174 protein-coding genes and 3 tRNA genes (2 of these 177 running past the window's edge) are annotated in these 230,686 nt (G+C 63.5%); 109 read left to right on the forward strand and 68 right to left on the reverse strand.

What is annotated here, in order from left to right; all coding sequences use genetic code 11:
* The 4 genes from AC5WNI_RS01850 to AC5WNI_RS01865 form a co-directional block, all read left to right on the forward strand.
* Positions 1–394 carry the final stretch of a sensor histidine kinase gene (locus AC5WNI_RS01850; RefSeq protein ID WP_285460536.1) on the forward strand. The gene continues 971 nt to the left of window position 1, outside the view, so only the last 394 of its 1,365 coding nucleotides appear in the window; its start codon lies off the left edge, out of view; its stop codon occupies positions 392–394.
* 343 nt (positions 395–737) lie between these two features.
* On the forward strand, positions 738–1,403 hold the full coding sequence (locus tag AC5WNI_RS01855) for an ankyrin repeat domain-containing protein (RefSeq protein ID WP_487885599.1): 666 nt from the start codon (positions 738–740) through the stop codon (positions 1,401–1,403).
* Between the two features lie 26 nt (positions 1,404–1,429).
* On the forward strand, positions 1,430–1,927 hold the full coding sequence (locus AC5WNI_RS01860; RefSeq protein WP_368448024.1) for a hypothetical protein: 498 nt from the start codon (positions 1,430–1,432) through the stop codon (positions 1,925–1,927).
* A complete protein-coding gene (locus tag AC5WNI_RS01865; RefSeq protein ID WP_487885601.1) occupies positions 1,924–2,469 on the forward strand; it encodes a retropepsin-like aspartic protease family protein in 546 nt (181 codons plus the stop codon). The genes AC5WNI_RS01860 and AC5WNI_RS01865 overlap by 4 nt, the downstream gene beginning before the upstream one ends.
* A gap of 140 nt (positions 2,470–2,609) precedes the next feature.
* Here the strand turns inward: AC5WNI_RS01865 and gnd are convergent, their stop codons facing one another.
* The 3 genes from gnd to AC5WNI_RS01880 form a co-directional block, all read right to left on the reverse strand.
* Positions 2,610–3,593 carry a phosphogluconate dehydrogenase (NAD(+)-dependent, decarboxylating) gene (gene gnd / locus AC5WNI_RS01870; RefSeq protein WP_487885602.1) on the reverse strand — a complete coding sequence of 328 codons (984 nt, stop codon included), beginning with the start codon at positions 3,591–3,593 and terminating at the stop codon, positions 2,610–2,612.
* 168 nt (positions 3,594–3,761) lie between these two features.
* Positions 3,762–5,015, reverse strand: coding sequence for a ribonucleotide-diphosphate reductase subunit beta (locus AC5WNI_RS01875; RefSeq protein ID WP_285460531.1), 1,254 nt, complete (start codon positions 5,013–5,015; stop codon positions 3,762–3,764).
* Between the two features lie 277 nt (positions 5,016–5,292).
* Positions 5,293–8,181 (reverse strand): ribonucleoside-diphosphate reductase subunit alpha, encoded by a 2,889-nt coding sequence (locus AC5WNI_RS01880; protein WP_495928582.1) that lies wholly within the window; start codon positions 8,179–8,181, stop codon positions 5,293–5,295.
* A 600-nt stretch (positions 8,182–8,781) separates the two neighbouring features.
* Here AC5WNI_RS01880 and AC5WNI_RS01885 point away from each other — a divergent pair.
* The 4 genes from AC5WNI_RS01885 to AC5WNI_RS01900 all read left to right on the forward strand — a co-directional run bounded on the left by AC5WNI_RS01885 (position 8,782) and on the right by AC5WNI_RS01900 (position 12,052).
* Positions 8,782–9,492: a response regulator gene (locus tag AC5WNI_RS01885; RefSeq protein ID WP_043334706.1), complete on the forward strand. Its 711-nt coding sequence runs from the start codon at positions 8,782–8,784 to the stop codon at positions 9,490–9,492.
* A gap of 3 nt (positions 9,493–9,495) precedes the next feature.
* On the forward strand, positions 9,496–11,157 hold the full coding sequence (locus AC5WNI_RS01890) for an ATP-binding protein (protein ID WP_285460529.1): 1,662 nt from the start codon (positions 9,496–9,498) through the stop codon (positions 11,155–11,157).
* 24 nt (positions 11,158–11,181) lie between these two features.
* A complete protein-coding gene (locus AC5WNI_RS01895) occupies positions 11,182–11,631 on the forward strand; it encodes a lipocalin-like domain-containing protein (protein ID WP_285460528.1) in 450 nt (149 codons plus the stop codon).
* A 214-nt stretch (positions 11,632–11,845) separates the two neighbouring features.
* A complete protein-coding gene (locus AC5WNI_RS01900) occupies positions 11,846–12,052 on the forward strand; it encodes a cold-shock protein (RefSeq protein WP_043333698.1) in 207 nt (68 codons plus the stop codon).
* 238 nt (positions 12,053–12,290) lie between these two features.
* Here AC5WNI_RS01900 and AC5WNI_RS01905 read toward each other — a convergent pair whose 3' ends face one another.
* A complete protein-coding gene (locus AC5WNI_RS01905) occupies positions 12,291–13,202 on the reverse strand; it encodes a LysR family transcriptional regulator (RefSeq protein ID WP_054555293.1) in 912 nt (303 codons plus the stop codon).
* Between the two features lie 577 nt (positions 13,203–13,779).
* Between AC5WNI_RS01905 and AC5WNI_RS01910 the strand changes: the two genes are divergently transcribed.
* A complete protein-coding gene (locus tag AC5WNI_RS01910; protein WP_487885604.1) occupies positions 13,780–14,784 on the forward strand; it encodes an MliC family protein in 1,005 nt (334 codons plus the stop codon).
* 324 nt (positions 14,785–15,108) lie between these two features.
* On the opposite strand, the gene AC5WNI_RS01915 is transcribed toward AC5WNI_RS01910, so the two are convergent.
* On the reverse strand, positions 15,109–15,735 hold the full coding sequence (locus tag AC5WNI_RS01915; protein WP_487885605.1) for an IMPACT family protein: 627 nt from the start codon (positions 15,733–15,735) through the stop codon (positions 15,109–15,111).
* A gap of 26 nt (positions 15,736–15,761) precedes the next feature.
* Positions 15,762–16,238: a LexA family protein gene (locus AC5WNI_RS01920; protein WP_043333703.1), complete on the reverse strand. Its 477-nt coding sequence runs from the start codon at positions 16,236–16,238 to the stop codon at positions 15,762–15,764.
* A gap of 473 nt (positions 16,239–16,711) precedes the next feature.
* On the opposite strand from AC5WNI_RS01920, the gene ccmA reads away from it, so the two are divergent.
* The 10 genes from ccmA to smc all read left to right on the forward strand — a co-directional run bounded on the left by ccmA (position 16,712) and on the right by smc (position 28,177).
* On the forward strand, positions 16,712–17,422 hold the full coding sequence (gene ccmA / locus AC5WNI_RS01925; RefSeq protein WP_487885606.1) for a cytochrome c biogenesis heme-transporting ATPase CcmA: 711 nt from the start codon (positions 16,712–16,714) through the stop codon (positions 17,420–17,422).
* Positions 17,419–18,141 (forward strand): heme exporter protein CcmB, encoded by a 723-nt coding sequence (gene ccmB / locus AC5WNI_RS01930; protein WP_487885607.1) that lies wholly within the window; start codon positions 17,419–17,421, stop codon positions 18,139–18,141. The genes ccmA and ccmB overlap by 4 nt, the downstream gene beginning before the upstream one ends.
* Positions 18,142–18,306: 165 nt before the next feature.
* Positions 18,307–19,074: a heme ABC transporter permease gene (locus tag AC5WNI_RS01935; RefSeq protein ID WP_487885621.1), complete on the forward strand. Its 768-nt coding sequence runs from the start codon at positions 18,307–18,309 to the stop codon at positions 19,072–19,074.
* Positions 19,071–19,337, forward strand: coding sequence for a heme exporter protein CcmD (ccmD, locus tag AC5WNI_RS01940; RefSeq protein WP_285460522.1), 267 nt, complete (start codon positions 19,071–19,073; stop codon positions 19,335–19,337). Before AC5WNI_RS01935 ends, ccmD begins: the two co-directional genes overlap by 4 nt.
* 81 nt (positions 19,338–19,418) lie before the next feature.
* Entirely contained in the window at positions 19,419–19,925 is a 507-nt protein-coding gene (ccmE, locus tag AC5WNI_RS01945) for a cytochrome c maturation protein CcmE (protein WP_285460521.1), read from the forward strand.
* Complete coding sequence (locus AC5WNI_RS01950) at positions 19,925–21,925, forward strand: heme lyase CcmF/NrfE family subunit (protein WP_285460617.1); 2,001 nt, start codon at positions 19,925–19,927, stop codon at positions 21,923–21,925. The genes ccmE and AC5WNI_RS01950 overlap by 1 nt, the downstream gene beginning before the upstream one ends.
* Positions 21,922–22,500 (forward strand): DsbE family thiol:disulfide interchange protein, encoded by a 579-nt coding sequence (locus AC5WNI_RS01955; protein WP_487885608.1) that lies wholly within the window; start codon positions 21,922–21,924, stop codon positions 22,498–22,500. The genes AC5WNI_RS01950 and AC5WNI_RS01955 overlap by 4 nt, the downstream gene beginning before the upstream one ends.
* A complete protein-coding gene (locus AC5WNI_RS01960; RefSeq protein ID WP_487885609.1) occupies positions 22,497–23,045 on the forward strand; it encodes a cytochrome c-type biogenesis protein in 549 nt (182 codons plus the stop codon). Before AC5WNI_RS01955 ends, AC5WNI_RS01960 begins: the two co-directional genes overlap by 4 nt.
* Positions 23,042–24,406: a c-type cytochrome biogenesis protein CcmI gene (ccmI, locus tag AC5WNI_RS01965; RefSeq protein WP_368448047.1), complete on the forward strand. Its 1,365-nt coding sequence runs from the start codon at positions 23,042–23,044 to the stop codon at positions 24,404–24,406. The genes AC5WNI_RS01960 and ccmI overlap by 4 nt, the downstream gene beginning before the upstream one ends.
* 249 nt (positions 24,407–24,655) lie before the next feature.
* Positions 24,656–28,177, forward strand: a complete 3,522-nt coding sequence (gene smc / locus AC5WNI_RS01970) for a chromosome segregation protein SMC (protein WP_487885611.1) — start codon at positions 24,656–24,658, stop codon at positions 28,175–28,177.
* Between the two features lie 89 nt (positions 28,178–28,266).
* Here the strand turns inward: smc and AC5WNI_RS01975 are convergent, their stop codons facing one another.
* Complete coding sequence (locus AC5WNI_RS01975; RefSeq protein WP_285460517.1) at positions 28,267–28,707, reverse strand: hypothetical protein; 441 nt, start codon at positions 28,705–28,707, stop codon at positions 28,267–28,269.
* On the opposite strand from AC5WNI_RS01975, the gene AC5WNI_RS01980 reads away from it, so the two are divergent.
* The 3 genes from AC5WNI_RS01980 to AC5WNI_RS01990 all read left to right on the forward strand — a co-directional run bounded on the left by AC5WNI_RS01980 (position 28,690) and on the right by AC5WNI_RS01990 (position 32,610).
* Positions 28,690–29,703, forward strand: coding sequence for a cell division protein ZipA (locus AC5WNI_RS01980; RefSeq protein ID WP_487885612.1), 1,014 nt, complete (start codon positions 28,690–28,692; stop codon positions 29,701–29,703). The genes AC5WNI_RS01975 and AC5WNI_RS01980 overlap by 18 nt on opposite strands.
* Positions 29,704–30,136: 433 nt before the next feature.
* Positions 30,137–32,239, forward strand: a complete 2,103-nt coding sequence (ligA, locus tag AC5WNI_RS01985; RefSeq protein WP_487885622.1) for an NAD-dependent DNA ligase LigA — start codon at positions 30,137–30,139, stop codon at positions 32,237–32,239.
* Positions 32,240–32,307: 68 nt separating this feature from the next.
* The gene (locus AC5WNI_RS01990) at positions 32,308–32,610 is read left to right on the forward strand and encodes a YheU family protein (protein WP_248379925.1); all 303 of its coding nucleotides are present in this window, start codon (positions 32,308–32,310) and stop codon (positions 32,608–32,610) included.
* 140 nt (positions 32,611–32,750) lie between these two features.
* On the opposite strand, the gene mnmC1 is transcribed toward AC5WNI_RS01990, so the two are convergent.
* From mnmC1 to AC5WNI_RS02005, 3 genes are all read right to left on the reverse strand, one after another.
* Positions 32,751–35,054 (reverse strand): FAD-dependent 5-carboxymethylaminomethyl-2-thiouridine(34) oxidoreductase MnmC1, encoded by a 2,304-nt coding sequence (gene mnmC1, locus AC5WNI_RS01995; protein ID WP_495928583.1) that lies wholly within the window; start codon positions 35,052–35,054, stop codon positions 32,751–32,753.
* Between the two features lie 141 nt (positions 35,055–35,195).
* The gene (locus tag AC5WNI_RS02000; RefSeq protein ID WP_176676085.1) at positions 35,196–35,495 is read right to left on the reverse strand and encodes a YciI family protein; all 300 of its coding nucleotides are present in this window, start codon (positions 35,493–35,495) and stop codon (positions 35,196–35,198) included.
* A complete protein-coding gene (locus tag AC5WNI_RS02005; RefSeq protein ID WP_043333711.1) occupies positions 35,495–36,076 on the reverse strand; it encodes a septation protein A in 582 nt (193 codons plus the stop codon). Before AC5WNI_RS02005 ends, AC5WNI_RS02000 begins: the two co-directional genes overlap by 1 nt.
* A 251-nt stretch (positions 36,077–36,327) precedes the next feature.
* Between AC5WNI_RS02005 and AC5WNI_RS02010 the strand changes: the two genes are divergently transcribed.
* The 3 genes from AC5WNI_RS02010 (at position 36,328) to AC5WNI_RS02020 (ending at position 38,959) form a co-directional block, all read left to right on the forward strand.
* Positions 36,328–37,302 carry a PHP domain-containing protein gene (locus AC5WNI_RS02010; RefSeq protein WP_495928584.1) on the forward strand — a complete coding sequence of 325 codons (975 nt, stop codon included), beginning with the start codon at positions 36,328–36,330 and terminating at the stop codon, positions 37,300–37,302.
* 65 nt (positions 37,303–37,367) lie between these two features.
* The gene (locus AC5WNI_RS02015; protein WP_107335589.1) at positions 37,368–37,991 is read left to right on the forward strand and encodes an L-threonylcarbamoyladenylate synthase; all 624 of its coding nucleotides are present in this window, start codon (positions 37,368–37,370) and stop codon (positions 37,989–37,991) included.
* A gap of 158 nt (positions 37,992–38,149) precedes the next feature.
* Positions 38,150–38,959, forward strand: a complete 810-nt coding sequence (locus tag AC5WNI_RS02020) for a 5'-nucleotidase, lipoprotein e(P4) family (protein WP_368448059.1) — start codon at positions 38,150–38,152, stop codon at positions 38,957–38,959.
* Between the two features lie 104 nt (positions 38,960–39,063).
* Here the strand turns inward: AC5WNI_RS02020 and AC5WNI_RS02025 are convergent, their stop codons facing one another.
* Positions 39,064–40,107 (reverse strand): ion transporter, encoded by a 1,044-nt coding sequence (locus AC5WNI_RS02025; protein ID WP_487885616.1) that lies wholly within the window; start codon positions 40,105–40,107, stop codon positions 39,064–39,066.
* A 151-nt stretch (positions 40,108–40,258) separates the two neighbouring features.
* Entirely contained in the window at positions 40,259–41,269 is a 1,011-nt protein-coding gene (locus AC5WNI_RS02030) for a CYTH domain-containing protein (RefSeq protein WP_487885617.1), read from the reverse strand.
* Positions 41,270–41,740: 471 nt separating this feature from the next.
* Between AC5WNI_RS02030 and AC5WNI_RS02035 the strand changes: the two genes are divergently transcribed.
* From AC5WNI_RS02035 to glrR, 6 genes are all read left to right on the forward strand, one after another.
* Positions 41,741–42,421: a TIGR00153 family protein gene (locus AC5WNI_RS02035; protein WP_285460511.1), complete on the forward strand. Its 681-nt coding sequence runs from the start codon at positions 41,741–41,743 to the stop codon at positions 42,419–42,421.
* A 40-nt stretch (positions 42,422–42,461) separates the two neighbouring features.
* A complete protein-coding gene (locus AC5WNI_RS02040) occupies positions 42,462–43,745 on the forward strand; it encodes an inorganic phosphate transporter (protein WP_495928585.1) in 1,284 nt (427 codons plus the stop codon).
* Positions 43,746–43,961: 216 nt separating this feature from the next.
* Entirely contained in the window at positions 43,962–45,272 is a 1,311-nt protein-coding gene (gene argA / locus AC5WNI_RS02045) for an amino-acid N-acetyltransferase (protein WP_285460509.1), read from the forward strand.
* Between the two features lie 1,088 nt (positions 45,273–46,360).
* A complete protein-coding gene (locus AC5WNI_RS02050; protein WP_487885618.1) occupies positions 46,361–47,917 on the forward strand; it encodes a sensor histidine kinase in 1,557 nt (518 codons plus the stop codon).
* 4 nt (positions 47,918–47,921) lie between these two features.
* Entirely contained in the window at positions 47,922–48,488 is a 567-nt protein-coding gene (locus AC5WNI_RS02055; RefSeq protein ID WP_052384557.1) for a hypothetical protein, read from the forward strand.
* Positions 48,489–48,608: 120 nt separating this feature from the next.
* The gene (glrR, locus tag AC5WNI_RS02060) at positions 48,609–49,976 is read left to right on the forward strand and encodes a two-component system response regulator GlrR (RefSeq protein WP_054555312.1); all 1,368 of its coding nucleotides are present in this window, start codon (positions 48,609–48,611) and stop codon (positions 49,974–49,976) included.
* A gap of 240 nt (positions 49,977–50,216) precedes the next feature.
* Here glrR and xseA read toward each other — a convergent pair whose 3' ends face one another.
* The 4 genes from xseA to AC5WNI_RS02080 form a co-directional block, all read right to left on the reverse strand.
* Positions 50,217–51,587: an exodeoxyribonuclease VII large subunit gene (xseA, locus tag AC5WNI_RS02065; RefSeq protein ID WP_495928586.1), complete on the reverse strand. Its 1,371-nt coding sequence runs from the start codon at positions 51,585–51,587 to the stop codon at positions 50,217–50,219.
* A 199-nt stretch (positions 51,588–51,786) separates the two neighbouring features.
* Positions 51,787–53,289: a tripartite tricarboxylate transporter permease gene (locus AC5WNI_RS02070; RefSeq protein ID WP_487886314.1), complete on the reverse strand. Its 1,503-nt coding sequence runs from the start codon at positions 53,287–53,289 to the stop codon at positions 51,787–51,789.
* Positions 53,290–53,307: 18 nt separating this feature from the next.
* On the reverse strand, positions 53,308–53,748 hold the full coding sequence (locus AC5WNI_RS02075) for a tripartite tricarboxylate transporter TctB family protein (RefSeq protein WP_487886315.1): 441 nt from the start codon (positions 53,746–53,748) through the stop codon (positions 53,308–53,310).
* Positions 53,745–54,770, reverse strand: coding sequence for a Bug family tripartite tricarboxylate transporter substrate binding protein (locus AC5WNI_RS02080; protein WP_487886316.1), 1,026 nt, complete (start codon positions 54,768–54,770; stop codon positions 53,745–53,747). The genes AC5WNI_RS02075 and AC5WNI_RS02080 overlap by 4 nt, the downstream gene beginning before the upstream one ends.
* A 177-nt stretch (positions 54,771–54,947) precedes the next feature.
* Here AC5WNI_RS02080 and AC5WNI_RS02085 point away from each other — a divergent pair, with 177 nt between their 5' ends.
* From AC5WNI_RS02085 to AC5WNI_RS02115, 7 genes are all read left to right on the forward strand, one after another.
* The gene (locus AC5WNI_RS02085; RefSeq protein ID WP_487886317.1) at positions 54,948–55,619 is read left to right on the forward strand and encodes a response regulator; all 672 of its coding nucleotides are present in this window, start codon (positions 54,948–54,950) and stop codon (positions 55,617–55,619) included.
* Positions 55,616–57,010: a sensor histidine kinase gene (locus AC5WNI_RS02090; protein WP_487886318.1), complete on the forward strand. Its 1,395-nt coding sequence runs from the start codon at positions 55,616–55,618 to the stop codon at positions 57,008–57,010. The genes AC5WNI_RS02085 and AC5WNI_RS02090 overlap by 4 nt, the downstream gene beginning before the upstream one ends.
* Before the next feature lie 101 nt (positions 57,011–57,111).
* Positions 57,112–58,167, forward strand: a complete 1,056-nt coding sequence (locus AC5WNI_RS02095) for an ABC transporter substrate-binding protein (RefSeq protein ID WP_495928587.1) — start codon at positions 57,112–57,114, stop codon at positions 58,165–58,167.
* Positions 58,168–58,444: 277 nt separating this feature from the next.
* Positions 58,445–59,914: an IMP dehydrogenase gene (guaB, locus tag AC5WNI_RS02100; protein ID WP_285460505.1), complete on the forward strand. Its 1,470-nt coding sequence runs from the start codon at positions 58,445–58,447 to the stop codon at positions 59,912–59,914.
* Between the two features lie 164 nt (positions 59,915–60,078).
* Positions 60,079–61,653: a glutamine-hydrolyzing GMP synthase gene (guaA, locus tag AC5WNI_RS02105; RefSeq protein WP_175089919.1), complete on the forward strand. Its 1,575-nt coding sequence runs from the start codon at positions 60,079–60,081 to the stop codon at positions 61,651–61,653.
* Between the two features lie 271 nt (positions 61,654–61,924).
* Entirely contained in the window at positions 61,925–62,518 is a 594-nt protein-coding gene (locus tag AC5WNI_RS02110) for a hypothetical protein (protein WP_487886320.1), read from the forward strand.
* Positions 62,519–62,557: 39 nt separating this feature from the next.
* Entirely contained in the window at positions 62,558–63,331 is a 774-nt protein-coding gene (locus tag AC5WNI_RS02115; protein WP_495928588.1) for a hypothetical protein, read from the forward strand.
* A 142-nt stretch (positions 63,332–63,473) separates the two neighbouring features.
* Here AC5WNI_RS02115 and AC5WNI_RS02120 read toward each other — a convergent pair whose 3' ends face one another.
* From AC5WNI_RS02120 to AC5WNI_RS02140, 5 genes are all read right to left on the reverse strand, one after another.
* Positions 63,474–64,091 (reverse strand): hypothetical protein, encoded by a 618-nt coding sequence (locus tag AC5WNI_RS02120; RefSeq protein WP_487885850.1) that lies wholly within the window; start codon positions 64,089–64,091, stop codon positions 63,474–63,476.
* The gene (locus AC5WNI_RS02125) at positions 64,088–65,278 is read right to left on the reverse strand and encodes a DUF3500 domain-containing protein (protein WP_487885849.1); all 1,191 of its coding nucleotides are present in this window, start codon (positions 65,276–65,278) and stop codon (positions 64,088–64,090) included. The genes AC5WNI_RS02120 and AC5WNI_RS02125 overlap by 4 nt, the downstream gene beginning before the upstream one ends.
* Before the next feature lie 141 nt (positions 65,279–65,419).
* A complete protein-coding gene (locus AC5WNI_RS02130) occupies positions 65,420–66,310 on the reverse strand; it encodes a pseudouridine synthase (RefSeq protein WP_487885848.1) in 891 nt (296 codons plus the stop codon).
* A gap of 244 nt (positions 66,311–66,554) precedes the next feature.
* Complete coding sequence (locus AC5WNI_RS02135; protein ID WP_043333722.1) at positions 66,555–66,869, reverse strand: hypothetical protein; 315 nt, start codon at positions 66,867–66,869, stop codon at positions 66,555–66,557.
* 188 nt (positions 66,870–67,057) lie between these two features.
* The gene (locus tag AC5WNI_RS02140) at positions 67,058–67,510 is read right to left on the reverse strand and encodes a hypothetical protein (protein ID WP_495928589.1); all 453 of its coding nucleotides are present in this window, start codon (positions 67,508–67,510) and stop codon (positions 67,058–67,060) included.
* Positions 67,511–67,949: 439 nt separating this feature from the next.
* Between AC5WNI_RS02140 and AC5WNI_RS02145 the strand changes: the two genes are divergently transcribed.
* The gene (locus AC5WNI_RS02145; RefSeq protein ID WP_285460500.1) at positions 67,950–68,384 is read left to right on the forward strand and encodes a hypothetical protein; all 435 of its coding nucleotides are present in this window, start codon (positions 67,950–67,952) and stop codon (positions 68,382–68,384) included.
* Between the two features lie 342 nt (positions 68,385–68,726).
* Here the strand turns inward: AC5WNI_RS02145 and AC5WNI_RS02150 are convergent, their stop codons facing one another.
* A complete protein-coding gene (locus AC5WNI_RS02150) occupies positions 68,727–70,322 on the reverse strand; it encodes a hypothetical protein (RefSeq protein WP_285460499.1) in 1,596 nt (531 codons plus the stop codon).
* A 1,064-nt stretch (positions 70,323–71,386) separates the two neighbouring features.
* On the opposite strand from AC5WNI_RS02150, the gene dbpA reads away from it, so the two are divergent.
* The 3 genes from dbpA to AC5WNI_RS02165 all read left to right on the forward strand — a co-directional run bounded on the left by dbpA (position 71,387) and on the right by AC5WNI_RS02165 (position 73,966).
* A complete protein-coding gene (gene dbpA, locus AC5WNI_RS02155; protein ID WP_285460498.1) occupies positions 71,387–72,787 on the forward strand; it encodes an ATP-dependent RNA helicase DbpA in 1,401 nt (466 codons plus the stop codon).
* 229 nt (positions 72,788–73,016) lie between these two features.
* The gene (locus AC5WNI_RS02160) at positions 73,017–73,589 is read left to right on the forward strand and encodes a GNAT family N-acetyltransferase (protein WP_285460497.1); all 573 of its coding nucleotides are present in this window, start codon (positions 73,017–73,019) and stop codon (positions 73,587–73,589) included.
* A 209-nt stretch (positions 73,590–73,798) separates the two neighbouring features.
* Positions 73,799–73,966 carry a hypothetical protein gene (locus AC5WNI_RS02165; protein WP_166019763.1) on the forward strand — a complete coding sequence of 56 codons (168 nt, stop codon included), beginning with the start codon at positions 73,799–73,801 and terminating at the stop codon, positions 73,964–73,966.
* Positions 73,967–74,086: 120 nt separating this feature from the next.
* Here the strand turns inward: AC5WNI_RS02165 and AC5WNI_RS02170 are convergent, their stop codons facing one another.
* Positions 74,087–75,445, reverse strand: coding sequence for a NarK family nitrate/nitrite MFS transporter (locus AC5WNI_RS02170; protein WP_285460496.1), 1,359 nt, complete (start codon positions 75,443–75,445; stop codon positions 74,087–74,089).
* A 562-nt stretch (positions 75,446–76,007) separates the two neighbouring features.
* Between AC5WNI_RS02170 and AC5WNI_RS02175 the strand changes: the two genes are divergently transcribed.
* From AC5WNI_RS02175 to AC5WNI_RS02185, 3 genes are all read left to right on the forward strand, one after another.
* Positions 76,008–76,583, forward strand: coding sequence for an ANTAR domain-containing response regulator (locus tag AC5WNI_RS02175; RefSeq protein ID WP_054555320.1), 576 nt, complete (start codon positions 76,008–76,010; stop codon positions 76,581–76,583).
* 50 nt (positions 76,584–76,633) lie between these two features.
* Positions 76,634–77,842 carry a CmpA/NrtA family ABC transporter substrate-binding protein gene (locus AC5WNI_RS02180; RefSeq protein WP_495928590.1) on the forward strand — a complete coding sequence of 403 codons (1,209 nt, stop codon included), beginning with the start codon at positions 76,634–76,636 and terminating at the stop codon, positions 77,840–77,842.
* Positions 77,843–78,011: 169 nt separating this feature from the next.
* Positions 78,012–78,632, forward strand: coding sequence for a TetR family transcriptional regulator C-terminal domain-containing protein (locus AC5WNI_RS02185; protein WP_495928591.1), 621 nt, complete (start codon positions 78,012–78,014; stop codon positions 78,630–78,632).
* Positions 78,633–78,790: 158 nt separating this feature from the next.
* On the opposite strand, the gene preA is transcribed toward AC5WNI_RS02185, so the two are convergent.
* From preA to AC5WNI_RS02205, 4 genes are all read right to left on the reverse strand, one after another.
* Positions 78,791–80,143: an NAD-dependent dihydropyrimidine dehydrogenase subunit PreA gene (gene preA, locus AC5WNI_RS02190; protein WP_368448104.1), complete on the reverse strand. Its 1,353-nt coding sequence runs from the start codon at positions 80,141–80,143 to the stop codon at positions 78,791–78,793.
* A complete protein-coding gene (locus AC5WNI_RS02195; protein ID WP_495928592.1) occupies positions 80,143–81,543 on the reverse strand; it encodes an NAD(P)-dependent oxidoreductase in 1,401 nt (466 codons plus the stop codon). Before AC5WNI_RS02195 ends, preA begins: the two co-directional genes overlap by 1 nt.
* A 209-nt stretch (positions 81,544–81,752) precedes the next feature.
* On the reverse strand, positions 81,753–83,195 hold the full coding sequence (gene hydA, locus AC5WNI_RS02200) for a dihydropyrimidinase (protein WP_368448108.1): 1,443 nt from the start codon (positions 83,193–83,195) through the stop codon (positions 81,753–81,755).
* A 107-nt stretch (positions 83,196–83,302) separates the two neighbouring features.
* Entirely contained in the window at positions 83,303–84,205 is a 903-nt protein-coding gene (locus AC5WNI_RS02205) for a nitrilase-related carbon-nitrogen hydrolase (RefSeq protein ID WP_279839266.1), read from the reverse strand.
* 815 nt (positions 84,206–85,020) lie between these two features.
* On the opposite strand from AC5WNI_RS02205, the gene AC5WNI_RS02210 reads away from it, so the two are divergent.
* Positions 85,021–86,547 (forward strand): NCS1 family nucleobase:cation symporter-1, encoded by a 1,527-nt coding sequence (locus AC5WNI_RS02210; protein ID WP_439329790.1) that lies wholly within the window; start codon positions 85,021–85,023, stop codon positions 86,545–86,547.
* A 168-nt stretch (positions 86,548–86,715) separates the two neighbouring features.
* Here AC5WNI_RS02210 and AC5WNI_RS02215 read toward each other — a convergent pair whose 3' ends face one another.
* A complete protein-coding gene (locus tag AC5WNI_RS02215) occupies positions 86,716–87,609 on the reverse strand; it encodes a LysR family transcriptional regulator (RefSeq protein WP_253063055.1) in 894 nt (297 codons plus the stop codon).
* Between the two features lie 286 nt (positions 87,610–87,895).
* Here AC5WNI_RS02215 and AC5WNI_RS02220 point away from each other — a divergent pair, with 286 nt between their 5' ends.
* The 10 genes from AC5WNI_RS02220 to AC5WNI_RS02265 all read left to right on the forward strand — a co-directional run bounded on the left by AC5WNI_RS02220 (position 87,896) and on the right by AC5WNI_RS02265 (position 101,878).
* Entirely contained in the window at positions 87,896–89,005 is a 1,110-nt protein-coding gene (locus AC5WNI_RS02220) for an S-(hydroxymethyl)glutathione dehydrogenase/class III alcohol dehydrogenase (protein WP_285460489.1), read from the forward strand.
* A 121-nt stretch (positions 89,006–89,126) separates the two neighbouring features.
* A complete protein-coding gene (gene fghA, locus AC5WNI_RS02225; RefSeq protein WP_495929148.1) occupies positions 89,127–89,990 on the forward strand; it encodes an S-formylglutathione hydrolase in 864 nt (287 codons plus the stop codon).
* A gap of 724 nt (positions 89,991–90,714) precedes the next feature.
* Positions 90,715–91,896, forward strand: a complete 1,182-nt coding sequence (gene gbdR, locus AC5WNI_RS02230) for a choline metabolism transcriptional regulator GbdR (RefSeq protein ID WP_285460610.1) — start codon at positions 90,715–90,717, stop codon at positions 91,894–91,896.
* A 292-nt stretch (positions 91,897–92,188) separates the two neighbouring features.
* Entirely contained in the window at positions 92,189–92,950 is a 762-nt protein-coding gene (gene mtgA, locus AC5WNI_RS02235) for a monofunctional biosynthetic peptidoglycan transglycosylase (protein WP_495929150.1), read from the forward strand.
* A gap of 248 nt (positions 92,951–93,198) precedes the next feature.
* The gene (locus tag AC5WNI_RS02240) at positions 93,199–94,209 is read left to right on the forward strand and encodes a dipeptidase (protein ID WP_052384560.1); all 1,011 of its coding nucleotides are present in this window, start codon (positions 93,199–93,201) and stop codon (positions 94,207–94,209) included.
* A 100-nt stretch (positions 94,210–94,309) separates the two neighbouring features.
* Complete coding sequence (locus AC5WNI_RS02245) at positions 94,310–94,846, forward strand: DUF5943 domain-containing protein (RefSeq protein ID WP_285460487.1); 537 nt, start codon at positions 94,310–94,312, stop codon at positions 94,844–94,846.
* A 266-nt stretch (positions 94,847–95,112) separates the two neighbouring features.
* Positions 95,113–97,191: a dimethylglycine demethylation protein DgcA gene (gene dgcA, locus AC5WNI_RS02250; RefSeq protein WP_495928593.1), complete on the forward strand. Its 2,079-nt coding sequence runs from the start codon at positions 95,113–95,115 to the stop codon at positions 97,189–97,191.
* A 32-nt stretch (positions 97,192–97,223) separates the two neighbouring features.
* Complete coding sequence (locus AC5WNI_RS02255) at positions 97,224–99,449, forward strand: (Fe-S)-binding protein (protein WP_495928594.1); 2,226 nt, start codon at positions 97,224–97,226, stop codon at positions 99,447–99,449.
* On the forward strand, positions 99,446–100,936 hold the full coding sequence (locus AC5WNI_RS02260) for an electron transfer flavoprotein subunit alpha/FixB family protein (RefSeq protein ID WP_495928595.1): 1,491 nt from the start codon (positions 99,446–99,448) through the stop codon (positions 100,934–100,936). Before AC5WNI_RS02255 ends, AC5WNI_RS02260 begins: the two co-directional genes overlap by 4 nt.
* 33 nt (positions 100,937–100,969) lie before the next feature.
* Positions 100,970–101,878 carry an adenine nucleotide alpha hydrolase family protein gene (locus AC5WNI_RS02265; protein WP_495928596.1) on the forward strand — a complete coding sequence of 303 codons (909 nt, stop codon included), beginning with the start codon at positions 100,970–100,972 and terminating at the stop codon, positions 101,876–101,878.
* A 105-nt stretch (positions 101,879–101,983) separates the two neighbouring features.
* Here AC5WNI_RS02265 and AC5WNI_RS02270 read toward each other — a convergent pair whose 3' ends face one another.
* Positions 101,984–102,607 carry a DUF4174 domain-containing protein gene (locus AC5WNI_RS02270; protein ID WP_368448123.1) on the reverse strand — a complete coding sequence of 208 codons (624 nt, stop codon included), beginning with the start codon at positions 102,605–102,607 and terminating at the stop codon, positions 101,984–101,986.
* A gap of 623 nt (positions 102,608–103,230) precedes the next feature.
* Here AC5WNI_RS02270 and AC5WNI_RS02275 point away from each other — a divergent pair.
* Positions 103,231–103,623 carry a DUF4168 domain-containing protein gene (locus AC5WNI_RS02275; protein ID WP_043333741.1) on the forward strand — a complete coding sequence of 131 codons (393 nt, stop codon included), beginning with the start codon at positions 103,231–103,233 and terminating at the stop codon, positions 103,621–103,623.
* Between the two features lie 138 nt (positions 103,624–103,761).
* Here AC5WNI_RS02275 and AC5WNI_RS02280 read toward each other — a convergent pair whose 3' ends face one another.
* Complete coding sequence (locus AC5WNI_RS02280) at positions 103,762–105,351, reverse strand: BCCT family transporter (protein WP_285460481.1); 1,590 nt, start codon at positions 105,349–105,351, stop codon at positions 103,762–103,764.
* A gap of 435 nt (positions 105,352–105,786) precedes the next feature.
* On the opposite strand from AC5WNI_RS02280, the gene AC5WNI_RS02285 reads away from it, so the two are divergent.
* From AC5WNI_RS02285 to AC5WNI_RS02295, 3 genes are all read left to right on the forward strand, one after another.
* The gene (locus AC5WNI_RS02285) at positions 105,787–107,550 is read left to right on the forward strand and encodes an NADH-ubiquinone oxidoreductase-F iron-sulfur binding region domain-containing protein (RefSeq protein ID WP_495928597.1); all 1,764 of its coding nucleotides are present in this window, start codon (positions 105,787–105,789) and stop codon (positions 107,548–107,550) included.
* Complete coding sequence (locus AC5WNI_RS02290) at positions 107,547–110,576, forward strand: molybdopterin-dependent oxidoreductase (protein WP_495928598.1); 3,030 nt, start codon at positions 107,547–107,549, stop codon at positions 110,574–110,576. The genes AC5WNI_RS02285 and AC5WNI_RS02290 overlap by 4 nt, the downstream gene beginning before the upstream one ends.
* Before the next feature lie 274 nt (positions 110,577–110,850).
* Entirely contained in the window at positions 110,851–111,090 is a 240-nt protein-coding gene (locus AC5WNI_RS02295; RefSeq protein ID WP_043333148.1) for a hypothetical protein, read from the forward strand.
* A 127-nt stretch (positions 111,091–111,217) separates the two neighbouring features.
* On the opposite strand, the gene AC5WNI_RS02300 is transcribed toward AC5WNI_RS02295, so the two are convergent.
* Both AC5WNI_RS02300 and AC5WNI_RS02305 read right to left on the reverse strand, forming a co-directional pair.
* A complete protein-coding gene (locus AC5WNI_RS02300; protein WP_107335555.1) occupies positions 111,218–112,798 on the reverse strand; it encodes a BCCT family transporter in 1,581 nt (526 codons plus the stop codon).
* A 232-nt stretch (positions 112,799–113,030) separates the two neighbouring features.
* Positions 113,031–113,660 (reverse strand): flavin reductase family protein, encoded by a 630-nt coding sequence (locus AC5WNI_RS02305; protein WP_213113474.1) that lies wholly within the window; start codon positions 113,658–113,660, stop codon positions 113,031–113,033.
* A gap of 1,415 nt (positions 113,661–115,075) precedes the next feature.
* Between AC5WNI_RS02305 and cyoA the strand changes: the two genes are divergently transcribed.
* Genes cyoA through cyoE form a run of 5 tightly spaced genes read left to right on the forward strand, consistent with a single transcriptional unit; the run spans position 115,076 to position 119,880 of the window.
* Positions 115,076–116,044 carry a ubiquinol oxidase subunit II gene (cyoA, locus tag AC5WNI_RS02310; protein ID WP_495929152.1) on the forward strand — a complete coding sequence of 323 codons (969 nt, stop codon included), beginning with the start codon at positions 115,076–115,078 and terminating at the stop codon, positions 116,042–116,044.
* Between the two features lie 3 nt (positions 116,045–116,047).
* The gene (cyoB, locus tag AC5WNI_RS02315; protein WP_279835327.1) at positions 116,048–118,057 is read left to right on the forward strand and encodes a cytochrome o ubiquinol oxidase subunit I; all 2,010 of its coding nucleotides are present in this window, start codon (positions 116,048–116,050) and stop codon (positions 118,055–118,057) included.
* Between the two features lie 2 nt (positions 118,058–118,059).
* Positions 118,060–118,686, forward strand: a complete 627-nt coding sequence (gene cyoC / locus AC5WNI_RS02320; RefSeq protein ID WP_368448137.1) for a cytochrome o ubiquinol oxidase subunit III — start codon at positions 118,060–118,062, stop codon at positions 118,684–118,686.
* On the forward strand, positions 118,683–119,012 hold the full coding sequence (gene cyoD, locus AC5WNI_RS02325) for a cytochrome o ubiquinol oxidase subunit IV (protein ID WP_043333144.1): 330 nt from the start codon (positions 118,683–118,685) through the stop codon (positions 119,010–119,012). Before cyoC ends, cyoD begins: the two co-directional genes overlap by 4 nt.
* A gap of 13 nt (positions 119,013–119,025) precedes the next feature.
* Entirely contained in the window at positions 119,026–119,880 is an 855-nt protein-coding gene (gene cyoE, locus AC5WNI_RS02330) for a heme o synthase (RefSeq protein ID WP_043333143.1), read from the forward strand.
* Positions 119,881–120,020: 140 nt separating this feature from the next.
* On the opposite strand, the gene gbca is transcribed toward cyoE, so the two are convergent.
* A complete protein-coding gene (gene gbca / locus AC5WNI_RS02335; protein ID WP_279834379.1) occupies positions 120,021–121,304 on the reverse strand; it encodes a glycine betaine monooxygenase oxygenase subunit in 1,284 nt (427 codons plus the stop codon).
* Positions 121,305–121,923: 619 nt separating this feature from the next.
* On the opposite strand from gbca, the gene gbcB reads away from it, so the two are divergent.
* Positions 121,924–123,033 (forward strand): glycine betaine monooxygenase reductase subunit, encoded by a 1,110-nt coding sequence (gene gbcB / locus AC5WNI_RS02340; RefSeq protein WP_213113475.1) that lies wholly within the window; start codon positions 121,924–121,926, stop codon positions 123,031–123,033.
* Positions 123,034–123,231: 198 nt separating this feature from the next.
* Positions 123,232–124,764, forward strand: a complete 1,533-nt coding sequence (nhaC, locus tag AC5WNI_RS02345) for a Na+/H+ antiporter NhaC (protein ID WP_495928599.1) — start codon at positions 123,232–123,234, stop codon at positions 124,762–124,764.
* 559 nt (positions 124,765–125,323) lie between these two features.
* Here the strand turns inward: nhaC and AC5WNI_RS02350 are convergent.
* Positions 125,324–126,214 (reverse strand): AEC family transporter, encoded by an 891-nt coding sequence (locus AC5WNI_RS02350; RefSeq protein WP_054555340.1) that lies wholly within the window; start codon positions 126,212–126,214, stop codon positions 125,324–125,326.
* Between the two features lie 372 nt (positions 126,215–126,586).
* On the opposite strand from AC5WNI_RS02350, the gene glyA reads away from it, so the two are divergent.
* The 6 genes from glyA to purU all read left to right on the forward strand — a co-directional run bounded on the left by glyA (position 126,587) and on the right by purU (position 134,548).
* Complete coding sequence (glyA, locus tag AC5WNI_RS02355; RefSeq protein WP_495928600.1) at positions 126,587–127,897, forward strand: serine hydroxymethyltransferase; 1,311 nt, start codon at positions 126,587–126,589, stop codon at positions 127,895–127,897.
* 141 nt (positions 127,898–128,038) lie between these two features.
* Entirely contained in the window at positions 128,039–129,289 is a 1,251-nt protein-coding gene (locus tag AC5WNI_RS02360; RefSeq protein ID WP_043333139.1) for a sarcosine oxidase subunit beta family protein, read from the forward strand.
* A gap of 25 nt (positions 129,290–129,314) precedes the next feature.
* Complete coding sequence (locus AC5WNI_RS02365; protein WP_495928601.1) at positions 129,315–129,641, forward strand: sarcosine oxidase subunit delta; 327 nt, start codon at positions 129,315–129,317, stop codon at positions 129,639–129,641.
* Positions 129,638–132,745 carry a sarcosine oxidase subunit alpha family protein gene (locus tag AC5WNI_RS02370; RefSeq protein ID WP_495928602.1) on the forward strand — a complete coding sequence of 1,036 codons (3,108 nt, stop codon included), beginning with the start codon at positions 129,638–129,640 and terminating at the stop codon, positions 132,743–132,745. Before AC5WNI_RS02365 ends, AC5WNI_RS02370 begins: the two co-directional genes overlap by 4 nt.
* Positions 132,738–133,439: a sarcosine oxidase subunit gamma gene (locus AC5WNI_RS02375; protein ID WP_495928603.1), complete on the forward strand. Its 702-nt coding sequence runs from the start codon at positions 132,738–132,740 to the stop codon at positions 133,437–133,439. The genes AC5WNI_RS02370 and AC5WNI_RS02375 overlap by 8 nt, the downstream gene beginning before the upstream one ends.
* A 233-nt stretch (positions 133,440–133,672) precedes the next feature.
* The gene (gene purU, locus AC5WNI_RS02380) at positions 133,673–134,548 is read left to right on the forward strand and encodes a formyltetrahydrofolate deformylase (RefSeq protein ID WP_107335546.1); all 876 of its coding nucleotides are present in this window, start codon (positions 133,673–133,675) and stop codon (positions 134,546–134,548) included.
* Positions 134,549–134,663: 115 nt separating this feature from the next.
* On the opposite strand, the gene fhuB is transcribed toward purU, so the two are convergent.
* From fhuB to AC5WNI_RS02425, 9 genes are all read right to left on the reverse strand, one after another.
* The gene (gene fhuB / locus AC5WNI_RS02385) at positions 134,664–136,784 is read right to left on the reverse strand and encodes a Fe(3+)-hydroxamate ABC transporter permease FhuB (RefSeq protein WP_495928604.1); all 2,121 of its coding nucleotides are present in this window, start codon (positions 136,782–136,784) and stop codon (positions 134,664–134,666) included.
* A complete protein-coding gene (locus AC5WNI_RS02390; RefSeq protein WP_495928605.1) occupies positions 136,771–137,787 on the reverse strand; it encodes an ABC transporter substrate-binding protein in 1,017 nt (338 codons plus the stop codon). The genes fhuB and AC5WNI_RS02390 overlap by 14 nt, the downstream gene beginning before the upstream one ends.
* Positions 137,784–138,551 (reverse strand): ABC transporter ATP-binding protein, encoded by a 768-nt coding sequence (locus tag AC5WNI_RS02395; protein WP_495928606.1) that lies wholly within the window; start codon positions 138,549–138,551, stop codon positions 137,784–137,786. Before AC5WNI_RS02395 ends, AC5WNI_RS02390 begins: the two co-directional genes overlap by 4 nt.
* Before the next feature lie 112 nt (positions 138,552–138,663).
* Entirely contained in the window at positions 138,664–139,434 is a 771-nt protein-coding gene (locus tag AC5WNI_RS02400) for an RNA polymerase sigma factor (RefSeq protein ID WP_495928607.1), read from the reverse strand.
* Between the two features lie 198 nt (positions 139,435–139,632).
* Positions 139,633–142,350 (reverse strand): GNAT family N-acetyltransferase, encoded by a 2,718-nt coding sequence (locus tag AC5WNI_RS02405; protein ID WP_368448160.1) that lies wholly within the window; start codon positions 142,348–142,350, stop codon positions 139,633–139,635.
* On the reverse strand, positions 142,347–143,981 hold the full coding sequence (locus tag AC5WNI_RS02410; protein ID WP_368448162.1) for a lysine N(6)-hydroxylase/L-ornithine N(5)-oxygenase family protein: 1,635 nt from the start codon (positions 143,979–143,981) through the stop codon (positions 142,347–142,349). The genes AC5WNI_RS02405 and AC5WNI_RS02410 overlap by 4 nt, the downstream gene beginning before the upstream one ends.
* On the reverse strand, positions 143,974–145,674 hold the full coding sequence (locus AC5WNI_RS02415) for a pyridoxal phosphate-dependent decarboxylase family protein (RefSeq protein ID WP_487885641.1): 1,701 nt from the start codon (positions 145,672–145,674) through the stop codon (positions 143,974–143,976). Before AC5WNI_RS02415 ends, AC5WNI_RS02410 begins: the two co-directional genes overlap by 8 nt.
* A 344-nt stretch (positions 145,675–146,018) precedes the next feature.
* Positions 146,019–148,151 carry a TonB-dependent siderophore receptor gene (locus AC5WNI_RS02420; RefSeq protein ID WP_285460456.1) on the reverse strand — a complete coding sequence of 711 codons (2,133 nt, stop codon included), beginning with the start codon at positions 148,149–148,151 and terminating at the stop codon, positions 146,019–146,021.
* 319 nt (positions 148,152–148,470) lie between these two features.
* Positions 148,471–149,184 carry a hypothetical protein gene (locus tag AC5WNI_RS02425; RefSeq protein WP_495928608.1) on the reverse strand — a complete coding sequence of 238 codons (714 nt, stop codon included), beginning with the start codon at positions 149,182–149,184 and terminating at the stop codon, positions 148,471–148,473.
* Positions 149,185–149,434: 250 nt separating this feature from the next.
* Here AC5WNI_RS02425 and AC5WNI_RS02430 point away from each other — a divergent pair.
* Positions 149,435–149,511 (forward strand) — tRNA-Ile (locus AC5WNI_RS02430).
* Between the two features lie 259 nt (positions 149,512–149,770).
* Here the strand turns inward: AC5WNI_RS02430 and AC5WNI_RS02435 are convergent.
* Entirely contained in the window at positions 149,771–150,328 is a 558-nt protein-coding gene (locus AC5WNI_RS02435) for a PRC-barrel domain-containing protein (RefSeq protein ID WP_368448170.1), read from the reverse strand.
* Positions 150,329–151,051: 723 nt separating this feature from the next.
* Between AC5WNI_RS02435 and AC5WNI_RS02440 the strand changes: the two genes are divergently transcribed.
* From AC5WNI_RS02440 to AC5WNI_RS02450, 3 genes are all read left to right on the forward strand, one after another.
* The gene (locus AC5WNI_RS02440; protein ID WP_495928609.1) at positions 151,052–151,411 is read left to right on the forward strand and encodes a hypothetical protein; all 360 of its coding nucleotides are present in this window, start codon (positions 151,052–151,054) and stop codon (positions 151,409–151,411) included.
* Positions 151,412–152,069: 658 nt separating this feature from the next.
* Entirely contained in the window at positions 152,070–152,384 is a 315-nt protein-coding gene (locus AC5WNI_RS02445; protein ID WP_285460452.1) for a hypothetical protein, read from the forward strand.
* Between the two features lie 223 nt (positions 152,385–152,607).
* The gene (locus AC5WNI_RS02450; protein WP_054555349.1) at positions 152,608–152,835 is read left to right on the forward strand and encodes a hypothetical protein; all 228 of its coding nucleotides are present in this window, start codon (positions 152,608–152,610) and stop codon (positions 152,833–152,835) included.
* A 120-nt stretch (positions 152,836–152,955) separates the two neighbouring features.
* Here AC5WNI_RS02450 and AC5WNI_RS02455 read toward each other — a convergent pair whose 3' ends face one another.
* Positions 152,956–154,569, reverse strand: a complete 1,614-nt coding sequence (locus AC5WNI_RS02455) for a peptidoglycan DD-metalloendopeptidase family protein (protein ID WP_495928610.1) — start codon at positions 154,567–154,569, stop codon at positions 152,956–152,958.
* Between the two features lie 508 nt (positions 154,570–155,077).
* Here AC5WNI_RS02455 and AC5WNI_RS02460 point away from each other — a divergent pair.
* The gene (locus AC5WNI_RS02460; protein WP_495928611.1) at positions 155,078–155,980 is read left to right on the forward strand and encodes a LysR family transcriptional regulator; all 903 of its coding nucleotides are present in this window, start codon (positions 155,078–155,080) and stop codon (positions 155,978–155,980) included.
* 170 nt (positions 155,981–156,150) lie between these two features.
* Positions 156,151–157,161, forward strand: coding sequence for a glutathione S-transferase family protein (locus AC5WNI_RS02465; RefSeq protein ID WP_285460449.1), 1,011 nt, complete (start codon positions 156,151–156,153; stop codon positions 157,159–157,161).
* 40 nt (positions 157,162–157,201) lie between these two features.
* On the opposite strand, the gene AC5WNI_RS02470 is transcribed toward AC5WNI_RS02465, so the two are convergent.
* Positions 157,202–157,723 carry a YaiI/YqxD family protein gene (locus AC5WNI_RS02470; protein ID WP_368448175.1) on the reverse strand — a complete coding sequence of 174 codons (522 nt, stop codon included), beginning with the start codon at positions 157,721–157,723 and terminating at the stop codon, positions 157,202–157,204.
* Between the two features lie 592 nt (positions 157,724–158,315).
* On the opposite strand from AC5WNI_RS02470, the gene AC5WNI_RS02475 reads away from it, so the two are divergent.
* From AC5WNI_RS02475 to AC5WNI_RS02485, 3 genes are all read left to right on the forward strand, one after another.
* A complete protein-coding gene (locus AC5WNI_RS02475; RefSeq protein ID WP_285460447.1) occupies positions 158,316–160,013 on the forward strand; it encodes a DEAD/DEAH box helicase in 1,698 nt (565 codons plus the stop codon).
* 205 nt (positions 160,014–160,218) lie between these two features.
* Complete coding sequence (locus AC5WNI_RS02480) at positions 160,219–160,791, forward strand: hypothetical protein (protein ID WP_495928612.1); 573 nt, start codon at positions 160,219–160,221, stop codon at positions 160,789–160,791.
* A 53-nt stretch (positions 160,792–160,844) separates the two neighbouring features.
* Positions 160,845–161,600, forward strand: a complete 756-nt coding sequence (locus AC5WNI_RS02485; RefSeq protein WP_285460445.1) for an endonuclease V — start codon at positions 160,845–160,847, stop codon at positions 161,598–161,600.
* Positions 161,601–161,649: 49 nt separating this feature from the next.
* Here AC5WNI_RS02485 and AC5WNI_RS02490 read toward each other — a convergent pair whose 3' ends face one another.
* On the reverse strand, positions 161,650–165,195 hold the full coding sequence (locus AC5WNI_RS02490; RefSeq protein WP_495928613.1) for an AAA family ATPase: 3,546 nt from the start codon (positions 165,193–165,195) through the stop codon (positions 161,650–161,652).
* Complete coding sequence (locus tag AC5WNI_RS02495; RefSeq protein ID WP_495928614.1) at positions 165,192–166,607, reverse strand: exonuclease SbcCD subunit D C-terminal domain-containing protein; 1,416 nt, start codon at positions 166,605–166,607, stop codon at positions 165,192–165,194. The genes AC5WNI_RS02490 and AC5WNI_RS02495 overlap by 4 nt, the downstream gene beginning before the upstream one ends.
* Positions 166,608–167,027: 420 nt before the next feature.
* Here AC5WNI_RS02495 and AC5WNI_RS02500 point away from each other — a divergent pair, with 420 nt between their 5' ends.
* The 8 genes from AC5WNI_RS02500 to AC5WNI_RS02535 all read left to right on the forward strand — a co-directional run bounded on the left by AC5WNI_RS02500 (position 167,028) and on the right by AC5WNI_RS02535 (position 184,326).
* Positions 167,028–167,447: a DUF1499 domain-containing protein gene (locus AC5WNI_RS02500; protein ID WP_285460442.1), complete on the forward strand. Its 420-nt coding sequence runs from the start codon at positions 167,028–167,030 to the stop codon at positions 167,445–167,447.
* A gap of 554 nt (positions 167,448–168,001) precedes the next feature.
* The gene (locus tag AC5WNI_RS02505; protein WP_495928615.1) at positions 168,002–169,339 is read left to right on the forward strand and encodes an MFS transporter; all 1,338 of its coding nucleotides are present in this window, start codon (positions 168,002–168,004) and stop codon (positions 169,337–169,339) included.
* A 205-nt stretch (positions 169,340–169,544) separates the two neighbouring features.
* Positions 169,545–173,573, forward strand: a complete 4,029-nt coding sequence (gene recC, locus AC5WNI_RS02510; RefSeq protein ID WP_495928616.1) for an exodeoxyribonuclease V subunit gamma — start codon at positions 169,545–169,547, stop codon at positions 173,571–173,573.
* Entirely contained in the window at positions 173,570–177,799 is a 4,230-nt protein-coding gene (gene recB / locus AC5WNI_RS02515) for an exodeoxyribonuclease V subunit beta (protein ID WP_495928617.1), read from the forward strand. Before recC ends, recB begins: the two co-directional genes overlap by 4 nt.
* Positions 177,792–179,936 (forward strand): exodeoxyribonuclease V subunit alpha, encoded by a 2,145-nt coding sequence (gene recD / locus AC5WNI_RS02520; RefSeq protein ID WP_495928618.1) that lies wholly within the window; start codon positions 177,792–177,794, stop codon positions 179,934–179,936. The genes recB and recD overlap by 8 nt, the downstream gene beginning before the upstream one ends.
* A gap of 112 nt (positions 179,937–180,048) precedes the next feature.
* Positions 180,049–181,239, forward strand: a complete 1,191-nt coding sequence (gene nosP / locus AC5WNI_RS02525; protein WP_495929154.1) for a nitric oxide-sensing protein NosP — start codon at positions 180,049–180,051, stop codon at positions 181,237–181,239.
* Complete coding sequence (locus tag AC5WNI_RS02530) at positions 181,229–182,713, forward strand: ATP-binding response regulator (protein WP_495928619.1); 1,485 nt, start codon at positions 181,229–181,231, stop codon at positions 182,711–182,713. The genes nosP and AC5WNI_RS02530 overlap by 11 nt, the downstream gene beginning before the upstream one ends.
* Positions 182,714–183,009: 296 nt before the next feature.
* Entirely contained in the window at positions 183,010–184,326 is a 1,317-nt protein-coding gene (locus AC5WNI_RS02535; RefSeq protein WP_285460436.1) for an Nramp family divalent metal transporter, read from the forward strand.
* Positions 184,327–184,450: 124 nt separating this feature from the next.
* Here AC5WNI_RS02535 and AC5WNI_RS02540 read toward each other — a convergent pair whose 3' ends face one another.
* Positions 184,451–185,248 (reverse strand): response regulator, encoded by a 798-nt coding sequence (locus tag AC5WNI_RS02540; RefSeq protein WP_495928620.1) that lies wholly within the window; start codon positions 185,246–185,248, stop codon positions 184,451–184,453.
* 535 nt (positions 185,249–185,783) lie between these two features.
* Here AC5WNI_RS02540 and exaC point away from each other — a divergent pair.
* Together exaC and adhP are read left to right on the forward strand one after the other, a co-directional pair.
* Entirely contained in the window at positions 185,784–187,304 is a 1,521-nt protein-coding gene (exaC, locus tag AC5WNI_RS02545; protein WP_495928621.1) for an acetaldehyde dehydrogenase ExaC, read from the forward strand.
* Positions 187,305–187,612: 308 nt separating this feature from the next.
* On the forward strand, positions 187,613–188,641 hold the full coding sequence (adhP, locus tag AC5WNI_RS02550; RefSeq protein ID WP_285460434.1) for an alcohol dehydrogenase AdhP: 1,029 nt from the start codon (positions 187,613–187,615) through the stop codon (positions 188,639–188,641).
* 188 nt (positions 188,642–188,829) lie between these two features.
* Here adhP and AC5WNI_RS02555 read toward each other — a convergent pair whose 3' ends face one another.
* From AC5WNI_RS02555 to AC5WNI_RS02570, 4 genes are all read right to left on the reverse strand, one after another.
* Positions 188,830–189,321, reverse strand: a complete 492-nt coding sequence (locus tag AC5WNI_RS02555) for a pyridoxamine 5'-phosphate oxidase family protein (protein ID WP_285460433.1) — start codon at positions 189,319–189,321, stop codon at positions 188,830–188,832.
* Positions 189,322–189,482: 161 nt separating this feature from the next.
* Entirely contained in the window at positions 189,483–189,974 is a 492-nt protein-coding gene (locus AC5WNI_RS02560; RefSeq protein WP_175090202.1) for a CreA family protein, read from the reverse strand.
* A 73-nt stretch (positions 189,975–190,047) separates the two neighbouring features.
* Positions 190,048–190,401: a DOPA 4,5-dioxygenase family protein gene (locus AC5WNI_RS02565; RefSeq protein WP_487885657.1), complete on the reverse strand. Its 354-nt coding sequence runs from the start codon at positions 190,399–190,401 to the stop codon at positions 190,048–190,050.
* Positions 190,402–190,516: 115 nt separating this feature from the next.
* Positions 190,517–191,287, reverse strand: a complete 771-nt coding sequence (locus AC5WNI_RS02570; RefSeq protein WP_495928622.1) for a sulfite exporter TauE/SafE family protein — start codon at positions 191,285–191,287, stop codon at positions 190,517–190,519.
* A gap of 233 nt (positions 191,288–191,520) precedes the next feature.
* On the opposite strand from AC5WNI_RS02570, the gene AC5WNI_RS02575 reads away from it, so the two are divergent.
* Positions 191,521–192,546, forward strand: a complete 1,026-nt coding sequence (locus tag AC5WNI_RS02575) for a succinylglutamate desuccinylase/aspartoacylase family protein (RefSeq protein WP_043333116.1) — start codon at positions 191,521–191,523, stop codon at positions 192,544–192,546.
* 126 nt (positions 192,547–192,672) lie between these two features.
* Here the strand turns inward: AC5WNI_RS02575 and AC5WNI_RS02580 are convergent, their stop codons facing one another.
* The 4 genes from AC5WNI_RS02580 to AC5WNI_RS02595 all read right to left on the reverse strand — a co-directional run bounded on the left by AC5WNI_RS02580 (position 192,673) and on the right by AC5WNI_RS02595 (position 196,311).
* Complete coding sequence (locus AC5WNI_RS02580) at positions 192,673–193,263, reverse strand: oligopeptide:H+ symporter (protein WP_217485906.1); 591 nt, start codon at positions 193,261–193,263, stop codon at positions 192,673–192,675.
* Positions 193,214–194,071, reverse strand: a complete 858-nt coding sequence (locus AC5WNI_RS02585) for a peptide MFS transporter (RefSeq protein ID WP_217485907.1) — start codon at positions 194,069–194,071, stop codon at positions 193,214–193,216. The genes AC5WNI_RS02580 and AC5WNI_RS02585 overlap by 50 nt, the downstream gene beginning before the upstream one ends.
* Before the next feature lie 460 nt (positions 194,072–194,531).
* Complete coding sequence (gene dusA, locus AC5WNI_RS02590) at positions 194,532–195,539, reverse strand: tRNA dihydrouridine(20/20a) synthase DusA (protein WP_495928623.1); 1,008 nt, start codon at positions 195,537–195,539, stop codon at positions 194,532–194,534.
* A gap of 154 nt (positions 195,540–195,693) precedes the next feature.
* Positions 195,694–196,311, reverse strand: a complete 618-nt coding sequence (locus AC5WNI_RS02595) for a TetR/AcrR family transcriptional regulator (protein WP_495928624.1) — start codon at positions 196,309–196,311, stop codon at positions 195,694–195,696.
* Between the two features lie 296 nt (positions 196,312–196,607).
* On the opposite strand from AC5WNI_RS02595, the gene AC5WNI_RS02600 reads away from it, so the two are divergent.
* The 3 genes from AC5WNI_RS02600 to AC5WNI_RS02610 all read left to right on the forward strand — a co-directional run bounded on the left by AC5WNI_RS02600 (position 196,608) and on the right by AC5WNI_RS02610 (position 200,528).
* Positions 196,608–197,162 (forward strand): carboxymuconolactone decarboxylase family protein, encoded by a 555-nt coding sequence (locus tag AC5WNI_RS02600; protein WP_176676161.1) that lies wholly within the window; start codon positions 196,608–196,610, stop codon positions 197,160–197,162.
* A 963-nt stretch (positions 197,163–198,125) separates the two neighbouring features.
* Complete coding sequence (gene corA / locus AC5WNI_RS02605; protein WP_175090447.1) at positions 198,126–199,187, forward strand: magnesium/cobalt transporter CorA; 1,062 nt, start codon at positions 198,126–198,128, stop codon at positions 199,185–199,187.
* Positions 199,188–199,628: 441 nt separating this feature from the next.
* Positions 199,629–200,528, forward strand: a complete 900-nt coding sequence (locus tag AC5WNI_RS02610) for a LysR family transcriptional regulator (protein WP_043333112.1) — start codon at positions 199,629–199,631, stop codon at positions 200,526–200,528.
* 19 nt (positions 200,529–200,547) lie between these two features.
* On the opposite strand, the gene AC5WNI_RS02615 is transcribed toward AC5WNI_RS02610, so the two are convergent.
* Genes AC5WNI_RS02615 through cydD form a run of 3 tightly spaced genes read right to left on the reverse strand, consistent with a single transcriptional unit; the run spans position 200,548 to position 205,101 of the window.
* Positions 200,548–201,360 (reverse strand): SDR family NAD(P)-dependent oxidoreductase, encoded by an 813-nt coding sequence (locus AC5WNI_RS02615; protein WP_487885660.1) that lies wholly within the window; start codon positions 201,358–201,360, stop codon positions 200,548–200,550.
* 37 nt (positions 201,361–201,397) lie between these two features.
* Positions 201,398–203,260, reverse strand: coding sequence for a thiol reductant ABC exporter subunit CydC (gene cydC / locus AC5WNI_RS02620; protein WP_487885661.1), 1,863 nt, complete (start codon positions 203,258–203,260; stop codon positions 201,398–201,400).
* On the reverse strand, positions 203,257–205,101 hold the full coding sequence (gene cydD / locus AC5WNI_RS02625; protein ID WP_487885662.1) for a thiol reductant ABC exporter subunit CydD: 1,845 nt from the start codon (positions 205,099–205,101) through the stop codon (positions 203,257–203,259). The genes cydC and cydD overlap by 4 nt, the downstream gene beginning before the upstream one ends.
* Before the next feature lie 257 nt (positions 205,102–205,358).
* Here cydD and gltX point away from each other — a divergent pair, with 257 nt between their 5' ends.
* From gltX to AC5WNI_RS02640, 3 genes are all read left to right on the forward strand, one after another.
* Positions 205,359–206,834, forward strand: coding sequence for a glutamate--tRNA ligase (gltX, locus tag AC5WNI_RS02630; RefSeq protein ID WP_495928625.1), 1,476 nt, complete (start codon positions 205,359–205,361; stop codon positions 206,832–206,834).
* A gap of 162 nt (positions 206,835–206,996) precedes the next feature.
* Positions 206,997–207,072, forward strand: a tRNA-Ala gene (locus AC5WNI_RS02635).
* A gap of 18 nt (positions 207,073–207,090) precedes the next feature.
* Positions 207,091–207,166 (forward strand) — tRNA-Glu (locus tag AC5WNI_RS02640).
* Positions 207,167–207,694: 528 nt separating this feature from the next.
* Here the strand turns inward: AC5WNI_RS02640 and AC5WNI_RS02645 are convergent.
* Entirely contained in the window at positions 207,695–208,582 is an 888-nt protein-coding gene (locus AC5WNI_RS02645; RefSeq protein WP_495928626.1) for an NAD(P)-dependent oxidoreductase, read from the reverse strand.
* 262 nt (positions 208,583–208,844) lie between these two features.
* Complete coding sequence (gltA, locus tag AC5WNI_RS02650; protein ID WP_285461725.1) at positions 208,845–210,131, reverse strand: citrate synthase; 1,287 nt, start codon at positions 210,129–210,131, stop codon at positions 208,845–208,847.
* A gap of 391 nt (positions 210,132–210,522) precedes the next feature.
* On the opposite strand from gltA, the gene sdhC reads away from it, so the two are divergent.
* The 10 genes from sdhC to AC5WNI_RS02700 all read left to right on the forward strand — a co-directional run bounded on the left by sdhC (position 210,523) and on the right by AC5WNI_RS02700 (position 223,107).
* Positions 210,523–210,900, forward strand: coding sequence for a succinate dehydrogenase, cytochrome b556 subunit (gene sdhC / locus AC5WNI_RS02655; protein WP_043333108.1), 378 nt, complete (start codon positions 210,523–210,525; stop codon positions 210,898–210,900).
* Complete coding sequence (gene sdhD / locus AC5WNI_RS02660) at positions 210,894–211,241, forward strand: succinate dehydrogenase, hydrophobic membrane anchor protein (RefSeq protein ID WP_043333107.1); 348 nt, start codon at positions 210,894–210,896, stop codon at positions 211,239–211,241. The genes sdhC and sdhD overlap by 7 nt, the downstream gene beginning before the upstream one ends.
* Positions 211,242–211,244: 3 nt before the next feature.
* Complete coding sequence (sdhA, locus tag AC5WNI_RS02665; RefSeq protein ID WP_175090455.1) at positions 211,245–213,017, forward strand: succinate dehydrogenase flavoprotein subunit; 1,773 nt, start codon at positions 211,245–211,247, stop codon at positions 213,015–213,017.
* 158 nt (positions 213,018–213,175) lie between these two features.
* Complete coding sequence (locus AC5WNI_RS02670; protein ID WP_043333105.1) at positions 213,176–213,880, forward strand: succinate dehydrogenase iron-sulfur subunit; 705 nt, start codon at positions 213,176–213,178, stop codon at positions 213,878–213,880.
* A gap of 227 nt (positions 213,881–214,107) precedes the next feature.
* Positions 214,108–216,942 (forward strand): 2-oxoglutarate dehydrogenase E1 component, encoded by a 2,835-nt coding sequence (locus AC5WNI_RS02675; protein ID WP_175090456.1) that lies wholly within the window; start codon positions 214,108–214,110, stop codon positions 216,940–216,942.
* 51 nt (positions 216,943–216,993) lie between these two features.
* Entirely contained in the window at positions 216,994–218,568 is a 1,575-nt protein-coding gene (gene odhB, locus AC5WNI_RS02680; RefSeq protein ID WP_495928627.1) for a 2-oxoglutarate dehydrogenase complex dihydrolipoyllysine-residue succinyltransferase, read from the forward strand.
* A 113-nt stretch (positions 218,569–218,681) separates the two neighbouring features.
* Complete coding sequence (gene lpdA, locus AC5WNI_RS02685) at positions 218,682–220,121, forward strand: dihydrolipoyl dehydrogenase (RefSeq protein WP_175090458.1); 1,440 nt, start codon at positions 218,682–218,684, stop codon at positions 220,119–220,121.
* Between the two features lie 108 nt (positions 220,122–220,229).
* Positions 220,230–221,396 (forward strand): ADP-forming succinate--CoA ligase subunit beta, encoded by a 1,167-nt coding sequence (gene sucC, locus AC5WNI_RS02690; RefSeq protein WP_175090459.1) that lies wholly within the window; start codon positions 220,230–220,232, stop codon positions 221,394–221,396.
* Positions 221,396–222,268 carry a succinate--CoA ligase subunit alpha gene (sucD, locus tag AC5WNI_RS02695; protein ID WP_043333998.1) on the forward strand — a complete coding sequence of 291 codons (873 nt, stop codon included), beginning with the start codon at positions 221,396–221,398 and terminating at the stop codon, positions 222,266–222,268. Before sucC ends, sucD begins: the two co-directional genes overlap by 1 nt.
* A 296-nt stretch (positions 222,269–222,564) precedes the next feature.
* Positions 222,565–223,107 carry a DUF302 domain-containing protein gene (locus AC5WNI_RS02700; RefSeq protein WP_487885689.1) on the forward strand — a complete coding sequence of 181 codons (543 nt, stop codon included), beginning with the start codon at positions 222,565–222,567 and terminating at the stop codon, positions 223,105–223,107.
* A gap of 210 nt (positions 223,108–223,317) precedes the next feature.
* Here the strand turns inward: AC5WNI_RS02700 and glpQ are convergent, their stop codons facing one another.
* The 6 genes from glpQ to AC5WNI_RS02730 form a co-directional block, all read right to left on the reverse strand.
* Positions 223,318–224,478, reverse strand: coding sequence for a glycerophosphodiester phosphodiesterase (glpQ, locus tag AC5WNI_RS02705; RefSeq protein WP_217485942.1), 1,161 nt, complete (start codon positions 224,476–224,478; stop codon positions 223,318–223,320).
* Positions 224,479–224,611: 133 nt separating this feature from the next.
* Positions 224,612–225,616 (reverse strand): glucosaminyl phosphatidylglycerol flippase, encoded by a 1,005-nt coding sequence (gpgF, locus tag AC5WNI_RS02710; protein WP_175090461.1) that lies wholly within the window; start codon positions 225,614–225,616, stop codon positions 224,612–224,614.
* A gap of 63 nt (positions 225,617–225,679) precedes the next feature.
* Positions 225,680–226,522: an N-acetylglucosaminyl phosphatidylglycerol deacetylase gene (gpgD, locus tag AC5WNI_RS02715; protein WP_495928628.1), complete on the reverse strand. Its 843-nt coding sequence runs from the start codon at positions 226,520–226,522 to the stop codon at positions 225,680–225,682.
* Complete coding sequence (gene gpgS, locus AC5WNI_RS02720) at positions 226,515–227,639, reverse strand: N-acetylglucosaminyl phosphatidylglycerol synthase (protein ID WP_495928629.1); 1,125 nt, start codon at positions 227,637–227,639, stop codon at positions 226,515–226,517. Before gpgS ends, gpgD begins: the two co-directional genes overlap by 8 nt.
* Positions 227,640–228,334: 695 nt before the next feature.
* Positions 228,335–228,712: a hypothetical protein gene (locus tag AC5WNI_RS02725; protein ID WP_495928630.1), complete on the reverse strand. Its 378-nt coding sequence runs from the start codon at positions 228,710–228,712 to the stop codon at positions 228,335–228,337.
* 290 nt (positions 228,713–229,002) lie between these two features.
* Positions 229,003–230,686, reverse strand: partial view of an exoribonuclease II gene (locus AC5WNI_RS02730; RefSeq protein ID WP_175090465.1) — the 3' portion only. It continues 263 nt past the right edge of the window; only the last 1,684 of its 1,947 coding nucleotides appear in the window; the start codon falls outside the window, past its right edge — the gene reads right to left on this strand; its stop codon occupies positions 229,003–229,005.

Consider the following 230,686-nt stretch of genomic DNA (forward strand, 5'->3'; position numbering starts at 1 on the left):
TGGCATCACGCTCAGTCTGGCGCTGGAGGACGACGCCAGCGTGCGGGTCGACCCGCAGGATCTGCAGGAAATGGTCGGCAACCTGCTCGAGAACGCCTTGCAATGGGCTCGCCAGCAGGTCCGCGTCAGCAGCGAGACCCGCGATGGCGGCGTGCTGTTGATCATCGAGGACGATGGCCCAGGCATGAACGAAGAAGAGGGTGCCGCCGCGCTGGGGCGTGGGGCACGTCTTGATGAGGGGCGCTCAGGCTCCGGTCTGGGGCTGGCGATCGTCGACGATCTGATGGCGCTCTATGGGGGCGAGCTGGCGCTTGAGCGCTCCAGACTGGGCGGCCTGGCGGCGCGCGTCTGGCTGCCGAGTTCCCCGCTGGTCGGCGCGCAGCCGACGGAATGACAAAGTGCCGCCTCGTTTATCGGCGGTCTTGTCTTGATAGTTCAGCGCTATCACAGCCATCCCGAGAGATGATTGGGCGCGGCCAGGACGACACCGTATTCTGACGGTGTCCGGCTGGCAGCTGGACGGGCTTCGTTTCTGAGTCTCGTCTGCCGCGCCCTGCGGTGATGACGAACTGGCGCTCCTTCGGGAGCGCTTTTTTTTGCCTGTCATTCGTCGCGCCATGCCAGATCGGTGAGGCTCAAGGCGCCGATTGAACGCTGGCGGGGCTAACGGTCACGCTCATGATCGCATAGGCTGTCTGAGAGTAAGCATCCGTTACGCCGGGCGTCAGGAGGTGGTGATGAAGGACATGACAATGTGTGCTCAGCATGGCGATCTGGAGGGCCTGGCACAGGCATTGGCCGCCCACGATGCGCACGAGCGCGTCAATGACGTGGATTATCGCGGGCGCTCGCCATTGCTGGTCGCGGTGCAGGCCAATCAGCCGGAGGCGGTGGAGGCCCTGCTGGCCGCCGGCGCCGATTGCGAGCAGACCGATGCCCTGCACGATACGCCCCTGCTGGCCGCCGCTGCGCTCGGCTATGGCCGTTGTCTAAGCCGGCTGCTGGCGCATGGTGCCTCGGCGACGGTGCTCAATCGCTTCTCTTCCACTGCACTGATGTCGGCCAGTGAGCGTGGTCATGCCGATATCTGCCGTCAGTTGCTCGAGGAGACCGATGTCGACGTCAATCACCAGAATACGCTCGGCTGGACGGCGCTGATCGAGGCCGTGTTGCTGGGGGATGGCGGCGTTGACTATCAGCAGATCGTCGAGCAGCTGCTGGCCCACGGTGCCGACGTCAATCTGGCGGATGCCGAAGGTGTCACGCCACTGGCGCATGCGCGCTGGCGCCAGTTCGATGCGCTGAGCGCCAGGCTGGAAGCGGCCGGCGGACACGAGCAGGGCGTGGCCCATGACATTAGCGACCACGTCCAGGCCCGCACTTCGGCACCGCGTCGTACATGATGGCACCGACCACAAGGAGGCATCGCATGGCGTTGACCTGGGGATTGATCATCATCGGCATCGCCTTGGTGCTGCTCGGCGGCTATCGCTGGCAGCAGGCGCAGTCCTTCGCCCGCAACAGCGCACAGGTGATGGGCGAGGTCATCAACCACGACCGCACGCTGCACGTCGAAGGGCGTGGCCCTATCCATCTGCCCAAGGGCGGCAGGCTCAGTGAGGATGAGGCCCTGGCGATGGCGGGGCTGCCGCCGGGCGGGCGCTTCAATATCGAGTCGATCCAGTATGCGCCCGTGGTGCGTTATCAGGATCAGCGTGGTGGCTGGCACGAGATCATCTCGCCGCTGGCGGCGCCCTCGCCGACGCCCGCCGTGGGGGAGAGCATGGCGCTGGTCTATCGCCTCGATGCCCCGCATGAGGCCAGCCTGCCGGGGACGCGCGGCTGGTTGATCGGGGTGCCGTTGGTTCTCGGCTTCGCACTGTGCGCCGTCGGCCTGCGTCTGCTGTTGCGGGGTGGTGGTGGATGAGTGATTCAGGAGGTCGCGCGACCCGCCGTTATGGTGTCGGCATGCTGGTGCTGTGCTGGGCGCTGATTCTCGCCATGCTGGTGTGGTGGTTCCAGGGTCAGCTTGATGAGCGTACCCGGCCCAATGCCTCGCTGGCCGGTCAGTCGCTGTCCTCCGGAGAGCCGCTGACGCTGTCGCGCAATCGCTCCGGGCACTTCGTGGCCCCCGGCGCGATCAATGGTCAATCGGTGACCTTCCTGCTCGATACCGGCGCTACCTATGTCTCGGTGCCCGAGGCGCTGGCCGAGCGCCTGCAGCTGCCACGCGGGCGGGATGCGCGCTTCACCACTGCCAATGGCATCAGTCACGGCGCCTTGACCACACTGGACGCCGTCAGTCTGGCGGGGCTCAGCCAGCGCGAGGTGCGCGGGGCCATCGTGCCGGGCATGCACGATGAGGTGGTGCTGCTGGGCATGAGTTTCCTCGGGGAGTTTGATATCAACATGCGCGGTCAACAGATGACGTTGACGCCGGTGGATGGCGATGACCGATCACGCCAGTGACTACCATGGATGGCTGACAGGGCTGGCAGAAAGAGCGGCTGACACTCCACCGCGCTGGCAGCAGGCCCCGCAAACGACAACGCCCCGCTCATGATCTCCATGAGTGGGGCGTTTCACGTCTGGCGTGTCAGAGCAGGCGCTCAGTCTTTTCTGGGCGGCTCGACATGGCCACCGAAGCCGAAGCGCATCGCCGACAGCAGGCGGTTGGCGTAGGTGTTTTCCTTGCGCGAGCTGAAGCGCGAGAACAGCGCATTGGCCAGCACCGGCACGGCGACGCCCTGCTCGACGGCGGCATCGACGGTCCAGCGGCCTTCGCCACTGTCGGAGACGGCACCGCTGTAGTGGTCCAGACGCGCATCCCCGGCCAGTGCCTGGGCGGTCAGGTCGAGCAGCCAGGAAGACACCACGCTGCCACGACGCCATACCTCGGCGATATCAGCCAGATTGAGGTCGAAGCGCTGGTCTTCCGGAAGGTCCTCGGAGCCCTTGCTCTGCATCAGCTCGAAACCCTCGGCGTAAGCCTGCATCAGGCCGTACTCGATGCCGTTGTGGACCATCTTCACGTAGTGACCGGCACCGACCGGGCCGGCGTGGATGTAGCCGCGCTCGGCGCGCTCATCCGGGGCGTTGCGGCCCTTGGTGCGCTCGAGGTCGCCATAGCCCGGGGCGAGGGTATCGAACAGCGGCTCGAGATGCTCGAACACGGCCTTCTCGGCGCCGATCATCATGCAGTAGCCGCGCTCCAGGCCCCACACGCCGCCGGAAGTGCCCACATCGACGTAGTTCAGGCCCTTCAGCTTGAGAGCCGTGGCGCGGCGGATGTCGTCCTTGTAGAAGGTGTTGCCGCCATCGATGATGGTGTCGCCGGCTTCCATCAGCTCGGCCAGCGTGGCGATGGTCTGCTCGGTGATCTCGCCAGCCGGCAGCATGACCCAGACAGCGCGCGGCGCCTCGAGCTGCTGAACCAGTTCCACGAGGCTATCGACGTGCGTCGCACCGTCGGCGACCAGTGACTGGGCGATTGCCGCGTCACGGTCATGGGCGACCACTTCGTGGCCATTGCGCATCAAGCGACGAGCGATATTGCCGCCCATGCGGCCGAGTCCGATGATACCGAGTTGCATGTTCGTTCCTTTCACGTGAAGCCGGGGAGAGTCGGGACGGCGCGAAGCCTACCCTGTGCGGGCGCTGGACGCAAAAACGGGCCATATCAATGACATGGCCCGCTGGGGTGCTCAGCAGAGGCAGGTGTCAGCCGCGTGCCTGTCTCTGGGAGAGGGAGTGATCAGCGATCAATCCCAGCTCAGGGCACCGCCGACCTGATATTCGGTGACGCGCGTCTCGAAGAAGTTCTTCTCCTTGCGCAGGTCGATGATCTCGGACATCCACGGGAACGGGTTCTTGGCGCCCGGGAACTGCTCCTTGAGGCCCAGCTGTGCGAGGCGACGGTTGCAGATGAAGTGGAGGTATTCCTCCATGATGGCCGCGTTCATGCCCAGCACGCCGCGCGGCATGGTGTCACGCGCGTATTCGATCTCGAGCTGGGTGCCTTCCAGAATCATCTGGGTGACTTCGTCCTGGAATTCGGCGGTCCACAGGTGCGGGTTCTCGACCTTGATCTGGTTGATCACGTCGATGCCGAAGTTCAGGTGCATGGACTCGTCACGCAGGATGTACTGGAACTGCTCGGCGACGCCGGTCATCTTGTTGCGACGACCCATGGACAGGATCTGGGAGAAGCCGCAGTAGAAGAAGATGCCTTCGGTGACGGCGTAGAAGCCGATCAGGTTGCGCAGGAATTCCTGGTCCGCTTCCGGTGTACCGGTGTGGAAGTCGGCACGCGCCAGCGCCTGGGTGTGCTTGAGGCTCCAGGCGGACTTGCGCGCCACGGAGTCCACTTCACGGTACATGTTGAAGACTTCGCCTTCGTCCATGCCCAGTGACTCGATGCAGTACTGGTAGGCGTGGGTGTGGATCGCCTCTTCGAAGGCCTGACGCAGCAGGTACTGGCGGCACTCCGGGTTGGTGATGTTCTTGTAGACGGCCAGCACCAGATTGTTGGCGACCAGCGAGTCGGCAGTGGAGAAGTAACCCAGCGAGCGCATCACGATCAGACGCTCGTCCTCGGTCAGGCCGTCCTGGCTCTTCCAGAGTGCGATGTCCGCGTTCATGTTCACTTCCTGCGGCATCCAGTGGTTCGCGGAGCCGTCGAGGTACTTCTGCCATGCCCAGTCGTACTTGAAGGGCACCAGCTGGTTGACGTCGGCGCGGGCATTGATCATGCGCTTCTCGTCGACCTGAATGCGCTGGGCACCCATTTCCAGTTCTTCCAGACCCTTGGCCACGTCGAGATCGTCCAGCGCCTGCTGGGCGCGGGCGATGCGCTCGGCATCGCTGACCGCGTAGCCTTCGCTGTTCTCGCTCGCGACGACAGCGTCAGCCGCCGGGGCAGCAGCGGGAGCTTCGGGCTGCGGCGCCGGTTTGGCTGTCGCCGGCTTCTCGGCAGCGGGGGCGTCGTCTTCGTGGAAATCGTCCCAGTTCAACATGTTGCGTTCCTCGTGTTCGGTGATGGTCACGCGGGCAGTCAGCGTGACGAAAAGGCAGGGGCGGTGCGTTCTACGACGCGAGCGCCATCGAGTGGCGTGGCTCCCGGCGGGGAGTCAGGCCCGGGCTTGTTTCGAGGGAATGTCAGGAGGCAGTGATTGTTGGTGGCGGCACAAGACCGAGCGGGGCTCGGTCTTGTGGATTTGCCGCAGCCCGCCTGCAAAGCATGTCTTGCAGGCGGTGAGTCAGCGTCAGCGGACTCGGATCTGGCGCAATCGCTTACTGACAGGCCTCACAGCCCAATTCATCGATGTTGCTGGCGGAGGGGGCGCGCTGGCCGCTCTTGCCCTGCAGGAAGTCTTCGATGCCGCGCGGTTCCGGCTTGGCTTCCGGTGCCGGAGTCGGCGCGGGAGCCGGGGCGTTGCCGACGGCGTTGTGCTTGCTGCGATCGACGGTGGACTTCTCCACGGCGGTCGCACCCAGAGCACGGAGGTAATAGGTGGTCTTGAGGCCACGGAACCATGCCATGCGGTAGGTCACGTCCAGCTTCTTGCCGGACACGCCCTGGATGTACAGGTTCAGGGACTGGGCCTGATCGATCCACTTCTGACGACGCGAGGCGGCTTCGACGATCCACTTCGGCTCGACTTCGAAGGCGTTGGCGTACAGCGCCTTGAGGTCTTCCGGGATGCGCTCGATCGGCTGCACGCTGCCGTCGTAGTACTTGAGGTCATTGATCATGACCTCGTCCCACAGACCGCGCGCCTTGAGGTCGTTGACCATGTAGGCGTTGACCACGGTGAACTCGCCAGACAGGTTCGATTTGACGAACAGGTTCTGGTAGGTCGGCTCGATGGACTGCGAGACACCACAGATGTTGGAGATCGTCGCGGTCGGCGCGATCGCCATCACGTTGGAGTTGCGCATGCCCTGGGTGCGGACCTTCTCGCGGATGTAGTCCCAGTCCTGAGTCTGGCTTTCATCCATCTCGATGTAGTCGGCGCCACGCTCGGTCTTGAGCTTCTCGATGGAATCGATCGGCAGGATGCCCTGACTCCACAGCGAACCGTCGAAGCTTTCGTAACGACCACGCTCGGCGGCCAGATCACTGGAAGCTTCGATGGCGTGATAGCTGACGAGTTCCATGGATTCGTCGGCGAAGGTCACGGCTTCTTCGGAGGCATAGGCGATGGACTGCGCATAGAGCGCGTCCTGGAAGCCCATGATACCGAGGCCGACCGGGCGGTGACGCATGTTGGAGCGACGCGCCTGCGGGACGGCGTAGTAGTTGATGTCGATGACGTTGTCGAGCATGCGTACGGCGGTGCGCACCGACTTCTTGAGCTTGTCGCCATCCAGCTTGCCGTTGATGACGTGCTGCGCCAGGTTGATCGAGCCCAGGTTGCAGACCGCGATCTCGTCCTCGGAGGTGTTGAGGGTGATCTCGGTGCACAGGTTGGACGAGTGCACGACACCGGCGTGCTGCTGCGGGCTGCGCAGGTTGCACGGGTCCTTGAAGGTGATCCACGGGTGGCCGGTCTCGAACAGCATGGAGAGCATCTTGCGCCACAGATCACGCGCCTTGACGCGCTTGTAAAGCTTCAGCTGGCCCTGACGGGTCATCTCCTCGTACTGCTCGTAACGCGCCTGGAAGGCCGCGCCGTACAGGTCGTGGAGGTCCGGGCAGTCGGACGGTGAGAACAGGGTCCACTCGGTGTCATCGAAGACACGCTTCATGAACAGGTCCGGCACCCAGTTGGCGGTGTTCATGTCGTGGGTACGGCGACGGTCATCACCGGTGTTCTTGCGCAGGTCGAGGAATTCCTCGACGTCCATGTGCCAGGTTTCCAGGTAGGCACAGACGGCGCCCTTGCGCTTGCCACCCTGGTTGACGGCAACGGCGGTGTCGTTGACGACCTTCAGGAAGGGCACGACGCCCTGGGACTTGCCGTTGGTGCCCTTGATGTACGACCCCAGCGCACGCACTGGCGTCCAGTCGTTGCCGAGACCACCCGCCCACTTGGAGAGCATGGCGTTGTCGCGGATGGCGCCGTAGATGCCGTCGAGGGCGTCCGGCACGGTGGTCAGGTAGCAGCTGGACAGCTGGCTGCGACGGGTACCCGCGTTGAACAGCGTCGGCGTGGAAGCCATGTAGTCGAAGCTGGACAGCAGCTCGTAGAACTCGATGGCACGGCCTTCGCGATCTTCCTCGTTCAGGGACAGGCCCATGGCGACACGCATGAACATGACCTGCGGCAGCTCGTAGCGCACGTCGTTCTGGTGCAGAAAGTAGCGGTCGTACAGGGTCTGCAGGCCGAGGTAGGTGAACTGGTTGTCACGCGTGTGATCGATGGCCGCGCCGAGACGCTCCAGATCGAAGGTGGCCAGTTGCTCGTCCAGCTGCTCGAAGGCGATACCGCTTTCGATGTAGGCCTTGAAGGCGACCGGGTAGTGGTCCTTCATCTCGCCGAAGGTGGCCTCGTCAGCGACCTTGAGGAAGCTCAAGGCTTCGCGGCGCAGGTTGTCCTGCAGCAGGCGGGCGGTGACGTAGGTGTAGTTCGGGTCCTTCTCGACCAGCGTACGCGCAGTCATCATCAGCGCGGTGGACACGCCATCGACCGGCACGCCGTCGTACAGATTCTTCAGGGAGTCATCGACGATCTTCTGGGCATCGACGTTGGACAGCTCGGCGCAGGCATCGAAGACGAGGGTCTCGATACGGCCCAGATCCAGCGGACGCACGCTGCCGTCCAGGTGCGTGACGTTGATGGTCGGGTGCGGCTTGGCGATGCCGTCGTTCTGCGCGCTGCGGGCACGGGCGTGCTCATCGCGGTACAGCACATAGGCACGAGCGACCTTGTGCTCGCCGGAGCGCATCAGCGCCAGCTCGACCTGATCCTGGATGTCTTCGATGTGCAGGGTGCCACCGTCAGGCATGCGACGCTGGAAGGCATCGGTGATCTGGCTGGTCAGCTGCTGGACCAGATCGCGGATACGCGAGCTGGACTCGACCTGGTCGCCTTCCACGGCGATGAACGCCTTGGACAGTGCGACGGAGATCTTGCTGGCATCGAAGGGCGCGACATCGCCAGTGCGCTTGATGACGCGCAGGCGCTGAGGTGCGGTCACGTCGACGGCCGCCTGATCGGTGCTGAAAGTGGAATCCATGACGCCTTCCTGAATCGTCTGAAGGTGAATCGTTGCCCGTTAGGGCTCGAGGGCAATTCGTGTCGGGGCGCAGGCTGGAAATTCCTGCCTGCGCCCCGGGGACATTCTGTCGTCGTCAGCCTTGTCGTCGAGAAACTCGATCAGGCTCAGGCGGGGCAATCATCGCCCGGACTGAGCCTGATAGCGTTCATGAGACACGGATCCGGCAGCATTGCGTGACTGCCGTCCCATACGCTGATTCATGCTTTCGGGGCTTGACAATCGTCGCCATGATCTATGGGCGTCGACGTCGCCAAAACCCTACATATGGGGTGTAAGCTGATTTTGGACACAAGATAGTGTTGTTTGATGGGGCGTGCAAGTGGATAACTTGTGGGTAAGGTGTGGTTGAAAATCCGGCCTTGCCGCTGGGGGATGTCAAGCGTTCAGGTGTTAAATTTTCTGCGCTGCGTCAATGTAGATGGTGCCTGCGCTGCTGGCGCGTAAACGCCCAAATTGGCGTATCATTCGTGACAAATCACCCTGAAAAGGTTACGACGTGGCACAGGAAAGTAACTGCTTGTGAGCTGCTGGCCACGTTGACCCAACGATGCGGATGGAATGCCCTTGGATACCAATGCGCAAGAACATGTATTGATTGTTGAGGATGACGAGCGTCTGGCGACACTGACGCGCGAATACCTCGAAGCCAACAACTTCCGCGTGAGCGTCGAGAATGACGGCGCGCGGGCGGTGGACCTGATCATCAGTCTGCGCCCCGACATCGTGATTCTGGACCTGATGCTGCCGGGCGAGGATGGTCTGTCCATCTGTCGTCGCGTGCGGCCTCAGTTCGCCGGGCCGATCCTGATGCTGACGGCGCGTACCGATGACATGGATCAGGTGCTGGGCCTGGAGATGGGGGCCGACGATTACGTGCCCAAGCCGGTGCAGCCGCGTGTCCTGCTGGCACGTATGCGAGCCTTGCTGCGTCGCGCCGATGGCCCCGAAGTGGCCGCCGGTGAGACTCGCCTGGTGTTCAATGATCTCGAGATCGACAACGCCACCCGCGAGGCATGGCTGGCGCGCGAGCGCATCGAACTGACCAGTGCCGAGTTCGACCTGCTGTGGCTGCTGTCCTCGAATGCAGGGCGCGTGCTCACGCGTGAGGAAATCTTCTCTGCGCTGCGCGGTATCAAGTACGACGGCCAGGACCGTTCCATCGATGTGCGCGTCTCGCGCATCCGCCCCAAGATTGGCGATGATCCCAATCATCCTGAGCGGATCAAGACGGTGCGCAGCAAGGGATACCTGTTCGTCAAGGACCTCTAGACGATGCGCCGGGCTCTCTCCGACAGCATCTTCCTGCGTGTCTATGCCGTCTTGCTGGTGGCATTGGTGCTCACGCTGGGCATCGCGCTGGGCGGCTTTCAGCTGACCAACATGGTCCGACTGGAGGCCTACCAGACGCGCCTGGGCGCGGCGCCGATGCGCCTGCTGGTGAGTCAGATCGCGGCCACGCCGGAGGCTGAGCGCGGGGCTTTCCTCAATCGGAGCGCCCAACTGCTGGATGGGCGGTTGTTGCTGGCACCGGCAGCGGTCTTTGACCTCAGCTGGTGGGAGCAGCGCCGCCTTGAGGCAGGGCGGCCTCTGGTGCGGCCGCATGATGACGCCGGCTGGCAGCTGCTGATGGCGGTGCCGGGCGAAGAGAGGGTGCTGGAATTCCGGCTGCTGCATCTCGCGGAGCGCCAGTTGCGCGGATTGATGGTGTCGCTGCATGACACCCTGCAGCCCATGAATGCCGAGCAGCGCAGCGACTTGCTGGCCCAGCTGCAGCAGGCTTCCGGTCTGTCCTTCGCGCTGCTGCCTGACATTCCGCAGAATCTCGATGCGCAGCAGGCCAGTCGCCTGGAAGCCGGCCGGGTGGTGCTCAACGTGGCCAGTCATGGTCAGGCGATGGCGCTCTATACTCGCCTGGGTGACCGCGCCATGCTCAAGGTCGGCCCCATCCGCGGTTTCGAGACGACACCACCGGCCTTGATCATCGCCATGATACTGGCGGTCATCAGTCTGCTGGGCGGCGTCATCTATCTGGTGGTGCGTTCATTGGAGGCACGTTTGACGCGTCTGGAAAAGGCCGCGACACGCATTGCGGGCGGTTATCTCGATACGCGGGTGCGCATCGAGTCCAATGACTTTCTCGGGCGCCTCGGCATGGCCTTCAATGGCATGGCCGAGCGGGTGCAGGGGTTGCTGGGCGCGCAGCAGGACATGATTCGGGCGGTCTCGCATGAATTGCGTACCCCGGTGGCACGTATCCGCTTCGCGCTGCAGATGATCGAGGACATGGTCGATGATGATTTCGTCCAGCGTCAGATAAGGGGCGCGGACGGTGACATCGAGGAGCTCGACAAGCTGATCGACGAGATCCTGACCTACGCACGCCTCAACAATGCCGCCGGTATCCAGCTGGACCTCGGCATGGTGGATTGCCGCGAGATCGCGGAGCAGGTCTGCGAGACGCTGGCGCCGCTGCATCCTGAGTTGCTGCTGAGCATCGAAGGCGAGGCGCTGGAAGTCGAGGCCGAGGCACGCTATCTGCAGCGGGCGCTGCAGAATCTGGTCTCCAACGCCTGCCGGCACGCGGATTCCCGTGTGCTGGTGCGTATCACCAGTGACCCGCAGGTGGTCAGGCTCGATGTCGAGGACGATGGCCCCGGCATCAATGAGGAAGATCGCAAGAAGGTCTTCAAGCCCTTCGCGCGCCTGGATGATTCGCGGACGCGTGCCTCCGGCGGCTACGGGCTGGGGCTCTCGATCGTGCAGAAGATCCTGCACTCCCACGGTGGCAGTGTGGTGGTGGACAAGGGCAGATCGCTCAAGGGCGCGCGCTTCAGCCTGTTGCTGCCACTGACCTCCAGCCAGCTGGAACGCAAGGCACCTGTGCCCTTGCCGCCGGTCAAGCCGCCGTCACTCCAGGACGAGCACGCCACCTGATCACGACCGTTTGAGGAATCGGCCATGCGGCAATCTTCCTTTTCACTGCATCCTGACTTGATCGGCGCATGGCGGCTGAAGCGCTTCTGGTATGCCTGGCCGGATGGGCGCGAGCTGGAGCCGCTGGGCGAGTGCAAGGGGCAGCTGCATTACATGGCCAATGGCTACATGAGCGTGCAGCTGGTGTCCTGTGAGCGTCAGCCCCTGGGGATGGCGCCGACGGATGATCAGCTGGTCGCCGCCTTTCGAGAGGGTTTTGCCTACTGTGGGCGCTGGCAGTGGGACAATGAGAGAGAGGAGGTCTGCCATCATCTGTCGCTGGCCACGATCGCCGACTGGGATGAGGTGACGCTCGTTCGGCGCGTCACGCTCGAGGGAGACCGCCTGCTGTTGGGGACCGATGCACCTAACCTTCAGCTGCCGGAAGGGGGATTTCTGACATGGCTGGAGTGGCATCGATTGACGACCGTGTGAAGTGATTGTCGAAAAGGCTTGACGTGATCATGGGTTAGCGTGCAATGTAGCCCCTGTTGGATAGCAAGACGCACCACTCAGTCGCCTGTGCTGCTCGGTAAATCACCTTGAGCGCCCCGAGAAGCCTCGCTGATTTGATGCATGGTTTTGCTTTGCCCACGCTCTTCGGGTAATGCCCGTTATTTCAAACATGCTGATCAGAGAGGAATTTCTCATGGCTACAGGTACAGTTAAGTGGTTCAACGACGCTAAAGGTTTTGGTTTCATCGCTCCGGCTGACGGTGGTGACGATCTGTTCGTTCACTTCTCCGAAGTCCAGGCTGATGGCTTCAAGACCCTGCAGGACGGCCAGCAGGTCTCCTTCGATGTGACTCAGGGCCAGAAAGGCCTGCAGGCAGCCAACGTCAAGGCTATCGACTGATCATCACTCATTGCGGAATGCTTTCCGCTTGAGATGATAGATGTCAAGAACCGCCCCAGCTCATGCTGGGGCGGTTCTGTTTGTGCTGAAGAAAAAGTCTTGGACGCAAGCCGTCGTGATATGGCGTGAACAAGCAGTGAGCAGTACTAACAAGAAGCCCCACCACTCGACAGGCCGCAAGGCATCGAGTGGTGGGGCTTTCGTGTATCCATTCCTCGTAAGCGCTGAGGTCCGGGGATCAGGCAGGCTTCACGCCACTCAGCACCTCGAATGAAGTCTCACGGGCGGTACGCAGGAAGTCGTCCATCCATGGCGTGCCGAGCAAGTCTTCTCTGACGGCGGCGTAGAGTGTGGCCCAGACACCGTCGCCCAGCGACAGGCCGCGCACGTAATCGCGCGTCAGATACTCGGCCAGTGCCCAGTTGGGGAGCGCCGTGACGCCGCGGCCGCTGGCGACCAGCTGCATCATCATCACCGTCATCTCCGCGCTGCGGATCTCGCGCGGGCTCACGTTGGCGGGTTCGAGGAACTGGGTGAAGACGTCCAGGCGATCATGCTCGACCGGATAGATGATCAAGGTCTCGTCACACAGGTCCTGCGGCTCCACATGGCCCTTGATGGCCAATGCATGCTGGCGTGCCACGGCCAGCATGACCTCATAGCGGAACAGTGGAATGTACTGGATACCGGTCATCTCCACCGGGTTGGCGGTGATGACCAGGTCCAGCTGCTCGCGGCCCAATGCCTGCAGGGGAGCGAAGCTGTGGCCCGAAGGGATATCGACTTCAATCTCCGGCCAGTGATCGCGGAAGCGGTCCACTGTCGGCATCAGCCACTGAAAACAGCTATGGCACTCGATGGCCATGTGCAGTCGACCCTGCTCGCTACCCGCCATGCGGGCAATGTCGCGCTCGGCCATGCGGAACTGCGGCAGTACCTGCTCTGCCAGCGACAACAGGCGCTGCCCGGCGCGGGTGAACTCCACGGGGCGCGTCTTGCGGATGAACAGCGGCGCGCCCAGGCGCTCCTCTAGGTCCTTCAGTTGATGGGACAGGGCGGACTGGGTGAGGTGGACACGCTCCGCGGCTTCGACCAGCGAGCCAGCATCACGCAAGGCCAGCAGGGTACGCAGATGGCGCAATTCAAGCATGATGAATGGTGCTCATGTTGAGAGGTTGAGTGAGAAAGGTGCGTTGCGAACGGCAAGTTGAGACAGGCCAGTTGGATAGGCGAGTCGAGAACGATAAGTTGAAAGTCTTGGCGCAAGCCGCGAGCGGGTCAAATACTCCCACGAGACTGGATCAGTGGGGGAGTGGCAGCGGGATCTCCCCCCCTGCCAGGCAACCACCATGACACGCGGTTGACCGAGGGCGCTCATGATACTGTCTCATATTCATGGCGACTCGCGTATCACTCGGGGCAGCGGCATACGAAGGCGTCAAGAGGGGGGCATGCAAGGCCTGCAGCGCACGCGTCTTGCGCTCTCAGGGCATTCCCATCCCCACAAGCTTCACTGCGCTTGATAGACTTCGGTAGGGTGCGCCAGGAAGGCCGCCGTCTCCGCCTTGAAGTCCAGCCATGCCGCAGTGTCTCATCATCAGACTCCTGCGTTGCCTCTTGTCGTCCGACATGCCCAGGGAGGGTTCATCATGTCACGTCATTGCTGCCGTCTTTTTGCCATTTTCCGTGCGTTGCTCCATAGGTGGGCCGCGAGCCTCACGCCAGGGATGATCGCTGCCGGTCGAACGGGATGGCGCCTGTCGCCTCTGGCGGTGCCCCTGCTGCTGGCCGCATGTACCTCCCTGCCGTGGAGTCAGGACGCCACGACAGGGACGGATGCTGGCCAACCGCCGCTGAAGGTGCCAGCTCCCGCACAGGACCCGGGCCCCGTGGTGCATGAGGTGGCGAAGAAGCCTGCGCCGCCCAGTGCGGAATCGCTGGGCAAGGCCGCTGCCGTGACCTTGCCCGCCAGCTTTCTGCCACCGCCCCGGGCGAGTGAGTATCAGGTGTGGCGATGTACTCCGGCGCAGGATCTGCTGATGGCCTTCAGCGAAGGCGACGCCGAGGCGTCGCATGAGTGGTTGCGGCTGTGGTCACGACGGCATGCCTATACCCTGGAGCGGATCGTCAGTGCCTCGGGCGAGCGCTATCAGGCCAATGTCGGTGCATCGCCGGCCGAGAAGGCGTCTGGTGATGCGAAGGCGCTGCCCGGTGAAGAGGGGTTGGAGGTGTGGTTCAAGGGTTCCGAGGCGATGCTGCAGAATGCCCGCGGCAACCTGGAGTGTGTGCAGGATGATCGGCGCGTGATTCATCCGACGACACAAAAGCCACTGCTGGTGGCACAGGGTAATGAGCCCGGTTGGCAGGTCAGTCTCGACAGCGAGCACAATCTGCTGACGCTGACGGTCATGCAGGGCTTGCTCGAGTCGCTACACGAGGCGCAGGAATCCGAGCGCTCTGCAAAGACGGAGGCTGGCGCTCGCTCGTCAGGCATCCAGGTGGTCAAGCTGCCTTATCGGGTCGCCCGCGAGGCAAACGATAGCCGTGTGCTCAAGGCGCAACTCCCGGCTGACGGCAAGCAGGGCGAGCCGTTGCAGCTGGTGGTCGCGCCGGGTGCCTGCTTCGATTCGATGCAGGGCGCCCCCTACCCGCTGACGGCGACCTTGACGGTTGCAGGGCAGGAATTGAAGGGTTGTGGAGAGGCGTTCCGTTATCCGTCAGCGGTCGAATAAGGGTGGTGGCTGGCTGTGACATTCGCCTTTTTCGAATGATATAGGCGATTCAAGTCGCTTTTCGTGTGGAATGGCTCATTTATCATGCGGTGCATGCGGATCGGGTCGAATACCGTCGACAGGATCACGCCTCACCTTCATGGAGACCTTCCACAGGTCAAAAGCCTCACTCAATGTCCTGCTGGTGTCTGCTTCCCTGTTCGCTGGCAAGGGTAATTCACGCGCGCTGGCCTCATCCTTCGCCATCGCCGCCCGATAGCGATGGCGTTCGTGTTTGTGCACAGCAAAAGGGAGTCGCTGGCGTCGATCAGTCGCTGGTGCAGATCAGTCGCGGGAGTCGAGCACTTCCAGCGCTCCCTTGAGGCGCGCATGCAGTTCTTCCAGCGGCGGCTGGGCACCGCCCTGCGGCCAGCCCGCCGTCAACACCACGCCATCGGCACCATAGTCGCTGGCATCCACCGGCACATCGTAGCCGTTCAGCCAGTGGCGAACATCGGCCTCATGGGCGAAGCCGACCTTCAGGCGCCTGGGCGTGCGCGGTGTGAAGGTCGTGGTGGGCAGGTTCTCGAGCGCCTCGAGCACTGCGCGGCTGTATGCGCGCGCCAGTCCGCCGGTGCCCAGCTTGATACCGCCGAAGTAGCGGATCACCACACAGGCCACCTGACCGACGCCACTGCCTTCGAGCACCTGATACATCGGCCTGCCAGCAGTGCCGCCCGGCTCGCCATCATCGGAGAAGCCGATGGCATTCTGCTCATCGGGCGCCCCGGCGATGAACGCCGTGCAGTGGTGGCGTGCATTGGGGTGGGCGAGATGCGCCTGAGCCAGCAGCCGCGTCATGCCTTCTGGCGTCGGGGCATGGGCCAGCCAGGCGATGAAGCGGCTCTTCTCGATCTCGATGCTGTGTTCATGGTGCGCCTCGGGCGCCAGTGCCGGTATCAGATAGGTCATGGCACCATCTTACCAAAGCGTCGTCCTCAGTGAGTGACGGCATTGCCGCGCACCACGCCCATCACCATGCCCAGCACTTCGATATCGGCATTCTTGAGATAGATGGGGGCCATGCTGTCGTTGGCCGGTTGCAGGCGCACGCCGGTCTTCTCGATATACAGCTTCTTCAGCGTCACTTCCTGCTGGTTGATCATCACCACGGCGGTCTCGCCGTTCTCGGCGCTTTCACTGCGTTCGATGATGATGATGTCGCCATCATGGATATTGCAGTTGATCATCGAATGGCCGCGCACGCGCAGGGCGTAGGTGTTGCGGCGCACCATGCGTGTCGGCACGGCAACCGTACCGCAGTCGGCGATGGCTTCGATGGGCATGCCGGCCGTGATGTTGCCGAGCAGCGGGATATCCATCATGTCGCTGGCGGTGATTTCCTGCCAGGCCTGGTCATTGAGCGGCAGGTTGTGAAGACGCTGAAGGTAGTGCGGAGCGTGAAGACGTGACATGAGCTATCCCCTGATGCCGTGCGGTCGGCGCGGATGGTGCGTCGGCCTGCGGTGCAGCGTGGAGGGTCGTCAGGCTGAGTTCATCTGTCGCCTGCTAGGCTCCGCGAACATGCTGATAACGCGTTGAGCCGACCCGATCAGTCTGTGCCTGCACTCGGCAGACGTGTGATGAAGGTACTGTATGGATACTGTTTTTGTATACAGTGCCTGCATCATAGCAAGCTCTCGCGAAGTGGCAAGAGGTCAGCGGATCGACCGGCGCCAAACCAGCGAAAGTGTGTCGTATGAATGTGCACCACATGTCGCTGATATATTTCTCGAGTGCTTGACTGCCCGTCATGGCGGGGCTGCGATGCCAGGCGATCAGCTGCTCGGTGGTCAGTGTCGAACTCAGCTCGTAGAATGGGCCGCAGTGACCCTTGGGTCTGCCTTTGATGTCGCACTCCGCGACGGCTCAGCCGCGAGAATCCGGGATGCCCAGCCAGCCTGCCAGCGATGAAGTCAGTAGCGCGCCGCCTCTGTTGGCGGTCGTGGCGCTCGGCTGTGAGCGTGATGAGCGTTGGCTGTTCGAGGGACTGGATCTCTCGCTGCATGCGGGAGAGATCCTGCAGGTCGAAGGGGCCAATGGCAGTGGCAAGACGACCCTGCTCAAGATTCTGTCCGGTCAGTTCCATGACTACGAGGGCGAGGTGCTCTGGCGCGGCCAGCTCACCTCGCGGGTGCGTGACGACTTTCTGGGCTCACTGCTCTATCTGGGCCACCAGCCCGGCATCAAGGGCACCCTGACCGCACTGGAAAACCTTGCCTGGTATCAGGCGCTTGGCGGTCAACCGCAGGCGAAGGCAGAGGCCCGCCGCGAGCTTGCCTGGGCGGCGCTTAACGCCGTGGGACTGGCCGGTTTCGAGGATGTACCTGCCCAGCAGCTGTCCGCTGGGCAGCAGCGACGTATCGCGCTGGCGCGGCTGCATCTGACACCACGCCGGCTGTGGGTGCTCGATGAGCCCTTCACCGCCATCGATCGCGACGGTGTTCAGGCGCTGGAATCATTGCTGCTCGCTCACGTCCAGCGTGGGGGTAGCGTGGTGATGACGACCCATCATCGCTTCTCGCAGGCCTCACGCTTGCGACGGATATGTCTGGGACAAGTTGCAGGCGTGGATTCGAGAGGGAGCGTCTCGGCATGAACCATGAGCTGCTGACGGCACTACCCGAGGCCCCGCCCAACAGTTCGCTGGCCGGGGCCTTCAAGGCGACCCTCGCGCGCGACCTGCGTCAGGCGCTGTGCCGGCGCAGTGAGCTGATCAATCCGCTGGTGTTCTTCGCCCTGGTGATCACGCTGTTTCCGTTGGGCATCTCACCGGACAAGGCGCTTTTGGCCACACTGGCGCCGGGCTTATTGTGGGTGGCGGCGTTGCTGGCAACGCTGCTGTCACTGGACGGCCTGTTCCGGCAGGATCTGGAGGACGGCAGCCTCGAGCAACTGTTGCTGACGCCGCAACCATTGCCGTTGCTGGTGCTGGCCAAGGTAGCAGGCCACTGGCTGCTGACCGGCCTGCCGCTGGCGCTGATGGCACCCTTGCTGGGCGTGATGCTGGGGTTGCCGAGCGGCGCCTTTGGCGTCTTGATCGCCTCGCTGGCGCTGGGCAGCATGAGCCTGTCCTTGATCGGCGCGATCGGTGCGGCACTCACGGTGGGGCTGCGGCGCGGCGGGGTGCTGCTCTCGCTGATCATCCTGCCGCTGTACATCCCTGTGCTGATCTTCGGTGCGGGCGCCGTACAGAGCGCCGTCAATGGCATGCCCAGTCTGGCGCATCTGGCCATTCTGGGCGCGATGTTGGCGCTGGCCCTGTTGCTGGCGCCGCTCGCCATCGCCGCCGGACTCAGGCTGAGCATCAATGGCTAACCGGATCAAGAACTGCATGACGCTGCCCGAGCATGCTCGGGCATTCGCAAGGCTCTTCATTGCCCCTGACAAGAGGCCCGTGTGACCGCCGATTCCGACTCTCCTCAAGCGCCTTCCCGCAAGGTTCGTCCCCGCAAGGGCGGGCTATGGCCGTGGCTGCATCGCATGGGTGCGCCGACGACCTTCTTCGCGGCCAGTCAGCGCTGGCTGCCGTGGCTGTGGGCGCTGGCGATCATCTCACTGGTGGCCGGCAGTGTCTGGGGGCTGGCCTTCGCGCCCGCCGACTACCAGCAGGGCAACAGCTTCCGCATCATCTATGTACATGTCCCAGCGGCGATTCTCGCCCAGTCGTGCTTCATGCTGCTGGCGGTGTGCGCGCTGCTCTTCCTGGTGTGGAAGATCAAGCTGGCGGACATGGTCGCCACGGCCGCCGCGCCCGTCGGTGCCTTGATGACGGCGCTGGCACTGTTTTCCGGCTCGGTGTGGGGCATCCCCACCTGGGGCACCTGGTGGATCTGGGATGCCCGGCTGACCTCGATGCTGATCCAGCTGTTCCTGTATCTGGGCGTGATCGTATTGCGTGGTTCCTTTGCCAGCCGTGACAGTGGTTCGCGTGCGGCCTCGATCCTGGCGCTGGTCGGCATGGTCAATATCCCGATCATCAAGTATTCGGTGGACTGGTGGAGCACACTGCATCAACCGGCCACCTTCACGCTCAGCGAAGCGCCGCCGATGCCGGCCAGCATGTGGATTCCCTTGCTGATGATGGTGATCGGCTTCTACGCCCTGTTCGGCGCGCTGGTGCTGATGCGCACGCGGGTCGAGGTGCTGAGGCGCGAGAGTCGCAAGCAGTGGGTGCGTGATCTGCTGAGTCCATCTTCGCGTGCGCGCCCCGATGCTGCGGTGGTCGCGGCAGAAGGGGACAAGCCATGAATCTGCCGGGCATCGCCTTCTCGAGTGTCAGCGAGTTCTTCGCCATGGGCGGCCATGCGCTGTATGTGTGGTCGGCCTGGGGGCTGACGGCGGCGTGCCTGGTGGGGCTGGTGATCGCCACGCGGCTGTCGCGTCGCGCGCTGGAGGCGGATATCCGTCGCCGGCTGCGCCGCGACGCTTCCCGTCATTCTTCGCACCCTGCTACACACCGCGCTTCGCATCGTTCGTCACCTCAGGATTCGCGCCGCACCTCTCGTGATTGAATCTGTTTTCTTCCTCCCGCGGCGGTTGTCCCGCTGACCGCGAGAGGCTTGACTGTCCCTTGCCCTGATCGAGCCCTGACCATGACTCCCAAACGCAAGCAGCGCCTGTATATCGTCACGGCCATCGTGCTGCTGGCCGCCCTCGCGGTGGGTCTGACCCTCTATGCCCTGCGCGCCAACATCAACGCCTTTTATACCCCGACCCAGATCGCCAGTGGCGAAGCGCCCCAGGGGCGGCAGATCCGTGCGGGTGGCATGGTGCGTGATGGCAGTGTCAGGCGCGACAACGAGACGCTGGATGCCATCTTCACCGTCACCGATTTCGATCATGATGTGACGGTGCATTATCAGGGCATCCTGCCGGACCTGTTCCGTGAAGGGCAGGGCGTGGTGGTGATGGGCACCTTCGATGGTGATCATCTCGAGGCCAGCGAAGTGCTGGCCAAGCATGACGAGAAGTACATGCCGCCGGAGGTATCCGATGCACTCAAGGCCTCCGGGCGCGATGTGTCTGGTAACAGGACGGGCAACCTGGCCAGCGACAGCAGCGCTACCAAGGCCGCGATCGATCCGCAGGAGGCCCCGTGATGGTGATGCAACTGTTGCCGGAAATCGGCCACTTCGCGCTGATTCTGGGTGCCTGTCTGGCCTGTGTGCAGGCTGTCGTGCCGCTGGCGGGGGCCAGCACGCGTCGCCCGCTGTGGATGAGCTTTGCCCAGCCGATGGCCTGGGGGCAGTTCCTGTTCGTGCTGATCGCCTATGCCTGCCTGACCGCGAGTTTCCTGCTGGATGATTTCAGCGTCGCCTACATCGCCAACAACTCCAACAGTCAGTTGCCGTGGTACTTCAAGTTCAGTGCCGTCTGGGGCAGCCACGAGGGCTCGGTGCTGCTGTGGAGCCTGATTCTGGCCGGCTGGGGCTTTGCCGTCTCGCTGGGCGCGCGCCATCTGCCGCGCGACATGCTGGCACGGGTGCTGGGCATCATGGGGCTGATCTCCACCGGCTTCATGGCCTTCGTGCTGCTGACCTCCAATCCCTTTGCGCGCCTGTTGCCTGACATGCCGGCTGACGGCGCGGACCTCAATCCGCTGCTGCAGGATATCGGGCTGATCATCCACCCACCGATGCTCTACATGGGTTACGTGGGCTTCTCGGTGGCGTTCGCGTTCGCGATGGCGGCACTGATGGGCGGGCGTCTCGATGCCGCCTGGGCACGCTGGGCGCGCCCCTGGACCAACATCGCCTGGGCCTTCCTGACCGTCGGCATCGCATTGGGCAGCTGGTGGGCCTACTACGAGCTCGGCTGGGGCGGCTGGTGGTTCTGGGACCCGGTGGAGAACGCCTCCTTGATGCCGTGGCTGGCCGGTACCGCCCTGATCCATTCGCTGGCGGTCACCGAGAAGCGCGGCGCCTTCAAGAGCTGGACGGTACTGCTGTCGATCTTCGCCTTCTCGCTGTCACTGCTGGGCACCTTCCTGGTGCGCTCCGGCGTGCTGACCTCGGTGCACGCCTTCGCCAGTGACCCCGACCGCGGGCTGTTCATTCTCGTGCTGCTCGGCATCACCGTCGGTGGCTCGCTGCTGCTGTTCGCGTTGCGCGCACCGCGCGTACGTTCGACGCTGGGCTTTCACTGGCTGTCGCGAGATGCCTTCCTGCTGGTCAACAATCTCGTGTTGCTGGTGATGATGGTCACCGTGCTGCTGGGCACTCTCTATCCGCTGGTGCTGGATTCGCTGGGACTGGGCAAGATCTCGGTGGGCCCGCCGTACTTCAATGCGCTGTTCGTGCCGCTGACCACGCTGCTGTGTGCCTTCATGGGCCTCGGGCCGGCTTCGCGCTGGAAGCAGATGCCGGGCCGCGAGCTTACGCGCCGTCTTGCGCTGGCCGGCAGCGCGGCACTCGTCATCGGTGGCCTGCTGCCACTGACGCTGGATATCGAGTGGAGTTTCCCGGTGGCACTCGGGCTGGTCATCGCGCTGTGGGTGGTGCTGCCGCTGCTGCGCGACCTGTGGGACAAGAGTGCCTCGAAGGCGGGGCGCTGGGCGGGGCTCAAGCGCCTCACGCCCAGCTACTGGGGCATGCAACTGGCGCATCTGGGGCTGGCAGTGACCATCGTCGGCGTGACGCTGGTCTCCAATACCGAGGTCGCCGAGAACGTACGCATGGTGCAGGGCAAGGAGGTCAGCGTGGGCGGCTATCAGTTCCGCATGACTGAGCTTGGCGAATATCGCGGCCCCAACTACCTGTCGGACCGCGCCACGGTGGAAGTCAGTCGCGATGGCAAGGCGGTGACGACACTGCATCCCGAGAAGCGTCTGTTCCTGGCCAGCGGCATGCCGATGACCGAGACCGCGCTCGATGCCGGCTTCACGCGTGACCTCTACGTCGCCATGGGCGAGAAGCTGGATGACGACAGCTGGGCGGTACGCATCCAGGTCAAACCCTTCGTGCGCTGGCTGTGGCTGGGCGCCTTGCTGATGGGGGCGGGCGGTGTGATCGCCGTGCTGGATCGCCGTTATCGCCGCCGTGTCGAGGCCAGCACGGCGTCTGACACCCACTCTATCGCCACACAGGAGGCTCGCCCATGAATCTTCGTCGTCTGGTGCTGTTCGTGCCGCTGGTGGTCGTGGTGGGGCTGGGTGCCTTCCTCTACCAGCGCCTCGATGATGACCCCTACGCACGGGACTCCGCGCTACTGTCGCGGCCCTTCCCCGAATTCTCGCTCAGCACCTTGAGTGAGCCGCAGGCGCGCCTCGATGCCTCGCTGCTCAAGGGGCAGGTCAGCCTCGTCAACGTCTGGGGCGAGTGGTGCCCGACCTGCAAGCACGAGATGCCGCAACTGCTGGATCTCGCCAGCCGCGGCGTGCACATGGTCGGCGTCGACTACAAGGACACCCGCGCCAAGGGGCGCCAGTTCCTGGAGGAGTTCGGCAACCCGTTCAGCGTCAATCTGTTCGACCCCGACGGCGCCCTGGGCTTTGATCTTGGCGTCTATGGGGCACCGGAAACCTTCCTGGTCGATGCCGAGGGCGTGATCCGCTATCACCACACCGGCTACATCCGCCCCGAAGATGTCCGCGACGTCATCCTGCCGACGCTTGAACGCATTGCAGAGCCCGCGCCTGACGTCGCCAGCACGCCCGATGAGGAGGCCAGCTCATGAAATCCGTACTCAGGAGTGTCGCCATCCCGCTGGTGCAGGCGCTGGTGGTGCTGATGTTTCTTGCCTGGCTGTCTGCCGGCAAGGCGCATGCCGCCATCGAGATGCATCAGTTCGACAATCCGGTGCTGCAGAAGCGCTACGACAGCCTGACTGCCGCGCTGCGCTGCCCCAAGTGCCAGAACCAGGCGATCGGTGACTCGGACTCCCCCATCGCCGGTGACATGCGCCAGAACGTGGCTGATCTGCTCAAGGACGGCCGCAGCGACAGCGAGATCCAGAATTTCATGGTCGCGCGCTTCGGCGAGTACGTGCTCTACAACCCGCGCCTTGATGGGCGCACCTGGCTGCTGTGGGGCGGTCCGGCCGTCCTGATTCTGCTCGGCTTGCTGGTCGTGACGCTGATCGTGCGTGCCCGGCGGCGTGCGCGTGTGCGTGCGCTGGATGATGATGAGCAGGCGCGCCTGTCGGCGCTGCTCGCCACGCACTGCCAGTCCGGCGATGAGCAACCCGGCGCTGGGCAACATGCTGCCAAGGAGCGCTCATGATCCTGTTATGGCTGGCGATTGCCGTGCTGTTGATTCCCGCCGGCTGGCTGCTGTTGCTGCCGTTGCGGCGGGCGCGCCGCGTGCATGCCGATCAGCAGGCGTTCGAGGACAACGACAGCCTCGGCGCCGAGAACGTGCGTGTCTATCGGCGCCGACTGGCCTCGCTGGAGCGCGGCCATGCGCGTGGTGAGCTGGATGACACGGCGCTGGCGGAGGGGCGGGTCGAGCTGGAACGCAGCCTGCTGGAAGATGCTGAATCCCTGAAGCGCTCTCCGCTCAAGGCGGCCAGCAGCGGCCGTGTGCTGGTGCCCGTGTTGCTGGTGGCGATGGTGGCGGGCTCGCTCTACTGGTATCAGCGCGAGGGCGCGAGCGGGGACCTGGCGCTGGCGCAGGCGATTGCCGCCACGCCGATCCACGACGCCGCCAGCTTCGAGGCGCGCATCGCCCGGCTGCGCGCCGAGGCCGAGGCCCAGCCCGATAACGCCAAGGTATGGATGGCGCTGTTCCCGCTCTACCGCGATGCCGGACGCCTCGATGAGGCCATGCAGTCGCTCGAGGCGTTGATCGCGCTCGAAGGCCGCGTGCCCGCATTGATCGCGCAGCTGGCGCAGCTCAAGTTCTTCGCCGCCCAGCGTACCCTGACCGATGAGGTGCAGACGCTGGTCGACGAGGTGCTGGCGGACGATCCGCGTCAGCCGACGGTACTCGGTCTGCTCGGGATCGAGGCCTTCGATCATGCCCGCTATCCCGAGGCCATCGATTACTGGCGCAAGGCGATTGCCGGTTTCGAGAATCCCGATGCCGCCAAGGCGCTGCGCGAAGGCATCAAGGCCGCACGCCAGCGCATGGCCAGTGCCGGTGATGTCGATGCGTCGGTCGCCCTGGCTCCCTCGGCAGCGAGAGATAAAGACGCGGCGGATGCGCAGGGAGCGAGGGCTGATCAGGACACCAGAGAGGGCGCTGCACGTCTGACGCTCAAGGTGTCACTGGACCCGGCGCTCGAGGCGCAGCTGGCGGCGCTGCCGGTCAGTGCCGAAGCGGCGACCCTGTTCATCGTGGCGCGTGATGGCGAAGGCAAGTTGCCGCCGCTGGCAGTGGTACGCACCACCGCGGACAAGCTGCCGCTGACGCTCACTCTGTCGGATGACAACGCCATGGCGCCGATGGCAAGGCTCTCGATGGCGGAGCGCGTCGATCTCGTGGCGCGTATCTCCGCTTCCGGCCAGCCGACGGCCCAGCCGGGGGATCTCGAAGGCACGCTCGAGAATGTCATCGTTACTCGCAGCACCGATGCTGGTGTCACCCATGAGGCTGCGGACGCGCCGCTGATGCTGCGTATCGACCACCGCGTCACTCAGTAAGCCGCGATTGGTCCCTGCCCCGCGCGATGACGGCTTCGTTTGTCATTGCGCCGGTTGGGGCCATCGCCGCTTTTGGGTAGACTGCGCGCTGGTTTTCGAAAACCCCCTCGATGACCGGCTGTCTCGTCGTAAGGACATGTTTACCCTGCGGTGGTGCGGGATCTCCCCACGGAGGTCTGCAAGGCCGGAGCGTGTCAGGTTTTCTGCACCAGCCACTCTTCTCCCAGACTCAAGGACGCGCCAGGCGCAATGCGGCTCAAATCGATCAAGCTGGTCGGCTTCAAATCCTTCGTCGATCCGGTCACCGTACCCTTCGACAGCAACATGACGGCGATTCTCGGCCCCAACGGCTGCGGGAAATCCAACGTCATCGATGCTGTGCGCTGGGTGATGGGCGAGTCCAGCGCCAAGAACCTGCGTGGCGAGTCGATGACGGACGTCATCTTCAATGGCTCCACCGGGCGCAAGCCGGTGGGGCAGGCCTCCATCGAGCTGACCTTCGACAATGCTGATGGCAGCCTCGGTGGCGCCTGGTCCGAGTATGCCGAGATAGCGGTCAAGCGTCTGGTGACGCGTGACGGCCAGTCCGGCTACTTCCTCAATGGCCAGAAATGTCGTCGGCGTGATATCGCCGACGTCTTCCTCGGTACCGGCCTCGGGCCGCGCTCCTACTCCATCATCGGTCAGGGCATGATCTCGCAGCTGATCGAGGCGCGCCCGGATGACCTGCGCAGCACCCTCGAGGAAGCCGCGGGCATCTCCAAGTACAAGGAGCGCCGCCGCGAGACCGAGAACCGCATGAAGCGCACTCAGGAGAACATGGAGCGCCTGGATGACCTGCGTGAGGAGCTCGACAAGCAGCTCGAGCGCCTCAAGCGTCAGGCCGAGGCCGCCAAGCGCTATCAGACCCTCAAGCAGGATGAATACCGCCTCAAGGGCGAGCTGGCCGTGCTGCGTCGGCGGGGCCTGCGCGCGCAGCAGCGCGAGCAGCAGTCACGCGTCGCGGAGCTGGAAACCGGCGTCGAGCGCGAGATTCTCGGTCAGCGTCAGTGCGAGAGCCAGCTGGAAGAGCAGCGCTATCAGCACGACGAGCTGGCGGGAGAGCTGGAAACCCATCAGGCCGCCTTCTATGAGACCGGTGCCCAGATCGCGCGTCTCGAGCAGAGCCTCGAGCACGCCCGCACCCGTGAACAGCAGCTGGCGGCGGATCTCGAGATGGCCAGGCGCGAGCTGAGCGACATCCAGCGCGTCGAGGGCGAGGACGGCGAGCGGCTCGAGATGATCGATGCGCGTCTGGAAGACATCGCCCCGGAGCTCGAGCTGGCCCGCGAGACCCTTGAAGGACTCGAGCTGTCACTGGAAGAGGCCGAAGAGCGCCGCCAGGACAGCCAGAGCGAGTGGGAGCGCTTCAGTCAGGCCGACAACGAATCCCAGCGTGGCGCCGAGCGGGCCCAGAGCGAGATCCAGCAGCTCGAGAATGCCATCGCCGACGCCGAGCGCCAGCGCGAGCGCCGTCGTCAGCAGCTGGCGGAGCTGCCGGATGTCGCCGAGTTGCGTGAAGCCCGCGAAGAGCTGCGCGAACAGCTCGATGAATTGTCGCTCAGCGGCGAATCACTGGAGTCGCGCCGCGAGCAGGCCAGTGAAGCCCGTGAGCAGGCTCAGGCCGATCGTCTGGCGCTGGATGGTGAGCGCGATCAGCTGCGCCAGCGTCGCAATGTCTTGCAGGGCGAGAAGGCCTCGCTTGAGGCACTGATCGACGCGGCGCTGCGTGATGACGATGACAGCCTGGCGAGCCACCTGGAGCAGCATGGGCTCGCCGAGACCCCGGCGCTGGCCGAGGGGCTCGAGGTCGCCGAGGGCTGGGAATCGGCCAGTGCCTGGGTACTGGGCCCCTTCCTCAAGGCGCGTATGGCGGCGGGCGAGCCGTCGCGGCTGGCCACGCTGATGGATGAGCTGCCCGGCGGCGAGCTGTTGCTGATCGATGGCACGCCGGCATCCAGCGCGGCAGCCCGCCCAGAAGGCACACTGGCGGCGCAGGTGAGCGGCGCGGATGCCCTGACTGGTTGGCTGGCCAGCATCCACTGTGTCGAGTCGCAGGCAGCCGCCTGGGCCAGGCGTGACTCGCTGGCCGCGCACGAGAGTGTACTGACGCCGGATGGCCTGTGGCTGGGGCAGGGCTGGAGTCGCCGTCAGGTGGCCGGTGAGCGTGCCGATAGCGTCATCGCCCAGCGGGCGCGCCTCGAGCAGGTCGTGCTGGAGCTCGAATCACTGGATGAGCGTCTCGAGGAGATCGAGACGCGCCTGGCCGCGGCCGCGGAACAGATTGCCGGCGCCGAGCAGCAGCTCGAGCATCTGCGCGTCGAAGAGCGCGAGCTGGGCGAGCGCCAGCGTGAACTCAGTCTCAAGGAGGCCGGCATCGCCAGCCGCCTGGAGCATGTCGATGGCCGCGCTCGTGAGCTGGATGAGGAGCTCGAGCAACTGGCGGAAACGCGCGAGACTCAGGCCCTGACGCTGGAGGAGGCGCGCGAGCGCTGGCAGCAAGCATTGGAGGCGGTCGAGAACAACGCCCAGTCACGTGAGTCGCTGGAGCGTTCACGGCGTGAACATCAGGAAGCGCTGGCCGGGCTGCGTGCTCAGCTGGCGCCCGCGCGTGAGCAGGTCAACCGTCTCGACATGGAGCGTCAGCGCCTGACCACCGAACGTGACGGCATGCAGGGCCAGCGCATGCGAGCCGTCGAGCAGCGCGAGAAGCTCGCCGAGCGCATCGAGATGCTCGAGGCCAGCCGTGAAGAAGCCTCGCTGCCGCAGGAAGAAGAGCGCGAGAAGCTTGAGATGCTGCTCGAGACGCGTCTCTATCAGGAAACCAAGCTCAACGCCTGTCGTGACAAGACTCATGAATTGGTCGAACAGATGCGTCAGGCGGAACAGGCGCGTCAGACTCATGAGCGCAATCTCGAGGGGATTCGCCAGCGCCTCGAGGAAGGCCGCATGCAGGTGCAGGCGCTGACCCTCAAGGGCGATGCGCAGGACGAGCAGCTGACGGAGCTGGGCTACGACGAGGCGGCGATCAAGCAGCTCGAGGACGAACTGGACCCCAATGCCACCGAGTCAGCCTGGAGTCACAATCTTGAGCAGATCGGCGAGCGCATCAAGCGGCTGGGGGCCATCAACCTGGCAGCCATCGAGGAATACGACCAGCAGGCCGAGCGTCGCAACTATCTGGAAGCCCAGCATGCCGAGCTGAGCGAAGCGCTGGAGACTCTCGAGCGCGCCATCCGCAAGATTGACCAGGAAACACGGGTGCGCTTCAAGGACACCTTCGACAAGGTCAATGCCGGAATCCAGGCGCTTTTCCCCAAGATCTTCGGGGGCGGAACCGCATGGTTGACGCTGACGGGTGATGATTTGCTGGAGACGGGAGTCGCGATCATGGCGCGGCCACCGGGCAAGAAAAACTCCACCATTCACCTGCTGTCAGGCGGCGAGAAGGCACTGACGGCACTGGCGCTGGTCTTCGCCATCTTCCAGCTCAATCCCGCGCCGTTCTGCATGCTCGATGAGGTGGATGCGCCGTTGGATGATGCCAACGTCGGACGCTATGCAAGGCTGGTGAAGGAGATGTCGGAAAGCGTACAGTTCATCTATATCACCCATAACAAGATCGCCATGGAAGCGGCGGATCGGCTGATGGGTGTCACCATGCAGGAACCCGGCGTCTCGCGCCTTGTCTCTGTAGGGATAGAAGAAGCTGCCGTGCTTGCCGAAGCGTGAGGGAAAAGCCGTTCAGGAGGGCAAGGTCATCCTCCGGCGCGGTAGCCAGTGGCCGCCTTGGCGGCCTGGTTGGCAAGATCGTGTTGCATCTAGACATCGAAAGCACTACGAGTTTGCGTCATAGTGTCAGTCAGGGATAATTGAAGGGCGATTGCGCAGGTCACCACCACAGGATTGACATTCGAAAAAATGTCCCCTTTTTCTGCAATCGCGCTATGCTGTTCACGTGCATGGTGCCCAAGCAAACAGGCTAATGACCCATGGAATTGAGAGAGTGGCTCATCTTGTTGGGGTTGGTGCTGGTCGCAATCATCGTCGTTGACGGTGTGCGCAGGCTCCAACGTCAACGTCGAGTACCCCGACTGGATCGAGCGGGTACAGAGGATTTCACCGACGATGCGGGCAATCCCGCGGTGGAAGAAGAGGAAGAACGTGACAACTGGGAGCTGCCGAACGGCGGCTACCGGGTGGTTGGCGATTCCGGGACGCATGCCGAGACCGAGGAAGATGTCGTGCTCGACAATGCTCATGGCATCAAGGCCTCGCGGGTGACTCAACCGAGTCGTCCGGTGCAGCCCATGGAGCGTCGTGAAGCGCCGGAGCGCAAGGGCTTCGGCGAGCGTGCGGCTGCCTTCGGTGCGCGTGCCAGCCAGTCGATGCGCGACGTGACGGCCAGTCTGGGCGCACGGCGTGATGACGAGCATGAGCACGACGATGCGCATCGTGAGCCCGTGCTCGGCAGTGCCTCCAGTGAACAGGCCGAGACGGCGCGCGAAGACGACTTCCATGAGAAGCCGGTGATCACCGCCGAGGACGACAGCATCAGTGTCTCCTCCACCCAGGCCGATGATCTCGAGCCGATGGCCGAGATCGAGGAAGGTCAGGATGCCAAGGCTGAGGTGTCCTCCGCTGGCAAGCCGGCCGATCTCGCCGACAATGCTTCCCCGCGCCAGGAACCTTCACTGGAAGCGGACGTCGCGCCTTCTGCCGATGCCGCAGCGCCCGAGGATGATCGTCATCCGCTGGTGCTGCGTGCCGAACGCAACCAGGTCGATGACCAGCTCGCACGTGACACCCTGGCCGATGCCAGTGAAGTCATCATCATCTCGGTGATGGCACGTGGCGACGAAGGTTTCAGTGGTGAAGACGTGCTGGGCATCTCGCTGGCCTGTGGTCTGCGTCATTCCGAGATGGGGCTGTTCCTGCGCCACGAGGAAGATGACGACGACAGCCCGCTGCAGTTCGCGATGGCCAACGTGGTCAAGCCGGGCATCTTCAAGCCGGCCGAAATGGTGGAAAGCCAGCTCGACGGCGTTACCTTCCTGATGCCGCTGCCGGGCGCGGACGACACCTCCGCCGCCTTCGAGACCATGGTCGAGATCGCCATGCTGCTGGTGCGTCGTCTGGGTGGTGAGCTGAAAGACGAGAACCACAGCGTCATGACGGCCCAGACCATCGAGTTCAAGCGCCAGCAGGTGCATGAATTCGAGCGTCGCAATCGTCTGCATCGCTACCAGGCCAACTGATCGACTCCCTAGCCATTCTCTGAGTCGAGCAGTCATGCCAGAACGCCAACGGCGACCTTCGGGTCGCCGTTGGCGTTTGCGTGTCCTGCCTATCTCTTGCTGCCTCCGTCAGCCTCCGATGTTCCATGACAGCGCCTGACGGTCGCTCGGAGTGCTTGAATGTTCGGCCCGTCGTTCACATTGAGTACAATGGCAGCATCAAGGCGTCCCCTCGGCATGCAAGCCCGTACAAGTCTGGTCGAGTCGTAGGGTTCGCCACCCGTTTTCAGGTCGCTCAGCGCTGCCTTATGGCAGTGCTGGCGAGCCACTGTTTCGAGTGAGTGTCATGTCAGCCCAGGATGATCTGTTTTCGGCGCCCGCCGATGAACCCAACGCCTCGAGCGCTTCTCGCTCCGCTGCACCGGCCGCGGTGGAAGGCGTGCCTGCCAAGGTGATGGAGGAGGTCGCGCAGCTGCACCGCGAGCTGCTCGAGGCCAGCCACCGCTATTACGTGCTGGATGATCCGACGCTGACCGATGCCGATTACGACATGCGCCTGCGTCGTCTCGAGGCGCTGGAAGCCGAATACCCCCAGCTGATCAGCTCGGAATCGCCCACCCAGCGTGTCGGAGCCGCGCCGGCCAGCGGCTTCGAGGAAGTGCAGCATGCAGTACCGATGCTGTCGCTCAACAACGCCTTCGATGACGATGAGTTGCGTGCCTTCGTGCAACGTGCGGCGAAAACGCTGGAGCTGGGAGATGCCCAGGATGCGGGTGACGAGCTGAGCTTCTGCTGCGAGCCCAAGCTCGATGGCCTGGCCGTGTCACTCATCTACGAGAATGGCGTGCTGGTGCAGGGCGTGACGCGCGGCGATGGCCGCACCGGCGAAGGCATCACTACCAACCTGCGCACCATTCGCTCGATCCCGCTCAAGCTGCGGGGGGATGACCTGCCGGAGCTGCTGGAAGTGCGCGGTGAGGTCTACATGAGCCATGCTGGTTTCGAGGCGCTGAATGCCCGCGGCCGCGACGAGGACGGCAAGGTGTTCGCCAACCCGCGCAATGCCGCCGCCGGCAGCCTGCGCCAGCTGGATTCCAATATCGCCGCCTCGCGTCCGCTGGAATTCTGCGCCTATCAGGTCGCGCGGGTGGATGATGCGCTGCTCGCCAGCGAGGCCGGCCAGAATCATTCCGGTCTGATGGCGCTGCTCAACGACTATGGCTTCCGTACCAGCCCGCAGCTAGAGGTGGTGCGTGGCGCTCAGGGCATCATCGACTACACCCGTCGTCTCGGCGAGCAGCGTGATGGACTCGATCACGACATCGATGGCGCGGTCATCAAGCTCGATGCTCTGCGTCTGCAGCGTGAACTGGGCTTCGTGGCGCGCGCACCACGCTGGGCCATCGCCTACAAGTACCCGGCGCAGGAGCAGGAAACCACCCTGGAAGGCGTCGATTTCCAGGTCGGACGCACTGGCGCGCTGACGCCGGTCGCCCGGCTGGCACCGGTGCAGGTCGCCGGTGTGGTGGTCTCCAACGCCACGTTGCACAACATGGACGAGGTGGAGCGTCTCGGCGTGCAGATCGGTGACAGCGTCATCATCCGCCGTGCCGGCGATGTCATCCCTCAGGTGGTGCGGGTCGCCAGTGAAGGTGCCAGCCGCGAAGCCATCGTGCTGCCGGACGGCTGCCCGGTGTGTGGCTCCGAGATCGAGCGCCTCGAAGGCGAGGTGGTGGCACGCTGCGCAGGCGGACTGATCTGCGCCGCGCAGCGCAAGGAAGCGCTCAAGCACTTCTCCAGTCGCAAGGCGCTGGATGTCGATGGCCTCGGCGAGAAGCTGATCGAGCAGCTGATCGAGCGTGAGCTGGTCAAGACGCCGGCGGACCTGTTCCACCTGGAAGCTGCCACCCTGGCCGAGCTGCCGCGCATGGGCGAGAAGTCCGCCGCCAATCTGGTCGCCTCGCTGGACAAGAGCCGCAACACCACCCTGGCACGCTTCATCTACGCCCTCGGCATCCGGGAAGTCGGGGAAGCCACCGCCGCGAATCTGGCTACGCACTTCGGCACGCTTGAAGCGCTGCGCGCAGCCGATCAAGCCGCGCTGGAGGCAGTGGAAGATATCGGCCCCATCGTTGCCGCGCATATCCATACCTTCTTCCAGCAGCCGACCAACAACGAGACGCTGGATGCGTTGCTCGCCTGTGGCCTGAGCTGGGAAGAGGTCGAGATCGGTGAGCGACCCCAGCCGCTGGCAGGCCAGACCTGGGTGCTGACCGGCAGCCTCGACAGCATGACGCGTGATGAAGGCAAGGCGCGTCTGCAGGCGCTGGGCGCCAAGGTGGCGGGAAGTGTCTCGAAGAAGACTGCTGGTGTGGTCGCCGGCGAGGCAGCGGGCAGCAAGCTCGAGAAAGCCATGCAGCTGGGCCTCACGGTGCTGGACGAAGAGACCTTCGTGAAGCGCCTGGCCGAATGGGAATCCGGTGCTGATGCACAGCAGGACAATCCGCAAGACAATGTGCAGGATAGCGCGCAAGACAGCGCGGGAGAGGATGCATGAGTACGGATACGTTGAACGATGCACCGCAGGCGGCGTCACGCCACCCTGATGATGGACAGGAGCTACCCATGAGCCAGATGCCACTTGATCAGATGGACCCGCGGGACCGCTTCATCGAGGTGCCGCAGACCATGCTGCCCGCCGATACACGGCGCGCCCTGCTGGAAGCCTTCGTCACCCGTCAGGGCTACGACACCACTGATGTCGGTGAAGGCATGGCCGGCTGGGTCGCGGAGCTGGAAGGCCAGCTGTCACGCGGCAAGCTGCTGATCGTCCATGATATCGGCACCGAATCTACCGAGGTGATGACGCTGGAACAGTGGCAGTCTTTCGGTCGCCAGCTGGCAGATGATGAGGAAGAGGGCGACTGAGCCCTCCCGTTACAGGCTTTCAGCAGTCCTCTTGGCAAGCTGAGAAATAAAAATGCCCTTGGCGAGAGCCAAGGGCATTTTTCATTGGCAAAGCTGGTTCACCTGACCAGCGCGTGTCTTCGGCTCCAACGCTTGCCAGTTCAGCGCCGCTGGACGATATCGCGGATCAGGCGGCGTCCCGGGTGCAGGTGCTCGGCCAGTTCGCGTTCCATCGGCAGCGGCTCGCCACACAGTTGCGAGGCGATCAGTTCGGCGCACAGCGGGGCGGTGGTGAAGCCGCGTGAGCCGTGTGCGGTGGAGAGCCACAGGCCGGGAAGATGGGCGCCGCTCGACTGCGGCACACGCTTTTTCGCATCGAAGGCCATGGCAGCGTAATCCTCACGCCATTGCGCAGCGTCCGGCGCTGGACCGGCCAGCGGGCTCTTGTCCGGGCTGGCGGCGCGCCAGGCGACGCGTCCCTGCCAGTCATCGTCTTCCAGCCTTACGCCACGCCCCTGCTCCCAGGCGGCGACGAAGGCGGGCAGGGCACTGCGCAGCTCCGCGACATTGGCGGCGTGGTCTGCCTCGCGGACCGCCTCATCCTCATCGCGCGGGGCGAAGGTCGCGCCGAAACTGAGGGTCACGCTGCCATCGGCGTGACGCTGGCAGGGCGAGACATAGCCACCGGCACAGACCACGCTGTCGAGCATGGGCAGACCTGCTGCCTGTTCCGACGCTACCGTGATCTCGCTGACCTGGCCGCGAATCGGCTGCAGCGGCAGGTGCGCGAGCGGCTCGGGCAGGTGTGTCTGCTCCCCCAGCGCGACGATCAACTGATCGACTTCCATGCTGGTGCCGTCGCTGGTCTGCAGCTGCCAGCGTGGCGCGCCGTTGCCAATAGTCCCGTTTTCCTCGGCCTCCAGCGACTGAATGGCCTCGATGCGTGCCTGCAGGAAGCAGATGCCCGGCGTGGCGGCGAGGTGCTGGCAGAGCGCGCTGGGGCGAACCCAGCCCGCGACCGGATAGAAGAGGCCGTCGAAGGCAATCTCGCTGCCGGCGATTCGACTGGCCTCACTGGCGCTGACAGGCGTGAGCAGCGCCTCGGGCAGCGGGTGATTGTCGAGAAAACGCTGCTGGCGCTTGCGCTCACGCTCGCTGGTGGCCAGCTGCAGCACGCCGCTGGCGGACCACAGGGTCTGTTCGGGGTCGAGTCTTGCCAGCCAGCGTCGGCTGTACTGCAGCGCGGCTAGCTGGAAGCGACTGGCGGGGTTGGTCTCGGCGGCCAGCTTGACGTAGAGCGCGCCCTGGCGATTGCCGGAGGCGCGCGCGCCGGGGGCTCCGGCATCGATCAGCGTGACCTTCACACCGCGCCGCGCCAGCGCCTCGGCGCAGCTGGTGCCGGCGATACCGGCACCGAGTACCGCGACATGCGTCTCGCGACTGACAGGCGCGGGCTGCGGGGGCTGTGTCCAGGGCTGCTCATGACGCAGCGGATGCAGGGCGCCACGCACCGCGTGCTCCTGCATGGGGGAGTGGCCGGATGCGGGTGAGGCATCAAGCCCCATCAGTTCGGCGCGCGCGGCGGCGGTCGGTTCGTCCAGCTCGCCGCAGATCATCTCGCGCTTCATGCCGTGGCCGGGCACCTTGCGCCACACGAAGCCTGCCGCGCGCAGGCCACGACGCACGAAGCCCGCGGCAGTGAAGGTGGCGAAGGTCGCCGTGGGTCGCGAGACTCCCGCCATGGCAGCGAACAGCTCGGGTGACCACATTTCCGGATTCTTCGATGGTGAGAAGCCATCGAGGAACCAGGCATCGACGCCCCCCTCCAGGCGCGACAGACGCTCCACCGCATCGCCGAAATGCAGGTCCAGGGTGATGCGCTCATCCAGCCACAGGCGGTGCACGCCGAGGACGGCTGCGGGCCATTGAGCGACCAGCGGCTTCGCCAGTGAGGCGAGGTCCGGCCAGGCGGACAGCGCCCGCTCGAGATCCGCGGCGCGCATCGGGTGCTTTTCCACCGAGATGACATGCAGGCGCGCCTCCGCGGGTGCCGTGGCCAGAAAGCGCTGTGCGGCGCACAGGATGTTGAGGCCGGTGCCGAAGCCGGTCTCGCCGATCACGAAGGGGCGCGCCTCTTGCCAGTCACGAAAACGCTCGCTCAGCCGGTTGCTGTCGAGGAAGACGTGCACGGTCTCGGCACGGCCATCGTGGGTCGAGAAGTACACATCGCCGTAATCGGTGGCCTGTGGCGCGGTGTCATCCCACTCGAGCTGCGCCTCCTCCAGTGTCGCCAGCGGTGCCAATGGCACGTCCGGCACCACGCCGGGCGCCGTGACCGGCTCGATCGCACTCGGCGGCGTCGTGGCAGGCTTGCGTGCCGCAGTGCCCGAGGCGTCCTGGGGTGACGTCTTGCGGGCTGACGGATCGGGAGCGGGCTGGCGGGTAGAGGAGGGGCGATCGTTCACGGGCATTCCTGGCAGGAGGTCGAGCGGGAGAGCGGCACAGCGAGATAGCGGCAGAGCAAGGTCTGCAACGCAGACGACGGACAGCCAGGCTGTCCGTCGTCTGCGAGAAACCGCCGGTCAGATGACCGGTCGGGTGCCGGGCTAGGGCAGGGTCTGCTTGAAGGGCTTCACTTCAGCGCTTGCATAGACACCGGCGATGACGAAGGGATCGGCATCGGCCCACTTCTGGGCGTCTTCGAGAGAATCGAACTCGGCGATGATGACGCTGCCGCTGAAGCCGGCTTCGCCCGGTGCTTCGCTGTCGATGGCGGGGTTGGGGCCGGCGATGACCAGACGGCCAGCGGCGTGCAGTGCCTCCAGACGTGCCAGATGCGGCGGTCGCGCCGCCATGCGAGCTTCGAGGCTACCTTCGACGTCCTGACAGACAATGGAGTAGAGCATCACGAATCATCCTTTTGAGAATTGGTCGAGGAAGCGTTCTCTTCCTGAGGGGCCTGCACCATATGACGGGACAGGTAGACGCCCTGAACGATGACGAACAGCAGTGTCAGACCGAGCATGCCGAACAGTTTGAAATCGACCCAGATGTCTTCCGAATAGTGGCTGAAGACGTAGATGTTGAGGCCGCCCATGGCGAGGAAGAATACCACCCAGGCCAGATTGAGGCGGTGCCAGATGGGGCGCGGCAGCTGAATCGCCTTTTCCATCATGCGCTCCACCAGCGGCTTGCCGCCGAACAGCGGCGACAGCAGGAAGGCGACGGCGAACAGCCAGTTGACCACGGTGGGCTTCCACTGGATGAAGGAGCTGTTGCCGAACAGCACGGTCGCGCCACCCAGCACGACGACCAGCGCCAGGGTGACCAGCTGCATCTTCTCGACACGCTTGTGGCGCCAGTAGATATACAGCACCTGCGCGAGGGTCGCGGGAATCAATACGGCGGTAGCCATGATCATGTCGCCAGTCATCTTGTAGACGGCGAAGAAGATCACGATCGGCAGAAAGTCGAGCAACATCTTCATGGGTAATGCGCACTCCTGAACACGACGACGCAGCCGTCGGGAAGGCAAGGGCCTGTGCGAGTGGTATCCTGTCTGACACCAGCGGCGCGCCCCTGCCTGCATGTGCTCATTCTGCCGCCATTGCTGCCTGCTGACAAAGCCCCTGTGTGTCCGGGCGCGCATCGCAGCCAATACTGCCCGACGTCTGGCCCGCTGGATCGCCTGCATCTCAGGCATCGCGTGACACAGACGTTCATCCCGAGAGGTTCCCCGTGTCCGACGTCCCGTCCGACTCTTCGCCGATTTCCGCCCGCAAGCCGATCGAGTTTCGCCCGCTGCCTCAGCGCTTCGATTCCGATATCGAGGTGCCGGACATCGACCTGCACATGCATTCCACCGCCTCCGACGGCGGCATGGCACCGACAGAACTGGTGGCGCTGGCCGCACGGCGTGGCCTGTCACGCATGTCACTGACCGATCACGACAGCATGGAAGGCATCTTCGAGGCCCAGCAGGCCGCTCGCGCCGAGGGAATCTCGTTGCTGCCCGGCTGTGAGCTGTCGGTTCGCTGGCGCAATCAGACGATTCATATCGTGGCGTTGATGCCCGAGGGAGCCGGCGATGCGCTGAGTGCCGGCCTCAGACAGCAGCACGAGGCGCGTGAGCGCCGCAGCCACGAGATCGCCATGCGCATGGAAAGGCTCGGGCTCGAGAATGCCTACGAGCGCGCCCGTGAGCAGGCCATGCTAAGTGGCGCGGGCGACCGCCCGCTGTCACGCCCGGATTTCGCCCGCGCGCTGGTCGAGGCCGGAATTGCACGCAACCTGCAGGACGCCTTCAAGCGGCACCTGGGCGCAGGCCAGAAAGGCGACGTCAAGGCGCACTGGCCGGAGATGGAAGAGGCGGTGGGCTGGGTGCGTGCCGATGGTGGCATCGCCGTGATGGCGCACCCGATGCGCTACAAGCTGACGCGTACCAAGCGTGGCGAGCTGCTGCGTGACTTCATTGCCGCCGGCGGCGAAGGTGCGGAGCTGGTCAGCGGCTTCCAGAATATCGATCGCGCGCGTGACCTGGCGCGTCAGCTGGATGAGCTGGGCCTCTACGCCTCCGTCGGCAGTGACTTCCACTTCCCTGGCGGCCCGCTGGCCCCCGGCAGCATGAGCCCGCCGCCCCGCACCAAGGTGCCGCCCATGTGGTGTCACCCACGCATCGCGCCCTTTTTTGCGGCCGATGCTGCCTCCATGTGATATCAAGAGATCACCGTGACGCCAGTTCGCCTGCCGGGCTGGCGCCCAGACGCAAGGAGCACCGCATGGGACAGTTCTTCCAGATTCATCCCGAAAATCCCCAGAAACGCCTCATCGATCAAGCCGTCGCCATCATCCAGCAGGGTGGCGTGATTGCCTATCCGACCGACTCCGGCTACGCGCTGGGCTGTCATCTGGGCGAGAAGAAGGCCATCGAGCGCATCAAGCGTCTGCGTCAACTGGACGACAAGCACAACTTCACCCTGGTGTGTTCTGACCTGTCGGAAATCGGCACCTACGCCAAGGTCGACAACGCCATCTTCCGCCTGCTCAAGAGTCACACGCCGGGCGCCTATACCTTCATCCTGCAGGCGACTTCCGAAGTGCCGCGCCTTCTGCTGCATCCCAAGCGTCGCTCCATCGGCGTAAGGGTGCCGGACCACGCCATCACCCACGCCCTGCTGGAAACCCATCGCGAACCGCTGATGAGCGTGACGCTGATTCCGCCGGGCGAGGAGCTGCCGATGACGGACGCCGAAGAGATTCGCGAGCGATTCGGACACGCGCTGGATCTGGTCATCGACGGCGGCGCCTGCAGCTTCGAGACCACCAGCGTGGTGGACCTGCGCGAGCTGCCGCCGGTGATCGTGCGCGAAGGGCGCGGCGATATCTCGAGCTTTGTCGAGTGAGGCACGCTGCATGACTTGCGTGGCGAGATGTTCATGATGACAAGAGGCGAATGACATGGCAGATGAGGTCGTTGAACAGGAATTCAATAACGCTGAGTGTTAGTATTTGGCCGTCTTGATAATTCAACGACATACCTATCATGCACAGAGGATCATTGATGCCGATCACGTCTTCATCTCAAGCGTGTGTCTCGTTACTGGCTAGAGCCACCAAGATCGCGACACTGGCAGGAATCATGGGTCTGGGAGTTGCTCCTTTCAGTCAGGCGGCCGAGTCACCCGAGGCAGAGCAGTGTCCACCGGCAGCGTATGCCATGGCGCTGCGCTATCAGCAGCAATCGGCGGAAGTCGCGGCCCTGCAGCGTCAGAGCTATGCACTGGCGACACGTCAGCTGGAGACACTGCTGGCATCTCGTGATGACGAGAAACCTCCCGCGATCATGACCGACCTTGATGAAACCGTGATCGACAACTCTGCGCTGCTGGTGCGTGACCTGAAGGCCTGTCATGACTTCACTGGCTGGGACACTTGGAAAGCGTGGGAGCGAGATGGCAAGCCGGCTCTGATTCCGGGGGCTAGGGAGTTCCTCGAACTTGCCGCATCGCGTGACGTGGCGATCTACTACGTATCGGATCGCTACGAGGAGAACAAGGACGCCACGGTCGCCACGTTGAAAGCCCTTGGCCTGCCCGGTGTCGATGACTCACATGTGCGCCTGCTGGGGCCGAGCAAGTCAGTGCGCCGCGATGCGATCGCGAAGGATCACGACATCGTGATGCAGCTTGGCGATAGCCTGCATGATTTCGCGGGTGACTTCTCCGACAAGACGCCCGAGCAGCAGAAGGCACTGGTCGCGGAGCAGGCGCAGCATTTCGGCAAGGATTGGATCATGTTGCCGAATTCCTCCTACGGTAGCTGGAGCGAGGCCGCGCTGACCGCCTGGGACAAGCCCTTTTCTGACCGCTAGCCCTTGCCGGTTTCCGGCTGAATGACAACGCCCCCGGACCTTGCGGTCGCGGGGGCGTTGTCATTTCCGAGGCGTTGTCGTGGGCTGAGTGACACTCGGCTTCGTCAGCTGCGGTCGCGGTCGGAGGAGTCGTCGCCTGGGGACGCGATCTCATCCTTCGCTGGCGGCTCGAAGCCGGGCTCTGGTCCAGATCCAGGTTCTGTGTCTGGCTCAGGCTCCGGTTCCGGCTCGCGCGGGTCGCGGGTGTCCTCGTCAAGCCAGGTGCCGCAGAACTTGCAGTACTTGGCGTTGCGATCATGGCCTTCACGACCACAGCCCGGGCAGGCTTCGTCGCTGGTCTGCTGCATGCGCAGGCCATTGAGGACCTCGGCCGAGAACACCCCGGTGGGCACGGCGAGAATCGAGTAGCCGAGAATCATCATCAGCGCCGAGATGAACTGCCCCAGCGGCGTGATGGGCGCGATGTCGCCATAGCCCACCGTCGTCAGCGTCACCACGCCCCAGTAGAGCGCCTTGGGAATGGAGGTGAAGCCGGCCTCGGGTGGCTCGATCAGATAGATCAGAGCGCCGAATACCGTGACGATGCTGAGCACGGTGATGAAGAACAACATGATCTTGCGCCGGCTGCGCGTCATGGCTTCGACCAGCATGCGGCCCTCGCCGACGAAGGCCATCAGACGCAGCACGCGGAACAGGCGCAGCACACGTAGCACGCGGACCACCAGCAAGGCCTGGGCACCCGGAATCAGCAGCGACAGCCAGGTGGGCGCGATCGACAGCAGATCGAGCACGCCGTAGAAGCCCTTGGCCCAGGTGCCGGGATGCTTCAGGCAGTAGAGGCGGACGGCGTATTCCAGCGTGAAGATGATCGTGAAGCCCCACTCCATGATGCGGAACAGCTCGCCGTATTGCGCATTCAGCGAGGGGACGCTGTCGAGCATCACCACGGCGACACTGGCGAAGATCATCAGGATCAGACCGATATCGAAGGCCTTGGCCGCCTTGGTGTCGGATTCGAAGATCCAGTGAAACAGCCGCGCGCGCAGACGGCCCGTGGCGGGCTCGTAGTCGCTGGGGTGCGAGGGCGACGCTGGGGGGATTTGCGGAGTGCTGCCATATTCATTGGCAGGGCCCTGGCGTTCAGGCATGCAGGCTTCCTTGACGGGCGTGATGACGCCGGTTGAATGTCAGGGCGTATCGGGGATGTCTCAGTGTGTGACCTTCAGTGACTGCCCGGCCGTTGTCCATCAGCCAGTGGTCTAGCGCTTGACGGCTGGGCAGTCGAAGTCGTGCTGAAATTCAGTCGCGCAGCGTCGCGAGCAGTGACAGGCTGTGCTGGCCGAAGTCGCGAGTCGCCCAGTCCTGTGAGGCGTCACCGTCGCTGCTTTCCAGCGCCTCGACCAGTGCCACCGCGTGGATATGGCCGGGATGCTGACTGGCGGCCAGCCGTGATGCGAGCGCCGACAGAGCGGCCAGCGCGTGCGCGTACCACTTGAGGTCGTCTTTCGCCTGTCGGTCGGCGTGGGCATCGAGCGCATCGATGGCGGCGGACAGCAGCGCGCCGGGGTCAGTGGTATCCAGCGTCTTCTCATGCCATTCGCCATCACGCAGCGCCGCGCCGCGCTTGGCCTTGCTGGCATCCGCCGGACGCAGTGCCAGGTGGCTGGCCAGCGAATCCGCCAGCTGCCAGAGCACGGCTTCTCTCACCTCTGGGGCGAGTTCTTCGCCGCCGGTCAGCTCGAGCTCGATTTCCTGGATGGCCACCTCGCGACCACTTGCCTTCACCGCGCCAAGGTCCAGCGCCATCTCGACACCGACGGTGACCTGCTCGTCGCTCAGATTCTCGTCGCTGCATGTCGCCTTGACGTCGAGCTGCCAGGCATGACGCTCGAAATCGGTGCTGAAGCTGGGCGCGAGCGCACTCAGCAGCTGCTCGCGGGCGCCGTCTTCCAGCGCCTGCAAGGGCGGCAGGCCACGCAGGCCGTCGAGGTCGAGGTCGGTCTGGCCCTCGGGCAGCTCCCATTCCCATTCGCCGCGAGAATGCAGTCCGCCATGACTCTCGCCGCTGGTCTTGAGCGTCTGGCGCAGGGCCCCCGTGCTGTCGGCATTCTCACCACTCTGGCGCAGACGCAGCGCCATGCGCGCACGCTCCAGCGCATGCTCGGGGGTGTCGAAATAGGTGTTGGCCAGCCAGCGCCGCCCGGGGTTGACCGTTGCCAGCTCTGCAATGCTCGTCAGTGTCTCCAGAATGGCATCGCGATCAATGACGGGGTGAGACAGTGCCAGTTTGAGTTCGATTTCCTGCGCCATGATGGGCACTCCCTGTACGGATGAAAGAAGACGGATGCTGACGGATGATGGTGACAGCGGCGCCAGGACCGCAGAGCCTCCGGCAAGCATGGTGCATGGTGATCGAGGCTCATGCCTCTCATGCTCGCGCCTGGCCCGCGGCAAGGCAAGCACGGGAGGGGGGAGGCCATGCGGGTATCGGCTGTCGGCATAATCACATTTATATGACAGCATGATGACATTGAGGTGACAGCAATTGCCTGTCGTCACGTCCTTGGTTATATTAAGAATAGTGGATCAAGCCAGTGACCACGGGTCCTGCCGCTACATGACAATCTCTCCTCTGGAATCCTTCGTGTTCCCCCGAACTGCCGCTGTTGTTGCGTAAAGTACAACAGCATGGCGGTATCATGACGTTATGATGAAAGTTATGTGATCGTCACAAAGGCTTTGCTACACTCCGCGCGTCAACCCTTAACGCCGACGGCCACTATGGTAACGACCAACCCTTTCTCTTCGATGTTCGGGCGCTCGCCTTTCAAGGCGCTGCACACCCACATCATCAAGACCGACGAGTGCGCCCAGCACTTGCTGACCTTCTTCGACGCCTGCGAGCAGGGTGATTGGGAGCAGGCAGCCAGCATTCGCAAGACCATCAGCGGGCTGGAGCGTGAAGCGGACGAGTTGAAGACGCAGCTGCGCCTCAACCTGCCCAACTCGCTGTTCCTGCCGGTCTCGCGTTCCGACCTTCTCGAGCTGATCCATGTCCAGGATTCCATCGCGAATGTCACCAAGGACATCGCCGGGATCATGCTGGGTCGTCATATGCAGATACCTTCCGCACTGGTGCCCGCCATGCGTGAGTATCTCAAGACTGCGGTCGAATCGGTCTGCCAGGCGCGCCGTGCGTTGGGTGAACTGGAAGACCTCGTCGAGTCCGGTTTCGGGCGCAACATGAGCGAGCTGGTCGACAAGCTGATCAACGAGCTGCATGAACTCGAGAAGCAGTCCGACGAACAGCAGATCGCCATCCGCCAGACCCTGTTCTCGCTGGAAGCCAGTCTCCCGCCCGTCGATGTGATCTTCCTCTACAAGATCATCGATTGGGTCGGCGATGTGGCTGACCAAGCGGAAAAGGTCGGTACCCGACTGCAGATCCTGATGGCGCGCTGAGCGCCATCAGGACGTCCTGCCATCTGTCCAAGAGTCTTCTATGTCCATCATTGCTCAATACGGCGATGTGCTCGTCATTCTTGCCTGTCTGTTCGGTTTCTTCATGGCATGGGGTGTGGGTGCGAATGATGTCGCCAATGCCATGGGAACCTCGGTAGGTTCCAAGGCGATCACCATCAAGCAGGCGATCATCATCGCCGTGATCTTCGAATTCCTCGGTGCCTGGCTTGCCGGTGGTGAGGTGACTGACACCATCCGCAAGGGCATCATCGACCCGTCACTGCTGGTCGAGAATCCTCAGTTCCTGGTCTACGGCATGCTGGCCTCGCTGCTGGCCGCCGGTATCTGGCTGCTGATCGCTTCCATGAAGGGCTGGCCGGTCTCGACCACCCACTCCATCGTCGGCGCCATCGTCGGCTTCTCCGCTGCGGGTCTGGGCGTGGATGCCGTCGAGTGGGCCAAGGTCGGTCAGATCGCAGCCTCCTGGCTAGTCTCGCCGCTGCTGGCGGGCTCCATCGCCTTCGTGCTGTTCAAGTCCGTGCAGACGCTGATCTTCGACAACGAAGACCCGTTCGCGGCCGCCAAGCGCTACGTGCCGATGTACATGTTCCTGGTCGGCTTCATCATCTCGATGGTGACCATGGTCAAGGGCCTCAAGCATGTCGGCCTGCATCTGAGCTTCGAATCCAGCCTGCTGCTGGCCGTCGTCGTCGGTGCCATCGTGATGGGTATCGGCGTGCTGATGGAGCGCAAGGTCGCGCGTTCACGCCTCAAGGAGAAGAATCGCGCCACCGGTGACGACTTCGACTTCAGCGGTGTCGAGAAGGTCTTCGGCCTGCTGATGATGTTCACTGCCTGTGCGATGGCCTTTGCCCACGGCTCCAACGACGTGGCCAATGCGGTCGGTCCGCTGGCGGCCATCATCAGCGTCGTCGACTCTGCCGGTCAGATCGGCGCCAAGGCGAGCATGCCGTGGTGGGTCCTCGTGCTGGGTGGCGGCGGTATCGTCGTCGGCCTGGTCACCTATGGTCGTCGCGTCATCGCCACCGTCGGCACCGGCATCACCGAGCTGACGCCGTCCCGCGGCTTCGCGGCCACGCTGGCCGCCGCCTCGACCGTCGTGCTGGCCTCCGGCACCGGCCTGCCGATCTCCACCACCCACACTCTCGTGGGTGCGGTGCTGGGGGTAGGTCTGGCACGCGGCATGGCAGCGCTCAACCTGCGCGTGATCGGCACCATCGTGATGTCCTGGCTGATCACTCTGCCGGCCGGCGCGATCCTGTCGATCCTGTTCTTCTTCATGTTCAAGGGCATGTTCGGCTAAGCCGGCGCATGGTTCTGAGCCTGAGTCTTGGCTCGAGCTGACGCTCTGCATGAGATGAACGGCAAAACGAGAAAGGCGACCTTCGGGTCGTCTTTCTCGTATCTGACACATGGATGTCAGGGGGCACCGCTCGCCGTGCAGGCTGCGGCGCTGATATGATGATTCATGGGCATGCCTGACATGCCATTTTCCCTCTCTCCTGCCCGGAGCTGGCTCTTGAACACGCGTTTCCCCTTCGCGGACTGGTTTCGCAACTCCTCCCCCTATATCAATGCCCATCGTGGCCGCACCTTCGTCATTCTGATCGAGGGCGATGCCCTGTCCTCGTCACGACGAACGCAGTTGATACAGGATCTGGCGTTGCTGCATACCCTCGGCGTGAAGCTGGTGGTGGTGTTCGGGGTGCGCCCGCAGGTGGCCGAGGCGTTGCAGGCTGCCGGTATCGAGGCTGACCGCCATCAGGGCCGCTGGGTGGTGACGCGCGAGATTCTCGGCCATCTGGAGCAGCAGGTCGCCACGCTGCGTCTGCGTCTTGAGGCCAGTCTGTCCCAGGGGCTGCCCAATACGCCGCTGCATGGCGTGGAGCTGTCCGCCGTCTCCGGCAATCTGGTGATGGCCAAGCCGCTGGGCGTGCGTCATGGCATCGACTTCCAGCATGGTGGCGAGGTGCGCCGCGTGCGCAGCGAGGCGATCCAGGGGCTGCTCTCGCAGCAGGCCATCGTCGTACTGCCGCCGCTGGGCTATTCCAGCACAGGTGAGGTGTTCGATCTGGACGCCGCTGAGGTCGCCGAACACGCCGCCGTGGCGCTGGCCGCTGACAAGCTGATCCTGCTTGGCGAAGGGGAGGGCCTGTTCGGCGAAGACGGTGAGCTGCTGCGTCAGCTCAATCCTGAAGAAGCCGCGCTGATGGCGCCGCCTCGCGATGACGACAGCGAGCTGTCGCGCCACCTGGCCGCGGCCTGCGGCGCCGCACGGCGCGGCGTCGGTCGTACCCACCTGTTGAGTTGGCGCGACCGTGACGCCCTGCTGGGCGAGTTGTTCACCCGTGATGGTATCGGCACCATGATCACGCGTCAGGGCTACGAGCAGCTGCGCAAGGCGCGGCTCGAGGATGTCGGTGGCCTGCTGGCGCTGCTGGGGCCGCTGGAGCAGCGTGGCATCCTGGTGGCCCGCTCGCGGGAGCGTCTCGAACACGAGATCGACGACTATGTGGTGCTGGAGCGCGATGGCATGATCATCGGGTGTGCGGCGCTGCATCTCAGCCGTGACGCCGCCATGGGCGAGCTGGCCTGCGTGGCAGTGCATGATGACTATCGCCGCGGACAGCGCGGCGAGCAGCTGCTGGCCGAGATCGAGCAGCGCGCGCGTCGCGCCGGGGTCGAGCGTCTGTATGCGCTGACGACCCACACCGTTCACTGGTTCATCGAGCACGGTTTCGTGTCGGCCGGCCTGCAAGACCTGCCGGCCATGCGTCGCGAGGCCTACAACTCGGCGCGCAACTCCAAGGTATTGCTCAAGTCGCTCTAGTCACACCTCACTTGCCTGCCAGTATGAATCGCCCAGAGAACACCCGCTGATGACCCCCTCGATGAGGGCAGATCAGCGGGTGTTCTTGCGTAGGTGTCGCAGTTTCCCCCCACCCCTTGCGGGATTGTCTTGCAAAAGAGACGTTTCAAGTAATTGATAATAAAAGGAAAAATGTAGCGCCCCATATATGTGTTGGCAAATCGCGACGAATCGGCCAGTAAAACACGACTCTGTGTGCCACCCCGAGCAACATTGGCATGCCTGTCGTCGTGATGGTAATTTCAAGTTATTGTTTTGTAATGTGTTTTCGGTTTTATGGCACGCCTTTGGCAATAGGTATCGTGAGCAAGAGATATGAGGTGCATCACCGGCCCTTTCTCTGGCCTTCCAGCGATGACGGTACTCACTGCCCTGTGCGCTCCGTGATCGCTGACAGGCCAAGCGTCTGCTCCACGCGATGTGTGACTTCAGGTTGCGATGAGACAGGTACGGCCCCTGGTGGGCATGGACAGTATCTTGAGGGCAAGGACGCCCGGGCAAGGATGCCCGAAACCGATGCGGTAGCCGGAGAGATTGGCTGCCGTCATCCCCGAATTGACGATCGAGGCGGGCAAGTCGGCAAGCCATCCGACTCGATCATCCACATTGCGATGTGTTGCCCCCTGCTTCACATCCGATAGGGAGCGCGGACGCTGTCCGGCGTGAACGTCAACTGACCTGGAACGACCACCAGGTGACGTTCTTTTCTCCCGGGCCTGACAGGCAGACCACCTGTCAGACCCGCCAATCACGAGTTGCCCCCGGTCTCCAGGTACCAGAGGCACCACGTGATGACTGACCCTTCAGTTCCCTGCGTACTTGGGGCCGGCTATGCCGGCCCTCTTTTTTTGTGCGTCTAGCGCTGAATGGCCAACGATTTCATGCGAAGCGTTGCCAATGGGGCGGTTTGTCTCGTGGCAGCGTGATGATTTGAATAAGAGTCATATTTATTAACGAACTGGCAACCGCGATGGACGCCGGTGAACTCTGGTATTCTAGGAAGACGTGATTCGATGATGACCACCCCTTTCTTGCATAGAGTTCTTTCCATGGCCTCCACAGTGTCACGACGCTGGCGTCCCCGCTCGCTGCCGCAGCTGGTTCTGATGGCATTTCTGGTGGTGATGCTGCCGATTGCCGTGCTCATGTTTCAAGCAGGGCAGGCGCTGTCGGAGTTGTCGGAACTGGCGGATGTCAGTGCCCGCCAGGCTGTCGATCAGACCCGCCGCGCCCGCACGCTGACCAATCTCGCCGTCGAGATGGAGCGTAGCGCCCGCCAGTACGCCGTGCTGGAAAATCCCGATCTGATGAAGATCTACGCCGACAAGGCCAACAGCTTCCGCACCTTGCTGGATGAGCAGGCGCGCCTGTTGGGTGAGGGGGACCCCCGCGTCAGCGAATTGAAGGCGACGCTGTCACAGCTCGAGCGTATGCCCGAGATGAGCGTCGACCAGGTCAGTCGCCATCTGGAAGACTTCGGGCCCTTCTCGATCCAGGCCAGCGGCCTGCTCAACTCCACGCGTGAACTCGTCGACGCGCGTATCGAAGGCATCCGCGCCCGCGCCTCCCAGGTCAAGAATCAGCTGTGGTGGCAGACCGCCGCGCTGGTCTCCATCAGTCTGCTGTTGATGCTGTTCTTCACCTGGCTGATCATCCGTCCCATCCGGCAGCTGGAGCGCCGCATCAATGGCCTGGGCAGCGGCACCGACAGCGAGCGACCCATCGTCATCAAGGGGCCGGCGGAGCTGGTGCAGCTGGGCGAGCGTCTCAACTGGCTGTCGACGCGTCTGGATGAGCTCGAGGAGCAGAAGCAGCAGTTCCTGCGTCACATGTCGCATGAGCTCAAGACCCCGCTGGCCAGCATTCGTGAAGGCACCGGCCTGCTGATCGACGAGGTCGCCGGGCCGCTGAGTCCGCACCAGACCGAGATTCTTGGCCTGCTGGATGATTCCAGCAAGGAATTGCAGAAGTTGATCGAGCAACTCCTCGACTACAATCTGCTGCAGCACAATCAAGGCCTCGAACAGAGCCGCTTCGATGTGCATGAAGTGTTCAAGGAAGTGCTGGCAAAACATCGTCTGGCACTGGAAAAGAAGGGCATGCGCGTGCATCTTCCGCCTGCCAGCCTCAGTTGGGAGGCGGACAGGCCGCGTACCGGGCGTATTCTCGACAACCTGATCTCCAATGCCATCGCCTATGGCGAAGACAGTGGTGACCTGTGGTTGAGAGCCCGCAAGGAGCGTCGCAAGCTGATCATCGAAGTCGCCAACAGCGGCGAGCCCATCGCTGCCCAGGACCGTGACCACCTGTTCAAGCCCTTCTATCAGGGTGAGGTCAAGCGCAAGGGGCCGCTCAAGGGCTCCGGCATCGGTCTCTCGGTCGCCGCTGACAGCGCCCGCGCTCAATTTGGTCAATTGGCGCTGGTGGAGGACCCCAGGGCGGATGTCTGCTTCCGGCTGACATTGCCGACACCGAGTCGCTCGCTGACGTCAGGGGAAGGCAGTGAGCATGAGCCGCAGACAGACAGGGATGCCGCCGGGGCGGATCAGCAGTCCACACCACATGAAATGGCGTCATTGAACGCCATCAAGCACGCAAGGAACTGAAGTGATGAAGGGTCAACGACTACTGATGCGCCTGGCCGCAGGCGTATTGCTCAGTACGCTTAGCGCCTGTGGCGCCCTGACCAATATCACCATGCCGGGCAGCGAGCCGGAAGTGGTCAGCCCGAGTGTGCGGGAGAGCTGCTACGGCGCCGGCGACCTGCCGGACTTCACCGGCGAGGACTGCCTGCTGGATGAATGGGTCGCCTTCGCGCTGCAGGCCCAGCGTGGCAACAGCGGCTGGCGTGAAAGCACCCTGTTGCAGCTGGAAGGCAACCGCCATGACCGTCGCCTCGCGCGTGCCATCGTGCTCAGCTGGGGCGATGAATCGGACTGGGAGCTGGCCTCCGACCTCTACAAGGCGGACCTGCCTACTGCCCCGAGCCGCCTGCAGCCGCTGCTTCGCCAGTGGCTCAATGGCCTCGAGGAGCGTCGCGGTCTGATCGCCGAGCGTGACAAGAATGACGGTGCCCGTCGCAAGCTCAGCGCCGAGAATGCCCAGCTTACCAAGAAGCTGGAAGCCTTGACGGCCATCGAAGAATCGATCAATTCGCGCCGCCAGAGCACGCCCTGAACCCTCAGCGGCAGACTCTGGCCACGACCCTGTCACTCAATCCCCGCGATTGCTTGACGCAAGACTGTGCGGCCCCGACGTCGATGTCCCAGGCCCTCGGGTGTCGCAAGGAGAGTTAGTGTGAAATACGCACAAGCGCATATTCTGCTCGTCGATGATGATGCGAGCCTGCTCAAGCTGCTCGGCATGCGTCTCGAAAGCCGTGGCTTCAAGGTCACGACGGCCAGCAGTGGCCGCGAGGCGCTCAGCCGTCTCGAAGCCGCACGTCCAGACCTGGTCCTGTCCGACCTGCGCATGGATGAAATGGATGGCATGGCCCTGTTCGGTGAGCTGCAGAAGCGTCAGCCGGGTATGCCTGTCATCCTGCTGACCGCACACGGCTCCATCCCTGATGCCGTCAGTGCCACCCGCCAGGGCGTGTTCAGCTTCCTGACCAAGCCGGTCGACAAGGACGAGCTGTTCGCTGCCATCGATGAGGCGCTGGCCCAGGCGCCGCCCGTAAAGGAAGGTGACGATGCCTGGCGCGCTGGCATCATCACTCGCTCCCCGCAGATGGAGCAGATTCTCGAGCAGGCGCGCATGGTCGCGGCCTCCGATGTCAGCGTGCTGGTCACCGGCCCGTCTGGCTCGGGCAAGGAGCTGATGGCCAAGGCCATCCACAACGCCAGCCCACGCGCCTCGCGTCCCTTCGTCGCCATCAACTGTGGCGCGCTGCCGGAGCAGCTGCTGGAAAGCGAGCTGTTCGGTCACGCCAAAGGCTCGTTCACCGGCGCGGTCAGTGCCCACCAGGGCCTGTTCCAGGCGGCAGACGGCGGCACCCTGTTCCTCGATGAGATCGGCGACATGCCGCTGGCGCTGCAGGTCAAGCTGCTGCGTGCATTGCAGGAACGCCAGATCCGCCCGCTGGGCTCCACCACCTCGGTGCCCATCGACGTGCGCATCATCTCCGCCACGCACCGCAATCTCGACAAGGCGATGCATGACGGCGACTTCCGCGAAGACCTCTACTACCGTCTCAACGTGGTCAATCTGAAGCTGCCCGCCCTGCGCGAGCGTGCCGAGGATGTGCCGCTGCTGGCCAAGTATCTGATCAGTCAGGCCGCCGCGCGCCACAAGCCGTTCGTGAAGGGCTTCTCGCCGGAAGCGCTCAACCTGCTGGCCTCCAGTGCCTGGCCGGGCAACGTGCGTCAGCTGGTCAACGTGGTCGAGCAGTGCGTCGCCCTGACCAGCTCCTCGATGATTCCGGAGGCGCTGGTCTCCCAGGCGCTGGCTGCGGAAGAGAACGCCCTGCCGTCCTTCTCCGAGGCACGTGCCGGCTTCGAGCGCAGCTACCTGATCAAGGTGCTGAAGATCACCGAAGGCAACGTGACCCAGGCGGCGCGTATCGCTGGGCGTAACCGTACCGACTTCTACAAGCTGCTGGGGCGTCACGATCTGGAGCCGGGCGTGTTCAAGCCGGGCGCCGAGCAGGGGCCGCCTGATTTCTAGGTTTATCGCGTCCGAAGCCACGCGAAAGGCGCAAGGTCAAAAGCGGCACGGAGCTGCGCGAAAGATCAGGGTCAAGACCTGCATAGCAGTTCACGAGTGACAGTGTGAGTTGTGCGCAAGGCGAGTGATCAAAAGCGGCTCGGTGTGGCGGACGTGAAGCGCCCATTAAAAGCCCCGTTACCGGTTCTGGTAGCGGGGCTTTTTGCGTCTTGTTCTCGTCAGTCCGAGGCAAGACAGGGCTCAGGGGCGAGGCTTGTAACGGCGTTTGACCTCGACGGCGAGGCGGCCTTCGCCGAGGCGGATCGAGAGCATCTCGCCGGGCTGGGTCTGGTGGGCGGCTCGAATCACTTTATTGTCGCCGGGCGACTGCGTCTGGCTGCTGCCGACGCGCTCGACGATGGCATAGCCACGGTTGAGCACATTGAGCGGACTGACCGCATTCAGTGCACGCATCGCGCCTTCCAGGCGCTCACGATCAGCGGCCAGTCGACGTGGCAGGGCGTTGTTGAGGCGCGGGGTCAGCATCGCCAGTTGCTGACGATGGCGCTGAATGTCGCGCGCAGGGCTGGCCTGTTGCAGGCGGCGGGTCAGCTGGTCGGCCTTCTGCTGCTCACTGGTCATGCGCATGCGCACTGCGGTGTGCAGGCGGCGTTCCAGCTCGCGGGCACGCTGGCGCTGGGTTTCCAGCTCACGGGCCGGATGACGCAGGCGCGAGCGGGCATGATCCAGACGCTGCGCCGCCTGATCGAGACGGGCACGCTGCGCGCGCCACAGGCGCTGCTTGAGGGCGCTCAGCTGCTGCACCTGGGCGAGTTGGTCCGGGTACAGTGCTTCGGCTGCGGCGGAGGGCGTCGGTGCGCGCAGGTCGGCGGCCAGCTCTGCCAGGGTGGTATCGGTCTCGTGGCCGATGGCGGCCACCACCGGCAGGCGCGAGTGGAAGATGGCACGCGCCAGATGCTGGTCATTGAAGGCCCACAGGTCTTCCAGGCTGCCACCGCCACGCGTTATCAGCAGTGCATCACAGTCGCTGTCGCGGTTGGCCATCGCCACCGCGCGAATCAGCTGCGGCACCGCCTGCGGCCCCTGCACGGCGACCGGCAACACGCTCAGGTGCGCCTGCGGCCAGCGCTTGCGCGTCACCGCGATCACATCCTGCAGCGCCGCTCCGGTGGCGGAGGTGATAACCCCCAGATGGCGCGGCGGATGGGGCAGGGCGCGCTGATTGGCGAACACGCCCTCGGCTGCCAGTTGCTCCCTCAGGCGTGCCAGTCGCGCCAGCCACTCCCCCAGCCCCGCCTGCTGCAATGCCTCGACGATCAACTGATAGTCGCCGCGCGCCTCGAACAGCGACACCTTGGCACGCACCCGCACCCGGTCGCCGTCCCTGGGCTTCTCGCGCAGGAACTGGGCACGGCTCTTGAACAGCGCACAGCGCACCTGGGCGTTGTCATCCTTGAGCGTGAAGTAGCAGTGGCCGGAGCGCGGTTGCGAAAAGCCCGAGATCTCCCCCTCGATCCAGAGCTCCCCCAGGCCTCGCTCCAGCAGGCCCTTGGCCTCGCGGTTGAGCTGGGTCACGCTGATGGCATTGGCGGCAGACGAGGTTTCGAACACGCGACATTCCTTGTGCTGGATCTGACGGGGAGCTTGAGTGAGGGCGAGCCTGAAGCTTGTGAAGCACTGAAGCTTGTGAAGCACTGAAGCTTGTGAAGAGCACAAGACAATGATGCCACAGGCGATGGCGCTGCCACCAAAATCCCCCGCACTCCAGAAGGAGAGCGGGGGCTAGGGGATCCCACAGGGCATGCCTTGATCAGGCCGTCTGTGCCTTGCGCTTGCCGAGACGTGACAGCAGGAAAGGCCCGAGCAGCAGCAACAGCGAGGCCAGCCACAGACCCTGCGAGATACCCGATTGCCACAGGATGCTGCTGTCGCCACCGCTGATGGCCAGGGCGCGGCGCAGATTCTCTTCCATCAGCCCGCCGAGCACGAAGCCCAGCACTATGGTCGCCAGCGAGAAGTTCAGCTTGCGCAGCAGATAGCCCAGCACGCCGATGCCCAGCATCAGGTAGATGGCGCCCATGTCGGAATGCAGCTGATAGACCCCGACGAAGGACAGGATGACGATGCCCGGCACCAGTGCCCAGCGTGGAATGGTCAGAACGCGAGCGAAGAAGCCGGCCAGCGGCAGGTTGAGCAGCAACAGCACGATATTGCCGATGTACAGCGAGGCGATCAGACCGCCCGCGACCTTGGGATGCTCGCTGAACATCATCGGGCCGGGGGTGATGTTGTAGAGCATCAGCGCACCCAGCAGCACGGCGGTGGTGCCGGAGCCCGGAATGCCCAGGGTCAGCATCGGCACGAAGGAGCCCGCTGCGGACGCGTTGTTGGCAGCTTCCGGTGCGGCAAGGCCGCGCATGTCGCCGGTACCGAAGGTGTTGTCCTTGTCGCTGACACGTTTCTCGGTGGTGTAGGAAACAGCCCCCGCCACCGAGGCGCCGGTGCCCGGCAGCACGCCGATCAAAAAGCCGAGCAGACCGGAGCGCAGCATGGCGCCCTTGCAGTAGAGAATTTCCTTAATCGTCACGAAGACGCGATCGATGACAGGTAGAGCGCCGGACTTGCCATGCTGCAGGCGGCTTTCCAGCATCAGCAGGATTTCGCTGATCGCGAACATGCCGATGATCAGCACCACGAAATCGATTCCGTCGTAGAGATCGGGAATATCAAAGGTGAAGCGCTGGATACCGGTGCCGGAATCGACGCCGACGGTGCCGATCAATACGCCGAGGATGGCGCCCAGTGCAGTCTTGACCGGGTCATTGCCCATCATCACCGACATGGAGGCGAAGGCGAACACCATCATGGTGAACAGTTCCGCCGGCCCGAACTGCACGGCCACCGTGGCCAGCAGCGGGGCGAACAGGGTCAGCCCCAGGATCGCGATACTGGCGCCAACGAAGGAGCTGATCGCCGAGATGCCCAGCGCCGGCCCGGCCAGTCCACGCTTGGCCAGCGGATAGCCGTCGAGGGTGGTCATCACGGCGCCGGCATCGCCAGGCACATTGAGCAGGATGCTCGACATCCGGCCGCCATATTCGGCGCCGGTATAGATACCTGCCAGCAGAATCAGCGCCGATTCCGCCGGCAGGCCGAGGGTGTAGGCCAGCGGCATCAGAATGGCGATGCCGTTGATGGGGCCGATGCCCGGCAGGGCGCCGAACAAGGTGCCCAACAGTGCGCCACTGAAGGCCAAGCCAAGATTGAGTGGCGTCAGTGCGACGCCAAAGCCCTGGATGATGAAATCAAACATGAGAAAGCCCTCTCGGAATCAGGAAAACCACAGCCCGGTCGGCAGCGAGATTTCCAGCACGGCGGTGAACAGCACATAGCTTGCACCAGCCATCAGTACGCCGGTCACGCAGGCGGCGCGCCAGCTGGCACCGAACAGTCGTGCGATGGCGGTGATGGCGGTGACGGCCGTGATGGGGTAGCCGAGACGTACGAAGAAGAAGGCAAAGGCGATCAGGATCACCATCGCCAGCCCCAGCTGCAGCATCACGCTGGCTGATGGCCATTCACCTTTCGGGCCGGGGCGAAGAATAAGAACCAGCGAGAAGATGGCCATCAGGATCGAGAGGCCGATGGGAAAGGCCTTGGGGCCTACCGGATCGTAGGCGAAGGGCACTTCGATACTCAGGGACTGGGCGACGATGAACGCCGCCAGTCCCATCAGGGCGGAGCCCAGGATGCGATCGGCGGCGAGTCTCATTTTGTCAGTCCCACTTCATTGGCGAGGTCCTTGAAGTCAGCGATTTGGTCTTTCACGTAGGTATCGAAATCACCACCGAACTTCTGGATCGGGAACAGGCCACGCGCTTCACGGATCTTGGCGAATTCCGGCTTGTTGCTCAGCTGCTTGAGGCGCTCGACCCAAGCGTTGTAGTCGGCGTCGCTGACATTCTTGCCCATGTAGTAACCGCGCCAGATCGGCCAGGTCACGTCATAGCCTTGTTCCGTGGCGGTGGGGATATCGGCATAGGGTCCGCCCATGCGTTCTTCGGACAGCGCGGCCAGCACGCGTATCTTGCCGCTGGAAAGCTGGGCCTTGAGCTCGGACAGGTCACCGGTGAAGACCTTGATGTGATTGCCCAGCAGAGCGGCCAGTGCTTCACCGCCGCCTTCGAAGGACACATAACGCAGCTTGCGCGGCGAGACGTCGACGGACTTGGCGATCAGCGCGGCCTTCATCCAGTCCTGGCTGCCCACGGTGCCACCGGCGCCGAAGGGAATCTCACCGGGGTGGTCCTTGAGGTCCTGCATCAGCTCATCGAGGGTCTGCCACGGGGCATCGGCGCTTACTACCACCGCGCCGTAATCGACGCCCAGCGCGCCGACCCAGCGCACGTCATCGGCGCTGTACTTGCCGAACTTGCCCAGCGCCAGGTTGACGGCGGCGCCGGTACTGGCGGCCACCACCAGATTCGGGTCATCGCTGCGCACGCCGATGATGTGGTTGTAGGCGACCGCGCCGATGCCGCCCGGCATGTAGGTGACCATCATCGGAGAATCGATGACGCCGGTTTCCAGCAGGCCGTTGGCGGCCAGGCGGCAGGTGAGGTCATAGCCACCGCCGGGCTTGGCCGGGGCGATGCATTCACTCTTGTCGGCGGCCGCCGCAGGCATGGCGACCAGGCTTGCCGCGGCCAGCGCGATGGGGGCAGTCATCGCGGCGACGAGGCGCAGCGGTGTGAAGTGGCGCAGTGATGAAGGCAGGCGTCGAGTCTGGGGCATGATGTGCTCCTGATGGCTGTTGTTTTTGTCTTCGCAGCGCCTTTTGCTTTATGTTCTTGGCGGCAATGGCGCTGGCTGGGCAATGCATCGCAGGCGTGGATGCGATACCGGCATGGTATGAGCGCGACCTTTCATCAACCTGTCACTTTCCCTTCACCTTACTGAGACTTTGGACGCATGCGCCTGCTCGTCGTCGAGGATGACCCCCTCATTTCCAGTACCCTGCAGCGCAGTCTGACGGCGCTGGGCTATGCCATCGATGTCTTCGATAGCCTCGCCCCCGCTCGGGACGCGGCGCGCCAGGGCGGCTTCGATCTGATCCTGCTCGATCTCGGTCTGCCCGATGGACAGGGCATGGACCTGCTGGCGGAACTGCGCCAGCGCAATGACCTGACCCCGGTGCTGATCATCACGGCGCGGGACGGCGTCGATGACCGCGTGCGCGGGCTGGATCTCGGTGCCGATGACTATCTGGCCAAACCGTTCTCGCTGGTGGAGATGGAAGCGCGCGTGCGTGCCTTGCTGCGGCGCAGCCAGGGGCGCAGCGACAACAGCGTGCGCTTCGGGCCGCTGTCGCTGTCGACCAGCAGCGGCATGTTCGCGCTGTGCGACACGACGCTGGACCTGCCGCCGCGCGAACGCCGCCTGCTGGAAAGCCTGATGCTGCACGCCGGCAAGGTGGTGTCGCGCGAGGTGATCGAAGGCAAGGTGTTCGGCTATGGCGAGGTGGGCTCGAATGCGCTGGAGGTCTACATCAGTCGGCTGCGCAAGCGTCTGACGGGCAGTGAGGTCCAGATCCGCACTCTGCGTGGGCTGGGCTATCGGCTCGAGCTGATCGACGCCGGATGATCATTCACGGCAAGCTGCGCAATCGCCTGCTGGGCTGGCTGCTGAGCATGATGCTCATCGTCGGCGGCCTGTTGATGATGGACGCCTGGATAACCAGTCAGCGCTCGGCGCAGCGTGCCTTCGACAGCCAGCTTGAAGATGCGCTGTTGACCATGACCGAGGCCATCCAGTGGCAGGATGACCAGCCGCGCATCATGATGCCGCCTGCCGCGCTCAAGATTCTCTCCACCCGCCATCAGGAGCGCGTCTTCTACCGGCTGATCGATGATGAGGGTCGGGTACTGGCCAACAATCTCGACATTGCGCTCTCTGCGAAGCTGCTGCGCGAAGCCGCCGAAGGCGATGTGTGGCACAACATCCACTATCAGGGCGTCGAGTGGCGCCTGCATGCGCGTAGCGTGCGCTCGGCGGGCTGGGAGCGACAGTTTCGTGTGCAGGTCTGGGTCGGACACACCATCGAAGGGCGTGAGCAGCTGGCGCGAGAGCTTCTGATGCGTGCCATGGGACGCATTCTGGTGATGGGGCTGTTCGCCGCCATGATGATCTTCATCACCCTGCGCCTGGCGTTGACGCCGCTCAAGCGTCTGCGGCATCAGCTGCGTCGCCGCCAACCGCATGATGCCAGCCCGTTGTCTGGCACCATGCCCGAGGAGATGCGCGAGCTGACCGATACCCTGGAGCAGCTTTTCCATCGCCAGGGGCAATCCCGCGATGCGTTGCTGCGCTTTACCGCCGATGCCAGCCATCAGCTGCGCACACCGCTGGCCGGCGTGCAGAACGCTGCTGAATTCGCGCTGGGCAGTGACTCGCCGGCGCAGTGGCATCAAGCCTTGAGCGATATCCATGCCAGTGCTGCGCGTACCAGTCGTCTGGCCGGACAGTTGCTGAACCTGACGCGGCTGCGCCATCTGGCATTGCCCACGGAGCAGGACGCGCTGGATCTCGCTGACTTGCTGCGCAGCGTGGTGCTGGAGTGGGTCGACCACGACCTCGCGCGCCAGCATGATCTGGGACTGGTCGAGCTGCCGGCACAGCCGGTCTACGTGATTGGCGAGTCATGGGCACTGCGCGAGATGATCGGCAATCTGATCGAGAATGCGCTGCGCTACACCTCGGCGGGCAGCGAGGTCACCCTGGGGCTGAGCCTTGAGGCAGAGGGCGGGGGAGTGGTGCTGAGCATCGAGGACAACGGCCCCGGCGTCGACCCGCAGATGCTGCAACGACTCTGTCAGCCCTTCGAGCGCGCAGGGCGTCAGGACACTGATGGCTCGGGGCTGGGGCTGGCGATCGTCGAGACGATTGCCCTGCGTCATCAGGCCAAGTTGCAGGTCAGCAATCGCGACGCGGGAGGGCTGTGCGTGCACATACGCTTTCCGGGGAGACAGCCATGAAGTTCACCTCTGACAAGCTGCGCGCCATGGCCTTCGCTATCGTTCGCTCCAGAGCGCCTATCATCGCACCCATCACCGCTCCCACACGGACACCCCGAGTTATGTATCGTCTGCTGTTCGCGCTGTGGGTCAGTGTGGCCATCCTCGCGGCGGCGATGCCAGTCAAGGCGGCTGCGGCGCCACCCCAGGCACGGCTGGTGATCGAGGCGGCGATGGATCGGCAGGTCGCGGCTCCTTTGCTGGCGGCGTTCTCGCGCCGCTATCCCGACGTCGAAATCGACTACCGCGACCGCAGCTCGATGGCCGTCAATGCCCTGGCCCAGCAAGCAGATGCGCAGGCAGACATCATTCTTAGCTCGGCGATGCCTTGGCAGGTGGCTCTGGTCAATCAGGGGCTGGCGCAGCGACTCGACAGCGACGAGGCTCGACAGTGGCCGGAGTGGGCCAAGTGGCGCGATGAGGTCTTCGCCTTCACCTTCGAACCCATCGTGATGGCCTATCGGCTGGACCTCGCCGCAAGGATGCTGCCGCCTGTCTCGCATGCTGATGTCCTGAATCTGCTGACAGAGCATGCCGAGACGCTGGCCGGCCGAGTAGTGGCCTATTCGCCCTCCAAGAGCGCGCTGGGCTATGCGCTCTACCTGCAGGATTCCCGCTATTCGGGGCGCTTCTGGAAGCTGGTCGAGGCATTGGGGCGGGTCGATGCCACCCTCGAGACCAGCACCCAGCGCATGCTGGAAGGCCTGAGTGACGGGCGCTACTGGCTGGGTTACAACCTGTTGGGCTCCTATGCGTTGCAGTGGGCGCGGACGCATCCCGACATCATCGTGCAGATGCCCTCTGACTATGCGCTGATCTCGATGCGCACCGCCTTCATCCACCGCGATGCCCCGCACCCGAAGCAAGCGCGTGCCTTCATCAACTTCCTCATCGGGCGAGAAGGTCAGCACGTCGTGGCCGGCGAGACGCCGCTCTACAGCATCCGGGATGATATCACCGGCCCCTTCACGGCCCAGTCACTGCGAGATCAGGTCGGCCAGCGGCTGTATCCGCAACCGCTGGATGCCTCTTCGCTGAGCATGCTGGATAACGCGCGTCGCAATGACTTTCTGGCCCGCTGGTTCGATGCCTATTCCGGCGGCGCCCCGACGCCCTGACGGCCGCCTTCGCAATGACAGGCAGTCGTTACGCTCTCACCGCCCGCCAGTCCGCAGGCCGCGCCACTCGTGGCTTTAGTTGACCAGATGGTTAGTGTCGCCGGGACGTGAAGTTGCGAGTTTGATAGCCTGCGACGTTTGTCTCGGGCGGGGCGAATGGGTTATCATGGGTGATTACCTCGCAGCAACCGCTAGAACCGTAGTCATGGCGCCTGTCCATCGGGCCCTGCACTGCGGCTTTCGCGCATCCCTCATAAACTGCTACTGGGCGTTCGACATGCTACGTATAGCGCAAGAAGCTCTGACGTTTGATGACGTTCTTCTCGTCCCCGGCTACTCCGAGGTCCTCCCCAAGGACGTCAGCCTGAGATCACGTCTCACACGCGACATCAGCGTCAATATCCCGCTCATCTCCTCTGCGATGGATACCGTCACCGAAGCTCGCCTGGCCATCGCCATGGCGCAGGAAGGTGGTGTCGGCATCATCCACAAGAGCATGAGCATCGCCCAGCAGGCCGCGGAAGTCCGCAAGGTCAAGAAGCACGAAAGCGTCATCGTGCGTGACCCGGTCACTGTCAGCCCGAAGGCCAAGATCCAGGATCTGCTGGCAATGTCCGAGGAGCATGGCTACTCCGGCTTCCCGGTGGTCGAGGGTGAATACCTGGTCGGCATCGTGACCGGTCGCGACATGCGCTTCCAGCCTGACTTCAGCGATACCGTCGCCGGCATCATGACCGGCCGCGACAAGCTGGTCACCGTGCTGGAAGGCACGCCGCTGGATCAGATCAAGGCCAAGCTGCAGGAAAGCCGCATCGAGAAGATGCCGATCGTCGATGACGAATTCCGCCTGCGCGGCCTCGTCACCGTTCGCGACATCGAGAAGGTCAAGACCTACCCGAACGCCGCGAAGGACAGCAACGGCAGCCTGCTGGTGGGTGCCGCTGTCGGCACCGGCCCGGAAACCCCGGACCGCGTCGCTGCGCTGGCCGAAGCCGGCGTTGACGTCATCGTCGTCGACACCGCGCACGGTCACTCCAAGGGCGTGATCGACCGCGTTGCCTGGGTCAAGGAGCACCACCCGAAGATTCAGGTCATCGGTGGCAACATCGCGACCGCCGAAGCCGCCATCGCCCTGGCGGAAGCTGGCGCCGACGGCGTCAAGGTCGGCATCGGCCCGGGTTCCATCTGCACCACACGTATCGTCGCCGGTGTCGGTGTGCCGCAGATCAGTGCCGTCGCCAACGTCGCGGCCGCCATGGCCAAGTACGACGTGCCGGTCATCGCCGATGGCGGTATCCGCTTCTCCGGTGACATCGCCAAGGCCATCGCCGCAGGCGCCAGCATCGTCATGATCGGCGGTCTGCTCGCCGGTACCGAGGAAGCGCCGGGCGAAGTCGAGCTGTTCCAGGGTCGTACCTACAAGGCGTATCGCGGCATGGGTTCCATGGGCGCCATGTCCCAGACCCAGGGGTCCAGCGACCGTTACTTCCAGGACAAGAATGCCGGCGTCGAGAAGCTGGTACCGGAAGGCATCGAAGGCCGCGTTCCCTACAAGGGCATGATGAGCGCCATCGTGCACCAGCTGATGGGCGGCCTGCGTGCCTCAATGGGTTACACCGGTAGCCAGACCATCGAAGAGATGCGCACCGTGCCGCAATTCGTGCAGATCACCGGTGCCGGCTTCGCCGAATCCCACGTCCACGACGTGCAGATCACCAAGGAAGCGCCCAACTATCGGCGCGACTGAGACATAGCGAAGCGCGACGCAAAGCGGGAGCCCTACACGGGTTCCCGCTTTGCTTAGGTCGAGAAAACTTCTCCCCTGGCGGTTTCGGGGGCCGGAAGGAGACGACGCCGCGCTCCCTCGCAGCTCCGAAGCGGGTCACATGACTCCCCAATGAGAGACTGAAGATGCAAGACATCCATTCCCACAAGATCCTGATCCTCGATTTCGGTTCCCAGTACACACAGCTGATCGCGCGTCGCGTGCGTGAGCTGGGCGTGTTCTCCGAGGTGCGTGCCTTCGACATCACCGAAGAAGAGATCCGCGAGTACAACCCCAACGGCATCATCCTGGCCGGTGGCCCGGAATCCGTCACCGAGCTGGACTCGCCGCGTGCGCCCGAGTGCGTGTTCGAGATGGGGCTGCCGGTGTTCGGCATCTGTTACGGCATGCAGACCATGGCCGAGCAGCTCGGCGGCAAGGTCGAAGGCTCCAACGTGCGCGAATTCGGCTATGCCCAGATTCGTGTCGACGGTGAGTCCGCGCTGTTCAAGGACATCAAGGACCACCTGGACGACGAAGGCCGTCCGCTGCTCGACGTCTGGATGAGCCACGGTGACAAGGTCGCGAAGGTCCCGGAGACCTTCACCGTCACCGCCTCCACCCCGAGCTGCCCGATCGCCGCCATGGCGTGGGAGGAGAAGCAGTTCTACGGCGTGCAGTTCCACCCGGAAGTCACCCACACCCTGCAGGGCCAGCGCATCCTCGAGCACTTCGTGATCGAGATCTGTCAGTCCGAGCGTCTGTGGACACCGGCCAAGATCATCGAAGACCTGACCGATCGCGTTCGCGCCCAGGTCGGTGACCGCAAGGTGCTGCTCGGCCTGTCCGGCGGCGTCGACTCCTCCGTGGTCGCGGCGCTGCTGCACAAGGCCATCGGCGACCAGCTGACCTGCGTCTTCGTCGACAACGGCCTGCTGCGCAAGAATGAAGGCGACCAGGTCATGGAAACCTTCTCACGCCACATGGGCGTGAAGGTCATCCGTGTTGACGCCGAAGATCTCTTCCTCGGCAAGCTGGCTGGCGTCAGCGACCCGGAAGCCAAGCGCAAGGCCATCGGCAACACCTTCATCGAAGTGTTCGATGCCGAAGCCGCCAAGCTCAAGGACGTCGACTTCCTCGCCCAGGGCACCATCTACCCGGACGTGATCGAATCCGCAGCCAGCAAGACCGGCAAGTCCCACGTCATCAAGTCCCACCACAATGTCGGCGGCCTGCCGGACGACATGAAGATGGAACTGGTCGAGCCGCTGCGCGAACTGTTCAAGGACGAAGTCCGCAAGGTCGGCCTCGAACTCGGCCTGCCGTATGACATGGTCTACCGTCACCCCTTCCCGGGGCCGGGTCTGGGCGTGCGCATCCTCGGTGAAGTGAAGAAGGAATACGCGGACATCCTGCGTGAAGCCGACGCCATCTTCATCGAAGAGCTGCACAACTTCGACTGGTACCACAAGACCAGCCAGGCGTTCGCCGTCTTCCTGCCGGTCAAGTCCGTCGGCGTCGTCGGCGATGGCCGTCGTTACGAGTGGGTCATCGGTATCCGTGCCGTCGAGACCGTCGACTTCATGACGGCCCGCTGGGCGCACCTGCCGTATGAGCTGCTGGAGAAGGTCTCCAATCGCATCATCAACGAGCTGGAGCACGTCTCGCGCGTCACCTATGACGTCAGCAGCAAGCCGCCGGCCACCATCGAGTGGGAATGATCGCCTGACGATCCCTTTCTTGGAGCTGACGCAGCGTTCTGTCGAGACGGTCTTTAGAACTGATCAAGACGAGAACGCAGCAAGCAAAAAGCCCTTCTGGCCAATGGCCGGAAGGGCTTTTTTGTGTATCAAGGTTTTTCCGACTAGATAATATTTACATTTGTACAATAATGTATGTTAGGACTTTAGGTGGCATTCTTGCTTGATTTGTTCTGCCTCCATGCGAAGTTATTCCCTATTTATTAATAATTTTATTTGAGGGCGATTGTAGATGTGTATTAATGTTGGCAAAGAGGTGAGTAGACCTAATTATCTAGACATGTCAGGGCATTATTTGCATGATGCAATTGATTTTGAAATGCGTTATAAGTTTTGCATAAACAGTGATGGCCCTGTGTTTAATGCTACTAGATCAGGTAGAGCAAAATGTTTTATTGATTTAAGGATGGGATTGGAATCAATACTTAAATCTCTAGTATGCTATTACGAAGCTGGAGGTAGAGTAGGTAAACCGCTGATTAACTGGATTGAAAAATTAGGGCACAACATAGATAAGTTGTTTAAAAAGTTGAAGGCACATATGTCTCAAGAATGGTTAGATGCCCATGAAGGTGATTTCAAAAAACTTAAGCTGCTACCCGTAGGTTTAAGGTACCGATTAGATGCTTGGAATTTCGAGGATAATAAAGCGGAGATCTATGATACTACTATAGGAAGTGAAGTATGGATGGATAATTTGCATATGGTTTTGAATAGTTTAATTGAAAAAACAAATGAGTTGTTATCTGCTCATCGTCGCATATTGTCTGGTAAGGATTTAATAAGCGAAGCTTCAGAAATTTGGTATGAGAAGCATACATACTAAACTCAATTGGTGTAGAGTTATTATAATAAAGGAGTTTTGATGAGCTTTATGATGGAAAAAGGAGAATCGATAGCTGCTTCTCTTGCCACCAAGTTTGCTTCTAATGTAATTGAAAAGTGGACGAGGTATAGGGCTGAAAATTTTTTTGAGGAATTTCAACATCGTTTAATTGAGGGGCATATATCTGGAGATCAGTATATAGACGTTGCAGATGATATAGATGATATTTTGTCAGATGAGAAAGGTAGTGAAGTTGTATATGACGCATATCGAAGAGTGTCGTTATCAAGCTCTAAAGATATAGGGCCAAGAATTATTGGGGTGTTAACTGCAGAGCTTTGTATAGCAAAAGAGTATGCTAATGATGAATATGAACTATTCTTTTCTATAGCGGAAATGCTCAATGATCGAGAGCTAGTAAGCGTTAGTACGCTTGTGAATGAATGGTTTGAGACTATAGATACACACGATGCTAAGTATAAAGCGGGTGCTGCTTATGTAGAAGATGGTTGCCTCAAGTATGTTTTAGATAGTAGTGAAGTTGAAATCAGTTCTTCTGCAGTAAGTTTGAGTGGTGTAGAAATTAGTGCTGATAATTTGCTTGAACAATTTGGAAGTGGATTACAAAAGCTAAGACAATTAGGAGCTGTGAGAATTAATGTTCAGCAAATCATTTACCATTACCATGAAGATACTGAAAGATACATCGATCATGATGGTACGATTCAAGAAACTATAAGACTGGTTTATATTCCTTTGAAGTATAGGCGTATATTCGCTCTTATTAGAAAAATGTCGAAAAAGCCCGGTTGATAATCATGATCAGGTGGTGTTTTTATTGTTGTAAATTTATGTTCCACATGCTGAAGCACTGCCAAAGTCAACTTCTTATTGCCCTGGATGAGCTCGGTTATAAGTTTGTTAAGTTGCTAGTGAGATATAAAAATTGCATATCTCACTCCTTTTCAACTGTTCCTAATTTGGTTTTCTGCAGGTTTAGCCGGACGCCGTGGGCGGAGTGGAAGAAGCCGAAACCGGCCAGTGGGCGGGTGTCGCCGTCGGGCGTTTGCCAGTAGACATCGGCGCGGTGATTGCGGACTTCGTGCATCACGGCGTCGTATTTCAGCAGCAGTGAGTCCGGTTCGGCCTTGTCGGTCTTCACGTTCCATTCGGTGATGACCAGCACGTAGTCACCGAGTTGAGGCTGATAGGTGGATTCGAGGCGCGCTCCCACCAGTTGCAGCGTCAGTGGTGTGTGATCCGCTGACAAGGCGAGGTGGTGACTGAGGTAGTCGCCGAGTTGATCCACCAGTGGCTGCGGCAGGGGCTGGCCTGGTGCCTGCTCACCAAGGGCTGCCAGTTCCGGCGCGGCGATCAGCAGATCCTCGCGCGGGAACTGGAGCGTGAGGTGCAGCGTGTGCTGCGGTTGCTGCTCGAATGTCAGCACGCTGCCGGGCAGGGCGTGGGCGTGAGCCGTCTCGATGAGGCCGCCTCCCGCCCCGCTGGCCCCGTGGCCGATAGAGATCACGGCAAGGGCGAGCAGGGCGGTGCGCCAGAAAACGCGCCGGCTCATTCGGTCTGGCCGCCGTAGTCGTCGGTGCGATCCCGCCATACCGAGTGCGGATGGTTGCCGACCTTGTCGGTGGACTTGTTCGACTGCAACGAGAATTCGATCCACAGCGAGGGGCCGTGGAGACGCACGTAGTCATTCTCGGCGCTGACCTGCGGCGTGCCGGAGAAGCCGAGGTAGGTGTCCGAAAGCTCTGCGGTGTACTTCTCCATGTAGGCGGCGGCTTCGGGGGCGGAGATGTCGTCCACGTAGGTCTCGATGGCAGTGAGCAACAGAGCCTGCTGCTCGTCATCCAGCTCGGAGACGGGGATGCCTTCATAGCTTTCGGGGATGGCGTCATCCGCCTGGGGGCCAGCGAGGATGTTACGGTAGGTGCCTTCCAGCGTGGCCTTGGCCTGTTGATCCTCGGAGAGCGAGCTGAGCAGGGTGGCGAAGGCATCGCGTTCCTGGGTCAGCGGCTCGTTCACGCGGCCGTTCATCTCGAAATACGGGAAGGGTTCCACGCCACGGAAGGAGGGTGTGGCACCGGCCAGCTTACCGTCAGTGTAGGTGTTGGCGAAGGCCATGTGGTGACCGCCGTAGTACAGCTCCCAGGTGCCGCTCTCGCCCGGTGTGCCGAGGAAGGCGAATTTGGTGTTGTAGGAGGAGTAACCGGCCTTGTAGTCGGTGCTGACGGTGTTGATGTAGTCATCGGCGTTGAGCGTCTGGAGCATCTCGTCGAAGCCTTCATCGGGCGCGTGGCCGGTGGCTTCCAGCATGATGGCCTTTACGAGGCCGCGCTGCTTGATGTTCAGCTCGCCCAGCAGCACGCCGGGGCGTTTCGGGAAGGCGCCGGCTGGCAGGTTGCTCCAGTTCTCGGCCTCTGCGAGGGAGTAGTCATGCTGCAGGTTCTCGAGAAGGTCATCGGAGACATCGGCCTTGAGCAGATCGATCAGGCACAGCATGCGCTCGTAACCGGGCGTATCACCACATTCAGCGGCGCTCTCGGGGATGGACACGCTCTGCATCTGGGTGCTGGTATCGCCCATGCGCGCGCGCAGCGCCTCGCTCAAGGCCTGGTCTTCCGCTGACATCGGCGGCGGGCCAGCGTGTTCAGGCGGCGGCCCGTCGTGCCCTTGTTGTGCGAGGACGGGGAAGGACAGGAGCGCGGCCAGCGCGGCTCCTCCGGTCACTGCGAGACGTCGGGACATCGATGGGCCTATTTTCCGGGGACGAAGGAAAACCTTAGCCCGCCTGACGTCGAGCAGGAAGCTTTCGTCAGATGATTTCTTTGTGCACATGCCGTGGCCTGTGCGTCGACTGGCGACGACAGCCACGGACGATGCCATGGCTCACGCCAGTGTCAGGCCACCGTCGTATTCGAAGCGTCTTTCCTCGCCGGTGACAGGGTCAATGAACTCGAACCCCTTGGAGAGCAGCTGCAAGGGGCGCGCGTAGTCATCCGGCGAGAGCGGTTGCAGCTCGGGGTAGTAGCGGTCATTCAGGATCGGCCAGCCCAGCGACTGCATGTGCACCCGCAGTTGATGGCGACGCCCGGTGATGGGGTGCAGCTCGAACAGCGCCCGGCTACCGCGTTGCGCAATACAGCGGATCATCGAGTGGCTGTTGGGCTCGCCTTCGGAGACCTGAAAACGGAAGCGTTGCCCGGCCTGTTCAAGGCGGTTCTTCACCTCCCACTGCTGGCCCACCAGGGACTCATCGCTGTGTGTTTCGGCAATGGCCTGATAGGTCTTGTGGATATTCCGCGACTTGAAGAGCGCATGATAGCGGTGACGCGATTCGGGATTCAGCGAGCACAGCACCAGCCCGGCGGTGGCCCTGTCCAGACGATGCACCGCCTGCAGCGCCTCTATTCCGGTACTGTCGCGCAGGCGCTGCTGCAGGCACTCGTTCACGTACAGGCCGCCGGGCGTCACCGGCAGAAAGTGCGGCTTGTAAGCCACCAGAATGTGCTCATCCTGATGGAGAATCCGCTCCGCGAAGGGAATGCTCGGCTCGCTTGCCACCTCGCGGTAATAGAACACGCGCAGATGCGGCTGGTAGGGCGACTCCGGCGTAATCCGCGAGCCATCATCGCGATGCACCTTGCCCTGGGCCATGCGCTCACGCCAGCGAGACTCGGCAATCGCCGGAAACTTGAGCAGCAGATACTCCAGTACCGTCGTCACACCGGGATTGACCTGAGGCAGGCTCAGCTTGGAAGGACGCGCGGAAATGGACATGGAAGGCCTGAGGTTGGGCGGAGTGACTTGAGAGATCCATTGTACAGGGGTGAGGTGGAGAGCGGCGTTGTCAGTTTTTTTGTCGCTGTTATAGGTAGGGAGAGCTGGGGCCGGAGGTCTGTTCAAGACGTTGATATAAAACATCAAAAAAGCCCTCGCGGCATCGCCGGGAGGGCTTTTTCATGCGTCTTGCGACTACGTTCACCGATGGGTTGATCTGTGGGGTTCTACTCAGATCAGACCGTTACATCGGGTGTTGCTCTTCTTCGTAGAGCTCGGCCTTGGCGTCGCGCAGGACATCTTCGCAGGCGCTGTGGTTGGCCAATTGCAGCATCAGATTCTGGCTGAGGGCGAAGCCCTTGCCCAGGCAGGTGTCGACCTCTTCGCGGGTGAGCGCCGGGGTGACATTGCAGTCAATCTTCATCGTACGACTACCGCCATCAAAGCGGTCGGCGAGGGCGCGCAAGCGCCAGGCAAGCCGTGTTTTCCAGCGGGCGGTGGGGTCGGGGCCTTCCGTCACGTCGAGCGTGCAACGCCATTCAGGTTTGTAGACCTTCATGTGAACCTCCTCGGCTGGTCGTTTTCAATGATCGATCGTGATGTTCTGCTCCGCGTGCTGTGCTTGATGTCGTGCCTTGTTGCTCATACCAGAAATGCGTTCCAGTCGTGCTAGAGGCTCGCGCGTCATCTTGATCGACGACAGGCCGAGCCTCTCTCTCACCATACGAGTTTTGGCGCCGAGATACATCAGTCTGAGTGTAAACGTTGCTTATCCTGATGTATCTGCAACAGCTGCTCCAGCGCCAGATGCAGCCAGTCGAAAGTATCAAGGGGCCTCACGCCCTGCGCTGGCACGCCACTTTGTGCAGCCGTGGCGGGGCTTTCAGGCGGAGTGTGCTCACCCATCAGCTCCGCCAGGCTCTCGATCTGGATGCCTTTGCGTAATGCGAATGTCTCAAGCTTGCCACTGGCCAGCCAGATCTCCTGAATCACTGTCGGCACCGCACTCATGGCACAGGCGTAGTCCAGAATCTCGCCGCGCTCGCGTTCTGCTGCAATGCGCGCGGCATGCGCCAGCAGTTGGGCGCTCAAGGCCGGAAAGCGCGCCTTGGCAATGCGGGCTGGCAGGCGAGAGTCGCCAGGCTCGGGCGCTTGCCAGCGGCGCAGTGCAGGAGAGGGCTGGGTGGAAGAGCACGGCATTGAAGCCTCTGGCGACGGGCAGGCAGACGGATGATCAGTCTTGGAGGCCATGTGGATAAACTCCAGCGCAATGGGCGAACCGGCAGGCCGGTCGAGGAGCGAGTGGCGAAGGTCGAGAGTCAGGGCGAGGCAGCAGAGGCGATCGCCGCTGATGGATCAGACAGCGAGAAAGGCAGAGTGTTGGATGACGGGAGAGTCAGTGTCTCTTGCGCGGCAGTCACTGCTGCTGTTTTGCCCAGCAATGGCAGCTCGAGGGCACTAATCCCTCCGATGCGGCAGGCATTTGCGTCAAGAATCGCGGAGCGGGTTGGGGCTGCCAAGTGATTAATCTTGCGAGAAAAATCATCAATCGATGCAACCAGGTGGCCACTTGGTGCGTATACAGCAGCACGTGCCCGCTGCGTTGCAGCGCCGGCCCATTCCCCTGGAGAGAATTGACATGACGAAGTACGCCGATCGAATCCGCATTTCCCTGTTGCTGCTGCGCCTCGGGGTCTTCCTCGTGATCACGATGTGGACACTGGACAAGTTCTTCAACCCTGGCCACGCCGCCGCCATCTTCGAGAAGTTCTATGCCATCGGTGGCGTGGGCGAGGGCATCGTCATCGCGATTGCCGTCATCGAGATGGTGCTGTTGCTGCTGTTCGTCACCGGCGTGAAGAAGACCCTCACATACGGTCTGGTGATGTTGCTGCACGCCGGGTCTACCTTCTCTGCCTTCAAGCAGTATCTGGACCCGTTCGATCATCTGCTGTTCTTCGCTGCCTGGCCGATGCTGGCCGCCTGTGTCGCGCTGTTCATGCTGCGCGAGATCGACACCTGCTTCACCCTCGGTGGCAAGCAGGCGCGTCTTGAGGAAGAAGCGGCACGCTAAGTGGCCGCGGCCGAGCTGGCTGCAAGGTTCGGCCACGGCCCTTGCTGAGATGACACACAAAAGCGCCGCTCGGGACATGCCCGGGCGGCGCTTTCGTGTGGGGAAGTATCGCCATCGTGCGTCTTCGTGTGGCCTTTGTTGCTTGCGCCGGGGAGAGTGGGGGCTCCAGCGTCGTTATATGTTTCTTTTTATTGTTTTTGTCTAAAAGATAATCATGCGGCTTATGTGCAGGTGATAAAGACTATGGATGTAACTTCTGTGATCCATAATCGGTATTACGTAATCCTCTGTCGGCAAGGCTCACAGGCAGCACTGTGCTTGCTCAAATCACGTCACACCTTGCTACGCCATACGGGATTTCTGCTGCAGGCCCAGTGAGTCACTCAGCACCTTGAGAGCGCTTGAAAAATCTTCGGACTCGCTCGCCTGTGCGAGGCTGTCCGCGCTGGCTTTCTCACTGACGACACTGTTTGCGCTGGTCGTGTCGCTGGTCATTCCACTGCCGCTGACGCCGGCCATGCCGTGATCGCTGGTGATCACCTGATCGACGGGGTGAGCAGTCTCGTTGCCGAGTGCGTCGTCACTGGCGTTGCGCGCGATGATGGCGTGGAGGGCCGGCAAGCTGGCGTGATTGTGGAACTGCCAGACGCCATAGATGCGGCCATCGAAGGAGGCTTCACTGCCCAGTGTCGGGTCGACGGCGAGCCCGGCGCCCAGCCCGAACATGTAGAGGCCCGCGAGACGCTGGCCGTGGATGTCACAGGGGTTGCCGTTGGCATCGGAATCCAGACCGCCATTCACTTCGCGCAACGTGATGGGCTGATGGTGGGCGTCGCTGATGGTGGGAAGAATCGGCTGATAACCGTTGCACTGCACCACGATGGGCGCGTCGGCGAGGACTTCGCTGGCCAGTTCCAGGCGTTGGGCATTGCCGGGGCCGGTCTGCACCAGATGGATGTCCATCGCACACTCTTCGATGCGGCCGGTGGCCAGAATTTCCTGACCGATGGCCAGTGCCCGGTAGCGCAGCCCGCCGGAGCGGTTGATGCGACCGCTGATCGGGCACACATCGCGCTCGGCGTCATAGTGATAGCCTGCGGCGCGCGCTTCCTCGGCATTCTCGAAGAACAGCCGAATCGGCGAGCGATGCAGCAGGGTGATCTCCTTGACGCGGGTATTGCGCAGCGCGTCGGCCAGCACGTCGAGCATCGAGAAGGCGCTGTGCGAGCCACCCACCACACAGACGCGACCACCACGACGCAGTCGCGGCAACAGCAGGCTGCGCAGTTGCCCCGGCGGCATGCGCAACAGCTCATCGCCGCTGTAGATGCGTGCGCGCCGCGACGGTGTCAGTCCCTGACGATTGAGGCTCCGGGTCAATCGCTCCGGGCACTGCTGGCCGCCGAGGTTGAGCACCAGGTTCTCGGTGCGCAGTCGCGACGTGCGCTGGGACACTTCCGGTGCATGCGAGAGAGTCAGAATGCTGGTGCCGTCTAGGTACTGCAGCGTGTCCAGGCTGGTGCCGCACCACATCTCGACGCCCGGCAGGGCGGTGATGTGCGCCAATACCAGGGCGCTGGCGGCTTCCAGCAGCTCGCCGATCTCATCGAGTCGCGGGGAGGAGTAGGGATCGGCCCGGATTCGCTCCAGGCAAGGTTCGCCTTCAAGCGGGGCCAGCACGTCGGCGAGTGCCGGGTCGCGCAGGCAGTCGAGGAACACATCGCCGACCGAGTTGGCGGTGATGCGGTATTCGCCCAGCCGACCAGCGCCAAGCTTGCCGCTGGCGTGGGTGCCGCCGGCATCAAGAATCAACAGCCGGTGGCGGGCCAGTGCCGTGATCTGGCCTGTCTTGAGGGCATTGAACAGAAATCCCATGCCAGCCGGGCCGACACCGGCCACGATGCATCCGTAGCCCGTGATACTTGAGAGGTCCTTCATGTCGTCTTGCTCCCTGAGTCGTCGTGACATCTTGTGGCTGTTTCGGTAGAGAGGCGTGATCCCCTCTGACAGCTGGCGGCTTGATGGCTGCGCCGCTCTATTGCTGCTCCCCCTGTCATCGGGGCAGCGGTGACCGTGGTGTTGCAGGTGGCAAAGATCGCTTGTCCTTGCGATGTCGTTTGCGATTTCTCACGTCATGACAGCAACTTGCATGCGTTTGGTGTTGTGCTTTCCGGCGATGACGCTGCAGGATTCACGTCGATGTTGCCTTGTATGGCCATCGGATTTTCATGACCGGCCTTTCATGATCAGAGTCATGGCCAGAGTCATGATCTGCTGCAAAGGCATAAAGCGTACTTGCAACGATCGAATTCGGGAGACCACCCCGAGATCGACAACACCTGAGCGGCGCGGATAGCATTTCGATACCTGCAAGTCATTGATATACATGGCATCGATTTAGGCTTGGCCTTTGGGCGCGCGGCTGCTCAACAGCGGCTGCCGAGCGGTGTCCAGCAGCACATCACGGATGAGGGATGGCATTCCTCATGCCCGGCATGGGGGTAAGGCCACCTCCGTACGCGTCAATCCTGGTGTGTCATTGGCACTCATGGTCTGAGACAGATAACAAGAACGTCTTGATGATTGTTCCATCACGAATGTCGGCGCCATTTTCGTGGACTTCGCTGCATGGAATACATGATGTGAAACATGCTTCTGCGCAGCCGCTGCCTGATATGGGGATGCCGTGATATGCCAACAGGATGTTGGTCATTTTGTTTAATTAACGATAATTAATAAATGATATTTGGCGGGAATCGAATCCTGTCGTGACGAAAATCATGCTTTGAGTTGAGTCACGTTCGAGCTGGCTAATACGGTGTGCTGAGGGGTAGGGCTGGCGGAAAAGAGAAGGCGTTGCTCAAAAAGGCTATCTCGCCTGGGGAGCAGGCATCAGGCGCTGGCGTCCGCGGAAGGCGTCGGTGGCCACGCTCTGCTATGCTCTGCGCCCGCGCGTAAGCCTGTTCGGCTCGTGCCTGTTCATCGATTGAAGGAATGCCCCCGTGACTGACGCCACCGCCACCCCTGCCTTTGCCTCTCTGGCGCTGGCGCCCGAGCTGCTCGACAACCTCGCCACGCTCGACTATCACACCATGACGCCGATTCAGGCGCAGAGCCTGCCGCCGATGCTGGAAGGCCGCGATGTCATCGCCCAGGGCCAGACCGGCTCCGGCAAGACCGCTGCCTTCGGTCTGGGGCTTCTGTCACGCCTCAAGGTCTCGCGCTTCCGTGTGCAGTCACTGGTGCTGTGTCCGACACGTGAGCTGGCTGATCAGGTCGCCGGCGAGATCCGTCGTCTGGCGCGCGGTCTGCACAACGTCAAGGTGCTGACCCTGTGTGGCGGTGCTCCCTTCGGCCCCCAGCTGGGTTCGCTGGAACACGGCGCGCACATCATCGTTGGCACGCCGGGGCGCGTGGATGAGCACCTGCGTAAGGGCAGCTTGAGCCTTGAGGAGCTCAATACCCTGGTGCTGGATGAAGCCGACCGCATGCTCGACATGGGCTTCGCCGAGGTGCTGGATGCCATCGTCGCCGAGACCCCGGAGGAGCGTCAGACGCTGCTGTTCAGCGCGACCTTCGCCGATGGCGTGCGTCCGATCGCCGAGCGCATGCTGCGTGACCCGGTCAGCATCGAGGTGGCCTCCACCCACGATGACAGCAGCATCCGTCAGCTGTTCCACCGTGTCGCCGATGACGAGGCGCGCTTCGAGGCGCTGCGTATCCTGCTGCTCAAGTACCGCCCGGAATCCAGCGTGGTGTTCTGCAACACCAAGCGTCAGGCGCAGGAAGTCAGCGATGCCCTCAATGAGCACGGCTTCAGTGCCATGGCGCTGCACGGTGACCTCGAACAGCGCGAGCGTGACCAGACGCTGGTGATGTTCGCCAACAAGAGCACCTCGATTCTGGTGGCCACCGATGTCGCGGCGCGCGGGCTGGATATCGATGCGCTGGATGCGGTGTTCAACTACGAGATCGCGCGTGATCTCGACGCCCACGTGCACCGTGTCGGGCGTACCGGCCGCGCGGGCAGCTCCGGCATCGCCTGTACGCTTTACACCGAGAAGGAAGACTATCGCCTGGCCAGGCTGGGTGAATTCCTCGAGCAGACCCTGGAAGCCGAGCCGCTGCCCTCGAAAAGCATGCTGACCCGCGAGCCGTTCCATGCGCGCATGGCGACGCTGCAGATCGATGGTGGCAAGAAGGACAAGCTGCGTCCCGGCGATATCCTCGGCGCACTGACTGGTGACGGCGGCCTGGAAGGCAGCAAGATCGGCAAGATCAAGGTACTGGCGCGGACCACCTTCCTCGCCGTGGAGCGTGATGTCGCCAAGTCGGCACTCACCCAGCTGATGAATGGCAAGCTCAAGGGCCGCTCCTTCCGCGCGCGTCGTCTCAAGAGCTGAGGCGGGCAGCGTCGGCGACGCGTCTGACTGCTGGCGGCGAGATGCCTGAGAGGGGCTGAACCAGGCATTTCATCTGTCATGCGACCTTGATATCACCTCAGGCGATGCCCGCCACCACGGCGGGCATCGTGCTTTTTGAGCAGCAGATTGACGCTCGCAGCCGCTGCGGGCGGTGGCTACGCTTGAGGTAACGTCCCTGATCATCAGGGCGCTGATCCGGTACCTCGTGATGACTGCCAACGCCGTCGATAACCTTCGCATTCGTGAAGAGCGTCTCATTGATCATGAGCGCATCTACCGCATTCATGAATCCGTCTTTGCCGGCCATCGTGAAGCGCGCCTGGGTGACAGATTGCGTCGAGGCAATCTGGCGCAGATCTCGCTGGTGGCCGAGCGTGTCACCGACCCGGAGACCGGCCGCCACCTCAGTGAAGGCGAGGGCGGCCTGCTGGGGCATGTGATGGTGTCGCGCGTGGAGCTTTCCGGCTACCCGGACCGCGTGCTGATGGCGTTGGCACCGCTGGCGGTGCTGCCACAGCATCAGCGTCACGGCATCGGCAAGCGGCTGGTGATCTCGGCGGTCAAGCGCTGTCGACTGCTGGGGGCGGGGGCCGTGGTGGCGGCCGGTCATGCGGATTTCTATACCCACCTGGGCTTTCATCCGGCGTGTCACTACGGGCTCTACTGCCATCATGACGACGTGCCGGGTTCCTTCGTCGCCTTCGAGCTGCAGCCGGACTATCTGGAGGGGCTGGGCGGTGAAGTGCAGTTTCCCGATACCTTCTCTGAGCTGGGGATCTGAGCAGCCTTGCGCGGTTGAGCTGAGCAGCCCTGAGCGGTTGCCCTGAACAACCCTGAGTGATTGGTCTTGATCAGCAACAGGCAACTCGGCGTTGCGTGACCCTTGAAACGACAAGGCTCCCGCTCCATGTCATGGGTAACACCACGTGGCAGCCTGCGGGTAATGGCAGGTGTCGCGTCATTCCGACCGATGATTCAAGGAGAGACATCATGAAGCTCAAGACTCTGGGTAGTTCGCTGATGATTGCCATGCTCGGTCTCGGTGGCCTGTCGCTCGCCGGTTGCGAGGACGAAGGCCCGATGGAGAAGGCCGGTGAGAAGATGGACAACGCCGTCGAGGAAGCCGGTGATAGCGTCGAGAACGCCACCGATAGCTGAGGCTCGGCTGCCAGCGCCGCGATGAGTCGCCGCTGACCTGAGCTGTCATCAGACACAAGAAGGCCCCGCCTCTGGGAGGCGGGGCCTTCTTGTGTCTGGCTCGGGGAGAAGGAAATCCGCTTATGCAGAGACGGGCTGCTGCTCGCTCTGCTGCTTGCGGTCCGCGATGGCGGCGTCGTAGGCGCGGCTTTCCTCGGCTTCGGTGGCGGCGCTGAAGCGCACCAGCAGCGCGAACAGCGAGATCACGATCACGCCCATGCCCAGATACATCAGGCCTTCCTGATAGGTCAGCTCCTCACTGCGGAACAGGAAGCCCGCGGCGACCGCGCCTGCGTTGCCGCCCGCACCGACGATACCGGCGACCGCGCCGAGCGCCTTGCGATTGACGAAGGGCACGATACCGAAGGTCGCGCCCTCCGCCATCTGCACGAAGAGGCTGAAGACCAGCATGATGCCGATGGCCACCGCGAGGGTTTCCATCTGTGCGAAGCCGACCAGCGCGACGCCTTCACACAGCAGCGCGATGAACAGCCAGCGCACGCGGCCCTTGAGGCCAGACTGGCGGGCGAACAGGTCGGAGAAGACGCCGCCCAGGGTGCGGGCGAACAGGTTCATCAGACCGAACAGGCCGGCGATGAGACCGGCGGTGGCGAGATCGAGATCGAAGTGGTCGAAGAAGTAGATGGCGGCGACGTTGTTGATGGTCAGCTCGACCCCGAAGCAGGCGCCGTATACGAGGAACAGTGCCCAGACGCGGATGTCGCGTGCTGCCGCGCCGAAGGTGGCGCGCATGCTGTATTCCTTCTCGGCCTTGGGCAGCTCACCACGCTCACGCAGCTCGCTGAAGTTGCCGTCCGGCGCATCCTGGGTGAAGAAGTAGTAGGCGATACCGGTGAGGAACAGCACGATGCCCGGCACGACCATCGCCAGACGCCAGCCCAGGGTCTGCTCGACGCCCAGCATCAGCAGGCCGGCCATCACCAGCGGCATCAGCATCTGGGTGGTGCCGCCGCCCAGGTTGCCCCAGCCTGCGGTGGTGGCGTTGGCGGTGCCGACCACGTTGGGGCCGAACATCACGGAGGTATGGTACTGGGTGATGACGAAGGAAGCGCCGATGGCACCGATGGCCAGACGGGCCAGGAAGAAGGATTCGAAGCTGTCGGCGAAACCGATGCACATCACCGGCAGCGAGCCGAGGCACAAGAGCCAGGTGTAGGCCTTGCGTGGCCCGATGCGATCACACAGCACGCCGATGGCGAGACGCACGATCACCGTGATGGCGACGGAGGCGATGATGGTGTTGCCGATCTGGGTCTTGGTCAGGCCGAGGTCGTCACGCACCACGGCCATCAGCGGCGCGATACCGAACCAGCCGAAGAAGCAGACGTGGAACGCGAACCACGACATGTGGAAGGCGCGCATTTGCGGGGTGTTGAAGCTGAACAGCCGGATGCGGCTGGCCTTGTTGCGGATATCCATGAGTGGGCTCCTGATTCAGCGTCGGTGCCGGGCACGAGGTCAGGTGTGCTCGGCGAGTGGTCGAACGGCTGTGAATGAACGACAGCAAGGGCGCCTCGTCATTGAGGGGCCTGGTTCGACGCACTCGTACTCCGAAGAGCCTGGTCCACGTCATGGATAGCGATGGCAGCAGTCGGTGATGCCATGGTTGCCGGCAGCAGAGTGTCCGTGCGGCAAGTGACTGGAACAAAGCAAGTAGCGCGCCAGTTGCGGGGGTGTGGGCGGGACAAGTCCCAGAAGATCAATGGCTTGGCAAGGACAGTAGGGTGGCACGCGCAGACGGTGACCCGGGCTGGATGCGCGCTCGATGCGCGCTGGCGGTGCGTCAGCAAGGCGCGGGGTACCAGACTGGCGCACGCCAATGTCGCTGGGAGGGTCGGCAAGGCGCGTGCCTCATTGCAGTGCAGCGGCGCTTTCGGCTCGGCCGCTCTGAAGGCCTTTGGCCGCAAGGTTGCACCAGATTGCGGCACGGATCCTGCTTGGGTGTAGCGCAAGATTCATGCCCGACTCAAGGAAACCTGACATGCCCGTGACCGTGCTGATCGTCGATGTCCGCAGTGAGCGCTCCGCCGCGCTGGAGCAGGCGCTATTGAGCGCCGGCTTCGAGGTGGCGCTGCGCGTTGACGAGCACGAGGACCTGCACGCGCTGGTCGAGCAGCATCAGCCCGATGCGGTGATCATCGACGCCGACCTGCCCAGCCGCGACACCCTGGAGCATCTCGGCCAGCTGGGGCGACGCTATCCCAAGCCGATGATCATGCTGGCCAGTGAAGATGCGCCAGACCTCGTGCGTGAGGCGGCCGGCGCCGGTGTCTCGGCCTATGTGGTGGACCACGTCATGCCAGCGATGGTGCGCAGCATGGTCGAGGTCGCCATCACCAGCTTCGAGGCGCACCGTGCACTCAAGGGTGAGCTCAACCGTACCCAGACCACATTGGTGCAGCGGCGCAGTGTCGATCGCGCCAAGGCCGTGGTGATGGAGACGCGCGGGCTCAGTGAAGATGCCGCCTATCAATACCTGCGCAAGACCGCCATGAACCGGCGCCTGGCCCTGCATGAGCTGGCCGATGAGCTGCTCAAGGCCGCGCGTCGGCGCTGAGCCGGTCGCCGTACTGTCCTTCTCTCTCGATCGTTCAAGAGGTGTGCGTGATGCCCACAGATGTACCCCTGAATGGCCATCAGCTGACGCTGGGCCTGATGCCACTCAATGATGCCGCTCCCTTCGTGGTCGCTGAGCAGTTGGGGCTTTTCCGCGAGGAGGGGCTGGCGGTGACACTCAAGTGGCAACCCTCGTGGGCGGCGTTGCGTGATGACCTGCAGACCGGCGTGCTGCAGGGCGCGCAGATGCTGGCGCTGATGCCGCTGACCTCGACCCTGGGCCTGGATGGTCGCGCCACGCCGGTGATCAGTGCCATGACACTGAATCTGGGCGGCAACTCCATCACCCTGTCGCGCGCTCTGTTGGCCACCCTCGGTGAGGATGGCCACGACCTCGCCAGCCCGTTGCAGGTCGCGAAGGCGCTGGCGGCGCATGTGCGCGAGCGCAAGCAGCGCGGCGAGCCGCTGCTCAAGCTGGCCAGCGTGCACCCGTTCTCTTCGCACCGGTATCTTTTGCGCTACTGGCTGGCGGCCGGTGGCATCAACCCGGACCGCGACGTCGAGATGCGCGCCGTGGCACCGCCGCTGATGGCCGCGCAACTGGCCAGCGGTGCGCTGGATGGCTTCTGTGTCGGTGAGCCCTGGAACAGCCTGGCGGCGGCGCAGGGCATGGGGCAGGTGGTGGCGGGCAGTCATGATATCTGGCGCTTCGGGCAGGAAAAGGTGCTGGGCGTGCGCGAGGACTGGGCGGAGCAGCATCCGCTGGCGCATCAGGCGCTGATTCGCGCGCTGCTCAAGGCCTGCGCCTGGCTGGACCGCCCCGGCAATCGGGCCAGGGCGGCCGAGTGGCTGCATGATGAGGGCATGCCGGAGGTGCCGATGAGCGTGGTGACGCGCGGACTGGAAGACGTGGATGTCGAGCAGTCGGTGGAGGAGTTTCAGCAGCAAAATCCCGGCTGGACCATCTTCCATCGCTACGCGGCCAACTTCCCGTGGCGTTCCCACACACGCTGGTACATCGCCCAGATGCAGCGCTGGGGCCATCTGCAGGGCTTCAGTGACGAGGATCTCGAGGCGACGCTGGCGCGGTGCGTCCGGCCGGACCTCTACCGCACGGCGGCCCGCAAGCTGGGCATGGTGGTGCCGGTGGTGGATGAGCGCAGCGAAGGCACGCACCCGTCCCCCTGGTGGCTGAGCGGTGAGGCGGGCCAGGTGCCGATGCCGGCGGATGGTTTCATCGATGGTGCGGTCTTCGAATGACGTCGCGGGCGCGGTGCTTGCCGATCCGCGCTGGCGCGGGACTGGACAGCACTTGCAGAGTCGCCATCTCCCTTGCCGGATGGCAGGCGGGGAACCTGACGGCTCAGGCATGTTGGCAGTGCGGTTGTGATATTCTCATCGCACTGCCAGCACCGCGTCAGGGGATCGCATGACCACTCGCAAGTCTCAGATTCGCAAGGATAATGTCGAGCGCATTCTGCTCGCCGCCGAAAAGATCTTCGCTCTCAAGGGCTATGTCGGTGCCAGCATGGTCGATATTGCCGCCGAGGTAGAGCTGCCCAAGTCCAATCTGCATTACTACTTCAGCACCAAGGAAGCGCTGTATCGCGCGGTGCTCGATGGCCTGCTGGCGCTGTGGAAGGAAGATGCGCTGTGCTTCGAGGCCTACGACGACCCGCAGCTGGTGCTCTCCACCTACATTCGCGCCAAGATGATGCACTCGCGTCAGCGCCCCTATGGCTCCAAGGTGTGGGCCAGCGAGATTATGCAGGGCGCGCCGGTGCTGGGCGAGGAGCTGACGGTGTGGCTCGACGAGTGGGCCGAGATGAAGAAGTCACGTCTGCGTCAGTGGATCGGCGAGGGCCGCATCGACAACGTCGACGCCTCCGCCTACCTGTACATGATCTGGGCCAGCACCCAGCACTACGCCGACTTCGACCACCAGATCACGGTGCTCAATCAGGGCAGGGCGCTGAGTGATCGGGAATTCGAGCAGGCAGTGCAGAACGTGACGCGGGTGCTGCTGAAGGGCGTCGGATTGTCAGCTTGAGTCAGATGGTGATTTCATGGGCTTGTTATCCTTGAGCTAATAAAAGTCACTATTGCTGGATCATGAAGCCAATAAAAAGGGGCTGCCATTGCTGGCAGCCCCTTTTTCATTCTCATCCATTGCTGGCTGTTCCCCGGGATAAGAGGAGCACCAGGCGATCAGGCCGCGCGATGCGGATTGCGCGGGTCCTCCATCCAGTTCATGTACGGCTTGCCGGTGTCCTGCACTTCCATGGTGATGCAGTCCTCGACCGGGCAGGTGATCTCGCACAGGTTGCAGCCCACGCAGTCGGCGTCCTTCACCTCATAGCGGGCGGTGCCGTTGTCCTTGGCCAGATGCATGATGGCCTGGTGCGAGGTGTCCTCGCAGGCGATGTAGCAGCGTCCGCAGCCGATGCACTTGTCCTGGTCGATGCGGGCGATCACCTGATAGTTCATGTCCAGCTGCTTCCAGTCGGTGGTGTTGGGCACCGCCGCGCGCGAGAACTCATCGATGCGCTGATAGCCCTTGCTGTCCATCCAGCGCCCCAGGCCGTCCTTCATCTCCTCGACGATGCGGAAGCCGTGCAGCATCGCCGCCGTGCACACCTGCACGCTGCCCGCGCCGAGGGCAATGAATTCTGCGGCATCCTCCCAGTTGGAGATGCCGCCGATGCCGGAGATCGGCAGGTTGGCGGTTTCCGGCGTGCGTGCGATCTCGGCCACCATGTTCAGCGCGATGGGCTTCACGGCGCTGCCGCAATAGCCGCCGTGGGTGCTGCGGTCACCGACGATGGGATGCGCGACCATGCGGTCGAGATCCAGATGGGTGATGGAGTTGATGGTGTTGATCAGCGAGACGGCATCGGCACCGCCACGCCAGGCTGCCTTGGCCGGTTCGCGCACGTCGGTGATGTTGGGGGTCAGTTTGACGATCACCGGCAGCGAGCTGTAGGTCTTGCACCAGCGCGTGACCTGCTCGACATACTCCGGTACCTGGCCCACTGCGGCGCCCATGCCGCGTTCCGGCATGCCATGCGGGCAGCCGAAATTGAGTTCGATGCCGTCACAGCCGGTGGCCTCGACCTGCGGCAGGATGGTCTTCCAGGCCTCTTCCTCGCACGGCACCATCAGCGAGACGATCAGCGCGCGGTCCGGCCAGTCCTTCTTGACCTGGGTGATCTCACGCAGGTTGATCTCCAGCGAGCGGTCGGTGATCAGCTCGATGTTGTTGAAGCCGCTGACCTCGCCATTCGGGCCATAGTGCGCCGAGTAGCGTGACGAAACGTTCACCGCCGCCGGGTCTTCCCCCAGCGTCTTCCAGACCACGCCGCCCCAGCCGGCCTCGAAGGCGCGTACCACGTTGTAGGCCTTGTCGGTGGGCGGGGCGCTGGCCAGCCAGAAGGGATTGGGCGCGCGAATGCCGGCGAAGTTGATCGACAGATCGGCCTTGTAGCTGGCGACGTGATCGTCAGCCGCGCCAGCGCCTGCCGGACGTGCATTGTCATCGTTGAGCGGGGTATGAATGGTCATCAGGCGGCCTCCACCTTGAGCATCAGATCGTGATGGATGGCCTCGGCGGCCAGCTTGCCGTGGGCGACGGCTTGAACGGTGAGATCCTGCCCGTGGGCGATGCAGTCACCGCCGGCATAGACGCCCGGCAGACTGGTGCGCAGCATCTCGTCCACCTCTATCTTCGCTCCCTCGCGGGCCAGCCCTGCGGCATGGGCATCGCTCAGGCTCGCGTCATCGAAGCCCTGACCGATGGCGGTGAAGACCCCATCGCAGGCCAGCGTGAAGGTCTCGCCGGTATCGACGAGGCGGCCATCCTCGACCTGCGTGCGCGCGAACTGCATCGCGCTGAGCGCGGCGTCATCACCTTCTTCGCTTCTATCACTATCGTCTGCCACATCGATCGCCAGCGGGCGCGCCCAGGTGTGGATCATCACGCCATTGGCGCGCGCGATTTCCTGCTCGTGATGGGTAGCGGACATCTGCTCCTCGCCACGCCGGTAGACCAGATCCACCGTCTGCGCGCCCAGGCGTTTGGCCTGCACGGCGATGTCGATGGCGGTGTTGCCGGCGCCGATCACTACCGCGTGTCTGGGCACCGCCAGGGCGTTCAGTTCGCCACTCTGACGCAGCACCTTGATGAATTCGGTGGCTGCCATCAGTCCGCTGGCATCCTCGCCGGTCAGGCCGAGGGCATGGCTGGTGCCAAGGCCGAGGCCCAGGAAGACGCTGTCGAATTCGCGTGTCAGAGAGGCCAGTGTCAGGTTGTCGCCGAGGCGCTGACCATGGCGGATCTCGATGCCGCCGATCTCGAGCAGGAATTCGACTTCGCGGGCGGCGAAGTCATCGGTCAGCTTGTAGCGGGCGATGCCGTATTCGTTGAGGCCGCCAGCCTTTTCCTCGGCCTCGAAGATCACCACGTCGTGGCCGAAACGCGCCAGGCGATGGGCGCAGGAAAGCCCTGCTGGCCCGGCGCCGACCACCGCGATACGCCGGCCGGTGCTGGCGCCACGCGTGAACGGATGGGCCTCGAACTGGGCGTTGTCCAGTGCATGGCGCTGCAGCAGGCCGATCAGCACCGGCTGGCACTCATCGCCCTGATTGCGCACGCAGGACTGCTCACAGAGGATCTCGGTGGGGCAGACGCGGGCGCAGCTGCCACCGAGGATGTTGGCATCGAGAATCTCGCTGGCGGCGCCTTCGAGATTGTCGTCGTGGATACGGCGAATGAAGGTCGGGATATCGATGCTGGTCGGACAGGCCTTGATGCAGGGCGCGTCAAAGCAATACAGACAGCGAGAGCTCTCGATGAAGGCCTGGCGCTTGGTGAGCGCCGGATGCAGATCAGTGAAGCGCGCACTCAGCGCCTCTTCCGCGAGCCCGCTCGGGGCCCAGTGGGAAGGTGTGGAGGGTGTGGTCACGGTGTGGCTCCTGCCCGCGCTCAGGCGCGGGATCGTTGTTGTTGGTCTTGCAGGCGAGTCAGATCGTCATGCGCTAGCAGCGGCCTGGTTTGCAGTGCCAAGGGACCGGCAGCGCGTCAGGTGCGCCGCCAGGCCGTCGGTCAGTCGTGTCGTTCAGTCGTGTCGTCCAGTCGTGTCGGTCTTGTCTTGTTCGAGTCGTTCGTCTGCCGTCAGCTGCGATCCACGGCGCTGACGACATTGCTCTCGGCGCGGGCCTTGAGCTGGTCGAAGACACTGGGGTAGGGCGGGCGTTCGACGTACTGGCCGTGGCCGCGCTTGGCATGCAGTTCGCCATCGCGCCATGCCCAGTCGCCGCGGCTGATGGTGTGGCGCGGGATACCCTTGACGGTGCGGCCTTCGAAGATGTTGAAGTCGATGTTCTGGTGGTGGGTCCTGGCCGAGATGGTGCGCTCGGCGTTGGGGTCCCAGACCACGATGTCGGCGTCGCTGCCGACGCGGATCGCGCCCTTGCGCGGATAGAGATTGAAGATCTTTGCCGCATTGGTGGAGGTCAGGCCGACGAAGTCCTCGGCGGAGAAGCGTCCGGTGTTGACGCCCTCGTGCCACAGCATCGCCATGCGATCCTCGACCCCGGCGGTGCCGTTGGGAATCTTCGAGAAGTCGTCCTTGCCCATCTCCTTCTGCTCGGCGCAGAAGCAGCAGTGGTCGGTAGCGGTGGTCTGCAGGTCTCCGGACTGGATGCCACCCCACAGTGCCTGGCGGTGCTCCAGCGAGCGGAACGGCGGGCTCATCACGTGGCCGGCCGCGAATTCCCAGCTCTTGTTCTGATAGACCTCTTCATCGATCAGCAGATGGCCTGCCAGCACCTCGCCGTAGACCGGCTGACCGTGCTCGCGGGCGTAGCGGATCTCCTCCAGCGCATCGGCGGTGGAGACGTGGACCAGATACACCGGCGTGCCCAGGGTGCCGGCGATGCGGATGGCACGGCTGGCGGCCTCGCCCTCGACCTGCGGCGGGCGTGACAGCGGATGCGCCTCCGGCCCGGTGATGCCGTCGGCCAGCAGCTTCTGCTGCAGGTGGTAGACCAGTTCGCCGTTCTCGGCATGCACGGTGGGAATCGCGCCCAGCTCCAGACAGCGCGCGAAGCTCGAGACGAGGGTGTCGTCCGGCGCCATGATGGCGTTCTTGTAGGCCATGAAGTGCTTGAAGCTGTTGACGCCGTAGTCGGAAACCAGCGTCTGCATGTCCTGGCTGACGCTCTCGTCCCACCAGGTGACCGCCACGTGGAAGCTGTAGTCGCAGCAGGACTTCTCGGCCCATTCGCGCCAGGTGTGATAGGCCTCCATCAGCGGTTGCTGCGGGGAGGGGATCACGAAATCGATGATCATGGTGGTGCCACCGGCCAGCGCCGCGGCGGTGCCGGTCTGGAAGTCTTCGCTGGCCACGGTGCCCATGAAGGGCAGCTGCATGTGGGTGTGCGGGTCGATGCCGCCGGGCATCACCAGACAGCCGCTGGCGTCGATCACCTCGCAGTCGTCCGGCACGTCCAGGTCGGTGCCGATGGCGGTGATGGTCTCGCCGTCACACAGCACATCGGCGGTGTAGCGCTCTTCGTGGGTCTGGATGCTGCCGCCCTTGATCAGGATTGCCATGAATCTCTCCCGGCCGCATCGCGCGGCCTTGTCCGGCATTGAGTGTCAGGTCGTCTTGTTGTCGTCGTGCGGGTCGTCTTGTTGTTGTCGTACGGGTCGTCAGTCCGTCACTCGCCATCGGTGAGACGGGTATAGGCGTCCGGGCGACGGTCGCGGAAGAACTGCCAGTTGTTGCGCACCTCGCGCACCATCGACATGTCGAGGTCGTGGATCAGCAGCTCATCCTCGGTGGCGCTGGCCTGGGCTTCGATCTGGCCGCGTGGATTCACGAAGTAGGAGGAGCCGTAGAACTCGCCGATATCCCAGGGCTGTTCATGGCCGACACGGTTGATGGCGGCGATGTAGCAGCCATTGGCGGCGGCGGAGGCGGGCTGCTCCAGCTCCCACAGATATTGGGAGAGGCCCGCGACGGTAGCGGAGGGATTGAAGATGATCTCGGCGCCGTTGAGCGCCAGTGCGCGCCAGCCTTCCGGGAAGTGGCGGTCGTAGCAGATGTAGACGCCGATGCGCCCGTAGGCGGTGTCGAAGACCGGCCAGTCGGACTTGCCCGGCTTGAAGAAGAATTTCTCCCAGAAGCCCGCCACCTGCGGGATGTGGGTCTTGTGATACTTGCCCAGATAGCTGCCGTCGGCATCGATGACGGCGGCGGTGTTGTAGTACACCCCCGGCTGCACTTCCTCGTAGATGGGCACGATGATCACCATCTGATGCTTCTTCGCGTACTGCTGCATCAGGGTGACGGTGGGGCCGTCGGGCACGCGCTCGGCGGCGGCATACCACTTGGCATCCTGGCTCGGGCAGAAATAGGGCTGATTGAAGACTTCCTGGAAGCACAGGATCTTGACGCCTGCCTCACCGGCCTGGTCGATCAGCGGCAGGTGGGCCTCGTTCATGGCATCGCGGATCTGCGCGGGCTCGAGGTCGGTGGAGACGTTGAGTCCCATCTGGATGACGGCGCAGCGCAGCTTGCCGGCATCTTCGGTATAGGAGATGCGGGAATCGTTCGACATGTCTTCCTCATCGGGCGCCTGGCGCCGGTTGTTGTTGTCTTCAATGAGTGCTGGTGGGCTGAGCGGGTGAGCAGGGATAGCGCGAAATGGCCCCAGGAAAAAAACGCTGCCTGCCTGGCTAATCTGGATGCCGATGGCAGGTGTCGTGGGTCAGGAAAGGCCCGATTTAAATCCTGTCTCACCAGTTAGCTTAATGAACATTAGACAGTGTTCCTGCGTTCGGCAAGATGAAGTGTCAAATAAAGTCTTGTGGATTCATCTTGTTGTTATCAAAGAGTTTTTATCCCGAAAAAGACCCTATTTCACCATCGTGGTGCCTGGAGAATCAGCGTGGTTCACGCGAGTTTCAAGGGAAAACTCGATGCACAACAGTGGCTTGTGATCGTTTGCAGGGGCATTGCGCAAGACCGCCTTGCACCAGCTTGGAACCTGACCATACTGACAGTTGGCGCGAACACGGCTTGTCGCCACCTGTCAGGCGTAATGCGGGAAAATACGCCCCATTGAATATCAAGTTGTCTTGCGAGACAGGTTTGATTTGTCGGCAATAATCCGACCGGCGGCATGTGGTTTGCCACAGGGTTTTGCACATGAACTACGCAAGGTATTTCTACACGACCTGCCATAGAACTTTCTGCATCAGAATCTTCTGTATGCAGTGCCGAATGAAGTGTGCCTGGTGAAGTATGCCGAACGGGGAGGAGCGAGGAGGAGTCAGGAAAGAGAAGACGAGAAAGGCAAGAAACGACAAGTGACACAAGGCAAGCGCAGTGCATCACCCTCAACAATAACAACAGCTGAACAGGTGAGGACTCATGGCCCCGACACAGACGCGCTCGCACATGGTGCGCAGCAATGAGGAAATGATCGAGCTGGTGGTGGCACAGGATGTCGCCCGCAGCCCGCGTTACAACGAGGATATCGCGCCGACCAAGAGTGCCGAACGCACCTGGTCGCGCTGGAATATCGCAGCACTGTGGGTCGGCATGTCGATCTGCGTACCGACCTACACCCTGGGTGGCGTCCTGACCGCCTACTTCGGCCTGAGCGTCGGCGAGGCGCTGTTCACGATTCTGGTCGCCAACCTGGTGGTGCTGATTCCGCTGACCCTCAACGCCTTCCCCGGCACGCGCTTCGGGGTCCCCTTCCCGGTGGTGCTGCGTTCCTCCTTCGGCATCATCGGCTCCAACGTGCCATGCATGATTCGCGCGGTGGTGGCCTGTGGGTGGTTCGGTATCCAGACGATGTTCGGCGGGCTGGCGATCCACCTGCTGCTGTCGAGCCTCTCGGCCGACTGGAAGGCGCTGGGCGGGGTAGGCGAGGTCATCGGCTTCTTCGTGTTCTGGGCGCTCAACCTGTTCGTGGTGATTCGCGGCGCGGAATCCATCAAATGGCTGGAGACGCTCTCCGCGCCCTTGCTGCTGGCGGTGGGTGTCGGCCTGATGGTGTGGGCGCTGCCGCATACCTCGATCAGCGAGCTGCTGGCCCAGCCGCCGAATCGTCCCGAGGGCGATGGCGTGGCCAGCTACTTCATGGCGGGTCTGACCGCGATGGTCGGCTTCTGGGCGACGCTGTCGCTGAACATTCCTGACTTCAGCCGTTACGCGAAGAGCCAGAAGGACCAGATCGTCGGTCAGATCATCGGCCTGCCGCTGACGATGTTCTTCTTCGCGGCGCTCGGCGTTGTGCTGACGGCCGCTTCCAGCTCGCTGGTGGGCGAGACCATCTCCGATCCGGTCAACCTGATCGGGCGCATCGACAGCCCCGGCTGGGTCGCCATCGCCATGGTGCTGATCATCATCGCGACCCTCTCCACCAATACCGCGGCCAACATCGTCTCGCCGACCAATGACTTCCAGAACATCGCACCGAAGTTGATCAACCAGACGCGCGGCGTATTGCTGACCGGGCTGGTCGGGGTGCTGCTGATGGGCTTCGAGCTGATCAAGAAGATGGGCTGGATCGTCTCGGACGTCAGTCTCGAGAGCCTCTATTCCAACTGGCTGCTGGGCTATTCGAGTCTGCTGGGGCCGATCGCGGGGATCATGATCGTCGACTACTTCGTGATCCGTCGTCAGTCCTTCGATCTACCGGCACTCTATCTGGATGGCAGCACCTATCCGGCCTTCAATCCGGCGGGCTTCATCGCCTTCTTCGTGCCGGTGGGACTGACGGTGATCAGCTTCTCGCAACCCGGGCTTTCCTGGTTCTACGACTACGGCTGGTTCACCGGCTCGCTGCTCGGGGCGCTGGTCTACTTCGTGGCCAGCAAGCTGCTGGTCAAGGCACCGCCGGTGCATCTGCCCGAGGCAGTACCGGGCAGCGGGGCGCAGCGCGCCTGACGCCATTGGCGGCCAGGCCGCTGATGAACATGGTGAGTGCAACGACAGACGGGCTGCCGATCGGCAGCCCGTCTGTCATTCGTCGGCTTCTCCATTCATCCGCCCATCGACTCATCCGCTCATCAACTTGTCCGCTCATCAATTTGGCAGCTCATCCGCAGCGGCGCGTCATTCGCCAAGGCTGGGGATGCCATCTTCGAAGCGTTCGACCATGAAGTCGACGAACTGGCGCACCTTGGGTGAGAGATGGCGGTGGCGGGGGTAGACGATCCATACCCCGGTATCGCGCACCTGGTACTCGTCCAGCACCGAGATCAGCTTGCCGCTGGCCAGGTGGGGCGCGACGTAATAGTCGGGAATCTGGGCAAGGCCAAGGCCCTTGAGCGTGGCGTCCAACAGCGCCGGGCCGGAGTTGGCCTGCCAGCTGCCGGTGATGCGCACCTCGCGCCGCTGACCCTCGACCTCGAACAGCCACTCGCGCTTGGAACCGGCCAGACAGCGGTGGCTGGAGAGCTCGGCCAGCGTGTGCGGGCGCGGCGCCTGCTGGAAGTAGTCATGCGAGGCGACGACGAATTCGCGGCGGTCCACCAGTCGCCTTGCGATCAGCGAGGAGTCCTTGAGTACGCCCATGCGGATGGCGACGTCGAAGCCCTCGTCGATCAGTTCCACCGGACGGTTGGTGAAGTGCATCTGCACTTCCAGTTGCGGGTGCAGTAGCTGGAAGTCGTTGACCAGCGGCGCGACATAGCGCTCACCGAAGGTGGTGGCGCTGGTCAGCTTGAGCACGCCGCTGGGGCGAGCGTGGAAATCACCGATGGCCTGTTCGGCGGCGCGGAAGCCATCGAAGAGGTGATGGCAGTGCTCGAAATACACCTGTCCGGCATCGGTGAGACGCGTCTGACGGGTGGTGCGATAAAGCAATTGGGTATCGAGCTGGGCTTCCAGCTGACTGATCAGACGGCTGACATGTGAGCTGGACACCCCGAGATGACGGGCGGCACCGGAAAATGAGCCGATTCTGACGACTTCCACGAAGGCTTCGATACGGTCCCAGCGCTGCATGCTGGCTCCTCTTTCATTGTTGTTGAGTGGCAATAATCATCTGAGTGTCGACGGCTTAATCCCACCCGCATGACTGCGTAGACTGTGCCACATGCCAAGCCCGCAAGGATGAACCGCCAGGTCGGGCCCAGTGCCTGTCGCGTGGGTAGCCCCTCGGGCTACTCATCCCTGCGTCATGTCAGGTGCTGCTACCTTTCAGGGTGGCCTCCGTGGTGACCGTTACCACGCCAGGGGGCATGAGATTGGCAGCCAGTTTACCGCTATTGATGCTCACTAGGAGAGATTCATGAAATCACGTGCTGCGATTGCGCTGGAAGCCGGCAAGCCGCTGGAACTGGTCGAGATCGATGTCGAAGGGCCGAAGGCCGGTGAGGTGCTGGTACGTATCGTCAATACCGCCGTCTGTCACACCGATGCGTACACGCTGTCCGGCGCAGACCCGGAAGGCCTGTTCCCGTCCGTGCTGGGCCACGAAGGCGCCGGTATCGTCGAGGAAGTGGGCGAAGGCGTGACTGGCCTGGTGCCGGGCGACCACGTCATTCCGCTCTACACCGCGGAATGTGGCAAGTGCAAGTTCTGCCTCTCCGGCAAGACCAACCTGTGCAGCGCCGTGCGTGCCACCCAGGGCCGCGGCCTGATGCCGGACGGCACCTCGCGCTTCTCCCTCGATGGCAAGATGCTGCACCACTACATGGGTACCTCCACCTTCTCCGAGTACACCGTGGTGCCGGAAGTCTCGCTGGCCAAGGTGTCCAAGGAGGCCCCGCTGGACAAGATCTGCCTGCTGGGCTGTGGCGTCACCACCGGTATCGGCGCGGTGATGAACACCGCCAAGGTCGAGCCGGGGGCTACCGTCGCCATCTTCGGCCTCGGTGCCATCGGTCTGGCCGCCATCCAGGGTGCGGTGATGGCCAAGGCGTCGCGCATCATCGCCATCGACATCAATGAGGACAAGTTCGACCTGGCCCGCAAGTTCGGCGCCACCGACTTCGTCAACCCGAGCAAGCTGTCCGTGCCGGTCCAGGAAGCCATCGTCGACATGACCGACGGCGGCGTCGACTACTCCTTCGAGTGCATCGGCAACGTCAATGTCATGCGTGCGGCTCTTGAGTGCGCGCACAAGGGCTGGGGTGAATCCATCATCATCGGCGTCGCCGGCGCCGGTGAAGAGATCTCCACCCGTCCGTTCCAGCTGGTGACCGGGCGCGTCTGGAAAGGCTCCGCCTTCGGTGGCGTCAAGGGTCGTACCGAACTGCCGGGCTACGTCGAACGTTACATGGACGGCGCGATCAATCTGGACGACTTCATCACTCACCAGATGCCGTTCGAGAAGATCAACGAATCCTTCGATCTGCTGCACGAAGGCAAGTCGATCCGTACCGTGCTGAGCTTCTGATCCAGGGCTGAGCTGCCGCCGGGCAACACGAAAAAGCGTGTTGCCCGGTGATGCCAGGCGCGCGAAACGGCGTCGGCTTGCCGACGCCGTTTTCATGGGCGATATCACAAGGGAGAGCATGATGACCGCGACCGAACAACTCGAGCTGGTCAGCGCCAACAAGGTGCATGGCGGCTGGCTCAAGCGTTACCGTCACCGCAGCGGCAGCCTGGATTGCGACATGGTGTTCGCCATCTATCTGCCGCCACAGGCCGAACAGGGCCCGGTGCCGATGCTGTGGTGGCTGTCGGGGCTGACCTGCACCGACGAGAACTTCATGCAGAAGGCCGGCGCGCAGAAGAAGGCGGCGGAACTGGGCATCGCCCTGATCTGCCCGGACACCAGTCCGCGCGGCGTCAATCTGGACGGCGAAGACGACAGCTACGACTTCGGCAGTGGCGCAGGCTTCTATCTCAATGCCACCCGCGAGCCGTGGGCGCGTCATTACCGCATGTATGACTACGTCACCGAGGAGCTGCCGGCGCTCGTCAAGCGTCACTTCCCGGTGGACGGCGAGCGCGAGTCCATCTCCGGTCACTCCATGGGCGGCCATGGCGCCCTGATCTGCGCGCTGAAGAATCCGGGCCGCTATCGTTCGGTCTCGGCCTTCGCGCCGATCGTCAATCCGATGTCCTGCCCGTGGGGCGAGAAAGCCTTCAGCGGCTATCTCGGCGATGACCGCGCCCAGTGGGCGCAGTGGGACGCCTGTGAGCTGGTCAAGCAGGCTGGCGAGAACGGCGCCGCGCGTCAGGAGCTGTTCGTCGAGCAGGGCGAGAGTGATCAGTTCCTCGAGGAGCAGCTCAAGCCGGAGCGTCTGGAGGCAGTCTGCGCCGAGCTGGATCACCCGCTTGTCCTGCGTCGTCAGCCCGGCTACGACCATAGCTACTTCTTCATGGCCAGTTTCATCGATGAGCATTTGACCTACCACGCGAAACACCTTTTTTGAGGTGTGAGTGTGGTAGCCAGTAGAAATGAAAAGGCACGCGAAACACCTGCTTTGAGGTGTGAGTGTGGTAGCTGGTAGAAATGAAAAGGCACGCGAAACACCTGTTCTGAGGTGTGAAGGTGCCAATCGCAGGTGATCGCTCGCCGAGCAGAGATACTGCGTGAAAGATAGAAACGACAGTCCCGCTATCGATTGATGGATAGCGGGACTGTCGTTTTTTCGTCATGAGAAGCGGGGTCTTTCAGAACCTCAAGGCATGAAAGCCTGTTCTGGTGATGTTTGCTTATGCTGCGTCGGTGGCAGCCAACTCAGGCGTTATTCTGTGTCGTATGGCAACGATGATTTGCTGCACAGCGGCGATAAAGTCACTGCGCCAGGCAGGCGCGATGGTTTACTGTCGAGACGTGGACAACGCACGACGTCCAGGCAGTGAATCACGACATCCCTGACGCTATCGGAATTGCAGAGGTCGCTTGTTGGCCTCCCCCTGATGGGGCCGATCGCCGATGTCGTCGCTGCTGGAGCCGGCCCCTCAAGGTTCGCTCCCTGCTGAGACCCAATAACGATAATACTGCGGACCCCCGCCAGCCTCATCAGGCTACGGGAGAGGGCACCACGAGGCCCCGGTCTGCCACTCAAGCAGATATGAAGAAGGACTTCTCTCATGGCATTGACCAGTGGCCGTTTCGCCCGCCCGTACGAAGCTCACTCATCCGCTGCAGGTATGGCCGGCGAAACGCGTCAGCCGCAGACCATCGGCTTCCTGCTGCTCGACAGCTTCACGCTCATCTCGCTGGCCTCGGCAGTGGAACCGTTGCGCATGGCCAATCAGCTGGCCGGACGCGAGCTGTACCGCTGGTATACCGTGACGCTTGAAGGCACCCCCGTGCGTGCCAGCGATGGCCTGCAGGTCACGCCCGATACCTCCGCCGAGGCGTGCCCGCCACTGGATATCGTCATCGTGTGCGGCGGCGTCGGCATCCAGCGCTCCGTGCATCGCCCGCATGTCAGCTGGCTGCAGGCGCAGGCACGTGCCGGTCGCAAGCTGGGTGCCGTCTGTACCGGCAGCTGGGCGCTGGCCCAGGCGGGGTTGCTCGAAGGCCATGAGACCAGCATCCACTGGGAGTGTCTGGCCGCGATGCAGGAAGCCTTCCCGCGCGTACCGCTGACCACACGACTGTTTTCCATCGATCAGGACCGCGCCACGGCCTCCGGCGGTACTGCGCCGATGGACATGATGCTGACCATGATCGGTCGCGAGCATGGCCGTGAGCTGGCGGCGGGCATCTCCGAGATGTTCATCTGCGATCGCGTGCGTGGCGAGCAGGACCAGCAGCGCGTGCCGCTCAAGCATGTGCTGGGCACCACCCAGCCGAAGCTGCTGGAAATCGTCGCGCTGATGGAGGCCAATCTGGAAGAGCCCATCGGCCTGGACGAGCTGGCGCACTATGTCGATGTCTCGCGCCGTCAGCTGGAGCGGCTGTTCCAGCGCTATCTGCACTGCTCGCCGTCACGCTACTACCTCAAGCTGCGCCTGACCCGCGCACGTCAGCTACTCAAGCAGACGGCGCTGTCGATCATCGAGGTGGCCTCGGCCTGTGGCTTCGTCTCCACGCCGCACTTCTCCAAGTGCTACCGCGAGTACTTCGGCATACCGCCACGTGACGAGCGCATCGGTGGCGAGCGCAGTGTCAGCGTGCTCGAGGTACCATGTCGCGCCGATGGCGATCACCAGCTGACCGGTGTCGCCAGCCTGGAAGGGCTGCTGCACCAGTCGATCGGCCAGAGCATGGTCGGCAATGCGCCCCTGCAACCGGCCAGCGAGTCCCCCGTTTCCTCGGCGATTCTGGCACTGGCCAATGCGCGCGGTGAGCCGACCTACGCCAGCGTGCGTCTGCAGGGCTGACACCTGCCGACTGGCCAGCTTCCCGCAACGTCCAGCGCCTCTGCCTCTGTGGCAGGGGCGTTGTCGTTTTCACCGGAGCCACCGGCACGCTCTGGTACACTCGAAGGCGCTATGCAGCAGTAGCTGACAAAACAATGGCTCGGCGGCAGGATTGACGCGCCACGACAAGCACGACAGGGGACAGCAAGGGATGGCACGAGGACAGCAACGCAGGCAGGAAGACACGGAGCGTGTGGCGGGTGTGCGGCGCGGGGCGACACGCCGCCCGGCGCCGCGTGCCGGCATGCGCCCGATGGAGCGTCTGCGCTGGCTGGCGGTGTGGGCATTCAAGGTCGTTGCCTGCTGGATGGTGGCCTGTGTCGGCCTGGTGGTGTTGCTGCGCTTCGTGCCGCTGCCGGTGTCGATGGTGATGCTGGAGAAGTGGGGCCATGGCCTGATCACCGGCGATCCGATGGCGCTGCAGCATGACTGGGTGCCGATGGAGCAGATTTCCAACAATGCCCGTCTGGCGGTGATCGCCTCGGAAGACCAGAAATTTCCCGATCACTACGGCTTCGATGTCGACCAGATCGTCAAGGCCATCGATGCACGGCTGGCCGGTGAACGCCTGCGCGGCGCCAGTACCATCAGCCAGCAGACCGCCAAGAATGTCTTTCTGTGGAACGGGCGCAGCTGGGTGCGCAAGGGGCTGGAGGTCTGGTTCACCATCCTGATCGAGGTGATCTGGCCCAAGGAGCGCATTCTCGAGGTCTACCTGAACGTCGCCGAGTGGGGGCCGGGGGTGTTCGGTGTCGAGGCCGCGGCCGAGCATCACTTCAATACCGATGCCGCCAACCTGTCTGCCTATCAGGCCAGCCTGCTGGCGGCGGTACTGCCCAACCCGATCCGCTTCAATGCCGGCAAGCCCTCGGCCTATATCCAGCGGCGTGCCAGCTGGACGCGGCGCCAGATGAACAATCTCGGCATGGGCTATCTCAAGCGGCTGGAACAGCCGCGTGGCTGGTTGAGCTGGGATCTGCTGCCTTCGCTGAAGGAGCTGTCTCCCGCGCACTGACCGGCTTGACGCTACACCATCGGCTGTCCCACGACGCCCCGGCTCTCTCGAGTCGGGGCGTCGTCGTTTCAGAAACGACAGTCCTGACGCGATTCGGTAGCCACGCGTCGCATCTGGCGTCAGAGGGGGAAGAGGGCAGGACTATGCTGGCACAGCCTGCTGGAGATCGTGTTCCGGCAGACCCTGTCCGCCGGGTACGGGCAGTGACCTGACTTCCAGAGCCGCCTGCCCAGCGCCGGAGCGACATGATGTCTGAATTCTCCTCCTCCTTCGGTGGGTCCGATGCGGCCCGCGCCCTGCACGATGACAGCATCGTCATCGATGGTCTGGTGATCGCCAAGTGGCAGCGCGAGCTGTTCGAGGACATGCGCAAGGGCGGTCTGACCGCGGCCAACTGCACTGTCTCGGTGTGGGAAGGCTTCCAGGCGACCGTCAACAACATCGTCAAGAGCAACCAGCTGATCGCCGAGAGCAGTGACCTGGTCTGCGTGGCGCGCACGGCCGCCGACATCCGCGCCGCCAAGGCCGCCGGCAAGACCGGCATCATCTACGGCTTCCAGAATGCCAACGCCTATGAAGACCAGATCGGCTATGTCGATGTCTTCAAGCAGCTCGGCGTGGGCATCGTGCAGATGTGCTACAACACCCAGAATCTGGTCGGCACCGGCTGCTACGAGCGCGATGGCGGCCTGTCCGGCTTCGGCCGCGAGATGGTCGCCGAGATGAACCGCGTCGGCGTGATGTGTGATCTCTCCCACGTCGGCTCGAAGACCTCCGAGGAAGTCATCCTCGAATCGAAGGTGCCTGTCTGCTATTCCCACTGCGCGCCGGCCGGTCTCAAGGACCACCCGCGCAACAAGTCCGATGCCGAGCTGCGCTTCATCGCCGAACACGGCGGCTTCGTCGGCGTCACCATGTTCACTCCCTTCCTCAAGGCCGGCGTCAACGCCACCGTCGATGACTACGTCGAGGCCATCGAATACGTGATGAACCTGGTCGGCGAGGATGCCATCGGCATCGGTACCGACTTCACCCAGGGCCACGGTCAGGACTTCTTCGAGTGGCTGACCCACGACAAGGGCTACGCCCGTCGTCTCACCAACTTCGGCAAGATCGTCAATCCGGAAGGCATCCGTACCATCGGCGAGTTCCCCAATCTGACCGAGGCGCTGCTGCGTCGCGGCATGAGCGAGCATCAGGTGCGCAAGATCATGGGCGAGAACTGGTTGCGCACGCTGGAAAACGTCTGGGGCGGCTGAGTCTGTCTGCCCAGGCCTTTTCTGGTTCGCCCTTTCTTGATCGCACTTTCCTGATCTCTTTTGCATTGCCCTTTCAGCCCCCCCTTTGGAGGACACCGACATGAGCAAGCTGGCCCCTGAACTGCCGATCGAAGTGGATAGCGAGACCGGCGTCTGGACGTCCGATGCGCTGCCGATGCTGTACGTGCCGCGTCATTTCTTCATCAACAACCATGTCGCGGTGGAAGAGGCGCTGGGCGTGGAGAAATACGCCGAGATTCTCTATCACGCCGGCTACAAGAGCGCCTGGCACTGGTGTGAGAAGGAAGCCGAGCTGCATGGCCTGGTCGGCGTGGAAGTCTTCGAGCACTACATGAAGCGTCTGTCGCAGCGCGGCTGGGGCCTGTTCATCACCGAGGAGATCGATCTGGAGCGCGGTACCTGCAAGGTGCGTCTGGAACACTCCTGCTTCGTCTATCAGCAGGGCAAGACCGGCACCAAGCTCGAGTACATGTTCACCGGCTGGTTCGCCGGCGCGATGGACCAGATTCTGGCCGCGCGTGGCAGCGAGCTGCGCACCGTCGCCGTCCAGACCCAGAGCGGCGGTGAGGAAGGCTGTGACGTGGGGTATTTCGAGGTCGCTCCCGGAACAGTGTGACGTTTTCGGATCCGCCACTCTCTATTCCATGGTTCGGGCCCAGATCCGGCCCAGGCAATAGGCAACAGCACACGCTGGCCGCTCGATCATCTCTCTGTCACGACACTCATCACCCACAACAACGACAACGCAACGCCTGAGCGCCGACTCTCTTGACATGCAAGACGCCTGACGCCAACCCCGCCGCCATCAGCCACGACTCGTGGCGGCGGGCAGGCCAGGCCAGCGTGACGAGGCGGCGCTCTCCCCGGCGAGGAGCTCTCACCATGGCATTCGACGCACTCTTCCAGCCGATCGAGATCGGCAAGCTGACCATCCGCAACCGCGTCGTCAGTACCGCCCACGCCGAGGTGTATGCCACCGATGGCGGCATGACCACCGAGCGCTACGTGCGCTACTACGAAGAGAAGGCCAAGGGCGGGTGTGGCCTGTGCATCTGTGGTGGCTCCTCGGTGGTCTCCATCGACAGCCCGCAGGGCTGGTGGAGCTCCGTCAATCTGTCGACCGACCGCATCATTCCGCATTTCCAGAATCTGGCCGATGCCGTGCACAAGCATGGCGGCAAGATCATGATCCAGATTACCCACATGGGCCGTCGCTCGCGCTGGGACGGCTTCGACTGGACCTCGCTGATGTCGCCGTCCGGCATCCGCGAGCCGGTGCACCGCTCCACCTGCAAGACCATCGAGGTGGAAGAGATCCAGCGTATCATCGCCGATTTCGCCCAGGCGGCGCGGCGTGCCAAGGAAGGCGGCCTGGACGGCGTCGAGCTGTCCGCCGTGCACCAGCATCTGATCGACCAGTTCTGGAGCCCGCGCGTCAACAAGCGCACCGACGAATGGGGCGGCAGCTTCGAGGGCCGCATGAAGTTCGGTCTCGAGGTGCTCAAGGCGGTGCGCGCCGAGGTCGGCGACGACTTCGTGGTCGGCATGCGCATCTGTGGCGATGAATTCCATCCTGATGGCCTGTCGCATGACGACATGAAGCAGATCGCGGCCTATTACGACGCCACCGGCCTGCTCGACTTCTTCGGCGTGATCGGCTCCGGCTGTGATACCCACAACAGCCTCGCCAACGTCATTCCCAACATGTCATACCCCCCGGAGCCCTTCCTGCATCTGGCCTCCGGCATCAAGGAAGTCGTCTCGATTCCGGTGATCCACGCCCAGAACATCAAGGACCCCAACCAGGCCGAGCGCATCCTGGAAGGCGGCTATGTCGACATGGTCGGCATGACCCGCGCCCACATCGCCGACCCGCACATCATCGCCAAGATCAAGATGGGCCAGCTCGACCAGATCAAGCAGTGCGTCGGTGCCAACTACTGCATCGACCGTCAGTATCAGGGCCTCGACGTGCTGTGCATCCAGAATGCCGCCACCTCGCGCGAATACATGGGGCTGCCGCATCAGATCGAGAAGACCAGCGGTCCGGTGCGCAAGGTCGTCATCGTCGGCGGTGGTCCGGCCGGCATGGAGGCAGCCCGCGTGTGCGCCGAGCGCGGCCACGACGTGACGCTGTTCGAGGCCCGTGACGAGCTTGGCGGCCAGATCACCATCGCCGCCAAGGCGCCGCAGCGCGATCAGATCGCCGGCATCACGCGCTGGTATCAGCTGGAACTGGCGCGCCTGAAGGTCGACCTGCGCCTGGGCACGCGGGCTGATGAGGCCACCATCCGTGACCTGCGCGCTGACGTGGTGATCCTCGCGGTGGGTGGCCGTCCGTTCATGGAGCAGTTCGAATCCTGGGGCTACGACGAAGACCCGGCCAGGAGCCTGATCGTCTCTTCCTGGGACGTGCTGGACGGGCGCGTCGCACCGGGCAGCAACGTGCTGATCTACGACAGCATCTGCGAGTTCTCCGGGGTCTCGGTGGCCGACTATCTGGCCGACAAGGGCGCCCGGGTCGAGATCGTCACCGATGACATCAAGCCCGGCGCGGCGGTCGGTGGCACCACCTTCCCGACCTATTACCGCAGCCTGTATGCCAAGGAAGTCGTGATGACCTCCGACATGGTGCTGCATGAGGTCTACCGCGAAGGCGAAGGCCTGGTGGCGGTGCTCGAGAACGAGTACACCGGCACGCTGGAAGAGCGCGTCGTCGATCAGATCGTGGTCGAGAACGGCGTACGCCCGGATGAGGCGCTCTACTACGCCTTAAAGGACGGCTCGCTCAACAAGGGCCAGATCGACGTCGAGTCGCTCTACGCCATCAAGCCGCAGCCGTGCCTGAGTCAGGCCACCGACGGGGATGATTACCTGCTGTTCCGCCTTGGTGACTGCAACGCACCGCGCAACACCCACGCCGCCATCTATGACGCCCTGCGCCTGTGCAAGGATTTCTGATCGCGCCTGACACATAGGTGGGAGGTTTGGCTATGAACGAAACAGTGTTGTCGGTATTGATCTTCGCCGCGCTGGCGCTGGCCGCCATCGGTGCAGTCAAGCGCATCGGCCTTTGGCGCCAGGGGCGGGCGGACGCCACGTCCATGAGCATGGGAGAGCTGATCGCGAGCCTTGCCAAGGTACCGCGCCGTTACGGGGTGGACCTGCACCACGTGGTCGCGCGGGACCGCTACATGGCCAACACCCACGTCGCCACCGGCGGTGGCTTCGTGGCCGCGGCGCTGCTGATGGTGGTGGTCTACGGCTTCGGCATCGACTCCGCCTGGCTGGGCGTCTTGCTGCTGCTGGCCAGTGGCGCGATGTTCGGTGGCGCGCTGTTCGTGCGTCGTCGTCGTCTCGATCCGCCGGCGCGCCTGTCGCGTGGTCCGTGGATGCGTCTGCCCAGGAGCCTGCTGGTGTTCTCCGCCAGCCTGTTCGTGATGAGTCTGTCACTGGTGCTGCCGGAAGGCGTCGGCGGCATGATCTCCGGCGGTATTCTCGGGTTGGTGCTGGTGGCGGGCATCGCCTGGGGGCTGCTCGAGATGATTGTCGGCATGACCGGCGGCGGCTCGCGCATCACCGGGCCGATGAAGCATGCCTTCGCCGGCGCGCTGCATCTGGCCTTCCATCGACGTCCGGAACGTTTCAGCACTCGTGACAGTGCCGGCATCCGCGACAGCGCATTGCTGCCGCTGGACCTGACCAACCCCGAAGCACCGCTGGGCGTCGGCAAGCCTGCCGACTTCAATTGGCGTCAGCTGCTGGGCTTCGATGCCTGCGTGCAGTGCGGGCGCTGTGAAGCGGTGTGCCCGGCGTTCGCGGCCGGTCAGCCGCTCAATCCCAAGAAGCTGATCCAGGACATGGTGGTGGGCATGGCGGGGGGCAGTGATGCCGCCTATGCCGGTTCACCCTATCCGGGCGATGAGCCCGGGCGCGCGCCCGGCCAGCATGGCGGCGGCCCGCAGCAGGCCATCGTCGGGGCTTCTCCGCATGCTCGCCCGGCAGCTCAGGCCGTTGACTCTGATAGCCAGACCGTTGCCTCTGGACCGATCCAGATCAAGGCGGCACCGAGCGCTGCGGGTGAAGCGACAGATGGCGACAAGCTGATCCACGAATTCAAGGTACTGGTCGAGCCGGAAACCCTGTGGGCCTGCACCACCTGTCGCGCCTGCGTCGAGGAATGCCCGATGATGATCGAGCACGTCGATGCCATCGTCGACATGCGCCGTCACATGACGCTGGAGCAGGGCGCGACACCGGGCAAGGGCGTCGAGGTGCTCGACAACCTGATCGCCACCGACAATCCGGGCGGCTTCGCGCTCGAGGCGCGACTGCATTGGGCGGCGGACCTCGACCTGCCACGCATCGCCGAGCTGCAGGCCGCCCGCGAGGCAGCGCGTGATCCGCGTCCGGTGGAAGCGCTGCTGTGGCTGGGCGATGGCGCCTTCGACATGCGCAACCAGCGCACGCTGCGCGCCTTCGTGCAGGTGCTGCGCGCCGCCAGGGTCGATTTCGCCATCCTCGGTGCGGAAGAGCGTGACAGTGGCGACGTGGCGCGTCGTCTGGGGGATGAGGCGACCTTCCAGTCGCTGGCCACCCGCAATATCGCCACCCTGTCGAAGTATCGCTTCGCGCGCATCATCACCTGCGATCCGCACAGCTTCCATGTGCTGGGGCGCGAATATGCCGCCTTCGGTGGCGACTACCTCGTCAACCACCACACCAGCTACATGAACGAGCTGCTGGCGGCCGGTCGTCTGAGCCTCGATACCACCCGACTGGCGACGCTCGGTTCGGTCACCTGGCATGACCCCTGCTATCTGGGGCGCTACAACGGGGAATTCGAGGCACCGCGTAGCTTGCTGGCGGCGCTGGGACTGGAAGTGCGCGAGATGCAGCGCTCCGGTTTCCGCTCGCGCTGTTGCGGCGGCGGCGGTGGCGCGCCGGTGACGGACATCCCCGGCAAGCAGCGTATCCCCGACATGCGCATGGGCGATGTGCGCGAGACCGGCGCCGAGGTAGTGGCGGTCGGCTGCCCGCAGTGCACCGCGATGCTGGAAGGCGTGGTGGCACCGGCCGGGGAAGCCGAACCCCAGGTGCTGGATCTGGCGGAACTGATGGCGCGGGCGCTGGTAACGGATGCGTCCACGCAGGACTTGTCCACGCAAGGCTTGGCGACGTCGACCACGCAGCCTACTGACGCGGAGGTGGCGGCATGACGATTTCCGGCGATCCAAAAGCAACCGAGCATCCACACCCATCAGGGCATCCACAAGCATCCGAGCGCGAGCCGCTGCCACGCCGTGACCCGCGCCTGGAGCAGCAGGCACGCAATCGGCTGCACCCTGAGCATCTCATCGCGCTGCAGGCGCTGGGCCGTAGCGCGGCAGCCCCTCAGGAACGCTGGATGGGCCCGAAGGGTGTGATGCGTCGCGATCCGCATGTCGGGCACTTCATCGCCGCCAATGGCCGCAAACGCATCGATCGCAGTGGCCGCTCCGGGCCTGCCGCGGCGGGTGCTGGCCAGCCCGCTGTCACGGCCAAGGCGCGCGTGCTGCCGCTGGTCGAGATCGCATCACCCGCCTTCCTGATCGCGGTGGTGCCGGACATGACCGGCGGGCGACTCTCGAGTCATGACCGCGATGTGCTGGGGCTGGCGCGTCAGATCGCCGATGCCGACCCCGCCCATCAGGGTGCGGTACTGGCCGTCACCTTCGGTACCTTGCGTGAGGATGGTGACGCTGCCGACAGCGCCGGGCTCGGTGCGGCGGGTGCCGATCGCTGGCTGCACTTTGCCGATACCCTTCACGATGGCTATGCGCCGCTGGCCCAGCTGGCGGAGCTCGAGGCCATCGATGGCAAGCTGGCACCACGGCTGTGGTTGCTGCCGGAATCCCGCACTGGCGGTGGTGAACGCGGCCGACGTCTCGGTGCGCGTCTGCTGTGCCAGGGCGATGCGCTGGCGCGGCCCAGCGGCAATGCCTATCAGCTCGACGGTGAGCTTGCCGCCATCGGGCGTGGTGAGCTTGCCGAGGTGAACGTCACCGGGCGCAGCGGCAATGGTCAGCAGGACCTGACCCGCCCGCTGACCCGTATCGTGCTGTGCGAGGCGGAGTGCGCCGAGCCGGTGGAAGATGTGCGCCACGCCGCGCTGCCGCTCGAGTGGGAGACGGCCAGTACCGTGCGCGCCGTGCCAGACGTGATCGAAGATCTTGGCCCGGTGGCCGTCGATCCCTCCGCGATCGCGCTGGGCGAGGCGGAATTCATTCTCTCGGCGGGCAATGGTATCCGCGATTGGGATGGCTTCCACCGCGCCGCCAGCTTGCTGGGGGCTACCGAAGGCGCCTCGCGGGTGGCGGTGGATGACGGCTTCATGCCGCGTGCCCGCCAGGTCGGCGCCACCGGTACCTGGGTGACGGCGCGGGTCTATGTCGCGGTGGGCATCTCGGGGGCCATCCAGCATCTGCAGGGCATCCAGCGCTGCGACAAGGTGGTGGCGATCAACACCGATGGTGGCTGTGACATGGTCAAGCGTGCCGATCTTGCGGTGATCGGTGACGCAGGGGCGATTCTCGCCAGTCTCTGTCAGCGGCTCGAGGCCGAACGCAGTGCCGGCGGTGATGACTCGGCGGTGGGACAGTCGCCTGCCGCGCCCTCGACATCGTCCAGCACGTCATCCGCCACACTTGCCGCCGACGCGGCCTGAACTCGCGCCTGCGACAGGGGAAAGGAGAAGGACATGAAGGCAGATCGTTCATCCGTTGCACGGCAGGCCGTGGCTCCGCTTGAGGTGGTGAGTCTGGTGTCGCTGGGGCAGCACCCGGTTTCGGGGCGTCTGCGGCGCGCCGAGCAGGACGCCCGCGCCCTGGAGCTGTGTCTGGCATTGGAGCGCCAGTCCGCGCCCGGTGCCGTCAGCCTCAGCGCCTGGCACGCCAGTGACAGCGAGATCGCGCCCGGTAGCGAGCAGGATCAGGCGCTGCGCGGTTATCTGGGCATGGGGCTGGAGTCATTGACGCTGGTGACGCCGGATTCTCTTCAAGCTGAACCGCTCAAGGCTGCTGATTCGCAGGCGGCTGCTATTGATCAACCGGTCATCGATGTCTGGCCGCTGCTGGTCACGCGCCTCAAGCAGGCGGCACCGCAGCTGGTGGTGTGTGGCGGTCAGGGCGAGACCGGTGAGGGCAGTGGCCTGCTGCCGCATCTGCTGGCGGAGAGTCTCGGCTGGCCGTTGGTGGAGGGTATCGTCGCGATCGAGAGTTGCGATGGCGTGCATCTCACCGCCTTGCAGGCGCTGCCGCGTGGCCAGCGGCGACGACTGCGCGTAAAACTACCGGCACTTGTCAGCGTCGATTCCGCGGCGCCGGCGGCGCGTCAGTCGGCCTTCGCGCAGGCGCGGCGCGGTGAGCTTTCCTCACTGCCCAGCGGCGAGCTTGTGCATGATGCGCAGGCCGGGGCCTTCGGCGTGGCCCCGGCTCGCAAGCGTCCCAAGCGCTTGAAGCGAATCAAGGCGACCAGCGCGCGGGACCGTTTCAAGGCCGCGGCCGCCAAGGCGGAAGGGGGGGGGGGCAAGCGGCTGGAAGGCGTGAGCGCCGAGGAGGGCGCGGCGGAAATCCTCAAGCTGCTGCGTGAGGAAGGCGTGCTGCGCTGAAGACGCGCAGAGAGAGGTAAAAGCCCCTGTCAGCAGAGCTGACAGGGGCTTTTTCATGCATCACGGAAGGTCGCTCTTCACAGAAGGTCGCTCCTTACAGAAAAATCACTCTTCCCACTGCCAGTCCTCATCGCTCAAGGGGTCGGGCGAGGTGTGCTCGTCGGTGCCCTGGGGGGCCTTGCGCGCTGCCTGACTGGCTTCGCGCTGGCGCATCGGCATGTTGTCGATCACCTGATAGATCTGGTCGGGGGAGACGAAGCCTTCCTGCTGCATCTTCTTGCCGCCGTCCTTGCCCATCAGGATGACGGTGAAGGGCGCGCCCTCGCGCAATTGCATGGCATCGCGCAGGGCACGCACCTCCTCGAAGCTCATCGGCACGCCATCGTGGATGCCGCGCGTGCCCATCAGTGTATAGAGCGTCATGTCGCGCTGCTGCATCTCGCCACGCGTGGCGCGCAGTTCCTCGCGCTGACGCTCGAGATCCCGGTCCTGCTCATCCGGCGCGATCAGCACCAGCGAGCGTCGGTTCCAGGTCTCGCCCAGCAGCGGGTTGGCGGCGGGGTCGACATTGGCGGCGGTCATGGTGGTCTCCGCGGTGTCCGGTGAGGTCGGGGGTGGCGGTGCGCCCGAGGATGTCTCGGAGGGCGCGTTCAGGTTGGCATCCGAATCCAGCAGGCTGATGGCATGCACCGGCGAGCTCAACAGCAGTGCCAGCAGCATGAGGCTCATCAGGCTCGACGCCAGCCTGTGATGCGAGAACAGTCGAGGCGGCGCGGACAGTACCTGTGTGGACAGTACCTGTGTGGAAAGTCTCTGCGCGGACGGTATGTACGTGGACATGGCAGTCCTCCGGCGGCAATGATATGAGCTGGGCCAGCCAGCCTGGGCTGTAGAAACAGGTTGCACGGAAGAATGGCACACCCCGGATGACAGCCTCTCCTTCAAGATTAAGACAGTCACCGAGAGTTTGCTGCCCGTTGGCGCGCGATTTATGTGGTACTTCATGACATGCCACCCTCATTCAGCCTGTGGAAAGACCCATGGCGACATGCCGCTAGCGGTGGCAACAGGTGGCGTGACCTCCTTGTGTAAAGCGCATGCCGCGTAGTGGTGGGCAGACTTCACGCGGCGTGCTGCAGATATTTTCACAATCGTGGCGCAAGCTGTATGCGCGTCCAGCCGTCATGACGCCCGCCATGCGCGGCCCCGAGGTTTTCACGTTGCTGATCTGCGACTCATGTAACTGTGTCGATACACAATGTTTTCAAAGAGTTGCATGAAAAAATGAACATCCTGTCGTCAGGCTCGTCTGAGTTAGGGCAAACACTTATTGATCACTGCTGGAGGCTGCAATGAAACGGATGACTGCATACATGACGGCTGCCCTGATTTCCGCGGGCATGATGTCGGCACCGGCGTTCGCTGCTGATGCACCGGCCCAGGGTCAGTCTACTGCCCAGGCGGCACAGGCTCAGGCTGGCGATTTCACCGACGCTCAGCTGGAACAGTTCGCTGCGGCCTCTCAGGACATCGCACGCATCTCACAGGAATTCGCCGGCAAGCTGCAGAAGGCCGACGACGAGACTGCCAAGCAGAGCGTGCGTCAGGAAGCCAATGACGAGATGGTCAGCGCTGTCGAGGACTCCGGTCTGGAAGTCGCGACCTTCAACTCCATCGGTCAAGCGGTCCAGAACGACCCGGACCTGATGAAGAAGGTGCAGAAGCTGGCTCAGGAAAACTCCTGATCTCGCTTGGATGACGTTCGTGTCATCCAATGACAACGCCGCCCCCGGTTGCCGGGGGCGGCGTTTTTTTGTGCCCATGTCCTGCGACCTGTCAGTCAGCGCAGCATTTGGCAGTAAAGCTCTGGTCAGCGCGGCATGTCAGGCACCGGCAGCCGGACGAATGAGCATGTCCTGTGCCTTCTTTTCCTGCATCAAGCCACGGAACAGGGAATAGCACATCACCAGCAGCACCAGCGTGAACGGCAGCCCCGTGGCGATGGCGCCCGCCTGCAGCGAGCCCAGTGCAGCGCTACCCCCGCCATAGAGCAGGGCGCCGGCGATCAGACCTTCCATCGCTGCCCAGAACATGCGCTGGCTGACCGGGGCGTCGATCTTGCCACCGGCAGTGATCGAGTCGATCACCAGCGAGCCCGAGTCGGACGAGGTCACGAAGAACACCAGCACCAGCACGATGGCGATGAAGGATGCCACGCCGGACAGCGGCAGGTTGTCGAGCATCTGGAACATGGCCAGTGACACGGAATCGATGCCATTGGCCAGCGCGCCCACGCCATTGATGGCCTGTTCCAGGGCGGTGCCGCCGAAGACGGACATCCACACGATGGTGACCAGGGTCGGCACCAACAGCACGGCGGTGACGAATTCGCGTACGGTGCGGCCGCGCGAGACACGCGCGATGAACATGCCGACGAACGGTGACCAGGAAATCCACCACGCCCAGTAGAAGACGGTCCAGCCGTGGAACCAGCTTTCATCGGGGCGGCCGATCCAGTTGGACAGCGGCAGCAGATATTCCACATAGCTGAGGGTAGTGGTGCCCAGGCCCATGAGAATGGCGAGAGTCGGCCCGAAGATGAGGATGAAGATGATCAGGACGGCGGCGATGATCATGTTGATGTTGGAAAGCAGCTTCACGCCGCCATCCAGACCACGACTGACCGAGTAGATGGCCACCAACGTCACCAGGATGATGATCGCGATCTGGGTCGGCAAGCCATCGCCGACGCCGAACAGGTAGTCCAGACCCGATGCTGCCTGAGCGGAACCCAGCCCCAGCGAAGTCGCCAGGCCGAAGATGGTCGCCAGCACGGCGAGGATGTCGACGATATGCCCCATCCAGCCCCAGGTGCGCTCACCGAGTATCGGGTAGAACGCCGAGCGGATGGTCAGCGGCAGGCCCTTGTTGTAGGTGAAGAACGCCAGCGACAGCCCGACCACGGCGTAGATGGCCCAGGGATGCAGGCCCCAGTGATACATGGTGGCGCCCAGCGCGGCGCGTGCCCCTTCCAGCGTTCCGGCAGGCGCGTTCAGTGGCGTGCCGTACCAGTCGGTGTAATAGGCCACCGGCTCGGCGACGCTCCAGAACATCAGGCCGATGCCCATGCCGGCGGCGAACAGCATCGCGAACCAGGAGCGTGTCGAGAACTCCGGCTTCGCCTTCTGGCCGCCCAGGCGCAGCTTGCCCACCGGATGCACGATCAGCAGCAGGCAGAACAGCACGAAGAGGTTGCCGGCCAGCATGAACAGCCAATCGCCATGTGCGATGGACCAGGCCTTGGCGCCGCCCAGGGCACTTTCCGCGCCCGCAGGGAAGACGATGGCAAACAGGATGAAGCTGACGATCAGCACGGCGCTGATCGCGAAGACGGGGTTGTGAACATCGAGACCCATGACCTGGACATTGTCCTGGCCGATCTCGTAGTCCGTGTCATACGGATTCGATGACATGTGATGACCTCATGTTGTTATTGGTGTCGCCAGCCGGACAGGGCGGCTGGCGCGAAGCGAGGTGTTGTCGTGGTTGTCTCCCGGGGCTGCGATGTGGGAAGGGGGTGGAATGGCGATCCAGAGCGCGGTGGCGGGTCTGACTGCGGGGCAGGCCGCCGCCGGACCCTGGTGATTGTGTGAGGGCGGGACGAGGGCGAGTTAGCTGGATACGACGCCGACATGTGCGTGGCTGACACGCGAGTCGATTCGGTGGGGGAGGCGGTTGTCGCGGCTCTGCCCGCTTTGTAGATTGCGATCTACAGTGAAGGAACCTGCCTGGCTTGTCGGGCTTGCCTGACTTCGGACACCTATACATGGCCGCGTCCACGGCCCAGCCAGGCCGTTGACTCGACAGAACGATCCGCCAGTTCATAACGATAACAATGTGGTGCCGCCATGACGCCTGAGACCCTGACCGAGCCGACACCTGTCGCTCGCCGCCGTTCGCGCAGCCAGTTGCGCGGTCGTCCGCTGGATGCCGAGGCCTGGGCCGAGGTACAGCGCCTGCTGGGCGATGCCCCGGCGCAGCGCGACCTTCTGCTCGAATATCTGCATGTGCTCAATGATGAGGTCGGCTACCTGACGCTGGCTCATCTGCGCGCGCTGGCCGAGTGGATGCGCCTGCCGATGGCCGAGGTCTACGAGACGGCCACCTTCTATGCCCACTTCACCGTGGTTCGCGATGGCGAGACACCGCCCGCGGCGCTGACCGTGCGCGTCTGTGATTCGCTGTCCTGCCAGCTGGCCGGCTCCGAGGCCTTGCGCGCCGGCCTCGCCTCGGGGCTGGACCCCGAACAGGTGCGCGTGCTGCGTGCGCCTTGCATGGGGCGCTGCGACAGTGCGCCGGTGGCGGAGGTCGGGCATTGCCATCTGGGCCACGCCAGCGTGGAAGGCGTCACGGCGGCGATTGCCGAAGACCAGGTGCATGCCGCGCCGGCTGCGAGTCTTGCCTATCCGCGGCTGGCACAATATCGCGCCAGTGGCGGCTATGGGCTGCTTGCCGCGCTGGATGGCGGTGAGGTCAGCATCGAGGACCTGGTGCAGATGATCGAGCAGGCCGGTCTGCGTGGCCTGGGCGGGGCGGGCTTCCCGACGTTTCGCAAGTGGGGCTTCGTGCGCGCCGAGTCCGGGCCGCGCTATTGCGTGATCAACGCCGATGAAGGCGAGCCCGGCACCTTCAAGGACCGCTGCTATCTGGAGCGTGAGCCGCACACCTTCCTCGAGGGCGCGCTGGCCAGTGCGCATGCCATCGAGGCCGAGGCGCTCTACATTTATCTGCGTGACGAATACCCGACCCTGAATGAGGTGCTGCGTGAGTGCATCGCGGAGCTGGAAGCCGCAGGCCTTGTCGCGCCGGGCTATATCCAGCTGCGGCGTGGCGCCGGCGCCTATATCTGTGGCGAGGAATCGGCGCTGATCGAGTCGCTGGAAGGCAAGCCCGGCAAGCCGCGTCAGCGTCCGCCCTTCGTGGCCCAGTGCGGGCTGTTCGGTCGCCCGACCCTGGTCAACAACGTCGAGACGGTCTACTGGATTGCACGGCTCCATCGTGAAGGCCATGACCACTACGTCGCGGCCGGGCGTCAGGGACGTCAGGGGCTGCGCAGCTTCTCGCTTTCCGGGCGCGTCAGACGCCCGGGCATGTATCTGGCACCGGCCGGCATCACGCTCCGCGAGCTGGTCGAGGAATATGGCGGCGGCATGGCCGACGGCCATCGTCTGCGTGCCTATCTGCCCGGCGGGGCCTCCGGCGGCATCCTGCCGGCCAGCAAGGCGGACCTGCCGCTGGATTTTGACACCCTGCAGGCCCACGGCTGCTTCATCGGCTCGGCCGCGGTGGTGGTGCTGTCGGATAAGGACGATCTGGCGGCGGTGGCGCGCAATCTGATGAGCTTCTTCATGGACGAGTCCTGCGGCCAGTGCACGCCGTGTCGTGTCGGCACGCGCCAGATGCTGGCGGCGCTCAGCAGCGATGAGTGGGATGAGACGCTGCTGACGCGCTTGTCGCAGGTGATGATGGACGCCTCGATCTGCGGGCTTGGTCAGGCCGCGCCCAATCCGGTGCTCGGCCTGCTCAAGGACTTTCGGGAGACCCTCGCCAGCAGCGGGGTGCGCTTGATCGCCACAAGCCATGCGGCTGACGCCACGGGAGGTGAGGCATGAATGCGCTGACAGGGTTGGGCAGCTCGTCCTCGGATGATCAGCCGCTGCACGAGGATGGTTTCACCATCACGCTGGATGGCGCCGAGGTGACGGCCTATCCCGGCGAGACGCTATGGAAGATCGCCAAGCGTGCCGGCGAGACGATTCCTCATCTCTGCTACAGCGAAGCGCCGGATTATCGTGGCGATGGCAACTGTCGCGCCTGCATGGTCGAGATCGACGGCGAGCGCACCCTCGCCGCCAGCTGCATCCGCGAGGCGCGGGCGGGCATGGTGGTACGCAGTGCCAGTTCACGGCGTGCCGGCGAGGCGCGCGCGATGGTGGTGGAACTGCTCGCCGCCGACATGCCCGCCGAGGCGCACAACCCCGATGTCAGCAGCCACTTCATGGCGATGGCCGAGCTGCTGGCGGTGGATGTCGGGCGTGCTCGAGAGACCCTGGGCGGTGCCCGCGAGACGGTCCGCGAGTGGCTGGGGGAGACCGTGGAGGAGTGGTTGCCTACGCAGGCCAGCGCTCTCGATCACTCCCACACCGCGATGGCGGTCAATCATGATGCCTGCATCAGCTGTGGCCTGTGCGTGCGCGCCTGTCGCGAGGTGCAGGTCAATGACGTGATCGGGCTGGCGGGGCGCGGCAGCAATACGCGCATCGTGTTCGATCTCGAGGACCCGATGGGCGACAGCACCTGTGTCGCCTGTGGCGAGTGCGTGCAGGCCTGCCCGACCGGCGCCCTGATGCCCGCCGCCCAGGTGGATGAGCAGGGCCATGGCGACAGCGCCGCCGCCGTCGATGAGCGCGTCGCCTCCATCTGCCCCTACTGCGGCGTGGGCTGTCAGCTGGAATATCAGGTCAGCCGTGGCAGCGGCGAGGCGTTGAGTGTCGAGGGTCAGCCGGTCGCGACCCTGGCGGATGCCCAGCAGGGCATGGCGGGCGCTAGCTCCCATAAGGCTGACAAGCGTCGGCAGCGCGTCGCGGATACACGGCTGGACAACATCATCGCGGTCAGTGGGCGCGATGGGCCATCCAACCATGGCCGGCTGTGCGTGAAAGGGCGCTTCGGCTTCGATTATCCGCGTCATCCGGAGCGTCTGATCCGCCCTCTGATCCGCCGTGACGGCGTGGCCAAGGGGCTGGATGTGAACTTTGACCCCGCCCATCCGCTGACCCACTTCCGCGAGGCTAGCTGGGACGAGGCCCTCGAGGTCGCGGCCCAGGGGCTCATGCGCCTCAAGCGCGCGCATGGCCCCGACAGCCTGGCGGGCTTCGGCAGCGCCAAATGCACCAACGAGGAGGCGTGGCTGTTCCAGAAGCTGGTGCGCACCGGCTTCGGCTCCAACCATGTCGATCATTGCACGCGCCTGTGTCATGCAAGCTCGGTGGCGGCGCTGATGGAGGGCGTGGGCTCGGGCGGCGTGAGCGCCTCCTTCATGCAGGCCGAGCAGTCTGATCTGATCGTGCTGACCGGCTGCAACCCGGGCGTCAATCATCCGGTGGCGGCGACCTTCTTCAAGCGCGCCGCCAAGCGTGGCACACGCATCGTCGTGATCGACCCGCGTGCGCTGGCGCTGCGTCGTCAGGCACATCGCTCGATCCAGTTCACGCCGGGGGCGGACGTGGCGCTGTTCAATGCCATGCTCAATGTCATCATTACCGAGGGGCTGGCCAATCAGGCCTATATCGCGTCGCATACCGAGGACTTCGCCGCGCTGGCAGAGCATGTCGCGGCGTTGACGCCGGAGGCGATGTCGCCGCTGTGTGGCGTGGCGGCAGAAGAGATTCGCGCCGTGGCCCGTGAGTACGCGACCGCCAGGCGCGCGATGATCTTCTGGGGCATGGGCATCTCGCAGCACACCCACGGCACCGACAACGCGCGCTGTCTGATCGCGCTGGCGCTGGTGTGTGGTCACGTCGGGCGTGAAGGCACCGGCCTGCACCCGCTGCGCGGCCAGAACAACGTCCAGGGCGCCTCGGATGCCGGGATGATTCCGATGGTGTTCCCCGACTACCAGCCGGTGGGGGACACGGCGGCGCGCGAGCGACTGGAAGCACTGTGGCAGACCTCGCTCTCGGCGACGCCGGGCCTGACGGTGGTGGAGATCATGCACGCCATCCACGCCGATCAGATCCGCGGCATGTACATTCTCGGCGAGAATCCGGCGATGTCGGACCCGGATCTCGAGCATGCGCGCAGCGCGCTGGCGCATCTGGAGCACCTGGTGGTGCAGGACATCTTCGTCACCGAGACGGCACAGTTCGCCGATGTGGTGCTGCCCTCGTACGCCTGGCCGGAGAAGGACGGCAGCGTCACCAATACCAACCGGCAGGTGCAGCGCGGGCGAGCGGCACTGCGCGCCCCGGGCGAGGCGAAGCCGGACTGGTGGATCACCCAGCAGCTGGCGCGGCGCATGGGGCTTGACTGGGATTACGCCGGGCCGGAGGAGATCTACGCCGAGATGCAAAAGGGCATGGATTCTCTCGACAACATCGATTGGGCGCGGCTGTCCGAGGAGAACTCGGTGACCTATCCGTGCCTGACGCCGGGAGGCGAGGGCGAGGATGTGGTGTTCGGCGAGGGCTTCCCGCGCGCCAGCGGCCGTGCCCGCTTCGTGCCGACCTGGCCCACGCCGCCGGATGAGACGCTGGATGACGACTATCCGACGGTGTTGACCACCGGTCGTCAGCTGGAGCATTGGCATACCGGCTCGATGACGCGCCGCGCGGCGGTGCTCGACAATCTCGAGCCGGCCGCCGTGGCCACGCTCAATCCGGTGGAGCTGGAGCGCCTGGGCATCACGCCGGGCGAGCCGCTCTCGATCACTACGCGACGTGGTCAGATCACCCTCGCCACCCGCGCCGATCCGCTGACGCCGGCCGGCATGGTCTTCGTGCCATTCTGCTACGCCGAAGCCGCCGCCAACTTGCTGACCAATCCGGCGCTCGACCCGGTGGGCAAGATTCCCGAGTTCAAGTACGCCGCCTGTCGTCTGGCCAGAGCCGAACCCGCCTCGGCGGGTGTGGAGAGCTGAAGCAGACATGTAAGACGGACATGTGAGGTGGACATGGCAAGCGGGCTGGACCGAGCGGATAGCTCGAGGCAATAGACCGCAACCGAGCCAGACGCGCCTGACGCAAATGCCTACGCCAGTGGCGTGGGCAGGCACGCAGAGGACGCCCCGGTCTGACCAGAATGTCGGAGACAGCCCGCCGCGCATTTCGGCTATCCTCACAAGGGCTATGCTCAGAACAGAGTGGGTCAATACCAATGACAATGCCCGCCGTCAGCGAGCAAGGAGAATGACGATGATGATCGTGGAACTGATTGATCACGAAGACTTTCGTGAGCGGCTGGTGGCGCTGGGCGTGCAGATTTCCGAGCATGCCTGCGCGGACACCTGCGCGCGCATGGCACTCAGAAAGCATGCCGAGGTGGGCGTGCCGGGCTTGCAGGAACTGGTGCGCGAGCTGGTGATGCACTCCGATATCCTGCTGCCATCGGTGCGCCAGGCGCTGGACAAGTATCTGCTGCCGGGGCTGCGCTAGGCGCGGCAATCCTGAAAGATTGCGCGCCGCGCACTGACACTGATTGCCAGATGAACAAAAGGGCCTGTCGACTGACAGGCCCTTTTGCGTGGTCGCTCTTCGCGCTCTTTTCACTGCGCGCAGTGTTTCAGCTCGATGCGTTGGCGCGATCGTATTCGCGTTTTTCCCAGCGCAGACCGCGGAACAGCGAGAAGCACATCACCAGCAGTACCACCGTGAAGGGCAGTCCCGTGGAGATGGCGCCCGCCTGCAGCGCACTCAGTGCGGTGCTGCCGCCGCCATACAGCAGGGCACAGGCGATCAGACCGCCGGCCGCTGCCCAGAAGATGCGCTGGCGCGTCGGGGCATCCTGCTTGCCACCGGCGGTGATGGAATCGATCACCAGCGAGCCGGAGTCGGAGGAGGTCACGAAGAACACCAGCACCAGCACGATGGCGACGCAGGAGGTGATGGAGGACAGCGGCAGGCTGTCGAACATCTGGAACATGGCCATCGAGGGAGTATCGATGCCCTGGGCCAGCTCGCTGCCGGCGGCTCGCGCCTCTTCCAGTGCGGTGCCGCCGAAGACGGTCATCCACACGATGGTGACCAGGGTCGGTACCACCAGCACGGCGGTGACGAATTCGCGCACGCTGCGTCCGCGCGAGATACGCGCGATGAACATGCCGACGAACGGCGACCAGGAAATCCACCAGGCCCAGTAGAAGATGGTCCAGCTATGGAACCAGCCTTCGTCGGGGCGATCGATCCAGTTGGAGAGCGGCAGCAGATATTCCAGATAGCCGACGCTGGTGGTGCCGAGCCCGGTGATGATGTCCATGGTCGGGCCGACGATGAACAGGAACACCACCAGCAGCGCGGCCAGCATCATGTTGAGATTGGAGAGGCGTTTGACACCGCCATCCAGGCCGCGACTCACCGAGTAGATGGCCGCGAGCGTGACCGCCACGATCACGCCGATCTGACTGACCAGCCCATCGCCGATGCCGAACAGATGGTCCAGCCCCGAGGCCGCCTGGGCCGCGCCCAGCCCCAGAGAGGTGGCAAGGCCGAACAGGGTGGCCAGCACCGCGACGATATCGATGATATGGCCGCTCCAGCCCCATACACGTTCACCCAGCAAGGGGTAGAACACCGAGCGCAGCGTCAGCGGCAGGCCCTTGTTGTAGGCGAAGAAGGCCAGCGACAGGCCGATCACGGCATACATGGCCCAGGGGTGAAGCCCGTAGTGGAAGACGGTGGCCGAGAGTGCCGCCGTTGCGCCTTCCGGCGTACGCGGTGGCGCGTTCAATGGCGTGCCTGACCAGTCGGTGTAGTACGCCACTGGCTCGGCGACCCCCCAGAACATCAGGCCGGTGCCCATGCCGGCCGCGAACAGCATCGCGAACCAGGCCATCCGGCTGAATTCCGGCTTGGCGTCGCGTCCGCCCAGACGCAGGCGGCTGACCGGGTGCAGGACCAGCAGCAGGCAGAACAGGATGAAGAAGTTGCTGGAGAGCATGAACAGCCAATCACCATGGGTGATGGACCATGCCTTGGCGCCGCCCAGTGCCGACTCGGCCGACTCGGGCATCAGCAGCGTGAACAGGATGAAGCCTACGATCAGCAGCGCACTGATGGTGAAGACCGGCTTGTGGACATCCAGCCCGAGTCGCTGAACATTATCCTGACCGATCTGGTAATCCGTCACATACGGATTCGATGACATGGAGTTACCTCGTATGTTTTCTTTCGATAGCCGCTCCTGTGGGCATCTCGAGTCAGAATGAGGGACCTTGTCCCGCCTGGTGGAAGCGTTCAGACCTTGGTCTGAAGCCTTGTGCAACATGCGCCTTTCTGCCAGTTGCAGATGACGGCGTCAAACCTTGAGTCATCCTTGTCGTGCGCTGAAAGGCATTGATTGTATTGAGGTTTATGGATTTATTTTCCTTGCCGGAAAGTCATTCGGGGCGCTGTAGGCTGAACAGGCTATCCGTGCGTGCATAGTCACTGCCGGCCATGCGCCCGATGGCACGCAGCACCTCATTGTCGACATGCCGCCCATCCCAGACCGCTTCGTCGGCATGCATCACCACCACCTCGGCCAGCACCAGTGAACCTGCCAGCGGCTGATCACCGAACGAGATGATGTCGCGCAGTCGACAGCCGAAGGCGATCGGGGCGCCTTCCACGCGCGGAACCGCAAGCGGCGGCATGGCCACCTTGTTCAGACCCGCGTGGGTGAACTCATCCTCGTCGGCGGCGAGACTGGCGCTGGTGAGATTGAGCGCCTCGCTCATCGCCTCGCCACCGATGTGAATGACGCACTCCGCCACCTGCCCGAGGTTGTTGAGAGTGTCCTTGGTCTTGCCTTCGCCATTGCGCAGCGGGCTGAAGGCGAGCACCGGCGGATTGATGCTGGCGATGGTGAAGAACGAGAAGGGCGCGAGGTTGGTGTTGCCTGCCGCATCGATGGTCGAGACCCAGGCGATCGGCCGGGGCGCGATGCTGCCCGAGAACAGGCGATAGAGGATGCCCGCGGGAAGCTGGTCGGCGGCGATGAGGGAATGCGTGGTCGAGGAGGCAGTCATGGTGAGGGTCTCATCGCAGGGCTGTTGTTGTAGAGCTGTCATCGCAGAGCTGTCATCGCAGAGCGGGCGTCACAGGGCATGGCTCTCGACACGCTCAGGCAGCATGTCGCACGGCCCTGACATTGGAGAGAGTGAGAGCCCGCCAGGCCCAGAGCCCGGCAAGCCAAGAGCTCGAGAATCTGGCCGTCGCGGCAAGTGGCGGCCGCGAATCATCGCTGATGTGGAACGCGAACCGCACCTGACCACAGCCCGGTGGTGCTGATGAAGAGTGGTCTGTCTGGTCGTTGGGCGTGGAAAAGGCCCCGGGAAATTCCCCCAGATCATTGTCCCTATTTTTGGTGTGGTCAATTGTCGCAGGTCTTGACCTTTTTCGAGGATGTTGTTCCTGACGCCGCGGTCGAGTTCATTCCTTGTCTGACTCAAGTCACACAATGGGGGCGGGAAACCGGTTTTTTGTGCAAAATTGGTAACCAGAGGGTTTCTGGAATGTATTTATTTGTGTATTTTTTATGGTGTCGGGCCGGGCGTCATCTGGCAGAAAGGTGGTGAGTCCGCGTAAATGAATGACGGAAAATGACACTCATCAGGCCATTTGGTCCGGCATTGATCATGAGAATGGCATGCCAAGGTTGCGAAAAAGCGTCCCCTGTTGATCGGGAATGCCAGCATCATGTGAGACGCATCATGGTGCATTTACCTGTCAGGTCATGATCGATAATGATGCATGTTTTCTCGTCAATGAACGCCGGCCTCATACAAGTATCATGTCGGGAAAATGCCTCTCTCGCCCGGGTTGGGGGAGTACTTCAGCAACTTTTGAAAGGCTCATTGGCACAATTTTTGGCATTTTATTTCAAGTTGTAGCCATTTATTGGGTTTTTGTTGCGCAGTATCGTGTGGCGGTAGTGGTTGCTTCGACGCCACCTGGTGCGCCGATGGCGAGGACATCCGTGGGGATGCACTGAATTGTGGCGCGACAAGGTCGTGATTCTCACGGGCATCATCAAGCAGGGCAGGGGGGCTGGCATCGCGGAGAAGGCTGGCGATTGACGAGCTATCTGGCCCTGCAAGGCATGCACTGTCGCGACATCATTGCCGTGAGTGTCGACTTCGCCACCCGATCCCGCTGCCTTAACCTCCCTCGAGCGTGAGAGAACTCATGCCGCTCAAGGCATGATTGGCGCGCACCGGATGGCCGAAGTCATCCGCATCTGGCCCCTGGTGCGTCATCCTGCCCCGTAGTCAGCCCCCCTGTCATTTCTCTATCCTGTGCCCGCCTGCGGGAAATCTTCTGATTTCGTTCGAAAGATCGACGGCTTCCTGTTGGTCATTTCTTCGAACGCTGTGTTCCACATGTGGGCTCGTCATGACGCCATGGCGTGTTCCAACGAGGTCGTGAGATGAGAAAAAGCCTAATGCGGGGGGCTCTGCGGGGACTCCCTATCCTCGCGGGATTATTGATGCTGTCCGGCTGTGACGCCGTACTCTTCGATCCCAAGGGGCCTATCGGTGAATCCGAAAAGTCGCTGATCCTGACTGCTACCTACCTGATGCTCGTGGTTGTTATCCCGGTCATCTTCATGACGCTGTGGTTCGCCTGGCGCTATCGCGATACCAAGCAGAGCAAGGCGACCTACACGCCCAACTGGGCGCATTCCACCAAGATCGAGATCGTGGTCTGGGGCATTCCGTGCCTGATCATCCTCGCTCTGGGCATCCTGACCTGGAAGAGCACGCACGAGCTGGACCCGCGTGCCGAGATCGTCGACGGCGGTGAGCCGATCGAGGTGCAGGTCGTGTCCATGGACTGGAAGTGGTTGTTCATCTATCCGGAGCAGGGGATCGCGACGGTCAATGAACTGGCCATGCCGGTGGATCGTCAGGTTCGCTTCCACATCACATCCGACACGGTGATGAACTCGTTCTTCGTCCCGCAGCTCGGTAGCCAGATCTATGCAATGGCGGGGATGGAAAACCGTCTGCACCTGATCGGCAGTGAAGTGGGTACCTACGACGGTATCTCTGCCAGCTATAGCGGCGCCGGCTTCGCGGACATGCACTTCAAGGCGCATGTCATGAGCGAAGGCGACTTCGACGCCTGGATCGAGAAGGCACGCGGCAGCAGCAAGGTGCTGGATGACGCTGGTCTTGCCGCTCTCAAGGAGCCGAGCGAGGACGTTGCCCCGACCTTCTATGGTCAGGTCAAGCCGAACCTGTATGAGCAGATCATGGCGCCCTACATGGACGGCATGGAGCTGGGCATGAGCGATGAACAGATGCGCCACATGAAGAAGGGTGGAATGCATCACGACAGCGCCGAAGACGGCATGTCCGATCATGACGCTTCTGGTCACGCTGAATCTGCGATGGCAACCGAGGAATAAGCAATGCTTGGAAAACTCACAATAGAGGCTGTTCCGTATCACGAGCCGATCATCATGATCGTGCTTGCGGCGGTAATCCTCGGTGGTGCAGCCCTTGTCGGCTTCATCACGGTAAAGAAAAAGTGGGCCTACCTGTGGAATGAGTGGTTCACCTCTGTCGATCACAAGAAGATCGGCATGATGTACATCATCGTCGCGTTGGTGATGCTGATCCGTGGTTTCTCCGATGCGATCATGATGCGTTCCCAGCAGATGCTGGCGTCCAGTGGTGGTCAGGGCTATCTGCCCCCGGATCACTACGACCAGATCTTCACTGCCCACGGCGTGATCATGATCTTCTTCGTGGCGATGCCGCTGGTCATCGGTCTGATCAACGTTGTCGTGCCGCTGCAGATCGGCGCACGTGACGTGGCCTTCCCGTTCCTGAACTCGCTCAGCTTCTGGCTGTTCGTGGTCGGCGCGCTCCTGGTCAACATCTCTCTGGGTCTGGGTGAGTTCGCCAAGACTGGCTGGCTGGCCTATCCGCCGTTGTCGGGGGCCAATTACAGCCCCGGGGTCGGGGTGGATTACTGGATCTGGTCATTGCAGATCTCCGGTGTCGGTACCCTGCTGACAGGTGTCAACTTCATCGCCACCATCCTCAAGATGCGTGCGCCGGGCATGTCCCTGATGAAGATGCCGGTCTTCACCTGGACCGCACTGTGCGCCAACGTCCTGATCGTCGCGGCCTTCCCGATTCTGACCGCTACCATCGCGATGCTGACGCTCGATCGCTACCTCGACTTCCACTTCTTCACCAATGACCTTGGTGGAAACATGATGATGTACGTCAACCTCATCTGGGCCTGGGGCCATCCTGAGGTGTACATCCTGGTGCTGCCGGTCTTCGGTGTGTTCTCCGAAGTCATCGCCACCTTCTCCAAGAAGAAGCTGTTCGGTTACACCTCGCTGGTGTGGGCGACTCTCGTCATCACCGTCCTGTCGTTCATCGTCTGGCTGCACCACTACTTCACCATGGGTGCCGGCGCTGACGTGAACGCCTTCTTCGGTATCGCGACGATGATCATCTCGATCCCGACAGGTGTGAAGATCTTCAACTGGCTGTTCACCATGTACCGTGGTCGTGTCGAAATGACCTCTCCGGTGCTGTGGACCCTGGGCTTCATCGTCACCTTCACCATCGGTGGCATGACCGGCGTTCTGCTGGCCGTTCCGGGCGCCAACTACGTACTGCACAACTCGCTGTTCCTGATCGCCCACTTCCACAACGTCATCATCGGCGGCGTGGTCTTCGGTGCGATGGCCGGTATTACCTACTGGTTCCCGAAAGCGACCGGCTTCATGCTGTGCGAGAAGTGGGGCAAGCGTTCCTTCTGGTTCTGGATCACTGGCTTCTACCTCGCCTTCATGCCGCTGTACATCCTCGGCTTCATGGGCATGACCCGTCGTCTGCAGCACGTCGACAACCCGCTGTGGGTGCCGTACCTGGTCGTCGCCTTCATCGGTGCTGTCCTGATCCTGATCGGTATCGCGTGCACCGTGATCCAGATCGCGGTCAGCATCAAGAACCGCAAGCAGCTGCAGGACACCACTGGCGATATCTGGGGCGGTCGTACCCTGGAGTGGAGCACCACTTCACCGGCACCGTTCTACAACTTCGCTCACGAGCCGCAGGTTTCCGAGCTCGACGAGTTCTGGGAAATGAAGGAACGTGGCATCGAGCAGGAGGCCAAGAAGCCTTATGCGCCGATCCACATGCCGCGCAACGCCGCTGCTGGCGTCATCATCTCCGCCTTCAGCCTGGTGTTCGGTTTCGCACTGATCTGGCACATCTGGTGGATGGCCGTGGTCGGGCTGGTCGGCATGATCGCTACCTTCATCGTGCGCTCCTTCAACTACGACATCGACTACTACGTGTCCGTCGAGGAAGTGGAGCGTGTCGAGCGTGAGGGTCGCGAGCGTCGCGCCCTGCCCAGCGCCCGCACACCTAACGACACAGTGGTTCAGGGGTAATCATGGCGAATAATGCAATGACATCTCACGATGGGGCGCATGACGCCCATGACGATCACGAGCATCACGATACCAACGGCCTGAAGGTCTTCGGTTTCTGGCTCTATCTGCTGAGCGACTGCATCCTGTTCGCGATGCTGTTCGCGGTCTACGTGGTACTGAGCCAGGCGTATGCCGGTGGCCCGACGGGCGCCGAGATCTTCGAGCTGAACTTCGTGCTGGTCGAGACCGCGCTGCTGCTGGCTTCGAGCTTCACCTACGGCCTGGCGATGCTGGGCATGAACCGCGGAGACAGCTCCGCGGTGATCAAGTGGCTGATGATCACCTTCGCCTGTGGCGCAGGCTTCATCGCGATGGAAATCTATGAGTTCTACCACCTGATCGTGAACGGCCAGGGTCCGGACAAGTCCGCGTTCCTGTCTGCCTTCTTCACCCTGGTCGGCACCCACGGTCTGCACGTGACCGCCGGTCTGATCTGGATGGCGCTGCTGATCTTCCAGGTCAAGAAGAAAGGTCTGACAGAAGTGCATCGCGGTCGTCTGATGATGCTCAGCCTGTTCTGGCACTTCCTGGACGTCATCTGGATCTGCGTCTTCACCGTCGTCTATCTCACAGGAGTGATGCTATGAGCCATTCCAACAACGACCACAACGACAATCACGGCAGCGTCAAGCAGTACGTGACCGGTCTGATTCTCTCCATCATCCTGACCATCATCCCGTTCGGGATGGTGATGATGATGGACGATCCGGGTGTCGGCGTGATCTGGGCCATCTACGGCTTCGCCATCGCTCAGGTCTTCGTGCAGCTGTACTTCTTCCTGCACCTGGACGGCTCCAAGGAGCAGAGCTGGAATGTCATGGCCATGCTGTTCACCGTGGTGATCGTGGCAATCGTCGTTGGTGGTTCCATATGGATCATGATCGAGCTGAATCAGAACATGATGCCCATCTGATAGCGTGAGCCTGATGATCAAGGACTACCTGCGTACCACCAAGCCGGGCATTATCTTCGGCAACCTGATCACCGTCAGCGGCGGCTTCTTTCTCGCTTCCGGTGGTGAGGTGGATTGGGCGCTGTTCATCGCCACCCTGGTCGGGGTGGCGTTGATCGTGGCCTCAGGCTGTGTGTTCAACAACTGCATCGATCGCGATATCGACCGCCACATGGCGCGTACCCAGGGCCGTGCTCTGGTGCAGGGCGACATCTCGCTGAAGGGGGCTTTCGTCTTCGGCAGCGTGCTGGGCCTTGCAGGCTTCTGGCTTCTGGCCGCGATGACCAATCTCATGGCGATGATCGCCGTGGGGCTGGGCTTCGTGATCTACGTCGGGGCCTACAGCATGTGGCTCAAGCGTGGCTCGGTGTATGGCACCCTCATCGGCTCACTGTCCGGCGCTGCGCCGCCAGTGGTCGGCTACCTGGCCGTCACCGGTCAGGCGGACATGGGGGCGCTGCTGCTGTTGATCATCTTCAGCATGTGGCAGATGCCGCATTCCTATGCGATTGCCATGTTTCGTGTCGATGACTATCGGGCCGCCAATATTCCGGTACTCCCGGTAGCGCGAGGCATGGAGCATGCCAAGCGTGTAGTGACGGGGTACATTGCCGGCTTCATCCCGGTGTCGCTGTTGCTGACACTGTGGGGATATACCGGCATCTGGTATCTGGTAGTCGCGACCGTCACGGGTGGCTGGTGGCTGTATCTGGCCGCCTGGCGCCTCAAGGATCAGCCTGATGCCTCCTGGGCACGCAAGTTGTTCGGCTTCTCCATCATCATCGTCATGGCGCTCAGCCTGATGATGAGCCTGGACACGCAGCTGTAATCCAGCCGTAGTACCTCTCGGGTGACCCGCCTTCGGCGTGTTGCCCGGGTGAAAGCCAAAAAAAACCCGCCACCGGCTTGCCGGTGGCGGGTTTTTTCTTGCCTGTCTTTCAGAGCCTCAGGTTTCGAGGACTCAAGGGCTCAAGCCAGCTGCAGGTGCGGCTCCTGCTGTTCCTTGAGCGCTTCCTGCATGCGCTCGGCATACCAGTCGACGAAGTCGACGACACCGAACTCGAAGGTCGCCGAGTAGGGGCCGGGTTGATAGGCGCTGGAGTTGACGCCGCGCTGGTTCTCTTCCACCAGCTGACGGTCCTGATCATTGGTGGCATCCCACACCTTGCGCAGCTTCGCCAGGTCGTAGTCGACACCTTCCACCGCGTCCTTGTGCACCAGCCATTTGGTGGTCACGCGGGTCTTGAGGGGGCCGATCGGGTCGACCTGGAAGACCACGGCGTGATCGCCCATGAAGTGGTTCCAGGAGTTGGGCAGGTTGAGGATGCGCAGCGAGCCCATATCGGGGCTTTGCAGGCGTCCCAGCAGCTTCTTGCATGCCGGAGTGCCGTCCGTGGTCATCGAGACGGTGCCTTCCAGCAGCGGTGTGCGCGTCATGCGATTGCGGCGGCCGAAGCGCACCAGCTGATAGGGCACCTTCTCGGCATCCCAGTCGGCCTGCTTCTTCGCGACCAGCGCCTTGTAGGCATCGGTGGCACGCGGGTCATCGGTGTCATCGAATTCCTGCAGGGTGTTGAGCAGCTCCGGGTGGGAGCCATCGCAGTGATAGCACTCGCGATTGTTCTCGATCACCAGCTTCCAGTTGCCTTCCTCGATGATGGAGGAGCTGGCCGCGACCTTGACGTTCTCCATGTCGTAGGGCTTGAGGTAGAACTCCAGCGTCTTGAAGAACGGCTCGCAGTTCTCGGGCTGCTCGGCGAGGTTGATGAACAGCATGCCGCCGGCTGAGCGCACGTGGACGGGGTGCAGGCCGTATTCACTGGTGTCGAAGGTGGTGCCCATGTCGGAACCGGCGAACAGCAGGCGGCCATCCAGCTCATAGGTCCACTTGTGATAGCCGCACACCAGCTTGGCGACCTTGCCGCGCTCGGTGCTGCACAGGCGAGACCCACGATGGCGACAGACGTTATGGAAGGCATGGATGGCCCCGTTGTCACCGCGCACGATGATGATCGGGCTGTTGCCCACGTCCATGGTCATGAAGTTGCCCTTGAGCGGGATCTCGCTGCTGAGACCGGCAAACAGCCACTCGCGCTCGAAGATTTCCTTCATGTCGAGATCGAACAGGCGCTGATCATTGTAGAAGGGCTGGGGCAGGGTGTAGCCGGGACTGCGGGCCTCTAGAAGCCGCGCGGCGGCCTCGCGTACAGCCTGACGCTGCTGATCCTGAGCGTGTTCCAGTAAGTCGCTCATCGCGGTGTCCTCGCACGGTCGGTAGGCGCCGGGAGCAGGGTCGCCTTGGGTTGAGTGAGTGTGCTGATCATTGTTGTTGTGAAGCCGGGACAGAGGGAACGAGTGAACAGACCATTGCCGGGCAGCACCGCGGGGCGACATCGGGGCCCCATGAGGGAGTGCCGATACATCGCGCGGTGCGTCATCCCGTCCTGGTCGGTTCGGGTGTCGAGGGCGGCGCAGGCAGAGTGCCGCTCGCTCGACAGGATAGTCAGCGTGGAAGTTCAGGCAGCCCGCATGACATCTGAGTGGCATTGCCACGCATGGATCGCAGTGTGGCTGAGGTCAAGTCGCGACTTATGTCTGATGGCGACGCTCAATGATGTATTTCCGACGCCGGTCGTCTGCGCAGGGGCTTTGAGGCACAGACAGGTGTAGCGATGAGGCGGGGGCAGGGCGCTGCGGGGGCGGGATTGGAGTGATCGGGCATGTTTCTGTCGTGCACGGATAAATGCTTGCCGGGCGCTGACTCGACAATCCTGAGCATGTCCCACCGTTGGCCGCGCACGCAGCGCAGGGTGGCCTGACACTGTCTCTTCAAGAACATGTCTCCAAGAACAACATGCCCAGCGAGGCCTTCATGAGCACCACTCTCAGCAACTTCAATCCGGTTACGACGCAGACCTGGACCAACGGTCGACATAGCGTGCGCTGCGTGAAGGTCATTCAGGAAACCTGGGACGTTCGCACCTTCTGTTTCATGGCCGAACAGCCGGTGATGTTCTTCTTCAAGCCGGGGCAGTTCGTGACCCTGGAGCTCGAGATCGATGCCCAGCAGATCATGCGCTCCTACACCATCTCCAGCTCACCGTCGGTGCCCTACAGCTTCTCGATCACCGTCAAGCGCGTGCCGGGCGGGCTGGTCTCCAACTGGCTGCACGACAACCTCAATGAAGGCGATGTGCTGGCGGTGCACGGCCCGGTCGGCAACTTCAACTGCATCGACTACCCGGCGGAACGCATTCTGATGCTGTCCGGTGGCGTGGGCATCACGCCCTTGATGTCGATGGCGCGCTGGTACTTCGATACCAACGCCAATGTGGACATCTCCTTCGTGCACAGTGCGCGCAGCCCGCGCGACATCATCTTCTGGCGTCAGCTCGAGTTCATGGATTCCCGCGTGCCGGAGTTCAACATGCACGTCATCTGCGAGCGCTTCGAGACCGGCCAGACCTGGTCCGGCTATCGCGGCTATCTCACCGACGCGATGCTCGAGATGATCGCGCCGGACTTCATGGAGCGCGAGATCTTCTGCTGTGGCCCCACGCCCTACATGAATGCGGTCAAGCATCTGCTGCGCAGCCACGGCTTCGACATGAGCCGCTATCACGAGGAATCCTTCGGTGCCACGCCGGTCGATGTCGAGGAAGAGGCCATCGAGCAGGCCGAACAGGCCGAGGTGCTGGCCGATGAGCTGGACCGCTCCGATCTCACGCGGGTCGAGTTCTCCACCACCGGCAAGTCGGTGCAGATCGCCCCGGGCGAGACCGTCCACGCCGCCGCCGCCAAGCTCGGTCTGCATATTCCCAAGGCCTGCGGCATGGGCATCTGCGGTACCTGCCGGGTGCAGAAGGTCTCGGGCGAGGTCGAGATGGAACACAACGGCGGCATCACCGATGAAGACGTCGCCGAAGGCTTCATCCTGTCCTGCTGCAGTGTGCCCAATGGCGATGTGGTGATCGATTACTGATCCACAACCTGGCCTCCCGCCCTGCTGGCTTTCGCGAGCGATATTCACGGGCGGGCGCAGGCACTGGATAAATGCGCTGGCTAAATGAGAGGACATGTCGCATTCGCGCGGTTGGATGACGCAGTCAGTCAGCCGCGACTTCCCGGGTCCCATTAGCGTTAGGGGTACAAAAAGTACAACTAACTAATGGAGCAAGACATGACTCGGGACGTGCAGACCCCACTACGGCCATCACTCAAGATGGCCTGCCTGCCTATCGTGGCCACCCTGGCCGTTCTTGCATTGCAACTGTTCGTGTTCGGCGAGTTCACTCCGCATGTGCCGCTGGTATGCGGTGTCGCCATCACGGCGCTGATCGGCTGGAAGCTGGGCCACGGCTGGTCGGCGATGGAAGAAGGCATGATGCGCATCGTGCGTGTCGGCCTGCCTTCCATCGCGATCCTGATTCTGGTCGGCATGACGGTCGGAGTATGGATCGCCTCCGGCAGCGTACCGATGATCATCTACTACGGACTCCAGCTGGTCTCGCCGGAATACTTCCTGGCGGCGGCCATGCTGCTGTGCGCGGTGGTCTCGGTAGCGCTGGGTACCAGCTGGGGCACCGTGGGCACGGTGGGGCTTGCGCTGATGGGCATCGGGGCCGGCTTCGGCATTCCGCCGTGGTGGACCGCCGGTGCGGTGGTGTCCGGCGCTTTCTTCGGTGACAAGGTCTCGCCGCTGTCGGATACCACCAATCTGGCCCCTGCGGTGACGGGCGTGAATCTGTTCGCGCACATCCGCAACATGATGCCGACCACCATTCCCGCCATGCTGATCGCGCTGGTGATCTATCTGATCGCCGGCAACCTGCTCGCCGCCGGTCAGGTGCTGGATCTCGAGCGCATCACCGCCATCACCGAAGGGCTTTCCGGACACTTCACCTTCAATCTGTGGGTGCTGATGCCGCCGCTGCTGGTGATGACGCTGGCCGTTGCGCGCATGCCGGCACTCCCGGCGCTGTTCGTCGGGGTGCTGGCCGGGGCGGTCGTGGCATTCGGCGTACAGGGCGAGGCGGTCAAGGCACTGTTCGGCTATATGCAGGGCGGCTACGCCTTGAGCACCGGCGTGAGCGAGATCGACAGCCTGCTCAATCGCGGCGGCATCATGTCGATGGCCTGGGTCATCCTGCTGGTGATGATCGCACTGGCCTTCGGGGGCTTGCTGGAAATCATCGGCTGTCTGGAGGCGCTGTGTGCCGCGGTGCTGGTCAAGGTGCGCGGTATCTTCGGTCTGCAGGTCGCGGCCAGTTCCACGGCGGCGCTGACCAATGTCATCGCGGGCGACCCCTACCTCTCCATCGCTCTGCCGGGTCGCATGTACGCGCCGATCTATCGGGGTGAGGGATACTCGACGCTCAATCTGTCGCGCTCACTGGAAGAGGGCGGCACCCTGATCTCGCCGCTGATTCCCTGGAATGCCGGTGGTGCGGTGGTGGTCAGTTCACTGGGGCTGATGGCCGGTGGCGCGGGCATGGAGGGGCTGCTCTACATTCCGCTGGCCTTCGCCTGCTGGCTGTCACCGTTGCTGGGGCTGCTCTACACCCTGCTTGGACGCTTCATCATTCGGGCCGATGATGCCGAGCGCGCCGAATGGCAAGCCAGGGAGCATGCCGTGACAACGCTGGCCCAGCTGCGTCAGCAGCAGGCCGAGGGCCTGGCGGGACTGCAAGCCGCCACGCCCGAGGTGCGCTGATAGTCTGCTCGGTATGAGTTCTCTACGACTTCATGCTCAGGTTCATGAGCAAGTCGACTCGCGCAGGAAGACGGCACAAACCATCTGGAGGTGCAGACGACTTCGGGGCTACCCTTCAGATGTTGCCACGTGAATGAGCGCATGCAGTGCAGGGGGCTCTGCGGGAAGTCCCGCCAGGCCACGCCAGGGTTCGCCCTGGTGCCATAAGCACAAGGCCCCGTTGGGCTGCATGCCATCTTCAGCTGCGGGTCGAGAGCGGAGAGCGTTCACGTCAGGTCCACGACTGCCACTCCAGTCACGGGTTTGGTCAAAAGGGCAATGATGACACAGGGGAACGGTGCGCCACCTCCAGGCCGGGAGCGGGTGCCAGCAGGACTACAAGGCTGATCGTCGCAACAGGAAGCGCCGTGCTGCTCAATATCGGGATGGTGCAATACCGTCTTCTTCACGGCACGGCAGTTTCCGCAGGAAGGTGTCACACGACCACGCAAGCTCAGGCTCGCGTGGTTTTTTTGTGCCTGTCATTCACTGCGGGAAGGCTCGGGCCGCTTCCGTCGGGTCAGCCCAGTGTCGCCCCCATCGCCGCCAGCAGCATGGGCAGATAGAGGAAGGCGGCGAGCGTCGAGCAGAACACCAGCGTAGCGACGTACTCCGGCTCACGCCCGGCCTTCTGGGCGAACATGTAGTTGTAGACCGCCACCGGCATGGCCATCTGCATGGTCAACACATGCAGCGCCAGCGGGGGCAGGTCCAGCAGGGTGCCGATCCCCCAGGCACATAGGGCGGCAAAGGGAATGCGCAGGACGCTGAAGCCCACGCCCGCCGCCAGATTCTTGACGCGAATGCTGGCCAGCGACACGCCCAGGGTGATCAGCATCAGCGGCACGGTGAAGCCGGAGATCAGCTCCAGGCTGTTGGCGACAAAGCGCGGCATGTGTACATCGCAGAGCAGCATGAGGGTGGCGACGATGCTGGCCCAGATGGTCGGCGAGCGCACCACGCTGCGCAGCGGGTTGCCGCTGGTGCTGGCAAGCCAGGCGCCGAGGGTGAACTGCAGCAGTGACATGGTGACCATGATGGTGATGGCGTAGGCGAAGCCGGCCTGGCCGAAGGCGTAGAGCGAGACCGGCAGGCCCATGTTGCCGACGTTGGAGAACAGCAACGGCGCCACCGCGACCTTCCAGGGCTTGCCGATCAGGCGCGCGAAGGGCCAGCTAAGCGCCAGCAGCAGGGCCATCACGGACAGCGTCGCCAGGCCCGTGCGCAAAAAGCTCGAGTTGTCGATCTCGGCGCTGCCCAGCGCATTGAGGATCAGCGCCGGCGTGCCGATGTAGAGCACCAGTCGGGTGACGAAGGCCATCGGGTAGTCGTTGCCCAGCCTGACCCAGAAGAAGCCGATGGCGGCGCCACACAGTACCGGTGCCATCACCGCCAGCAATTCCATCAGCATATTCTCAACTCCCTTCCTCAGGCGCGCGCTTGCATGGATCAGTCGTCATCCGGCGCCTGATCGCACGATATCGGTGTCTAGCATACCTGCCCGCAGGGGCTTCGGTGTAGCGCCAGTGGCGGGCAGCCACTATTCGAAGCAGCTCTGTGCGGGCCATCGGGATGTCGCTTTTGCCTGCCGATGTCGCATTCGCGCTGCGGGGTGACGCTGACAAGCAGTTTGCCGCAGGGGGGCAGGGCTAGTATCGGGTCAAGACAGCCACTCAAGGCCTTGGCGCCGGCTGACTCGACAGGATTTGAGCGAACAGACGATCACTGATCACCCTTCATCGATCCACTCCAACAACAACGATCCGCTTACCGGAGGCGCGCAATGTCTCAGCAACATGGCTACACCCGTGATGACCGACTGGCCAGACTCGACCCTGCACTGGCCGAGGCCATCCTCGAAGAGACAGCGCGTCAGGAAGCGCATATCGAGCTGATCGCCTCCGAGAACTATGCAAGCCCGCTGGTGATGGAGGCTCAGGGCAGCCAGCTGACCAACAAGTACGCCGAAGGCTATCCCGGCAAGCGCTACTACGGCGGCTGCGAATTCGTCGACAAGGTCGAGACGCTGGCCATCGAGCGCGCCTGTGCGTTGTTCGGCTGTGACTACGCCAACGTGCAGCCGCACTCCGGCGCCCAGGCCAACGCGGCCGTGTTCATGGCACTCGTCTCGCCGGGCGACACCATCCTCGGCATGAGCCTGGCGCATGGTGGCCACCTGACCCACGGCGCGGCGCCCAACTTCTCCGGCAAGCACTACAACGCCATCCAATACGGCCTGACCGAGAGCGGCGAGCTGGACTACGAGGAGATGGAGCGTCTGGCGCGCGAGCACAAGCCGAAGATGATCATCGCCGGCTTCTCCGCCTACTCGCGGGTGGTCAACTGGCGTCGCTTCCGCGATATCGCCGACGAGATCGGCGCCTGGCTGATGGTCGACATGGCCCACGTGGCCGGTCTGGTCGCGGCGGGTCACTACCCGAGCCCGCTGCCCTACGCCCATGTCGTCACCACCACCACGCACAAGACGCTGCGCGGCCCGCGCGGTGGCCTGATTCTCTCCGCCACCGGTGATGAAGCGCTGCACAAGAAGCTCAATGGCGCCGTCTTCCCCGGCCAGCAGGGCGGCCCGCTGATGCACGTCATCGCCGCCAAGGCCGCGGCCTTCAAGGAAGCGATGAGCCAGGACTTCGTCAGCTATCAGGCCCGCGTGATCGCCAATGCCCGCGTGATGGCCGAGGTCTTCATGGCGCGCGGCTATGACGTGGTCTCCGGCGGTACCGATGACCACCTGTTCCTCGTCTCGCTGATCCGTCAGGGCGTGACCGGCAAGGACGCGGATGCCTCACTGGGCCGCGCCCATATCACCGTCAACAAGAACAGCGTGCCGAATGACCCGCAGAGTCCCTTCGTGACATCCGGGCTGCGCATCGGCACTCCGGCCGCCACCACGCGCGGCTTCGGCGAGGCGGAATGCGAGGCACTGGCCGGCTGGATCTGTGATCTGCTCGACGCGCTGTCCACCGGCGAGAGCGCCAAGGTGGAAGCCGAGGTGCGCGGCAAGGTCGAGGAAGTCTGTGCCCGCTTCCCGGTCTATGCATCGAACAGCGTGACCGACCCCGCCTCGCTTGCCTGAACAAGGCGCTGGCGAGAGACAACGATAACAACGACACATGCCGCAAGCGCAGAGACATCACTCGGGTGACAACAACAGACATCACTCGGGCGAGAGCACCGGACAGCGCTTGCGGTGGCAAAGATGTGAGGAGGGTGGCAAATGCAGCGTTACTCGGGATTCGGGCTGGTCAAGCATGCGCTCAGCCACCATGAGAACTGGCAGAAGGTCTGGCGTAGCCCAGAACCCAAGAAGGAATACGACGTCGTCATCGTCGGTGGCGGCGGGCATGGTCTGGCCACGGCCTATTACCTGGCCAAGGAGCACGGCATCACCAATGTCGCGGTGATCGAGAAGGGCTGGCTGGGCGGCGGCAACACCGCGCGCAACACCACCCTGGTGCGCTCCAACTATCTGTGGGACGAGGCGGCGGCGCTCTACGAGCACTCCATGAAGCTGTGGGAAGGCCTGTCCCAGGATCTCAACTACAACGTGATGTTCTCCCAGCGTGGCGTGCTCAACCTGGGCCACACCCTGCAGGACATGCGTGACATCCAGCGCCGCGTGAATGCCAACCGTCTGCAGGGCATCGATGGCGAGGTGCTGGACGCCCAGCAGGTGCAGGAACTGGTGCCGGCGATGGACTGCTCGAGCCGCGCACGCTACCCGATTCTCGGTGCCTCCTGGCAGCCGCGCGGTGGCGTGGCACGTCACGACGCCGTGGCCTGGGGCTTCGCGCGCGGCGCCGACAGCCTCGGCGTCGACCTGATCCAGCAGACCGAAGTCACCGGCTTCCGCAAGCAGGATGGCGCCATCGTCGGGGTGGAAACCTCGCGCGGCTTCATCGGTGCCAAGCGTGTCGGCGTGGTCACCGCCGGCAACTCCGGCGTGATGGCCGAGAAGGCCGGCTTCCGACTGCCGCTGGAATCCCACCCGCTGCAGGCGCTGGTTTCCGAGCCACTCAAGCCGATTCTCGACACCGTGGTGATGTCCAATCACGTCCATGGCTATGTCAGCCAGTCGGACAAGGGCGACCTGGTCATCGGTGCCGGCATCGATGGCTACGTGGGCTACGGCCAGCGTGGCAGCTACCCGACCATCGAGCACACCCTGCAGGCCATCGTCGAGATGTTCCCGATCTTCTCGCGGGTACGCATGAACCGTCAGTGGGGCGGCATCGTCGACACCTGTCCGGACGCCTGCCCGATCATTTCCAAGACGCCCGTGAAGGGGCTCTATTTCAACTGTGGTTGGGGTACCGGTGGCTTCAAGGCCACGCCGGGTTCCGGCAACGTCTTTGCCTGGACACTGGCCAAGGGGCGCACCCATCCGCTGGCAGAACCCTTCTCCTATGACCGTTTCAACACGGGCAAGCTGATCGACGAACACGGCGCCGCTGGCGTCGCGCACTGAACCTGCCGTCAGGAGACGACCGACCATGATGCATATCTTCTGTCCCTACTGCGGCGAGCTGCGCGAGGAAGAGGAATTCCACGTCAAGGGCCAGGCGCATATCGAGCGCCCGAAGGACCCCGAAGCCTGCTCCGATGCCGAGTGGGGGGATTATCTGTTCTTCCGCAACAACCCGCGTGGCGTCCACCACGAGCTGTGGATTCACGCCGTGGGCTGTCGCAAGTATTTCAACATCACCCGCCACACCGTTACCTACGAGATTCTCGAGACCTATCGCATGGGCGAGCAGCCCACCATCACCGGTGAGACGAAAGCCGATCCGACCATGCAAGCCAAGGGGGTGAGCGCATGAGCCAGCAAGACAACCAGACCGCCGCTGCCCCGCGCCGTCTCGCCTCGGGTGGACGCATCGACCGCGCCACGCCGCTGACCTTCACCTTCAATGGCAAGCGCTATCAGGGCCTGGCAGGCGATACCCTCGCCTCGGCACTGATGGCCAACGGCCTCGACGTGCTCAACGCCAGCTTCAAGTATGCGCGTCCGCGCGGCCTGGTCGCCGCCGGTGCCGAAGAGCCCAACGCCATCCTGCAGTTGGGCAGCACCGAAGCCGGCCAGGTGCCCAACGTGCGTGCCACCCAGCAGGCGCTTTACGACGGCCTGGAAGCCCACGCCGTCAGCGGCTGGGTCAAGGCCCAGAAGGACCTGATGAGCCGCTTCCTGCCGCAGGTCGGCAAGCTGGGCGGCAAGTTCATGCCGCCGGGCTTCTACTACAAGACCTTCATGGCGCCGGCCTCGCTGTGGATGACCTACGAGAAGTACATCCGCAAGGCCGCCGGTCTCGGGCGTTCTCCGCTCGAAGAGGACCCGGACATCTATGATCACCTGCATCAACACACCGATGTGCTGGTGATCGGCTCCGGCCCGGCGGGCCTGATGGCGGCGCTGGTCGCGGCCCGCAGCGGCGCGCGCGTTATCCTGTGTGACGAGCAGGAAGAGCTGGGTGGCTCGCTGCTCTCCATGTCGGCGGACTGTCTCGATCAGACCCTGGATGGCCAGCCTGCCATCGAATGGCGTGACGCGGTGCTTGCGGAACTCGAAGCCTGTGAGGATGTGCAGCTGCTGCCGCGCACCACCGCCAATGGCTACCACGATCACAACTTCGTGACCCTGCACGAGCGCCGTACCGAGCATCAGGCCGACCTCGCACCGCGCAATGCCCGTGGCGCCCAGCAGGCACGCTCCCGCCTGCACCGCGTGCGCGCCCATCGCGTCATCATGGCCACCGGCGCCCATGAGCGGCCGCTGGTCTACAGCCACAACGATGTGCCGGGCAACCTGCTGGCCGGTGCCGTCACCACCTATCTGACCCGTTACGGCGTCGCCGCCGGTGACAAGCTGGTGCTGTCGGTCAACAACGACCACGCCTATCGCGCGGCGCTTGCCTGGGCGGCGGCCGGTCGTGAAGTGGTCGCGATCGCCGATGCGCGTCCGGCGCCCTCCGGCGTGATGGTCGAGGCGGCGCGTGCCGCGGGCATCCGCATCATCGCCGGCGCCGCCGTGATCGAAGCCAAGGGCGAGCGTCGCGTGACAGGCGCGCGCATCGCGGCCATCGATATCGATGCCTTCAGCGTGACGGGGGCGGTGGAAGAGCTCGCCTGCGACACCATCGCGAGCTCCGGCGGCTACAGCCCGGTGGTTCACCTGGCGGCGCACACCGGCGCACGTCCGGTATGGAGTGACGAGATCCACGGCTTCCTGCCGGCGCTGGGCGCACCGATGCTCAAGGGCTTCGATGCCTGCGGCGCCGCCAATGGCAGCTTCGCGCTTGAAGATGTGCTGGTCGCGGCCTACGCCAGCGGTGTCGCCGCGGTGGAAGCCTGCGAGTTCGAGACCGCCCAGGCCGAGGTGCCTGCGGTCTCCGAGCTTGCAGAAACGCCGATGCTGCCGCTCTATCAGGTGCCGCATGACAAGCCCACCGCGCGCGCGCCCAAGCAGTTCGTCGACCTGCAGAACGACGTCACCGCCGCCGGTATCGAGCTCGCCACCCGCGAAGGCTTCGAGTCCATCGAGCACGTCAAGCGCTACACCGCGATGGGCTTCGGCACCGACCAGGGCAAGCTGGGCAACATCAACGGCATGGCGGTCGCCGCGCGCTGTCTGGGGCAGACCATCCCCGACACCGGCACCACCGTGTTCCGCCCCAACTACACGCCGGTGACCTTCGGCGCCATCGTCGGCCGTCACTGCGGCGAGCTGTTCGACCCGATCCGCTACACCGCGATGCACGAATGGCACGTAGCGCAGGGCGCCAGGTTCGAGGATGTCGGCCAGTGGAAGCGCCCCTGGTACTACCCGCAAGGCAATGAGGACATGCATGCCGCGGTCGAGCGCGAGTGTCTGGCGGTGCGCGAGAAGGTCGGCGTGCTGGACGCCTCGACCCTGGGCAAGATCGACATCACCGGTCGCGATGCGCGTGAGTTCCTCAACCGCATCTACACCAACGCCTGGGCCAAGCTGGGCGTCGGCAAGGCGCGCTACGGCCTGATGTGTCACGACGACGGCATGGTGATGGACGACGGTGTCACCACCTGTCTGGCCGAAGACCACTTCCTGATGACCACCACCACCGGTGGCGCGGCCTCGATCCTGGAATGGCTGGAGCTGTGGCACCAGACCGAATGGCCGGAGCTGGACGTGCAGATGACCAGCGTCACCGATCACTGGGCGACCCTGACCGTCACCGGCCCCGAGGCGCGCGCGCTGGTCGGCGAGCTGACCGACATCGACCTTGATCGCGACAGCTTCAAGTTCATGGAAGTGCGTGAAGGGCTGATCGCCGACATTCCCGGGCGCATCTTCCGCATCTCCTTCACCGGCGAGCTGTCCTACGAGCTCAACGTGCCAGCCAACTACGGGCTGCATGTCTGGAAGCGTTTGTTCGAGTGCGGCAAGAAGTACGGCCTCACGCCCTACGGCACCGAGACCATGCACGTGCTGCGCGCCGAGAAGGGTTTCATCATCGTCGGTCAGGACACCGATGGCTCGATCACCCCGGAAGATCTCGGCATGCAGTGGTGTGTCGGCTACAACAAGCCGTATTCCTGGATCGGCAAGCGTGCGCTGTCGCGCCCGGATACCCGCCGTGACGACCGCAAGCAGATGGTCGGCCTGATTCCGACGCGCAAGAAGGCCGGCGATGAGCGCATCGTGCTGCCGGAAGGCTCGCAGATCGTCTTCGACCCCGAGCATGCCATCCCGATGCCGATGGTCGGCCACGTGACCTCCAGCTACTACAGCCCGACGCTGGGACATGGCTTCGCGCTGGCGGTGGTCAAGGGCGGTGCCAAGCGCATCGGCGAGACGGTGTTCCTGCCACAGGCCGATGGCACGACGCTGGAAGCCGAAATCACCTCACCGGTGTTCTACGACAAGAAAGGGGAGCGCCAGCATGTCTGATGCCACCACACTCGACCCGCAAGCGGGTGCCGCCGTCGATGCGCAGCCGCAGGACATGACAAGTTCTCAGACGTCGGTGATCGACCAGCGCCCGACGCCCGAGGTCCACGCTCAGTGCGCCCGATCGCCGCTGGCGCATCTGTTCACGGCCCGCGATGACGGCGATGCCGGCGTCGTGCTGCAGGAGAAGGCGTTTCTCGGTCACCTGACGCTGCGCGGTGACCCCGCGCAGCCGGGCTTCGCCGAGGGTGTCGAGGCGGCGCTGGGTCTGGCGCTGCCGTTGACGCCGGCGACTCTCCATCAGAATGAGGGCGGTCGCTCGATCCAGTGGCTGTCACCGGATGAGTGGCTGATCCTGGTGCCCGGCGAGGAAGCCTTCACTGTCGAGAAGGCGCTGCATGAGACGTTGGCCGGCCGCTATCAGGTGGTCAACGTCAGCGGTGGCCAGACCGTCATCTCGCTGAGTGGCGACCAGGCGCGTCAGGTGCTGATGAAGTCGACGCCCACCGATGTGCACCCGCGTGCCTTCCCGGTCGGACGTGGCGTGCCGGCGGTGTTCGCCAAGGCGACACTGGTGCTGCGCCGCGTCAGCGAGAGCGAATTCGAGCTGGTGGTGCGCAGAAGCTTCGCCGATTACCTCGGCCGCTGGCTGCTGGATGCCAGCGAGGAATTCGGGGTCTGCATCAAGGCCTGATATCTGAGGCCTGAGGTCTGCGTCTGGAGAGATCTACGTCTGGAGAGAGGTCTGTCACAGGCGCGCGCAATGAGCTGAATCAACTGCCAGGGGCCTTGCCCGGGCCAGGAGGCGGGCTTCAGAAATACTGAAGCCCGCCTCAATAATATTGGTTTGTCGCGCAGGGCCTCGGATGCAACCCTGACGTTGCTGCTTCCAACAATAGATAATCCTTACATGACAGGCACCTACGTATGCGTGATACCTGGATTCTGACCGCCCAATGTCCCAGCCGCATCGGCACGGTGGACGTCGTGACACGCTACCTGCGCGAGCAGGGCTGCTATATCACCGAGCTCAATTCCTTCGATGACCGCCTGTCGGGGCGCTTCTTCATCCGGGCCGAATTTCGTCCGCAGACCGAGGCCGGAGCCCTCGATGACGGCTTCGATGCCGCGAGTTTCGAGCAGGGCCTGGGCACGCGTGCCGCCGACTTCGAGATGGACGTCAGCCTGAGTGCGCCGGATGAGCGCATGAAGGTGGTCATCATGGTCTCGCGCTCGGACCACTGCCTGAACGACCTGCTCTATCGCCATCGCATCGGCCAGCTGCCGATGGACATCACCGCCGTCATCTCCAACCATCCGGACATGGCACCGCTGGCCGAGTGGCATGGCCTGCCGTATCACCACCTGCCGATCACCGCCGAGACCAAGGCCGAGCAGGAGGCCCGGGTGTGGCAGATCGTGCAGGACACCGGGGCCGAGCTGGTGATTCTGGCGCGCTACATGCAGGTGCTGTCGAGCGACATGTGCGAGAAGCTCTCGGGGCGGGCGATCAACATCCACCACTCGCTGCTGCCGGGCTTCAAGGGCGCGCGCCCCTATCACCAGGCCTACGAGAAGGGCGTCAAGCTGGTCGGTGCCACCGCGCACTACATCAATGATGATCTCGATGAAGGGCCGATCATCACCCAGGGCGTCGAGACGGTGGATCACGCCCACTATCCCGAAGACCTGATCGCCAAGGGCCGTGATATCGAGTGTCTGACCCTGTCGCGAGGTGTGCGTTATCACCTCGAGCGTCGCGTCTTCCTGCATGACAAGCGCACGGTGGTGTTCGGCAACTGAGCCCGGGCTGCGTCCGCCAGCTCGCTCTGTTCATGAACTTCATAGACTCCACAAACGACGAAGCCCGCGACCTTTCGGTGGCGGGCTTCGTCGTTCATGCATGTGCGTATGCGTGTCAGCTTCTGCGCAGGCTCCACAGGAAGTAGCTGCCGCCGATCAGCGAGGCCATCAGGCCGGCGGGGATCTCGTAGGGCGAGAGCAGCTGGCGGCCCAGCCAGTCGGCCAGCACCATCAACAGCGCGCCGCACAGCACCGCGCCGAGCATGTGCTCGCGGGCGCGGCTCAGCCCCAGCAGGCGCGCCAGATGCGGGGCCAGCAGGCCGACGAAGGACAGCGGGCCGACGATCAGGGTCGCCAGCGCGGTCAGCACCGCCACCGCGCCCAGCAGCACCAGGCGGGCGCGGGTCACGCCGATGCCCAGCGCACTGGCGCTCGCCATGCCCAGCGGCAGGATGTCCAGCCAGCGTGCCAGCGGACGCACCAGCAGGACCGCGATGATCGCCAGCGCGAGCACGCCAACCGCCGCGGAGAGGCCCACGTAATAGGTGGAGCCGGACAGCCAGGCCAGAATCTGCTGACCGCGCGGGTCGCCATCGGCGAGGATGATGCCGCGCACCGCATCGTAGAGCGCCGTGATCGCCACCCCGCACAGCAGCACGCGTTCGGGAATGAAGCCACTGCGATGATTGAGCACCACCAGCAGCGCCAGACAGGCCAGCGCCCCGCAGATGCCTGCGCCTAGCAGGGTCAGCTGCCCCGGCGACGGGACCAGCAGCAGCGTCAGCATCAGGGCGATGGCGGTGCCGCCGCTGATGCCGAGAATCTCGGGGCTGGCCATCGGGTTGCTGGTCAGACGCTGCAACAGGGTGCCGGCCAGGGCCAGCAGTACGCCGGCGCCTGCCGCCGCCAGTACCCGTGGCAGGCGGAAGTCCAGCACGCTGGTCTGGCCGGCCATCAGCTGTTGGAGCATGTCAGCGCCAAGAGTCCAGCCATCGGCGCCATTGCCGACCAGCAGGGCCAGCATCAGGGCCACGCAGACCCCGGCCAGCAGCCAGCCGAGCAGGCGGTCGGGGCGGGGATGACGATGCGTCAGTGACATGCCGTGATGACTGGCGGGGCCAGCCCCCTGGGCCATCTTGAGGCGCGGAATCAGCCACAGCAGCAGCGGCGCGCCGAGGGCCGCCGTCATCGCGCCGGTCGGAATCAGGTTGGGCAGCAGGCCATCGAGGCTGGCGACCACCTGGTCCGTAACCGCCAGCAGCAGCGCCCCGAACAATGGTGCCCACAGCAGGCGCTGGCCCAGGCGGCGTGCGCCCATCAGACGCACGCAGGCCGGAGCGGCCAGGCCGATGAAGCCGATGATGCCCAGCACGCTGACCACGCAGGCGCTGAGAAATACCGCCAGTCCCAGACTCATCAGGCGCAGCTTGCGCAGCGAGACGCCCAGGCTTCTGGCATTGGCCTCGTCGAGGTCCAGCACCGCCAGCGGGCGCATCAGCACCAGCGCCAGCAACATGCCCGGCAGCAGGCGGGTGAGCAGCGTGATCACGCCATCCCAGCTGTTCTGGGCCAGCGAACCTGCGCCCCATACCAGGGTGCCGTGCAGGGCTTCCTGATTGAACAGCAACAGCACCATGCCCAGCGCGCCGATGTAGAGATTGACCACCAGCCCCGCCAGCACCACCACGGTCGGCGACATGCCACGCGCCCAGGCCAGCGCGAACACCAGCCCCATGGCCGCCAGGCCACCGGCCAGCGCGACCCATTCACGGCCCAGCTGGAAGCCGTCTCCCCCAAGACCCGTGCCGGCCATCAGTGCCGGGGCGAACAGCGTCGCCAGCATCATCGCCAGACTCGCGCCACTGGCGACGCCAAGGGTAGTGGGCGCGGCCAGTGGATTGCGCAGCACCTGCTGCATCAGCACGCCCGCCATGCCCAGCGCGCCACCGGCCAGCAGCGCGCAGACCAGACGCGGCCACCAGCTGACATGCGCCACCAGCTGCGCGGAGAGCAGCGCGCTGTCTGCCTGGCCGAGACTGGTCGCAGCGCTGAAGTCGGGCGAGGCCCACAGTGCGGTCAGACCCTGCATCAGGCTCAGGCCTTCACGGTTGAGCGCGAGGCTGCCGAGTGCCACCAGGGCCAGGGCCAACAGGCTGCAGGCCCGGCCCGGCGTGAGGTGCAGCGGGCGATGGTTTGATGCGGGGCGGGTGCTCATGGCCTGCTCAGTGGTTGCCATCGGTGCTCTCCCCCTCAAGTGTCGCCTCATCATCAATCAGATGGCTGGCAAGCAGTGCGGCGAAACGATTGGCCGAGGGCAGGGCGCCGAAGCTCCAGACCGGCGGCAGGAACAGCGGCGCCGAGGCCTGGCTGTTCTCGCGCACGCCGGGCATGGCCTGCCACAGACCGTTATGTGCCAGTGCCTGGTGTCCGCCGGGCGGCAGCGGCTCTACCACCACCATGCGGCCCTTCAGCGTCACCAGTTTCTCGAGACTGACGGTGGCGAAGCCCCAGGCGTTGGTGTCCCCTTGCCAGGCGTTGTCGATGCCCATGCGCTCGATCACGGCCTGGAACAGGCTGTTGTCGCCGAAGATGCGCACATGGCGGTCATCCATGAATTGCACCATCAACAGCGGCAGGGGCGATTGACCCTTGCGTGCCGCCTGCTGGCGCAGCGCGGCGTTGTAACCGGCCAGGCGAGCGGTGCTCAGGCGAATCAGCTGTTCGGCCTGGGGCTCGCGCTGCGTCAGCTTGCCCAGCTGGCGGGTCGCCTTGACCAGTGTCTGCCAGGTGTCGGCGTCCGGGGTATAGATGGCGATGCTGGTGACCGGCGCGATGGCCGACAGGCGCGGCGCGAGGCTGGACAGCATCGGGCTGATCAGGATGTCGGCGGGGGCGAGGGCGGCCAGCTGCTCCAGATTCGGCTGGGTGCGCAGGCCGAGATCCCGCGTGCCCTGCGGCAGCGCCGGTTGGGCCACCCAGCTTGCGTAGGTCGCGACCTGGCCCACGCCCATGGCGCGTACCCCGATTCCGGTCAGGGTCTCGGCCAGGGTCCAGTCCAGTGCCACGATGGGGCGATCGACGAAGCCGGTCGGTGGCTGGGCTGTCTCGGTCATCGCTGTCTGTTTCATCGCAGCCACGGCCGCAGCTGCCTCGTCTGCCACTGCCTCGTCCGTCGTGGCAGCGCTGGCGGGACCCACCGCCAGCAGGCTCAGACTGATCAGTGCCAACAGCCACTTCATAGCGGCACCGCGATCTGCTGCTGGCTCTGTGGCGGGGTGATCACCTGCATCTCGACGCCGTAGATATCCTTGAGCGTGGCGGGGTTCATCATCTCGTCGGGCGCGCCTTCAGCCAGCACCTGGCCGCCGTGCAGCGCCACCAGGCGATCGCAGTAACGCGCCGCCAGATTGATGTCGTGCAGCACGATGATGATGCCCAGCCCCAGGGTGTGGCTCAGGTGCGAGATCAGCTCCATCACCTCGATCTGATGGGCGATATCCAGCGCCGCCAGCGGTTCATCCAGCAGCAGATAGCGACTGCCCTGGGCCAGCAGCATGGCCAGCCACACGCGCTGACGTTCGCCACCGGAGAGGGTATCGACCTGCTGTTCGGCGAAGGCTTCGGTGTGGGTCAGCGCGATGGCGCGCTCGATGGCTTCTTCATCCTTGGGGCCGGGACGGCCGAGCAGGCCGTGCCACGGATAACGGCCGAAGGCGACCAGCTCGCGGCCGGTCAGCGCTTCAGTCGCCGGCAGATGCTGCGGCAGGTAGGCCACCGCCCGCGCGAATTCCCGACTGCCGAACTGCGAGAGCGGGCGATCGTCCAGCGCCAGCTTGCCACTGGTCGGCGTGTTCTGACGCGCCAGCAGCTTGAGCAGTGTCGACTTGCCGGAGCCATTGTGGCCGATCAGGCCATGCACCTGGCCGGGGGCGAAATCGAGAGACTGCGTCTTGAGCAGGCAGCGCTCGCCGAGGTCAAAGCGCAGGTGGTCGAGAGTGAACATGAAAGCATCGTCATCCGTGGTCAGGGCGTCAGGCTAGGGCGTCAGGCTAAGGGCGATTCATTCTGGGCGACATGACGCGGAGACGTTCGCCCATCCGTGCTCCGCGGGGCCATCAGTGCTGATCGGCTCTTGCTGTCGGGGTGTCATCACGCCGGCGTCGTCGTCGCGCCTTGCCGGGCGACGCGGCTGACATGCGCTGCGCGGCTGGCGGCGAGTCCGCGGCGCCCTGTTGGCAGGCGGCGCAGTCGCGACTGACTTCATTGCGATAACAGCTCGCCGCGGCCAAACGCTTTTCGCAGTGTTGCTGCGCCTGGGTGACGTAGCGACCCGCCATGCGCTCGGACACGCCGAGACGCTCGCCGATCTCGCGCTTGGTCAGCCCTTCGAGGCGATACCAGGTCAGGGCGAGGCGAAAATGGCCCGCCAGCTCGGAGAGTGCCGCATCGACGACCTGCAGCTTCTGGCGGCGCGCCAGGCTCTTCTCCGGGTCCAGGTGGGCGGCCGCCACACGCTCATCGGCCTCGGACACCGATTCGAATTCCGGTGCACGGGACTGGTGACGGTGGTGATCGATGATCAGGTTGCGTGCGATGCGAAACAGCCAGGCGCGCGGGTTGGCGGGCCACTCTCCGGTCAGGCGCAGGCGCAGATAGACCTCATGACTGATGTCTTCCGCCAGCTCATGCGAGCCCAGCTGGCGCACCAGAAAGCCGGTCAGTTCGTGACGATGCTCGGCAAACAGCTGGTCCAGCGATTGGCGGTAGCGCTGTGCAGCACAAGCCTGCAGCTCAGCGGGCGTTTCATCATCTGGCCCGTGTGCGTCAGGCGTTCGCTCATCCGTGTCGCGATGAGGCCGAACTGGGGGCTTGGCGTGAGGGGACATCCACGGCTCGCAATGAGATCTGTCGTGATGGGGGAGTCATGGTATTGTTGTTACGAATCATTATCAATGATTGAGTATCAGACACGCCAAGGACCACCCCCGTGCATGACGAGGGCGGTCCCGGCGCTGCTTGGTCGCTCTTGACCGGTCGTGGCTAACGGGTTATCGCGACCTGATGATCGTCAGGTGTGTCACCCCCTAGCGTCGGGCGAAGGCCGCGATGGGGTTATCCAGCTCGCCCTTGAGCTGCAGGGCGCCGGACGGATCGGTGAGATCGACCATCTGCTGGTTGTTGCGCAGCTGCAGGCGGTTGAGGCACGACAGCGTGAAGCGCGGTGCGAACAGGTCATGGCGCGCGAACTTGTCGGCCATCTCCGGGTGGGCATCCTGGTAGTCATGGATGCAGGCCGCGACGCGAGACCAGAAGGCCTCCTCCGTCATCACCTGCTCGCGCACCAGCAGCGGTACCGCGAAGCGGAAGATGCAGTCGAAGACATCGGTGAGCAGTGACAGGATGCGGATCGGTTCCGGCACTTCGACCACCAGACGCTCGACTCCTTCCGGCAGTTCGAGAGCACGGGTCTTCTCGGTGGCGAACAGCGCCGCTTCCTCGGCGATGTCCTTCATCAGCACACCGCACGGCACGCCATCGCGCAGACGCATGATCAGGTTCTCGCCGTGCGGCATGAACACCAGGTCGTGCTTGAAGTAGCAGTGCAGCAGTGGCGTCATGTAAGCCGTCAGCCACTTGTCGATCCACGCTTCGGCGCCGATGCCGGAACGCTCGATCAGCGCTGGCAGCAAGGCCTTCTCATCGTTGTCGACATGCAGCAGCGCGGCCATGGTCATCAGCCGCTCGCCTTCATCCTTGACGTCTTCAGGGCTCTCGCGCCACAGGCTGGCCAGCATCTTGCGATAGCCGACGGCCGCCGGGTCCGCGTCTTCCAGCACGTCATCGCGATAGCCGATGGCCGCGACTTCACGCAGCAGGCGGAAGCCCCACTTCTCGAAGGACGGATCCGAATCGATCAGGCCCTTAAGCCACTGATTGATGATCGGAGTGGCACGCATGTAATAGGGCGACAGACCACGCATGAAGCCCATGTTGAGGATCGACAGCGCCACCTTCACATAGCGGCGGTTCGGCTGATTGCGGTTGTAGAGCGTTCGGATCGACTGCTGCGCCTGATAGCGGTCCTCCCCCAGCCCGAGACAGACGATGTGCTGACTGGCGATCTCGGCGGCGAAGGTGATCGCCAGCTTGTGGCTCCACTGCCACGGGTGCACCGGCATCATCAGGTAGTCGGAGGGCGCAAGGCCCTTCTCGGTCAGCTGCTGTTCCAGGCGGGCCAGCTCGGCTTCGCCGAGCTCTTCCTCGAGCAGACGGCGCGGATCGAGACCATCCACCGCCGAGTAATGGGCATTGTCGCGATGTACGGCGATCCACACCAGCGAGAACGGCTGCGCGGCTTCCGGCGCGTAGGCGCGATAGTCCAGCGCATCGAAGCCCATGCGGCCATTGTTGGCGACGAAGCACGGGTGGCCTTCGCTCATTGCCGATTCCAGGGTCTGGAAGGAGGCACCTGCCAGCACGCGGGCGGACTGATTCTCGCGCACGGCGCGCTGCATCTTCCAGGCGCTGGAGGCGAGCGTGGCGCTGACCTCCTCGAGATAGACCGGCAGCAGACGCGGCGGAATCTCCAGCACATCGTTGAGTTCCAGAATCAGCTCACGCGCGTCCAGCGGCAGGGGATTGCCGTCGGCATCCAGACGCTGGATGGAGGCGGCATCGATCAGCCAGTGATCGAGCTGGAAGCGCCGCGCCACGAAGCGATATTCCACCGCGCGGCGGCTGACCGGCGGCGTGTCGCTGACCTGCGCGGCCAGCGGCAGGCGGAAGTGATGCCAGTTGTCATGGCTCTGGCAGGCGGTGCGGGAGCCGCAGTCATCGGCGCATTGCGGGTGGATCAGACGCTCGTGGCTGAATTCGGCCAGCGCCTTGCGCACCAGCAGGCGATTGGCCTGCTGCCAGTCCGGCCCGGTGAGGTGCTGGCTGGCCACGGCCGGGTTGGCGGTTACGCCGCTGTCCAGACGCGGGCTGCGAGTGGCCAGAGCGGCGCGGAAGTCCTGCGGGGTGCAGAAACACAGCCGGGCCGGCTTGCCGTCGAGATCCAGCGGGCCATGATCGACGAAGCCCACCGCGGCATTCAGCGGATGAATGGCGCGATTGCGGCTGTCCGGCTCCACCACCACACGGGTCACGGGACGTACTGCGTCTTTCTCTCCATCGGCATGCTCATCGCGGAACTGGCCGGCGAAGATCATCGCCATGATCGATTCGATCACCGCACGCGAGAAGCCGCTGATGGGGGCCTGGCCCTCGCTGCGCGGCGCGACGAGGAAGTGCATGCCGAAGTCGCCGGGCTGCACACTGTAATGCTTGCCGAGCGGGTCGTGTGCCGGGTCATAGAGTTCGACCAGAAACGCTGGCTGGTCGTTGTAGAGACCGACCCAGCCCTGGGCATGCTGGCTGTCTTCCAGGCCCTGGTAGAAGTCGTACTTGGTGGTGATGAGGTCATCACTCATGCCCCAGAAGCTGGCGCGTTCGCCGCTGGTCCACTCATCCACCATCGCCATGTCGGCGGCGAGGTCCAGCGGACGCAGCGCGAATTCGGCGCGCTCGCTCGTGCTGCCGTCCTGCGGCTTGCGCTGGCGTGCCTGGGCTTGCTCCAGCTCCACTGCGCGGCGGGTGAAGCGCGTTCCCGGCGCCGGGCTGAGCAGGTTGATCGTTGCGGGCACGGCGAGCGATGTCGTCCCGAATACCTGCTGTGACGGTGTCGCTGCACTGTGTGAACCTGCCGCGCTGCTGGACTGTTCGGCGCTTGCGGCGCTGGTGATGTCGACTGGCATGTTCATGCGGTGGTCTCCCGGTGTTGCGGTGCAGCGGTGTGAGTCGTGTCGGCCTGGGTATCGGCAGAGTCGGTGCCGGCTGAAGAGCTGTCGACAGACGAGCTGTCGGTAGAGGCGGTACCGGCTGAAGAGCTGTCGGCAGAGGATAGGCCGGTAGAAGAGGTGCCGGCGTGAATATCCGTCTCGCCGTAGGGCAGGTGTGCGGCGGGCAGCGGTGTGAAGCCATTGCCACAGCCCTTTTCAGAGCCGGGCGCGCCGAAGCTCTGGAAGGCGATGCGGCGCTCGATGGTATAGACCTCGCGGCCGGTGATGGCGCGCAGGATGCAGCTGTTGCGATAGCAGGCCATGCCCAGGTCCGGCGCGGCCAGCGAGTGGGTATGCAGCTCGGCATTCTGGACGAAGATTTCGCCGGCGAACGGCGATTGATCGCCCTCGTTGCCGTCGGCATCTGCGGTGCTTTGCGTGTCGACGGCGTAGAAGCGACCGACGGCGTAGCGGCCTTCCTCGTCACGACGAATGCGCGACTCGATGCTGCGCAGGAAGGGCGGTGCCACGTACTGATAGCCCGTGGCCAGTACCACGGCGCTGGTGTCATGACGCCAGGCCTGCTGCTGTTCGCGCTGATAGAGCCCCAGCGTGAAGTCGCCGTCGGCTCCTTCCTTGTTCAGCGAGGTCAGTTCGGTATTGGTCATCAGGGTGGTGGGCACCACGCCTTGCAGCTGCTTGGCGTAGAGGGTGTCGTAGATCTCGTCGATCAGCTCGAGATTGATGCCCTTGTAGAGCCCCTTCTGGGTCGCCAGCAGGGTGTTGCGCTGTTCACGCGGCAGGGCGTGGAAGTAATCGATGTAATCCGGCGAGGTCATCTCAAGCGTCAGCTTGCCGTACTCCAGCGGGAAGAAGCGCGGTGAGCGCGTGATCCAGTTGAGCTGGTAGCTGTGGTGGTCGATCTCGCGCAGCAGGTCGAGATAGATCTCGGCGGCGCTCTGGCCGGAGCCGATGATGGTGATGGCCGGCTGGGAGGTCAGCTCCTCCTTGCGCGCCAGATAGTGGGCGTTGTGGCACACGCGGCTGCCCGCGACCGGCACGACGTCACGCACGGCATCGGCGGCTTTCGGCAGGTAGGGCTGGGTACCGGTGCCCAGCACCAGTTTGCGTGCGCGATAGGCGAAGGCTTCGCCGGTGCTGGGGCGAGTGCCGCGCACGACATAGATGTCGCCGACATGCTGGATGTCCTGGACGTCGTGATCGAAGCGCAGGCTGGTCAGCTCGCGCGCCGCCCACTGGCAGTACTGGTTGTACTCGCGGCGCAGCAGGAAGAAGTCTTCCCGGATGTAGAAGTTGTAGAGCTTGTCATGCAGCTTCAGATAGTTGAGGAAGCTGAAGTGGCTGGTCGGGTCGGCCAGCGAGACCATGTCCGCCATGAAGGGCGTCTGCATGCTGGCATCTTCCAGCAACATGCCCGGGTGCCAGTCGAACTCTGCCTTGCGCTCGAGGAAGACGCCGTTCACGTCTTCCAGCGGCTCGCTCAGACAGGCAAGGCTCAGGTTGAAGGGGCCGATGCCGATGGCGACGAAGTCCAGCACCTCATTACGCGTTTCAACTGTGTCGGTGACGTGAGGAGTCGAGGTGTCATGCATGACGGCTTTCCTTGGCTTCTGTGGTGTGGCTGCGACGTTTGGCGGCCGGGGTATCGACCAGGGCATCGGTCAGTGCTGCGGCGTGGCTTGCCTGGGCCGTGGTGCTGACAGCCAGATGATGCGCCTTGACCAGCGCCTGGCCGTGCTGGCGGATCAGTTCGACCACCGCGGCGATGTCGTCACGGGTGGTTTCCGGGTTGAGCAGGGTGAACTTCAGGTACTGGCGGCCGGAGACCTTGGTGGCGGCGACGATGGCCTCACCGCTGCGTGACAGGCGCTTGCGGATCTCGCGGTTCAAGGCGTCCCACTGCTCGGCGCTGAGGGTCTCTTCACTGGTGTCATGGAAGCGGAACACCAGGGTGCTGAGCTCCGGAGCCTGGACGACATCGATGTCCGGCGCCGTCTCGAGCAGCTGATGGCCCTCGCGGGTGAGGTCGATCACGCAATCGAGCATGTCGCCCAGCGCATCGGCGCCCATCAGACGCAGGGTCAGCCACAGCTTGAGTGCATCGAAACGACGCGTGGTCTGCAGACTCTTGTTGACCTGATCCGGCGTGCCTTCACGGGCCTGAAGTTCCGGGTTGAGGTAGTCGGCGTGATAGGTGACGTGGCGCAGCTGGGTGCGGTCACGCACCACGCAGGCGCTGCAGCTGACCGGCTGGAAGAAGGTCTTGTGGTAATCGATGGTGACGGAATCCGCCATCTCGGTGCCCTTGAGCCAGTGTCCGTGACGACGTGAGGTGATCAGGCCGCCGCCGTAGGCGCCATCGACATGGAACCAGATGCCACGTGCATGGCATTCGCGGCCGATGGCCTCCAGCGGGTCGATGCTGCCGAAGTCGGTGGTGCCTGCGGTGGCGACGACGGCCATCGGGATCAGGCCTTCGGCGCGGGCCTTGTCCAGCGCTTCCCGCAGGGCATCGGGGTCCATGCGGCGACGCTCATCCACGGCGACCGGGACGACGGCGTTATGGCCGAGGCCGAGCAGGGCACAGGCCTTCTGCAGACTGAAATGGCTGATGCCGGAGGCGAAGACGCGCAGACGTCCGGCTTCCGGCGGCAGGCCGTGGGTCTGGTTGCCGGGGTGGTTGGGCAGCTTCTCGCAGACCGCATCACGGGCCAGCAGCAGCGCCATCAGGTTGGATTGGGTGCCGCCGCTGGTGAAGATGCCATCGGCGGTCGGACCCAGCCCCAGGCGCTCGGTGGTCCAGTCGATCAGGCGCTGCTCGATCAGGGTGCCGCCGGCGCTCTGGTCCCAGGTGTCGAGGGAGGAGTTGATCGCGCCCAGCAGGCTCTCGGCCCAGACACCGGGCAGAACGACCGGGCAGTTGAGGTGCGCGATGTAGCGGGGATGATGGAAATAGACGGCATCCTTCAGGTAGAGCGACTTGAGCTCCTCCAGACCGGCTTCGAGGTTCTCGAGGGGCGTCTCGAGATCGAGGTCGGCGAAGGCCGGACGCAGAGCTTCCGGGGTGATGCCACTGAACGGCTGCTGGACACTGTCGAGCTGTTCAGCCACCAGGGTGCTGATGCGCTGCATGCCGGTCTGCCAGGCATCCATGTTGGCAGGCGAGAACAGGGCGGCGCTGGGCGAGCGGGACAGGGAGCCCGCACAGGCGTCGGTCTGGGTGTCAGACGCGGAGGATCCTGCGGCAGCGCCGTAGGTGGCGGCGGAATCTTGAAGGCTGTGCATTACATAACCTTATGCGAATGTTCGCAGATAAAGACTTGGAAGAGACTCGCAGCCAGCTGGGACAGATGGCTCAGGTGCGAGGACCAGTCAGGACATTCATCAAGTGCCGCGTTTGCGGTCGTTGTTGTTGGCGATGTAGTCGTCACGTCAATCACGCGAGCCGTGGGCATCGGTATCACGTGATTCGACATCGTAAGCGCAGAGTGCGAGTGCGATGTCAGAGGTTCCTGCATGCCAGATGTTTCAGACGATGAGTGGTTCAGGGCGATGGTGCCGGCGACATCCTTGCCGCCGGCGGGTCTTGCGGGTCGATTCAGAATCGACGGACTGCGCAGGTGTCGGGGTCAGAAATCATAGGTCAGGGTCGCGGTCATGCTGCGTTCGGCACCGTAGTAGCAGAAGCTGGTGTTGTAGCAGGACGCGATGTATTCCTTGTCGAACAGATTGCTGACGTTGAGCTGCACGCTGGTGCCGCTCCAGCCGATCTGGCTCAGGTCGTAGCCGACCAGGGCATCGACCAGTGCGTAGTTCGGCACCTTCTCGGTGTTCTCGGAATCCGCCCACATGTCGGCGTAGTAGCGCACGCCGAGGCCGGCATTCAGGCCCGTGAGCGGGCCTTCATTGAAGGCGTAGTCACCCCAGACGCTGACCTGGTGCTTGGGCACCTGGTTGGCATCGTTGCCTTCGGTGCCATCTTCCGCCTTGGCATAGGTCACGTCGGTGTAGCTGTAACCGGCCTGCAGCGCGAAGTCGCGGGTCACCTGGGTACGGGCTTCCAGCTCCAGGCCCTGGGACTCGATCTCACCGTAGGCGGTGTAGTAGCTGTCTTCCGGGTCCTTGGAGGCGACGTTTTCCTGATTGATGCGGAACAGCGAGATGCTGTACTGATCACGCGTACCGTTGGGCTGGTATTTCATGCCGACTTCGACCTGCTTGCCGGTGGTCGGGTCGAGCAGGTCGCCGTCTTCATCGGTGTAGGAGTTCGGCGAGAAGGACGTGGAGTAGCTGACATAGGGCGAGATGCCGTTGTCGAAGCCGTAGATCAGGCCGATGCGGCCGCTCATCTCGTTGTCGTTCAGCTCGCTGGTGGTGTTGTAGTCACGATCGGTGTTCTTGATGTTGACCCAGTCCTGACGCAGACCGGCGGCCAGGTTCCAGCGACCCCAGCTGATCTGGTCCTGCAGGTAGACACCGGTCTGGTCCAGTTCACGCTTCTGGTTCTCGGTGGCATAGATGGAGACATCGGCATCGCTGCTGCCGGAGACATCCAGCGTGCTGGCGGTGCCGTATTCCCAGTCCACGTCATTGGTGCGGGTCTGATAGTCGGCGCCGAACAGCAGGGTGTGATCGAAGGCGCCGGTGGAGAAGCGGCTTTCCAGCTGGTTGTCGACGGTCCAGGCGCGCAGGCTTTCCTCGCCGCCGGAGTAGTAGCGGGTCAGCTCGGTGTCCGAGGCCCAGCCGTAGGCGTAGACCTGCTCGAGGTCCACATCGGAGCGCAGATAGCGGAATTTCTGGCGTGCGGTGACAGCGTCATTGAAGCGGTGCTCGAAGTCGTAACCGAGCATGCGTTCGGTGCGATCAAACTCTTCGTAGTCTTCGTCACCTTCGTAGAAGTCGTTGCCGAGCTTGGTGCCGTTGTAGCTGACCACCGTGCCTTCGTAGGGCAGGCCTGAGTGGTAACCGCCTTCCGGGTCCTTCTGGAAGTAGCCCATCAGGGTGACGGTGGTGTCGTCGGTGACGTCCATGGTGATCTGCGGCGAGAAGGCGTAACGCTCTTCCTCGACGGAGTCGACCTGGGTGTCCTCGGCGCTGGCGAGGCCGGTCAGGCGGTAGGCGATACGCTGCTCGTCATCCAGCGGGCCGGTGAGGTCGAAGGCCGCGCTGCGTTCGTTGTCGTCGCCGACGGTGAAGCGGACCTGGCCGGAGTCCTGAAACTCGGGGCGCTTGGACTGCATCGCGACGAGGCCACCCGGCGAGGAGCGACCGTAGAGGACGGAAGACGGCCCTTTCACCACCTCGATGCTGTCGAGGAAGTAGGGGTCGATGGTCATCGAGCTGTAGGAGCCCGAGTCGCCCATCAGCTTCAGGCCATCCAGGAAGGTGTTGCTGACACTGCCATCGGAGAAGCCACGCAGTACCAGATAGTCATAGCGGTTGGAGGCACCGATCTGGTTGGTGAAGACGCCCGGCGTGTAGTCCGCGGCACGCTGTACCGTCTCGACGGCGCGCTTGTCGATATCGTCGCGCGTGATGATGGAGACGGCCTGGGGGGTTTCCAGATAGCCGGTATCGGTCTTGGTGGCCGCTGTGGTGGTCACCGTCATGGTGTCGAGGGTCTCGTCCTGAGACTCACGGTGGTCGGCCGCCATGGCCTGACCGGATAAGGGCAGGCCAAGGCCAATCGCCAGTGCCAGAGGGCGCCTGGGCAGGGTCATCAGCAGGGAGCGAGTGGCTTTATGTGCGGCGGAGTCTTTCATGAGCGCGGTGTTCCATCCTGAATGATTTATATAGGAATGATTCTTGTTCGTCGTTCTCTCCTGTGGGTAGACGTTCAGATGACGGCTTTCTGAACCATGAATGAGAATTATTTTTATCATTTTCTTGTGGCGCATCTTGTGCCCTGGTGTCATGAGGGCTGGCCAACCCCGTCATGCGTGCCCTCACTGGCCGGCGCTGGCCGTCATCTTCGGCTGATACCGGCACAAAAAAACCGCCCCGTGGGGCGGTTCTGATGACGCGATGCTCGGGCTCGCGACGCTATCGCGCTTGCCTGACGGCGTCGCGCTGCGCTGAAGATTACTGGTCGACCATCTCGCCCTGCAGCGTGACGGGAATGTCGCCTACCAGCTTGCCGTAGCCCAGCAGGTTGAGCAGAGTGCTGCCGATCTGATTTCTGGCGACTTCTGTACTGTCCAGAGAGATTGGGTCGGCGTTGATGAAGGTCAGGTGGGTGGCATCCTGACGGGTGACCTTCAGCGGCAGGGTCTCGCGGTGGGTACGGTTGCCATCGGTGGCCGAGAAGGGCACCTGCATGCGTGTCGTCTGGCCGGGTTCCAGCGCCGCGATGGCCAGCGGGTCAAGATTCAGAGTCAGCGTAGCCAGGCGCATCTGGCTGACGCCGGACAGCCACGGCGGTAGCTCGCCAACCTTGTCGAGCAGGTCGGTCTGTCCGACGCTCAATGGAATGCTCATCTTGCCATCATCTCCCACGGTGCCGCTCAGGCCATTGAGGTGATGCACGTGCTCCACGTTGCCCTGGCTGCCCTGCGCGGTCAGCGTCGCGGTGGCGCCGCTGCTGTCGGGTACCAGCTGCCAGGCGGCCTGGGTCGGCAGGCTGACACCGATACCACTCATGGCGAAGGCCAGTGCAGCGGCCTTGATCGGGGCGCTGAAGCGGCCTCCATTGGTCGTGACGGTGGGTCGGCTGGCGGGTTTGCGCAGCAAGCCAGTCGAGCGACGCGCAAGCGTGCGGCTCAGGGCGCGGGTCCAGCGAGAGAAAGGCAATGACATGTCATGACTCCTGATGGCCAGGGGCTTGATCGGGCGAGGCCCGCCATGAGCGCCTGGAAAAGATTCGATGCTGCAATGGCACCTTGGACAGGCGGCGGCTCCAAGGGTTCGCGACACTCGCCGCAGCCAAAGGCTGATGGGGGAGGATCAACGCACATCTCGCGCCGCAGATGAGAGGAAGAATCGCTATGTCGTTGAGTTTTCGGGCTTTCCCGAGGCTCATGCTTTCGCTATCATATGCGCGCTGCATGGGCCCATAGCTCAGTTGGTTAGAGCACTCGACTCATAATCGATTGGTCGCAGGTTCAAGTCCTGCTGGGCCCACCATGCACGCCTTCCAGCGGGGGGGCATTCAGTAGGCGCTCAAAAGCTCCAGAGCCCCGACAAGTCGCCAATGGCGGCTTTTTTGTGCCTGTCATTCCGGCCTATCTTGTGGTTCGTCATTTCTCTTCTTTCCCCGCCAGTGCATCAATGGCGTGATTTCTGGTGGTCCTGAACCACAAACGCCCCATGCCTAAGGCATGAGGCGTTTTCCACTGCATTGCCGCGGATCACCCGATTCGGGTGATCTCTGGCAGGGGCGCTATCACTGAGTCTCTTCTTCCATTTCCTGCTCAGTATCATTGGCGGCACTGCTGATGGCATTGCCGGCGGTGGTCAGCGCATTGGCGGTCGCTTGACGAGTGTCCTGCCAGGCGCTGGCAGCGGTGTTCTTGGTTTCATCCCAGGCCGCTGCGGCGCTCTTGCGCGTGTCCTGCCACCAGTCGGTGGTGTAGTTCGGCTGCTGCTCGAACTCGCTCACATCCATGTCTAGGTGGATGCGGTACTCCAGGGCGTCCAGATCATCGCCCTGTTCGGTCTCGAGGGTGAACTTGCCCGTTTCCACGACGTACTGGTTCTCGTCCAGCCCCATGGAGTCATCGCTTTCGACGACCAGAGCGGCGACCTGCATGTTGTCGTCGAGCAGGATGTCCTCGACTTCACCGATCACGTTGTTGTCATCGTTCTGCAGGTAGACATCGGCATCCATCAGCTCATCTGCGGAGTAGAGCCCCTGCGGATTGGCCATGGCCATGCTGGCAGTGGACAGCAGCGTGGTCGCGGTGATCGCACCCAGAATCTGTTTGCGGTTCATATTGCTCATGCCGTACTCCTTGCGTGTTGAATCGGTACTTCTGGTCCGGTCCATCAAGCGCTTCCTTCTCGCTCGTGGCGCAAATGATTCGCCAGAACCATGACCCTACCTACTGAGATCCTGACGAGACCGACAAGTTTCAAGGGGATGAAAGAAAAACTTGTACGAAAATTTCTCTGTCTGTCATATGCAAGGTGTAGAGGAGCAATGTCGTCGTGCCAGGGAAGTGAAGTTTCTGGTACCCCGTACCTGTCGCGAACAGGCCGCCCGCAAGCGCTCTGTCAGCAGGGCCTCAAGGTAGGATTCGAGTTGGGAGGGCGAGCAGAGAGGCGAGGTGCTGTAAGGGAGCTTGCACGCCAAGGCCTGCTTCTTTCAAGGCAACAAGTCGAGGAAATGCACGTGGATATGCCGCTATCAGTGCGCATTCAGGGCTTTTTCTGCTCTCTGATTGGGTGCCTGACGAGTGGGGCAAGCTGTTTTTGCACGTCACAAGAGGCTTTTTTGTAGCGAAGTGTTACATGGGGCTGGCGGGGCGCTCTTCTGCCATAGCGGGCGCATGGGGGGAGGTAAACGCTTGATCAGCGCACACGAAAACGCCTGCCAATGGGTCTACATTAGCTATACAGATACGTTCTGATACGCGTTAAAACTTGTACACGGTTTTGGAAGTGTCTAACTTTGCAACTGTCGAAGCACGGCGGGGCAGGCAGGAGATCACCTGATACAACATTGATGGAGTCGCAGAGCCGCTTTTTCAATCCCTTGTCAGGTTGCAGCAAGTTTCCACATCGTCATGCCGCCCGCTCCACCGGTTTCGAGCACAAGGTTTTCATCATGGATCCAATGGAGGGCATCGAGATGAACACAGTACGCAAGGTTCCCATGGAGTGTTCACGCTGTGGCAGCAACCGGGTTCACCTCGAAGATTCCCCGGCAGATGATGACATCGTCAGTTGTGCAGAATGTGATGAGTTTCTGGGTGTCTGGTTCATGTTGCGTGATCGCCTTGAAGTCAGCGCCCGCAAGCGAGCTGCAATTGACCCGGCCCTGATGGCGCAGAAGGTGGTCCAGCAGCTAGACGCCTCGGCCTGAGTCAGGCGCCTGCAAGGGCCAATGTTCGCCAGTGCGTGTGAGAGCGCACAAGAATCTTTGCCTCAGTGCCAGTCGGATTCGCTGTTTCGCCCTGGTCCAGGATTTGTTGCCCAGGGCAAGCGCAACTGAGTGCCTGGTGTTGCAGGTAAAGTCGAGATTTCCGTGATACCGCTGACGACTGTTCAGCGTCCTGGTCGACCTGCGGCGAGCCGCTTGCTTCCGCGATAGGTCCTGTTCTGCCTGAGAGTGTTTTCCCGGCCTTTGGTCGGGATTTTTTTGGCTTCAAGACTTTGGTTTCAAGACCATGAATACCCGTCTGACGCCCGCCTGAAGAATGGTGCGGCGGACGCACCCCGGATCTGACATGCGTTTGATCTGCGTCATTCGCAAGGTGTTATCAGACTGTAAGATAGTGCTGTCAGACTCTTGCCGGTCGCGCTGCCATGAAGTGTGTTCCGCGCTCTGTGCGCGACCTTCCACAGCCATGGGTACAGAGACTGACCAGCGATAAAATTGTGGCATCTAACCGAAAGTGCAATGGAGTCTGTCGCTATCTGTCTCCATCATGCGCACGCAAACTGAGCCACGTCTTGATGTTTTCCGTACTGAGAATCTGGTCATGACATCGTCATCTTTTGCGTCGAAAAGGAGTTCGCGCATGTTTACCCCATCAGTCCCGACCCGTAATGGCCCTCAGTGTCCCGAATGCAACGAAGCGCTGGATTGGCCTGCCCGTGATCTGCCGGATGATCACATCCTCAAGTGCCCCAACGGCCATGCGTTGTGTTCGATGGGCGATTTTCGCCTGGCGGCACGTGAGATGGCGCTGCAGGAAGAGTTCCGCCTGACGCGCGATGGCGCCAGGTCACATGGCCAGAATCGTGTGCCGGAGCGGCCCGCCACGCGCATGGCCAACACCGCAAGCCACGGCTCCAGTCATGAGTCGCTTGCCGGCAGCATCAGCGCCGCGTGACATCTGTCTGTTCGCGCCTGCCCCTCAAGCCCCGGCCAACGCGCCGGGGCTTTGCGTCTGAGCGCAGTGCCTGGATGTGCCTGGGTGAGGTGGCTCGAGCCGAATGACGAGCGACTCCCCGCCAGTGGGGTTGCATGCCGTGTGAGTGGCCCCATGTCTTGGGGAGACGCCAATTGCCCAGCCTCAAGGCGAGCGGCCTAGTCACCGAACAGGAGAATGCTTCATGTCAGATCTTTCCGAGGAACTGCGTATTCCCAAGCCATGCCCGGACTGTGGCAGCCAGCGAGTCCGTGTCTCGCAGGTCCACAACCCCGACGACAAGGTGTTCTGTGCATCCTGCGGCACCTATGTCTGTCTGTATGCCGATGTGGCCAAGATGCGAGAGGAGGGCGCGAGCAGTGAAGCGGAAGAGCTGCTGGAGCAGGCGTCCAACAAGGGCATGAAGAAGTGATCTGATCGCTGGCATGAGACACCGACCAAAGAAAAGGCCCCCCACCGTGAGGTGGGGGGCCTTTTCTTTGGTCGGGCACATTTCATGTCAGGCGCAGGCATCGTGCTTGCGGGTTCGCGCCTAGCTCTCGTCTCCCTGGTTCGGGGTAGAGGCCTTGGCGATGGCGCCAGTGTTGTCTGCGGCTTCCAGCTTGGCCAGCATGTTCTCTGACTGACGCTTGAAGTTGGCGAGCGCCTTGCCGGATAGTGACTTGTTGTTCGGCAGCTGAACGCGCATGGCATCGACCTGGCGGTTGTTGACCATCACCTCATAGTGCAGGTGCGGGCCGGTGGAGCGGCCGGTGTTGCCTGACAGGGCGATCTTCTCGCCCATGGTCACGCGCTCGCCTTTCTTGACCAGCGGACGTGACAGGTGCAGATAACGGGTCTTGTAGCCATTGTCCATGCGCAGCACCAGATAGCGACCGGCCAGCGGGTGGTTGCCGACCAGCTCGACGACGCCATCCGCGGTGGAAAGCACCGGCGTGCCGACACGCACCGCGAAGTCAGTGCCCTTGTGCGGACTGATGCGCCCGGTCACCGGATGGCGACGGCTGAGGTTGAACGGCGAGCTGATGCGCGCCTTGTGCGCCAGCGGATAGCGATTGAAGGCCGGGTCGAGCCCCTTGCCGTCGGGGGTGTAGTAGCGGCCATCGCTGCTGTTGCGCACCACGGTCAGTGACTTGCGAGAACCTTCATAGCGTGCGGCGAGGATGCGGGAGTCCATGCTGGTACCGTCGATCATGTCGGACTCGACCAGCACCTGAAACTTGTCACCCTTGCGCGTATCGCGACGGAAATCGATCTTCTTGCCCAGCACCTGGGTCAGCTGGCTGACTTCCGCGACGCCCAGGCCAGTGGCTTCCGCAGACAGGGAGAAGCTGCCACTGACCGTACCGGCGAACAAGCGCTGAGTGGCCTGGGTCGCCTTCTCGATCTTGGCGACATTGAAGCTTTCACCGCCGGCCTCACGCTTGACCATGAAGCCGCGACGCGCGTCCTTCATGATGCGCAATGCCAGCAGGTTGCCATCTTCATCCAGCTTGTAATCGAAGCTGTCGCCGATGCGCCAATGGGTCAACACGCGCTTGTCAGGCAGCGCCTTGAGGATGCGCGTGGTTTCGCTGTAGCCCAGGCCCAGCGAGCGCTCCGCCATCACGGCGAAGGTATCACCGGCCTGCACGGTATAGGTCTGCCACTCGGGTACATAGACTTCCTCGGCTGCCAGCTCGGTCTGCAGCGTCGGGCTTTCACCGAGCTCGACCGGATCGACGGAGAGGTCGTCATAGGAGGTGCCGCCGGCCTGTTCGTCGGTCGCGGTACCGATGACGGCTTCTGCGGTCTTCACTGCCGCCGGCGCCAGTGCCACGATCGGGCCTGCCGTCTGGCTGTCGGGGGGATAGTTGTCATCCGTCAGCAGCGTCGGCATATCGAAATCGATGGCAACGATCTCGCTGGGCGTCAGCGCTGCCAGCGGAATGTCACCGGAGGACGAGCTGGCCGCTGTCTGATTGGCGAGCTGCGCCGGGCTCAGGGGAGACTGAGTGTCATCGGCGGCAGCAATCGCCAGTGGCAGTTTGGCCGGTGTGCTGGAATTCGCACTGGCCAGGTCGATGGTGATGGACTGTGAGGCCGTAGAGACATCAGGAGCATCGAATGTTTCGAGAAGCTTGTGAGCACCCAGCACGGTAACCATGGTGGCAACAGGTAAAAGAAGATACTTGTGCGCGCGAGGGAGCGAATGAAGGATTCGCAGCATATGTGACCGATAAAGTTATGTGAAATGAAAAGATGGCAACAATGAGGCATTCGAACCTTAACCAAGGTTCCCGTCGTTCGATAGGCTGGACGCATGTCCAGTATGAGTAATTCAACCCTGTTTAGATCATTGACGGCGCAATTGGCGGTACCGGCAACATGAGGACTGGCGAAAATAGCGCCATTTTTGCTTAGGAAACGCTGTTCAGGCAGTAAATCCTGCTTGGTGTTAAATTTTGTAAAGTTACGCAAAATAGCGTGTTTGACCTCCTGGATTCAGAGGATGCCGTCTTGATGTCCGAGGTTTGCGACCAGATGCCGGGAGTCTGACAGCACAGAATGCTCTTTTGCTCCCGTCGGGGCGCAGTATCAGGTGTCTGATTTTTTGCGTATGGCATGTCAGGATTGCTCCGAGCATTCCCGTACACCCCGCAAGAGGAATCCCGATGTCGTCACGCGTGACACTGGCTCAGTGGCAGATGCTGGCTGCCGTGGTGGACCACGGCAGCTTTGCGCGCGCGGCAGCCGCGATCCACAAGAGTCCTTCGACCCTGAATCACGCCGTGCATCGTCTCGAGGCCTTGCTGGGCGTGCAGGTGCTGGAGCCGGTCGGGCGCAATGTCCGGCTGACCGAAGCGGGTGAATTGCTGCTGCGCCGGGCGCGTCAGCTGATCGAGAATGCGCGGGCACTCGAGGATGTGGCCGATGCGCTGTCGGCAGGCATGGAGAGCGAGATCGCCATCGCGGTGGACCAGCTGTTTCCACCGGAGGTGCTGGCACGGGCGCTGGAAGCCTTCTCGACCGCCTACCCTCAGGTGCGTGTCCAACTGCACGAGGCCACGCTGACCGGTGGGCGCGAGCTGTTCGAGGAGGAAGTGGACCTGCTGATCAGCGGCCTGATGCTGGATGGCCATCTCGGCACCCCGTTGCTGCGTGAAACCTTCATCGCCGTGGCAGCGCCGGGGCACCCGCTGCATGCCCTCGGGCGTCCGCTGGATCTCCGTGACCTCGTGCCGTATCGCCAGCTGGTGGTACGCGACAGCAGCCGTTCCAGCGGTATGGATGCCGGCTGGCTCAAGGCCGAGGCGCGCTGGACGGTGAGCCATCTGGCCACGTCAGTCGATCTTGCCGAACGCGGACTGGGCTTCGCCTGGTTGCCCCGTACCCGCGTGAGCGAGGCTCTGGCCCGGGGGCGGCTGCTGCCACTGCCGCTGGCCAATGGCGGCGAGCGCGAAGTGTCGTTGATGCTCTATCTGCCGGACGATGATCGCGCGGGCCCTGCCGTCCGGGCGATGAAGGCGCAGCTCCACGCTGCCGTCGAGCAGGATGCAGGCGAACGGCGCTCCTGAAAGCGTATAAAGCCTGAAAGAAAAGAGTGAGGACTCGAGAAGGGCAGAGAGATCGCATGGCGCGATCGTTCGAGAAATTCGATCGTTGCCGTGCAGGGAATTCGCTTGCGCTGTCGCGCTTGGCTCTTAGGCTGGTGGCATCCTCTCAATCCATATAAGGAGCGTGCAAGATGGGCTTACTTGTCGACGGCAAGTGGCAGGATCGCTGGTATGACACCGACAGCACCGGCGGCGAATTCAAGCGCGAGAGCGCGCGGCTCAGGGATTGGGTCGTGGCGCCCGATGCCCCGCTCGAGGGGCCGCAGGGACAAGCGGCCGTGCCCGCCAGCGCAGACCGCTTCCACCTCTATGTCTCGCTGGCCTGCCCGTGGGCGCACCGCGCGCTGATCATGCGTTCTCTCAAGGGGCTCAAGCCGCTGGTCGGCATGTCCTGGACCAGCCCGCTGATGCTTGAACATGGCTGGAGCTACCTCGAGGAAGAAGGCTCCAGCGGTGACCCGATCAATGGCGTGCGCTATCACCACCAGCTCTACACCCTGACCGACCCGCACTACACCGGCCGTGTCACCGTGCCGGCGCTGTGGGACAAGCAGGCCGGTCGCATCGTCAACAACGAGTCGGCGGAACTGGTGCGCATCTTCAATGACGCCTTCGATTCGCTGACCGGCAATGATCTGGACTTCTATCCAGAGGACCTGCGCGGAGAGATCGATGCCATCAATGCCGAGGTCTATGACAAGGTCAACAATGGCGTCTACAAGACCGGCTTCGCCACGCGGCAGGAGGTCTACGAGCGTCACTTCACGGCGCTGTTCGAGTGCCTGGATTCACTGGAGCGTCGGCTGGCCGACTCGCGCTACCTCACCGGTGAGTGGCTGACCGAAGCGGACATCCGGCTCTTCACCAGCCTGGTGCGCTTCGACGTCGTCTATCACGGTCACTTCAAGTGCAACCAGCGCCGCATCAGCGACTATCCCAATCTCGCCAACTACCTGCGTGAACTCTACCAGTGGCCGGGTATCGCCGAGACCTGCCACTTCGATCACATCAAGACCCACTACTACGGCAGCCAGTTGGCCGTGAATCCGACCGGCATCGTGCCCATCGGCCCGGCGCTGGACCTTGAGGCACCCCATGATCGTGAGCGCCTGACGGGACAGGGCATCCGCCGTCACGTCTGACGGAAGTCTCCCGGATTCCTGCCGTTGCCTCCGGCGCGGGTCAGGCGCCCGGTCTCGGACGTCTGGCCTTCGCCAGCCAGCGATCCAGAGCGTTGCCGAAGTCGCGCTGCTCGCGCTGGCCATAGGCGGACGGGCCGCCGGTATGCTCACCGCTGGAGCGCATGCTCTCCATGAAGTCGCGCATCTGGACCTTGGCGCGGATGTTGTTGGCATCCAGTGTCTCACCGCGACTCGTCATCACCAGCGCTCCCTTCTCGATCGCCTCCAGCGCCAGCGGCAGGTCGGAGGTGATCACCATGTCGCCGGGGCGGGCGCGCTCGACGATCAACTGATCGGCCGCGTCCGCGCCTGCCGGCACCGACAGCGCCTTGACGTGCATCGAGCGCGGCAGCGGCACCTGATGATTGGCGACGAACCAGGTGGGGGTCGCGGTGCGTTCCGCCGCGCGCACCAGAATGTCGCGCGCGGCGCGCGGACAGGCATCGGCGTCGACCCACAGCGTGGTGACATGCTCGGCGGGGTGTTCCGGGGAGGGGGCGTCATGGTCTTGCGCGTCAGTCATTCAGGCTCCTGTCAGGTGGCTGTGTCGCGGGTCGTGATGGCGGGGGGCTTGCCTGCCCGAGGGCGGCCGGCCTGCGACCAAGGTCAAAAGAAAGGATGCAGAATGCGTCAGAGGCTGCTAGAATGCCAGCTCCTCGCATGTAGTGACCCACCATCCTGAGTAGCCGAGCCCGACGTGATCGCCGTTTCTTGTGGCCATCAGCCGGTATTTCGCGCCTCCCGGACCGCGTGGCGTAGCTTGCCCCAGCCATCCGTGACCCCTCGACTCGATCGATGTCCGGCCGCCGCGATGCAAGACCCGTCCCTGTCCACAGTGTGCATGATGGAGCGCCCCGAGACTCTAGAGTAGAAGAGCCTCTGGTTGCTGTACGGTCGCCGCAGCGTTGTGCCTGAAAGTGGAATTGCGTCCACCTTCAGAGCAACCCGGGCCCGTCCATGCCAAGACGTCCAGCACTCGTACGTTTTTTCTGATGATGCCAGCGCCTCGTGCCTGACTGCATCGCCAGACGGAGCCCTTACGCTTCGTGTCGGTTCAACCCGACCCATTCTTCAGCTGCAAGCCTTACTTGTAGCCATTTAGGTGTGAGATATACATGACCACGACTTCTGTCGTCGATCGCTTCAGCGATCTTGCCCTGCTGCCTGCCGTCCTGACTTCTCTCGAGAAGCTGGGCTACGAAACTCCGTCCCCGATCCAGGCCCAGACCATCCCGAGTCTGCTCGAAGGCCGTGACATGATCGGCCAGGCACAGACGGGTACCGGCAAGACCGCTGCCTTTGCACTCCCGCTGTTGACCCGTCTGGACCTCGACCGCCGTGAACCGCAGGTTCTCGTGTTGGCCCCGACCCGTGAGCTGGCCCAACAGGTCGCCGTCAACTTCACACGTTACGGTCAGTTCATGCGTGGCCTGGAAGTGGCCACTCTCTGCGGCGGTCAGGACTACCGCGAGCAGATGCGCAGCCTCAAGAGCGGCGCGCAGATCGTCGTCGGCACCCCGGGTCGTGTCATCGACCACCTGGACCGCAAGAGCCTGAAGCTCGACGGCCTGAAAGCCCTCGTGCTGGATGAAGCCGATGAGATGCTGCGCATGGGCTTCATCGACGACGTCAAGCGCGTCGTCGCCGATACCCCGAAGGAAGCGCAGCGCGTCTTCTTCTCCGCGACTCTGCCGACCGAGATCGAGCGTATCGTCAACCGTTACCTGGTTGATCCGGTCAAGGTGACGATCAAGTCCGAATCGCGTACCGCTTCCACCATCGAACAGATGATGGTGCGTGTCGAAGGCGGCGCCAAGCTGGAAGCGCTGTCCCGCCTGCTGGAAGTCGAGACCGTCGATGCGGCCATCGTCTTCGTGCGCACTCGTGCCGCCTGTACCACTGTCGTCGAACAGCTGATCGCTCGCGGTATCTCCGCGGCAGCGCTGTCCGGGGATCTGGACCAGTCCCTGCGCGAGCGCACCGTGACTCGCCTGAAGCGTGGCAAGGTCGACGTGCTGGTCGCGACCGACGTCGCCGCTCGTGGTCTGGACGTGGCGCGTATCACCCACGTCTTCAACTACGACCTGCCGGGTGACAGCGAATCCTTCGTACACCGTACTGGCCGTACTGGCCGTGCCGGTCGTGAAGGTCGCGCCATCACCTTCGTCAGCGGTCGCGAAATGCGCAAGGTTCGCTGGATGGAACAGGCCCTGGGCCAGCGCATCACCGAACGCCAGCTGCCGAGCGAAGAAGAGATCCGTGGCCACCGTGACGCGGCCTTCCGTGCGCGCGTCGTCGAAGCCCTGGGCAGCAGCTCCAACGGTCACCGCGCTCTGGTCCAGAGCCTGATCGAAGAAGGTCACGATCCGGTCGAGCTGGCCGCTGTCTTCGTCAAGATGGCTCGTGCCGAAGAGACGCCGATCCAGTCTCTGCCGAAGCCGGGCGCGCGTCGCAACGAGCGTTCCGAGCGCGGTGAGCGTCCGGAACGTGGTGAGCGTCGCAACTCCGCGCCGGTCGCGCGTGAAGGCATGAAGCTCTACCGTGTGGCCGTCGGCCACCGTGACGGCGTCAAGCCGGGGCAGCTGGTTGGTGCTCTCGCCAACGAAGGTGGCATCGAAGGTTCGCGCATCGGTCGTATCGACATCCGCAACACGCACAGTGTCGTGGAACTGCCGAGCGGTCTGCCGACCAGCATCGTGTCGAAGATGGCGCGTGCCCGCGTCGCTGGCCGTCCGCTGGAACTGTCAGAAGACGGTGCAGGCGCTCGTCCGCAGCGTCGTGAAGGTGGCAACGACGACCGTCGTCGCGCCTGATCAGGCCTGAGTCGGGCCGCCACTGATCACAGTGCTGGCCACGGCGACTGAAAAGACCGGTACCTCTCACTAGGTGCCGGTTTTTTTGTGCCTGGACGAAAGGCGCCACAGGGGCTGGTATCCTGTGCTGGCGTAGGTCCACCGCTCATCATAGGTCCATCGCTCATCATAGCTCCACCGCCCATCATTTCCCGAGGATGCCCACATGAACTCTTCACTCGATGCCTTGCGCCGTGGCCTGCCCGCCACGGCTGTCCGCCAGCTGTTGCTGTGCGCTCTGCTGACGACCCCCTGGCTGTCACTGGGTGCGGCCCACGCCGAATCCGGGATGTCCGCCAGCAGCGCCACGCCGGAGATTCGCGTCCCGCTGGTCTCGCTGGAGGCGCTACGTCTGGCGCCGGTGGTTTCACCACAGGGCGAGGCCTTGGGCAAGGTCGAGGATGTGCTCAGTGATACGCGTGGTCAGATCCATCGCCTGCTGATTCGCCCTGATGGCGGCGACAAGGCGGCCAGCATCGACTTCGCGCGCTTCACTCGTGAGGCGGTCAGTGACCCGCTGGCGGCCGAGGCGCCCGGCGACATCCGTTACCGATTGGTGCTCGAGATGACGCCGGAGCAGCTGACGGCACGTGCGGACCAGCCGCTTTCCAATCGCCTGTCACGCCAGCTGGAACGCAGCATGGGGGAGGTCGGCAACGGGCTGGACACCTTCCGCAATCAGGCGGCAGAGGTGCTGCGTTCACTGGGCAAGCAGCTTGAAGGTGACAGCAATCGATAGCATCTGAGGGAGAGAGACCCGCAACCGACGTGAGGGAATGCATGAGTGAGTGGATGACAGCACTGCACGATTGGAATCTCGATCCTGCCGCCGCCGTTGCCAAGCAACGCGAAATGGCCACTCGACTGACGCTGACACCGCCCTGGGGAGCAAGCCCCGGCGAGTGGCCAGCGACCATCACCGGGGTCGATATCGGCTTCGAGGATGGGGGCGAGGTGACACGCGCGGCGGTGGTGACGCTGGATCTGACGACGCTGGAGCCCCTCGAGCAGCAACTGGTCCGTCAGCCGACACGCATGCCGTATATTCCGGGCCTGCTGTCGTTTCGGGAGCTGCCCGCCGCCATCGCCGCCCTCGAATCGCTGGAGCGTCCGCCCGAATGCCTGATGGTGGACGGCCACGGCATCGCACACCCGCGCCGCCTGGGCGTGGCGGCGCATCTCGGCCTGTGGTGTGACCTGCCATCCTTCGGCGTGGCCAAGAAGCGTCTGTGCGGCAAGCATGGTGAACCGGGCGATGCGCGTGGTGACTGGGTCGCACTGACCGATCGCGTACGTGAGGCGGATGGTGAGCTCGGCATCATCGAGAATACCGAGCTGCCCAAACGTGAACAGCGCAGCCAGCTGGGTGCTGTGCTGCGCTCACGCGCGAAGGTCAAGCCGGTATTCGTCTCGCCGGGTCAGCGCATGAATCTGGACACGGCGCTGGCGATGACCCTGCACTGTCTGGGCAAGACCAAGCTGCCCGAGCCGACCCGACTGGCGGACCAGCTCGCCAGCCGCCGCCTCAAGCGGCTTCGCGATGCCTAGCTGCCTCAAGCGGCTACGCTGAACCTGGCTTCGTGACGCCTTACCGCCGCTAGCCTTCGATCTCCAGTCGGCTCTGGCCGTTGCCCGAGGGGCGCACCGCGATACGCACCGGAATGCGTTCATGCATCTCGGCCACGTGCGAGATGACCCCGACGCGACGGCCGCTGGCCTGCAGGCCATCCAACGCCTCCATCGCCAGGGCCAGCGAATCCGGGTCGAGGCTGCCGAAGCCTTCGTCGATGAACAGCGATTCGATGCGCAGCTCACCGGAGGCCATACCCGCCAGGCCCAGCGCCAGCGCCAGCGAGACCAGAAAAGTCTCGCCGCCGGACAGCGAGTGCACGCTGCGCAGCTCGTCGCCCATCTCGGTGTCCACCACCACCAGTCCCAGCGGACTGGCGCCGCGCGCCAGACGGTAGCGGCGCACCAGATTGGCCAGATGCAGATTGGCATGCTCGATCAGACGTTCGAGGTTGAAGGCCTGGGCGATGGTGCGGAACTTGGCACCGCTGGCACTGCCGATCAGCCCCGACAGCGCGCCCCAGCGTTCATGGACTGCGCGGGCACGGGTCAGCTGCTCGCCAAGCTCGGCGCTGCCGCTGCGGCGCTGATCATCATTGAGTATCGCCGCCTGCGCCGATTGATGGGCCTCGCGCACGGCTGTGAGGGGTGTCTTGAGCGCCGCGATCAGAGTGGCCAACGCCTCGCCAAGCTCGTGGGTATCTTCCTCGGGCTGTGGCTGCGCATCCTTTGGCGCATCAGCGGCTTCTTCCTGTGGGGGTTGCGCATGAGCCTGCAAGTGAACATGCAGCGCCAGTGCCTGCTGGGCCTGAGCGCGAATGACGCCGGTCTCTTCCGTTCCCGCCGTGCCTTCTCCAGCGGTACCTGCTTCTGACGTCTCCACGGCGGGCGCTGCCAGCTGTTCGAGTCCTGCCAGCTGCTCGAGTACCGTCTGCCAGCTGGAGGTTCGAGCGGCCTGCCAGTGTTTGAGCTGACGCGCATTGCGCTCCTCACACAGGGCATCCGCGCGTGCGACGCGCTCGTGGGCGCTGCGCAGTTGCTGGCGCAGTGCCTGCAGCTCGTGATCCTCGACCGCCAGCAACTCCGCGATGCGCGCGTCATCCAGAGCAGGGTTCGCTGCCTGCCAATGCGCGCGTTCGCTATCGAGCGAGTCCTGCTCGTCGCGCAGCTCCGTCTGGCGTTGCTGCAGGTTGGTCTGTTGCTGCGTCAGTTGCTGTTGCTGATCGTTCAGCTCCTGCAGTGCCTGCCGCGCATCCTCTTGCTCGTTGCGCATCCGGGTGGTCAGTGACTCGATCCAGTCAGACCAGTCGCTCACGCTGGCATGCTGTCGCTTGGGGTCCGCGCTCAGCTGCTGGGCAAGCGCGCCGCTGAGTTGCTCGATCTCGCGCGCAAGCGAGGTGATCTGCGTCTCGCACCGCTGAAGCTGCGTTTCGCCATGCTGACATTGCGTCGTCAGCGTGGCGTGACGTGTTGCCAGTGCCTGGCGTTGCTCACGCAGCGGCGTCAGCTGACGCAGTGTCGTCACCAGCGTGTTCTGGCGGGCGTCCAGCTCCCCAAGGCGCTGCTCGACCAGTTGCAGTGCGCGGTCAGCAGGCAATTTCGGCAAGGATTCAAGCTGGGGTTGCTCTGACAGCGAGTGCCGGGCCAGAAGGTCGGTCAGGTTCGTCTGGCAGCTCTGCGCCTGCTGCTGCAGGCGTTGCAGCTCCGAGTGCAGTTGGGTCTGTTCCTGCTGAAGATGGCCGAGCTGCTGCTCGAGGCGGGCGTGCTCGTGACTGGCCGTCTCCATGGCTTGCTGCGCGGTGGCCGTGGCCTGGCGGCGATGGTCAAGGCGCTCGCGGGCCTGCTGTTCCAGCTGTGCGATCAGTGCCTCGGCCGGCGCGGCCTTGCCTGCGGCGGGGTGCTCGTGGCTGCCGCACACCGGGCACGCCTCGCCCTGGACCAGCCCGCGGCGCAGCGCCAGCACGTTGTCGCTGCGTGCCAGACGCTCCTGCTCCTGCTGGCGGCGCTCGGCCTCTTCCTCGTGGCGCGCCTGGTCACGGGCCTGCAAGGCCTGCGCCTGCTGGCCAGCCACATCCTTCAACGCCTGCTGCTGGCGGGGCAGCTGCTGCTCCAGTTCGACAAGGCGCTGCTGCACCTCATCACGGCGGGCCAGACCACTGAGCTGCTCGCTGAGTACGGGCTTGAGCTGCAGTAACGCATCGCGCTGACGTTGCAGCTGGTCACGATACTCTTCGGCATCGCGCAGCGGCTGGCCAGATTCATCGACCAGCGTTGCCTGCAGCTGCTGGAGTTTCTGCTCCAGCTGCTGACGCTGGCGATCCTGAGTCGCGAGCTCCTGCTGATGTTGGCCGAGCGTGTCGCGCAGGCGTTGCTGTTCGCTCTGCTGGCTGGCGTGTGCTTCGCGTTGTTGTGCCAGACGCGAGGCCAGCTGACGTGCCTCTTCAAGCTTCGGCAGCTGCTCGCCGCGCCAGATCTCGCAGCGCTGCATGCGTTCATCGGCGGTGTGCCTGGCGGCCCGGGCCTGCTCAACCCTGGGCGACAGGGCGGCGAGCTGCTGCTCCAGCCGGGCCAGTTGCGTGACCAGCTGCGCATGCTGCGGCGCGATCGCCTTGAGGCGCAGAAGGGCAGGGCGAATCGGCGCGAGGGCTTCCAGGGCGCTGAGTTGCTCGCGCTGACGGGAAAGTGCATCACTTGCGGCGTGAGCCTCGGTCTGTTCCTGCTGTGCCTGACGCAGGGCCTGTTCGAGCTCGCTCGCCGTGGTGGTCCACTGGTGATAAGCCGTCAGTGCATCATGCTGTGCGCTGAGTCGAGTCATGGCCGTCTGGCGCAGGCGCACCTCCTCCTCGAGCGCCTGGCGTTCCTGCGGGCTGGCCGGCAACTGACCTTCAAGCTTGCGTTCCAGTTCATTGACGGCCTCGCGGGCGGCGCGCTCGCGCTCATGAGCGGCTATCGAGATCTCGGAGTAATGGCCGGTATCGGTCAGTTTCTCCAGCAACTCCGAGCGTTCGTTGTCATTGGCACGCAGGAAGGCGCTGAACTCGCTCTGCGCCAGCAGCACGGCGCGGGTGAACTGTTCGAAATTCAGCCCCAGCCTGTCGATGATCAACGCCTTGGCGTCGTTGTTGGTGGTGTTGAGGGTCTGAGCCGGCTGGGTGTCATCGCCGGTGGGCAGCAACTGGAGATGTTGCCTGGCATTCTGCAGGCGCCCGCCGGGCTTGCCACGCGCGCGGCTGACTGTCCAGCTGGCGCGATAGCGCAGGCCATCGCGGCCGATGAAATCCACCTCGGCCTTGCCTTCGCCACAGCCACGCCGGAGCAGGCTGCGCGGGTCCTTGAGCGTCAGCTGATGTTCGCCGACATCCTCCAGCTGGCCGCCGCTCGGCGTCTGGCGCAGGCGCGGCGTGGTGCCATAGAGCGCCAGACACAGGGCATCGAGCAGCGTGCTCTTGCCGGCCCCGGTGGGGCCGGTGATGGCGAACAGGCCGGCATCGGACAGCGGCGCCTTCTCGAAGTCGACCTCATGTGCGCCGGCAAGCGACGCCAGGTTGTCGAGACGCAGGGCGAGAATCTTCATGCCTGACCTCCCTTGGCCTTGTCTGCCGAGGCTGCCTTGTCTATCGAAGCCGCCTTGTCGGCCTTGCGAGCGGGCCGGGTGGTCGGCTCGCCTGCGAGACGCGTTTCGCGCGCGGCCTCGACCTCCTCGAGCAGCAGGGCGAAATCCTCGATCAGCGTCGGGTCCGGCTCACTGTCATAGGTGACGCGATAATGACGCTCGAACAGTCCCATCGGCCCCAGTTCATCTAGCTTCACGCCCTTCGGCGCGCGATGCTCGGCACTGGGGGCCGGGTAGCGGGTGACCAGCTTGATCAGACGCAGCGGCGCGCCTTCCAGCAGTGCCTCGATGCGGGCGCGAAGGTCGATCAGCGGGGCTTCCAGCTGCACGGTCACTTCCAGCCACGGCCAGCGTGTCGGCTCGAGATCCGCTTGCGCCTCGGCGACCAGCGCCGTGAGCCGAGAGGTGATCTCGGCCAGGGGCGCAGGCCCGACGCGCGTGAGCGCGACATGACAGGGCACGCGATGCTCCTCGACCTTCTCCAGGCTTTCATTGTTGAGCGTGACATCGAGGATGCGGTGACCGTAGTCGACCTCGGAGAAGTCCATCGCCAGCGGCGTGCCGCAGTAGCGGACGCGCTCCTCGCCGCCTACGCGTTGCGGGCGATGCAGGTGCCCCAGCGCCACATAGGCGATGTCGTCGGGGAACAGGCTGGTCGAGAGCGCTTCTTCGCCGCCCATGAGGATCGGGCGCTCACTGTTCTCGGACACCTCGCCGTCACGCATGTGGGCATGGCCCATGGCGATCAGCGCCTCGCCGGGTTGGCGGGCGGCACGCGCAGCACTGACCAGCTGCTGGTGCACGCGGGCCACACCGTCGCGGTAGGCCTCGCTGCGGGTGCGTTCGCCCTTGCCTGCTTCCCCTTGCTGCTCGGCCGGCTCGCCGCTGCTCAGGCCGGTGACCTCGGCCGGGCGCAGAAAGGGCACTGCCAGACACAGGGCGCGGCGCTTGCCGTCACGATCATGCAGGGGCACCAGCAGATGCTGGCAATCGAGGCTGTGGGTATCGCCGCCGTCGGCGGAGTCATCCACCCAGCGCACGCGTCCCAGCGCATGGGTCTTGAGGCGTGCCAGCAGCGCGGCCGGCAGCTCGATGCGGGAGCCGGAATCGTGATTGCCGGCGATCATCACGATCTCCAGCGCCGCGTCCTGTTCGTGGGCGCGCACGATGAATCTGTAGAGCAGCTCCTGGGCGGCCAGGCTCGGGTTGACCACATCGAACAGGTCTCCGGCGATCAGCAGCGCGTCCGGCGCCAGAGTCTTGAGCTGGCCGAGCAGCCAGTCGAGAAAGGCAGCATGCTCGACGTGTCGGCTCTGGCCGTGAAAGCTCTGGCCGAGATGCCAGTCGGAAGTGTGCAGGAAGCGGAAGCTCACGATGGGGTCCTTGCGAAGTCGTCTGGCCAGCGGCTGGGGCTGCGCCAAGCCGGGCCGGGTGAAATGCTGTCCAGTGTACGGTCTGGCTTCGCTGGGGCGGAAGAGGGCACGGCCTCAAGCCGCACAAGGTGCGGCGCATTATCAGGCAGATGATCTGGATCAAGGCCCTCCACAGGCAAAATCGACAAAAGTCGCTACGCTGAAAGTCGAGGCCCTTGTCATTCACCGACAAGCCCACGCGATGGCAGCGTGTGGGAGTCGCCTCAAGCGAATCACATCAGCGGAGCAGCCCGCACGGGGCTTTCTTGCGCGCAGTCTTCTCAAGGACTTCGCAAAGTCTTCAAGCTGACTTGGATAACAATCAGGCTGGTGACAGAGGATGCTGTTACCGACGCCCAGAGATGACAGGAAGGATTCGAAATGCGCCAAGGTCTTTTTGCTTCACCTCGTCCAGACAATCTCGGCCTGCATGATGGCATGCTGGCTCCGGCCCCCAGCACCCCCAACGGGGTCAGTTCCCAGGCCACTGACAGCAAGCATTATGTCGCGCCACTCCCGATGCCGCAGGATTGCTGCGTCAGTGCGATGGAGAAGTTGCACGGCATCATAGAATCCATGGGCCATGCTGAAATCATCAGCGAAGATGGCGGCTATCTGCACGCCGAGTTCCACACCCCCGTGCTGGGCTTCGTCGATGATGTGGAAATCGTCTGCAATGAAGAGGAGGGGGTCTGCCATGTGCGCAGCGTCTCACGCAGAGGGCATTCCGATCTCGGCAAGAACCGTCAGCGGGTCGAGGACATTCGCCAACGCCTGGAAGGCTGGGGCTACTGTAGCTGACGCTTGTCGATGAACCTGAGCTTGAATCCAGGACTCGTGCGTCGCCCGGCAGGGGAGGGAAGGTGACCCACTGCAGGACGCCCATCCCACCACCTCCCTCATTGCTTGAACTAGATAGAATGACGTCCCTCACCCCGGTTCGCCTTGTCGAGGCACCGGGGTCTTTCATGCCAACGCCTTGCAAGGCCGGCGTGATTTCCCGCAAGCCCCCTGTCGGACAGTGAGCGAACGCTACCCAGCCAAGGTCGCCTTTGCTACTCTGGGCGCGATACATGAAACGCATGACTGCATCGATCTGTATTGTGTTTTATGCAATGCAGTGATGCGTCGTACGCTGGCAGGATTCCGCATGATCGCCACGCCTCCGGGGCAACCCCGGTGCTTTCAGTCATCATCAGCACGACTTCCGCTCCGAGATCAGTGATGTCTCTCGATTCGAAGATGTCACTCGACGGGACGAAGTCTCTCCGACTGAAAGCCTCCAAGACAAGATGCGCGACGCGTGAATCACCCTTGACCATCGCTGGACACCAGCCCCCGCTAAACAGAGATCCATGAACGATTCCGTCCCCGCAGCGGGCTCCGCCTCCGCTGCTCATGTTTTGCCCAACGAAAATTCGCTCAAGCGTGGTGACATCAAGGTGCTCGGTCTGTCCGCCCTCGGCGGCGCCCTCGAGTTCTATGACTTCGTCATCTTCGTGTTCTTCGCCACCGTCGTCGGCCAGCTGTTCTTCCCGCCCGACATTCCCGAGTGGCTGCGTCAGGTGCAGACCTTCGGCATCTTCGCCGCCGGTTATCTGGCGCGCCCGCTGGGTGGCATCATCATGGCTCACTTCGGCGATACGCTGGGCCGCAAGAAGATGTTCACGCTGTCCATCTTCATGATGTCGCTGCCGACCCTGCTGATGGGCATGCTGCCGACCTACGCCGTCATCGGCATGTGGGCGCCGCTGCTGCTGATCATCCTGCGTCTGTTCCAGGGCGCCGCGGTCGGTGGTGAGGTGCCGGGCGCCTGGGTGTTCGTCAGCGAGCACGTCGCACCGCGTCACAACGGCCTGGCCTGCGGCACGCTCTCGATGGGGCTGGTGGGGGGCATCCTGCTCGGCTCGCTGATGGCCAGCGCCATCAACAGTGTCTACACCCCGGAAGAAGTCAGTGATTTCGCCTGGCGGATACCGTTCATCATCGGCGGCGTGTTCGGGCTGTTCTCGGTCTATCTGCGTCGCTGGTTGCACGAGACGCCGGTATTCGCCGAGATGCAGCAGAAGAAGGCGCTGGCCGCCGAGCTGCCCTTGAAGATGATCCTGCGTGAACAGCGCCCGGCGATTGCCGTGGCGATGGCGGTCACCTGGATTCTGACCGCTGCCATCGTGGTCGTGATCCTGATGACGCCGAGCCTGATCGCGGAGCTCGAGGGCCTGAGCCGCGCCGCGGCCTTCTCCGCCAACAGTCTGGCGATCGTGGCGGTCTGCATCGGCTGCATCGTCTCCGGTTACATGGTCGATCGCATCGGCGCCGGCGTCACCCTGGTGCTGTGGAGCGCCTTGCTGGGCATTACCTACTGGGTCTTCCTCGCCACCATGCACTCAGACCCCAGCCTGCTGGTGCCGCTCTACTGCCTGACCGGCTTCAGCGTCGGCATCGTCGGCGCGGTGCCGAGCATCGCGATCCGTGGCTTCCCGCCGGCGGTACGCTTCACCGGTCTGTCGTTCTCCTACAATGTCGCCTATGCCATCTTCGGTGGCTTCACGCCGATTCTGGTCTCGCTGATGATGACCGTCTCGCCGCTGTCGCCCACCTGGTACGTGGCGGCGCTGTCGCTGATGGGCGTGGTGCTCGGTCTGTGGCTGGCGATCAGCCCGCGCGGCCGAGAACTGATGCGCATCGTCTGATCAGCGTGTCTGGCAGCGCAGGATGCGGGTCAGGCCCTTGTGGCCTGCCTCTGCCTGAAAACGCGCATCACCCTCTGGGTGGTGCGCGTTTTTCGTTTGGGCCGGCGCCACGGCGACGCTAGGATAGAGCCATTCATTGTCTCTTCCGCGCAGCGGCTTGCCACGGCCACGATGGCCGGGTTGTCACTCCCAGCAGGATGCCCGCATGTTTACCGTTCTTCACGCCAATCACCTCGAGGACCTGCGCGATCTGGCCCTCAAGGTGATCAAGGCCGCGCCTCAGCCTCCGCTGGTGCCGGAAACCTTCCTCGTCCAGTCCAACGGCATGGCCCAGTGGCTGAGATTGTCATTGGCCGAGGCCGATGGCATCGCCGCCTCGGTGGATTTTCCACTGCCCTCGAGCTTCGTGTGGCGTGCCTATCGCGGGGTGTTGGGTGGCGTGCTGGGCGACGAGATTCCGGAGCTGTCGCCCTTCGACAAGGGCCCGCTTGCCTGGCGTCTGCTGCGCCTGCTGCCGGGGCTGCTGGCCGATGAATCCCAGGCCGAATGCTATGCGCCGCTCAGGGATTACCTGTGTCGCGACGAGCGTGGCCAGTTGATCGAGGCCGTCGGTGAGGACGCATTGCCAGCGCTGCCCGAAGGCCCCGAGGCCGAACGCCAGCAGTGGCAGCTGGCCTGCCAGCTGGCGGACCTGTTCGATCAGTACCTCAACTATCGCCCCGAGTGGGTACGCAGTTGGGAGAGCGGGCTTGAAGACGATGACTTCCGGGATGCCTTCGCGCGCCAGCAGGCCGCAAGCGAGCTGCCGGCCAATCTGCTGCCCGACAACCTGCCGGACAGCCAGCAGTGGCAGCCGGCACTATGGCGAGCGGTGCTGGCCGATGCGCCGGCCAGCAGCCGTCAGCATCACCGCGCCGCCCTGCATGGTCGCTTCGTCGCGGCGGCGCGCGCGCTGGAGACATTGCCCTCGACCCGCCGTCACCCGCTGCCGCCACGCCTGTTCGTGTTCGGTATCTCGGCGTTGCCGGGCCAGACGCTGGATGCGCTGCATGCGCTGTCCGGGGTGATGGACATCTACCTGATGATCACCAATCCCTGCCGCCATTACTGGGGCGATATCGTCTCCGACCGCGAAGCCGTACGGCGCAGTTCGCGAGCTGACAGCCAGCGCATGGACAGCGAGCGCCTCTCGCAACAGCGTGCCCGTCACCCCGAGGCGCCTGCGCTGATCGGGCTGGCGGAGGAGGAGTTGCACCTCAAGGCCAACCCGCTGCTGGCAGGGCTTGGTGCGCAGGGGCGTGACTTCATCGTCAGCCTGTATGAATTCGAGAGCGCGCTGTCGGGGCGCGACAGCGGCTTCGATCTCGAGCTGGACGTCTTCGTGCCGCGCATCAGCGAGGACACGCCGCCCGAGCAGGCGCCGCTGCTGCTGCAGATCCAGGACGAGATACTCGAGCTGGTCCACCCCGGCGAGCGTGCGCTGGCCGAGGGGAGTCCGCGGGTACTCGTGGCCGATGACGACTCAATCAGTCTGGTCAGCGCCCACTCGGCGCTGCGCGAGGTCGAGATTCTCCACGACCGCCTGCTGGCGGCCTTCGAGCGGGCCCATGACGCCGAGAAACGTGGCGAGGGCGAGCCGTTGCGGCCGCGTGACATCCTGGTGATGGTGCCGGATATCGACCGATATGCTCCCTATATCGAGGCGGTGTTCGGCCAGCTGCCGCCGGGCAATCCGCGCCATATCCCCTTCACCATCGCCGATCGCGTGGCCAGCCAGGCCAATCCGCTGCTCGGACTGGTCTTGATGCTGCTGGAGCTGCCGGAGCGCCGCCTCGGCGTCAGCGAGGTGCTGGATGCGCTGGATGTCGCCGCCTTCCGGCGTCGTTTCGCCATCGAGGAGGGTGAGCTCGAGCGTCTGCGGCGCTGGCTGGCCGACAGCGGCGTGCGCTGGGGGCTCTCCGGTGAGCATCGGGAGCAGCTCGGCTTCATGCCCCTCGATGAGAACAGCTGGCGCTTCGGGCTCGAGCGCATGCTGCTGGGCTACGCCACCGGGGCCCCGGCGCAAGGGGAACTTGGGGATGAGCGGAATGGCGCTCCGATTGACGATCTGATGGACGGTCTTGTCGACATGAACGGCCTGAGTTTCGATGGCGTGGTGCCGTTCGATGAAGTGGCCGGTCTCGAGGCCGAGCTGGCAGGCAAGGTCGGCGAGCTGATCGAGAGTCTGGATCGCTGGCGCCGCTGGCTGGACACCTCGCGTACGCCAGCGGACTGGGCCACCACGCTGCAGCGGCTGTGGGAGGAGAGCCTCAGCCTGGACAGCGCCGAGGAATTCGACATTCTGGCGCGCCTGCAGGCGGCGCTCTCACGCCTCGACAAGGGCTGGCAGCAGGCCGGTTTCGAGGGCTGCCTGTCGCTCAAGGTGGTACGCGAGGCACTGCGCGGCGAGCTGGACAGCGGCGGTCTCGCCCAGCGCTTCCTCGCCGGGCGCGTCAACTTCGCCACCCTGATGCCGATGCGTGCGATTCCCTTCCGCGAAGTGCACCTGCTGGGCATGAACGATGGCGACTACCCGCGGGTGCGCATGCCGCAGGATTTCGACCTGATGGCCAGCCGGCCGCAGGCGGGGGACCGTTCGCGGCGCGACGATGATCGCTACCTGTTCCTGGAGGCGCTGCTGGCGGCGCGGGATCGCCTGTCGATCTCGTGGGTCGGCCGCGACCAGCGCGACAACGGCGAGCGGCCGCCCTCGGTGCTGGTCGGTGAATTGCTCGACTACATCGAACTGGGCTGGGAGCCCGAGCAGCAGCACTCCGCCAAGCGCTCGCGGGAGGCGGCACTGCGTGAACGCCTGATAACCGAACACCCGCTGCAGCCGTTCTCGCGGCGCTATTTCCATGCCTGCCAGGCGGCGGTCGTCGATCTGTTCAGCTATGACGCCAGCTGGTCGAGCCTGTATCGTGCGGCAGATCAGGCTCAAGTGATTGAAAAAGATCAGGAAAAGCCAAGCGAGACCAAGGCGGGCTCGGCGGCAATGACTGCCTTGAAGCAGCTGGTGGAGCAGGCGCCGGAGTCCCACCTGCGCCTCGGTGCCGATTCGCTGGCGCGCTTCCTGCGCCGCCCCTGGCAGCTGGGGCTGGACCGTGTCGGCGTGCGCTTCCGCGATGCCGAGGTACCGGATGAAGACAACGAACCCTTCGCCCCCGACGGGCTGGAGAACTTCACCCTGACCCGCGAGCTGCTGGAAGCCGCACTTGCCGGGCAGTCACTGCCGCTGGCCGCCGAACGTCTGCGCCGGGCCGGGCGGTTGCCGGCGCTGGGCTTTGCCGATGCCTTGATCGAGCCGCGCCTCAGACGTCTCGACCAGCAGCTGGCCAGCTGGCGTGACCAGCTCAGCGATGCCATTTCGCTGCCGCCGCGCACCCTCGAGGTACCGCTGATCATGCAGGGTGAGGGCAGCGAGATGCTGCGCGTGACCCTTACCACGCGTCTGATCAGTCGCCAGCAGCTGCGCGATGACGCCGAGGGCGAGAGCCGCCTGCTGGCCACGCTGGAGGCGACCCACTTCGGCACCCTCAAGCCCGGCAAGGAAGGGCGCTACAAGAAGCTTGGCAAGCCGCATCGTCTGCTGGCCGGCTACCTCGACTGGCTGATGGCCAATGCGCGCCCCGGCCTAGGGGAGCTGGTGGGCGATCAGGGCGCAAGTCGTGAAGGTTATCAGTGGCTTGCGGTGTTCGAGGACCGCTGGCTGCTGTTCCCTGCGCTGCGCATCGAGCAGGCCGAGGCCGCGCTGCGCCATCTCGTCAAGGCGTATGCTCAGGGCTGGCAGGCGCCGCTGGCGGCCGCGCTGGAACTGGCGACCACCCTCTGGGAGGTGGTCGGCGAGGAGGATCGCAATGCCCTGTTCGGCGCGCTCAAGGCGCAGGACGCTGACGGCAGCGCAAACATTGAGACGGCGCTGGCCGCCATTCACAAGCCCTGGCTTGCCGACAGCCTGATGCGCGCCATGGAAACCCGCTTCAGCGAAGACATCTTCAAGGGCCCCCAGGCGCTCAGGCGTCAGGAAGGCGCGCTGGGCGAGCTGTGGCCGGAGTTCGACGCCTTTGCACAGGCCGGCGGGGTGCTCAACAGCGTGCAGCTCTATCAGCCACTGATCGAGAGCATGATCGGTGTGCGTCAGGGCATTCTCGGCGAACGCGCGGTGGAGCTTGCCACCGGGAAGGCGACGCCATGAGCGATACCAGAGTGGAAGACATGCGCGGTGTAGAGAGTGGCGTGAGGAGTGGCATCGCTCAGGAGAAGGAAGCGGCAATGTGTGACGAGATGGATCAGAGCCAGCAGGGTCAGGCCCTCGATATTCCGACGCTGCCCCTGCTCGGTCAGCATCTGATCGAGGCGAGTGCCGGCACCGGCAAGACCTTCACACTCGCCGCGCTTTACGTGCGGCTGGTGCTCGGGCCCTTGCCCGGCCAGGACGCGGGCGTCTGCTATCCGCGCCCACTGACGCCGCCGGAGATTCTGGTGGTGACCTTCACCGAAGCCGCCACCGCCGAGCTTAGAGACCGCATTCGCGCGCGCCTCAAGCAGGCACGAGAGGCGCTGCTGGAGCGTGCCAGTCCTGATCCGGTGCTGGCCGAGTTGCTCGCGCCGCTGCTGACATCCTCATCTGCCGAGGACGCATCGCGTCTCAAGGCCGCGGCGGCGCGGCGCCTCGATCAGGCCGCGCGCCTGATGGATGACGCCGCCATCTTCACCATCCACGGCTTCTGCCAGCGCATGCTCAGCCGACATGCCTTCGATGCCGGTGGACGCTTCGGCGCCGAGCTGTTGCAGGACGGCCAGTCGCTGCTGGCGCGCTGCGTCGAGGATTACTGGCGCTGCGAGTTCTATCCGCTGGCCCGCGAGTGGCAGGCCTTGATTCGTGGCCGCTGGGCCGGCCCCGACGCCTTGGGAGAGGAGCTGCGCGGCCTGCTGCGTGACGGCACGCCACGCCCGCTGTACCGCGACGGTGAATGTCTTGAGGCCCCGGATGACCTGAGCGAGCTGCTCGGCAATGCCGAACAATGGCGTCAGCAGCAGGAGGCCGCGCGGCGCGCCGTCGAGGAGAGCTTCGATGAGCCGGCCATCCGCGCGGTAATGGGCGAGGCCTTCGCCAGCAAGGCCCTCAACGGCAACAGCTACAAGGAGGCCGAACTCGAGCCCCGTCTGGCGGCGACGGCTGCCTGGCTGGCCAGCGGCGAGCACGACTTCGCCGCCGACATGCTCGACAGCAAGAAGCTGTGCTGGCTGAGTCAGGCCAAGCTCGAGAAGGGCACCAAGAAGAACTGCCAGACGCCGCGTCATCCCTTCTTCGAGGCGCTGGACATGCTGGCCGAGGTGCCCGCACCGGACGCCGTGCTGCTGGATCAGGTCGCCGTGCATGCGCGTGACAGCGTCGCCCGCGCCCTGATCTGCGAGAAGCGCCGCCTCGGGCTGTGGGAATTCTCGGACCTGCTCAATGATCTCGATCACGCGCTGGACCCGTCGCTCAATGGCGAGGCCAGCCAGCGTCTGGCGCGCCAGATCCGTCAGGAACTGCCGGTGGCGATGATCGACGAATTCCAGGATACCGACCCGGTCCAGTACCGCATCTTCCGGCGCATCTATCCGCAGACGGCGGGCGATGGCCCGACCGACGACGATGCCTTCAGCAGTGATGTCGGCAACGATGCCGGCGAGGCGCCAAGCACGCTGTTGATGATCGGTGACCCCAAGCAGGCCATCTATGCCTTCCGTGGCGCCGATATCGGCACCTATCTGGCGGCGCGCAAGGTCACCTCCTCGCGCTTTACCCTGCCGCGCAACTTCCGCTCCAGCGCCGCGATGGTGTCCGCGGTGAATGCCCTGTTCGCCCAGCATCCCGCGCCCTTCGGCAGTGAGGACATTCCCTTCCAGCCGGTCGAGGCCCAGGGCACGCGCACCCGGCTGGTACAGCGTCATCCGGATGGCCGCGAAGAGGCCGCCTGCGCGCTGAATCTGTGGTGGGCCAGCGGTGAGCGTCTGAGCGCCGATGACTACCGCCGCGCCATGAGTGAGGCCTGTCGCGCCCAGATCCAGGCCCTGCTGGAAGGACAGCAGCGTCTGGCGGCGGGCGAGCCGGGGCTGGTGTTCATGGCCGAAGGGGATGCGACGCCACGTGGCGTGGCCGCCAGCGATATCGCCGTGCTGGTGCGCAATGGCCGTGAGGCCGCAGCGGTGCGTGGCGCGCTGGCCGACGGCGGCATCCGCAGCGTCTATCTGAGCGAGAAGAGCTCGGTATTCGACACGCCGGAGGCCTTCGAGCTGCTGCAGCTGTTCGAGGCCGTGGCCCATCCGCGTGACGACCGCCGCCTGCGCGCGGCGCTGGCGACGCGCCTGCTGGCGGAGGACCTCTCGCTGGTTGAACGCCTCGCAGTCGATGAGCTTGCCTGGGAGCGTGAAGTCGAGCGCTTCGATGGCTACCACCGCGACTGGCAACGGCGCGGCGTGCTGCCGATGCTGCGCGGCGTGATGCGCGACTTCCGGGTCGGTGAGCGGTTGGCGGCGCGCGCCGGGGGCGAGCGCGCCCTGACGGACGTGCTGCACCTTGGCGAACTGGCCCAGAATGCCGCCCAGCGCCTCGATGGCGAGCAGGCGTTGCTGCGCTGGTGGCATCAGGCGCTGGAATCCGGCCATGAAGCGCTGGACAGCGACAGCCTCAGCCAGCGGCTGGAAAGCGATGAGGGGCTGGTGCGCGTCGTCACCATCCACAAGTCCAAGGGGCTTGAGTATCCCATCGTGCTGCTGCCGTTCATGGCCAGCTTCCGCGCGGCCGAGCCGGACAGGAATTTCGGCCTGCTGACGCTCAAGCAGCGCTGGCTGGCTTCGGCTGATGTGGGAGATGATGACCAGGGAGGTGATGACGAGGAAGTGCCTGCTCGGAGAGCCGATCAGGAGGATGACGCTCTCGATGACAGCATCCTGGTCAAGAAGCCCTCGAAGGAGGCTATCGCGGCGGCCGATCATGCGCGCCTGATGGAGGACGTGCGTCTGCTCTACGTGGCGCTGACACGACCCAAGTTCGCCTGCTGGCTGGGATTGGCGCCCATTGGCAAGGGCGGTTTCAGCAAGCAGTTGAGCCTGCCGTTTACCGCCGTCGGGTATCTGCTCGGCTTGAGTGACACCCCGGACATCGAGTCCAGCGCCATCGAGGCCGTGCTGCATGGCTGGTGTGATCAGCAGTCTGGCCTGCTGGCGTGCGTTTCCGGCCTGCCGGAGCTTCCCGGTCATGACTACCAGCCACCGGCGGAACGCGATCAGCACTTCCACGGCGCGCGCCACTTCGCGGGCGGCATCGAGGATGACTGGTGGATCGCCTCCTACACCGCCTTGCTTACCGATGCCCGTCAGGTGACGGCGGCGCTGGAAGACACCGCCGATGCCGCGGATGACCGCGTGCCCGAGGGCGCCACCGAAATCGCGCTGGAAGAGGGCGAGCAGGGCCTGACGCGCCCGGACCGCGAGGTGGCAGGGCAGTCCGGTCCGCTGCTGGCCGGCGGCCTGCCGATGACGGTGGGCGAGATCCATCTGCATGATTTCCCGCGCGGGCCGCGTCCGGGGACCTTCCTGCACGGCCTGCTGGAGGCGGTGGATCTCGATCGCCTCGGCGCTGATGACTACCGCGGCGAGCTTGAGCGGCTGGTGGGCTCGCGGCTGCATTTCGGTGGCTTCGATGCCAGCTGGCAGCCGCGCCTCACCGACTGGTTGGAGCAGGCGCTGACCCGTCCGCTGCAGGGCTTCGAGGGGGAGCCTATTCTGCTCAACCGGCTGGAGGCCTGGCTGCCGGAGCTGGAGTTCTGGCTGCCAGCCGTACATGCGCGCAGTCTGCCGCTGGATGCCGTGGTCACCGCGCTGGAACCGTTGCCACGCTCGCGGCCCAGACTCGCCCCACGCCGCATGCACGGCATGCTAAAGGGCTTCATCGATCTGACCTTCCAGTCCGGCGGGCGCTGGTATGTGCTGGACTGGAAATCCAACTATCTGGGCGAGCGCCCCGAGGATTATCTTGGGGAATCGCTGGCGCGCGCGATGGTCGAGCACCGCTACGACCTGCAATACGTACTCTACACCCTCGCGCTGCACCGTCTGCTCAAGGCGCGCCTCGGTGAGGACTACGATTACGAGCGCTGCATGGGCGGGGTGCTGTATGTCTTCCTGCGCGGCCTGGATGCCGGCGCTGACTCACCCGCGCTTGCGGTGGATGAGGCACATGATCTGGGCAATATGGCGACGCCCGGCGTGGCGACGCCCGGCGTCTTCCAGCGCAGGCCATCACAGGCGCTGATCGAGGCGCTGGATCTCTGGCTGAGCGGCGACAGCTCCGCCCTGGACAGCCTGCTCCTCAACACCGCCGACACCTCGCTACTCACGCAAAGCGGCCAGCAGGGGGCCTTCGATGTCTGACACCATGTCCGTGCCAACGCAGCAGCTCAGCGCTGCCCCTGACGCCCCGACTGCCGACACCCTGCTCGCGACGCTCGGCCTGTGGGTGGAGCTGGGCTGGCTCAGGCGAGTCGATGCCCATCTGGTGCGCTTCATGGCGCGTCATGTGCCGGAAGCCCCGGCCAGCGTGCTGCTGGCGGCCGCGCTGGCCAGCCACCAGCTGGGGCGCGGGCATGTGTGCCTGTCGCTGTCGCGGGCGCTGGCCGAGCCACGCGCGACCCTGTCGCTGCCGCCGCTGGAGCAGTCCGAGGCGCATCTGGCCGAGGTCAATGTAGCCCTGCCGGAGGCCTTTCTGGCGAATCTCGATGCCGGTCGCTGGGCCGAGCAGCTGGCGGCATCGCGGCTGGTCAGCGTGCTGGCGCAGGCCGATTCTCCGGCGGGTCATCTGCCGCTGCGTCCGCTGGTGCTGGTGGGCGAGCGTCTCTATCTACGCCGTTACTGGCAGGCCGAGTGTGAAGTCGCGGCGGGGCTGCGTGCGCGGATGGGGCCAAGCGAGGAGGGTGAGACGCGGGTCAGTGATGCGCTGGGTGAGCCTCTGCGCGAGCTGTTTGCCAGCAATCAGCCAGACCCGCATGGCGAGCCGGACTGGCAGAAGCTGGCCTGCGCTCTGGCGTTGCGTCAGCGTCTGACGGTGATCTCCGGCGGCCCCGGTACCGGCAAGACCACCACCGTCACGCGCCTGTTGGCGCTGTTGCAGTCGCAGGCGCTGGCGGGTGGCGCTGTCGGTGTAGAGGGCGAGGTGGAAGGCGATGAGCCAGCTCAACCGCATGAGCGGCGGGCGCTGGATATCCGCCTGGTCGCCCCGACCGGCAAGGCGGCGGCGCGGCTGTCGGAGTCGATCCGCGGTGCGGTGGCGAAGCTCGAGGTACCAGATGCGGTACGCGCCGCCATCCCGCGCGAGGCAAGCACCGTGCACCGCCTGCTGGGCGCGCGTCCGGATTCCCGCCACTTCCGCCATCACGCCGGCAATCCGCTGGCATTGGACCTGCTGGTGGTGGATGAGGCCTCGATGGTCGATCTCGATCTGATGGCCGCACTGCTCGGCGCGCTGCCCGCCCATGCCCGCCTGATCCTGCTCGGCGACAAGGACCAGCTGGCCTCGGTGGAAGCCGGTGCCGTGCTGGGCGATCTCTGCGAGCATGCGCTGCCGCCGCGCTACTCACCGGCGCTGTGTGAAGATCTCACCCGCCTGACCGGCGAAAGGCTGGAACAGGCCATCGCCGAGCCTGATGGACAGAACTCGGAGGAGACATCAGCGACCCGTGGGCGCCTTGCCGATCACGTGGTGGTGCTGCAGAGGAGCTATCGCTTTTCCGCCGACAGTGGCATCGGCGCCCTGGCACGCGCCAGCAACGCCGGGGATCGTCAGGCGCTGCGCGCCGCCTGGAAGACCGGCTACAGCGATATCGCCTGGCTCAAGCTCAGTGGCCCGGAGGACCGCGATCTGGAAAAACTGGTGGTCAATGGCTACCGCCCGGCGCTGGAGGCCGTGCGTGGGCGGCGCCCGGCGCGTGAGGTGATCGACCTGCTGCTCGAGTTCCAGCTGCTGTGCGCGCTGCGTCGTGGTCCCTACGGTGTCGATGGCCTCAACCAGCGCGTGGCGCGGGTGCTGATGCGACGCGGCCTGATCGCCGACGAGCGCGGCTGGTACGCCGGGCGTCCGGTGATGGTGACGCGCAATGACCGCGCGCTGGGGCTCTACAACGGTGATGTCGGCATCACCCTGCCGGACCCCGCCGCCGGGGGGCGTTTGCGCGTGTTCTTTCCGGTCGAAGAGGAGGTGGCGTCAGACGGCGAGCGTGACGGGCAGGATAGCGACATCCAGCGCTTCCACCGTGGCGTGCGCGCGGTATTGCCGTCTCGTCTCGAGGCGGTGGAGACGGTCTTCGCGATGACGGTCCACAAGTCGCAGGGTTCCGAGTTCCGCCATGTGGTATTCGTGTTGCCTGAGGGCGCCAACCCGATTCTGACCCGCGAGCTGGTCTACACCGGCATCACGCGGGCCAAATCGCGGGTCACGCTGGCGGGCACCCGCCGTGAGACGCTGGAAGGTGCCATTGAACGACGCGTGGTGAGAGCCAGCGGGCTGGTGCTCTAGGCCGGACGCTGATGGATGATCGTCATCTCCGGCTCCGCCACGCTCCACGGGAGGAGGGGACATGGCGGATGTCAGCAGTCGCGTGAAGGAAAGGGCGCAGCCGGAGGGCGAGATGAATGCCGTGCCATTGGCCACGGCGGCCAGCCAGCTCAAGGAGCCGCAGGCGGCGGTGGCCGAGCTGGCTCGACAGCTTGATCTGGCGCTGGATGATCATGAGCGACTGGGCGGGGTGCTGTTCTTCTGCTCGGCGGATTATCCGCTGGCGGCACTGGGCCAGGCGCTGGCCGCCACTTTCGGCGAGGTGCCGGTGAGTGGCTGTACCACTGCCGGCGAGATCACGCCCGAGGGCTATGCGCGCGGCTCCATCACCGCCATCGGCCTGGCGCGCAGTGACTTCGCGCTGGCGCAGGTGCTGATCGATGATCTGAGCGGCTTCGATCTTCCGCGTGCCCAGGCACTGAGTGATGAGCTGCTGGCGCGCTGTCGCGAACAGGCCGTGGCGCCGGTGATGGGCAACAGCTTCGCGCTGACGCTGCTCGATGGGCTCTCGAGCAGCGAGGAGCAGGTACTGGCGACGCTGGATGCGGCGCTGGGCAGCATTCCCGCCTTCGGTGGCTCCGCCGGGGATGACAATCGCCTGTCGCACACCTATGTCTACGCCGACGGCGTCTTCCATGGTCAGGCGGCGGTCGTGGTGGTGATCAACACGCGGCTGCCGTTCGAGGTCATCAGCACCCATCACCTCACGCCGCTGGTCGACAAGCTCGTGGTGACGGCAGTGGACCGTGATTCGCGCCGTGTGCTGGAGCTGAATGCCGAGCCCGCCGCCGAGGAGTACGCCAGGCTGGCCGGCGTCGCGCCCGAAGTGCTGGAGGAGGCGGTCTTCGCGCGTTGCCCGCTGGCGGTGCGCATCGGCGAGGCGCATTACGTGCGCTCCATCCAGCGTGTGAATGACGATGCCAGCCTGAGTTTCTACTGTGCGGTGGAGACCGGCATCGTGCTTACCGCCATGCAGGCCGCGCCGATTCTCGAGCAGCTCGAGCAGCGACTGGCCGAGGTGGAGGCGCGCCTGGGGCCGCCCGCGCTGACCATCGGCTGCGACTGCTTCCTGCGACGCATGGAGATCGAGGCGCTGGCGCTGGAGGATAAGGCCTCACGGATGCTCAGGCGGCATCGGGTGATCGGCTTCAATACCTACGGTGAGCAGTATCACGGCATGCACATCAACCAGACCTTCACCGGCGTGGTGATCGGCCAGCGCCGGTCGGTTGCCGACGGCATGGGAGGAGAGGATGTCGCCTGATACGCCGCTGACCGAGACGGACGCTCAAGGCGCCGAACTCGTCGCCCTCAAGGCGCGCAATCGCCAGCTGGAGAAGATCAACGCCGCGCTGATCGAGCGGGTCGAATCCAGCAGCCCTTCACCGAGCGCGCCCTACGCCGCCTTCGAGCATGCGGTACTGCTGGCGGATCAGGTGCGCGAGCGTACCGATGCCCTGCATCGCACCCTCGATGAGCTGGGAGCGCTCAATCGACGCCTCACCGCCGCCAAGGCCGCCGCCGAGGCGGCCAATCACTCCAAGACCCGCTTTCTCGCCGCCATCAGCCATGACCTGCTGCAACCCCTGAATGCCGCCCGGTTGTTCACAAGCACCCTGGAAGAGCAACTGGTGAGGCTGGAGATGAATCAATCCCTGCAGAGCGACGCCACGCCGGGCGACGCTTTGCTGGGCGACGCTTCGCTGGGCGACACTTCGCCGGGCGTCTCTACGCCCGTCGAGCTGGTGGCGCGGCTGGGGCGCTCGCTGTCAGATGTCGAAAGTCTGCTGGGCACGCTGGTCGATATCTCGCGGCTGGATGCCGGCGTGCTGACGGCGGATGTCGCCGTCTTCCCGGTGCGTGAGCTTCTGGATGTGCTCGCCGAGGAATATCGCCAGCTGGGTGCCGCCCGTGGGCTCGAGCTGCATTACGTGGCCAGCCATCTGAGTATCGCGTCGGACCTGCAGCTGCTGGCACGAGTGGTGCGCAACTTCCTGAGCAACGCGCTGCGCCATGTACCGGATGGCCGGGCACGCGGGCGTGTGCTGCTGGGATGTCGTCGCCGTGGTGACTGGCTGGAGATCACCGTGGCCGACAACGGCCCCGGCATCGCCGAGCATCAGCGCGAGGTGGTCTTTCAGGAATTCCGGCGTCTGGCGCCGCGCCAGGACAACGAGCAGCGCGGCCTCGGGCTGGGGCTGGCGATCGTCAAGCGCATCACCGGCCTGCTGGAGCATCCCTTGTCGCTGACCAGCACCCCGGGGCGCGGCGCTGTCTTCGCGGTCCGCGTGCCGATCCGTCAGTCTGCCAGTATGGTGGGGTCAGCGGCTGATGCCTCTTCTCCCGGCCAGCCTTGTGTGTCACCGCTCGCGCAGCCGCTGCTCGATACCGTTATCTGGGTGGTCGAGGATGATCGAGAGGTATGCGCCGGCATGCAGTCTTTGCTCGGGGGCTGGGGCGCGAGTGTCCACTGCGCCGATGATGCCGAGGTGCTGTTGCAGCAGGCCATGGCCGCGCCGCAGATCTTGATCGTCGATCATCAGCTCGGCGAAGGGCAGCCTGATGGCCTCAAGCAGGCGCAACGCCTGCGACAACGCTGGCCGGGGTTGCCGGTGGTGGTGATCAGCGCGGACCACTCGGCACCGCTCAAGGCCAGGGCGCGCGCGCTCGGTTTCGGCTTTCTGCTCAAGCCGGTCAAGCCGCTGCGTCTGCGCCAGTTGCTGGTCAATTGTCGCTAGCCGCTCACGGAAGTGCTGGAAGAAGTGCTGCAAGAGATGCTGTAAAGGGGGAGGCAAGAGAGCGCTGGAAAGAGATTGAGGGGGCACAAGAAGGGGCTGGGAGGGAGCGCTGAGAAAGACAATGGCAAATAGGCGTCCGTCACAGGGGCGATTGAAGGTGCCTATCGGACATCACGCTTGTTTTTAATGAGAATCAATGGCGTTTGGCGTGTATGCTTGTCACATAGCCTCCCGCATATTTCCTTATCTGTTCGCGGGTCATTGATCTGGCAGGTTTTCCCCCCATGCTGAATGTCATGTCCGATAAATCCGTACGTCATGCCGCAAGCGTGTCACTGGGCAGCGAAGGCGAAGCCTCTGCTGCCGGTGGTGTGCGCACAGCTCCCCCTGTCCGTGTCGCTGGCCGCCTGCGCCGCGCCTTGCCTTTCCTCGGCCCGGCGATGATCGCTGCCGTCGCCTATATCGACCCGGGCAACTTCGCGACCAACATCGAGGCCGGTTCCCGTTATGGCTACGCCCTGTTGTGGGTGGTGCTGTGGGCCAATCTGATGGCGATGTTGATCCAGACCCTGTCCGCACGGCTGGGGCTGGCGACCGGCAAGAATCTGGCCGAGGTCATCCGTGAACGCTTCCCGCGTCCGGTGGTATGGGCCTTCTGGGTGCAGGCGGAGATCGTCGCCATCGCGACCGATCTAGCTGAATTCCTGGGGGCGGCGCTGGCCTTCAATCTGCTGTTCGGGCTCAGCATGCTGGAAGGGGCGCTGCTGACCGGCGCCATCACCTATGCGGTGCTGGTGATGCAGCGTTTCGGCTTCCGCATGATGGAAATGATCATCGGCGCGATGATACTGGCGGTCTCGGCGGGCTTCCTGCTCGAGATCATCCTCAGCCGTCCGCCGGTGGAGCCGATCATCTATGGCTTGCTGTCGCCGAGCTTCCCGGATAGCCACGCCATCTTCCTGGCGGCCGGTATCCTCGGTGCCACCGTGATGCCCCATGTCATCTACCTGCATTCCGCGCTGTCCCAGAATCGCATCCGGGTGCGTGACAGCGGGCAGCGTCGTCGCGTGATGGGCTACTACCGTCTGGATGTCATCATCGGCATGGCGCTGGCTGGCTTGATCAACATGGCGATGCTGGTGCTGGCCGCCAAGGTCTTCCACGGCAACGGCGAGACCGGCGTGGCTTCCATCACCGAGAGCTACAAGCTGCTGTCACCGTTGATGGGGCAGGATGCGGCGAGCCTTATCTTCGGCTTCACGCTGCTGCTGGCGGGGCTGTCCTCCTCCATCGTCGGCACCCTGTCCGGTCAGGTGGTGATGCAGGGCTTCGTCAACTTCCGCATACCGATGTGGCTGCGCCGCGTGATCACCATGGCGCCGGCCATCGCCATCATCCTGATGGAGTTGCCGGAGCAGCAGGTGCTGGTCGCAAGCCAGGTGGTACTCAGCTTCGGGATTCCCTTCGCGCTGGTGCCGCTGTTGATGTTCACCGCCAATCGCCGCCTGATGGGAGACCTGGTCAACCGTCACTGGGTGACGGCCATCGGGGTGCTGGTCGCGGCGATCATCATCCTGCTCAATGGCTATGTGCTGGTCGGCGAGCTGATGTAAGGCCTATGTTCCAGGGCCTATGTTCCAGGCTCTATGTCCCAAGCCCTATGTCCCAGTGTCTGTGCCCTTGTGAGAGGCAAGAGTCCTGTGGGTAGCAGGCCCATGAAACGCCCCGCTGTGCGCCTCACTCATTAGCGCCTCGGCGGGGCGTTGCGCGTTGTGGAGTGGGTGCGCTCGCGTCAGATACGGTAGGCAGGGCGTGGCTGGCCAGCAGGATCGCCTGTACCCGGCTGGCGACCCCCAGCTTGTGCAGAATGGCGGAGACATGCGATTTGACGGTGGTCTCGGCCACGCCCAGCTGCCAGGCGATCATCTTGTTGGATTCACCCAGCACCATGCGCTCCAGCACGCCGCGCTGCTTGGTGGTGAGGGTCTGCCAGCGCTGCGCGAATTCCGCTTCACTGAGGCTCGGCGCGAGTTGAGGCGGTGGCACTGGCGCTGAGGCCGAAGCTGAGGTTGATGAGGGTGAGAAAGCCGACTGACTCGCCTGTGCCGGCCGCGGGGCGGTGCGCATCAGGCGGGCAGGCACATGGACCTCTCCGGCCAGCATGCGCGCGAGCGCCTCGCGCAATACCTCCGCCGAGCTCGACTTGGAGAGGTAGCCCACCGCGCCGAGTGACAAGGCCTCCAGCACCGTCTCGCGTGCCTCGTGGGCGGAGAGAATCGCCACCGGCAGCCAGTCTGCCTCCTGGCGCAATCGCCTCAGGCCTTCCAGACCGTGGCTGTCGGGCAGGTCGAGATCCAGCAGCAGCAGGTCGAGGTTATCGGCGTGCACATCGATGAGGCTGAGCGTTTCGGCGAGACTGGCGGCCTGCAGCAGCTCGTAGGGCGACGCCGAGGCGTCAGCGACGCTCAGACTCAGGGTACGACTGATGGCATCACGGAACAGCGGATGGTCATCCGCGATCAACAGACGGTACATGGTGGCTCCTGGCCGGTAACGGGCGAAATCTTGAGCATGACGATCCTCATCATGACTTTCCTGATCATGACCTTGCTGATAACAGCTACCCTGAGCATAACGTCACGGCGTGGTGTCGTGCCTTGCGGCCTTCGCGGTATGGCGGGCGGGCCAGCCTGATTTCCTTCCGGCGCTCTTTTCGCTTTCCCCTTTCCCTTTTCTCTTCTCTACCCTCTTTCCTCTCTTCGTTCGTGTCTCCTCGCTTTTCTCCTCCCAAGGGATGAGACGGTCTCCACCCATGGGGGCATGTCGCGATCGGCGTCGGTGGTCAAGACTGTGAGAGTCACCTGATCAAGAACCGCTTGTTGGATCGGGAAGCGGGTCAGCTCCAACGGGGCCACTGCAGAAGGGCCAACACAGGCGTTTCGCTGACACGACAACGACTTCTCGACAACGACAACGGATTTTTCAGCAACGACAACGACCTTGCAGCAACGACAACAACAGGCCGTCGATCACGAGCGCCACTCGTGAATCGGGCCAACAGGAGTTCGCCATGATCTACGCCTCCCCGGGCAGCGCCGATGCGCTGGTCACGTTCAAGGGTATCTACGGCAACTATATCGGCGGTCGCTTCGTCGAGCCGGTGAAGGGTGAGTACTTCGACAATGTCAGCCCGGTGACGGGCGAGGCCTTCTGCCGTATCCCGCGTTCGAGTGCGGAGGATATCGATCTCGCGCTGGACGCGGCCCACAAGGCAGCCGCTGCCTGGGGCAAGACCTCGGTGCAGGAGCGCTCCAACATCCTGCTCAAGATCGCGGATCGCATCGAGCAGAACCTCGAGATGCTGGCTGTCGCCGAGACCTGGGACAACGGCAAGGCGGTGCGCGAGACGCTCAACGCCGATATTCCGCTGGCGGCGGACCACTTCCGTTACTTCGCTGGTTGCCTGCGCTCCCAGGAAGGTACCGCGGCGGACATCGATGCCAATACCGTCTCCTATCATTTCCATGAGCCGCTGGGCGTGGTCGGGCAGATCATCCCGTGGAACTTCCCGATCCTGATGGCGGCCTGGAAGCTCGGCCCGGCGCTGGCGGCCGGCAACTGCGTGGTGATCAAGCCGGCGGAACAGACTCCGGCCTCGATTCTGGTGCTCGCGGAGCTGGTCGGTGACCTGCTGCCGGCGGGCGTGCTCAATATCGTCAACGGCTATGGCGCCGAGGCCGGTCAGGCGCTGGCGACCAGCAAGCGCATCGCCAAGATCGCCTTCACCGGCTCCACCCCGGTGGGCTCGCACATTCTCAAGTGCGCCGCCGACAGCATCATCCCCTCCACGGTGGAGCTGGGCGGCAAGTCGCCCAACATCTACTTCGCCGACATCATGAATGCCGAACCCGAGTTCATCGACAAGGCCGCCGAAGGCCTGGTGCTGGCGTTCTTCAATCAGGGCGAGGTGTGTACCTGCCCATCACGCGCCCTGATCCAGGAAAGCATCTACGACGGCTTCATGGCCCGGGTGATGGAGCGCGTGAAGACCATCAAGCGCGGCAACCCGCTGGACACCGACGTGCAGGTCGGCGCCCAGGCTTCCCGCGAGCAGTTCGACAAGATCATGTCCTACATGGATGTCGCCCGCGAGGAAGGTGCCGAGGTGCTCACCGGTGGCAGCAGCGAGCAGCTGGAGAACGAGCTGGCCAACGGCTATTACATCCAGCCGACCCTGCTCAAGGGCAACAACTCGATGCGTGTCTTCCAGGAGGAGATCTTCGGGCCGGTGGTGGCCGTCACCACCTTCCGTGACGAGGCCGAGGCGTTGGCCATCGCCAATGACACCGAATTCGGTCTCGGCGCCGGCGTCTGGAGTCGCGACATGAACGTCGCCTTCCGCATGGGGCGCGGCATCCAGGCCGGTCGCGTGTGGACCAACTGCTACCACCAGTATCCCGCCCATGCCGCCTTCGGTGGCTACAAGAAATCCGGTGTCGGTCGCGAGACCCACAAGATGGCGCTGGAGCACTACCAGCAGACCAAGAATCTGCTGGTCAGCTACGACATCAATCCGCTCGGCTTCTTCTAGGCCTGTCTGGCAGCGCCACCGCCACTGGTGGCGCTGCACGCCTCCCGCGATTCGTGATTGAGAAAATGACATCGATGCCCGCGCCAGATCCGATTGCTTGATCTGGCGCAGGGCAGGGAGCGCTGCGTCTGGTTTCAATGGAGAGGCAAGCTTCGCGCTGGTCTGAGTGCAGGCATAGGCGCTGGCGCATGCAGGCGCCAGCCCACACTCACCGGCGCAACTCTCCGCCGCAACTTTGCTGGTTCGTCTGTCTTGAATATCCGTCAGTCTTGAATATCCGTCAGTCTTCAATGGATGAGGAGTACGTCATGGATAGCAGCATGAAAGCCGCCGTGGTACGTGAATTCGGTGCACCGCTGGTGATCGAGGAGGTCGCGGTACCGCGACCGGGGCGTGGCGAGATTCTGGTCGAGGTCGCCGCCTCCGGGGTCTGTCATACCGACCTGCACGCCGCGCATGGCGACTGGCCGGTGAAACCCAATCCACCGTTCATTCCCGGCCATGAGGGCGTCGGCACCATCGCGGCGGTGGGCGAGGGCGTCACCCACGTCAAGGAAGGCGATCGTGTCGGAGTGCCCTGGCTCTACTCGGCCTGCGGCCACTGCGAGCATTGCCTGGGCGGCTGGGAGACGCTGTGCGAGAGCCAGCAGAACACCGGCTACTCGGTGAATGGCGGCTTCGCCCAGTTCACGCTGGCGGACGCCGGCTACGTCGGCCGACTGCCGGACAGCGTGGGCTTCGTGGAGGTTGCGCCGGTGCTGTGTGCCGGGGTCACGGTCTACAAGGGCCTCAAGATGACCGATACGCGCCCCGGCCAGTGGGTGGTAATCTCGGGCATCGGCGGGCTGGGACACATGGCGGTGCAGTATGCACGCGCCATGGGCCTGAACGTGGCGGCGGTGGATGTAGATGATGCCAAGCTGGGGCTGGCCCGCCGACTGGGCGCTACCGTGACCGTCAATGCCATGAAGGAAGACCCGGCAGCCGTCATCAAGCGCGACATCGGTGGCGCGCATGGGGCGCTGGTAACGGCGGTGTCGCCCAAGGCCTTCGATCAGGCCCAGAACATGCTGCGCCGTGGCGGCACCCTGGTGCTCAACGGCCTGCCGCCGGGGGACTTCCCGCTGCCGATCTTCTCCACCGTGCTCAATGGCATCACGGTGCGTGGCTCCATCGTCGGCACGCGTCAGGACCTGCAGGAGGCGCTGGACTTCGCCGCGGAAGGCAAGGTCGCCGCCACCGTGCAGACCGGCAAGCTCGAGGACATCAATGACATCTTCGGGCGCATGATCGACGGCAAGATCGAGGGGCGCATCGTGCTCGACATGAAGGCCTGAGGCGTTCGCTGACCCGAATCCTCACCACCGACGCCAGGCCTGCTGGAAACGGCAGGCTGCCAGACACGACAACGCCAGCCCGAGGGCTGGCGTTGTCGTGTCTGGCATGGCCGTGTGCGTGAAGCCTCACGCGGGCACTGCAAAGCGCTCTCTATGAAGAGCTCTCCATGACGGGCTCGGGCTTCTGCTTACACCGTGCCGAATTTCTCGTTCTCGCCCATGTTCGGGGTGTGGTCCCTGTCGAGGTTGGCGCGCGCCACCTCGTAGAGCTGATAGGCCTTGCTCTCCTTGGCCTTCCAGTGCTCGCCGGATTGCACCGAGATCTCCAGCAGGGTGACGTCGGGGTCATCCTTGCCTTCCGGGAACCAGGCGGCCACGAACGGATTCCAGAACTTGTCGATCAGGCCCTGATCGCGGTGCAGGTTGGCATGACCGCTCAGCGATACGTAGACGCCATCATCCTGATCGGAAAAGCTCAGGCAGACCTCGCTGTCCTTTTTGGCCTCAAACACCTTCTCGGCGCTGGCGCGAGTGAAGAACCACAGGGTGCCGTCGTAGTCATCCTGCACCAGATGCATCGGGCGGGCGTGGGGCATGCCATCGCCTTGCGTCACCAACATGCCGACCTTCACATCCTTGATCAGCTTCCAGATCTTCTGCTTGTGCTCCGGGCTCGACATCGTGTGTCACTCCTTTGCGTCATGCGAATGAAAATCCGGCTGGCTAGCCGTTGCACAAGACCTTGGAGCGACACCCCACAACTTCAAGGGATGATGGTGAAGCTTTCGCTTGATGAGTCAGCACTTGATCAATCGGCGCTTGATTCAGGCGCCGAGGTGGCTCACTGCGCTGCCGGTGCCTGCCAGGCGTCGCTGCCCCACAGCGGCACGCTGCTCAGCGCATGCTTGAAGCTGCCGCTGGTTTCCTTGGTGCTGTAGGCGATATAGAGCAGGCTCTGGGAGTCGCGATCCAGGATACGGCGAATCTTGAGGCTCTTGAGCAGCACGCTCTTGGACTTGCGATAGACCTCCTCGCCACTCTTGGAGGTGTCGATGTCGGCGATCATCTCCGCGGTGATCGGGCCGGTCTGGCGGCAGGCGATGCTCATGTCGGAGGGATCGGAGAAGTCGAGGTCCGCCTCGATGTTGCTCAGGTGGCAGGTCACGCCCGGCACCTTGGGGTCGATCAGGCTCTCGATCTTGATGTCCTTGGTGGTGAACAGGCCCAGTGAGACGTCCCCGACCTCGTTGTCATCACAGCCGGCCAGCAGCAGGCCTGAGGCGATCACACCCAGCAGGGCAGCACGAGAGGAAAGGCGGCGCAGTCGAGTCATGGGGTCTTCCTTGAGTCAGTGGGTAAGGCGAAGGCGGCAAGGCGATGATAGCGTGTCAGGTCATGAACGGGCGTCAATCATTGTCGAAGGCTGCCAGATTCAGCGTATGCGAGTTGCCCAGCCACATGACGCCCTGGGTGTGATCGAAGCGGTCGTCGCCGGTGCCGACGTGCACGAAGATGTCCAGCGAGCCGCGATTGAGCGCCAGCCACGGGACGATGCGGCCGAATTCTTCCGGGGCAAATGACAGCTGGCAGCTCCACAGTGGGTGCGGGCCCACCTGCTTCTCGTGGAAGCGGCCGACCCGCAGCGGAAACTGCCGTTCGGCCTGGCCCGCCAGCTCGCGAGCGGCGGCCAGGCCCTGCTCATCGGTGTAGTAGAGATGTGCATGGTAGTAGCTGATGCGGCTTGTCATGGAGTCGCTCATGGCGTTGTCTCGATCGTTCTCATGGGGCATTCCAGTACTCGGCCTCAAGGGCCGTACCGAGAGTTTTCAAAGGCTGGCGGCAATGGTCGTCAGGGCGTGATGGGCCTTGCGGCCCTCAGCCCCAGGCCTTGTAGATCAGCTGCACGCCCACCAGCGCCATCGCGATGATGATCAGGCGAAAGAACAGCTTCTCATTGACGCGGGATTGCAGCCACAGGCCGCTTCTGACGCCTGCCCAGGCCACCGGTACCAGCAGCAGCGAGGTGGAAAGGCTGGTGAGGTTGATCTCGCCCAGCGCCACGTAGGGGCCCAGTTTCATCAGGTTCATGCCAGCGAAGATGATCACCGTGGTGGCGATAAAGGTCTCCTTGGGGTGCTGGCGCGGAATCATGTACAGGTTGTAGGGCGGGGCGCCGGCGTGGGCGAAGAAGCTGGTGAAGCCGGCAGTGGCCCCGGCAGGAATGGCCAGCCAGCGTGGTAGCGGTTTCCTGGCTGTCGGCTTGAACAGCATATAGGCGGCGAACAGCAGCGAGATGACGCCCAGCAGGCCGCGAATCATGTTCTCGTCCAGCTCATCGAACAGTACCACCCCCACCGCGATGCCGATGGCGGCGCTGGGCAGGATGATGCGCACCTCCGGCCACAGCTGCTTGCCCCACCAGGCGCGGGAGCTAAGGAAGTCCATCACCAGCAACAACGGCAGCAGGATACCGGCGGCTTCCAGCGGCCCGATGGCTAGCGCCATCAGCGGTACCGAGAGTGAGCCGAAGCCACCGGCGAAGCCGCCCTTGGAGATACCGGTCAGGTAGGTCGAGAAGATGATCGCGCTCCAGGCCAGCGCAGAGTAATCGGGCAGTGTCAGCAGGGCATCGAGAAAATCGGTCACGGGCATCTCATGTCGAGAGGGCGGGCAAGGTGAGTCGTGAAGGCCCATTGTTGAACAATTCTGCCCGCGCTTCACCCCGACACGCTGCAATGATGTCTTTCCCTTGACGCACCAATGCGCTAAAAGGCGCATGTCGCACAGTGTTTTCTTTCGAGACACTGAGCGAATAGCCTGATCTGGTGGGCATGTCGCAGTGCCTGTCGCTCGTTGGTCGAACAATCTCTGAGGTGGCGATGTCACGCGCTCCATTTGAAATCAGCGGTACCCGCATCGCGCCGGGAACGCGGGCCCAGGTCGATGTGCCTGTCGCCAAGCTCTACACCCATGCGCCGCTGCACATCCCCGTCGAGGTGGTGCATGGTCGCCAGCCCGGCCCGGTGCTGCTGGTGTGCGGTGCCATCCACGGTGACGAGATCAACGGCGTCGAGATCGTGCGGCGGCTGCTCAAGAGTTCCAGCCTCGCACGGCTGCGCGGCACCCTGATCGCGGTGCCCATCGTCAACGTCTTCGGTTTCGTGCAGCACACGCGCTACCTGCCGGACCGCCGCGACCTCAACCGCTGCTTCCCGGGTAGCGAGAGCGGCTCGCTGGGCTCGCGGGTGGCGGCGCTGTTCCGTGAGCAGATCGCCGATCAGGCCACCCACATCATCGACCTGCACACCGGCGCGATCCACCGCACCAACCTGCCGCAGATCCGCGCCACCATGACGGGCAGTGATGCCACGCGTCAGATGGCGGATGCCTTCGGCGCACCGGTGCTGCTGAATGCCGAACTGCGCGAGGGCAGTCTGCGTGCCTATGCCAGCGAGCGCGGCGTGCCGGTCATCACCTATGAGGCCGGTGAGGCGCTGCGCTTCGATGAGTGGGCGATTCGCCCGGGCGTCAGCGGTGTGAAGCGCGTGATGCGCTCCATCGGCATGCTGGCCAAGGACCGCGACCGCAAGCCCAGCTCGCGTGCGGTGGAGATGTCCAACGGCTCCAGCTGGGCGCGGGCCTCCATCGATGGCATCGTCCAGAGCCGCGTGGGCCTGGGGGACCGCGTCGAGAAGCATCAGGTGCTGGGCATCGTCGCCGACCCCTTCGGCAACAGCGAAAGCGAGGTGCTGTCACCCGCGGATGGCATCATCATCGGCATGGCCAACCTGCCGCTGGCCAACGAGGGCGAGGCGCTCTACCACGTGGCGCGTTTCCATGCGATCGACGATGCCGAGAGCGCCGTCGACAACTTTCAGCAGCTGTTCGTGCCGGACTCCATCTAGGCGCTTCACGCCCCTTTTCGCCCTGGTTCCTGGCAGTGACAACGCAAACGCCCCGCTCGATGAGCGGGGCGTTTGCGTTGCAGCAGTCTGTGATGTCGTCGCAGCAAGATGACGACGAGTACGAGATCAGCCGTGGCTGCTCTGGGTCTCGAGCGGGCCGTCGTGACCCGCTTCCGCGCCGTGCATCCAGTCCACCAGCTTGCCGGCGAACACCAGCAACAGCAGGCCGCCGAGTACGCCGGTGATGGCGATACCGCCGAACACGCTCATGGCACCGGCTTCGCCGACCAGCGAGCCGATCATTCCGGCCAGGTAGTTGGCCAGTGCCACGAAGGCGAACCAGGCGCCCATCATCAGCGCACCCATGCGCACCGGTGACAGCTTGGTGACCATCGACAGCCCCACCGGTGACAGGCACAGCTCGCCGAGAGTGTGGAAGAAGAAGGCGCCGACCAGCCAGATCATCGAGGCGCTGCCTGCGGCTTTCTGCTCCAGCACCGCGCCGATCATGCACACGAAGCCGATGCCGAGGGCGATCAGGCCGAAGGCGAACTTGACCGGCGAGCTGGGCTCGCGGTTGTCCATGCGGGTCCACAGGCCTGCCAGTAGCGGCGAGAGCAGGATGATGAACAGCGGGTTGAGCGACTGGAACCAGGCCGCCGGCACTTCAAAGCCCATCAGCATGCGGTCGGTGTAGTCCTGCGCATACAGCGCCATCAGGCCGCCCCCCCTGCTCGAAACCGGCCCAGAACAGGATGGTGAACAGGCCCAGCACCAGGATGACCTTGATGCGGTCACGCTCTTCGCGGCTCAGCGGTGTCTTGCGATTGTTGCTCTTGCTCAGGCGTGCCTCGCGGCGGGCGCTGGGTTCGACCCCCAGGTCACCCAGGTGGCGCGGCGCGAAGATGAGCTGGATGGCGACTGCCAGCAGCATGCCGATACCGGCCACCAGGAAGCCGGCGTTCCAGCCATAGCCTTCGGCCATGGAGCCCGCGACGATACCCGACAGCAGCGCACCGATGTTGATGCCCATGTAGAAGATGGTGAAGGCGCCATCACGGCGGTGGTCGCCCTGTTGATAGAGGTCGCCGACCATCGTGGAGATGTTGGGTTTGAACAGGCCGTTGCCGACGATCAGCAGGCCGAGGCCGATATACAGCAGCATCTCGGGGTTGAGGCCGCTCATGGCCGGCGGCACGGCGAGCACGAATTGCCCGGCCGCCATGATCAGGCCCCCGATCAGGATCGCACGGCGGGCACCCAACCAGTTGTCGGCCAGTGCTCCGCCGAACATCGGCGTGATGTACACCAGGCCCGTGAAGATGCCATACAGCTGCAGGGCGTCGCCCTGATCCCAGCCCAGACCGCCACTGGTGACGGCATCGGTGAGATAGAGCACCAGCAGGGCACGCATGGCGTAATAGGAGAAACGTTCCCACAGTTCCGTGGAGAACAGCAGATAGAGTCCGGCCGGATGCCCGAACAGCTCACGGCTGTTGGCTCCGGTAGAGGAGTGTGTGGACATGGAACCTCGAAGGAAGTGTCAGCAGAAGCAGCGCAGCCCGGATGACGGGACTGCATGAACCGGCCCACAGGGCTGCAGAGGAGGACTGTGGAGGAATGGCCGATGACGGAGCAGTTGTGTGGCTGACATCACGCAAGCATGGCGTGACGATGTCGAGACCTGTTGTTGTCCGTATGGTCAGCCATTCTGCGCGAGATGTATTTGTCAGACAATCAAACGAAAGTCATGCATGTTGTTGGTATTCAAGGGGTTATTAGCTTAGATGGCGACGCAGAGTTGCGTCAGGTGGCACGCCTGACAGTGCAGTGTCGTCACTTTGCTGACTGCTGAGACGACGACACCCGGCGCGAGGGCCAGGTGTCGGGGACTGTCTTTTGACAGCGCTGCTCTCAAGAGAGGGCAGAAGAGAGAGCAAGAAAGGACAGAAGAGAGCAGAAGCGGCGCGAACAGGCCAGCTCGATCAGGCTTGCTCGACCTGTGCCTCGGGCCGCTGTTCCGGCACGCGCGCCATGGCGTCATCGATGACCTCGATGCCCGCGCCCGGCTTGTGGGCGTTCTCGGAGACATGGCGGCGGAACTGGCGACCGCCCGGCTGGCCCTGGAACAGTCCCAGCAGATGGCGGCTGATGTGGTTGAGGCGCACGCCCTCGGCGAGACGCTTCTCGATATAGGGGCGGAAGGCACGCAGCGCATCGTGGCGGCTGGTGTGCGGATTCTCGGCCTCACCGTACAGCTCGCTGTCCACCGTCGCCAGCAACCAGGGGTTGTGGTACGCCTCACGGCCGACCATCACGCTGTCGACGTGCTCCAGCTGCTCGTGCAGCTCATCCATCTGCTTCAGGCCGCCATTGATGCCGATATGCAAGGACGGGTGCGCCTGCTTGAGACGGTGCACGCGGCCGTAGTTCAGTGGCGGCACATCGCGGTTCTCCTTGGGCGACAGGCCCTGCAGCCACGCCTTGCGCGCATGCACGCTGAAGGTGTCGCAGCCGGCGTCGGCCACGGTGGTGATGAAGCGCTCGAGATCGGCGTCCTCATCCTGATCATCGATCCCGATGCGACACTTCACCGTCACCGGAATCTTCACCTGCGCCTGCATCGCCGCCACGCACTTGGCCACCAGCTCCGGATGGCCCATCAGACAGGCACCGATCATGTTGTTCTGCACGCGATCGCTCGGGCAGCCGACATTCAGGTTCACCTCGTCATAGCCCCAGCTCTCGGCGATCGCCGCACACTCGGCCAGCGCCTGCGGATCGCTGCCACCCAGCTGCAACGCCAGCGGATGCTCCGTCTCGTCGTGACCGAGGAAGCGTTCGCGGTCCGGATTGAACAGCAATGCCCCGGTAGTCACCATCTCCGTGTACAGCAGCGTACGACGGCTCAACACGCGCGCGAAGGCGCGGTAGTCACGGGTCGTCCATTCCATCATCGGCGCAACGGAGAAGGTGCGGTCAATCGGTGTCATCGGCATGGCAGTCATATCGGCTGGTGTGGGAGCAGGGGGCGGAGCATCAGGTGCAGGTGCAGGCGCTGTCGAGACAAGCGGGCGGTGATTCTAGCAGCTTGTGATGCGAAGCGCCGAGTCAGAGGGAGCCGCGAGCCAATGCGCCGCTCATGGCTCAATGCGTGTTGTTGACCTTCAGCGCTTCGATATCCTGGGCGATGTCTTCGGCGAGCTGGCGGACGGCTTCGCTTTCGCCTTCGCGCTGGGCGTAGGCGCGCAGGCCCATGACTTCGGCCTGCAGGCGACGGCCGAGGCGTTCCGGCTGGTGAGCGGGGCGCTCGGGGTCGATGAGTTCACCGGCGTCGCGGGCGTCCGCGAAGGCCTGGCGGAAGCGGGCTTCCATGTTGGCGAGCAGGGTCTCGACCTTGTCGCGGGCGGCCTGTTCACGCTCGCCGAGTTCCAGCAGGCTCTTGGCCAGCATGCAGGCGCGGGACGGCACCTCGCAGTCGCGCAATCCGCCGAGCTTGCGGATATAGGTGGCGAGGGCGGTCAATGGCGAGTCGTGGCTGGCCATCAGGCTTTCCATCTCACGCAGACTGCGCGCGGAGTAGCAGTCCAGCGCTTCCTGGAAGAGACCGTCCTTGCTGCCGAAGGTGGCGTAGATGCTGCCGGGACGCATGTCGAGCGCGCGCTCGATGTCCTTCAGCGACGTGGCATGAAAGCCCTTCTGCCAGAAGAGATTGAGCGCCCGTTCGAGGGAATCCTGGCGGTTGTGCAAGGTCGCGCGTGGCATGGCTGTCCTGACGATGGGGCTCACGAGTGACGCCTGTCTTCGCGCGGCTCGGCGAAGTGGGCAGTCTACAAGGAGCAAGGTGTTGAGTGAGTACTCAATTTTAACTTGAATGATCGCTCAAATCCAGCTAGTGTGTTCCCCGACAACGCAGTGCAGCGGTTTCCAGGCTTGATTTTGAGCGTTCGCTCATGTGTTGCCCTGCATCTTCAGGGGCGCTGCTCGAGGCTTCATGCCACTGACTGGCAGCCCGCCCCTGAGACACCGCGCATCTCGCCCCTCATCCCGAAGGAGTTCTCATGACTGATTTCACGCTGTATACCGCCGACAATGCCCCGCAGGACAGCAAGCCGCTGCTTGGCAAGTCCGTCGAAGCCTTCGGCATGGTACCGGGCCTGCACGCCGTGATGGCGGAAGCACCGGGTCTGCTGGAAGGCTACCAGGTGCTGCACCAGCTGTTCCTCGACAGCAGCTTCGATGATGAAGAGACCACCGTCGTTTGGCAGACCATCAACGTCGAGCACAACTGCCACTACTGTGTACCGGCGCATACCGGCATCGCCAAGTCGATGAAGGTGGATGACGCCATCACCGAAGCGCTGCGCAACGAGACGCCGCTGCCGACCGAGCGTCTGGAAGCCCTGCGCACCTTCACGCTGGCCGTGGTGCGTGAGCGTGGCTTCGTCGATGACGCTACCGTGCAGACCTTCCTCGATGCCGGTTATACCAAGCGCAATGTGCTGGAAGTGATTCTGGGCCTGTCCCAGAAGGTGATGAGCAACTACACCAATCACCTGGCCGAGACGCCGATCGACGAGCCGTTCAAGAAGTTCGAGTGGCACAAGCAGGGCTGAAGCTGAGGTGAGAGGCGGCGGCAAGTGCCTGACTCTCCAATGCTAATGAAAATATTTCTCATTAGTGTTGATGTCTGAGCCCGCGAGTCATATTCTGGGGTCATCGCTTCCCCGCCATGGGTAGCGGTGTCCCGGCCAGTGGAGTCAGGCCCCTGTCCGGGAGGCTTCTCATCAGACAGTTTTACGGTCCTTGCCAGCGGCTCATCCTACGGGGTGGGCCGCTTTTTTATGCGCAAAAAAAGACGCCTCCTTCGCTTGCACGAGGGAGGAGTCCGGAAGCGCTTTTCGGTTCACTCACTTTCCGTCTGCCAATGACAGGGAGGAAGGCTTGCGAGTCGAGCGGTGCTTCGTGCTCACCAGATTTGGATGTCAGGTCCCTGGTAAGCGTCTCATCAGGCCAGTCACGACCTTGATATTCTGGCGCCATGATACGTCAGCCGGTGAGGGGAGGCCAGCGACGCGTGAGATGAACGCTGACTCAATGTTAATGAAAATATTTCTCATTAGTATTGACGGCGTCTGCTGGAGAGCATAATCTGGATTCATCGCTTCCCGCCATGGAATGCGGTAGCCAGAACAGCGGAGTCAGGCCCCTGTTCGGGTTTCTCCTCATCAAGCTAGTCACGGTCTTAGGGCGACTCTCACGGGTCGCCTTTTTTCGTGTCTGGTGCTTCTTTATTCCTGTCTGGCGCTTTTCTCTGGCGCTCTATTCTGGCGCTCGATCTCGGTCTCCCTTCGGCCGCTCCCCGCTTGCCTCCCCGCTCACGCCTGTTGCGCCCCGTCGCTCGGCCTCCGCTGGCTCGCCATCTCGTTTAGAATGACGACACTCTATTCGTACGCCGCCAAGGTGCCCGGGTTTCGCTGCCTTTTCAGACGGTTGGCCTTGGTCGTCAGCCATCGCCATCGCCATCGCCATCGCTCAGTGCACAGGCGAGACCTGCGGGGCCTTTCGAGGAAGTCATCATGATCACACTCTATCGACTGCACGATGATGGCCGCCTGCGCGGCGAACATATCGTGTTGCCTGACCCGCAGCCCGGTCAGCCCGATGCGCCGCCGCGCCTGGCGGACAGCGCTGAAGAGGCGGCAGTCCTGCATGCCAGCTTGCTGGCCGATGACGAGCTGGCGCCACCGATTCTGGTGCGTAGCGATGTGCTGTGGATCGATCTCTGCGAGCCGGATGAGCAGGAAAAGCGCTGGGTGAGCGAACAGTTCACGGTGGAGCTGCCTGATGTCGAGGAGCTGGAGGAGATCGAGTCGTCGTCGCGCTTCTATCTGGAAGGCGATGGCATCCACGTCGTCTCGCTGTTTCCGCATCGCAAGGGGCGCGAGCCGCAGACGGCCAACGTCGCCTTTCATCTGCATGGGCGCCAGTTGATCAGCATGCGCCACGAGGATATCGGCCTGCTGCGGCTGTTCCGCAACCACCTGCGTCGCCAGCGACTGAGCCCGGAGGATGGCTGGGAAGTGCTGTTGGCGCTGCTGGCGATGAAGGTCGATTACCTGGCCGATGAGATCGAGGATATCTACCGGGCCCTGGAGGCGTTGGGCAAGCAGGCGGTGCACCCCGAGGCGTTGGAAGACACCCTGCACGGCATCCTGTTGCAGGAGCGCTACAACGACAAGGTGCGCCAGTCGCTGCTGGACAGTCAGCGCCTGCTGCGTCAGCTGACGCGCCATCTGCCCTCGGCGCCACGTCAGAAATCGCGACGGCAGGAGATTCGCGACATGCTGCGCGACATCGACTCGCTCAATCCACACACCACCTTCATCTTCGACAAGGTCAACTTCCTGCTCGATGCCTCGATCGGTTTCACCAATCTCGATCAGAGCCGCATCATCAAGATCTTCTCGGTGGCGGCGGTAGTCTTCATGCCGCCGACCTTGATCGCCAGCATCTACGGCATGAACTTCCACTGGATGCCGGAGCTGGACGAGGACTGGGGCTATCCCTTCGCGCTGTGCCTGATGGGGGTATCGGCGCTCTCGACCTATCTGTTCTTCAAGTGGAAGAAGTGGCTGTAAGTCACTGAAGACAGACATAAAAAAAGCGCCTGGCGTCGTGAGACAGCCAAGCGCACAAGAAACTTGCATTACAACACTGAAGATCGCCACCGAGGCCCGGGATGGGCCGACAGCGAAACCGCGCGTGGGGGCGTCGCCATGCAGACCAGTCACCGGGAATCGGTGGGATGAGCAGTGCAACTACCTGAGCGCGAACCTGGACGGTCGGGCTGCGCCACGCAGGCCCGGCCGTCGTCGGTCTAGTCCGGGAGCAGGCGGCCGATGCCGCGACGCGCCTGCTCCCGCATGTTCGTGGCGCACAGTATAGGGTGCCGCGCTTTGGAGAATAAGCGCGTACAATTGAAAACTAGGGTTTCCAATATGGAAACCTGAGAGATTGATGGGGTGTCTGGCCGGGTCCAGAGGGCCATGGCGATTGCAGAGCGAGGGAAAGGGAGAAACATGGCGACACTTGATGCATTGCGCGTTTTCGTCGAAGTCGTGCGCGCGGCCAGTTTCACGGCGGCGGCGCGCCGACTGGGAATTTCCAAGTCGCTGGCGTCCAAGCGGGTGGCGGCGCTGGAAGAGCAGCTGGGCGTCAGCCTGATCAATCGCTCGACTCGCAAGCTGCATCTCACCGAGGCGGGGCGCATCTACTACGAGCACGGCCTGCGCATCCGCGAGGAGCTGGAATCCGCCGAGGCCCGCGTACAGTCCGTGACCTCGCAGCCGATGGGCCAGCTCAAGGTCTCGGCACAGGTGTCGTTCGGCTTCATGTATCTGGCCGCGCCGACCACCGCCTTCATGCGTCGCTACCCGGATGTCAGCGTCGAGATTCTGCTCGAGGATCAGCGCTTCGAGCCCATCGATGAGTCAGTGGACCTGGCGATTCGCATGGGGCCGCTGCCGGATTCCTCGATGGTCTCGCGGCCGCTGTGCAAGGTGGTCTATGGCCTGTATGCGGCGCCGGACTATCTGGCGCGTGTCAATGCACCGCCGGTGCAGCCCCAGGACATCCGCGCCTTCGATACCATCTTCTACGGCAATTACGACCTGGGGGCGCATTGGCGCTTCACGCTCAATGGTCAGCCCTTCGATGTGGAGCCGGAGTCGCGGCTGGTGATCAACAATCTGCTCGGCGTGGTGGAGGCGGCCAAGGCCGGCTTCGGTCTCGCCTACCTGCCGACCTTCTCGGCCCGCGCGGCAGTGGAAAGTGGTGAACTGGTGCCGCTGCTGCAGCCCTACTGGAACGAGCATGGCTCGATGGTGGTGCTGTTCCGTTCACGCAAGTACCTGCCCGACAAGACCCGCGCCTACCTCGACTTCATCACCGAGTGGTTTCAGGAGCATCTGCAGCTCTGAGTCGCCTCTACCGAGAGGGTTACCAATCGATGGCCTGGCCGGCCCAGTCGTAGAAGCCGCCGCTGGCGGTGGGCGAGAGTTCGCAGGCGACGCGCAGCAGACGGCGCGCCACGAAACCCGTCGTGAATAACTTGCCCTCGGGCACGCGGGCCTGGAAGGGCGTCGACAGGCCGGTGTCGGTGGTGCCGGGATGCAGCGCGACCAGCAGCGCCTCGGGATTGCGCCGTGCGATCTCTATGGCGGCGGTCTTGAGCAGCATGTTGTGGCTGGCCTTGCTGGCGCGATAGGCATACCAGCCGCCGCTGCGGTTGTCGGAGATCGAGCCGACCCGCGCCGACAGCGAGGCGAAGATCACTGGCGTGCGTCGGCGCAGACGTGGCGCCAGCATCCCCAGCAGCAGGGCCGGGGCGAAGGCATTGACCTGATGCAGACGCGTCAGGGCCGCCAGGCTCAAATCCTCCAGGCGTTTCTCCGGCCATAGCTGCTCGCGCTCGTCATGCAGCAGGCCCAGCGCGTTGAGTATCAGCGCCGGTGGCTGCCCCGTCTCGCTCTCCCCATCCAGTTGCTGTGTCAGCCACTCCTCGAGGCGCGCGGTGCCTTGCTCGGTGGTCAGGTCGGCCTCCAGCGTCTCGAGCTCGGGATGCGCCGAAAGGCATGAGACATCGCGACTCACCGCCAGCACTTTTCTACAGTGCGGATGGGCGAGCAGCTCAGCGATCAGCGCCCGCCCGATCCCGCCGCTGGCACCGGTGACCAGTGCGCAGAAGCCCTGTGGCAGGCGCGCGAAGGTGTCCGCCGCCAATGGCTGATCTTCCAGTCTGCTGTCTACCATGAATGTCTCCCTCCGTAGTGGCCGAATGTGACTGTCGTCAGGCAGTGCGCTCCATCAGCCTGGCGAGACGGGAATCGCGGCTCAGCGTGGCTGGGGTGGTGTCTTCCTGCAGGCGGCCCGCTTCCAGCAGTGCCAGACGCGCGAAGCGCTCCAGCCCCAGCGGCTGGTGAGTGATCATGATCAGGCTGCGGCCCTCGCAGGCGGCGAGAATCGCGCTCATCACCTGCTCGGCGCTGGTGCGGTCCAGTCCTTCGCAGGGCTCATCGAGCAGCACGATCGGCGCTGGTGACAGCAGCGCACGCGCCACACCGAAGCGGCGCAGCTGGCCACCGGACAATGAACGCCCCCCTTCATCCGGGAAGCCGGCAAGCCCCTGTGGCTGGCGGGCCAGCCAGTCGCCAAGGCCAAGGCTTTCCAGCATGCGCGTCAGTGCCTCATCGCTGGCCTCGGGAGCGGCCAGGCGCAGGTTGTCGGCGTAGCTGGCACAGAAGAGATGCGTGTCCTGCGGGCAGACCGCGAAGCTTGCACGCAGCGTGGCCTCGTCGAGTGAATCCAGCGCCACGCCGCCCAGCGTGATGCGTCCGGCGCTGGGGACATGGAAGCGACTGAGCACGTCCAGCAGGGTGCTCTTGCCGCTGCCGGACGGGCCGAGCAGTGCCAGATGCTCGCCTGCGGCCAGTGTCAGCGACAGCTCTTCAAGCACCGGCGTGTCGCCGTGGGTGACGCTCAGTTGCTCGATCTCCAAGGCGTGTCCCACCGGCGTGGCAGCCTCAGAGCCACTGGGGAACTGGGCCGCCGGCGTATTGGCCTGCACGCCGTTGAGGCGCGCGGCCGCCGACAGACAGCGACCGAGCCCCTGCCAGGCCAGCGGCAGTGGCGCCAGTGCCTCGAAGGCGCCGAGTACCGCCAGCAGGAACAGCGCCAGCAGACGACCATCGAGCAGCTCGCCAGAATGCGTCGTGATGTCGTCGTTCGCATATGGCGCCATCTGCATGACGCCGAGCAGGGCGACCCCGGCCAGCGTCAGCCCCAGCAGACTGTGGCTCAGCCAGCTGGCCAGTGCCTGACGGCGTGCCTGGGTGCGCTCGATGCGGTCCCGCTCGGCCTGTTGCTCGGCCAGGCGCTCAAGCTCTTCATTCCAGCGATCATAGATCACCAGCTCGCCCAGTCCCTGCAGGCGCTCAAGCAGGCGTGCGCGCAGGCGGCTGGCCGAGGACTGATGACGCATGGCGTCACGGCTACCCCGCCACCATGCCAGCCACGGCACCAGTCCGCCGGTCAGCACCAGCCCGATCACCGCCACCAGCGCCAGTGTCGGCGCAAAGATGCCGATCAGCGTGCCGGCGGCGAGGATGGCGCAGACCGCCACCAGCGAGGGAATCAATACGCGCACGTAGAGGCTGTCGAGGGCGTCGACATCAGCGCCCAGGCGGGTCATCAATTCTCCCTGTCCGGCATGCTGCAGGGCGGTGGGGGAGAGCGGCTCGATGGCCTCGAACAGGCGGCGGCGCAGGCTCGCCAACAGACGCAGCGTGCCCTCATGGGTGGTGACCCGCTCGCCATAGCGCCCGGCGGTGCGCGCCAGCGCCAGACCGCGCACACCTGCCGCCGGAGTGAAGAAGTTGAAGGCCTGGGTGGTGACGACGCTCAAGCCGGCTACGGCGGTGGCGGAGAGGAACCAGCCCGACAGCGCCAGCAGACCGGTGGCGGCCAGCAGGGTGATCAGTGCCAGCAGGGCACCGATACCCAGCCAGCCGCGATGCTCGCGCATCAAGGCCAGATACGGCGTCAGTTCGCGCAGACGTGGGCGCTGTTCGACGTGTGGCTCGGCCAGTGCTGGCTCACTGGCCGTGACAGGCATGGGCGTGTCAGACGCGGGCTTGCGGATGGCGCGGTTCATGCGTCACCTCGCGGCGTCGGGAGGGGGAGCGGGCGGTCCTGCACCAGTTGGCCATCGTTCAGATGAATCAGGCGCTGGCATAGCGTCAGCAGCTCTGGTCGATGGGTCAGCAGCAGCAGGGTGCGACCCTCGCCGAGACGCTTGAGCGCGGCGATCACGCGCGCTTCGCTGTCGGCGTCCAGGCTGGCGGTGGGTTCATCCAGCAGCACCAGTGGCGCGTCATGCAAGAATGCGCGGGCCAGTGACAGACGGCGTGCCTGACCGCCGGACAGCGCCTGACCGCCCTCGCCAAGGCGCGTCTCAAGCCCTCGCGGCAGGTGCTGGTACCAGTCGAGCAGGTCGGCATTGTCCAGCGCCGCTTCGAGCTGTGCGTCACTGGCGTGAGGCCTGGCAAGACGCAGGTTGTCGGCCAGCGTGCCGGAAAGCACCACCGTCTCCTGACCGACCCAGGCCGCCATGCCCGGCGGCAGGCCGTGGCTCAGCGGATGGCCATTGAGATACAGCAGGCCGTCGCTGGCCTCGACGAAGCCGAGCAGCAGATTGAGCAGCGTCGACTTGCCGGAACCGGAGGCGCCGGTCAGCGCGACACGCTCGCCCTGGGTGATCCGCAGGGTCAGCGGCCCGAGTGCCGGTGGAGTCAACGTGCTGGTCTGGCGGTTCCACTGATTGGGATAGCGCACACAGACCTCTTCCAGCATCAGCGAGTGCAACTTGCGGGACTTAGGGCGTGCTGCGGGCAAGTCGCTGTCGGGGTTGCGCGTCAGTGCGCCCGCTTCACCATCCGACTCTTGGATAAATGGAGCGCTGCCGACGATGGGGGCGAGGTCACTGGCGGCAGCCTCGGCCTCGGCCTTGGCGTGATAGTGCACGCCCAACTCGCGCAGCGGCTGATAGAACTCGGGCGCCAGTACCAGAATGAAGAGTGCGGTCTGCAGGGTCAGCGGTGAGTCGCCCCAGGTGCCGAATTGCAGGTGGCCGAGGAAATGGAAGCCGAGGTAGACCGCCAGCAGCGCGATGGACACCGCGGTGAAGAATTCCAGCACCGTGGAGGACAGGAAGGCCAGGCGCAGTACGCGCATGGTGCGCTTGCGAAAGGCATGGCTGACTGCCTCGACCTGGGGGCCGCGTCTGGCGCTGCCGAACAGCTTCAGGGTCTTGAGACCGGTGAGCAGGTCCATGAAGTGACGGCCCATGCGGTCCATCTCCCGGAACTGCTCCTGCGAGCGCTTGCGCGCCGCGATGCCGACAAGAATCATGAATATCGGTACCAGTGGTGCGGTGGTGGCGAGAATCAGGCCGGCCGCCCAGTTGAGCGGAAACACCACACACAGCAGCATCAGCGGAATCAGCCCCGCGAGGCGTGTCTGCGGGCGGAAGTCGGCATAGTAGCCGTGCAGTGACTCGACCTGGTCCCAGGCGCGGTTGGCGAGACTGGCGCGATGCTGGCGACGCACCCACAGCGGGCCGAGTTCGGCGAAGCGCTGCAGCAGGCGTTCGCGCAGGCCACGACGGATCTGCTGGCTGGCGCGCGTGCCGGCATAGCCACGCAGGCCAGTGAGCGCGCCGCGCAGCGAGAGACTGGCGGCGAGTACCGCGATGGCCGGCCACAGTGTCGCCAGGCCTTCGCGGTCGATCGCGACGCCCTGGGCCAGGCGGGCGATGGCCCAGGCCTGGGCGAGCAGGACCAGTGTCGAGAGCAGGGCGCACAGGATGGCGAGCTGGGGCCAGCGGCCACCGGCACGTGCCAGTGTCTCCAGCCAGCGGCGTGGCACGAATTCTGCCGAGGCAGTGGCATCGGTGGGGGAGGGTGAAACATCGGGTACAGCGGCAGTTCGGGGCATTCATGCTCCTGCCGGTGGTGGCAGAGATAGTTGCAGGGAAGCGCTGGCGTCACGTCTCAAGGCAGAGAATGACGCATCTGGCGCAAGCTTACCGCCGAGAGAGCGTTGGTACACGGCGACGCACTGTCGCACATCTTCACCTTGCGTATAATATGCCCCAGCACTTGCTGCTGAGACAGCAGCGTGATTTCACGCCCCGGCAGTCAGTCATTGCCGAGACGCTTGTTGCCCTCTCTTCTCGAACTACTGGACTCCACATGACCGTTCGTACGCGCATCGCACCGTCGCCGACTGGTGATCCCCACGTCGGCACCGCCTACATCGCCCTGTTCAACCAGTGCTTCGCTCGTCAGCACGGTGGCGAGTTCATTCTGCGCATCGAGGATACCGATCAGACGCGTTCCACCGGTGAATCCGAGCAGATGATCCTCGACTCGCTGCGCTGGCTGGGCATCGAATGGGCCGAAGGCCCGGATGTCGGCGGTCCGCACGGCCCGTACCGTCAGAGTGAGCGTGGCGATATCTACGCCAGGCACTGCCAGCAGCTGATCGATGCCGGCCATGCCTTCAAGTGCTATCGCACCAGTGAAGAGCTGGACGAGCTGCGCGAGTCGCGCAAGGCCGAAGGTCTGCACATGGCGCTCAAGCCATCCGACCTCGCGCTGCCGGCAGAAGAAGTGGCTCGTCGTGAAGCGGCGGGCGCGCCCTTCGTCATCCGCATGAACGTGCCGGAAAGCGGCACCTGTGTGGTCAAGGACATGCTGCGTGGCGAGATCGAGGTCGATTGGGCCCAGGTCGATGCGCAGATCCTGCTCAAGTCCGACGGCATGCCGACCTACCACCTGGCCAACGTGGTGGATGATCACCTGATGGAGATCTCCCACGTGATGCGTGGCGAGGAGTGGATCAACTCGGCGCCCAAGCATCAGCTGCTGTATGAATACTTCGGCTGGCAGATGCCGGAACTGTGCCACATGCCGCTGCTGCGCAACCCGGACAAGACCAAGCTGTCCAAGCGCAAGAACCCGACGTCGATCCTCTACTACCGTCGCATGGGTTACCTGCCGACGGCGGTGATCAACTATCTCGGCCGTCTGGGCTGGTCCATGCCGGACGAGCGCGAGAAGTTCACCCTGAGCGAGATGCAGGAGCATTTCGATATCCAGCGTGTCTCGCTGGGTGGCCCGGTGTTCGATGTCGAGAAGCTCAGCTGGCTGAACGGTCTCTACATCCGCGATCTGTCCGAGGATGAGCTGCTGAGCGAACTGCGTCAGTGGGCCTTCAACGAGTCCTACGTCAAGCAGATCCTGCCGGAAGTGAAGCCGCGCATCGAGACGCTGTCCGAGGCGATTCCGCTGGCCGGGCACTTCTTCTCCGGCCTGCCGGCCATCACGCCGGACGACTTCGCCAAGGCGAAGCTGGAAGGCGAAGACCTGGTGCGTCAGATGCAGTTCCTGACCTGGAAGCTTGAAGCCGTGAGCCGCTGGGACAAGGAGTATCTGCTGGCGGAAGTGAAGCTGCTCTCCGAGCACTTCGGGCTCAAGATGAAGGACTTCTTGGCGCCGATATTCGTGGCGGTGACCGGCTCGGCGACCTCCACCTCGGTGATGGACGCGATGGTCATTCTGGGCTCCGACATGACGCGCGCGCGTCTGCGCCACGCCGTGGCCGTGCTGGGTGGCGTTTCCAAGAAGGCTGCCAAGCGCTTCGAGAAGGAATATCGCGACCTGTAAGAATATCGCGACCGGCAAGGTGTCTGCGGTGTGCGGATGCCGGCCCCTGTGACGTCTGTTGTCATGGGGGCCATGCCTTGCAGCAGCACGATGAGAATTGTGTGAGAAAGAAGTTGACGACCCCGAGGGTTATCAGTAAGATACGCCTCGTTCCTGAGAGACGGGGCCTTAGCTCAGCTGGGAGAGCGCAACACTGGCAGTGTTGAGGTCAGCGGTTCGATCCCGCTAGGCTCCACCAAGTTTCTCAAGCGACTGCGTCCCATTCGTCTAGTGGTCCAGGACACCGCCCTTTCACGGCGGTAACAGGGGTTCGAACCCCCTATGGGACGCCACTCTTCAGACATCTCGAGTCACCTTTCAGGTCTCGTGAAGTCAACAAAAAAGCACACCTTGCGGGGTGTGTTTTTTTTGTCCCTGATTCTGGCTTATACACAGCCTGTGTGTCGGCAGAAAGCATGTTATCCCCAAGTCGCCCTTGACAGACCTCGTGTCTTGTCCACTGTTCGCGCGCTGTCACATCTCCCCCTGCACCTCCTCCCAAAGTGCGGCCCCTGTGGCTGGCGCTTACGTCGTGTTGCCAAAAATTTCTTTTATATCAATGGTTTATGAGCTGGTTAAATTTTGTGCAATCTGTTGGTAAGCCCGCTGTCATGCTGGTTCGCCGCGCTTGTCTAGGGGTTATCAACGAGGTTATCCACAGATAGTGTGGAAAAGCATGCCGAGCGCCGCTGCTGTCTGGGATGTTGCGATGCGGCACGAAAAACGCCTCATTCCCGCGTCCATATGGCGTTGGAATGAGGCGTTTTCAGTGCGAGGCCGTGTGATGCGGTTCGGCTCACTCGCTCGAGTTCAAGGCCGCTTCATCTGGAGAGGCGCTTGAGCAGCGAGGAGGTGTCCCAGCGATTGCCGCCCATGGCCTGCACGTCGGCATAGAACTGATCGACCAGCGCCGTCACCGGCAGGCTGGCATCGATGCGGCGTGCTTCCGCCAGACAGATGTCGAGGTCCTTGCGCATCCAGTCGACGGCAAAGCCGTGATCGTACTCGTCCTTGATCATGGTGGCGTGACGATTTTCCATCTGCCAGGAGCCAGCGGCGCCCTTGGAGATCACCTCGATCACCGCCTCGCGATCCAGTCCTGCCTGCTCGGCGAAGTGCAGGCCCTCGGAAAGTGCCTGCACCAGCCCGGCAATGCAGATCTGGTTGACCATCTTGGTGGTCTGGCCGGCACCGGTCTCGCCGATGCGCTTCACCATGCGACCGTAGTGCGTCAGCACCGGCTCGGCACGCGCGTAATCCGCCTCGCTGCCGCCACACATGATGGTCAGCACGCCATTCACGGCGCCTTGCTGGCCGCCGGAGACCGGCGCGTCGACGAAGCCGATACCGGCCTCGCCCGCGGCGGCGGCCAGCTCGCGTGCCAGGTCGGCACTGGCGGTGGTGTGGTCCACCAGCAGACTGCCGCTCGCCATGCCGGCCAGCACGCCGTCGTCGCCGTAGGTGACGCTGCGCACGTCATCATCATTGCCCACGCACATCAGCACGATATCGGCGCCCTCGGCGGCTTCTCGCGGGGTGGCGTGATGGCTGCCGCCGTACTCCTCGCTCCACAGCTCGGCGCGTGCACGTGTGCGGTTGTAGACCCGCACCTGAAGGCCTGCGCGTTTCAGATGGCCGGCCATGGGGTAACCCATGACCCCGAGTCCGATGAAGGCGGCGGTATGTGGCGTGGTGTGTGTCTCTGACATGCTGGGAGGCTCCTTGCCATCGATCAGGTGTGAGGTTGCGCCGCTCGCGGTGGGGCGCATGGCGTGCCGGCGCGTGCAGGGCGTGACGAAGCCGGTACATCAGCACGCTAGCACGTTCGGGGCGGGGCGGGGCGGCTTTATGACTTGCATCTCGACAGGGGTTGCACGCATGAGAGGCGACAGGCCAAAAAAAACCGCCTCCGAAGAGGCGGTCTGTCCTGCAGGCCGATGACCCGATATTGCCTGGTTGCCAGGCAACTGGTTACTTGGTCGGGTAGTCGCGCTGCGGGTGGCCGGTATAGAGCTGGCGCGGACGGCCGATACGGTGGCCGCCGGCGATCATCTCGTTCCAGTGGGAAATCCAGCCGATGGTGCGCGACATGGCGAAGATGACCGTGAACATGTTGGTCGGAATGCCGATCGCCTTGAGGATGATGCCGGAGTAGAAGTCGACATTCGGGTACAGCTTGCGCTCGATGAAGTACTCGTCTTCCAGCGCGATCTGCTCCAGACGCTTGGCGATCTTGAGCTGCGGGTCGTCCGCCATGCCCAGCTGCTCCAGTACTTCGTCGCAGGTCTCTTTCATGACCTTGGCGCGCGGATCGAAGTTGCGATAGACGCGGTGACCGAAGCCCATCAGCTTGAACGGGTCTTCCTTGTCCTTGGCCTTGTCGATGAAGCGCTGGATGTTTTCCTCGGACTCTTCACCGATCTCGTCGAGCATGGCCAGCACGGCTTCGTTGGCGCCGCCGTGTGCCGGGCCCCACAGTGCCGCGATACCGGCGCTGATGCAGGCGAACGGGTTGGCACCGGTGGAGCCGGCCAGGCGAACGGTAGAGGTCGAGGCATTCTGCTCGTGGTCGGCGTGCAGCATGAAGATGGTGTCCATCGCCTTGGCGAACACCGGGTTGATCTTGTACTCCTCGCACGGGTTTCCGAACATCATGTAAAGGAAGTTCTCGCCATAGGAGAGGTCATTGCGCGGGTACATGAACGGCTGACCGATGTTGTACTTGTGGCACATGGCCGCCAGGGTCGGCATCTTGGCGATCAGGCGCACGGCGCTGACGTAGCGTTCCTTCTCGTTGGTGATGTTCAGGTTGTCGTGATAGAAGGCGGCCAGACCACCGACCACGCCGCAAAGGATCGCCATCGGGTGGGCGTCGCGACGGAAGCCCTTGAAGAAGTTGACGATCTGCTCATGCACCATGGTGTGGTTGCTGATCAGCTGGGCGAACTTGTCGTATTCCTCGTCGCTCGGCAGTTCTCCGAACAGCAGCAGGTAGCACAGCTCGATGTAGTTGGAGCTCTTGGCCAGCTGGTCGATGGGATAGCCGCGATGCAGAAGCACGCCTTTCTGGCCATCGATGAAGGTGATGGATGATTCGCAGGCGGCAGTGGAGACGAAGCCCGGGTCATACGTGAACATGCCTTCGGCGGTCAGGCCGCGAACGTCGATGACGTCCTGGCCGAGCGTGCCGGAATAGACCGGGAACTCGATGCTCTTGTCGATACCGTCTACTGTCAATGTCGCTTTCTTGTCAGTCATGCCGACCTCCTCATTATTCGCGTAACTCTTTGACTTGCTTGCCATGCCGGGCTTGCATCAATCCCGCCCACTATAGAAGCCCGCCAAGGATTGTCAATTCGCCACACGGCGTAGAGACGCGCGCCATGCTGTTGTGCGTCAGTTCCCCGACGTTTACGTATCCCGTGGCGTCAGGTCGCGTCCTGTTCACTGCATTTTGTGCAATCCGTGGTTGCGGCCCTGCGACGTCATGCCATTTGTCATGCCAATGGCCAACCCCTATAATCCACCGTCGCGCGACTGGCGGGAAATTCGGCTCGGTACCGTGGATGGCCTGCGCCCGAGACCCTTCCTCAAACCACCGCCCCTGCGGGCTTGCGTCCGTGTTGGGCCAAGAGAGTGTGTAAGAGCCGTGAATAGCAAACGACCCGTAAATCTCGATCTGACGACGATAAAGTTCCCTCTCCCTGCGCTGACTTCAATCACCCACCGTATTACCGGCGTGATTCTGTTCGTGGGCCTGGTATTTGCGCTGTGGGCACTCGATGCCTCGCTGTCCTCCCCGGAAGGGTTCGAGGCAGTGCGCGACACCCTGGCAACCAACTTCCTTGCCAAGATCGTGGCCTGGGGCCTGCTGTCTGCCCTCGGTTTCCACTTCGTGGCTGGCATCAAGCACCTGCTGATGGACATGGATATTGGTGTCGAACTGGAAAGTGCTAATCGCAAGGCGCAGGTCACTGTCGTGATCAGTGCTGTTCTCGTGGTCCTGGCGGGAGTCTGGGTATGGTAAACAACATCACCAATTTCAGCCGCAGCGGTCTGTCCGACTGGGTGCTGCAGCGTGTCTCTGCCGTGATTCTGGCAGTCTATTCCGTGTTCATGGTCGGCTACCTGCTGCTCCATCCGAACCTCGACTACACCACCTGGAGTGGTCTGTTCGAGAACACGGCAATGCGTATCTTCTCTTTGATGGCATTCATCTCGATTGCCGCACACGCCTGGATCGGTCTGTGGACCGTGGCGACCGATTACATGAAGCCGACCGCACTGCGTTTCGGTTTCCAGGTCTTCGTCATCCTTGCGTTGTTCATCTTCTTGGTCTGGGGCGTTCAAGTCCTGTGGGGAGCCTGATACATGTCCACCATGCGTAGCCTGACATTCGACGCGATCATCATCGGCGGTGGCGGCTCTGGCCTGCGTGCCGGCCTCGAGCTGTCCCAGTCCGGCAAGAAGACCGCCGTGCTGTCCAAGGTCTTCCCGACCCGTTCGCACACTGTCTCTGCCCAGGGCGGTATCACCTGTGCCATCGCTTCTGCTGATCCGAATGATGATTGGCGCTGGCACATGTATGACACCGTCAAGGGCGGCGACTACATCGCCGACCAGGACGCCGCCGAATACATGTGTACTGAAGGCCCGAAAGCGGTCTTCGAGCTCGAGCACATGGGTCTGCCGTTCTCTCGCTTCGACAACGGCCGCATCTATCAGCGTCCGTTCGGTGGTCAGTCCAAGGACTTCGGCAAGGGCGGCCAGGCGGCACGCACCTGCGCCGCGGCTGACCGTACCGGTCACGCTCTGCTGCACACCCTCTATCAGGCCAACCTGAAGAATGGCACCGTCTTCCTCGACGAGTGGTACGCCATCGACCTGGTCAAGAATGCCAACGGCGATATCGTCGGCGTGATTGCCCTGTGCATCGAGACCGGCGAGACCGTGGTCGTGAAGTCCAAGGCGACCGTTCTGGCCACCGGCGGTGCGGGACGTATCTACGCCTCCACCACCAATGCCCTGATCAACACCGGCGACGGTATCGGCATGGCGCTGCGCGCCGGCCTACCGGTCCAGGACATGGAAATGTGGCAGTTCCACCCGACCGGCATCCACGGTGCGGGCGTGCTGGTCACCGAAGGCTGCCGTGGTGAAGGTGGCTACCTGGTCAACAAGGACGGCGAGCGCTTCATGGAGCGTTATGCGCCGAACGCCAAGGACCTCGCGGGCCGTGACGTCGTCGCGCGCTCCATGGTGCTGGAAATCCTCGAAGGCCGTGGCTGTGGCGAGAATGGCGACCACGTCTTCCTGAAGCTGGATCACCTGGGCGAGGAAGTGCTGAACAAGCGCCTGCCGGGTATCTCCGAGCTGTCCAAGACCTTCGCGCACGTCGATCCGGTCAATGCACCGATCCCGGTCGTGCCGACCTGCCACTACATGATGGGCGGCATCGCCACCAACGTGCACGGCCAGGCCATCGCACAGAACGAAGACGGCAGCGACCGCATCGTCAACGGCCTCTATGCCGTGGGTGAAGTGGCCTGTGTCTCTGTTCACGGTGCCAACCGTCTGGGTGGCAACTCGCTGCTGGATCTGGTCGTCTTCGGCCGCGCCGCGGGCAAGTACATCGAAAGCGCGCTCAACGAAGGTGTCGAGTACCTCGAGCCGACGCAGAGCGACATCGATGCTGCCCTGGTGCGCCTGAACCGCTGGAACGAGTCCGAGAGCGGTGAGTCCGTGCCGGAACTCAAGCGTGAACTGCAGCAGATCATGCAGAACTCCTTTGGTGTCTTCCGTCAGGAAGACAAGATGGAAGAGGGCGTCAAGCAGCTGTCCGAGCTGCGTGAGCGTATCGCCAAGGCGGGTCTGTCCGACAAGTCTCAGGTCTTCAATACTGCGCGTATCGAAGCACTCGAGCTGGACAACCTGATGGAAGTGGCGGAAGCCACTGCCATTGCGGCCCTGACCCGCAAGGAAAGCCGTGGTGCTCACTCCCGTTACGACTTCCCGGATCGTGATGACGAGAACTGGCTCAAGCATTCTCTGTTCTTCCCGAACGAGAAGCGTGTCGGCAAGCGTGATGTGAACTTCGCGCCGAAGACCGTCGAGCGTTTCGAGCCGAAGATTCGTACCTACTGAGTCTGAACCCAAGGCGCGCGTCACGGCCCGTTGGGGCGCCGCGCCTTTCTTCAGACCAAGTTCGCACTCGCTCGAGTTCACTCTCGCTTGAGTTCGCCGTGATCGAGGTGCGTGCAGGTCACCGCACGCACCTGACCCGTTTGCCCGGAGGGGAAACCATGCTTCAGGTATCCATATACCGCTACAACCCTGAAACCGATACTGCGCCGTACATGCAGGAGTTTCAGGTCGACACCCAGGGTCGTGACCTGATGGTGTTGAACGTGATGGAAATGCTCAAGGAACAGGACAGCTCGCTGGCCTATCGTCGCAGCTGTCGTGAAGGCGTCTGTGGTTCGGACGGCATGAACATGAACGGCAAGAACGGCCTGACCTGTGTCACTGCGCTGTCCGAAGTCGTCAAGGACAACAAGCTGGTGCTGCGTCCGCTGCCGGGTCTGCCGGTCGTGCGTGACCTGGTCGTCGACATGAGCATCTTCTACAAGCAGTACGAGCGCATCCAGCCGTACCTGCTCAACGACACGCCGGCGCCGGCCATCGAGCGTCTGCAGTCGCCGGAAGACCGTGACAAGCTCGACGGTCTCTACGAGTGCATCCTGTGTGCCTGCTGCTCGACTGCCTGCCCGTCCTTCTGGTGGAACCCGGACAAGTTCGTCGGTCCTAGTGGTCTGCTGCAGGCCTATCGCTTCCTGGCGGACTCGCGTGACACCGCCACCAAGGAGCGTCTGAGCGAGCTGGATGACCCGTTTGCCGTATTCCGTTGTCGCGGAATCATGAATTGTGTCGCGGTTTGCCCCAAGGGTCTGAACCCGACACGTGCCATCGGCAAGATTCGTGAGCTTTTGCTGGCAAACGCCACTTAAAAGCCGCGCCTTAGCTTGCTATGATGCACGTCAGCTGCGGCAGGGTGTCACACCTTGCCGCAGCGCACAGCTTGCTGAAGCCGGTGCCTTGTGCACCGGCTTTTGACGATAAAAGAAGACTCAGATGGTGAAGGCCTCCATGGTTTCGCCATACAGGGCATAATCGAGTGACGCCGACAGAGCTTGTCAGGCGCCTACCCCACCCCATCAGTCAGGGTGACCGAGAGATGCAAGAAGGCACAATGGAGTTGATGTGGCGCACTTCCCATATGAGCGGGGGGAATGTCCACTACGTAGAAGATCTCTACGAGCGTTATCTTGTCGACCCGAATGAGGTTCCCGACGAGTGGCGCAACTACTTTGATACTCTGCCGCGTCATGACGGCAGCCCCTCCCAGGATGTTCCGCTAGCGCCGATCCGTGATCAGTTCTACGAGATGGGTCGCAACAGTCGCCGCCCGGTGGCTGTCTCTGCGGGCGAAAGCAGCGAGAACAAGAAGCAGGTTCGTGTTCTCCAGCTGATCAACGCCTACCGCTTCCGTGGCCACCAGAAGGCGGATATCGATCCCCTCGGTCTGCGCAAGCCGGCACCGGTACCGGACCTCGAACTGTCCTTCCATCAGCTGTCCGCCGCTGACATGGACGTCGAGTTCCAGACCGGCTCGCTGTTCCTCGGCAAGGATGTGGCACCGCTCAAGGAAATCCACGCCGCGCTGGAGCAGACCTACTGCCGCAGCATCGGCGCCGAGTTCATGCACATCGTCAACACGGAAGAGAAGCGCTGGCTGCAACAGCGTTTCGAGTCCGTGCGTTCCAAGCCGAACTTCTCACGCGATGTCCGTCATCACGTGCTGGAGCGTCTGACCGCTGCCGAAGGCCTCGAGAGCTATCTCGCCAGCAAGTACCCGGGCACCAAGCGCTTTGGTCTGGAAGGCGGCGAGTCCTTCATTCCGATGATGGATGAGCTGATCCAGCGCAGCGGCAAGTACGGTACCAAGGAAGTCGTGATCGGCATGGCCCACCGTGGCCGTCTCAACCTGCTGGTCAACCTGCTGGGCAAGAGCCCGTCCGAGCTGATCGAGGAATTCGACGGCAAGAAGCAGATCGCCAAGGGTTCCGGCGACGTGAAGTACCACCAGGGCTTCAGCTCGAACGTCATGACGCCTGGCGGCGAAGTCCACCTGGCGCTGGCGTTCAACCCGTCGCACCTGGAGATCGTCTCTCCGGTGGTGGAAGGCTCCGTGCGTGCCCGTCAGGACCGTCGTGAAGACGCCGAGGGTGACAGCGTACTGCCGATTTCCATCCACGGTGACGCGGCCTTCGCCGGTCAGGGCGTGGTCATGGAAACCTTCCAGATGTCGCAGACCCGTGCCTACAAGACGGGCGGTACCGTGCATGTCGTCATCAACAACCAGGTGGGCTTCACCACCTCGCGTGCCGATGACGCTCGCTCGACCGAATACTGCACCGACATCGCCAAGATGGTTCAGGCGCCGATCATCCACGTCAATGGAGATGATCCGGACGCCGTGCTGCACGCCGCCCAGGTGGCCATCGACTATCGCCAGCAGTTCAAGCGTGACGTCGTGATCGACCTCGTATGTTACCGCAAGCGCGGTCACAACGAAGCCGACGAGCCGTCCGGTACCCAGCCGCTGATGTACGCCAAGATCAAGTCCCAGAAGACCGCTCGCGAGAAGTATGCGCAGCGTCTGGTCGAGGAAGGTGTGCTCAGCGAGGAAGAGACCAAGCAGCTGGTCGACCAGTACCGCTCTGATCTCGATGCCGGCAATCATGTGGCCAACGCCCTGGTGAAACAGCCGAATACCGGCCTGTTCGTCGACTGGACGCCGTATCTGGGTCACGAGTGGACCGGCGTTGCCGATACCTCGATGGACATGAAGCAGCTGCAGGCGCTCGCCAACAAGATGTGCGAAGTGCCGGACGGCGTCTCGGTCCAGCGTCAGGTCAACAAGATCTATGAAGACCGTCGCAAGATGGCCGCCGGTGGCATGCCGCTGAACTGGGGCTTCGCCGAGACACTGGCCTACGCCACCCTGGTCGATGCCGACCATCCGGTACGTATCACCGGTCAGGATGTGGGTCGTGGTACCTTCTCCCACCGTCACGCGGTGGTGCACAACCAGAAGGATGGCAACACCTACGTGCCGCTGCAGCACATCAAGGATGGTCAGGCGACCTTCACCATCCATGATTCCTACCTCTCCGAGGAAGCCGTGCTGGCCTTCGAATATGGCTACGCCACTACCATGCCGAATGCGCTGGTGGTGTGGGAAGCCCAGTTCGGTGACTTCGCCAACGGTGCCCAGGTGGTGATGGACCAGTTCATCTCCTCCGGCGAGAGCAAGTGGGGCCGCCTGTGTGGTCTGACCATGCTGCTGCCGCACGGCTACGAAGGTCAGGGCCCGGAGCACAGCTCCGCACGCCTCGAGCGTTACCTTCAGCTGTGTGCCGAGCACAACATGCAGGTATGCATGCCGACCACGCCGGCGCAGATCTATCATCTGCTGCGTCGTCAGGTCATCCGCTCGCTGCGCAAGCCGCTGGTCGTGCTGTCACCCAAGTCTCTGCTGCGTCACAAGGAAGCGACTTCCACCCTCGACGAGCTGGCCGATGGCCGCTTCGAGATGGTGCTGTCCGACAAGGGCAACCTGGAAGCTTCCAAGGTCAAGCGCGTCGTGCTGTGTGCGGGCAAGGTCTACTATGACCTGGCCGCCTATCGCGCGGAGCAGGGCCGTGAAGACGTTGCCATCATCCGTGTCGAGCAGCTCTATCCCTTCCCGAAGGAAGAGCTCCAGGCCGCCATCGCCGACTACGAGAATCTCGAGCAGGTGATGTGGTGTCAGGAAGAGCCGCTCAACCAGGGTGCCTGGTATCAGAGTCAGCATCACATGCGTCAGGTCGCTGAGCAGCACCGTCAGGGGCTTGGCATGAGCCTGGACTTCGCCGGACGCCCGGCCTCTGCGGCACCTGCCGCGGGCTACATGTCCGTTCATAACGAGCAGCAGCGCCAGCTGGTCGACGACGCCTTCAACAAGTAAAGGCTCGCGACCCGCAAGGGCACCGAGAGAGAATCGAGTTAAGGAACTCCAATGGCTATCGATATCAAAGCGCCGTCTTTTCCGGAATCCGTCGCCGAAGGCACTGTGGCGACCTGGCACAAGCAGCCCGGCGACAGCGTCGAGCGTGACGAGCTGATCGTCGAGATCGAGACCGACAAGGTCGTGCTGGAAGTCGTCGCACCGCAGGACGGCACCCTGGGCGAGATCAAGGTTCAGGAAGGCGACACCTGCGAGTCCGAGCAAGTGCTGGGCTCCATCGGTGATGCAGACGCCGCTGCGTCTTCTGACGCCAAGGACGACTCCGCCGCTGAGAGCAAGGCCGAAAGCAAGGACGACGCCAAGGCCGAGAGCAAGCCGGCCGCCGGTGGCGAAGGCAAGACGCTGGAAGTCAAGGCGCCGAGCTTCCCGGAATCCGTTGCCGAAGGCACCGTTGCCACCTGGCACAAGAAGGTCGGTGAGGCCTGCGAGCGTGACGAGCTGATCGTCGAGATCGAGACCGACAAGGTGGTGCTGGAAGTCGTGGCTCCGGCCGACGGCGCCCTGAGCGAGATCAAGGTCGAGGAAGGCGATACCTGCGAGACCGAAGCCGTGCTGGCACTGTTCAGCGCTGGTGCTTCCGGTGGCGCCGCGCCGGCCGCTGAGGCAAGCGACGACAAGTCCGAGTCTGACGAAGGTCAGGACGAGAAGGTCGGCGACAAGATCCTCGCCCCGGCAGCGCGCAAGATGGTGGCAGAGCACGATCTGGACGTCAGCAAGCTGGTCGGTACCGGCAAGGGCGGACGCGTGCTGAAGGAAGACGTGGCCAAGGCCGTCAAGAAAGGCACTGCGGCCAAGACCGCTGCCAAGCCGGCTTCCAAGTCTGATGCCAAGGCCGCGCCGAAGTCTGCACCGACCTTCGAGGGCGAGCGTCCAGAGAAGCGCGTGCCGATGAGCCGCATGCGTCAGACCATCGCCAAGCGTCTGGTCAATGCCCAGCAGACTGCCGCCATGCTCACCACTTACAACGAAGTGGACATGAGTGCGGTGATGGAGCTGCGCAAGCAGTACAAGGACACCTTCCAGAAGGTGCACGACACCAAGCTCGGCTTCATGGGCTTCTTCGTCAAGGCGGCCACCGAAGCGCTCAAGCGCTTCCCGGACGTCAATGCCTCCATCGACGGCACCGACATCGTCTACCACGGTTACCAGGACATCGGTGTTGCCGTGTCTTCCGACCGCGGTCTGGTCGTGCCGGTGCTGCGTGATACCGACAGCATGAAGCTCGCCGATGTCGAAAAGACCATCGTCGACTTCGGTCAGCGTGCCCGTGCCGGCAAGCTGGGCATCGATGAGATGCAGGGCGGTACCTTCACGATCACCAACGGCGGCATTTTCGGTTCCCTGATGTCCACCCCGATCCTGAATCCGCCGCAGACCGCCATTCTGGGCATGCACAAGATCCAGGAGCGTCCGATGGCCGTGAACGGTCAGGTCGTCATCCGTCCGATGATGTATCTGGCGCTGTCCTACGATCACCGCATGATCGATGGCAAGGATGCAGTCCAGTTCCTCGTCGCCATCAAGGACCTGCTGGAAGATCCGGCTCGTTTCCTGCTCGACGTCTGAGACCGCAATGTCTCACGGCCTTGAGGATCTCGAGGGCGTGAGCGGCCCCGGCGGGTGGCACTGACACGCGCCGGGTTGCCAACCCGAATCGAACTGCACCAACAGGAAGAGACATGGCCGATAAATTTGATGTGATCGTCATTGGCGCTGGCCCTGGTGGCTATGTCGCCGCCATCCGCGCTGCTCAGCTGGGTCTGAAGACCGCCTGCGTCGAGAAGTGGGTCAACAAGGAAGGCAAGGTCGTTCACGGCGGTACCTGCCTGAACGTCGGCTGCATTCCGTCCAAGGCATTGCTGGAAACCTCGCACAAGTACGTCGAAGCGCGTGATGAGTTCGCCGAACTGGGCATCAAGGCCGACGGCGTCGAGATCGACGTGGCCAAGATGATCGAGCGCAAGGCGCAGATCGTGAAGAACCTGACCGGCGGTATCTCCGGTCTGTTCAAGGCCAACGGTGTCACCGCGCTGGAAGGTACCGGCAAGGTGCTGCCGAACAAGCAGGTCGAAGTGACCGACCACGACGGTGGCAAGACGACCTACGAAGCCGAGAACATCGTCATCGCGTCCGGTTCCGTGCCGGTCGAGATTCCGCCGACGCCGCTGACCGAAGGTCTGATCGTCGACTCCACCGGCGCGCTCGAGTTCGAGGAAGCGCCGAAGCGCCTGGGCGTCATCGGCGCCGGTGTCATCGGCCTCGAGCTTGGCAGTGTCTGGAGCCGTTGCGGTTCTGAAGTCACCGTGCTGGAAGCGGTCGACAGCTTCCTGCCGATGGTCGATGCGGCCGTCGCCAAGGAAGCCCAGAAGCTGCTCAAGAAGCAGGGTCTGGACATCAAGCTCGGCGCCCGTGTGACCGGTTCCGACATCAAGGACAGCGAAGTCGTCGTCAAGTACACCGACGCCAACGGCGAACAGGAACAGACCTTCGACAAGGTCATCGTCGCGGTTGGCCGTCGTCCGTACACCCAGAGCCTGCTCGACAGCGATGTCGGCATCAATCTGGACGAGCGTGGCTTCATCCACGTTGATGACCAGTGCGCGACCAGCGTGCCGGGCGTCTACGCCATCGGCGACGTGGTGCGTGGCCCGATGCTGGCGCACAAGGCCTCTGAAGAGGGCGTGATGGTTGCCGACATCATCGCCGGCCACAAGGCCGAGATGAACTACGACGCCATCCCGAGCATCATCTACACCTTCCCGGAAGTGGCGTGGGTCGGCAAGACCGAACAGCAAGCCAAGTCCGAAGGCATCGAAGTCAAGACCGGCAGCTTCCCGTTCGCGGCAAGCGGTCGTGCCATGGCCAACAATGCCACTGAAGGTCTGGCCAAGATCATTGCCGACGCTGAGACTGATCGCGTCCTGGGCGTTCACATCATCGGCCAGCATGCCGGTGAGCTGATCGCACAGGGTGTGACTGCCCTCGAGTTCGGCGCAAGCGCCGAAGACCTCGCACTGATCTGCACGGCTCACCCGACGCTGTCGGAAGCCGTGCACGAAGCCGCGCTGGCCGTTGACGGGCATGCGATTCACATCGCAAACCGCAAGAAGCGCAAGTAAGCGTCCTTCCGAACAAGAGGCGCGTCGCCCCGGCCAGGCCGGGGCGAACGGTGGCAGTGGCATCTTGCGACTGCCGTTCGAGTCTAATGCAACCAATGGCATGACACGATGAACCTTCACGAATATCAGGCAAAACAACTTTTTGCCGACTATGGCCTGCCGGTGTCCAAGGGCTTTGCCGTTGACACCCCGGAAGACGCTGCTGAAGCGTGCAAGAAGATTGGCGGCGACAAGTGGGTCGTCAAGGCACAGGTCCACGCTGGTGGCCGCGGCAAGGCTGGCGGCGTCAAGCTGGTCGACAGCGCACAAGCCGCTTCCGACTTCGCGACCCAGTGGCTGGGCAAGAACCTGGTGACCTACCAGACTGACGAAAATGGTCAGCCGGTCACCAAGATTCTCGTCGAGAACTGCACCGACATCGCCGAAGAGCTGTACCTGGGCGCCGTCGTTGACCGCACCACTCGTCGCATCGTCTTCATGGCTTCCACCGAAGGCGGCGTGGAAATCGAGAAGGTTGCTGAAGAGACGCCGGAAAAGATCCTGAAAGCCGAGATCGATCCGCTGGTCGGCGCACAGCCGTACCAGGCGCGTGAACTGGCCTTCAAGCTGGGTCTGAACCCGACCCAGATCAAGCAGTTCACCAAGATCTTCCTGGGTCTGGCGAAGATGTTCGCCGACAAGGATTTCGCGCTGCTGGAAATCAACCCGCTGGTCATCACCGACGAAGGCAACCTCCACTGCCTCGACGGCAAGATCAACATCGACGCCAACGCCGTCTACCGTCACCCGGATCTGCAGGCGATGCACGATCCGTCCCAGGAAGACGAGCGTGAAGCGCATGCTGCCCAGTTCGAACTGAACTACGTTGCCCTCGACGGCAACATCGGCTGCATGGTCAACGGCGCAGGCCTGGCGATGGGCACCATGGACATCGTCAACCTGTCTGGCGGCAAGCCGGCCAACTTCCTCGACGTGGGTGGCGGTGCTACCAAGGAACGCGTTGCAGAAGCCTTCAAGATCATCCTGTCCGACGACAACGTCAAAGCTGTTCTGGTGAACATCTTCGGCGGCATCGTACGTTGTGACATGATCGCCGAAGGCATCATCGGTGCCGTCGAGCAGGTCGGTGTCAACGTGCCGGTCGTGGTGCGTCTGGAAGGTAACAACGCTGAACTCGGCGCCAAGAAGCTGGCCGAAAGCGGTCTGAACATCATCGCTGCTACCAGCCTGACTGACGCGGCGCAGCAGGTTGTCAAAGCTGCGGAGGGCAAGTAATGAGCATTTTGATCGACAAGAACACCAAGGTGATCTGCCAGGGCTTCACTGGCGGCCAGGGTACCTTCCACTCTGAACAAGCCATCGCCTACGGCACCAAGATGGTCGGTGGCGTGACGCCGGGCAAGGGTGGTCAGACTCACCTGGGCCTGCCGGTGTTCAACACCGTCGCCGAAGCCGTTGCCGAGACTGGCGCTGAAGCGTCCGTCATCTACGTGCCGGCACCGTTCTGCAAGGATTCCATCCTTGAAGCGGCCAATGCAGGCATCAAGCTGATCGTCTGCATCACCGAAGGCGTGCCGACTCTCGACATGCTGGAAGTCAAGGTCAAGTGCGACGAGCTGGGCGCGCGCGTCATCGGTCCGAACTGCCCGGGTGTCATCACTCCGGGTGAGTGCAAGATCGGTATCATGCCGGGTCACATCCACCAGCCGGGCAAGGTCGGTATCGTGTCCCGTTCCGGCACCCTGACCTACGAAGCCGTCAAGCAGACCACTGACCACGGTTTCGGTCAGTCCAGCTGTGTCGGTATCGGCGGCGACCCGATCCCGGGTTCCAACTTCATCGATATCCTCGAGATGTTCGAGAAGGACCCGAAGACCGAAGCCATCGTCATGATCGGCGAGATCGGCGGTTCTGCTGAAGAAGAAGCGGCTGCCTACATCAAGGCGAACGTCACCAAGCCGGTCGTCTCCTACATCGCTGGTGTGACTGCGCCTCCGGGCAAGCGCATGGGCCATGCAGGCGCCATCATCTCCGGCGGCAAGGGTACTGCCGACGAGAAGTTCGCGGCTCTGGAAGCGGCTGGCGTCAAGACTGTGCGTTCACTCGCGCAGATCGGCGATGCCATCAAGGAAGTCACTGGCTGGTAAGCCATTGATCTCCTGACAGCGATCGGCGCCAAGCGGATCGCATGTCACCGAAAGGGCAGGCCCACAGGGCCTGCCCTTTTTTCGTTTCTGGCCCTCAACAGTCTCTCCCGAGTGCATGCCGGCGGTTCTACCTGCAGCCGGTGACGTGCGCGAGGGCGAGGTGTTTCACAGGTACAGGCGCGACAGGTGCGTTCATATCAAGCAGTTGCTAATCTGATGACTGTTCATTGGCACCTGACCAAGCGACACGTGCAGATGCCCCACGGCGCAACACGACTCACTGATAAGGATGTTCCATGCTCAAGTCATTCCCCGCCCTCACGCGTTCCGCGCGCCTGCTGGCGCTGCTGTCCCTGCCGTTGGCTGCTGGCGTACCGCTGGCTGCTAGTGCAGATTCCGGCGCGGCGGCAGCCTCCGCCCCTGAAGCTTCAGCGAGCATGCAGGTGCCTGCCAAGGGCATCGAGTCGGTGACCAGTCGTGATGATGTCGCCTCCGTCCAGGCGCGTCTCGAGACGGCGCTCGAGGCCAAGGGGCTGACGCTGTTCAGCGTCATCGATCATGAAGCGGGAGCCAAGAAGGTGGGCATGGAGCTGCCTGCGACGCATACCGTCGTCTTCGGCAATCCCAAGGTGGGCACTCTGTTGATGCAGTGCAATGGAGCGGCCGCCCTGGACCTGCCGCAGAAGATGTTGATTCGTGCCGTGGAGGGCGGCAGCGTGATCGAGTGGAATGACCCGCAGTACATGGCCAATCGTCATGATCTGGGCGACTGCAAGCTACCGCTGGACAAGATCGCCGGGCTGCTCAAGGGGCTGGCCGCCGAAGCGGCGGGTCAATGAAGGCAGCGCGCATCACGTGTCGATACTGATATCGTGAACTGACAACAGGAACTGACGATCGATCGCTGCCAATCAAGCAGGACGAGAAAGCCGGACTCCTCATGGAGTCCGGCTTTTTGATGGCCCCTTGTCAGGAACCACCTGTCTTGCAGGGAGGGATTGCAGACAGGGCTTGTAGACAGGGCTTGCAGGGTTTGCTTTCAGAGCTGCTTACAGAGCATCACCGTGCTGCTTCAGCCACTGCACGGCGCGGTCCGGGTAGTCCGTGAAGACACCATCTACCTTGGCGTCGATGAAGAAGGCGCGCAGCATGTCATCGTAATCGCTGGCCCAGTCGGGGATGCGCCCTTCATCGAGGCGGAAGGTGTAGGGCATCACGATCAGGCCCTGCGCATGGGCTTCCTCGACCATCGGAGTGACCTTGATGTCGTCCCGGGTCGAGCTGTCTTCGATCACCATCGGTTTCCATGGCCCGATGCCATCGGCGTAGGTGGCGATGCGCTGCATGCCGCCTTCCTGATACATCCAGTCATAGTCGTAGGGCTCAAGCTTGCCATCCGCATCCGGCTGGAAGGTCATGTCCCAGCTGGTCTCGCCCATCAGCTGTACCAGGCGCAGGTCCATCTCCAGCTCAGGCTGCAGCGTGTCGTGGATGCGCTTGAGGCCATTGGGGTCGAAGACCTGTACGACAGCGTTGTCATCGTGCGCGACGTAGCCGTACTGCTTGAGGGTCTCGAGCACGGCTCGGGAGACCTGCTTGCCTTCCGACTGGTGGAACCAGGGTGCCTTGATCTCCACGTACAGGCCGACATCGCGTCCGGTGGAGTGATTCAGGCCCTGGATCATCTCGATTTCTTCACTCAGGGTATGCAGGCCGAAGTGCGACTTGCCCAGCGGGAAGCGCTCAGGGTAGTCGGCGACCTGCTCGCCATCCTTGACGGTGAAGCCCTCGCTGAACGACAGCTTGCGCAGCTCATCCAGCGTGAAGTCGATGGCGTAGTAGCGGCCATCGTCGCGCGCACGCTCGGGGAAGACCTCGGCGACATTGGTCACGCGATCCAGGAAGCGGTCGTGCAGTACCACCAGCTGGTCGTCCTTGCTCATCACCACGTCCTGCTCGAGGAAGTCGGCGCCCTGGGCGTAGGCCATCGCCTTGGCGGCGAGTGTGTGCTCGGGCAGGTAGCCCGAGGCCCCCCGGTGGGCGACCACGACCTTGTCGGTGCCATGGCCGGGGTCGATGCTGCGCAGAGGCCTGTCATCAGCGAGTGCCGCTGAGGTCGAGGTGGCCAGCAGAGAGCCGACCACGCCCATCATGGCCAGCGGGCGACGAATGCGGGCGGAAGTCGGGTGACACTGGGAAGGATGCGGCATGTGAGATCACCTTGAGCTGTGGTTATTGTATGGCCGTTCAATAAAGCCGTCTGCCAACATAACAAATTCTTATTCATAAGGCGATGATCAAGTTTTTTTCATGATGAGCAAGAGCCGCTGCTCGGTCGTTCGGTCATGTGGTCGCCGAGCGACGCTTGAGCAAGCTTCCCAGCATGCTGCGTCCCGCCATCACGAAGAACACCGGAGCGCCGGCGATCAGGTAGAAATAGAAGGTCACGGCCCGCCATATCACCACGGCCGCCGCGGCACTGGCGGCGCCGATCATCGGGCTGAGCAGGGCGGTGGAGGACAGCTCCGCGCCTCCGGCGCCGCCGGGCAACAGCGTCAGCTGGCCCGCTGCCAGCGAGAGCATCTGCACGATGAAGGTCCAGCTCCAGTCGATGTCCTGCCCCAGCCCGGACACGGCCAGATAGAGGATCGAGTAGCGCAGCAGCCAATGCGCGCAGCAGAGCAGGAAGATCAGGCTCAGTGTCAGGCGCGGCAGGGCGAGCGTCTCGACCAGCGCATGGCGAAAGTGGATCAGACCCCTCGCCAGCTTGACGCGTGAGCGATGGCGTACCTTGAGCCAGCGCAGCAGGCGTCCGCTGGTCTTGAGCAGGCGCCGATGGTGCTTGCCCAGCGCAGCCAGCAGGCCAAAGCCGATGATCAGCAGCAGCGCCGGCACGGCCAGCATCCACCCCAGGCGCAGGTCGATGGTATGCGAGAGGGCGTAGAGCCCGATGCTGGCCAGTGCCGAGAGGAAGAACAGCATGTCGGTGATCTGATCGACCGCGAATACTGCCGTGGCCTGCGCCGGGCGCACCCCCTGACGTGACAGCAGCCCCATCAGGGTAAGCGGGCCGCCGCTGCCGCCGGGGGTGGCGCTGATGGCGAATTCGGTCGCCATCACCATGCCGACGGCGCGCCGTTGCCCCAGATGACCGCCACGTCCGGCCAGCAGTAGACGCAGCCGGCCGGCGTTCAGGTTCCAGCACATGACGATCATGCAGAGCATCAGGAGGAAGGTGTCGAGGGGGAACTGGCGCAACTGGCCGCCCAGTCCACTGCCACCCAGCACCAGCGGTATCGCGATGACCATCACAAGGCCAGCACCCAGTAACCAGAGGGCACGATTCATGGCAGATTCCCGCAGCGGGTTGATACAAGGCCCATACAACGGGACTCATCGGGTGGGTGGGTCTCAGGCAGCACTGTGTTCCGCCTGGTGCGAGTTCAGTTGCGTCATGTCAGGCGTGGCGGGGGTGAGCAGCCCCTGCTGGGTCAGCCACCCGATCTTGGTCATCGGCAGGCGCCCCTCATCGAGCAGGCGCTCGACCAGCGTCAGCCAATACTGGCGTGAGCGTGCATGGCGCATATCGACCGGATGCAGGCCCAGACGCAACACTGGCGCCTGTTGCTCGCGGCTCAGCTTGCGCTGCGTCACCCACTGCGACATCAGACGGCGGGGCGCTGAGCGTGCGCTCCAGACCAGTCCGGGCGCGTCGATGACCGTGAAGTCAGGTAGTCGATAGAGATGCTGGGGGTCGCTGGTGTAGCGGAAGTCGAGGGACTTCAGCGCCTGACGAGTGCCGTCGCTCATCAGCCAGGCGGGAGCCACGAAGCCCTCCAGCGGCCAACCAAGACGCTTGAAGAGTGCGGCGCCTTCCAACAGGCGTCGTCTGGCTTCGGCCTCATCGAGGGGGTAGAACTCACCCTCCCAGGTCAGCACGCGGCGCATCAGGTAATCGCGCGGGGTGCGGGGGGCTGGCGCGTCATCGCAGTGATAAAAGCCATGCAGGGCAAGCTCGTCTCCCTGTTGGCGGCGAGAGTCCAGCAGGGCGATGAATTCGGGAGCGTCTTCCAGGGCGCTGCGATGATGGAAATCAGGTACCACCAGCCAGGTGATCGGACAGGGATAATTCAGGCGTGCCTGGCAGAGGGCATCCACCTCGGCGACGAAGTCCCGGTAGTCGGACCATGTCTCGGGCGCGACATCATGCAGGACCAGCAGAAAGTGCTGCTTGGCAGGTGGCGACTCAGCCATGGGTCACCTCTTCCAGTACCGGTTGCATGCGAGTCCCGGTGACCGCGTGATAATGCCCGAGCAGACCATCCACGACACGGTCCCAGGCGTGATGCTTCTCGACATGACGACGCGCCTGGCGGCCCAGTGCCACGGGGTCATTGGCGAAGACTTCCTGTACGGCACGCGCCATGGCATGCGGCGAGTGCGGGTTGCAGAGCTGACCGCAGCCCAGTGGCACATTCTCGGCCAAGGCGCCTGCGCGTGCCGCCACCACCGGCGTACCACAGGCCATGGCTTCCAGCACCACCAGGCCAAAGGTTTCCTGGGTGCCGGCATGCAGCAGCACATCCACCGAGGCCACCAGACGCGCCACTTCGGTGCTGCTGCAGAAATGCCCGGTCACGCTGACATTGTCGGGTAGATGTCGCGGCATGCCCGAGCCGATCAACAGCAGATGGTAGTCGGGGCCGAGCAGGCGAGCGGCTTCCAGCAGCTCATCCAGATTCTTCTCGCGTGAGCCGCGCCCGGCGAAGGCCAGCAGTCGCACGTGGTCTTCCAGACCAAGCTCACCACGCAGACCCTCATCGCGGCAGTCAGGGTGGAAGGTGGAAAGATCGACACCGAGTGGCTGGATATGGACATTGTCGACACCGAGCCGGTCGAGTCGGTCGGCCATCACCTGGCTGGGGGCCAGTACGCGATCGAAGTGGCGATAGAGGCGCTTGACGTAGCGATCGACATTGACCCCTGACCATTCACCCAGACGATTGGTGATCAGGCGTGGCAGGTCCGAGTGATAGAAGCCCAGCACCGGGACATCGAGCTTGCGACCGGCATCGAGTGCTGCCCACGCCGTGACGTAGGGGTCGCCAGCCTCGATGACATCCGGCTGCAGTGCCAGCAGCGTGCTGACCCAGCCGCCCCGGCGCAGGGGGAAGCGATAGCCGTTGCCGAAGGGAATGGGCGGTGCCGGCACGCTGTAGAGGTCATCACTGACGCTGGTGGTCTCACCGGGGACCAGCAGGCTGTGACGAACATCAGGCCGCTTCCGCAGACGTCGTCGCTTGGCTTCCAGGTAGGTTCTGACCCCGCCACTGGAGGGGGCATGGAACATGGTCATGTCAGCGATATGCACACGGACTCCTCAAGACCGCTTTACCGGTCGTGCGCGATGAAGATGAATCCCGACGTCACTGCCTGCCATGGCTGCCTTGTCGTGCTTCAGAGGGCTAGAGAAAGACGCAATCGAACACACGGATTCCAGCTAGCCAGTGGCATTGACGAACGAGCCTCTGGTCAGTCATGGGGGGAACCCGACGTGAAACCAAGGGTACGAGGCATGACATGCGGTGTCGCGCGTGACGAGACGCCTCGCCACGCGATATTCCACATGCGCCTGGCAGTGACGTTACATCAGGAGATGACTGGACTGTGTGACAACAGGGAACAAGGTTGGTGCGATGCGCTCCTGCGCTCAGTCTCTTGGCATAAGGCCCCTGACATCAGGCTTCTGGCATCCGATTCACTGCGAGGGGAAGAAAGATGTTTCGCCATGCTGGCGATGGTTCAGGAGGGAGTGCGGCAGCTGGCCTCTCAGCTGCGCCGGGCAAGAAAAGCCCTACGACAGGCAAAAAAAGACCCTGTCCGGAGCCACCGGACAGGGCAAGTGCGTGCACTACAGGAATACAGGGGGCGACAGGGGGAGGGTCGCCGGAGCGGGCATTGCAGGATCTAGCAGTGGATCGACTCAGTCATGTCTGGCATCCGTGCCTGGTGTTGCATGGGGTCCTGGCATCGTTATCTGTCCTGATGGATGGAGATCGGGCGTCATCACGCCAGTCCATGCTGGGACAGGTGCAGGGCGCTGGGCATGGCTTGGCCAAGCTCCTGCGAGAAGGCGGCTTCCGGCTCGGCTGGGCGCTGGCTGGCGAGCAGCACAAGGCTCAGCAGCAGGCCGGCGGCCAGCAGCAGACGGTTGCGGGTCCGGCGACGATCACGTTCCAGCAGCATCGCGACATGTTCCATCGCTTCACGTTGAATCTCACGCTGGCGCTCCGGAGAGGTGGAGCTGCCATCCGAGCTTCTGCCTGAGCTGCTATCTGCTCCGGAGTCGACACGGGCATAGCTCATGGCCGGGTGACGAACGATGGCGGCATGCTCGGCCAGGTGACGCAGTGAGGTAGCTGCAGTGGAGCGATGAGTTTTCATTTCCGGGTCCTCGCATGGACGAACTTCATCAGGGACAGGCTTCAGTCATTCGCGCTTGGTCAATCCAGTAACGCTGCAGCAGTGAAAGCAGATGTCGTGTGTCGATGTGAGGAGTATAGCGTGAGCTTCTGTTTCACAAAATTACAATTTCTCACGCTTGGTACACGCGCAGTATACGCAATACACGAGAACGAAAAACGCCCCGGGCGCAGAGCGCTCCGGGGCGTAGATGGCCGGGGCAATTGCTCATGATCACAAGGCAGTTACATACGGCAGTGGTGGGTCGCGGCTTATTCGGCCGGACGACCTACCAGTGAACGACGCTCTTCACGGGCTTCGGTCAAGGAGACCTTGATGATGTCGCCCAGTGAGTAACGCAGCTCGTCTTCGATGCGCACGCGGCCTTCCTTGTCATCGATCGCGACCTTCTTGCGATCGCTGTGGATCAGCGGTGCCGGAATGAAGACGCTGGCGCCATTCTCTTCCAGACGCACGCGCATGCCGCCACGACGGATGTCGATGATCTCGCCAGTGAAGACCTGCTGTTCTTCGGCGGCCTTGGTCAGGTAGCGCACGTAGAGCCAGTCCTTCACATCACGCTCGGCCATGCGGTTGAGACGACGACGTTCGCTGAGGTGCTCGGTCAGCTGCTCGGTGGCTTCCGCCGGCACGTCCTGGCCGAGAATCACACGCTTGATCAAGCGGTGGTTGACCATGTCGCCGTACTTGCGGATCGGCGAGGTCCAGGTCGCGTAGGCTTCCAGACCCAGACCGAAGTGCGGCCCCGGCTGTGCGGACATCACGGTGTAACCCTGGAAGCGACGCATGCGCACGTCCAGCCAGGTGTCTTCGCGACTGTCCAGCTCCTGACGGATCAGGCGGTAGCCTTCCAGGCTGCCCAGCTGTTCAGGCGTGGCGGTGATGTTCTGGCCAGCCAGGAACTCGATGGTGTCGTCGTACTTCTCCGGCGCGAAGCCCTGGTGCACGTTGAAGATACCGTGACCGATGTGCTTGGAGAGCAGACGTGCGCAGCTCAGGTTCGCGGTGATCATGGATTCTTCGATCATGCGATTGCTGATGCGGCGGTGGTCGGCACGTACGTTGAGCACGTTGCCTTCCTCATCCAGTTCGAACTCGAAATCCGGACGCTCGCGGAAGACCTGGGAATTGCGTGCACGCCAGGCGATACGCGCCTGGGTGAAGGCTTCCAGCTGACGCAGTCCTTCGGCCAGCTCTTCGGTTTCCGGCTTCCAGCTGCCTTCCTGGCCTTCGATCCAATCGGAGACGTTGTCGTAGGTCAGGCGGTGGTGGGAGCGCATGGTGGCCGCGAAGAATTTCGGCTCACCGATCACGCCATCGGTATCGATGTCGACGATGCACATCAGCGTCGGACGGTCTTCACCTTCCTTCAGCGAGCACAGGTCATCGGCCAGGATTTCCGGCAGCATGGTGACGTTCTGGCTCGGCAGGTAGACGGTGAAGGAGCGCGTGCGCGCCTCTTCGTCGACAGGGCTGCCTTCCGGCACGTAGGCGGTCGGGTCCGCGATAGCGATGCTCAGGGTCCAGCCGCCTTCCGGGCGCTCGACGATGTGCAGGGCGTCATCCATGTCACGCGTCTTCTCACCATCGATGGTGAAGAAGGGCACGTGGGTCATGTCTTCGCGGGTCAGGCCCTCATCCAGCAGCGGCCAGTCGTTGCCGCCCTCCGGTGAGGCCTGTTCCAGCGCATGGCGCGCCAGGGTGACACGCCATGGCACGCGCGGGTTGTCCACCTCGGCGATGACTTCCTCTATCTGGGCGAAGAAGCTGCGGTCATCCTTGCGCATCGGGTGACGCAGCAGACGTGCCACGACCCAGTCGCCATCATTGAGGGCTTCCTCATTGATGCCACGCTTCACGCGCGCTTTCATGCGCGTGTTGATGGACGGGTGATCCGGCATCACGTTCAGGCGGCCATCACGTTTGCCGACACGA

The sequence above is a fragment of the Cobetia sp. PDI-12MA genome (assembly GCF_059507695.1).

Excerpts from the sequence above, each read along its gene's own strand:
- gbdR (WP_285460610.1), top strand. The coding sequence starts at position 90,715 with ATGGCCGGCGAAACGCGTCAGCCGCAGACCATCGGCTTCCTGCTGCTC.
- sucC (WP_175090459.1), top strand. The coding sequence starts at position 220,230 with ATGAACCTTCACGAATATCAGGCAAAACAACTTTTTGCCGACTATGGC.
- AC5WNI_RS02185 (WP_495928591.1), top strand. The coding sequence starts at position 78,012 with ATGACCACTCGCAAGTCTCAGATTCGCAAGGATAATGTCGAGCGCATT.
- ccmA (WP_487885606.1), top strand. The coding sequence starts at position 16,712 with ATGCCCAGCCAGCCTGCCAGCGATGAAGTCAGTAGCGCGCCGCCTCTG.
- AC5WNI_RS01865 (WP_487885601.1), top strand. The coding sequence starts at position 1,924 with ATGAGTGATTCAGGAGGTCGCGCGACCCGCCGTTATGGTGTCGGCATG.
- AC5WNI_RS02070 (WP_487886314.1), bottom strand. The coding sequence starts at position 53,289 with ATGTTTGATTTCATCATCCAGGGCTTTGGCGTCGCACTGACGCCACTC.
- AC5WNI_RS02490 (WP_495928613.1), bottom strand. The coding sequence starts at position 165,195 with ATGAAGATTCTCGCCCTGCGTCTCGACAACCTGGCGTCGCTTGCCGGC.
- AC5WNI_RS02035 (WP_285460511.1), top strand. The coding sequence starts at position 41,741 with ATGGTAACGACCAACCCTTTCTCTTCGATGTTCGGGCGCTCGCCTTTC.
- AC5WNI_RS01905 (WP_054555293.1), bottom strand. The coding sequence starts at position 13,202 with ATGCTTGAATTGCGCCATCTGCGTACCCTGCTGGCCTTGCGTGATGCT.
- glpQ (WP_217485942.1), bottom strand. The coding sequence starts at position 224,478 with ATGCCGCATCCTTCCCAGTGTCACCCGACTTCCGCCCGCATTCGTCGC.
- AC5WNI_RS02290 (WP_495928598.1), top strand. The coding sequence starts at position 107,547 with ATGAATGCGCTGACAGGGTTGGGCAGCTCGTCCTCGGATGATCAGCCG.
- AC5WNI_RS02600 (WP_176676161.1), top strand. The coding sequence starts at position 196,608 with ATGACTGATTTCACGCTGTATACCGCCGACAATGCCCCGCAGGACAGC.
- AC5WNI_RS02400 (WP_495928607.1), bottom strand. The coding sequence starts at position 139,434 with ATGTCCCCTCACGCCAAGCCCCCAGTTCGGCCTCATCGCGACACGGAT.
- AC5WNI_RS02425 (WP_495928608.1), bottom strand. The coding sequence starts at position 149,184 with ATGTCATTGCCTTTCTCTCGCTGGACCCGCGCCCTGAGCCGCACGCTT.
- cyoD (WP_043333144.1), top strand. The coding sequence starts at position 118,683 with ATGAGCCATTCCAACAACGACCACAACGACAATCACGGCAGCGTCAAG.
- AC5WNI_RS02480 (WP_495928612.1), top strand. The coding sequence starts at position 160,219 with ATGAACTCTTCACTCGATGCCTTGCGCCGTGGCCTGCCCGCCACGGCT.
- nosP (WP_495929154.1), top strand. The coding sequence starts at position 180,049 with ATGAATGCCGTGCCATTGGCCACGGCGGCCAGCCAGCTCAAGGAGCCG.
- AC5WNI_RS02240 (WP_052384560.1), top strand. The coding sequence starts at position 93,199 with ATGTCTGAATTCTCCTCCTCCTTCGGTGGGTCCGATGCGGCCCGCGCC.
- AC5WNI_RS02005 (WP_043333711.1), bottom strand. The coding sequence starts at position 36,076 with ATGAAGATGTTGCTCGACTTTCTGCCGATCGTGATCTTCTTCGCCGTC.
- AC5WNI_RS02670 (WP_043333105.1), top strand. The coding sequence starts at position 213,176 with ATGCTTCAGGTATCCATATACCGCTACAACCCTGAAACCGATACTGCG.
- AC5WNI_RS02405 (WP_368448160.1), bottom strand. The coding sequence starts at position 142,350 with ATGAACATGCCAGTCGACATCACCAGCGCCGCAAGCGCCGAACAGTCC.
- AC5WNI_RS02040 (WP_495928585.1), top strand. The coding sequence starts at position 42,462 with ATGTCCATCATTGCTCAATACGGCGATGTGCTCGTCATTCTTGCCTGT.
- AC5WNI_RS02645 (WP_495928626.1), bottom strand. The coding sequence starts at position 208,582 with ATGTCAGAGACACACACCACGCCACATACCGCCGCCTTCATCGGACTC.
- AC5WNI_RS02360 (WP_043333139.1), top strand. The coding sequence starts at position 128,039 with ATGCAGCGTTACTCGGGATTCGGGCTGGTCAAGCATGCGCTCAGCCAC.
- AC5WNI_RS02120 (WP_487885850.1), bottom strand. The coding sequence starts at position 64,091 with ATGAGCCGGCGCGTTTTCTGGCGCACCGCCCTGCTCGCCCTTGCCGTG.
- dgcA (WP_495928593.1), top strand. The coding sequence starts at position 95,113 with ATGGCATTCGACGCACTCTTCCAGCCGATCGAGATCGGCAAGCTGACC.
- AC5WNI_RS02265 (WP_495928596.1), top strand. The coding sequence starts at position 100,970 with ATGAAGGCAGATCGTTCATCCGTTGCACGGCAGGCCGTGGCTCCGCTT.
- AC5WNI_RS02580 (WP_217485906.1), bottom strand. The coding sequence starts at position 193,263 with ATGGCGCTGTATGCGCAGGACTACACCGACCGCATGCTGATGGGCTTT.
- AC5WNI_RS02140 (WP_495928589.1), bottom strand. The coding sequence starts at position 67,510 with ATGCCGTGCTCTTCCACCCAGCCCTCTCCTGCACTGCGCCGCTGGCAA.
- AC5WNI_RS01895 (WP_285460528.1), top strand. The coding sequence starts at position 11,182 with ATGCGGCAATCTTCCTTTTCACTGCATCCTGACTTGATCGGCGCATGG.
- AC5WNI_RS01880 (WP_495928582.1), bottom strand. The coding sequence starts at position 8,181 with ATGGATTCCACTTTCAGCACCGATCAGGCGGCCGTCGACGTGACCGCA.
- gltX (WP_495928625.1), top strand. The coding sequence starts at position 205,359 with ATGACCGTTCGTACGCGCATCGCACCGTCGCCGACTGGTGATCCCCAC.
- AC5WNI_RS02420 (WP_285460456.1), bottom strand. The coding sequence starts at position 148,151 with ATGAAAGACTCCGCCGCACATAAAGCCACTCGCTCCCTGCTGATGACC.
- ccmE (WP_285460521.1), top strand. The coding sequence starts at position 19,419 with ATGACTCCCAAACGCAAGCAGCGCCTGTATATCGTCACGGCCATCGTG.
- AC5WNI_RS01885 (WP_043334706.1), top strand. The coding sequence starts at position 8,782 with ATGCCCTTGGATACCAATGCGCAAGAACATGTATTGATTGTTGAGGAT.
- lpdA (WP_175090458.1), top strand. The coding sequence starts at position 218,682 with ATGGCCGATAAATTTGATGTGATCGTCATTGGCGCTGGCCCTGGTGGC.
- AC5WNI_RS02450 (WP_054555349.1), top strand. The coding sequence starts at position 152,608 with ATGTCAGATCTTTCCGAGGAACTGCGTATTCCCAAGCCATGCCCGGAC.
- AC5WNI_RS02115 (WP_495928588.1), top strand. The coding sequence starts at position 62,558 with ATGAGCTTTATGATGGAAAAAGGAGAATCGATAGCTGCTTCTCTTGCC.
- AC5WNI_RS02080 (WP_487886316.1), bottom strand. The coding sequence starts at position 54,770 with ATGCCCCAGACTCGACGCCTGCCTTCATCACTGCGCCACTTCACACCG.
- AC5WNI_RS02560 (WP_175090202.1), bottom strand. The coding sequence starts at position 189,974 with ATGACTCGACTGCGCCGCCTTTCCTCTCGTGCTGCCCTGCTGGGTGTG.
- adhP (WP_285460434.1), top strand. The coding sequence starts at position 187,613 with ATGGATAGCAGCATGAAAGCCGCCGTGGTACGTGAATTCGGTGCACCG.
- AC5WNI_RS02130 (WP_487885848.1), bottom strand. The coding sequence starts at position 66,310 with ATGTCCATTTCCGCGCGTCCTTCCAAGCTGAGCCTGCCTCAGGTCAAT.
- AC5WNI_RS02485 (WP_285460445.1), top strand. The coding sequence starts at position 160,845 with ATGACAGCACTGCACGATTGGAATCTCGATCCTGCCGCCGCCGTTGCC.
- AC5WNI_RS02595 (WP_495928624.1), bottom strand. The coding sequence starts at position 196,311 with ATGCCACGCGCGACCTTGCACAACCGCCAGGATTCCCTCGAACGGGCG.
- AC5WNI_RS02165 (WP_166019763.1), top strand. The coding sequence starts at position 73,799 with ATGAAGCTCAAGACTCTGGGTAGTTCGCTGATGATTGCCATGCTCGGT.
- AC5WNI_RS02460 (WP_495928611.1), top strand. The coding sequence starts at position 155,078 with ATGTCGTCACGCGTGACACTGGCTCAGTGGCAGATGCTGGCTGCCGTG.
- gltA (WP_285461725.1), bottom strand. The coding sequence starts at position 210,131 with ATGACTGACAAGAAAGCGACATTGACAGTAGACGGTATCGACAAGAGC.
- gbca (WP_279834379.1), bottom strand. The coding sequence starts at position 121,304 with ATGAGCGACTTACTGGAACACGCTCAGGATCAGCAGCGTCAGGCTGTA.
- AC5WNI_RS02610 (WP_043333112.1), top strand. The coding sequence starts at position 199,629 with ATGGCGACACTTGATGCATTGCGCGTTTTCGTCGAAGTCGTGCGCGCG.
- gpgF (WP_175090461.1), bottom strand. The coding sequence starts at position 225,616 with ATGAATCGTGCCCTCTGGTTACTGGGTGCTGGCCTTGTGATGGTCATC.
- AC5WNI_RS02565 (WP_487885657.1), bottom strand. The coding sequence starts at position 190,401 with ATGAGCGACTCCATGACAAGCCGCATCAGCTACTACCATGCACATCTC.
- AC5WNI_RS02175 (WP_054555320.1), top strand. The coding sequence starts at position 76,008 with ATGCCCGTGACCGTGCTGATCGTCGATGTCCGCAGTGAGCGCTCCGCC.
- recC (WP_495928616.1), top strand. The coding sequence starts at position 169,545 with ATGTTTACCGTTCTTCACGCCAATCACCTCGAGGACCTGCGCGATCTG.
- AC5WNI_RS02540 (WP_495928620.1), bottom strand. The coding sequence starts at position 185,248 with ATGTACCGTCTGTTGATCGCGGATGACCATCCGCTGTTCCGTGATGCC.
- AC5WNI_RS02300 (WP_107335555.1), bottom strand. The coding sequence starts at position 112,798 with ATGTCATCGAATCCGTATGTGACGGATTACCAGATCGGTCAGGATAAT.
- AC5WNI_RS02075 (WP_487886315.1), bottom strand. The coding sequence starts at position 53,748 with ATGAGACTCGCCGCCGATCGCATCCTGGGCTCCGCCCTGATGGGACTG.
- AC5WNI_RS02015 (WP_107335589.1), top strand. The coding sequence starts at position 37,368 with ATGGGACAGTTCTTCCAGATTCATCCCGAAAATCCCCAGAAACGCCTC.
- cydD (WP_487885662.1), bottom strand. The coding sequence starts at position 205,101 with ATGCCCCGAACTGCCGCTGTACCCGATGTTTCACCCTCCCCCACCGAT.
- AC5WNI_RS02700 (WP_487885689.1), top strand. The coding sequence starts at position 222,565 with ATGCTCAAGTCATTCCCCGCCCTCACGCGTTCCGCGCGCCTGCTGGCG.
- AC5WNI_RS02020 (WP_368448059.1), top strand. The coding sequence starts at position 38,150 with ATGCCGATCACGTCTTCATCTCAAGCGTGTGTCTCGTTACTGGCTAGA.
- AC5WNI_RS02095 (WP_495928587.1), top strand. The coding sequence starts at position 57,112 with ATGTATCGTCTGCTGTTCGCGCTGTGGGTCAGTGTGGCCATCCTCGCG.
- AC5WNI_RS02260 (WP_495928595.1), top strand. The coding sequence starts at position 99,446 with ATGACGATTTCCGGCGATCCAAAAGCAACCGAGCATCCACACCCATCA.
- dusA (WP_495928623.1), bottom strand. The coding sequence starts at position 195,539 with ATGACACCGATTGACCGCACCTTCTCCGTTGCGCCGATGATGGAATGG.
- AC5WNI_RS02285 (WP_495928597.1), top strand. The coding sequence starts at position 105,787 with ATGACGCCTGAGACCCTGACCGAGCCGACACCTGTCGCTCGCCGCCGT.
- AC5WNI_RS02255 (WP_495928594.1), top strand. The coding sequence starts at position 97,224 with ATGAACGAAACAGTGTTGTCGGTATTGATCTTCGCCGCGCTGGCGCTG.
- AC5WNI_RS02135 (WP_043333722.1), bottom strand. The coding sequence starts at position 66,869 with ATGAAGGTCTACAAACCTGAATGGCGTTGCACGCTCGACGTGACGGAA.
- smc (WP_487885611.1), top strand. The coding sequence starts at position 24,656 with ATGCGGCTCAAATCGATCAAGCTGGTCGGCTTCAAATCCTTCGTCGAT.
- AC5WNI_RS02390 (WP_495928605.1), bottom strand. The coding sequence starts at position 137,787 with ATGAAGTGGCTGTTGGCACTGATCAGTCTGAGCCTGCTGGCGGTGGGT.
- hydA (WP_368448108.1), bottom strand. The coding sequence starts at position 83,195 with ATGGCAATCCTGATCAAGGGCGGCAGCATCCAGACCCACGAAGAGCGC.
- AC5WNI_RS02055 (WP_052384557.1), top strand. The coding sequence starts at position 47,922 with ATGAAGGGTCAACGACTACTGATGCGCCTGGCCGCAGGCGTATTGCTC.
- AC5WNI_RS01920 (WP_043333703.1), bottom strand. The coding sequence starts at position 16,238 with ATGTCACGTCTTCACGCTCCGCACTACCTTCAGCGTCTTCACAACCTG.
- AC5WNI_RS02205 (WP_279839266.1), bottom strand. The coding sequence starts at position 84,205 with ATGTCGAACGATTCCCGCATCTCCTATACCGAAGATGCCGGCAAGCTG.
- AC5WNI_RS02215 (WP_253063055.1), bottom strand. The coding sequence starts at position 87,609 with ATGCAGCGCTGGGACCGTATCGAAGCCTTCGTGGAAGTCGTCAGAATC.
- sdhA (WP_175090455.1), top strand. The coding sequence starts at position 211,245 with ATGTCCACCATGCGTAGCCTGACATTCGACGCGATCATCATCGGCGGT.
- guaA (WP_175089919.1), top strand. The coding sequence starts at position 60,079 with ATGCAAGACATCCATTCCCACAAGATCCTGATCCTCGATTTCGGTTCC.
- cyoE (WP_043333143.1), top strand. The coding sequence starts at position 119,026 with ATGATCAAGGACTACCTGCGTACCACCAAGCCGGGCATTATCTTCGGC.
- AC5WNI_RS02535 (WP_285460436.1), top strand. The coding sequence starts at position 183,010 with ATGTCCGATAAATCCGTACGTCATGCCGCAAGCGTGTCACTGGGCAGC.
- AC5WNI_RS02125 (WP_487885849.1), bottom strand. The coding sequence starts at position 65,278 with ATGTCCCGACGTCTCGCAGTGACCGGAGGAGCCGCGCTGGCCGCGCTC.
- AC5WNI_RS02410 (WP_368448162.1), bottom strand. The coding sequence starts at position 143,981 with ATGCATGACACCTCGACTCCTCACGTCACCGACACAGTTGAAACGCGT.
- sdhD (WP_043333107.1), top strand. The coding sequence starts at position 210,894 with ATGGTAAACAACATCACCAATTTCAGCCGCAGCGGTCTGTCCGACTGG.
- AC5WNI_RS01975 (WP_285460517.1), bottom strand. The coding sequence starts at position 28,707 with ATGAGCATTGTCGAGCACGACATCTTCCTCGGTCTCGGCATGCGTCCC.
- AC5WNI_RS02245 (WP_285460487.1), top strand. The coding sequence starts at position 94,310 with ATGAGCAAGCTGGCCCCTGAACTGCCGATCGAAGTGGATAGCGAGACC.
- AC5WNI_RS01900 (WP_043333698.1), top strand. The coding sequence starts at position 11,846 with ATGGCTACAGGTACAGTTAAGTGGTTCAACGACGCTAAAGGTTTTGGT.
- gnd (WP_487885602.1), bottom strand. The coding sequence starts at position 3,593 with ATGCAACTCGGTATCATCGGACTCGGCCGCATGGGCGGCAATATCGCT.
- AC5WNI_RS02530 (WP_495928619.1), top strand. The coding sequence starts at position 181,229 with ATGTCGCCTGATACGCCGCTGACCGAGACGGACGCTCAAGGCGCCGAA.
- recB (WP_495928617.1), top strand. The coding sequence starts at position 173,570 with ATGAGCGATACCAGAGTGGAAGACATGCGCGGTGTAGAGAGTGGCGTG.
- AC5WNI_RS02220 (WP_285460489.1), top strand. The coding sequence starts at position 87,896 with ATGAAATCACGTGCTGCGATTGCGCTGGAAGCCGGCAAGCCGCTGGAA.
- glyA (WP_495928600.1), top strand. The coding sequence starts at position 126,587 with ATGTCTCAGCAACATGGCTACACCCGTGATGACCGACTGGCCAGACTC.
- AC5WNI_RS02505 (WP_495928615.1), top strand. The coding sequence starts at position 168,002 with ATGAACGATTCCGTCCCCGCAGCGGGCTCCGCCTCCGCTGCTCATGTT.
- AC5WNI_RS02180 (WP_495928590.1), top strand. The coding sequence starts at position 76,634 with ATGCCCACAGATGTACCCCTGAATGGCCATCAGCTGACGCTGGGCCTG.
- AC5WNI_RS02270 (WP_368448123.1), bottom strand. The coding sequence starts at position 102,607 with ATGAGCCTCATGCTGCTGGCACTGCTGTTGAGCTCGCCGGTGCATGCC.
- AC5WNI_RS02370 (WP_495928602.1), top strand. The coding sequence starts at position 129,638 with ATGAGCCAGCAAGACAACCAGACCGCCGCTGCCCCGCGCCGTCTCGCC.
- AC5WNI_RS02160 (WP_285460497.1), top strand. The coding sequence starts at position 73,017 with ATGACTGCCAACGCCGTCGATAACCTTCGCATTCGTGAAGAGCGTCTC.
- AC5WNI_RS02675 (WP_175090456.1), top strand. The coding sequence starts at position 214,108 with ATGCAAGAAGGCACAATGGAGTTGATGTGGCGCACTTCCCATATGAGC.
- nhaC (WP_495928599.1), top strand. The coding sequence starts at position 123,232 with ATGACTCGGGACGTGCAGACCCCACTACGGCCATCACTCAAGATGGCC.
- AC5WNI_RS02375 (WP_495928603.1), top strand. The coding sequence starts at position 132,738 with ATGTCTGATGCCACCACACTCGACCCGCAAGCGGGTGCCGCCGTCGAT.
- AC5WNI_RS02350 (WP_054555340.1), bottom strand. The coding sequence starts at position 126,214 with ATGCTGATGGAATTGCTGGCGGTGATGGCACCGGTACTGTGTGGCGCC.
- AC5WNI_RS01935 (WP_487885621.1), top strand. The coding sequence starts at position 18,307 with ATGGGTGCGCCGACGACCTTCTTCGCGGCCAGTCAGCGCTGGCTGCCG.
- AC5WNI_RS02280 (WP_285460481.1), bottom strand. The coding sequence starts at position 105,351 with ATGTCATCGAATCCGTATGACACGGACTACGAGATCGGCCAGGACAAT.
- AC5WNI_RS02365 (WP_495928601.1), top strand. The coding sequence starts at position 129,315 with ATGATGCATATCTTCTGTCCCTACTGCGGCGAGCTGCGCGAGGAAGAG.
- AC5WNI_RS02435 (WP_368448170.1), bottom strand. The coding sequence starts at position 150,328 with ATGAGCAATATGAACCGCAAACAGATTCTGGGTGCGATCACCGCGACC.
- ligA (WP_487885622.1), top strand. The coding sequence starts at position 30,137 with ATGGAGGAGGTCGCGCAGCTGCACCGCGAGCTGCTCGAGGCCAGCCAC.
- guaB (WP_285460505.1), top strand. The coding sequence starts at position 58,445 with ATGCTACGTATAGCGCAAGAAGCTCTGACGTTTGATGACGTTCTTCTC.
- AC5WNI_RS02275 (WP_043333741.1), top strand. The coding sequence starts at position 103,231 with ATGAAACGGATGACTGCATACATGACGGCTGCCCTGATTTCCGCGGGC.
- cyoA (WP_495929152.1), top strand. The coding sequence starts at position 115,076 with ATGCGGGGGGCTCTGCGGGGACTCCCTATCCTCGCGGGATTATTGATG.
- preA (WP_368448104.1), bottom strand. The coding sequence starts at position 80,143 with ATGACCATTCATACCCCGCTCAACGATGACAATGCACGTCCGGCAGGC.
- AC5WNI_RS02295 (WP_043333148.1), top strand. The coding sequence starts at position 110,851 with ATGATGATCGTGGAACTGATTGATCACGAAGACTTTCGTGAGCGGCTG.
- AC5WNI_RS02585 (WP_217485907.1), bottom strand. The coding sequence starts at position 194,071 with ATGTCCACACACTCCTCTACCGGAGCCAACAGCCGTGAGCTGTTCGGG.
- corA (WP_175090447.1), top strand. The coding sequence starts at position 198,126 with ATGATCACACTCTATCGACTGCACGATGATGGCCGCCTGCGCGGCGAA.
- AC5WNI_RS02415 (WP_487885641.1), bottom strand. The coding sequence starts at position 145,674 with ATGCACAGCCTTCAAGATTCCGCCGCCACCTACGGCGCTGCCGCAGGA.
- AC5WNI_RS02575 (WP_043333116.1), top strand. The coding sequence starts at position 191,521 with ATGTCACGCGCTCCATTTGAAATCAGCGGTACCCGCATCGCGCCGGGA.
- AC5WNI_RS02500 (WP_285460442.1), top strand. The coding sequence starts at position 167,028 with ATGCGCCAAGGTCTTTTTGCTTCACCTCGTCCAGACAATCTCGGCCTG.
- AC5WNI_RS02465 (WP_285460449.1), top strand. The coding sequence starts at position 156,151 with ATGGGCTTACTTGTCGACGGCAAGTGGCAGGATCGCTGGTATGACACC.
- AC5WNI_RS02150 (WP_285460499.1), bottom strand. The coding sequence starts at position 70,322 with ATGAAGGACCTCTCAAGTATCACGGGCTACGGATGCATCGTGGCCGGT.
- AC5WNI_RS02170 (WP_285460496.1), bottom strand. The coding sequence starts at position 75,445 with ATGGATATCCGCAACAAGGCCAGCCGCATCCGGCTGTTCAGCTTCAAC.
- AC5WNI_RS02615 (WP_487885660.1), bottom strand. The coding sequence starts at position 201,360 with ATGGTAGACAGCAGACTGGAAGATCAGCCATTGGCGGCGGACACCTTC.
- AC5WNI_RS02050 (WP_487885618.1), top strand. The coding sequence starts at position 46,361 with ATGGCCTCCACAGTGTCACGACGCTGGCGTCCCCGCTCGCTGCCGCAG.
- gpgD (WP_495928628.1), bottom strand. The coding sequence starts at position 226,522 with ATGGCTGAGTCGCCACCTGCCAAGCAGCACTTTCTGCTGGTCCTGCAT.
- AC5WNI_RS02025 (WP_487885616.1), bottom strand. The coding sequence starts at position 40,107 with ATGCCTGAACGCCAGGGCCCTGCCAATGAATATGGCAGCACTCCGCAA.
- sucD (WP_043333998.1), top strand. The coding sequence starts at position 221,396 with ATGAGCATTTTGATCGACAAGAACACCAAGGTGATCTGCCAGGGCTTC.
- AC5WNI_RS01890 (WP_285460529.1), top strand. The coding sequence starts at position 9,496 with ATGCGCCGGGCTCTCTCCGACAGCATCTTCCTGCGTGTCTATGCCGTC.
- AC5WNI_RS02445 (WP_285460452.1), top strand. The coding sequence starts at position 152,070 with ATGTTTACCCCATCAGTCCCGACCCGTAATGGCCCTCAGTGTCCCGAA.
- AC5WNI_RS02090 (WP_487886318.1), top strand. The coding sequence starts at position 55,616 with ATGATCATTCACGGCAAGCTGCGCAATCGCCTGCTGGGCTGGCTGCTG.
- ccmD (WP_285460522.1), top strand. The coding sequence starts at position 19,071 with ATGAATCTGCCGGGCATCGCCTTCTCGAGTGTCAGCGAGTTCTTCGCC.
- AC5WNI_RS01990 (WP_248379925.1), top strand. The coding sequence starts at position 32,308 with ATGAGCCAGATGCCACTTGATCAGATGGACCCGCGGGACCGCTTCATC.
- AC5WNI_RS02395 (WP_495928606.1), bottom strand. The coding sequence starts at position 138,551 with ATGTTCACTCTCGACCACCTGCGCTTTGACCTCGGCGAGCGCTGCCTG.
- AC5WNI_RS02085 (WP_487886317.1), top strand. The coding sequence starts at position 54,948 with ATGCGCCTGCTCGTCGTCGAGGATGACCCCCTCATTTCCAGTACCCTG.
- AC5WNI_RS02470 (WP_368448175.1), bottom strand. The coding sequence starts at position 157,723 with ATGACTGACGCGCAAGACCATGACGCCCCCTCCCCGGAACACCCCGCC.
- AC5WNI_RS01910 (WP_487885604.1), top strand. The coding sequence starts at position 13,780 with ATGATCGCTGCCGGTCGAACGGGATGGCGCCTGTCGCCTCTGGCGGTG.
- ccmI (WP_368448047.1), top strand. The coding sequence starts at position 23,042 with ATGATCCTGTTATGGCTGGCGATTGCCGTGCTGTTGATTCCCGCCGGC.
- AC5WNI_RS02555 (WP_285460433.1), bottom strand. The coding sequence starts at position 189,321 with ATGTCGAGCCCGGAGCACAAGCAGAAGATCTGGAAGCTGATCAAGGAT.
- recD (WP_495928618.1), top strand. The coding sequence starts at position 177,792 with ATGTCTGACACCATGTCCGTGCCAACGCAGCAGCTCAGCGCTGCCCCT.
- AC5WNI_RS01955 (WP_487885608.1), top strand. The coding sequence starts at position 21,922 with ATGAATCTTCGTCGTCTGGTGCTGTTCGTGCCGCTGGTGGTCGTGGTG.
- AC5WNI_RS02475 (WP_285460447.1), top strand. The coding sequence starts at position 158,316 with ATGACCACGACTTCTGTCGTCGATCGCTTCAGCGATCTTGCCCTGCTG.
- mtgA (WP_495929150.1), top strand. The coding sequence starts at position 92,189 with ATGGAGCGTCTGCGCTGGCTGGCGGTGTGGGCATTCAAGGTCGTTGCC.
- AC5WNI_RS02210 (WP_439329790.1), top strand. The coding sequence starts at position 85,021 with ATGGCCCCGACACAGACGCGCTCGCACATGGTGCGCAGCAATGAGGAA.
- AC5WNI_RS01950 (WP_285460617.1), top strand. The coding sequence starts at position 19,925 with ATGGTGATGCAACTGTTGCCGGAAATCGGCCACTTCGCGCTGATTCTG.
- AC5WNI_RS01855 (WP_487885599.1), top strand. The coding sequence starts at position 738 with ATGAAGGACATGACAATGTGTGCTCAGCATGGCGATCTGGAGGGCCTG.
- fghA (WP_495929148.1), top strand. The coding sequence starts at position 89,127 with ATGACCGCGACCGAACAACTCGAGCTGGTCAGCGCCAACAAGGTGCAT.
- AC5WNI_RS02000 (WP_176676085.1), bottom strand. The coding sequence starts at position 35,495 with ATGCTCTACTCCATTGTCTGTCAGGACGTCGAAGGTAGCCTCGAAGCT.
- cyoC (WP_368448137.1), top strand. The coding sequence starts at position 118,060 with ATGGCGAATAATGCAATGACATCTCACGATGGGGCGCATGACGCCCAT.
- AC5WNI_RS01875 (WP_285460531.1), bottom strand. The coding sequence starts at position 5,015 with ATGTTGAACTGGGACGATTTCCACGAAGACGACGCCCCCGCTGCCGAG.
- AC5WNI_RS01960 (WP_487885609.1), top strand. The coding sequence starts at position 22,497 with ATGAAATCCGTACTCAGGAGTGTCGCCATCCCGCTGGTGCAGGCGCTG.
- fhuB (WP_495928604.1), bottom strand. The coding sequence starts at position 136,784 with ATGGCAACCACTGAGCAGGCCATGAGCACCCGCCCCGCATCAAACCAT.
- ccmB (WP_487885607.1), top strand. The coding sequence starts at position 17,419 with ATGAACCATGAGCTGCTGACGGCACTACCCGAGGCCCCGCCCAACAGT.
- AC5WNI_RS02305 (WP_213113474.1), bottom strand. The coding sequence starts at position 113,660 with ATGACTGCCTCCTCGACCACGCATTCCCTCATCGCCGCCGACCAGCTT.
- AC5WNI_RS01915 (WP_487885605.1), bottom strand. The coding sequence starts at position 15,735 with ATGACCTATCTGATACCGGCACTGGCGCCCGAGGCGCACCATGAACAC.
- cyoB (WP_279835327.1), top strand. The coding sequence starts at position 116,048 with ATGCTTGGAAAACTCACAATAGAGGCTGTTCCGTATCACGAGCCGATC.
- AC5WNI_RS02145 (WP_285460500.1), top strand. The coding sequence starts at position 67,950 with ATGACGAAGTACGCCGATCGAATCCGCATTTCCCTGTTGCTGCTGCGC.
- AC5WNI_RS02725 (WP_495928630.1), bottom strand. The coding sequence starts at position 228,712 with ATGAAAACTCATCGCTCCACTGCAGCTACCTCACTGCGTCACCTGGCC.
- cydC (WP_487885661.1), bottom strand. The coding sequence starts at position 203,260 with ATGAACCGCGCCATCCGCAAGCCCGCGTCTGACACGCCCATGCCTGTC.
- odhB (WP_495928627.1), top strand. The coding sequence starts at position 216,994 with ATGGCTATCGATATCAAAGCGCCGTCTTTTCCGGAATCCGTCGCCGAA.
- AC5WNI_RS02110 (WP_487886320.1), top strand. The coding sequence starts at position 61,925 with ATGTGTATTAATGTTGGCAAAGAGGTGAGTAGACCTAATTATCTAGAC.
- gbcB (WP_213113475.1), top strand. The coding sequence starts at position 121,924 with ATGAGCACCACTCTCAGCAACTTCAATCCGGTTACGACGCAGACCTGG.
- exaC (WP_495928621.1), top strand. The coding sequence starts at position 185,784 with ATGATCTACGCCTCCCCGGGCAGCGCCGATGCGCTGGTCACGTTCAAG.
- AC5WNI_RS02030 (WP_487885617.1), bottom strand. The coding sequence starts at position 41,269 with ATGGCGCAGGAAATCGAACTCAAACTGGCACTGTCTCACCCCGTCATT.
- AC5WNI_RS02455 (WP_495928610.1), bottom strand. The coding sequence starts at position 154,569 with ATGGTTACCGTGCTGGGTGCTCACAAGCTTCTCGAAACATTCGATGCT.
- purU (WP_107335546.1), top strand. The coding sequence starts at position 133,673 with ATGCGTGATACCTGGATTCTGACCGCCCAATGTCCCAGCCGCATCGGC.
- AC5WNI_RS02440 (WP_495928609.1), top strand. The coding sequence starts at position 151,052 with ATGGAGTCGCAGAGCCGCTTTTTCAATCCCTTGTCAGGTTGCAGCAAG.
- AC5WNI_RS01860 (WP_368448024.1), top strand. The coding sequence starts at position 1,430 with ATGGCGTTGACCTGGGGATTGATCATCATCGGCATCGCCTTGGTGCTG.